Annotated in this window: 198 protein-coding genes, 5 tRNA genes, 4 pseudogenes and 2 riboswitches (1 of these 209 only partly in view); of the genes and pseudogenes, 77 read left to right on the forward strand and 130 right to left on the reverse strand. The window is 70.0% G+C overall.

What is annotated here, in order from left to right; translation table 11 throughout:
* Positions 1-22 precede the first annotated feature (22 nt).
* Positions 23-964, forward strand: coding sequence for a CAP domain-containing protein (locus ABCR94_RS08460; RefSeq protein WP_347118570.1), 942 nt, complete (start codon positions 23-25; stop codon positions 962-964).
* A 159-nt stretch (positions 965-1123) separates the two neighbouring features.
* Here the strand turns inward: ABCR94_RS08460 and mutM are convergent, their stop codons facing one another.
* The 9 genes from mutM to fakA all read right to left on the reverse strand — a co-directional run bounded on the left by mutM (position 1124) and on the right by fakA (position 10632).
* A complete protein-coding gene (gene mutM, locus ABCR94_RS08465) occupies positions 1124-1993 on the reverse strand; it encodes a bifunctional DNA-formamidopyrimidine glycosylase/DNA-(apurinic or apyrimidinic site) lyase (RefSeq protein ID WP_347118571.1) in 870 nt (289 codons plus the stop codon).
* Between the two features lie 109 nt (positions 1994-2102).
* The gene (gene rnc, locus ABCR94_RS08470; protein ID WP_347118573.1) at positions 2103-2963 is read right to left on the reverse strand and encodes a ribonuclease III; all 861 of its coding nucleotides are present in this window, start codon (positions 2961-2963) and stop codon (positions 2103-2105) included.
* Positions 2964-2970: 7 nt separating this feature from the next.
* Complete coding sequence (gene rpmF, locus ABCR94_RS08475; protein WP_003965982.1) at positions 2971-3144, reverse strand: 50S ribosomal protein L32; 174 nt, start codon at positions 3142-3144, stop codon at positions 2971-2973.
* Positions 3145-3146: 2 nt separating this feature from the next.
* The gene (locus tag ABCR94_RS08480; protein ID WP_347119116.1) at positions 3147-3791 is read right to left on the reverse strand and encodes a YceD family protein; all 645 of its coding nucleotides are present in this window, start codon (positions 3789-3791) and stop codon (positions 3147-3149) included.
* A gap of 143 nt (positions 3792-3934) precedes the next feature.
* Entirely contained in the window at positions 3935-5044 is a 1110-nt protein-coding gene (locus tag ABCR94_RS08485; RefSeq protein ID WP_347118574.1) for a F0F1 ATP synthase subunit B, read from the reverse strand.
* A gap of 140 nt (positions 5045-5184) precedes the next feature.
* Complete coding sequence (gene coaD, locus ABCR94_RS08490; RefSeq protein WP_347119117.1) at positions 5185-5664, reverse strand: pantetheine-phosphate adenylyltransferase; 480 nt, start codon at positions 5662-5664, stop codon at positions 5185-5187.
* 26 nt (positions 5665-5690) lie between these two features.
* Positions 5691-6275, reverse strand: a complete 585-nt coding sequence (gene rsmD / locus ABCR94_RS08495) for a 16S rRNA (guanine(966)-N(2))-methyltransferase RsmD (protein WP_347118575.1) — start codon at positions 6273-6275, stop codon at positions 5691-5693.
* A gap of 184 nt (positions 6276-6459) precedes the next feature.
* Entirely contained in the window at positions 6460-8631 is a 2172-nt protein-coding gene (gene recG, locus ABCR94_RS08500; protein WP_521976726.1) for an ATP-dependent DNA helicase RecG, read from the reverse strand.
* Positions 8632-8976: 345 nt separating this feature from the next.
* Positions 8977-10632: a fatty acid kinase ATP-binding subunit FakA gene (gene fakA, locus ABCR94_RS08505; RefSeq protein ID WP_347118576.1), complete on the reverse strand. Its 1656-nt coding sequence runs from the start codon at positions 10630-10632 to the stop codon at positions 8977-8979.
* Positions 10633-10885: 253 nt separating this feature from the next.
* On the opposite strand from fakA, the gene rpmB reads away from it, so the two are divergent.
* From rpmB to ABCR94_RS08525, 4 genes are all read left to right on the forward strand, one after another.
* Entirely contained in the window at positions 10886-11071 is a 186-nt protein-coding gene (gene rpmB, locus ABCR94_RS08510; protein WP_078877327.1) for a 50S ribosomal protein L28, read from the forward strand.
* A 117-nt stretch (positions 11072-11188) separates the two neighbouring features.
* Positions 11189-11986: an AfsR/SARP family transcriptional regulator gene (locus tag ABCR94_RS08515; RefSeq protein ID WP_347118577.1), complete on the forward strand. Its 798-nt coding sequence runs from the start codon at positions 11189-11191 to the stop codon at positions 11984-11986.
* Positions 11868-14258, forward strand: a complete 2391-nt coding sequence (locus ABCR94_RS08520; protein WP_347118578.1) for an ATP-binding protein — start codon at positions 11868-11870, stop codon at positions 14256-14258. Before ABCR94_RS08515 ends, ABCR94_RS08520 begins: the two co-directional genes overlap by 119 nt.
* Before the next feature lie 34 nt (positions 14259-14292).
* Positions 14293-15534: an FAD-dependent monooxygenase gene (locus ABCR94_RS08525; RefSeq protein ID WP_347118579.1), complete on the forward strand. Its 1242-nt coding sequence runs from the start codon at positions 14293-14295 to the stop codon at positions 15532-15534.
* On the opposite strand, the gene thiD is transcribed toward ABCR94_RS08525, so the two are convergent.
* Together thiD and ABCR94_RS08535 are read right to left on the reverse strand one after the other, a co-directional pair.
* Complete coding sequence (thiD, locus tag ABCR94_RS08530) at positions 15512-16315, reverse strand: bifunctional hydroxymethylpyrimidine kinase/phosphomethylpyrimidine kinase (RefSeq protein WP_347118580.1); 804 nt, start codon at positions 16313-16315, stop codon at positions 15512-15514. The genes ABCR94_RS08525 and thiD overlap by 23 nt on opposite strands.
* A gap of 40 nt (positions 16316-16355) precedes the next feature.
* Positions 16356-17327, reverse strand: a complete 972-nt coding sequence (locus tag ABCR94_RS08535) for a thiamine-phosphate kinase (protein WP_283515766.1) — start codon at positions 17325-17327, stop codon at positions 16356-16358.
* A 226-nt stretch (positions 17328-17553) separates the two neighbouring features.
* Between ABCR94_RS08535 and ABCR94_RS08540 the strand changes: the two genes are divergently transcribed.
* Both ABCR94_RS08540 and ABCR94_RS08545 read left to right on the forward strand, forming a co-directional pair.
* Positions 17554-17787 (forward strand): Lrp/AsnC ligand binding domain-containing protein, encoded by a 234-nt coding sequence (locus tag ABCR94_RS08540; RefSeq protein ID WP_347118582.1) that lies wholly within the window; start codon positions 17554-17556, stop codon positions 17785-17787.
* Between the two features lie 19 nt (positions 17788-17806).
* Entirely contained in the window at positions 17807-18274 is a 468-nt protein-coding gene (locus tag ABCR94_RS08545; protein ID WP_347118583.1) for a DUF3515 domain-containing protein, read from the forward strand.
* Positions 18275-18280: 6 nt separating this feature from the next.
* On the opposite strand, the gene ABCR94_RS08550 is transcribed toward ABCR94_RS08545, so the two are convergent.
* From ABCR94_RS08550 to ABCR94_RS08560, 3 genes are read right to left on the reverse strand one after another with little or no spacing between them, the layout of a single operon-like run.
* Complete coding sequence (locus tag ABCR94_RS08550; RefSeq protein ID WP_347118584.1) at positions 18281-19435, reverse strand: D-alanine--D-alanine ligase family protein; 1155 nt, start codon at positions 19433-19435, stop codon at positions 18281-18283.
* A 31-nt stretch (positions 19436-19466) separates the two neighbouring features.
* Positions 19467-20480, reverse strand: a complete 1014-nt coding sequence (locus tag ABCR94_RS08555; RefSeq protein ID WP_347118585.1) for an NAD(P)H-dependent glycerol-3-phosphate dehydrogenase — start codon at positions 20478-20480, stop codon at positions 19467-19469.
* Positions 20477-21229 (reverse strand): lysophospholipid acyltransferase family protein, encoded by a 753-nt coding sequence (locus ABCR94_RS08560; RefSeq protein ID WP_347118586.1) that lies wholly within the window; start codon positions 21227-21229, stop codon positions 20477-20479. The genes ABCR94_RS08555 and ABCR94_RS08560 overlap by 4 nt, the downstream gene beginning before the upstream one ends.
* A gap of 197 nt (positions 21230-21426) precedes the next feature.
* On the opposite strand from ABCR94_RS08560, the gene cofC reads away from it, so the two are divergent.
* Together cofC and ABCR94_RS08570 are read left to right on the forward strand one after the other, a co-directional pair.
* Positions 21427-22089: a 2-phospho-L-lactate guanylyltransferase gene (cofC, locus tag ABCR94_RS08565; protein WP_347119119.1), complete on the forward strand. Its 663-nt coding sequence runs from the start codon at positions 21427-21429 to the stop codon at positions 22087-22089.
* Between the two features lie 139 nt (positions 22090-22228).
* Complete coding sequence (locus ABCR94_RS08570) at positions 22229-22432, forward strand: hypothetical protein (protein ID WP_347118587.1); 204 nt, start codon at positions 22229-22231, stop codon at positions 22430-22432.
* Between the two features lie 97 nt (positions 22433-22529).
* On the opposite strand, the gene ABCR94_RS08575 is transcribed toward ABCR94_RS08570, so the two are convergent.
* From ABCR94_RS08575 to leuC, 4 genes are all read right to left on the reverse strand, one after another.
* Positions 22530-23216 (reverse strand): HU family DNA-binding protein, encoded by a 687-nt coding sequence (locus ABCR94_RS08575; RefSeq protein WP_347118588.1) that lies wholly within the window; start codon positions 23214-23216, stop codon positions 22530-22532.
* A gap of 144 nt (positions 23217-23360) precedes the next feature.
* The gene (locus ABCR94_RS08580; RefSeq protein ID WP_347118589.1) at positions 23361-23588 is read right to left on the reverse strand and encodes an SCO5555 family protein; all 228 of its coding nucleotides are present in this window, start codon (positions 23586-23588) and stop codon (positions 23361-23363) included.
* Between the two features lie 191 nt (positions 23589-23779).
* Complete coding sequence (gene leuD / locus ABCR94_RS08585; RefSeq protein WP_347118590.1) at positions 23780-24373, reverse strand: 3-isopropylmalate dehydratase small subunit; 594 nt, start codon at positions 24371-24373, stop codon at positions 23780-23782.
* Positions 24374-24378: 5 nt separating this feature from the next.
* On the reverse strand, positions 24379-25803 hold the full coding sequence (gene leuC / locus ABCR94_RS08590) for a 3-isopropylmalate dehydratase large subunit (protein ID WP_347118591.1): 1425 nt from the start codon (positions 25801-25803) through the stop codon (positions 24379-24381).
* Positions 25804-25977: 174 nt separating this feature from the next.
* On the opposite strand from leuC, the gene ndgR reads away from it, so the two are divergent.
* Positions 25978-26697 carry an IclR family transcriptional regulator NdgR gene (gene ndgR, locus ABCR94_RS08595; RefSeq protein WP_283515755.1) on the forward strand — a complete coding sequence of 240 codons (720 nt, stop codon included), beginning with the start codon at positions 25978-25980 and terminating at the stop codon, positions 26695-26697.
* A 360-nt stretch (positions 26698-27057) separates the two neighbouring features.
* Here the strand turns inward: ndgR and ABCR94_RS08600 are convergent.
* The 9 genes from ABCR94_RS08600 to ABCR94_RS08640 all read right to left on the reverse strand — a co-directional run bounded on the left by ABCR94_RS08600 (position 27058) and on the right by ABCR94_RS08640 (position 31082).
* Positions 27058-27130, reverse strand: a tRNA-Glu gene (locus ABCR94_RS08600).
* Between the two features lie 23 nt (positions 27131-27153).
* A tRNA-Gln gene (locus tag ABCR94_RS08605) sits at positions 27154-27225 on the reverse strand.
* A gap of 51 nt (positions 27226-27276) precedes the next feature.
* Positions 27277-27349 (reverse strand) — tRNA-Glu (locus tag ABCR94_RS08610).
* Between the two features lie 63 nt (positions 27350-27412).
* Positions 27413-27485, reverse strand: a tRNA-Glu gene (locus ABCR94_RS08615).
* Between the two features lie 21 nt (positions 27486-27506).
* A tRNA-Gln gene (locus ABCR94_RS08620) sits at positions 27507-27578 on the reverse strand.
* Between the two features lie 87 nt (positions 27579-27665).
* The gene (locus ABCR94_RS08625) at positions 27666-28403 is read right to left on the reverse strand and encodes an HAD family hydrolase (protein WP_347119120.1); all 738 of its coding nucleotides are present in this window, start codon (positions 28401-28403) and stop codon (positions 27666-27668) included.
* A gap of 131 nt (positions 28404-28534) precedes the next feature.
* The gene (gene gltX / locus ABCR94_RS08630; protein WP_347118592.1) at positions 28535-30019 is read right to left on the reverse strand and encodes a glutamate--tRNA ligase; all 1485 of its coding nucleotides are present in this window, start codon (positions 30017-30019) and stop codon (positions 28535-28537) included.
* Positions 30012-30800 carry a fumarylacetoacetate hydrolase family protein gene (locus ABCR94_RS08635; RefSeq protein ID WP_347118593.1) on the reverse strand — a complete coding sequence of 263 codons (789 nt, stop codon included), beginning with the start codon at positions 30798-30800 and terminating at the stop codon, positions 30012-30014. Before ABCR94_RS08635 ends, gltX begins: the two co-directional genes overlap by 8 nt.
* Before the next feature lie 108 nt (positions 30801-30908).
* Positions 30909-31082, reverse strand: coding sequence for a hypothetical protein (locus ABCR94_RS08640; protein ID WP_347118594.1), 174 nt, complete (start codon positions 31080-31082; stop codon positions 30909-30911).
* Between the two features lie 572 nt (positions 31083-31654).
* Between ABCR94_RS08640 and ABCR94_RS08645 the strand changes: the two genes are divergently transcribed.
* The 8 genes from ABCR94_RS08645 to ABCR94_RS08680 all read left to right on the forward strand — a co-directional run bounded on the left by ABCR94_RS08645 (position 31655) and on the right by ABCR94_RS08680 (position 42135).
* Complete coding sequence (locus tag ABCR94_RS08645; RefSeq protein WP_347118595.1) at positions 31655-35398, forward strand: sensor histidine kinase; 3744 nt, start codon at positions 31655-31657, stop codon at positions 35396-35398.
* A gap of 9 nt (positions 35399-35407) precedes the next feature.
* Positions 35408-35821, forward strand: a complete 414-nt coding sequence (locus ABCR94_RS08650; protein ID WP_037649408.1) for a roadblock/LC7 domain-containing protein — start codon at positions 35408-35410, stop codon at positions 35819-35821.
* 119 nt (positions 35822-35940) lie between these two features.
* On the forward strand, positions 35941-36348 hold the full coding sequence (locus ABCR94_RS08655) for a DUF742 domain-containing protein (RefSeq protein WP_347118596.1): 408 nt from the start codon (positions 35941-35943) through the stop codon (positions 36346-36348).
* Positions 36329-36910: a GTP-binding protein gene (locus ABCR94_RS08660; protein WP_283515748.1), complete on the forward strand. Its 582-nt coding sequence runs from the start codon at positions 36329-36331 to the stop codon at positions 36908-36910. Before ABCR94_RS08655 ends, ABCR94_RS08660 begins: the two co-directional genes overlap by 20 nt.
* A gap of 338 nt (positions 36911-37248) precedes the next feature.
* Positions 37249-40434 carry a sensor histidine kinase gene (locus ABCR94_RS08665; RefSeq protein ID WP_347118597.1) on the forward strand — a complete coding sequence of 1062 codons (3186 nt, stop codon included), beginning with the start codon at positions 37249-37251 and terminating at the stop codon, positions 40432-40434.
* Positions 40435-40444: 10 nt separating this feature from the next.
* On the forward strand, positions 40445-40858 hold the full coding sequence (locus tag ABCR94_RS08670) for a roadblock/LC7 domain-containing protein (protein WP_347118598.1): 414 nt from the start codon (positions 40445-40447) through the stop codon (positions 40856-40858).
* A gap of 91 nt (positions 40859-40949) precedes the next feature.
* Positions 40950-41573: a DUF742 domain-containing protein gene (locus tag ABCR94_RS08675; protein WP_347118599.1), complete on the forward strand. Its 624-nt coding sequence runs from the start codon at positions 40950-40952 to the stop codon at positions 41571-41573.
* A complete protein-coding gene (locus ABCR94_RS08680; RefSeq protein WP_347118600.1) occupies positions 41554-42135 on the forward strand; it encodes a GTP-binding protein in 582 nt (193 codons plus the stop codon). The genes ABCR94_RS08675 and ABCR94_RS08680 overlap by 20 nt, the downstream gene beginning before the upstream one ends.
* Before the next feature lie 79 nt (positions 42136-42214).
* Here ABCR94_RS08680 and ABCR94_RS08685 read toward each other — a convergent pair whose 3' ends face one another.
* The 3 genes from ABCR94_RS08685 to ABCR94_RS08695 all read right to left on the reverse strand — a co-directional run bounded on the left by ABCR94_RS08685 (position 42215) and on the right by ABCR94_RS08695 (position 46638).
* Positions 42215-42421, reverse strand: a complete 207-nt coding sequence (locus ABCR94_RS08685) for an acyl-CoA carboxylase subunit epsilon (RefSeq protein WP_347118601.1) — start codon at positions 42419-42421, stop codon at positions 42215-42217.
* A gap of 78 nt (positions 42422-42499) precedes the next feature.
* Entirely contained in the window at positions 42500-44083 is a 1584-nt protein-coding gene (locus ABCR94_RS08690; RefSeq protein ID WP_347118602.1) for an acyl-CoA carboxylase subunit beta, read from the reverse strand.
* Positions 44084-44247: 164 nt separating this feature from the next.
* On the reverse strand, positions 44248-46638 hold the full coding sequence (locus tag ABCR94_RS08695; protein ID WP_521976729.1) for a polysaccharide lyase 8 family protein: 2391 nt from the start codon (positions 46636-46638) through the stop codon (positions 44248-44250).
* Between the two features lie 189 nt (positions 46639-46827).
* Between ABCR94_RS08695 and ABCR94_RS08700 the strand changes: the two are divergent.
* A pseudogene (locus ABCR94_RS08700) lies at positions 46828-46947 on the forward strand (beta-1,3-glucanase family protein); the annotation flags it as partial.
* 132 nt (positions 46948-47079) lie between these two features.
* A complete protein-coding gene (locus ABCR94_RS08705; protein ID WP_347118605.1) occupies positions 47080-48153 on the forward strand; it encodes an AAA family ATPase in 1074 nt (357 codons plus the stop codon).
* A gap of 23 nt (positions 48154-48176) precedes the next feature.
* Here the strand turns inward: ABCR94_RS08705 and ABCR94_RS08710 are convergent, their stop codons facing one another.
* Positions 48177-49715, reverse strand: a complete 1539-nt coding sequence (locus ABCR94_RS08710; RefSeq protein WP_521976531.1) for an ISL3 family transposase — start codon at positions 49713-49715, stop codon at positions 48177-48179.
* Between the two features lie 184 nt (positions 49716-49899).
* On the opposite strand from ABCR94_RS08710, the pseudogene ABCR94_RS08715 reads away from it, so the two are divergent.
* Together ABCR94_RS08715 and ABCR94_RS08720 are read left to right on the forward strand one after the other, a co-directional pair.
* Positions 49900-51152: pseudogene (locus tag ABCR94_RS08715) on the forward strand (IS256 family transposase).
* A 202-nt stretch (positions 51153-51354) separates the two neighbouring features.
* Positions 51355-52446, forward strand: a complete 1092-nt coding sequence (locus tag ABCR94_RS08720; RefSeq protein ID WP_347118606.1) for a tetratricopeptide repeat protein — start codon at positions 51355-51357, stop codon at positions 52444-52446.
* A 91-nt stretch (positions 52447-52537) separates the two neighbouring features.
* On the opposite strand, the gene ABCR94_RS08725 is transcribed toward ABCR94_RS08720, so the two are convergent.
* Genes ABCR94_RS08725 through ABCR94_RS08735 form a run of 3 tightly spaced genes read right to left on the reverse strand, consistent with a single transcriptional unit; the run spans position 52538 to position 54200 of the window.
* Positions 52538-53458, reverse strand: coding sequence for an IS3 family transposase (locus ABCR94_RS08725; protein ID WP_347119122.1), 921 nt, complete (start codon positions 53456-53458; stop codon positions 52538-52540).
* Positions 53455-53784, reverse strand: coding sequence for a transposase (locus ABCR94_RS08730; protein ID WP_347116874.1), 330 nt, complete (start codon positions 53782-53784; stop codon positions 53455-53457). Before ABCR94_RS08730 ends, ABCR94_RS08725 begins: the two co-directional genes overlap by 4 nt.
* A 20-nt stretch (positions 53785-53804) precedes the next feature.
* Positions 53805-54200, reverse strand: a complete 396-nt coding sequence (locus tag ABCR94_RS08735; RefSeq protein WP_347118607.1) for an ATP-binding protein — start codon at positions 54198-54200, stop codon at positions 53805-53807.
* 112 nt (positions 54201-54312) lie between these two features.
* On the opposite strand from ABCR94_RS08735, the gene ABCR94_RS08740 reads away from it, so the two are divergent.
* A complete protein-coding gene (locus ABCR94_RS08740; RefSeq protein ID WP_347118608.1) occupies positions 54313-55137 on the forward strand; it encodes a helix-turn-helix domain-containing protein in 825 nt (274 codons plus the stop codon).
* Positions 55134-55454 carry a DUF397 domain-containing protein gene (locus ABCR94_RS08745; RefSeq protein ID WP_347118609.1) on the forward strand — a complete coding sequence of 107 codons (321 nt, stop codon included), beginning with the start codon at positions 55134-55136 and terminating at the stop codon, positions 55452-55454. The genes ABCR94_RS08740 and ABCR94_RS08745 overlap by 4 nt, the downstream gene beginning before the upstream one ends.
* Here ABCR94_RS08745 and ABCR94_RS08750 read toward each other — a convergent pair.
* Positions 55451-56776, reverse strand: a complete 1326-nt coding sequence (locus ABCR94_RS08750; protein WP_347118610.1) for a hypothetical protein — start codon at positions 56774-56776, stop codon at positions 55451-55453. The two genes, ABCR94_RS08745 and ABCR94_RS08750, sit on opposite strands and share 4 nt — an antisense overlap.
* Before the next feature lie 89 nt (positions 56777-56865).
* The gene (locus ABCR94_RS08755; protein WP_347118611.1) at positions 56866-57237 is read right to left on the reverse strand and encodes a VOC family protein; all 372 of its coding nucleotides are present in this window, start codon (positions 57235-57237) and stop codon (positions 56866-56868) included.
* A gap of 92 nt (positions 57238-57329) precedes the next feature.
* Here ABCR94_RS08755 and ABCR94_RS08760 point away from each other — a divergent pair, with 92 nt between their 5' ends.
* Positions 57330-57812 carry a MarR family winged helix-turn-helix transcriptional regulator gene (locus ABCR94_RS08760; protein ID WP_347118612.1) on the forward strand — a complete coding sequence of 161 codons (483 nt, stop codon included), beginning with the start codon at positions 57330-57332 and terminating at the stop codon, positions 57810-57812.
* Between the two features lie 84 nt (positions 57813-57896).
* On the opposite strand, the gene cimA is transcribed toward ABCR94_RS08760, so the two are convergent.
* From cimA to ureA, 5 genes are all read right to left on the reverse strand, one after another.
* Positions 57897-59498, reverse strand: coding sequence for a citramalate synthase (gene cimA, locus ABCR94_RS08765; RefSeq protein WP_347118613.1), 1602 nt, complete (start codon positions 59496-59498; stop codon positions 57897-57899).
* Between the two features lie 416 nt (positions 59499-59914).
* Positions 59915-60538, reverse strand: coding sequence for a TetR/AcrR family transcriptional regulator (locus ABCR94_RS08770; RefSeq protein ID WP_347118614.1), 624 nt, complete (start codon positions 60536-60538; stop codon positions 59915-59917).
* Positions 60539-60580: 42 nt separating this feature from the next.
* The gene (locus ABCR94_RS08775) at positions 60581-61651 is read right to left on the reverse strand and encodes an agmatine deiminase family protein (protein ID WP_347118615.1); all 1071 of its coding nucleotides are present in this window, start codon (positions 61649-61651) and stop codon (positions 60581-60583) included.
* A 9-nt stretch (positions 61652-61660) separates the two neighbouring features.
* Complete coding sequence (locus ABCR94_RS08780; protein WP_347118616.1) at positions 61661-63349, reverse strand: urease subunit alpha; 1689 nt, start codon at positions 63347-63349, stop codon at positions 61661-61663.
* Complete coding sequence (gene ureA / locus ABCR94_RS08785) at positions 63346-64044, reverse strand: urease subunit gamma (protein ID WP_347118617.1); 699 nt, start codon at positions 64042-64044, stop codon at positions 63346-63348. The genes ABCR94_RS08780 and ureA overlap by 4 nt, the downstream gene beginning before the upstream one ends.
* Positions 64045-64191: 147 nt before the next feature.
* Here ureA and ABCR94_RS08790 point away from each other — a divergent pair, with 147 nt between their 5' ends.
* Entirely contained in the window at positions 64192-65628 is a 1437-nt protein-coding gene (locus ABCR94_RS08790) for a cytosine permease (RefSeq protein ID WP_347118618.1), read from the forward strand.
* Between the two features lie 235 nt (positions 65629-65863).
* Positions 65864-67141 (forward strand): amidase, encoded by a 1278-nt coding sequence (locus ABCR94_RS08795; RefSeq protein WP_347118619.1) that lies wholly within the window; start codon positions 65864-65866, stop codon positions 67139-67141.
* 75 nt (positions 67142-67216) lie between these two features.
* Here ABCR94_RS08795 and ABCR94_RS08800 read toward each other — a convergent pair whose 3' ends face one another.
* Complete coding sequence (locus ABCR94_RS08800) at positions 67217-68305, reverse strand: branched-chain amino acid aminotransferase (RefSeq protein WP_347118620.1); 1089 nt, start codon at positions 68303-68305, stop codon at positions 67217-67219.
* 223 nt (positions 68306-68528) lie between these two features.
* Positions 68529-69572 carry a 3-isopropylmalate dehydrogenase gene (locus ABCR94_RS08805; RefSeq protein ID WP_347118621.1) on the reverse strand — a complete coding sequence of 348 codons (1044 nt, stop codon included), beginning with the start codon at positions 69570-69572 and terminating at the stop codon, positions 68529-68531.
* A 163-nt stretch (positions 69573-69735) separates the two neighbouring features.
* Here ABCR94_RS08805 and ABCR94_RS08810 point away from each other — a divergent pair.
* Positions 69736-71281: pseudogene (locus ABCR94_RS08810) on the forward strand (purple acid phosphatase family protein).
* A 15-nt stretch (positions 71282-71296) separates the two neighbouring features.
* Here the strand turns inward: ABCR94_RS08810 and ABCR94_RS08815 are convergent.
* Positions 71297-71422, reverse strand: coding sequence for a hypothetical protein (locus ABCR94_RS08815; RefSeq protein WP_347118622.1), 126 nt, complete (start codon positions 71420-71422; stop codon positions 71297-71299).
* A gap of 292 nt (positions 71423-71714) precedes the next feature.
* Between ABCR94_RS08815 and ABCR94_RS08820 the strand changes: the two genes are divergently transcribed.
* Positions 71715-72062 (forward strand): PadR family transcriptional regulator, encoded by a 348-nt coding sequence (locus ABCR94_RS08820; RefSeq protein ID WP_347118623.1) that lies wholly within the window; start codon positions 71715-71717, stop codon positions 72060-72062.
* Positions 72059-72823, forward strand: coding sequence for a hypothetical protein (locus tag ABCR94_RS08825; protein ID WP_347118624.1), 765 nt, complete (start codon positions 72059-72061; stop codon positions 72821-72823). Before ABCR94_RS08820 ends, ABCR94_RS08825 begins: the two co-directional genes overlap by 4 nt.
* A gap of 271 nt (positions 72824-73094) precedes the next feature.
* Here ABCR94_RS08825 and ABCR94_RS08830 read toward each other — a convergent pair whose 3' ends face one another.
* Both ABCR94_RS08830 and ABCR94_RS08835 read right to left on the reverse strand, forming a co-directional pair.
* Positions 73095-73634: a GNAT family N-acetyltransferase gene (locus tag ABCR94_RS08830; RefSeq protein ID WP_347118625.1), complete on the reverse strand. Its 540-nt coding sequence runs from the start codon at positions 73632-73634 to the stop codon at positions 73095-73097.
* 139 nt (positions 73635-73773) lie between these two features.
* Positions 73774-74817 (reverse strand): S1 family peptidase, encoded by a 1044-nt coding sequence (locus ABCR94_RS08835; protein ID WP_347118626.1) that lies wholly within the window; start codon positions 74815-74817, stop codon positions 73774-73776.
* 211 nt (positions 74818-75028) lie between these two features.
* Here ABCR94_RS08835 and ABCR94_RS08840 point away from each other — a divergent pair, with 211 nt between their 5' ends.
* Positions 75029-75871 (forward strand): DUF1206 domain-containing protein, encoded by an 843-nt coding sequence (locus ABCR94_RS08840; protein ID WP_347118627.1) that lies wholly within the window; start codon positions 75029-75031, stop codon positions 75869-75871.
* 101 nt (positions 75872-75972) lie between these two features.
* On the opposite strand, the gene pruA is transcribed toward ABCR94_RS08840, so the two are convergent.
* Together pruA and ABCR94_RS08850 are read right to left on the reverse strand one after the other, a co-directional pair.
* Positions 75973-77604 (reverse strand): L-glutamate gamma-semialdehyde dehydrogenase, encoded by a 1632-nt coding sequence (gene pruA, locus ABCR94_RS08845; protein WP_347118628.1) that lies wholly within the window; start codon positions 77602-77604, stop codon positions 75973-75975.
* A gap of 32 nt (positions 77605-77636) precedes the next feature.
* A complete protein-coding gene (locus ABCR94_RS08850; protein WP_347118629.1) occupies positions 77637-78563 on the reverse strand; it encodes a proline dehydrogenase family protein in 927 nt (308 codons plus the stop codon).
* Between the two features lie 173 nt (positions 78564-78736).
* Between ABCR94_RS08850 and ABCR94_RS08855 the strand changes: the two genes are divergently transcribed.
* A complete protein-coding gene (locus ABCR94_RS08855) occupies positions 78737-79882 on the forward strand; it encodes a PucR family transcriptional regulator (protein ID WP_347118631.1) in 1146 nt (381 codons plus the stop codon).
* 85 nt (positions 79883-79967) lie between these two features.
* Here the strand turns inward: ABCR94_RS08855 and serA are convergent, their stop codons facing one another.
* The 6 genes from serA to ABCR94_RS08885 all read right to left on the reverse strand — a co-directional run bounded on the left by serA (position 79968) and on the right by ABCR94_RS08885 (position 89734).
* Positions 79968-81560 (reverse strand): phosphoglycerate dehydrogenase, encoded by a 1593-nt coding sequence (gene serA, locus ABCR94_RS08860; RefSeq protein ID WP_347118632.1) that lies wholly within the window; start codon positions 81558-81560, stop codon positions 79968-79970.
* Positions 81561-81814: 254 nt separating this feature from the next.
* Entirely contained in the window at positions 81815-82816 is a 1002-nt protein-coding gene (gene ilvC, locus ABCR94_RS08865) for a ketol-acid reductoisomerase (RefSeq protein ID WP_347118633.1), read from the reverse strand.
* Between the two features lie 148 nt (positions 82817-82964).
* Entirely contained in the window at positions 82965-83492 is a 528-nt protein-coding gene (gene ilvN / locus ABCR94_RS08870; RefSeq protein WP_347118634.1) for an acetolactate synthase small subunit, read from the reverse strand.
* 26 nt (positions 83493-83518) lie between these two features.
* On the reverse strand, positions 83519-85378 hold the full coding sequence (locus ABCR94_RS08875) for an acetolactate synthase large subunit (protein WP_347118636.1): 1860 nt from the start codon (positions 85376-85378) through the stop codon (positions 83519-83521).
* A gap of 204 nt (positions 85379-85582) precedes the next feature.
* Positions 85583-88447, reverse strand: coding sequence for a putative bifunctional diguanylate cyclase/phosphodiesterase (locus ABCR94_RS08880; RefSeq protein ID WP_347118638.1), 2865 nt, complete (start codon positions 88445-88447; stop codon positions 85583-85585).
* Between the two features lie 348 nt (positions 88448-88795).
* A complete protein-coding gene (locus tag ABCR94_RS08885) occupies positions 88796-89734 on the reverse strand; it encodes a 2-hydroxyacid dehydrogenase (protein ID WP_347118640.1) in 939 nt (312 codons plus the stop codon).
* Between the two features lie 89 nt (positions 89735-89823).
* Between ABCR94_RS08885 and ABCR94_RS08890 the strand changes: the two genes are divergently transcribed.
* The 3 genes from ABCR94_RS08890 to ABCR94_RS08900 all read left to right on the forward strand — a co-directional run bounded on the left by ABCR94_RS08890 (position 89824) and on the right by ABCR94_RS08900 (position 92690).
* Positions 89824-90816, forward strand: a complete 993-nt coding sequence (locus ABCR94_RS08890) for an aldo/keto reductase (RefSeq protein WP_347118641.1) — start codon at positions 89824-89826, stop codon at positions 90814-90816.
* Positions 90817-91191: 375 nt separating this feature from the next.
* Positions 91192-92373 carry a PQQ-dependent sugar dehydrogenase gene (locus tag ABCR94_RS08895; RefSeq protein ID WP_521976543.1) on the forward strand — a complete coding sequence of 394 codons (1182 nt, stop codon included), beginning with the start codon at positions 91192-91194 and terminating at the stop codon, positions 92371-92373.
* A gap of 116 nt (positions 92374-92489) precedes the next feature.
* Complete coding sequence (locus ABCR94_RS08900; RefSeq protein ID WP_347118643.1) at positions 92490-92690, forward strand: DUF6191 domain-containing protein; 201 nt, start codon at positions 92490-92492, stop codon at positions 92688-92690.
* On the opposite strand, the gene ABCR94_RS08905 is transcribed toward ABCR94_RS08900, so the two are convergent.
* The 21 genes from ABCR94_RS08905 to ABCR94_RS09005 all read right to left on the reverse strand — a co-directional run bounded on the left by ABCR94_RS08905 (position 92623) and on the right by ABCR94_RS09005 (position 117233).
* Entirely contained in the window at positions 92623-95724 is a 3102-nt protein-coding gene (locus tag ABCR94_RS08905; protein ID WP_347119123.1) for a helix-turn-helix transcriptional regulator, read from the reverse strand. The genes ABCR94_RS08900 and ABCR94_RS08905 overlap by 68 nt on opposite strands.
* A gap of 82 nt (positions 95725-95806) precedes the next feature.
* On the reverse strand, positions 95807-95992 hold the full coding sequence (locus ABCR94_RS08910) for a hypothetical protein (RefSeq protein ID WP_347118645.1): 186 nt from the start codon (positions 95990-95992) through the stop codon (positions 95807-95809).
* Between the two features lie 166 nt (positions 95993-96158).
* Positions 96159-96833 carry a hypothetical protein gene (locus ABCR94_RS08915; RefSeq protein ID WP_347118646.1) on the reverse strand — a complete coding sequence of 225 codons (675 nt, stop codon included), beginning with the start codon at positions 96831-96833 and terminating at the stop codon, positions 96159-96161.
* Between the two features lie 35 nt (positions 96834-96868).
* Entirely contained in the window at positions 96869-97435 is a 567-nt protein-coding gene (locus ABCR94_RS08920; RefSeq protein WP_347118647.1) for a GNAT family N-acetyltransferase, read from the reverse strand.
* A 56-nt stretch (positions 97436-97491) separates the two neighbouring features.
* Positions 97492-99705: an MMPL family transporter gene (locus ABCR94_RS08925; RefSeq protein ID WP_347118648.1), complete on the reverse strand. Its 2214-nt coding sequence runs from the start codon at positions 99703-99705 to the stop codon at positions 97492-97494.
* A 280-nt stretch (positions 99706-99985) separates the two neighbouring features.
* On the reverse strand, positions 99986-102079 hold the full coding sequence (locus ABCR94_RS08930; protein ID WP_347118649.1) for a phosphocholine-specific phospholipase C: 2094 nt from the start codon (positions 102077-102079) through the stop codon (positions 99986-99988).
* Positions 102080-102262: 183 nt separating this feature from the next.
* Positions 102263-102985 (reverse strand): AfsR/SARP family transcriptional regulator, encoded by a 723-nt coding sequence (locus ABCR94_RS08935; protein ID WP_347118650.1) that lies wholly within the window; start codon positions 102983-102985, stop codon positions 102263-102265.
* 101 nt (positions 102986-103086) lie between these two features.
* Positions 103087-103383: a hypothetical protein gene (locus tag ABCR94_RS08940; RefSeq protein ID WP_347118651.1), complete on the reverse strand. Its 297-nt coding sequence runs from the start codon at positions 103381-103383 to the stop codon at positions 103087-103089.
* 115 nt (positions 103384-103498) lie between these two features.
* Positions 103499-103957: a hypothetical protein gene (locus tag ABCR94_RS08945; protein WP_347118653.1), complete on the reverse strand. Its 459-nt coding sequence runs from the start codon at positions 103955-103957 to the stop codon at positions 103499-103501.
* A gap of 19 nt (positions 103958-103976) precedes the next feature.
* Positions 103977-104231: a hypothetical protein gene (locus tag ABCR94_RS08950; RefSeq protein WP_347118654.1), complete on the reverse strand. Its 255-nt coding sequence runs from the start codon at positions 104229-104231 to the stop codon at positions 103977-103979.
* A gap of 18 nt (positions 104232-104249) precedes the next feature.
* Positions 104250-105986: a S8 family peptidase gene (locus tag ABCR94_RS08955; RefSeq protein ID WP_347118655.1), complete on the reverse strand. Its 1737-nt coding sequence runs from the start codon at positions 105984-105986 to the stop codon at positions 104250-104252.
* 66 nt (positions 105987-106052) lie between these two features.
* Positions 106053-106337: a hypothetical protein gene (locus ABCR94_RS08960; protein WP_347118656.1), complete on the reverse strand. Its 285-nt coding sequence runs from the start codon at positions 106335-106337 to the stop codon at positions 106053-106055.
* A 276-nt stretch (positions 106338-106613) separates the two neighbouring features.
* Positions 106614-108122 (reverse strand): Asp-tRNA(Asn)/Glu-tRNA(Gln) amidotransferase subunit GatB, encoded by a 1509-nt coding sequence (gatB, locus tag ABCR94_RS08965; protein ID WP_347118657.1) that lies wholly within the window; start codon positions 108120-108122, stop codon positions 106614-106616.
* A 16-nt stretch (positions 108123-108138) separates the two neighbouring features.
* A complete protein-coding gene (locus tag ABCR94_RS08970) occupies positions 108139-108372 on the reverse strand; it encodes a hypothetical protein (protein WP_347119124.1) in 234 nt (77 codons plus the stop codon).
* 5 nt (positions 108373-108377) lie between these two features.
* The gene (gatA, locus tag ABCR94_RS08975; protein ID WP_347118658.1) at positions 108378-109889 is read right to left on the reverse strand and encodes an Asp-tRNA(Asn)/Glu-tRNA(Gln) amidotransferase subunit GatA; all 1512 of its coding nucleotides are present in this window, start codon (positions 109887-109889) and stop codon (positions 108378-108380) included.
* A gap of 5 nt (positions 109890-109894) precedes the next feature.
* Positions 109895-110191, reverse strand: a complete 297-nt coding sequence (gene gatC / locus ABCR94_RS08980; RefSeq protein ID WP_347118660.1) for an Asp-tRNA(Asn)/Glu-tRNA(Gln) amidotransferase subunit GatC — start codon at positions 110189-110191, stop codon at positions 109895-109897.
* Between the two features lie 92 nt (positions 110192-110283).
* Positions 110284-112419 (reverse strand): putative bifunctional diguanylate cyclase/phosphodiesterase, encoded by a 2136-nt coding sequence (locus ABCR94_RS08985; protein WP_347118661.1) that lies wholly within the window; start codon positions 112417-112419, stop codon positions 110284-110286.
* Positions 112420-112713: 294 nt separating this feature from the next.
* A complete protein-coding gene (gene ligA / locus ABCR94_RS08990) occupies positions 112714-114897 on the reverse strand; it encodes an NAD-dependent DNA ligase LigA (RefSeq protein WP_347118662.1) in 2184 nt (727 codons plus the stop codon).
* Positions 114898-114929: 32 nt separating this feature from the next.
* Positions 114930-115991 carry a methionine synthase gene (locus ABCR94_RS08995; RefSeq protein ID WP_347118663.1) on the reverse strand — a complete coding sequence of 354 codons (1062 nt, stop codon included), beginning with the start codon at positions 115989-115991 and terminating at the stop codon, positions 114930-114932.
* On the reverse strand, positions 115988-116677 hold the full coding sequence (locus tag ABCR94_RS09000) for an SDR family oxidoreductase (RefSeq protein ID WP_347118664.1): 690 nt from the start codon (positions 116675-116677) through the stop codon (positions 115988-115990). Before ABCR94_RS09000 ends, ABCR94_RS08995 begins: the two co-directional genes overlap by 4 nt.
* Positions 116678-116693: 16 nt before the next feature.
* Positions 116694-117233: an LOG family protein gene (locus tag ABCR94_RS09005; protein ID WP_347118665.1), complete on the reverse strand. Its 540-nt coding sequence runs from the start codon at positions 117231-117233 to the stop codon at positions 116694-116696.
* Between the two features lie 81 nt (positions 117234-117314).
* On the opposite strand from ABCR94_RS09005, the gene ABCR94_RS09010 reads away from it, so the two are divergent.
* A complete protein-coding gene (locus ABCR94_RS09010; protein WP_347118666.1) occupies positions 117315-118094 on the forward strand; it encodes an alpha/beta fold hydrolase in 780 nt (259 codons plus the stop codon).
* On the opposite strand, the gene ABCR94_RS09015 is transcribed toward ABCR94_RS09010, so the two are convergent.
* From ABCR94_RS09015 to mnmA, 5 genes and pseudogenes are all read right to left on the reverse strand, one after another.
* On the reverse strand, positions 118084-118689 hold the full coding sequence (locus ABCR94_RS09015) for an ATP-binding protein (RefSeq protein ID WP_347118667.1): 606 nt from the start codon (positions 118687-118689) through the stop codon (positions 118084-118086). The two genes, ABCR94_RS09010 and ABCR94_RS09015, sit on opposite strands and share 11 nt — an antisense overlap.
* 11 nt (positions 118690-118700) lie before the next feature.
* The gene (locus ABCR94_RS09020; protein ID WP_347118669.1) at positions 118701-120377 is read right to left on the reverse strand and encodes an Eco57I restriction-modification methylase domain-containing protein; all 1677 of its coding nucleotides are present in this window, start codon (positions 120375-120377) and stop codon (positions 118701-118703) included.
* Between the two features lie 155 nt (positions 120378-120532).
* Positions 120533-121249: an AAA family ATPase gene (locus ABCR94_RS09025; RefSeq protein WP_347118671.1), complete on the reverse strand. Its 717-nt coding sequence runs from the start codon at positions 121247-121249 to the stop codon at positions 120533-120535.
* A gap of 157 nt (positions 121250-121406) precedes the next feature.
* Positions 121407-121733, reverse strand: a pseudogene (locus tag ABCR94_RS09030) (AAA family ATPase); the annotation flags it as partial.
* A gap of 308 nt (positions 121734-122041) precedes the next feature.
* Positions 122042-123172 (reverse strand): tRNA 2-thiouridine(34) synthase MnmA, encoded by a 1131-nt coding sequence (mnmA, locus tag ABCR94_RS09035; protein WP_347118672.1) that lies wholly within the window; start codon positions 123170-123172, stop codon positions 122042-122044.
* A gap of 53 nt (positions 123173-123225) precedes the next feature.
* On the opposite strand from mnmA, the gene ABCR94_RS09040 reads away from it, so the two are divergent.
* Positions 123226-123900 carry an N-acetylmuramoyl-L-alanine amidase gene (locus ABCR94_RS09040; RefSeq protein ID WP_347118673.1) on the forward strand — a complete coding sequence of 225 codons (675 nt, stop codon included), beginning with the start codon at positions 123226-123228 and terminating at the stop codon, positions 123898-123900.
* A gap of 24 nt (positions 123901-123924) precedes the next feature.
* Here the strand turns inward: ABCR94_RS09040 and ABCR94_RS09045 are convergent, their stop codons facing one another.
* From ABCR94_RS09045 to ABCR94_RS09055, 3 genes are all read right to left on the reverse strand, one after another.
* The gene (locus ABCR94_RS09045; RefSeq protein ID WP_347118675.1) at positions 123925-125094 is read right to left on the reverse strand and encodes a cysteine desulfurase family protein; all 1170 of its coding nucleotides are present in this window, start codon (positions 125092-125094) and stop codon (positions 123925-123927) included.
* A gap of 64 nt (positions 125095-125158) precedes the next feature.
* Positions 125159-125431, reverse strand: a complete 273-nt coding sequence (locus tag ABCR94_RS09050) for a DUF4190 domain-containing protein (protein ID WP_347119125.1) — start codon at positions 125429-125431, stop codon at positions 125159-125161.
* A 16-nt stretch (positions 125432-125447) separates the two neighbouring features.
* Complete coding sequence (locus ABCR94_RS09055) at positions 125448-125612, reverse strand: hypothetical protein (protein ID WP_347118676.1); 165 nt, start codon at positions 125610-125612, stop codon at positions 125448-125450.
* Between the two features lie 108 nt (positions 125613-125720).
* Here ABCR94_RS09055 and ABCR94_RS09060 point away from each other — a divergent pair, with 108 nt between their 5' ends.
* Positions 125721-126347 carry a TetR family transcriptional regulator gene (locus ABCR94_RS09060; RefSeq protein ID WP_347118677.1) on the forward strand — a complete coding sequence of 209 codons (627 nt, stop codon included), beginning with the start codon at positions 125721-125723 and terminating at the stop codon, positions 126345-126347.
* 45 nt (positions 126348-126392) lie between these two features.
* On the opposite strand, the gene ABCR94_RS09065 is transcribed toward ABCR94_RS09060, so the two are convergent.
* From ABCR94_RS09065 to ABCR94_RS09110, 10 genes are all read right to left on the reverse strand, one after another.
* Positions 126393-127526: a helix-turn-helix transcriptional regulator gene (locus tag ABCR94_RS09065; RefSeq protein WP_347118678.1), complete on the reverse strand. Its 1134-nt coding sequence runs from the start codon at positions 127524-127526 to the stop codon at positions 126393-126395.
* A 122-nt stretch (positions 127527-127648) separates the two neighbouring features.
* Positions 127649-128485: a thioesterase family protein gene (locus ABCR94_RS09070; protein WP_347118679.1), complete on the reverse strand. Its 837-nt coding sequence runs from the start codon at positions 128483-128485 to the stop codon at positions 127649-127651.
* Between the two features lie 23 nt (positions 128486-128508).
* Complete coding sequence (locus tag ABCR94_RS09075; RefSeq protein ID WP_347118680.1) at positions 128509-129186, reverse strand: trimeric intracellular cation channel family protein; 678 nt, start codon at positions 129184-129186, stop codon at positions 128509-128511.
* Positions 129187-129204: 18 nt separating this feature from the next.
* The gene (locus ABCR94_RS09080) at positions 129205-130395 is read right to left on the reverse strand and encodes an ABC transporter ATP-binding protein (protein ID WP_347118682.1); all 1191 of its coding nucleotides are present in this window, start codon (positions 130393-130395) and stop codon (positions 129205-129207) included.
* Between the two features lie 20 nt (positions 130396-130415).
* Complete coding sequence (locus ABCR94_RS09085) at positions 130416-131552, reverse strand: ABC transporter ATP-binding protein (RefSeq protein ID WP_347118684.1); 1137 nt, start codon at positions 131550-131552, stop codon at positions 130416-130418.
* Positions 131549-132547, reverse strand: coding sequence for an ABC transporter permease (locus tag ABCR94_RS09090; protein ID WP_347118685.1), 999 nt, complete (start codon positions 132545-132547; stop codon positions 131549-131551). Before ABCR94_RS09090 ends, ABCR94_RS09085 begins: the two co-directional genes overlap by 4 nt.
* Positions 132548-132677: 130 nt before the next feature.
* Positions 132678-134447, reverse strand: coding sequence for an ABC transporter substrate-binding protein (locus ABCR94_RS09095; protein WP_347118686.1), 1770 nt, complete (start codon positions 134445-134447; stop codon positions 132678-132680).
* A gap of 151 nt (positions 134448-134598) precedes the next feature.
* Positions 134599-135603, reverse strand: a complete 1005-nt coding sequence (locus ABCR94_RS09100) for an ABC transporter permease (protein ID WP_347118687.1) — start codon at positions 135601-135603, stop codon at positions 134599-134601.
* Positions 135604-135962: 359 nt separating this feature from the next.
* Positions 135963-136751: an enhanced serine sensitivity protein SseB C-terminal domain-containing protein gene (locus tag ABCR94_RS09105; protein WP_347118688.1), complete on the reverse strand. Its 789-nt coding sequence runs from the start codon at positions 136749-136751 to the stop codon at positions 135963-135965.
* A gap of 129 nt (positions 136752-136880) precedes the next feature.
* Positions 136881-137666: an enhanced serine sensitivity protein SseB gene (locus ABCR94_RS09110; RefSeq protein WP_347118689.1), complete on the reverse strand. Its 786-nt coding sequence runs from the start codon at positions 137664-137666 to the stop codon at positions 136881-136883.
* 269 nt (positions 137667-137935) lie between these two features.
* On the opposite strand from ABCR94_RS09110, the gene ABCR94_RS09115 reads away from it, so the two are divergent.
* Complete coding sequence (locus tag ABCR94_RS09115) at positions 137936-138595, forward strand: hypothetical protein (protein WP_347118690.1); 660 nt, start codon at positions 137936-137938, stop codon at positions 138593-138595.
* A gap of 106 nt (positions 138596-138701) precedes the next feature.
* On the opposite strand, the gene ABCR94_RS09120 is transcribed toward ABCR94_RS09115, so the two are convergent.
* Positions 138702-139382, reverse strand: coding sequence for an AAA family ATPase (locus tag ABCR94_RS09120; RefSeq protein ID WP_347118691.1), 681 nt, complete (start codon positions 139380-139382; stop codon positions 138702-138704).
* Positions 139383-139550: 168 nt separating this feature from the next.
* A riboswitch (glycine riboswitch) is annotated at positions 139551-139659 on the forward strand.
* A riboswitch (glycine riboswitch) is annotated at positions 139660-139773 on the forward strand.
* Positions 139774-139809: 36 nt separating this feature from the next.
* Between ABCR94_RS09120 and gcvT the strand changes: the two genes are divergently transcribed.
* From gcvT to ABCR94_RS09160, 8 genes are all read left to right on the forward strand, one after another.
* Positions 139810-140934, forward strand: coding sequence for a glycine cleavage system aminomethyltransferase GcvT (gene gcvT, locus ABCR94_RS09125; RefSeq protein WP_347118692.1), 1125 nt, complete (start codon positions 139810-139812; stop codon positions 140932-140934).
* 80 nt (positions 140935-141014) lie between these two features.
* Positions 141015-141392 (forward strand): glycine cleavage system protein GcvH, encoded by a 378-nt coding sequence (gcvH, locus tag ABCR94_RS09130; protein ID WP_283515674.1) that lies wholly within the window; start codon positions 141015-141017, stop codon positions 141390-141392.
* Between the two features lie 78 nt (positions 141393-141470).
* A complete protein-coding gene (gene glyA, locus ABCR94_RS09135; RefSeq protein ID WP_347118693.1) occupies positions 141471-142733 on the forward strand; it encodes a serine hydroxymethyltransferase in 1263 nt (420 codons plus the stop codon).
* A gap of 146 nt (positions 142734-142879) precedes the next feature.
* The gene (locus ABCR94_RS09140; protein WP_347118694.1) at positions 142880-144262 is read left to right on the forward strand and encodes an L-serine ammonia-lyase; all 1383 of its coding nucleotides are present in this window, start codon (positions 142880-142882) and stop codon (positions 144260-144262) included.
* Positions 144256-144756, forward strand: a complete 501-nt coding sequence (locus ABCR94_RS09145) for a GNAT family N-acetyltransferase (protein ID WP_347118695.1) — start codon at positions 144256-144258, stop codon at positions 144754-144756. The genes ABCR94_RS09140 and ABCR94_RS09145 overlap by 7 nt, the downstream gene beginning before the upstream one ends.
* 124 nt (positions 144757-144880) lie before the next feature.
* Positions 144881-145456 carry a TerD family protein gene (locus ABCR94_RS09150; protein WP_347118696.1) on the forward strand — a complete coding sequence of 192 codons (576 nt, stop codon included), beginning with the start codon at positions 144881-144883 and terminating at the stop codon, positions 145454-145456.
* A gap of 308 nt (positions 145457-145764) precedes the next feature.
* Positions 145765-147807: an oxidoreductase gene (locus ABCR94_RS09155; RefSeq protein ID WP_347118697.1), complete on the forward strand. Its 2043-nt coding sequence runs from the start codon at positions 145765-145767 to the stop codon at positions 147805-147807.
* A 53-nt stretch (positions 147808-147860) separates the two neighbouring features.
* The gene (locus ABCR94_RS09160; protein WP_347118698.1) at positions 147861-148445 is read left to right on the forward strand and encodes a PadR family transcriptional regulator; all 585 of its coding nucleotides are present in this window, start codon (positions 147861-147863) and stop codon (positions 148443-148445) included.
* A 59-nt stretch (positions 148446-148504) separates the two neighbouring features.
* Here ABCR94_RS09160 and ABCR94_RS09165 read toward each other — a convergent pair whose 3' ends face one another.
* From ABCR94_RS09165 to ABCR94_RS09195, 7 genes are all read right to left on the reverse strand, one after another.
* Positions 148505-148720, reverse strand: coding sequence for an EF-hand domain-containing protein (locus ABCR94_RS09165; protein WP_347118699.1), 216 nt, complete (start codon positions 148718-148720; stop codon positions 148505-148507).
* A 170-nt stretch (positions 148721-148890) separates the two neighbouring features.
* Positions 148891-150120 carry a YVTN family beta-propeller repeat protein gene (locus ABCR94_RS09170; protein ID WP_347118700.1) on the reverse strand — a complete coding sequence of 410 codons (1230 nt, stop codon included), beginning with the start codon at positions 150118-150120 and terminating at the stop codon, positions 148891-148893.
* Positions 150117-150920, reverse strand: a complete 804-nt coding sequence (locus ABCR94_RS09175; RefSeq protein WP_347118701.1) for a polysaccharide deacetylase family protein — start codon at positions 150918-150920, stop codon at positions 150117-150119. Before ABCR94_RS09175 ends, ABCR94_RS09170 begins: the two co-directional genes overlap by 4 nt.
* A 408-nt stretch (positions 150921-151328) precedes the next feature.
* Positions 151329-151844 carry an ATP-binding protein gene (locus ABCR94_RS09180; RefSeq protein ID WP_347118702.1) on the reverse strand — a complete coding sequence of 172 codons (516 nt, stop codon included), beginning with the start codon at positions 151842-151844 and terminating at the stop codon, positions 151329-151331.
* Between the two features lie 206 nt (positions 151845-152050).
* Positions 152051-152818 carry an enoyl-CoA hydratase/isomerase family protein gene (locus ABCR94_RS09185; RefSeq protein WP_347118703.1) on the reverse strand — a complete coding sequence of 256 codons (768 nt, stop codon included), beginning with the start codon at positions 152816-152818 and terminating at the stop codon, positions 152051-152053.
* 90 nt (positions 152819-152908) lie between these two features.
* Complete coding sequence (locus tag ABCR94_RS09190) at positions 152909-154138, reverse strand: L,D-transpeptidase (RefSeq protein ID WP_347118704.1); 1230 nt, start codon at positions 154136-154138, stop codon at positions 152909-152911.
* Positions 154139-154314: 176 nt separating this feature from the next.
* Positions 154315-155529, reverse strand: coding sequence for a L,D-transpeptidase (locus tag ABCR94_RS09195; protein ID WP_521976564.1), 1215 nt, complete (start codon positions 155527-155529; stop codon positions 154315-154317).
* Between the two features lie 156 nt (positions 155530-155685).
* Between ABCR94_RS09195 and glgX the strand changes: the two genes are divergently transcribed.
* The 6 genes from glgX (at position 155686) to ABCR94_RS09225 (ending at position 165458) form a co-directional block, all read left to right on the forward strand.
* The gene (gene glgX / locus ABCR94_RS09200) at positions 155686-157950 is read left to right on the forward strand and encodes a glycogen debranching protein GlgX (RefSeq protein ID WP_347118706.1); all 2265 of its coding nucleotides are present in this window, start codon (positions 155686-155688) and stop codon (positions 157948-157950) included.
* Between the two features lie 105 nt (positions 157951-158055).
* Complete coding sequence (locus ABCR94_RS09205) at positions 158056-159870, forward strand: ABC transporter ATP-binding protein (RefSeq protein ID WP_347118707.1); 1815 nt, start codon at positions 158056-158058, stop codon at positions 159868-159870.
* Complete coding sequence (locus ABCR94_RS09210; protein WP_347118708.1) at positions 159867-161756, forward strand: ABC transporter ATP-binding protein; 1890 nt, start codon at positions 159867-159869, stop codon at positions 161754-161756. The genes ABCR94_RS09205 and ABCR94_RS09210 overlap by 4 nt, the downstream gene beginning before the upstream one ends.
* Positions 161757-161842: 86 nt before the next feature.
* Positions 161843-162943, forward strand: a complete 1101-nt coding sequence (locus ABCR94_RS09215) for a M20/M25/M40 family metallo-hydrolase (protein WP_347118709.1) — start codon at positions 161843-161845, stop codon at positions 162941-162943.
* A 56-nt stretch (positions 162944-162999) separates the two neighbouring features.
* On the forward strand, positions 163000-163188 hold the full coding sequence (locus ABCR94_RS09220) for a TetR/AcrR family transcriptional regulator C-terminal domain-containing protein (RefSeq protein WP_347118710.1): 189 nt from the start codon (positions 163000-163002) through the stop codon (positions 163186-163188).
* Positions 163189-163430: 242 nt separating this feature from the next.
* Positions 163431-165458, forward strand: coding sequence for a M4 family metallopeptidase (locus ABCR94_RS09225; RefSeq protein WP_347118711.1), 2028 nt, complete (start codon positions 163431-163433; stop codon positions 165456-165458).
* A gap of 101 nt (positions 165459-165559) precedes the next feature.
* Here the strand turns inward: ABCR94_RS09225 and glgP are convergent, their stop codons facing one another.
* Positions 165560-168196, reverse strand: coding sequence for an alpha-glucan family phosphorylase (gene glgP, locus ABCR94_RS09230; RefSeq protein ID WP_347118712.1), 2637 nt, complete (start codon positions 168194-168196; stop codon positions 165560-165562).
* Positions 168197-168711: 515 nt separating this feature from the next.
* Between glgP and ABCR94_RS09235 the strand changes: the two genes are divergently transcribed.
* From ABCR94_RS09235 to glgB, 4 genes are all read left to right on the forward strand, one after another.
* Positions 168712-170700, forward strand: a complete 1989-nt coding sequence (locus tag ABCR94_RS09235) for an alpha-1,4-glucan--maltose-1-phosphate maltosyltransferase (RefSeq protein ID WP_347118713.1) — start codon at positions 168712-168714, stop codon at positions 170698-170700.
* Positions 170697-172418 carry a maltose alpha-D-glucosyltransferase gene (treS, locus tag ABCR94_RS09240; RefSeq protein WP_347118714.1) on the forward strand — a complete coding sequence of 574 codons (1722 nt, stop codon included), beginning with the start codon at positions 170697-170699 and terminating at the stop codon, positions 172416-172418. The genes ABCR94_RS09235 and treS overlap by 4 nt, the downstream gene beginning before the upstream one ends.
* Positions 172419-172618: 200 nt before the next feature.
* Positions 172619-174238 (forward strand): maltokinase N-terminal cap-like domain-containing protein, encoded by a 1620-nt coding sequence (locus ABCR94_RS09245; RefSeq protein ID WP_347118715.1) that lies wholly within the window; start codon positions 172619-172621, stop codon positions 174236-174238.
* 55 nt (positions 174239-174293) lie between these two features.
* Complete coding sequence (gene glgB, locus ABCR94_RS09250; RefSeq protein ID WP_347118716.1) at positions 174294-176888, forward strand: 1,4-alpha-glucan branching enzyme; 2595 nt, start codon at positions 174294-174296, stop codon at positions 176886-176888.
* Between the two features lie 12 nt (positions 176889-176900).
* Here the strand turns inward: glgB and ABCR94_RS09255 are convergent, their stop codons facing one another.
* The 5 genes from ABCR94_RS09255 to ABCR94_RS09275 form a co-directional block, all read right to left on the reverse strand.
* The gene (locus ABCR94_RS09255; protein ID WP_347118717.1) at positions 176901-179159 is read right to left on the reverse strand and encodes a HelD family protein; all 2259 of its coding nucleotides are present in this window, start codon (positions 179157-179159) and stop codon (positions 176901-176903) included.
* A gap of 174 nt (positions 179160-179333) precedes the next feature.
* Positions 179334-179684, reverse strand: a complete 351-nt coding sequence (gene trxA, locus ABCR94_RS09260) for a thioredoxin (RefSeq protein WP_347118718.1) — start codon at positions 179682-179684, stop codon at positions 179334-179336.
* A gap of 69 nt (positions 179685-179753) precedes the next feature.
* A complete protein-coding gene (locus tag ABCR94_RS09265; RefSeq protein WP_347118719.1) occupies positions 179754-180158 on the reverse strand; it encodes a MerR family transcriptional regulator in 405 nt (134 codons plus the stop codon).
* Positions 180159-180186: 28 nt separating this feature from the next.
* Entirely contained in the window at positions 180187-180543 is a 357-nt protein-coding gene (locus ABCR94_RS09270; RefSeq protein WP_347118720.1) for an STAS domain-containing protein, read from the reverse strand.
* 180 nt (positions 180544-180723) lie between these two features.
* Positions 180724-181434, reverse strand: coding sequence for an ANTAR domain-containing protein (locus ABCR94_RS09275; protein ID WP_347118721.1), 711 nt, complete (start codon positions 181432-181434; stop codon positions 180724-180726).
* A gap of 507 nt (positions 181435-181941) precedes the next feature.
* Here ABCR94_RS09275 and ABCR94_RS09280 point away from each other — a divergent pair.
* Genes ABCR94_RS09280 through ABCR94_RS09305 form a run of 6 tightly spaced genes read left to right on the forward strand, consistent with a single transcriptional unit; the run spans position 181942 to position 188015 of the window.
* On the forward strand, positions 181942-184248 hold the full coding sequence (locus tag ABCR94_RS09280) for a hypothetical protein (protein ID WP_347118722.1): 2307 nt from the start codon (positions 181942-181944) through the stop codon (positions 184246-184248).
* Positions 184245-185390 (forward strand): hypothetical protein, encoded by a 1146-nt coding sequence (locus ABCR94_RS09285; RefSeq protein WP_347118723.1) that lies wholly within the window; start codon positions 184245-184247, stop codon positions 185388-185390. Before ABCR94_RS09280 ends, ABCR94_RS09285 begins: the two co-directional genes overlap by 4 nt.
* Positions 185391-185434: 44 nt before the next feature.
* A complete protein-coding gene (locus tag ABCR94_RS09290; protein WP_347118724.1) occupies positions 185435-186310 on the forward strand; it encodes a hypothetical protein in 876 nt (291 codons plus the stop codon).
* A gap of 23 nt (positions 186311-186333) precedes the next feature.
* The gene (locus ABCR94_RS09295; RefSeq protein WP_347118725.1) at positions 186334-186720 is read left to right on the forward strand and encodes a hypothetical protein; all 387 of its coding nucleotides are present in this window, start codon (positions 186334-186336) and stop codon (positions 186718-186720) included.
* A gap of 48 nt (positions 186721-186768) precedes the next feature.
* Positions 186769-187098, forward strand: a complete 330-nt coding sequence (locus tag ABCR94_RS09300) for a transposase (protein ID WP_347116874.1) — start codon at positions 186769-186771, stop codon at positions 187096-187098.
* 50 nt (positions 187099-187148) lie between these two features.
* Positions 187149-188015, forward strand: coding sequence for an IS3 family transposase (locus tag ABCR94_RS09305; RefSeq protein ID WP_347118397.1), 867 nt, complete (start codon positions 187149-187151; stop codon positions 188013-188015).
* 253 nt (positions 188016-188268) lie between these two features.
* On the opposite strand, the gene ABCR94_RS09310 is transcribed toward ABCR94_RS09305, so the two are convergent.
* The 3 genes from ABCR94_RS09310 to ABCR94_RS09320 all read right to left on the reverse strand — a co-directional run bounded on the left by ABCR94_RS09310 (position 188269) and on the right by ABCR94_RS09320 (position 192183).
* Positions 188269-190113, reverse strand: a complete 1845-nt coding sequence (locus ABCR94_RS09310; protein WP_347118726.1) for a trypsin-like peptidase domain-containing protein — start codon at positions 190111-190113, stop codon at positions 188269-188271.
* Positions 190106-190387 carry a CU044_2847 family protein gene (locus ABCR94_RS09315; protein WP_347118727.1) on the reverse strand — a complete coding sequence of 94 codons (282 nt, stop codon included), beginning with the start codon at positions 190385-190387 and terminating at the stop codon, positions 190106-190108. Before ABCR94_RS09315 ends, ABCR94_RS09310 begins: the two co-directional genes overlap by 8 nt.
* 389 nt (positions 190388-190776) lie before the next feature.
* On the reverse strand, positions 190777-192183 hold the full coding sequence (locus ABCR94_RS09320) for a cation:dicarboxylate symporter family transporter (RefSeq protein WP_347118728.1): 1407 nt from the start codon (positions 192181-192183) through the stop codon (positions 190777-190779).
* A 391-nt stretch (positions 192184-192574) separates the two neighbouring features.
* Between ABCR94_RS09320 and ABCR94_RS09325 the strand changes: the two genes are divergently transcribed.
* From ABCR94_RS09325 to ABCR94_RS09335, 3 genes are all read left to right on the forward strand, one after another.
* A complete protein-coding gene (locus ABCR94_RS09325) occupies positions 192575-194164 on the forward strand; it encodes a sensor histidine kinase (RefSeq protein WP_347118729.1) in 1590 nt (529 codons plus the stop codon).
* 46 nt (positions 194165-194210) lie between these two features.
* On the forward strand, positions 194211-194885 hold the full coding sequence (locus ABCR94_RS09330) for a response regulator (protein ID WP_347118730.1): 675 nt from the start codon (positions 194211-194213) through the stop codon (positions 194883-194885).
* Positions 194886-195159: 274 nt separating this feature from the next.
* A complete protein-coding gene (locus ABCR94_RS09335) occupies positions 195160-195834 on the forward strand; it encodes a helix-turn-helix transcriptional regulator (RefSeq protein ID WP_347118731.1) in 675 nt (224 codons plus the stop codon).
* Between the two features lie 99 nt (positions 195835-195933).
* Here ABCR94_RS09335 and ABCR94_RS09340 read toward each other — a convergent pair whose 3' ends face one another.
* Positions 195934-196962 carry an ATP-dependent 6-phosphofructokinase gene (locus ABCR94_RS09340; RefSeq protein ID WP_347118732.1) on the reverse strand — a complete coding sequence of 343 codons (1029 nt, stop codon included), beginning with the start codon at positions 196960-196962 and terminating at the stop codon, positions 195934-195936.
* 319 nt (positions 196963-197281) lie between these two features.
* On the opposite strand from ABCR94_RS09340, the gene pta reads away from it, so the two are divergent.
* The 3 genes from pta (at position 197282) to pyk (ending at position 202198) form a co-directional block, all read left to right on the forward strand.
* Positions 197282-199357, forward strand: coding sequence for a phosphate acetyltransferase (pta, locus tag ABCR94_RS09345; RefSeq protein ID WP_347118733.1), 2076 nt, complete (start codon positions 197282-197284; stop codon positions 199355-199357).
* Between the two features lie 92 nt (positions 199358-199449).
* On the forward strand, positions 199450-200670 hold the full coding sequence (locus tag ABCR94_RS09350) for an acetate kinase (RefSeq protein ID WP_347119126.1): 1221 nt from the start codon (positions 199450-199452) through the stop codon (positions 200668-200670).
* A gap of 97 nt (positions 200671-200767) precedes the next feature.
* Positions 200768-202198: a pyruvate kinase gene (pyk, locus tag ABCR94_RS09355; protein ID WP_347118734.1), complete on the forward strand. Its 1431-nt coding sequence runs from the start codon at positions 200768-200770 to the stop codon at positions 202196-202198.
* A gap of 212 nt (positions 202199-202410) precedes the next feature.
* Here pyk and ABCR94_RS09360 read toward each other — a convergent pair whose 3' ends face one another.
* From ABCR94_RS09360 to ABCR94_RS09375, 4 genes are all read right to left on the reverse strand, one after another.
* Positions 202411-203739, reverse strand: coding sequence for a hypothetical protein (locus ABCR94_RS09360; protein WP_347119127.1), 1329 nt, complete (start codon positions 203737-203739; stop codon positions 202411-202413).
* On the reverse strand, positions 203729-204379 hold the full coding sequence (locus ABCR94_RS09365; protein ID WP_347118735.1) for a DUF6114 domain-containing protein: 651 nt from the start codon (positions 204377-204379) through the stop codon (positions 203729-203731). The genes ABCR94_RS09360 and ABCR94_RS09365 overlap by 11 nt, the downstream gene beginning before the upstream one ends.
* A 97-nt stretch (positions 204380-204476) precedes the next feature.
* Positions 204477-205109 carry a DUF6230 family protein gene (locus ABCR94_RS09370; RefSeq protein WP_347118736.1) on the reverse strand — a complete coding sequence of 211 codons (633 nt, stop codon included), beginning with the start codon at positions 205107-205109 and terminating at the stop codon, positions 204477-204479.
* A gap of 591 nt (positions 205110-205700) precedes the next feature.
* Entirely contained in the window at positions 205701-206696 is a 996-nt protein-coding gene (locus tag ABCR94_RS09375; RefSeq protein ID WP_347118737.1) for a tetratricopeptide repeat protein, read from the reverse strand.
* Positions 206697-207005: 309 nt separating this feature from the next.
* On the opposite strand from ABCR94_RS09375, the gene ABCR94_RS09380 reads away from it, so the two are divergent.
* Positions 207006-207638 (forward strand): TetR/AcrR family transcriptional regulator, encoded by a 633-nt coding sequence (locus ABCR94_RS09380; protein ID WP_347118738.1) that lies wholly within the window; start codon positions 207006-207008, stop codon positions 207636-207638.
* Between the two features lie 49 nt (positions 207639-207687).
* On the opposite strand, the gene ABCR94_RS09385 is transcribed toward ABCR94_RS09380, so the two are convergent.
* Positions 207688-208722, reverse strand: a complete 1035-nt coding sequence (locus ABCR94_RS09385) for a GDP-mannose 4,6-dehydratase (protein WP_347118739.1) — start codon at positions 208720-208722, stop codon at positions 207688-207690.
* Complete coding sequence (locus ABCR94_RS09390) at positions 208719-209807, reverse strand: UDP-N-acetylglucosamine--N-acetylmuramyl-(pentapeptide) pyrophosphoryl-undecaprenol N-acetylglucosamine transferase (protein WP_347119128.1); 1089 nt, start codon at positions 209805-209807, stop codon at positions 208719-208721. Before ABCR94_RS09390 ends, ABCR94_RS09385 begins: the two co-directional genes overlap by 4 nt.
* Between ABCR94_RS09390 and ABCR94_RS09395 the strand changes: the two genes are divergently transcribed.
* The gene (locus ABCR94_RS09395) at positions 209807-210460 is read left to right on the forward strand and encodes a response regulator transcription factor (RefSeq protein ID WP_347118740.1); all 654 of its coding nucleotides are present in this window, start codon (positions 209807-209809) and stop codon (positions 210458-210460) included. The genes ABCR94_RS09390 and ABCR94_RS09395 overlap by 1 nt on opposite strands.
* Entirely contained in the window at positions 210457-211878 is a 1422-nt protein-coding gene (locus ABCR94_RS09400) for a HAMP domain-containing sensor histidine kinase (RefSeq protein ID WP_347118741.1), read from the forward strand. The genes ABCR94_RS09395 and ABCR94_RS09400 overlap by 4 nt, the downstream gene beginning before the upstream one ends.
* Positions 211879-211907: 29 nt before the next feature.
* On the opposite strand, the gene ABCR94_RS09405 is transcribed toward ABCR94_RS09400, so the two are convergent.
* The 11 genes from ABCR94_RS09405 to ABCR94_RS09455 all read right to left on the reverse strand — a co-directional run bounded on the left by ABCR94_RS09405 (position 211908) and on the right by ABCR94_RS09455 (position 223396).
* Positions 211908-213071, reverse strand: a complete 1164-nt coding sequence (locus tag ABCR94_RS09405; protein ID WP_347118742.1) for an acyl-CoA dehydrogenase family protein — start codon at positions 213069-213071, stop codon at positions 211908-211910.
* 40 nt (positions 213072-213111) lie between these two features.
* Positions 213112-214401 carry a DUF6365 family protein gene (locus ABCR94_RS09410; protein ID WP_347118743.1) on the reverse strand — a complete coding sequence of 430 codons (1290 nt, stop codon included), beginning with the start codon at positions 214399-214401 and terminating at the stop codon, positions 213112-213114.
* A gap of 20 nt (positions 214402-214421) precedes the next feature.
* Positions 214422-215576, reverse strand: coding sequence for a DegT/DnrJ/EryC1/StrS family aminotransferase (locus tag ABCR94_RS09415; RefSeq protein WP_347118744.1), 1155 nt, complete (start codon positions 215574-215576; stop codon positions 214422-214424).
* A gap of 101 nt (positions 215577-215677) precedes the next feature.
* Entirely contained in the window at positions 215678-216130 is a 453-nt protein-coding gene (locus tag ABCR94_RS09420; RefSeq protein WP_347118745.1) for a nuclear transport factor 2 family protein, read from the reverse strand.
* 67 nt (positions 216131-216197) lie between these two features.
* Entirely contained in the window at positions 216198-217421 is a 1224-nt protein-coding gene (locus ABCR94_RS09425) for a ketosynthase chain-length factor (RefSeq protein ID WP_347118746.1), read from the reverse strand.
* The gene (locus ABCR94_RS09430; protein ID WP_347118747.1) at positions 217418-218686 is read right to left on the reverse strand and encodes a beta-ketoacyl-[acyl-carrier-protein] synthase family protein; all 1269 of its coding nucleotides are present in this window, start codon (positions 218684-218686) and stop codon (positions 217418-217420) included. The genes ABCR94_RS09425 and ABCR94_RS09430 overlap by 4 nt, the downstream gene beginning before the upstream one ends.
* 69 nt (positions 218687-218755) lie before the next feature.
* On the reverse strand, positions 218756-219541 hold the full coding sequence (gene fabG, locus ABCR94_RS09435; RefSeq protein WP_347118748.1) for a 3-oxoacyl-ACP reductase FabG: 786 nt from the start codon (positions 219539-219541) through the stop codon (positions 218756-218758).
* 123 nt (positions 219542-219664) lie between these two features.
* Positions 219665-220570: an AfsR/SARP family transcriptional regulator gene (locus tag ABCR94_RS09440; RefSeq protein WP_347118749.1), complete on the reverse strand. Its 906-nt coding sequence runs from the start codon at positions 220568-220570 to the stop codon at positions 219665-219667.
* A 51-nt stretch (positions 220571-220621) separates the two neighbouring features.
* Complete coding sequence (locus ABCR94_RS09445; protein WP_347118750.1) at positions 220622-221542, reverse strand: MBL fold metallo-hydrolase; 921 nt, start codon at positions 221540-221542, stop codon at positions 220622-220624.
* Entirely contained in the window at positions 221536-222558 is a 1023-nt protein-coding gene (locus ABCR94_RS09450) for an LLM class flavin-dependent oxidoreductase (RefSeq protein ID WP_347118751.1), read from the reverse strand. The genes ABCR94_RS09445 and ABCR94_RS09450 overlap by 7 nt, the downstream gene beginning before the upstream one ends.
* Positions 222559-222658: 100 nt before the next feature.
* Positions 222659-223396, reverse strand: coding sequence for an SDR family NAD(P)-dependent oxidoreductase (locus ABCR94_RS09455; RefSeq protein ID WP_347118752.1), 738 nt, complete (start codon positions 223394-223396; stop codon positions 222659-222661).
* A gap of 284 nt (positions 223397-223680) precedes the next feature.
* Here ABCR94_RS09455 and ABCR94_RS09460 point away from each other — a divergent pair, with 284 nt between their 5' ends.
* The 3 genes from ABCR94_RS09460 (at position 223681) to ABCR94_RS09470 (ending at position 227171) form a co-directional block, all read left to right on the forward strand.
* Complete coding sequence (locus tag ABCR94_RS09460; RefSeq protein WP_347118753.1) at positions 223681-224931, forward strand: MFS transporter; 1251 nt, start codon at positions 223681-223683, stop codon at positions 224929-224931.
* Between the two features lie 73 nt (positions 224932-225004).
* Positions 225005-226183, forward strand: coding sequence for a glycosyltransferase (locus ABCR94_RS09465; RefSeq protein WP_347118754.1), 1179 nt, complete (start codon positions 225005-225007; stop codon positions 226181-226183).
* Positions 226184-226244: 61 nt separating this feature from the next.
* Positions 226245-227171, forward strand: a complete 927-nt coding sequence (locus ABCR94_RS09470; RefSeq protein ID WP_347118755.1) for an NADP-dependent oxidoreductase — start codon at positions 226245-226247, stop codon at positions 227169-227171.
* 93 nt (positions 227172-227264) lie between these two features.
* Here the strand turns inward: ABCR94_RS09470 and ABCR94_RS09475 are convergent, their stop codons facing one another.
* Positions 227265-227921 carry a DsbA family oxidoreductase gene (locus tag ABCR94_RS09475; protein WP_347118756.1) on the reverse strand — a complete coding sequence of 219 codons (657 nt, stop codon included), beginning with the start codon at positions 227919-227921 and terminating at the stop codon, positions 227265-227267.
* 260 nt (positions 227922-228181) lie between these two features.
* Between ABCR94_RS09475 and ABCR94_RS09480 the strand changes: the two genes are divergently transcribed.
* Positions 228182-228805, forward strand: a complete 624-nt coding sequence (locus tag ABCR94_RS09480; protein ID WP_347118757.1) for a hypothetical protein — start codon at positions 228182-228184, stop codon at positions 228803-228805.
* 49 nt (positions 228806-228854) lie between these two features.
* Entirely contained in the window at positions 228855-229424 is a 570-nt protein-coding gene (locus ABCR94_RS09485; RefSeq protein WP_347118758.1) for an NADPH-dependent FMN reductase, read from the forward strand.
* A 131-nt stretch (positions 229425-229555) separates the two neighbouring features.
* Here ABCR94_RS09485 and icmA read toward each other — a convergent pair whose 3' ends face one another.
* Positions 229556-230686, reverse strand: partial view of a coenzyme B12-dependent isobutyryl-CoA mutase large subunit gene (icmA, locus tag ABCR94_RS09490; RefSeq protein ID WP_347118759.1) — the 3' portion only. Its footprint extends 570 nt past the window's final position; only the last 1131 of its 1701 coding nucleotides appear in the window; the start codon falls outside the window, past its right edge; its stop codon occupies positions 229556-229558.

A 230686-nucleotide genomic window follows, 5' to 3' on the forward strand; every position in this document is an offset into this window, starting at 1 on the left:
GAGCACGAGGAAGGCACGCCAGATGGGACGCCATCGACGCTCCGCCGCCGGCCCCGCCGCGGCGGACCACGCGGACGACCGGACAGGCAGCCACCGGGGCGGCGCACGCCGCAAGAGGCAGGCGGCGCCCGTACGGACCGGGCTGCTCGGCGTCTCCGCGGCCGTGGCCATGGGCGCCGTCGCGGTGGCCTCTGGGCTGCTGCCCGGCGGTGACAACTTCTCGCTGGACGGCGGCAACGGCTCGGGCGAGCGGGTCCGCGCCAACGGCCCGGCCGACCTCGACGCGCAGGGCGGCAGCAGCGCGGAGCCCACGGGCCGGGCCTCGGTGCCCGCCGACCGCTCCGAGCGGGCGCACGCGCCGTCGAAGTCCCCGTCGCCCAAGCCCCCCAAGCCCTCCGCCACCCCTTCCGAGCGGGAGACGGTGGCCGACAGCAAGACGAAGAAGCCCGCCGACCAGAAGGGCAGGGCGGACAAGAGCGACAAGAGCCGTAAGCCGGCCCGCAGCGAGTCCACCCCGCCCCGTACGCCCCCGGCGACAGACAGCGGCAGCGACTCCGGGGCCGGGAAGCCCGCCGGCTCCGGCTCGACGGCGACCGCCGAGGCCGCCGTGCTGACCCTGGTGAACAAGGAGCGGGTGAAGGCCGGCTGCACCCCGGTACGGTCCAACCAGCTGCTGGCCAAGCTGGCCGGGGACTTCAGCCAGGACATGGCCGCCCGTGGCTTCTTCGACCACACCGACCCGGACGGGGCGACCCCCTGGGACCGCGCCGACAAGGCGGGTATCGACGATCTGGGCGGCGAGAACATCGCCCGCGGCCAGGCCGACGCCCGGTCGGTGATGGATGCCTGGATGAAGAGCAAAGGCCACCGCGCGAACATTTTGAACTGCGACTACAAGACCCTGGGCGTCGGTGTGCATATCGCCGAAGGCGGCCCCTGGTGGACTCAGGACTTCGGTTTCTGATCCCCTGGTGATCCCCTGGTGATCGCCTTGCGATCCGCTTGTGATCCGCTTGTGATCGCCCCGCGCGACAGCGCAAATGCCCCCGCCGAACCCGACGGGGGCATTTGCTTTTGTGTACGGGCCACTCACATACCGGTGGCGTGCACCGGCCGGCGGCGCTCAGATCCTGACGGCGCCCGCGCGCGGCGGGCGCTGACAGCGCGGGCAGAAGTAGCTGGAGCGGTTCATCCAGGGGCGCCGGCGCATCGCCGTACCGCAGCGGCGGCAGGGCTCGTCCTCGCGCCCGTACGCGTCCAGCGACCGGTCGAAGTAACCGGACTCGCCGTTCACATTGACGTAGAGACTGTCGAAGCTGGTGCCGCCGACAGCGAGGGCCGCGTTCATCACGTCCCGCGCATGACCGAGGAGCTCGGCCGACAGGGGGCGGGTGAGGGTCGCGGTGGGGCGCTCGTAGTGCAGCCGCGCGCGCCACAGTGCCTCGTCCGCGTAGATGTTGCCGACGCCGCTGATCAGCGACTGGTCAAGGAGTGCGCGCTTGATGGTCGTACGGCGCAGGCGCATCGCCGTATGGAACGCCGCGTCGTCGAAGGCCGGGTCCAGTGGGTCGCGTGCGATGTGCGCGATGGCGTCGGGCAGGCCGTCGGGTGTGTTGTCGTGCAGCGAGAGTCCGCCGAAGGTGCGCTGGTCGACAAAGCGCAGCTCGGTGCCCAGCGCGTCGTCGAAGCGGACGCGGATCCGCAGGTGCTTCTCGTCCGTCGCGCCCTGCGGCTGTACGAGCAGCTGACCGCTCATCCCGAGGTGGCCGAGGATCGAGGCGTCGGTGTCCTCCAGCGGCAACCAGAGGTACTTGCCGCGGCGGCGTGCGGCCCCGATGCGGTGCCCCGCGAGGCGGGAGGCGAAGTCCTCGCCGCCCGCGAGATGACGGCGTACGGCACGCGGGTGCAGGACCTGCACCTCGGCGATGGTACGGCCGGTGACCCAGCGTTCCAGCCCGCGGCGTACGACTTCGACCTCGGGAAGCTCGGGCACGGGTCTCCTCCGGGAGGGCGGCCGACGGCGTTGAACGGCCTGAGGGTGGGTGCCCAGGTGCCCCCGACCGGAATCCGGTCGGGGGCACCTGGGTCAAAGGCCTCGGAACTCAGGCAGTGGCCGGGGCCGACGGCTCTGTGTCGTCGGTCGTCGTCGGCGCGGGAGCGACCTTGGCCGCCTCCGCGCGCTCGTCCGCGGCCGCGCTGATCGCGCGCCACGCGGACTCCGCCGCCTGCTGTTCCGCTTCCTTCTTGCTGCGGCCGGTGCCGGTGCCGTACGAGACACCACCGACGCGGGCAGCAGCGGTGAAGGTTTTTTCGTGGTCCGGTCCAGTCTCCGTGACCAGGTACTCGGGAACTCCGAGCCCTTCGGTCGCAGTCAATTCCTGGAGACTCGTCTTCCAGTCCAGGCCGGCGCCCAGGCTCGAAGACTTCTCGATCAGCGGATCGAAGAGCCGGTGCACCAGATCCGATGCAGTGCCCAGACCTTGATCGAGATAGACCGCGCCGATCACCGCTTCAAGGGTGTCGGCCAGGATGGATGCCTTGTCCCTGCCACCCGTGCCCTCTTCGCCCCGGCCGAGCCGGATGAAGGAGCCGAGTTCCAGGCCGCGGCCCACCTCAGCAAGCGCACGAGAATTGACCACAGCGGCCCGCAGTTTGGCCAATTGGCCTTCCGGCAGGTCGGGATGGGTCCGGTACAGCGTGTCCGTGACCACCAGACCGAGCACGGAGTCCCCGAGGAACTCCAGTCGCTCGTTGGTGGGCAGACCGCCATTCTCGTACGCGTACGAACGGTGGGTCAGCGCACGCACCAGAAGGGCGGACTCGAGCTGATAGCCGAGCCGCCCTTCCAGAAGCGTGTGGGACGAGGCTGTGTTCTCCGCCGGCTTCTTGGCGTTTTCCGCCTTGGTGGCGGTTTCCGCCTTGGCGTCATCCGCCGTTTTGTGGCTAGACACAGTGCCTCTCACCAGCCGCTCAGACCTCGAGGACCTGGCGCTTGTTATAAGTGCCGCAGCTCGGGCACGCAATGTGCTGAAGCTTCGGCTCCTGGCAACGCTCACACGAAACCAGGGTGGGGACCGCAGCCTTCCACTGCGACCGGCGGTGGCGCGTGTTGCTGCGCGACATCTTCCGCTTCGGAACAGCCACGGCTACTTCTCCTGCTTCTCGTCGACGCCCGACTCGGCGGCGCCGCCAATGTTGTCCTTCTCGCCGTCCTGGATGGTCCCGGCGAGTCCCTGCAGTGCCGCCCAACGGATGTCGACGGCGTCATGGTTGTGATCGGGATTCTCGTCCAGCCTGATTCCACACTGGGAACACAGGCCAGCACATTCCTCCCGGCACACCGGCTGCATCGGCAGTGCGAGCACTACCGCATCACGCAGCACGGACTCGAGGTCGAACAAGCCGTCCTCAAGGTGAAGTGTGTCCTCGTCGTCCTCGGCGTCGTCGGCCGGTTCCGCCTTTTTCGAGCGGCCACGGTCGTCGGCGTCAGGGTACGAGAACATCTCCTGGTAATCCGCTGCAACCCTGAGCTCCAGCGGCTCCAGACACCTTACGCACTCCCCCACGGCCGTTGAACGGGAGGTGCCTGTGACAAGCACCCCGTCCATGACGGATTCGAGGCGGAGCTTGAGATTGATCTGTGCGCCCTCGGGCACACCGATCACCCCTTCGATACCGAAGTCCTTGGGGGCTGCTACCGCGCGGGTCAGCCGCTGCAGCGCACCGGGACGCCGGCCCAGCTCGTGTGTGTCGAACACGAGAGGGTTGCGGTGGTCTAGGCGGGCGTTCAGAGCTGTCCTGCTTTCGGATCGCGGTGGTGGGCTGCCATGCCGCGGAACACGATTCGGGCAGCCAGGATCGCGGACGTACTCGCGACCGAACAACCAGGATACTGGACGCTTCCGCCAGGACCCAATCCGGTCCCGGACGCCCTCTAGCGCCCCTGCTCGTACTCGCGCAGCTGGTCGAGATTGATCATGCTCGTGTCGAACAGGCTGGTCTCGTCGAGCGCGCTCTGGGGCTGCTGTTGCTGGGGCTGCTGCTCGGCGGCCTGCGGCTGCCCGTAGCCCTGCTGGTCGTAGCCCTGCTGCTCGTACCCGTGGTCGTAGCCCTGCTGCTGGTACGCGTAGGGATCTTGTTGCTGCTGGGGCTGCTGGTACGCGTACGGGTCCTGCGGCTGCTGCTGGTACGCGTAGGGATCCTGCGGCTGCTGGGGCTGCTGCTGGTACGTGTACGGGTCGTACGGCTGCTGCGCGGGGACCTGGGGCTGCTCCGGCGGCGGCGCGGGGGCGTGGGCCTGCTGCGGGATCGCCTGCGCGGCCTGCGGCTCGGCGAGGTCGGCCAGGAAGTCCGAGTCGCTGCTGTGCTGCGGCCCCGCACCGTCCTGGGCCGCCATGTGCAGGCCGAGCTCGTCCGAGGCGACCTGCCCGTGCAGCTTCTGCCGACCGCGGCCGACCGCCTCAAGGGTCTTGGACAGGACGGCCTGGAACGCGCCGATCTTGGTGTCGACGTATTCGTCCGCGCGCTGCCGCAGAGTCTCCGGGTCGTGGCTGCGCTCCGGCGCCTCCTCGTCGGCGTACCCCTGCTCGTCGAGTCCTGGGCCCCGGCCGAGCAGCTTCTCTCGGCCGCGGTCGACGGATCCGAGGGTCTTGGTGAGGACGACCTCGAAGTTCGCGAGCTTGGAGTCGACGTACTCGTCGGCCTCCACGCGGATTTCATCGGCCTCGCGGCGGGCGTCCGCGAGAATCCGGTCCGCCTCGTCCTGGGAGCGCCGGGCGACTTCGGTGTCGGAGATCAGGGAGCCGCGCTGGGCGTGCGCGGACTCGATGATCCGCTCGGCCTCCTGGCGAGCCTGCTCGGCGAGCTGCTCCCGGCCACCGATCAGCTCCTGGGCCTGGGCGAGCGAACCCGGCAGGGCCTCACGCACCTCTTCGAGCATCGAGAGCAGGTCGGCGCGGTTGACCACGCACGAGGCCGACATGGGCATGGACCGGGCGTTCCCGATCGCCTCGACAATCTCATCGAGCTTCTTCTGCACGTCCACCGCGAGCTCGCCACCTGTTCTTTCGGCCGGGGGTCCGGGGGTCTTCTCGCAGCGGCGCCCAGCGCCTGCCTGGAGACGGACGGGACGACTGTACGGCCAGTCGGTGTCCGACCGACACCGGGTGACGGACCGTCAGCCGGTCACTTCCCGCCGAGGCGTTCGGTGAGCGCCTCGTGGACCACCTCGGGAAGCAGGTGGGAGACGTCGCCGCCCCAGGCCGCGACCTCCTTGACCAGTGAGGAGGAGAGGAAGCTGTAGGTGGGGTTGGTCGGCACGAACAGGGTCTCTACTCCCGAGAGGCCGTTGTTCATCTGCGCCATCTGCAGCTCGTAGTCGAAGTCGCTGACCGCGCGCAGGCCCTTGACGATGGCCGGAATGTCACGCTGCTTGCAGAAGTCGACGAGCAGCCCGTGGTGGGACTCCACCTCGACGTTGCCGTAGTCGACGGTGACCTGCCGGATCAGATCGATCCGCTCCTCGACGCTGAACAGGCTCTTCTTGCCCTGGTTGATCATCACCGCGACGTGTACGACGTCGTACAGCTTGGAGGCGCGGCCAATGATGTCGAGGTGTCCGTTGGTGATCGGGTCGAATGACCCGGGACAGACGGCGCGGCGCATCTGTACTCCCTCGCTCTCCGGTCCGGTCATCGTGCGTCTTCGCACGCGGCGGCGGCGCGACCGTACCAAAACGTCGCCTCGCCGTAGCGACGGGCCCGCAGTGGCTCAAATCCCTTGGGCCACTTGAACTCGCCGCCTCTGGTGCTGCGCTCCACGGTGACGAGGGCATCGTCCGTGAGCCACCCCTGGGTGCGGAGTGTGAGCAGGATCTCGCGAAGATCGCCATCGGTGACGGCGAACGGCGGGTCCAGGAACACCACGTCGTACGGGATCTCCGGCGCCGCACCTGTGACGATCTGCTCCGCTTTGCCCGCCCTGACCTCGGCGCCGGGCAGACCCAGCGCCCGGACGTTCTCCCGGACTGTGCGAACGGACGTGCTGTCCGCCTCGACCAGCAGGGCGTGCGCGGCGCCGCGGGAGAGTGCCTCCAGGCCGATGGCGCCCGAGCCCGCGTACAGGTCGGCGATCCTGATGCCGGCCAGGGAGCCGAGGAGCGACTCCCAGGTGGAGAACATGCCCTCGCGCGCACGGTCGGATGTGGGGCGGGTGCCGTTGCCCGGCGGAACGGCCAGGCGGCGTCCGCCGGCCGTGCCGGCGATCACGCGGGTCATGGGTGTCGGGCCTCGGATCGGGTGTCGGGGACGGAGGGGCTGCTGCTCCCACCCACGATATGGCGTCGCTCGGGATCGGTCCCGGCCGGGACCGGTGACCCTGGCTCCTGCTGCGCCGCAAGCCGCCCGTGGACCGTACGTGAGCCGTACGTCGTCCCTTGCTCGTCCCCGGCTCATCCCCTGCTCAGCCCTTGTCGAGGTACCGCTCCCGTTCCTCGTCGAGGAGCGCGTCCAGGGCCGTGCGCAGCTCGGGGAGCCGTTCGAGGTCGGGGTCGTCGGCGACCACCAGGACGGCCTCCTCGCGGGCCGCCACGATGACCTCCTCGTCGTCGATGACGGTGAGCATCCGGAGCGAGGACCTGACACCGGACTGGGCCTGGCCGAGCACATCGCCCTCGCGCCGCTGTTCGAGGTCGATACGGGAGAGCTCGAAGCCGTCGAGGGTGGCGGCCACGGCAGCGAGGCGGGCGCGGGCCGGGCTCGCCTCGTGCATCTCGCTGACCAGCAGGCACAGCCCGGCGGCCGAGCCACGGCCGACCCGGCCGCGCAGCTGGTGCAGCTGCGATACGCCGAAGCGGTCGGCGTCCATGATCACCATGGCGGTGGCGTTGGGAACATTGACGCCGACCTCGATGACGGTGGTGGCGACCAGGACGTCCACCTCGCCGGCCGAGAAGCGGCGCATCACGTCGTCCTTGTCGTCGGGCGCCATCCGCCCGTGCAGGACTTCGATGCGCAGGCCCTTGAGCGGACCGGCCGCGATCTGCTCGGCGATCTCCACGACCGCGAGCGGCGGTCGCTTCTCGGGGTCCTCGTCGTGGGACTTCGCCTCTCCGAGCTGCTTCCCCGCGGGCTTCTTCTTGGCGGCCTTGGGGTCGTCGTCACCGTCGCCGATGCGGGGGCAGACGACGTACGCCTGGTGGCCGTTCTCCACTTCCTCGCGCACCCGCTCCCACGCGCGGGCGAGGAAGTGCGGCTTGTCCTTGGCCGGCACGACATGGGTGGCGATCGGCAGCCGGCCGGCCGGGAGCTGGTCGAGGACCGAGGTCTCCAGATCGCCGAAGACCGTCATCGCGACCGTCCGCGGGATGGGGGTCGCCGTCATCACCAGCAGGTGCGGGGGCTGCTTGCCCTTGGAGCGCAGGGCGTCGCGCTGCTCGACCCCGAACCGGTGCTGCTCGTCGACCACGACCAGGCCCAGGTCCTGGAACTGCACCTTGTCCTCGATCAGCGCATGCGTGCCGATCACGATGCCTGCCTCACCGGTGACCAGGTCGAGGAGGGCCCGGCGGCGGGCGGGCACGCCCATGGAGCCGGTGAGCAGCACCACTTTCGTGCCGAGCTCCGCGCCACCGAGCATGCCGCCCTCGGCGAGCTCGCCCATCATCTCGGTGATGGAACGGTGATGCTGCTGGGCGAGCACCTCGGTGGGCGCGAGCATCGCGGCCTGGCCGCCCGCGTCGACCACGGTGAGCATCGCGCGCAGAGCCACCATTGTCTTCCCGGAGCCGACCTCGCCCTGGAGCAGCCGGTGCATGGGGTGCTCGGTGGCGAGGTCGTCGAAGATCTCCTTCGTGACGGTGAGCTGGCCCTCGGTGAGGGTGAAGGGCAACTTGGCGTCGAAGGCGTCGAGGAGGCCGCCGGGGGTGGGTGTGCGGGCGACCGCGGGCAGTTGGTTCTCGGCGAGGCGGCGGCGGGCGAGGGCGACCTGGAGGACGAACGCCTCATCCCATTTGAGGCGGTCCCGTGCCTCGGCGATGTCCGTCTTGGTGCGCGGCCGGTGGACCTTGCGGAAGGCGTCGGGCAGTCCGGTCAGTCCGCGTCCCTCGCGGAGCGCGGGCGGCAGCGGGTCGCCGACCTGCTGCCAGCCAGTGGCCTCCATCGAGTCCAGGACCAGGTCGACCGTCTTGGCGATCTTCCAGGATTCCATCTGGGCGCAGGCCGGGTAGAGCGGGATCAGCTGGTTCGCCCAGACCTCGGCGGCGTCGTCACCGCTGTCCTTGCCGAGCATTTCGTACGCCGGGTGGGAGAGCTGACGGATGTTGCGGAACATGCCGACCTTGCCGGAGAACATGCCTCGGCTGCCGGGCAGCAGCTCCTTCTGGTGGTGGTAGATCGACTTGCCGAAGAAGACCAGCTGGAGCCGTCCGCTGCCGTCGGTGAGGGTCACCTCCAGCCGCTGGCCCTTGCCGTTGTTGAACCGCAGGACGCGGGCGTCGGCGACCTGGGCGAGCACGGTGGCGTGCTCGTCGAGCGGCAGGTCGGCGAGCTGGGTCAGCTCGCCGCGCTCGGCGTACCGCCGCGGGTAGTGATGCAGCAGGTCACCGACCGTGTGCAGGTCGAGGTGCTCGGCCATCACCTTCGCGGTGGTGCCGCCGAGCGTCTTCTTGAGTGGTTCGTCGAGCGCGGGCACGAAATCAATTGGACACTATGGCTCTGACAATCGGCGGCCACCCCGCTCCCGGAATCCGGGAGCACAGACGTCAGCAAAGCGCTCTATGTGCGGCATGCTGTGCGGCATCGGGCAGGGCTCGCCCGCCATGAGCCCGCATCGGCGGGCGAGTGAGAAGCCACCGCGTTCACGCACAGGCGAAGTCACTGCACACCACTGCACTGGGGCGTGGGGTCTGGGGTCGACAGGTGTGCCCGAAGCGGCCGGGAACAGGGCCCGCAGTACCGGGGGCCCTGTTCCCGGCCGCTCTCATTCGACGCCGATCAGGAGTGGCGACGAGTGTCTGCCGCCCTCGTACGTCACGGTGTCGACGGCCAGGTGGGATTCACGTACATGGGCTTCCAACTGCTCGGCGAGGTCGGGCCGGGTCGCTTCGCCGAGGATCAGGGTGACCATCTCGCCGCCCGCCGCCAGCATCCGGTCCAGCACCGTGCGGGCCGTCGTGGTCAGGTCGGCGCCGATCATGACCACGTCGCCGTCGATCAGGCCCAGCACGTCGCCTGCCTGGCAGATGCCCGCCATCGTCCAGGACTGCCGCTCGGCGACGGCCACTTCGCCGTAGCGGGTGGCGCCGGCCGCCGATGTCATCGCCACGACGTCCTCGTCAAAGCGGCGGTCGGGCTCATGGACGGCGAGGGCCGCGATGCCCTGGACCGCGGCCCGGGTGGGGATGAGCGCGACCCGTACCCCTTCGGCACGGACCTGCTCCGCGGCGGCGGCCGCGGTGTGGCGCAGCTCCGCGTCGTTCGGCAGCAGGACCACCTCGCGCGCGTGGGCACGGCGGATCGCCTCAACCAGCTCGCCGCTCGCGGGCGGCTCCCCGGGGCGCGCGAGCACCGTGGTCGCGCCGGCCTGGGCGCACAGGTTCGCGAGCCCCTCCCCCGGGACGACCGCGACAACCGCGCGCTGGGCGCGCTCGCGGGGCGGAGCCGCCCGGTCGGCAGCGAAGTGGGTGATGCGGATGCGGTACGGGCGGCCCGCCTCGACGCCCGCCTCCACGGCGGCGCCCGCGTCGTCCACGTGCACATGGACGTTCCACAGGCCGTCGCCGCCGACGACGACGAGGGAGTCGCCGAGGGGGTCGAGCCGGGTCCGTAGCCGGGCGACCGCCGCGTCGTCCGCCTCCAGGAGGTAGATCACTTCGAAGGCGGGGCCGCCGTCCGCCGGGAAGTCCGCGGGGTCGGCCGGGTCCGTGGGACAGCCGTCGGCCACGAACGCGTGCGCGGGCTGTTTGCGCGCGGTGACCGCCTCGCCCGAGACCACCTCGACCAGTACGCCGAGCAGGATCACCAGTCCCTGGCCGCCCGCGTCGACGACTCCGGCGCGGCTCAGCACGGCCAGTTGCCCGGGGGTCGCGTCCAGTGCCTTGCGCGCCCCCTCGTACGCCGCACGCGCCACCACCGCTGTGCCGCCCACCGAGTTCTCCCCGGCGGTGGCCGCGGCCGCGGCCACGGTCAGGACGGTGCCCTCCACGGGGTGCGCGACCGCCTGGTACGCCGCTTCGGAGGCCCTGCGCAGCGCGCGGCGCAGCACATCGGCCCGCATGACCGGCACCCCTTCGGCGGGAACCTCTTCGGACAGCACCTGCTCCATGCCGCGCAGCAGCTGCGCCAGGATCGTCCCCGAGTTGCCCCGCGCCCCGATCAGCGCGCCATGGGCCATCGCCCGCATCGCGTCGGCGAGGGCCGGGACCGAGGTGGCGCCGGTGACCGTCTCGTGGGCGGTGAAGACCGCTTCCACCGCCTGGGCCGCGGATTCCACGGTCAGATAGAGATTGGTGCCGGTGTCTCCGTCCGCGACCGGATAGACATTGATCGCGTCGATCTCCTCGCGGGCCCTGCCCAGGGCTTCCAGCGCCAGTGAGCACCAGGTGCGCACCGCGACGGCGTCGAGGTTCTGCGGCACCTGGCGTCCTCCTTGAGAGCGGTTGCACCGCAGGGTAGACCCGTAACGAGCCCGGTCAGGGCCGGGGGCCGGGACGGGGGCCGGGACGGGGGCCGGGAGAGCCATGGTAGTTTCGTTGCACGGGAGCAGCCGATGTATGCTGCTCCGGTTGCCCGATGAGAATCGGGACTTTTCCCCGGCTACGCCACTCGAATCTTCGATCCCGGCATGCCGGGATCCATTGTAAGAGCACCTGAAGTCTTTGGAGTGACCCGTGGCTGCCAACTGCGACGTCTGCGGCAAGGGGCCGGGCTTCGGCAATAGTATTTCGCACTCGCACCGCCGTACGTCTCGTCGCTGGAATCCCAACATCCAGCGTGTGCGTGCAGTGGTCGGTCGGACGCCGAAGCGGCTCAACGTCTGCACTTCGTGCATCAAGGCCGGCAAGGTCTCGCGCTGACGTAACGCCAAGCGCGGCCACCTAGCTGGTTGCTTAAGAACCGGTCCATCCTTGTGATGGGCCGGTTTTTTACGCCCACTCCCCCGGGCGCCCCCGGTGAACTGCCAGAATCGGCGCGTGCGCTTCGGAATCCTGGGTCCTCTCGACATACGTTCCGACCTCGACATACGTTCCGCCGACGCGGACAGCGAAGGCTCGGACAGCAGGGGCGCCGCGCTCGACCCCGGCGGCCCGCGCCCGCGTGCCCTTCTCGCCCTGCTGCTTCTCGACGTGGGCCGGGTGGTGGGCACCGACCGGCTGACCGACGGTCTGTACGGCGGAGAGCCGCCGGCCGGCGCCGCCAACGCGCTCCAGTCCCAGGTGTCCCGGCTGCGCAGGCGCCTCGGCGTGCGCATCGAGTCGCTGCCCGCCGGTTACCGCCTGGTCGCGGACCCCGAGGACGTCGATGTCCACCGCTTCGAGCGGCTCTCCCGCGAAGGACGCCGGGCCCTGACGGCGGGCGATCACCGGCGGGCGGCCGAGCTGCTGCGTGAAGCGCTCGGGCTTTGGCGGGGTCCCGCGCTGGCGGATCTGGGCTCCGTGCCGTTCGCGCAGGCGCAGGCCGTCCGGCTCGACGAGCTGCGGCTGGCCGCCCTCCAGGACCGCACCGAGGCTGACCTCGCGCTGGGCGGCGGCCCCGAGCTGGTGCCCGAGCTGCGCGAGCTCATCGCCGTACACCCCTTGCGGGAGCGGCTGTACGGGCAGCTGATGCGGGCCCTGCACGCGGCGGGACGCCCGGCCGAGGCACTCATCGTCTATGAGGACGCCCGCTGCACGCTCTCCGACGAGCTGGGGCGCCGACCCCTCCCCCGAGCTGTCCGCGCTCCATCTGGAGCTGCTGCGCGGCCAGTCCGCGCCACCGGCGGCCGCCCGTGATGTCCCCGCGCAGCTCACCAGTTTTGTGGGGCGTACGCAGGAGCTGGAGCGGCTCGGCCCGCTGCTGTCGGCCGGGCGGCTGGTGACCCTGACCGGGCCCGGCGGGGCCGGTAAGACGCGGCTCGCGGTCGAGGCGGCCGGGCGGTGGGCGGGGGCGGTCTGTTACGTCGAGCTGGCGCCGCTGGCCGATGCCGCGCAGCTGCCGTACGCCGTGCTGGGTGCGCTGGGGGTGCGGGAGAGCGGCTTCCAGGATCGGGCAGGTGCTGCCACGGAGCGGATGTTGTCCGCGCTCGAAGGACGTGAGCTGCTGCTTCTGCTCGACAACTGTGAGCATGTCGTCGAGGGCACGGCCCGGCTCGTGGGGCTGCTGCTCGGGGCCTGTCCCGGCGTACGGGTGCTGGCGACGAGCCGTGAGGCGCTGGGCATCACCGGCGAGGCCCTGTGCCCGCTGCCGCCGCTCGCACCCGACGGTGCCGTCGCCCTGTTCTTCGACCGGGCGGCGGCCGTACGCCCCGGGTTCGGCGGGGGCGGCGGCCGCGAGGAGCACGCGCGCGTGGAGCGCATCTGTGCGGCGCTGGACGGGCTGCCGCTCGCCATCGAACTGGCGGCGGCCCGACTGCGTACGCTCACGCTCGACGAGATCGCGGCCCGTCTCGACGACCGCTTCCGGCTGCTGTCGCGCGGGGACCGCACCAAGGCGCCGCGCCACCGGACCCTGCGCGCGGTCGTGGAGTGGAGCTGGGAGCTGCTCGACGAGGAGGAGCGGCTGCTGGCGCGGCGGCTGACGGTGTTCCGCGGGGGCGCGACGCTGGACGCGGTCGAGCGGGTCTGCGGTGTCGCGGGCGCCGAGGACGTGCTGGCCTCGCTCGTCGAGAAGTCCTTCGTGGAGGTGACGGACGGGCGCTACCGGATGCTGGACACCATCCGGGCCTTCTGCGCCGAGTGGCCGACCGGGGAGGAGACCGCGCCGGACGCGGCGCACGCCGCGTATTTCCTGGAACTGGCGGAGACCGCCGAGCCCTTCCTGCGCGGTGGGGCGCAACTGGCCTGGCTGGCGCGGCTCGACGCCGAGCACACCAATCTCCTCGCGGCCCTGCGGCACGGCGACCGGTCCACCGCCCTGCGCCTGCTGGCCCTGATGTCCTGGTACGTACGCCTGCGCGGCCGGCAGGGGGAGCTGGCGCCGCTCGCCGTCGAACTGCTGGCCGCGGTGGGCCCGCAGGCTCCCGAAGGGCTCATCGAGGAGTACGTCCTGTGCCTGATCCACACCATCACCGGGCAGGGGGATCCGGGTGAACCGGCTCTGATCGAGCACGTGGACGCTCTCATGGCCGCTCCCGGGCTGAAGCTGAGGCTGCCGTTCACGCTCGTTCTGTGGTCGCTGGCGAGCGGCCCGCAGCGCGGCAACGAGGAACAGTTGCGCAGGCTGCGGCCCGATGATCCGTGGACGCTGGCGATGTACCGCATGGGAGGCGGCTTCCAGGAATTGTTCGCCGGCCGGCCTGCCGCGTCGGAGAGCGCCTTCACCGAGGCTGTGGAGGGCTTTCGCGCGACCGGTGACCGCTGGGGCACGGCCAACTGCCTTGATCCGTTGGCGATGTTCGCGCACTGGCGGGGCGACACCGGGCGCGCGCTGGCGCTGGTCGACGAGGCACTCGTACTCGTGCGGGAACTGGCGGCGCCCGAGGAGACCGCCGATCTGCTGCTGCGCAGGGCGGCGATCCAGCTGCACGCGGGCCGGTCGGCCGAGGCCGTCGAACTGTTCACGCGCTCCGCCGACCTCGCCCGGGGCGCCGGTGTCCCCGACAAGGTCGCGGGCGCCCGGCGCGGGCTTGGCGACGCGGCCCGTCTCGCCGGTGACACGCCGCGCGCGCGTGAGCACTACGAGGCGGCGCTCGAAATGTGCGCGGCGACCTGGTTCAGCATCGGCGAGACCTTGCGGATCTTCATCGGGCTCGGCCGCACCGCAGCGGCCGACGGCCACCCGGACGAGGCCCGCGAGTGGTTCGGGCAGGCCAGGGATCTCGCGGTGGAGCAGCCCGAGGACCTCGCCCTCGCCGATGTGGCGGAGGCCTGGGCCGAGGTGGCCGACCCCGAGGGCGCCGCCGAACTGCTCGGCGCCGCCGAGGCGTTGCGCGGCGTGGCGCTCGCCGGTGACCCCGATGTCGTGCGGGTCCGGGAAGCGGCCAGGTCGCAGCTCTCCCCGGCGGCGTACAAGGCGGCGTACGAGCGTGGTCGCGCCCTGCGGTCAGCGGCGGTCAGCGAACGGTAGGAGGACGGTAAGGGGGCCCCGCGAATCTCATGGCATGACGAAGCAGAGCGACACCACACACAGCGACACCACGCAGAGCGACACCACACAGCGGCTCGCCCACCTCAGCGTCCTCATCTCCGGTGCCAGCGTCGCCGGCCCCGCACTCGCCCTCCAGCTCTCGAAGTACGGCGCGAACGTCACCGTCGTCGAGAAGGCCCCCGCCCTGCGCAAGGGCGGCTTCGCCGTCGACTTCCGCGGCCGGGCGCACCGTACGGCGCTCCAGCGCCTGGGCATCCGGGACGAGGTCCACGCCCGCCAGACCCACATGGGCCGCCAGAGCGTCGTCGACGCGGACGGGAGCGCGCGGGTGGACCTGCCCGCCGCGTTCATGAGCGGCGACGTCGAGATCTTCCGCGGTGATCTCTCCGAGATCCTTTACGAGCGCACCAAGGACCGCGTCGAGTACGTCTTCGGGGACTCCATCGCCACGCTGACCGAGGACGCCGACGGGGTCGACGTCACGTTCGGCCGGGGCGCCCCGCGCCGCTTCGACCTCGTCGTCGGAGCCGACGGTCTGCACTCCCACACCCGGCGTCTGACCTTCGGCGACAAGGGACACCACCTGCGCCATCTCGGTTACTACGTCGCGGGCTTCGACCTGCCCAACCACCTGGGCCTGGACCGGACCGCCCGGCTCTACAGCGAGCCGGGCAGAATGGCGGCCCTCTCCAACTACGACGGCGACCCGGAGCGGGCCGGTGCGATGCTGGTCTTCGCGTCGGAGCGGCTGGACTACGACCGGCACGACATCGCCGCGCAGAAGAAGCTCCTCGCGGAGCGGTTCGCGGACATGGGCTGGGAGACGCCGACGATCCTCGCGGCGCTCGAAGCGACGGACGGTCTGTACTTCGACGCGATCGCGCAGGTCCACGTCGAGCGGCTGTCCAAGGGCCGGGTGGTGCTGCTCGGTGACGCGGGTTACGGCGCGACGATGGGCGGCATGGGCACCGGCTCCGCCATCGTCTGCGCGTATGTCCTGGCCGGTGAACTGGCCCTTGTCGGAGGCGACCACAGGGTGGCGTTCGCCGCGTACGAGGCGGAGGTCGGTGACTTCGCCAAGGGCTGCCAGAAGACGGCGGAGAACGCGGGTCCGTTCCTGGCGCCGCCCACCGAGAAGCACGTCCGCCGGCGCGACCGTGCCTACCGGATGCTGAGCTCGCGGCTGCTCGCCGGGGTCTTCAAGAGGCTCACGGAGAAGGCCGCGTCGGCGATCACGCTGAAGGACTATTCCTGAGCCGCCAGCCGTGGTCGACCGGGCCGATGCCGCCGCCGAGCGCGAAGCCGGCGGCGATCGCCTCGGTCACGTACTCCTTGGCGGCCCGCACCGCCTGCGGCACATCGAGGCCCTTCGCGAGACCCGAAGCGATGGCCGACGCGAGGGTGCACCCCGTGCCGTGCGTGTGCCGGTTGTCGTGCCGGGGCGCGCGCAGCCAGTGTTCGACGGCGCCGTCCGTCAGCAGATCCACCGCGTCGCCCGTCAGGTGGCCGCCCTTGATGAGCGCCCAGCGCGGTCCGAACGCGAGCAGCGCGTCGGCCGCCCGCCGCAGGTCGGTCTCCGACTCCACCCGGACGCCGGTGAGCTGGGCCACCTCGTCGAGGTTGGGCGTCGCGACGGTCGCGGTGGGCAGGAGCTTGGTGCGTACGGCGTCGAGCGCGGAGTCGGCGAGCAGCGCGTCCCCGTGCTTGGAGACGCCCACCGGGTCGACGACCACCGGGGCGTCCGTGCCGGCCAGCAGCTCCGCGACGGTTTCGACGAGTGCGGCCGATGACAGCATCCCGGTCTTCACGGCCTGCACGCCGATGTCGTCGACGACGCTGCGGTACTGGGCGCGTACGGCGTCCACCGGCAGGTCCCAGACGCCCTGCACGCCCAGCGAGTTCTGCGCGGTCACCGCGGTGAGCACGCTCATGCCGTGCACACCGAGGGCGAGCATCGTCTTGAGGTCGGCCTGGATGCCGGCACCGCCGCCGGAGTCGGACCCGGCGACGGTGAGCACACAAGGAAGTATTCGCATACCCGCGAATCTAGTACGTCGCAGCTCGGGGGGTGTGGCGCTACTGCCCCGTCTCGATGTCGCCGAAGTGGTCCCAGCCGCCCTTGCTCGTCCACGGTGCGCCGTCGACGGTCACCTGGGGCAGCGCCGACGGGTTGAGGACCTCGCCGATCACCTTCCAGCGGGCGGGCAGTTTCACGTCGGGCGGGAAGGTCGCCACGATCGCGTGGTCCTCACCGCCGGTCAGCACCCACTGGAGCGGGTCGACGCCGACGGCCTGCCCGATGTCGTACATCTGCGAGGGGATGTCGATCAGCCCGGACCGCAGGTCGATCCGGACCTTGCTGGCCTCCGCGATGTGCCCGAGGTCGGCGACGAGCCCGTCACTGACGTCGGTCATGGCGGTGGCGCCGAGCCCGGCGGCCGCGGGGCCCGCGTGGTACGGCGGTTCGGGGCGCCGGTGGGCCTCGACGAAGGCCCGCGGTGAACGGAAGCCGCGCGAGAGCACCGCGTGCCCGGCGGCCGACCAGCCCAGCCATCCGGTGACGGCGACGATGTCGCCGGAGTGGGCGCCGGAGCGGGTGACCGGCTCGTGGTTGCGCAGATCACCGAGTGCGGTGATCGCCACCGTGATGGTGTCGCCGCGTACGACGTCTCCGCCGACCACCGCCGCGCCCGCCACCTGGCACTCGTCCCTGATGCCGTCCATCAGCTCGGTCGGCCAGGCGACCGGGAGTTCGGCGGGGACGACGAGGCCGAGCAGCAGCGCGGTCGGGACGGCGCCCATGGCGGCGATGTCGGCGAGGTTCTGCGCGGCTGCCTTGCGGCCCACGTCGTACGCCGTGGACCAGTCGCGCCGGAAGTGGCGCCCCTCAAGGAGAATGTCCGTACTCGCCACGACCCGTCGGTCGGGAGCGGCCACGACGGCTGCGTCGTCACCGGGTCCCAGCTTTACCGCCGGGGTGGAGGTGAGCCGGGAAGTGAGCTCTCTGATGAGCCCGAACTCCCCCAACTCGCCCACAGTGCCCTTCATCGAGTCTCGCCTCTCGTATTCATCCCGGATACCCCCTTGGACCCGCTGAGCTTGCGGTCGCGAGCCATCGCTGCTGTCGGTACCGTCAACACATACGTCAACTTCTGTTTCCGTGCGCCGCACCGCTTGCGTCACCGGCCGCGCAAGTCTCCCCGCTGCCCACGACGACGCGATACGGTGGCGTCCCTTCTCCCCACATGATCCTCGTGGCCGCCCTGGAGGTTCCGTGGTACAGGCGTACATCCTCATTCAGACCGAGGTCGGCAAGGCGTCGATCGTCGCCGATCTCATTGGCAAGATTCAGGGAGTGATTCAGGCCGAGGACGTGACCGGACCCTATGACGTGATCGTGCGTGCACAGGCCGAGACGGTCGACGACCTCGGCCGCATGGTGGTGGCCAAGGTCCAGCAAGTGGACGGCATCACCCGCACCCTGACCTGCCCGGTCGTCCATTTGTAGCCCCGTCTACGCTTGGCCGGTGACTTCCTCCCGTCGGCTTCTGTGTCTGTCCGCCGTCCTGCTGCTCGCCATCGCGGGCTGCTCCCTGACGGACGACGCCGTGGCGATCCCGGTTCCCACCCTGTCCGCGGAAGCGGCCGAGGTGTGCCGGGCGCTGCACCAGGAGCTGCCCGGGTCGGTCGACGGCCAGGACTCTCGTCCCGCCGATCCCGGGTCCGACTTCACCGCTGCGTGGGGAGACCCGGCGATCGTACTGCGCTGCGGGGTCCCCCGGCCGGAAAAGATGGGGGATCCGCAGGCACAGGGAGTGGACGCCGACGGCGTCAACTGGCTGCACGAGCCGCAGGAGAACGGCAGCCAGCGCTTCACCAGCACCTACCGTGAGGCTTACGTCGAGATCACCTTCCCCGCGAAGTACGCCCACGACATCACGCCGTTGGCGGCCTTCGCGGGGCCGGTGAAGAAGACCGTGCCATCCAGCCTCTGAGGCCCGCTAGCGCAGTCCCGTCGGTCGGCGCAGCGCCGCCTGGATCAGCAGGTCGACGAGCTCGGCGTACTCGACGCCGCTCTCCTGCCACATCCGCGGGTACATCGAGATCGGCGTGAAGCCCGGCATCGTATTGATCTCGTTGATCACGAACTCGCCGTTGTCCTGCAGGAAGAAGTCGGCGCGCACCAGACCCTCGCAGGACACCGCGTCGAACGCGTCGACCGCGAGTCGCCGCACCTCCGCGGTCTGCTCGTCGGTGAGCGGCGCAGGCACCAGGCCGGTCGCCGAGTCGATGTACTTGGCCTCGAAGTCGTAGAAGTCGTGCGACGTGACGGGCGGGATCTCGGCGGGCACGCTCGCGCGCGGCCCGTCCTCGAACTCCAGCACACCGCACTCGATCTCACGGCCGCGCAGCAGCGACTCGATGAGGATCTTCGGGTCGTGGCGCTGCGCCTCCTCGATGGCCTCGTCGAGACCCGACAGGTCATCGACCTTGGTGATGCCCATCGAGGAGCCGGCGCGGGCCGGCTTGACGAAGAGCGGCCAGCCGTGGTCGGCGGCGAAGCCCACGATCTTCTTGCGGGCGGCGGCCTGGTCCAGTTCCCACTCGCGCGGGCGGATGACCACGTACGGGCCGACGGGCAGCCCGAAGGAGATGAACACCCGTTTCATGTACTCCTTGTCCTGGCCGACCGCCGAGGCGAGGACGCCGCAGCCGACGTACGGGACGCCGGAGAGCTCAAGCAGCCCCTGGAGGGTGCCGTCCTCGCCGTACGGGCCGTGCAGGACGGGGAAGACGACATCGACCTCGCCCAGCGCCTTGGGCACCGAGCCCGGTTCGCTGTAGACGACCTCGCGGCTGCCGGGGTCGACGGAGAGGACCACGCCGCCCGCCGTGGATTCGGCGAGGTCATCGACGCTCGGCAGGGTGCGGTCGGCGATGGCCATCCGGTCGGGATCGTCGTCGGTCAGGGCCCAGCGGCCGTCCGTGGTGATACCGATCGGCAGTACGTCGTACTTCTCGCGGTCGATGGACCGCAGTACGGCGCCGGCCGTGACGACCGAGATGGCGTGTTCGGAGCTGCGACCGCCGAACACGACGGCGACGCGCGGCTTGCGCTGCGGCTCAGGGCTCTGGGAGGGGTTCTCGCTGCTCATATCGCACTGAGCGTACCTGTAGGTACGAGCGTCAGCGCCGCTCGGGCTTGGCGCTGCGCGACATCAGTTCCTTGACGGCGACGAGCGGCGGCTTGCCCTCGTGGACGATGCTCACCACCGTCTCGGTGATCGGCATGTCGACGTCGTGGCGGCGCGCGAGATCCAGCACGGACTCGCAGGACTTGACGCCCTCGGCGGTCTGCTTGGTCGCCGCGATGGTCTCCTGGAGCGTCATGCCGCGTCCGAGGTTCTTGCCGAAGGTGTGGTTGCGCGAGAGTGGCGACGAGCAGGTGGCGACGAGGTCGCCCATGCCCGCGAGGCCCGCGAAGGTGTGGGCGTCGGCGCCCATGGCGAGGCCGAGCCGGGTGGTCTCGGCGAGCCCGCGGGTGATCAGCGAGGCCTTGGTGTTGTCGCCCAGGCCCATGCCGTCCGCGATGCCGACGGCCAGCGCGATGACGTTCTTGACGGCGCCGCCCAGCTCGCAGCCGACGACGTCGGTGTTGGTGTACGGGCGGAAGTACGGGGTGTGGCAGGCGGCCTGGAAGCGGGTGGCCGCCTCCTCGTCCCGGCAGGCGACGACCGCGGCGGCGGGCTGGCGGGCGGCGATCTCCTTGGCCAGGTTGGGGCCGGTCAGGATCGCGACGCGCTCGCGGGGAACCTTGGCGACCTCCTCGATCACCTCGCTCATCAGCTTCGCGGTGCCGAGTTCGACGCCCTTCATCAGGGAGACGAGCACGGTGTCGGCGGGCAGCAGCGGCGCCCACGCGGCGAGATTGACCCGCAGTGTCTGCGAGGGGACGGCGAGCACGGTGAAGTCGGCGCCGTCCGCGGCCTCGGCGGGGTCGGTGGTGGCCCGCAGCGTCGCGGGAAGTTCGATGCCCGGCAGATAGTCCGGGTTGGTCCGGGTGGTGTTGACGGCCTCGACGAGCTCGGGGCGGCGGCCCCAGAGGGTCACCTCGCAGCCCGCGTCGGCGAGGACCATGCCGAAGGCCGTACCCCAGGAGCCCGTTCCGAATACGGCGACCCTGACCGGGTGGCGTGTCACTTTGTGCCCTCTCCCGCGGCCTTGCGCCGCTGCTCTGCACGGACCGTGCGGTGGTCGTACGGCTCGGTCGGCACGGGCTCGCCGCGCAGGTCCGCGAGCTGCTCGGTGATGGCCGCCATGATGAGTTCGGTGGCCTCGCGCAGTACGTCGGGGGTGGGTTCCAGACCGTAGAACCGGTCGAGGTCGACCGGTGGACCCGCCTGCACCTGAAGCGTCTTGCGCGGGAAGAACTGGAATTTGTTCTCCTTGGCGTACGGCGGCATCGCCAAGTTGGCGCCCCACTGGGCCACCGGGATGACCGGGGCCTTCGTCAGGAGGGCGACGCGCGCCGCACCGGACTTGCCTGCCATCGGCCACATCTCGGGGTCGCGGGTGAGGGTGCCTTCGGGATAGAAGGCGACGCACTCGCCGCGCTCGATGGCGGCGACGGCGGCCCGGAAGGCGTCCAGGGCGTTGCCGGTGTCGCGGTAGACGGGGATCTGGCCCGTGCCGCGCAGCATCATGCCGATGAAGGGCGTCCGGAAGAGACCGGCCTTGGCGAGGAGGCGGGGAACGCGCCCCGTGTTGTACTGAAAGTGCCCGTAGGACAGTGGGTCCAGATACGAGTTGTGATTGACCGCGGTGATGAATCCGCCCTCGGCGGGAATGTGCTCCATTCCGTGCCAGTCCCGTTTGAACAGCACCATCAGCGGCGGTTTGGCGATGACCGCCGCAAGGCGGTACCAGAAGCCGATTCTGCGGCGGGACACTCGGACACCTTCCTTTAGGACCTGGTTGCTCTGTGCACCGATACGCCTGGTCAGGCGCACAAGTGTGGCCCCAGGCCCCTTGTCTGTCGAGAACACCGTACGCCCCGGTTTCGGGGCCGGGCCTCCCCGTTACTGTGCCTGCGACGGGGTGGGCAGGCCACAATGGGGACGATGCGCACCGGACGGAGGGCTCACCACTGAACACGTTCCGGACCGCCTCCTGGTCCCTGATCGTCCCCCTGAAGCCCCTGTTGCTGGCCAAGAGCAGGCTCACGCCCTCCGCGGGCGACGCGTTGCGTCCGGGGCTCGCGCTGGCCTTCGCGCTGGACACGGTGGGTGCCGCGCTGGCCTGTCCCGCCGTACGCGATGTGGTGGTCGTCACGGACGACGGCCCGGCCGGCGCCGCGCTGGCCGCGCTGGGAGCGCGGATCACCGCGGACATTCCGGCCGCCGGGCTCAACGCCGCACTGGCGTACGGGGCGGACACGGTGCGGGCCGCGCGGCCGGCCGCGGCGGTCGCCGCGCTGAATGCCGATCTGCCCGCGCTGCGCCCCACGGAATTGCGGCAGGTGCTCGATTACGCGGCCGCATTTCCGCGCGCTTTTCTGGCCGACGCGGCCGGAATGGGGACGACACTGCTGTGTGCGGCCCCCGGTGTGGAATTGGCCCCGGCCTTCGGCGGCGCTTCGCGGGCCCGCCATTCGGCGTCCGGCGCCCGGGAAATCCTGCTGTCCGGCGTCGATTCCGTGCGCCAGGACGTGGACACCGGGGACGACCTGCGGGCGGCGGTGGAGCTGGGGGTGGGACTGCGCACGGCCCGGCTCAGCGGGGCCGTCGTCGGCGGATCACCGCCCGTGTAACGCGTGCGGCGCGTGCGGCCCGTACCGGCTCGTGCGGCCCGTACCAGCTCGTGCGGCTCCCGCGGCCTGCTCGTACCGCCGCCGTTCCTGCCGCGCCCGTCCGGAGCGGTGCGCGGCCCGGGGCCGATACGCTGCCGCCATGCAGGCGACCGCGTACACGTACGACTCCCAGACCCGCAGCGGCAGTGTGCTGCTCGACGACGGCACCCCGGTGGACTTCGACGCCCCGGCCTTCGACGCGGGCGGCCTGCGGCTGCTGCGGGCGGGGCAGCGGGTGCGGATCGAGGTCGATGGCGACGGCGAATCCCGGCGCATCACCCTGGTGACGCTCCAGACGTTCTGAGCCCCCGGGCGCCGACCGCCCTGAGCGCTCCCTGGACACACCGCGGGCCGGGCTCCCCGAAGGGAGCCCGGCCCGGCGCGTGAGTGCCTCGTTGCCCCTACTTCTTCTTGGCAGTGGCCTTCTTGGCGGTGGTCTTGCGCGCCGAGCTCTTCTTGGCGGGCGCGGTCTTCTTGGCGGCGGCAGCCTTCTTGGCCGCTGGTGCCGTCTTCTTGGCGGTGGCCTTCTTCGCCGCCGGCGAGGCCTTCTTCGCCGGGGTCGCCTTCTTGGCCGTGGTGGTGGCCTTCTTGGCCGCCGGCGTCGCCTTCTTGGCCGTCACCGCGGTCTTCTTGACCGCCGGAGTGGCCTTCTTCGCCACAACGGTGGTCTTCTTGGCGATGGCCTTCTTCGCCGTCGCCTTCTTGGCGGTGGCCTTCTTCGCCGCGGCCTTGGTGGTCGTCCGGGTGGAAGCACCGCCCGAGAGGCTGCCCTTGGGTGCCTTCTTGACGGCCACGTCGTTCTTCGGGAGCTTCTTCGAGCCGCTGACCAGGTCCTTGAAGCCCTGACCGGCACGGAAGCGCGGAACCGAGGTCTTCTTGACCCGGACCCGCTCACCCGTCTGCGGGTTACGGGCGTACCGGGCCGGACGGTCGACCTTCTCGAACGAACCGAAGCCGGTGACCGACACGCGGTCTCCGGCCACAACTGCACGGACTACCGCGTCGAGTACCGCGTCGACCGCGTCTGCGGCCTGCTGACGGCCGCCGACCTTGTCCGCAATGGCTTCTACGAGCTGCGCCTTGTTCACTGTCTTCCCCTTCGGAGACATTGCCAGAACGAATGTGTTCAAGCTTTTTCGCACGTTAGGCAGATATATACCGCAAATCAAACACGAAACGGGCTAATCACCCTAGTGCCGCAACGAAGTAGACCTTCAGTGAGTTCCAAAGGCCTAGTCGCCTTCAGGGAATCGGCCCTCGTCGAGGTCCTTCATCAACCTGTCCAGGCGCCTTGCGGCATCGGCGAGATCGTGTTTCGCCGCGGCCGTTATGACCAGCAGCTTCCGGGACAGCGCCATGCGTACGCCCTCCGGGACTTGCAGCGTGCGCACCGTCGTGTGCGCTTCTTTCAATCGGTCCGCGACTGCCACGTAGAGCTTGAGTTGGCTGTCGCGTTCCATGCACCGATTGTGCCATCTGGGGCGAGTTGTCGCCTCCGGCGGGGGCAACTAGCGGAATCCAGGCCTCCAAAAGGGGCTTTCGCGGCCCCTCAGGACCCCGCCATCTCCCCTGTGTGTCAAAGGAGTTGGGGCCCAGAAACCCGAATGCCCCCAACCGTGGCGGTCGGGGGCACTTGGGTGATGCGAGGGGGTCAGACCTGCACCGTACTTGGCTTGAAAGTGGGCCTGCGGGCCTCGTATACGGCGATGTCCGGCTCGTTCTGGAGGGTGATGCTGATGTCGTCCAGACCGTTGAGCAGTCGCCAGCGGGCATTTTCGTCGAGTTCGAAGTCGGCGGTGATGCCTTCGGCGCGTACCTGACGGTCCCGGAGGTCCACGGTGATCTCGGCCGTGGGGTCCTCGTCGACCAGATCCCAGAGCGCGTCCACGACCTTCTGCTCCAGTACGACCGTGAGCAGGCCGTTCTTGAGCGAGTTGCCCCGGAAGATATCGGCGAACCGCGAGGAGATCACGGTCTTGAAGCCGTAATTCTGCAGGGCCCACACGGCGTGTTCGCGCGAGGAACCGGTGCCGAAGTCGGGGCCTGCCACCAGAACGGTGGCGCCCGCGCGCTCCGGGCGGTTGAAGATGAACTGCGGGTCCTTGCGCCAGGCCTCGAAGAGCCCGTCCTCAAAACCGTCGCGGGTGACCTTCTTCAGCCAGTGGGCCGGGATGATCTGGTCGGTGTCGACGTTGCTGCGGCGCAGCGGGACGGCCCGGCCGGTGTGTGCGGTGAAAGCTTCCATGGTTCTCAGACTCCGGCGGGCGTGGGGGCTTGGGACAGATCGGACGGCGCGGCCAGATGGCCCAGCACCGCGGTGGCGGCGGCGACCTGCGGCGAGACCAGGTGGGTTCGGCCGCCCTTGCCCTGCCTGCCCTCGAAGTTGCGGTTGGAGGTCGACGCGCAGCGCTCACCGGGGGCCAGCTGGTCCGGGTTCATGCCCAGACACATCGAGCAGCCCGCGTGCCGCCATTCGGCGCCGGAGGCCGTGAACACCTTGTCCAGGCCCTCCTCGATGGCCTGCAGGGCGACCCGGACCGAGCCGGGGACGACCAGCATGCGTACACCTCTCGCGACCTTGCGGCCGTCCATGATGGCGGCGACGACGCGCAGGTCCTCGATACGGCCATTGGTGCAGGAACCTACGAAGACGGTGTCGACGGTGATGTCGCGCAGCGGCTGCCCGGCGGTCAACCCCATGTACTCCAGGGCCTTTTCGGCGGCGAAGCGCTCCGAAGCGTCCTCGTACGAAGCGGGATCGGGGACGTTCTCGGTCAGCGGCGCGCCCTGGCCCGGGTTGGTGCCCCAGGTGACGAACGGGGCCAGTTCGGCGGCGTCGATGAAGACCTCGGCGTCGAAAACGGCGTCGTCGTCGGTGCGCAGGGTCTGCCAGTACGCGACGGCGGCGTCCCAGTCCGCGCCCTGCGGGGCGTGCACCCGGCCCTGGAGGTAGTCGAACGTCGTACGGTCCGGGGCGATCATCCCGGCGCGTGCGCCCGCTTCGATCGACATGTTGCAGATGGTCATCCGGGCTTCCATCGAGAGTTTCTCAATGGCGGAGCCGCGGTATTCCAGGACGTATCCCTGGCCGCCGCCGGTGCCGATCCTGGCGATGACGGCGAGGATCAGGTCCTTGGCGGTGACGGCGTCGGGCAGTTCGCCCTCGATCGTGATGGCCATGTTCTTCGGCGGGGCCATCGGCAGCGTCTGGGTGGCCAGTACGTGCTCCACCTGCGAGGTGCCGATGCCGAACGCCAGCGCGCCGAACGCGCCGTGGGTGGAGGTGTGCGAGTCGCCGCAGACCACGGTGGTGCCGGGCTGGGTCAGCCCCAGCTGCGGTCCCACCACGTGGACGACGCCCTGCTCGACGTCGCCGAGGGAGTGCAGGCGCACACCGAAGTCCGCGCAGTTCTTGCGCAGCGTCTCCAGCTGGATCCGGGAGACCGGGTCCGCGATCGGCTTGTCGATGTCGATCGTCGGAGTGTTGTGGTCCTCGGTCGCGATGGTGAGGTCGAGCCGCCTGACCTGGCGACCGGTCTTGCGCAGGCCGTCGAAGGCCTGCGGGCTGGTCACCTCGTGCAGCAGGTGCAGATCGATGAAGAGGAGGTCGGGCTCGCCCTCCGCGTGCCTGACGACGTGGTCGTCCCAGACCTTCTCCGCGAGTGTCCTACCCATCGCTTTCCCTTCGGCCGGCGCCTTCGCCGGCCCAACTAGAGATCGGTGCGTCCCCGTCCGGAACCCCCGCACAGGACGATGACGACAGGCCGTTGTGCGGCCTCCTGTACAGATTCGCAAGTTCACCGGAAAATTGAACTTGCGTTTCACAGAGTGAGACGCGAGTATCGACGCATGGACAACTCTAGCGGCGTCGGCGTTCTCGACAAGGCAGCTCTGGTACTGAGCGCCCTGGAGTCCGGTCCGGCCACCCTCGCCGGGCTGGTCGCGGCGACCGGGCTCGCACGACCCACGGCGCACCGACTGGCCGTGGCACTGGAACACCACCGCCTGGTGGCGAGGGACATGCAGGGCCGCTTCATTCTCGGCCCCCGGCTGTCCGAGCTCTCGGCGGCGGCGGGCGAGGACCGGCTGCTGGCCACGGCGGGGCCGGTGCTCACGCATCTGCGCGATGTGACCGGCGAGAGCGCGCAGCTCTACCGCCGGCAGGGAGACATGCGGATCTGCGTAGCGGCGGCCGAGCGGCTGTCCGGGCTGCGGGACACCGTGCCCGTCGGCTCCACGCTGACCATGAAGGCCGGTTCGTCGGCCCAGATCCTGATGGCCTGGGAGGAGCCCGAGCGCCTCCACCGCGGCCTGCAGGGCGCCCGCTTCACCGCGACCGCACTCTCGGGCGTACGCCGCCGGGGCTGGGCCCAGTCGATCGGCGAGCGCGAGCCCGGTGTGGCCTCGGTGTCGGCGCCGGTGCGCGGCCCGTCCAACCGGGTCGTCGCCGCGGTCTCCGTCTCGGGCCCGATCGAGCGGCTGACCCGTCACCCGGGCCGGATGCACGCCCAGGCGATCATCGACTCGGCCGCACGCCTCTCGGAGGCCCTGCGCCGCACCGGCGGCTGAGCGGAGGCCTCGCAGCCGCTCGGCATCACCCGCCCCCCGCGTACCGCAGCCGCCCCAACTCCGCGGTACGTACGAGGAGTTCCACTTCGACGCGCCTCGGGTGGGCGGTCGTGAAGGCCTTCAGCTCAGGTCACCGATGACGCGTAGCCCGCCGTAGCCGTCCGTGACCGCACGGTCGGCCGCTGTCCGTAAACGGCCCATCATGCGCCGGGGTTCGATGTTCCGGCGAGGCCGGCGGCGGTCAACGCGCCGAGCACCGCGAGCCGTTCGGCCTCCGGGCCACAGAAGAAGCAGGCGTGGTCCCCGCCGCGCACATGCGAGAAGGCCCCCCGCGTGGAGCGGAGAGCCTTCTTCCGTACGTACCCCCGACCGGATTCGAACCGGCGCTACCGCCTTGAGAGGGCGGCGTGCTAGGCCGCTACACAACGGGGGCCTTGCAGAACCTGATCTGCTGAGCTGGGCTACCAGGACTCGAACCTAGACTAAGGGAACCAGAAACCCTCGTGCTGCCAATTACACCATAGCCCATGGTGGTATAGACCATTACGGTCCGTTTTGGTTTGGTTGGAACCAGACCAGTACCCCCGACCGGATTCGAACCGGCGCTACCGCCTTGAGAGGGCGGCGTGCTAGGCCGCTACACAACGGGGGCCTTGGCGATCCCTACGTCACCGCATCCAGGTGCGACCCGGAGGTGGTGGAAAGAAAGGATCTGTACCCCCGACCGGATTCGAACCGGCGCTACCGCCTTGAGAGGGCGGCGTGCTAGGCCGCTACACAACGGGGGCCTTGCAGATGAGCTCTGCGAGCTGGGCTACCAGGACTCGAACCTAGACTAAGGGAACCAGAAACCCTCGTGCTGCCAATTACACCATAGCCCACCAAAACTCAACCCCCTGATGGGGGTTTGTTTGGTGTGCGCTGCTCTCTCGGGCCTTTCGGACCTCTTGAGCGGCGCAGGAAGAACATTACCCGAAGGTGGACGGCGCTCCAAAACGTGTATTGCCGCGCAGTAGACCGGGAAGCTGGTCGAGGCCGGTGATGCGCACAAGATCGGGTCGGCCGCCGTGTCCGCCGCGGTCGAGCCAGATGCCGGCAAGGCCCGCCTCGTCGGCGCCGCGGGCGTCGATGTCCGGCTGGTCACCGACGTACGCGACTTCGCCCGGCGGCAGCGCCAGCGCGTCACAGGCGGCGTGGAAGGCCTCCGCCGCGGGCTTGGACACCCCGAGCTCGGCGGCGCACAGCAGGGCCTCGAAGCGGTCGCGTACGCCCAGGACGCGGAGCTTGCGGTCCTGGTTGTGGACGCTGGAGTTCGACAGGACGGCATGGCGGTAGTCCGTCGCCAGCAGGTCCAGCACCGGGAGAGTGTCGGGGAACAGCTTCCAGGCGGCCTCGTAGTGGGCGACGTACCGCTTGAACCAGGCGTCCGCCTCGGCGTCGGTCAGTCCCCGCCCCAGGAAGACGCGTACGCGCTCGCGGCGCTGGTCCTCGAACGTCGCCTCGCCCGCGGCGAAGCGGAGCCACTGGGCCTCGGTGATCTCGCGCCAGCGGACCAGGGCCTGCTCGGCGGACTCGGCGGACCCGGCGGACCCGGTCTCGCCGAGCAGCGCCTCGGCCCTGAGGTGGTCGCGCATACCGGCGCGGTCGGCGCTCGCGTAGTCGAAGATCGTGTCGTCGATGTCCCAGACGACGGCGCGGATCGGCATGAGTACGAACCTTCCGGTCATGCGGCGTCCCGCCGCGAGGGGGTGCCTACCCAGGGCCTGGGCGCCAAAGCGCCGTGGGGCCCGTGAGCCGGGTGGCTCGCGGGCCCCACGGGGCGTCGTACAGGTACCGGTTACGCGGCGAGCTTCGCCAGGGCCGCGTCGATCCGGGTCAGAGCCTTGTCCTTGCCCAGGATCTCCAGGGACTCGAAGAGCGGCAGGCCGACCGTGCGTCCGGTGACCGCGACGCGGACCGGGGCCTGGGCCTTGCCGAGCTTGAGGCCGTGCTCCTCGCCGGCGGCCAGGACGGCCTCCTTGAGTGCCTCGGCGCTGGACCAGTCCGCCGCTTCCAGCTTGGCGCGGGCCGTGGTGAGGAGCGCCGCCGGCTCGCCCTTCATGGCCTTCGCCCAGGACGCCTCGTCGTGGACCGGCTCGTCGAGGAAGAGGAAGTCGACGTTGGCCGTGATGTCCGAGAGGACCTGCAGCCGGGTCTGGGCGTGCGGGGCGATCGCTTCCCAGGCCGCCTGGTCGAAGGCCTCGGGGGCCCAGTTCGCGAACGGGGCGCGCAGCCAGGGGGTGCACGCCTCGGCGAACGCCTTCACATCCAGCATGCGGATGTGGTCGGCGTTGATCGCCTCGGCCTTCTTCAGGTCGAAGCGGGCCGGGTTGGCGTTGACGTCCGCGATGTCGAACTTCTCGATGAGCTGGGCCACCGTGAAGACGTCCTGGTCCGCCGAGAACGACCAGCCCAGGAGGGACAGGTAGTTCAGGAGGCCCTCGGGGAGGAAACCGCGCTCCCGGTAGAGGTTCAGGGACGCCTCGGGGTCGCGCTTGGAGAGCTTCTTGTTGCCCTCGCCCATGACGTACGGCAGGTGGCCGAAGGCCGGCACGTACTTGGCGAGGCCCAGCTCGATGAGGGCCTTGTAGAGCGCGACCTGGCGGGGGGTGGAGGACAGCAGGTCCTCGCCGCGCAGGACGTGGGTGATCTCCATCAGGGCGTCGTCGACCGGGTTGACGAGCGTGTACAGCGGGGCGCCGTTGGCACGCACGATGCCGAAGTCCGGGACGTTCTCCGGGGTGAAGGTCAGCTCACCGCGCACCAGGTCGGTGAAGGTGATCGGCTCGTCCGGCATCCGGAAGCGGACGATCGAGGGACGGCCCTCGGCCTGGTACGCCTCGACCTGCTCGGCGGTGAGGTCACGGCAGTGACCGTCGTAGCCGGACGGCCGGCCGGCCGCGCGGGCCGCGGTGCGGCGCTCGTCGAGCTCGGGCGTACTGCAGTAGCAGTCGTACGCGTGCCCGGCGTCCTGGAGCTTCTTCGCGACGTCCGCGTAGATGTCCATGCGCTCGGACTGGCGGTACGGGGCGTGCGGGCCGCCGATCTCGGGGCCCTCGTCCCAGTCGAGACCGAGCCAGCGCATCGAGTCGAGCAGCTGGTTGTACGACTCCTCGGAGTCGCGCGCGGCGTCGGTGTCCTCGATGCGGAAGACCATGGTGCCGCCGGTGTGCCGGGCGAACGCCCAGTTGAACAGGGCAGTGCGGACCAGACCCACGTGCGGGTTGCCGGTCGGCGAGGGACAGAAACGGACACGGACCGGGGGGGAGGTTGCGCTAGCCACGCTTGATCACCTTATTGGTGAGAGTGCCGATGCCTTCGATGGTGACGGCGACCTCGTCGCCGACGTTCAGGGGGCCGACACCCGCGGGGGTGCCGGTGAGGATGACGTCGCCCGGGAGCAGCGTCATGGCCTCGGTGATGTGGACGATCAGGTCCTCCACTGAGCGGACCATCTCGCTGGTGCGTCCCAGCTGGCGCTGTTCGCCGTTGACCGTGCACTGGATCGTGAGGTCGCCGGGGTCGAGGTCGGTCTCCACCCAGGGGCCGAGCGGGCAGGAGCTGTCGAAGCCCTTGGCGCGGGCCCACTGCTTCTCGCGTGCCTGCGCGTCTCGTGCGGTGACGTCGTTGGCACAGGTGTAGCCGAAGATGACGTCCTTGACGCGCTCGCGCGGGACCTCGCGGCACATCCGGCCGATGACCACGGCCAGCTCGGCCTCGTGGTGCAGGTCGTTGGAGAACGACGGGTACGCGATCTCCCCGCCGGGGCCGATCACCGAGGTGGACGGCTTGAGGAAGGTGATGGGTACGTCGGGCACCTCGTTGCCGAGCTCCGCCGCGTGCTCCGCGTAGTTGCGGCCAATGGCCACGACCTTGCTGGGGAGCACGGGCGGCAGGAGGCGGACCTTGCTCAGCGGGACCTTGACCCCGGAGAGCTCGAAGTCTCCGTACGGGACGCCCTTGATGATGTCGAGGACGAGGTCGGCCTCGGCGCCTGGGGCGCTGTCGCCCTCGACCGCGCCGAAGGCGACATTGCCGTCGATGGAGAACCTGGCGATGCGCACGGGATGGTGCCGCCCCTCACTGCTTACTTGACTGGCCGACTGGCCGGAGACTGACGCTCCAGGCTAACGCGGCCAGGGCCTCCCACCTCCCGTATCGCCGGGCGTCGCCTACGCGGCGGGGGCGTCCATCAGGATGGTGCGCCGGGGGTTGGCCGTCACGGCGGGGAGGTCGACGGTGTGCTCCGGCTGCTCGGCGCGCTGCAGGTCCGTGGAGTCGGCGAGGTGCATCAGCGTGGTGCGCCGGGGGTTGGCAATATTGCGGAACATCGTCGTCGTCTTCATCTGGTGCTGTGACCTGTCCGTACGGGCGCCCTGGGCGCGCTGATTGTCGGTTTCGCCATCCCTGTAAAGCGTCAGGCTAAACATCCAATTCCCCGCCAAAGGCGGGAAGTCTCAGAGATCTACGTGTGAGTTTGCTCACGAGATGACCGGCATATCGACCATTTCGGTCAGCATTAGCAGGGTCAGGAAGTGGACATTACCTGCCTGAAGCTTCCATTCCGCTGCTGATCATCTCGACTCAGACACCCCCTCCCCCTAAGGGACTCGTACCGTTACACCCCATTTTCTCCATGAACTCCTTCTACGTCCGGTTACTCGGCACTCACACCCTGTCACTCAGGTCACAGCACGACACGCGGGCCTTGTTGGAGGTCCTGCTCTGTGCTGGAATTCCACGGACCGCCGCGAGACTTCAGTCGGCGCGCAGGGCGCAACGCAGCGCCGAGTGGCGGCGGGAAGAGGGAGAAGCGCCGGTCACTCACGACCACCCATGGGGTTCTTCAGTGCCCCACGACTCGACACCGTTCCGCCGTTCACGCGGAGGAACGCCTGGTCCAGAGGTTGCGACGCTAGTGCAGGGACGTTTCAAGAGGGATGGCAGCGCTGCGGCGGAGCAGGAGCCGCGCGGCGGGAACGACCGCGGATCCTCACCCCAGCACGCCCAGAATCAGGGACCGACCACGGCCGGCGACGGTGGCGCGCGCCCCGGGACTCAGGTCGGCGGTGAGCAGGCGAGAGGCAAAAAGGCCAAGGACCCCACTTCCACGGGCCCACGAATAGCCCTGCGCAACTGGCGCATCAGCACCCGTCTGGTGTCTCTGCTCGCTCTGCCCGTGGTCGCGGCGACCACGCTCGGCGGGATCCGTATCAACGAGTCCATGAATGACATGGAGCAGCTGGAGCACATGCAGCTGCTGACCGAGATGACCAAGCAGGCGACCGAGCTCGCCGCCGCGCTCCAGGAGGAGCGCGACCGGTCGGCAGGTCCGCTCTCCAACGGCACCAGCCCCGCCGACTTCAAGGTCAAGGGTCCGCGCGAGAAGACCGACCGGGCCAAGGACGCCTTCCTCGTCGGCACCCAGAACATCGACGCGGGCAACGACGAGAGCCTCCAGAGCATCCGGGGCAGCCTCCTAGAGATCGCCGGGCGGCTCAGCTCGATCCGGCAGATCCGCGAAAGCGCCTACCAGGACGACGCCACCACCTCGCAGACGGTCAACAACTACAGCCAGCTGATCAACTCGCTGCTGAGCCTCTCCCAGGACATGGCGGAGGCCACCTCCAACCCCGAGATGATCAAGCGCACGCGCGCTCTGGCGGCCTTCTCGTCGGCCAAGGAGTTCGCCTCCATCCAGCGCGCGGTCATCGCCGCCGCCCTGCCGCCCAATAAGAAGGACAAGGGCAAGCTGGAGGAGAGCGACCGCCTCTTCGCCAAGTCGGCGATGGAGAGCGAGAACGCCGCGCGCAAGTCCTTCAACCAGGTCTACGCGGGCAACGCCGAAGAGCTCACCGCCCCGCTGGACACCGGTAACCCGGAGATCACGGCCGCCGACAAGTACGCGCAGCGCGTGCTGGCGACGCCGACCGGTCTGGAGAGCCAGCCCGAGCGCCGCTCGTACATGGACTGGACCGACCAGGACTCCAACAAGATCCAGTCGATGAAGACCATCGAGGCCACGCTGCTCAACGAGATGGAGCAGAAGGCCCGCCAGCTGCGCGAGGACTCGCAGCAGGACGCGATCATCAACGGTGCGCTGATCCTGCTCGTCCTCGGCGTCTCGCTCGTCGGCGCCTTCGTGGTGGCCCGCTCCATGATCCGCTCGCTGCGCCGGCTCCAGGACACGGCCACCACCGTCGCCCAGGAACGCCTGCCCGAGCTCGTCAGGCAGCTCTCGGAGTCCGACCCGCAGGACGTCGACACGTCCGTGGAGTCGGTCGGTGTGCACTCCAGGGACGAGATCGGCCAGGTGGCCGCGGCCTTCGACGACGTGCACCGCGAGGCGGTCCGACTGGCAGCCGAGCAGGCGCTGCTGCGAGGCAACGTCAACGCGATGTTCACCAACCTCTCGCGCCGCAGCCAGGGCCTCATCCAGCGTCAGCTCTCGCTCATCTCCGAGCTGGAGGCGCGCGAGGCCGACCCGGACCAGCTGTCCTCACTCTTCAAGCTCGACCACCTCGCGACCCGCATGCGCCGTAACGGCGAAAACCTCCTGGTCCTCGCGGGCGAGGAGCCGGGCCGCCGGTGGACGCGCCCTGTCCCGCTCGTCGACGTGCTGCGTGCCGCCGCCTCCGAGGTGGAGCAGTACGAGCGCATCGAGCTCACGGGGGTGCCGACCACCGAGGTCGCGGGCCGCGTGGTCAACGACCTCGTGCACCTGCTCGCCGAGCTCCTGGAGAACGCCACGTCGTTCTCGTCGCCGCAGACCAAGGTGAAGGTCACCGGACACGCCCTGCCCGACGGGCGGGTGCTGGTCGAGATCCACGACACCGGTATCGGCCTCTCGCCCGAGGACCTCGCGGCGATCAACGAGCGGCTCGCATCCCCGCCCACCGTGGATGTCTCGGTGTCGCGGCGCATGGGCCTGTTCGTGGTCGGCCGGCTGTCCCTGCGACACGGCATCCGGATCCAGCTGCGCCCGTCCGACTCCGGCGGCACGACCGCGCTGGTCATGCTCCCCGTCGATGTCGCCCAGGGCGGCAGGCAGGTCCCGGGCAAGCCCGGTGCGCCCGCGCAGGCCCAGATGCCCAATGGTCCCGGCGGCCGTCAGGCGGCGGCCCAGGCCGCGGTCGGCGGCCCGCCCAGGCCCGGTATCGCCGGCGGTTCCGCCCCCGCGGGCCAGCTCGCCGCCGGTCCCGGTGCGGGGCGCGGCCAGGTCGCGGGCTCCGGTCCGCGGGCCGCGCTGCCCGGCCGCGACAGTGGTCAGGGTCAGCAGGGCGGCTCCGGTCAGCCCGGTGGCCGGCACAGCCAGGGCGGCCAGAACGGCGGCTTGGCGAGCGCCTTCGGCGGCGGCAGGCAGAGCGGGGGCAACCGCGAGCGTCCCGACGCATGGCAGAACGGCCTTCCGCAGGGTGGCCAGGCCGCGCCCGACCAGGGCCGTCCGCAGCAGCAGCTGCCGCCCCGCAACGGCCCCCGCGCCGAACTTCCCGGCCCGGTCGGCGGCTCCACCGTCCCGCCGCAGCCGCGCCAGGCGCGTCCGCAGGCCACCAGCTGGGGCAACGACCAGCCGCGTGGCCACGAGGAGGCCGAGCACACCGGTCAGCACACCCGACCCAGCACGGACGACCGCCAGGGACCCGGCGCCACCGCCGAGTTCCAGCGCCCGGACTTCAACGGCCCGCCGCCCGGCTCGTCCTCCCCCGCCGGGTCCCCGTCGGGTGGCCTCTTCGAGCGGTCCGACGTACGCGGTCCCGTGGACCCGTCGGCCACCGGTCAGTTCGCCAGGCCCGAGGCCAACGGCCCGCAGGGCAACGGCGGCACCGGCCAGTTCGAGCGCCCCCAGCAGTACGGCGCCCAGGACGCGGCCGCGACCGCGCAGTTCTCCCGGCCGGACTTCGACGCACCGCAGCCGGCCGACCCGGCGAGTGCGTACGGCAGGCCGGGTCAGCAGGGTCAGGACCAGGGCCGCCCGCAGGGCCTCGGCCCGGTCGCCCCGCTGCGGCCCGGACGCGAGAACACCGATCACACGGTGCCGCGTCCGCCCGCCGCGAGCCTGCCTCCGCAGCACGAGCTGCCGCCCGCCGCCGGTCCCGGTGACGGACGTACACCGCTCTTCGACACCCTTGAGTCGAACTGGTTCCGGGGTCCGCAGGGCGAGCAGCAGGACGCCCCGCAGGCACCTGCCGTACCGCAGCAGCCTCAGCAGCAGGCCCCGCGGCCCGCGCAGCAGGCGCCCGCTCCGATCGCTCCGCAGATGCCGCAGCGCGCCCAGTCGCGCGAAACGGGCGTCACGAACAGCACCACCAACGGCACCAATCACAGCGCCACCAACGGTACGAACGCCACCAACGGCGCCTCCTGGCGCACCTCGCCGAACGACGAACTCGTACGGCAGGCCGAGCGGGTCAAGAAGCCCGCAGCCGGCGGTGTCACCACCTCGGGTCTGCCGCGTCGCGTCCCGCGCGCCAATCTGGTGCCCGGGACCGCGCAGCAGCAGAACCACCAGACCGGTCCGCAGGTATCGCGTGCGCCAGATGACGTACGCGGTCGGCTGACCAATCTCCGTCGGGGTATCCAGCAGGGTCGCCAGGCCGGCAACGGCAACGGCTCATCGACTGGCAGCTTCAACATTGACCCCTCTCACCAGCAGGAGCGTTAGTTGAGTCCGATGAGCCAGGCGGCGCAAAATCTGAACTGGTTGATCACCAACTTCGTGGACAACACCCCCGGGGTGTCCCACACGGTGGTGGTCTCCGCCGATGGACTCCTTCTGGCGATGTCCGAAGGTTTTCCGCGTGACCGTGCCGACCAGCTGGCGGCCGTGGCCTCCGGCCTGACCTCGCTGACCGCGGGGGCCTCCCGGATCTTCGAGGGCGGCGCTGTGACCCAGACCGTCGTCGAGATGGAGCGCGGTTTCCTCTTCCTCATGTCCGTCTCCGACGGCTCCTCGCTGGCCGTACTCGCCCACCCGGACTGTGACATCGGTCTGGTGGGCTACGAGATGGCACTCCTTGTCGACCGGGCCGGGAGCGTCCTCACCCCGGACCTCCGCGCCGAACTTCAGGGCAGCCTTCTTCACTAGGCCGCGCACCTCAGGTATTGCCCTTTGCCCAGACACATCACCGTCAGGCCGCGCAGCTTCCCCTCACCGGCCCCGTCAGATGGCACGAACCCCAACTTGCTGTCATGCCCGGAGGATCCATGACCCCGCCACCCGCCTCACACGATCCGTACGGCGTACATCTCGATGCGTCGTACGGCGGTGAAGGCGACCAGCCGCTGGTACGTCCGTATGCGATGACCGGCGGCCGGACCCGGCCGCGCTACCAGCTCGCCATCGAGGCCCTGGTCAGCACCACGGCCGACCCGGCGCACCTCTCCACACTTCTGCCCGAGCACCAGCGCATCTGCCACCTGTGCCGTGAGGTCAAGTCGGTGGCCGAGGTGTCGGCGCTGCTTTCGATGCCGCTCGGTGTCGCGCGAATCCTCGTAGCCGACCTGGCGGAGGCCGGCATGGTGGCCATCCACCAGCCGGGCAATGGAGAGGCCGGCGGCACGCCGGACGTGACACTGCTCGAAAGGGTGCTCAGTGGACTTCGGAAGCTCTAGCAGCGGGGAGGCCCGTTCCACCACCTCCGCGAAGATCGTGGTGGCGGGTGGCTTCGGCGTGGGCAAGACCACGTTCGTCGGGGCGGTCTCGGAGATCAACCCGCTGCGCACCGAGGCCGTCATGACGTCCGCTTCGGCGGGCATCGACGACCTCACCCACACCGGAGGCAAGACGACGACCACCGTCGCCATGGACTTCGGCCGCATCACGCTGGACCAAGATCTGATCCTGTACCTCTTCGGCACACCGGGTCAGGACCGCTTCTGGTTCATGTGGGACGACCTCGTGCGCGGCGCCATCGGCGCCGTGGTGATGGTGGACACCCGCCGTCTCGCCGACTGTTTTCCGGCCGTCGACTACTTCGAGAACAGCGGACTGCCGTTCGTCATCGCCCTCAACGGCTTCGACGGACACCAGCCCTACAAGCCGGACGAGGTGCGCGAGGCCCTGCAGATCGGCCCCGACACCCCGATCGTCATCACCGACGCCCGCCACCGCGCGGACGCCAAGAGCGCGCTGATCACGCTGGTCGAGCACGCATTGATGGCACGTCTGAAGTAGAAAGCGCCATACGGCAGTTGTCGTAGTCGAACGGGGGGCGGGCTGTGTCCTTCGACACTCTCCGCCCCCGTGTTCATAACGTTTCGACAGAGAATTAGCCCGCCGCGGCCACCCTGTGCGGTCGCGCGGTACCCCTGTGTTCACATCAGCCCCACTATTTGGCGGCGCTCGCTCTTTATGACCGTTTTATCTGAGGCTTACACCACTCGGAACGGCTGATTCCTGCTGTTTGGAACGCAGCGCATCCACGTGCTGGAATTCGTCGAACTCCCGAGTAAGTAAGCCCTGAACGATAAACGGCACAACGTTGGTGCCGACGCCGAGAGGTTGTTGGTCGAGTGAGGCGTAGCAAGCAGAGCTCCGCGGAGCAGCAGGCGCGCGGGAACTTCACCCCGCCGCAGCGCACAGCGGCGTCGCCTGCGCCCCCGCCGGCTGCAGCTCCGCCCGCGAGCAGCGGCAGCTCCAGCCGGTTCGCGCCGCGCAACTGGCGCGTACCCACCAAGCTGAACGCGATCCTCCTCGTACCCGTGCTGGTCGGCCTGATCATGGGCGGATTCCAGGTCAAGGGCTCGATCGACACCTGGGGCGAGGCCCAGGACGCCGAGAAGACCGCGCTCGTCGTGCGTGCCGCATCCGATTACGGCCAGGCGCTGCTCAACGAGCGTGACCTGACCGCCACACCGCTGCTCAACGGCAAGCGCACCAGCTCCGAGGTCACCGGCGCGTACCAGCTGACCGACGAAGCGGCAGAGAACTTCAAGGAAGTCACCCGGGACCTGCCCCCGAAGCAGGGCCTGGAGCGCCGCCTCAGCCTCTTCCAGAAGGAAGAGCCCAAGCTTCCCGGCCTGCGCAAGGCCGCGTACAGCGAGGCCCTCGACCCGGTGAAGACCGAAGAGGGTTACGTCGCCGTCCAGCACACCCTGATGGAGTTCGCCAACGAGCTCGGTCTGGGCACCGGCAACATCACCAGCTACGGCCGTACGGTTTACGCCATCCAGCTCGCGAAGGCCGCCGAGTCGCTCCAGCGCTCCATCGGCACCCACCTGCTGGTGCGCCCGAGCGGCGACCCGGACAAGCTCGCGCAGCAGCGGATCGCGTTCAACTCGTACAACTACATGGAACAGATCGCCCTCGGCGAGTACCGCTCGGGTGGCACCGAGGCGGACACCGCCAAGCTGGTCGGGATCATGACGGGCAAGGCGGAGGACGGCGCGAAGAAGATCGCCGCCGCCAAGCAGCAGGCCGACCAGGCAGGCGTCCGGTTCGTGTCGCCGCCCAGCAAGAACGGCTCCGTCTTCGACGGCATGGCCGAGCAGATCGGCCAGGGCCAGAGCCCCTCGGCGCTGAAGGCCAAGGGCGTCACGCCCGAGGCGTGGATGGCCGGGGCGACCGCCAAGTTCGACGGGTACACCGAGGTCGAGAACGACCTCGTCGCCAGGGCGGTGACCGAGGCCGCCGACATCTCGTCCGATGCCAAGACCGACGCCATCGTCAACGGTCTGATCGTCGTCATCGCGCTGCTCGCCGCGTTCATCCTGGCCGGTCTCATGGCACGCCAGATGAGCCGCTCCATGCGCCAGCTGCGCACCGCCGCCTTCGGCATCGCCGAGCAGCGGCTGCCGATGCTGGTCGACCAGCTCTCGCGCACCGAGCCCGGCCGCGTCGACACCCGCGTACAGCCGATCCCGATCACGTCCCGCGACGAGATCGGCGAGGTCGCCCGCGCCTTCGACCAGGTGCACCGCGAGGCCGTCCGGCTCGCCGCCGAGCAGGCCATGCTGCGGGGCAACGTCAACGCGATCTTCACCAACCTGTCGCGGCGCAACCAGGCCCTCATCGAGGGCCAGCTGACCCTGATCACGAGCCTGGAGAACAACGAGGCCGACCCGGACCAGCTGGAGAACCTCTTCAAGCTGGACCACCTGGCGACCCGTATGCGCCGCAACGGCGAGAACCTGCTGGTCCTCGCCGGCGAGGAGCCCGGCCGCCGCTGGAACCAGCCGGTCCCGCTCGTCGACGTGCTGCGTGCGGCATCCTCCGAGGTGGAGTCGTACGAGCGCATCGAGCTCAGCGGCGTACCGGAGTCGGAGATCCACGGCCAAGCCGTGACCGACCTCGTGCACCTGCTGGCCGAGCTCCTGGAGAACGCCACCACGTTCTCGTCGCCGCAGACCAAGGTCCGCGTCACCGCGACGCGGCTGCCCGACGGCCGGGTGATGGTCGAGATCCACGACAAGGGGATCGGCCTCACCGCCGAGGACTTCGCCGACATCAACCACAAGCTGGCGAACCCGCCGACCGTGGACGCCGCCGTCTCGCAGCGCATGGGCCTGTTCGTGGTCGGCCGGCTGGCCGACCGACACGGTGTCCGGGTCCAGCTGCGCCCCTCGGGCGAGCAGGCCGGCACCACCTCGCTGGTCATGCTTCCCGACGCCATCACCCACGGTGGCGGTGGCGAGGCGCCGCAGAGCGACTTCACGGTCTCCCAGATCATTCCCGAGCAGCAGCAGTTCGAGCCCGCGCCGCTGCTCACCGCGGCCGAGCTGGGCTTCGACGACTCGCGCTACGCGACCGACACCCCGGACGACCCGCGCAAGCTGGACCCGGTGAACCGCTCGCTGGTCCGCGACGAGCGGCGCGCGCAGCTGGAGGCGCAGACCTCGGGCGAGCGCCCGCTGTTCCGCAACGAGACCCAGCAGGGTTACGAGGGCGGGCTCGATCAGCAGTACGAGCAGCCGCAGCAGCCCGCCCATGACCAGGGCGGATTCGACGGCTACGCGCCGTACCAGGCCTATCCGGAAGCCGAGTACCAGGCCCCCGAGACGCCGCAGCCGACGTACGAGGAGTCCTACGGCTCCCCCTCCCACCAGGAGAACTGGACGGATCAGGGCGCATACCAGGCTCCGTACGAACCGAAGTTCGGTGGCCAATCGGAATCTGCTCCCAGCGCTCCCGGTAACGCCCCGGAGCGCGTAGGCTTCGAACGTCCCGGTCCCACCCCGGCCGCAGGCCCCAAGCTGACGCAGGCGGGCCTGCCGCGACGCGGTGGCCAGCAGCACTGGCAGCCCACGGGCCAGTCCACCGGGCAGAGCGCCGAAGAGCCCCCCGCCGCCGCGCAGCCGCCCCAGCAGCAGCAGATCGCAGCTGTCCAGCAGCCCGCACAGCTGGGCAGTGGCAGCAGCGACAACGGCAGCCACACCAACAACGGCAAGAGCGAGGACTGGCGCTCGTCGAACGACGAGCGCTGGCAGCGGGCGGAGAAGCTTCGCGAGCCCAAGGCGGGCGGAGTGACGACGTCCGGTCTTCCCCGGCGTGTACCCAAGGCCAATCTGGTCGAGGGCACGGCGGAGCAGACTTCGCAGGGCGGCCCCCAGGTCTCCCGCGCCCCCGAGGACGTGCGCGGCAGGTTGAGCAACCTGCGGCGCGGTGTCCAGCAGGGACGCAACGCGGGTACGGACACGAACGGATCGGCCACTTACGATCAGCACGGTGGCCACGGCAATACCTACAACCAGGAGCGTTAGTGTGAGTCCGATGAGCCAGGCGGCGCAAAATCTGAACTGGTTGATCACCAACTTCGTGGACAACACCCCTGGGGTGTCCCACACGGTGGTGGTCTCCGCCGACGGACTCCTGCTGGCGATGTCCGAAGGATTCCCGCGCGACCGCGCCGACCAGCTGGCGGCCGTGGCCTCCGGCCTGACGTCGCTGACCGCGGGGGCCTCGCGGATCTTCGAGGGTGGGGCGGTCAATCAGACCGTCGTGGAGATGGAGCGCGGCTTCCTCTTCCTCATGTCGGTCTCCGACGGCTCCTCGCTGGCGGTGCTCGCCCATCCCGAGGCCGACATCGGCCTGGTCGGTTACGAGATGGCTCTCCTGGTCGACCGGGCGGGCAGTGTCCTCACCCCGGACCTCCGCGCCGAACTGCAAGGAACTCTTCTCAACTAGTAGACATACAGTGCGCTTTGGCATCCTCGGGCTTTAGGGTTCGGGGATGCGGCGCCCCAGTAATCGGCGTCCGGCAGTCGGAGGAGGAAACGTGGCTACACCCCCGGACGGTTCTTCGGCCAACTGGCCTTATGGCCAGGGCCAGAATCAGGGTGACCCCTCGCAGAACAGGTTCAACTTCCCCTCCGCGCCGAGCCGACAGCAGCAGCAGCCCCAGCAGTCGTACGAGCGCTCCCAGCAGCAGCCCCAGCAGTCGTACGAGCGCTCCCAGCAGTACCCCCAGCAGCCGTACGACCGCTCTCAGCAGCCGCCGCCCCGCATCCAGCCGGTGCAGCAGCGCCGGGCCCCCGAGCCCGCACCCCCGATGGCCGACCACAACCCGTTGGTCCGTCCCTATGCCATGACCGGCGGCCGCACCCGGCCGCGCTACCAGCTCGCCATCGAGGCACTGGTGCACACCACGGCGGAGCCCGCACGGCTGCAAGGGCAGTTGCCCGAGCACCAGCGGATCTGCCACCTGTGCCGTGAGATCAAGTCGGTCGCTGAGATCTCGGCACTCCTCTCCATCCCCCTCGGCGTTGCCCGGATCCTCGTCGCCGACCTGGCGGAGGCCGGACTTGTCGCCATCCATCAGCCCGGCGGCGACGAATCCGCCGGCGGCACGCCAGACGTGACACTCCTTGAAAGGGTGCTCAGTGGACTTCGGAAGCTCTAGCAGCGGAGCAGCCCGCTCCACTACCTCCGCGAAGATCGTGGTGGCGGGCGGCTTCGGCGTGGGCAAGACCACGTTCGTCGGAGCCGTCTCGGAGATCAACCCGCTGCGCACCGAGGCCGTCATGACGTCCGCTTCGGCGGGCATCGACGACCTCACCCACACCGGGGACAAGACCACCACCACGGTGGCGATGGACTTCGGCCGCATCACGCTGGACCAGGACCTGATCCTGTACCTCTTCGGTACGCCCGGTCAGGACCGCTTCTGGTTCATGTGGGACGACCTCGTGCGCGGCGCCATCGGCGCCATCGTGCTGGTCGACACGAGGCGCCTCGCCGACTGTTTCCCGGCCGTCGACTACTTCGAGAACAGCGGACTGCCGTTCGTCATCGCCCTCAACGGCTTCGAGGGACACCAGCCCTACAACCCGGACGAGGTGCGCGAAGCACTGCAGATCGGCCCCGACACCCCGATCCTCACCACCGATGCCCGCCACCGCGCGGACGCCAAGAGCGCGCTGATCACGCTGGTCGAGCACGCGCTGATGGCACGCCTGCGGTAGGACGCGCCGTACGTATACGCATGGGAAAGGTCCCCGTACTCCTAGGAGTACGGGGACCTTTCCCATGAGCTCCGGGCGATCAGCCCTGCCAGCTGTGCGGGGCGCGGAAGCCGGGGGTGCGCTCCAGGCGACGCCAGCCGGCGGTGGAACGGCCGCCGTGGGCGGGCTCGGTCTCGGGGTGGGACGCGGCGCGGGCCAGCAGGATCGCGGTGATGGCGGCCAGCTCCTCGGGAGCGGCCTGGCCCTTCTCGACGCGCAGCAGGGAGGACTGGACAGGAGTACTCATGACTCGGTGATCTCCGTTCTTCGCAGGATTACTGCGGGGGCAGGGTTGCTGCAGGGGCAGGACTACTGCGGGGCAGGATTACTGCGGGGGGTTGCCGTGCTTGCGCGACGGCAGGTCTGCGTGCTTGTTGCGGAGCATCGCGAGGGAGCCGATGAGTACCTCGCGGGTCTCCGCCGGGTCGATCACGTCGTCGACCAGACCGCGTTCGGCGGCGTAGTACGGGTGCATCAGCTCGGCCTTGTACTCCTTGACCATGCGGGCACGCATGGCCTCGGGGTCGTCGGCCTCGGCGATCTGCTTGCGGAAGATGACGTTGGCGGCGCCCTCGGCGCCCATCACCGCGATCTCGTTGGTGGGCCAGGCGTAGGTGAGGTCGGCGCCGATGGACTGCGAGTCCATGACGATGTACGCGCCGCCGTAGGCCTTGCGCAGGATCAGCGAGATCCGGGGCACGGTGGCGTTGCAGTACGCATAGAGCAACTTCGCGCCGTGCCGGATGATTCCGCCGTGCTCCTGGTCGACGCCGGGCAGGAAGCCGGGAACGTCCAGGAGCGTGATGATCGGGATGTTGAACGCGTCGCACATCTGCACGAAGCGGGCGGCCTTCTCGGAGGCCTCGATGTCGAGCACACCGGCGAGGGACTGCGGCTGGTTGGCGACGATGCCGACCACCCCTCCGTCCAGGCGGGCCAGCGCGCAGATGATGTTGGTCGCCCAGCGCTCGTGGATCTCCAGGTAGTCGCCGTCGTCGACGAGCTCCTCGATCACCTTGTGCATGTCGTACGGACGGTTGCCGTCGGCCGGCACCAGGTCGAGCAGTGCGTCGCCGCGGCGGTCTGCCGGGTCCTCGGCCGGAGTCGTCGGCGGGTTCTCCCGGTTGTTCGACGGGAGCATCGAGATCAGGTAGCGGACCTCGGCGAGGCAGGTCTCCTCGTCGTCGTACGCGAAGTGCGCGACGCCCGAGGTCCCGGCGTGCACATCCGCGCCGCCGAGCCCGTTCTGGGTGATCTCCTCGCCGGTCACCGCGCGGACCACGTCCGGGCCCGTGATGAACATCTGCGAGGTCTCGCGGACCATGAAGACGAAGTCGGTGAGGGCCGGGCTGTAGGCCGCGCCGCCCGCGCACGGGCCGAGCATCACGCTGATCTGCGGGATGACGCCGGAGGCGCGGACGTTGCGCTGGAAGATGCCGCCGTAGCCGGCGAGCGCCGAGACGCCCTCCTGGATACGGGCGCCGGCGCCGTCGTTCAGGGAGACCAGCGGGGCACCGGCCGAGATGGCCATGTCCATGATCTTGTGGATCTTCGTGGCGTGGGCCTCGCCCAGCGCGCCGCCGAAGATCCGGAAGTCGTGCGCGTATGTGAAGACGGTGCGGCCCTCGACCGTGCCCCAGCCGGTGATGACACCGTCGGTGTACGGCCTCTTGGCCTCCAGGCCGAACCCGGTCGCCCGGTGCCGGCGCAGCTGCTCGACCTCCTTGAACGATCCCGGGTCGAGCAGCAGCTCGATGCGCTCGCGGGCGGTCAGCTTGCCCTTGGCGTGCTGTGCCTCGGTCGCACGTTCACTGGGTCCGCGCCGGGCCTGCTCACGCAGGGCGTGCAGCTCGGCCACCCGGCCACGGGTATCTGCGGGCTCACCCTGCGTCTCGTCCAAAACGGTCATGTACTGACCCTACGAAAGAGACCAAGAAAAACAGCCCGTCGACTCTGTACAGTCTCCGGGCCGTTTTCCTGGTAGGCCTAAACAGAACCTTCTTCGCGGACGCCCTTACTGCCAGCTCAGACCAGTCGCCCTTTGTCGGGGTCCAACAACACCGTCGGGCCGCGTCAGCTGAGAGTCACCTCACAACGATGGCTCGCCCCTGCCGTCCCCGGCGTCACGCGCAGCCGCAGGGTGCCTCCGGTGGCGAGGATCTCCACCGACGGATCCTTGGTCACGACCCCCCGGACCGGTTGCCGCCAGGTGATCTCCACGGGCTGCCCGGTGCGGGTCGGCTCGCTGACGCACAGCGTCGCCGTCCTGCGTCCCTGGGTGCGCCCCTCGCGTACGAGCACACTGGCCGGCGCCGTCGTGGTGAGCGGCCCCACCGTACCGGCCTGCCAGAAGTTGGCCGCGGTCAGACCCAGCGAGCGGACGGTGACGGCCTGCCGGGCGGCGCTGTTGGCGAGGATCCGGAGCCAGCCCTGGTCCTGGGCGCGGGCGGCGAGGGTGCGGCGCGAGGCGCCGGGCATCAGGAGGTAGGCGTACGACGCGTCGGTGGGGTCGGTGCCGTGGTCGAGCCACAGGGTCCGGTAGCGGCGGGTCCGCTTCTCAGTGGTGCTGGTGGTGTTGATGTCGTTCCACGACCCGGTGCGGTCCTCGCCCAGCGTCTTCAGGGCAGCGCCACCGGGGAAGACCCAGCCGCCGTGACCGTCCAGGTGGGCCCAGCGGGGACGGGAGCGGTCCTCGACGGTGAAGGCGTTTGTACCGCCGGCGTTCGTGCCGCTGGCGTTTGTGCCGCTGGCGTTTGTGCCGCTGGCGTTTGTGCCGCTGGCGTTTGTGCCGCTCTCGCCGAGCATCCGGTTGTCGACGATCGTCTCGGTGGGTACGCCGTCGGTGCTGGTGATGCCCGCGCCGAGGCAGACGACCGTATCGGCGACGCAGAACCACGACTTACGGGCTTCGAGGGTGGACCCGAGCCCCTTGAGGTGCTGGCCGACCGCGGCGAACTCGCCGTCGCTCGCCCCGCCGACCCACTTCACCGCGGGCTTGGGAGCCCCCCACTCGCCGCCCGCCCGGTCGGCCAGCCGCTTGGTGGAGACGGTGGTGCCGGGCAGCCGGTAGGGGTCGACGGTGGGCCAGAACCAGTCGGTGTACTGGTCGCCGCCGCGATCCGCGTTCCACCAATAGAGCATTCCGGCGCCGGTGTGCCAGCCGCGCGGATTCTCGCCGTTGCCGCACTCGTAGTACGCGATCCGCTCCGAGGCCATGGAGATATTGGCGGCCCAGCCGGGGCGGCGGTGCACTGCCCGGTCCATCGAAGCGAACAGCTTGTGGTTCACCGGCTCGGGAGCGGCCGGCTCCGGCCCTTCGGCGATCGTCTGCAGCCGCGAGAGGTCCGCGACGCCGAGCTGGCGGGCGGCCAGGATCGGCGCGGTGGTGTCCCGCTCGATCCAGCCCTTGACCCTGGCGTTCCAGCGGGCCCGCTCGGCTGGCGACGCACCGCCGGCGAGCAGCGGGACGGCCGCGATCAGCCCCTGGCCGTGGAAGTGGTCGCTGCGCATGACCAAGAGGTCGTCGCCCGCCAGATAACCGCGGCTGATGGCCCGGCCGTTGACGCTGTCCATCATCAGGCCGTTGTGGATCAGCGGCGCGTACGCGTTCTCGACGCTGTCCAGGATGATCTGCCGCTTCGGGTCGGTGACGGCCCAGGTCGAGCCCGCGAGCAGAGTGAAGAGCCGGCCGAGGCCGTCGAGCATGACCTGTCCGTACGTACCGGAGTAGGCGACCCAGGTGTGCTGGACGAACGATCCGTCGGCGTACAGGCCGTCGCCCTTGGTGACGTACGGGAAAACGGGTGACAGGGCGTCGCGGGCGAGCCCGATCTTCGCCGGGTTTCGTCCGACGACCCCGCGCATCGCGACGGAGCGGCAGAGGTCCACGCGGTTGGCGCCGGTGGAGGTGCCGGTGTAGGAACCGAGCATCGTGTCGGGGATGAAGTGGTCGACGGCGGCGCAGGCGGCGGTGCGCCGGTCGGGAGTGAGCTGGTCGTGGAGGGTCGCGACGATGTCGAGGAGGAGGCGGGGGCTGCCGATCTGCCACTCCCACCAGTTGCCGTAGCGGGTCGTCGAGGGGTTGTAGACCTTCGCCGAGAGGTGGTCGAGACCCCTGATGATGTCGGCGAGGAGACCCGCGTCGCCGGTGAGGCCGGTGCCCGGCTGGGCGTACGCCTGGGTCATGGTCCACAGCCGGCCGTAGCTGCGGGTGATGCCGGCCGGCGGGTCGAAGGTCTGGCCCGGCCACAGCGAGGTGTCGGCCGGGGCCATGGACACACGGAAGCCGCGGGCGAGTTCGCCGGTCTCCTTGAGGCGGCCGGCGTACGGCTCGGTGGCGGGGTCGTAGCCTTCGCCGAGCGCGAGAGCGACCCAGCGCAGCCGCAGGGTGTCGAACTCCTCCTCGACAGCAACCGCTTGCGCTCCGGACGCCGGGTGGGCGGGTGCGGCGAGCCCGAGGCCCAGCCCGACGGTCGTGACGGATGTCGTGGCGAGGAAAACGCGGCGGGACCAGGCTGCGGGCAGGTGCGGCACGGGGAATCCTCCCAGAGGGCGTGTGGTGTAGACCTGTGCCCGCTGGTGTAGCACGGGGTTCGGGGGGCTTTCAATGGGTGGGACGGGGTGGATGGTAAGCGCTTGTGGTGGGGTGCGCGGGTGGACTGTGCCATCCCGCTCGGCGCCGCCGGATCCGCGCCCGTCGTACTGACGCTCCCTCAGATGTACGGCGCCCGCGTGTACTTCGTCCGCGACGACAAGCTGGACTTCTTCCTCAACCGTTCCTAGCCAGTGTGCATGAGTGAGTCCTGGACCCACTGATGTGTTCTGGGCGCATCCCGAACGGTGTTGGATGCGCTGGGTTCCCGCTTTCGCGTTCCGCTCGGCGGCACGTCTCTGGGGGCGTGGTCCGTGGCGGGTGGGCGGGTTCACGTCGACTTCGGCCAAGCGCTCGTCATGGGCGACGCGGTCGCCAAGAAGGAAGAGCACCACTACTACAGTCCGCACGTACCGATACCCACTGCGCTCCACGGCGTGCCTGCCCCACCCGCAGGATTTACCGGCCGCACCGACGAACTCGACGTGCTGCTCAAGGCGCTGGATCCGGCCGCCCACTCCCCCGTGACTGCCGTCGCCGGCCTGGGCGGTGTCGGGAAGACCGCGCTCGCGCTGCACACCGCCCATGCCGCGCGTGAGCGCGGCTGGTTCCCCGGCGGCACGCTCTTCATCGACCTGCATGGGTACGACCCGGTGGCCACGACGGCATCCCAAGCACTACAGGCGCTGCTACGAGCCCTGGGCACTGCACCCAAGCGCATCCCCGCAGCGGCCGAGCTGGACAACGCGTCCTCCCCTCAGCAAGTACGACCACTCCTGGCGGGGCACCCGGCCCACCGCACGCTGATCACGTCACGTGACGTACTCCCACAAATCGGCGCCCAACAGATCCGCTTGCGGCAACTCACCCCCGGGGCATCCAAGGACCTGCTCGACCACGCCCTGCGCACGGCGGACCCGTACGACCGGCGCATCACCGAGGACAGCACGGCCTCCGAGCAGCTCGCGTGCACCTGCGGCGGCCTGCCTCTGGCGCTGCAAATCTGTGCGGCCCTGCTGATCGCCGACCCCGAAAAGCCCGTCGCCGAGCTAGCGGAAGAACTCGCCGACTCCAGCCGCCGCATCGACCACCTGGACGACGGCGAACGCTCAGTACGCGCCGTCTTCGACCTGTCCTACCGCCGCCTGCCGCAGGACCAGGCCCGACTCTTCCGCCTCCTGGCCATCAGCCCCGGTACCGAAGTAACTCTCAACGCCCTCAGTGCACTTGCGGGCGCACCGGATACCCCACAGCGCCTCCTCGACGCCCTCGCCCGCACCCACCTCGTCGAACGCGGCACGACTCGCAGCCACTGGCGTATGCATGATCTGGTGCGGGACTACGCGCAGACGGTGGGGGAGTGTCATGAATCAGGCTCTGTCCCGTAATCGGTGGTAACGCTGTGTGGTGATCATTGGAGGAGGATGCGGTGGCGGAGCAGGGGGAACCCGGCTCGGCCGTGCATCTGTCTCATGATCCGCTTGGTTCGCGTGTTGACGCCCTCGGTGCGGCCGTTGTGGTACGGGCGGGTGAGGCCGGCATCGACGGCGGCACGGTCGAGTTCGAGGCCGTTCGCGAAGGAGTGCAGGTGGGGCAGGCCGGCGGCGCGAAGCGTGGCGATCCAGTTGGTGAGCTTGGTGTCGTTGCCTTCCGCAGGTGCCAGTAGCTGAGCGAACTCGCCGGTGAGGCGGGCGAGTTCGCTCATCTCGGGGCAGGCCTTGGTCAGTTCCCGCAGTAGTGCGGTGTCCTTGTCGCGCAGGTTCTCGGGGCGGGTGAGCAGGAGGCGGGCGAAACGCTGCGGGGTGGTGACTGGCTTGTCGCCCTCGGCGCGGCCTTGAGTGATGTAACGGACCAGGAGGTTGGCGCTGCCGGTGTAGCCCCGCTCCTTGATCTCGCGCAGGAGGTGAGTGACGGGCACAGCCGGGTCGTCGCTTCGGCGTCGGCGCAGGTGGTCGCGGTAGGGGTCGACGAGTGTGGGCTTGTAGCGGGGTGCGCGGCGGTCGCCGGTGGGCTCCTTCATGCGGGCGTACCGCTTGACGGTGTTCAGGGCGACATCGAGGCGGCGGGCGCATTCGAGGAGGCCGACGCCCTGGTCGAGCAAATGGTGGACCCGCTGCCAGCGCTCGCGGGTGGTCTGCTCGCGCACGCCCCCGGGGCGGGTGGGGTTCACAGCGGTGGCCCAGCAGGCGGCGTGGGAGCGGACTTCGGCCAGGACCTTGCCGCACAGGTTGGACCAGAGGTGCCATCTGTCGCTGACCTGTACCGCTTCGGGGAGGGCTTGACGGATCGCTTCGGCGTAGGTGGCGGAGCCGTCGCGGCAGACGTACTCGGCCCCGGGATGCGCGCGCAGCCACGCGGTCAGGGTCTGGGCGGTACGGTCGGGCAGGACGTCGATCCGCTCGCCGGTCTCGGCGTCGATGATCACGGTGGCGTAGCGGTGCCGGCGTTTGAGTGCGAAGTCGTCGACGCCGAGCACGCGCGGGACACGCAGCGGCGTCACCACCTGGCACATGAGCATGCGCAGGGCGGTCGAGCGGGAGATCGCGCAGGCCAGAACGCGGCACAGGCGGGCGCCCGCCCGGCCCGCTAACTCCTTGACCACCGAGTTCAGTTGGTTGGTCAGGCGGTTGGTGCGGCGCTGGTAGCGCTCCACGACGCCGGGAACCTGCTCGCGGAACGTCTGCCGCGGGCAGCCGAGAACCGGGCACACCAGGCGGCGGACCCGCACCGAAACGACGATCCGCCGTCCGTCCACCGGAACGTCCGCGAGCACCCGCCCATGAAACCCGTGCACCCGTGCTGTTCGCGTCCCGCACGCGGGGCACGGCACCGGATCGTCCCGGGTCCGCGCCGACACCCGGATGGACTCAGCCTCGCCCGTCACCCCCTCGATGACCAGGGCCGACAACCCTGAAAACACCACCGCCACAAGCTCATTGACATCGCGCACACCATGCCAACGACAACCGTCACTCTTCGTTACCACCGATTACGGGACAGAGCCATGAATCAGGTGTGGACCTCCACGAAGGAGTCACCTGATGAGTACGACGACTGGTCACCTGATCGAGTCCGGTGGCGGCGTGTCGCTTGCCGAGGGCGGTGAGAGCGTCCAGGGTGCCGACGTGAAGTCGATGCCGGTGTCCGCGAACGGACTGTCCGCTGAGTTGCTGGAGGAGCTGGCCGCGCTCGCGGCGGAGCGGACCGCCGAGGGCGGGCTGCGGCTGATGGGCGAGGACGGAATCCTGCCCGAGCTGGCCCAGCACCTGATGCAGGCCGCGCTGGAGGCTGAGATGGACCAGCATCTGGCCGCCGAGGCCGGGCAGCGCGGCGGGCGTGGGTCACGCTCGGGCGGCAACACCCGTAACGGCTACCGGGCCAAGAAGGTCATAACGGAAGTCGGCCCGGTCACGGTGCAGGTCCCCCGGGACCGGCTGGGCACCTTCAGCCCCAGACTGCTGCCGAAGTACGCGCGGCGGACCGGCGCGCTGGACGAGATGGTGCTCTCGCTGACCTCGAAGGGCCTCACGTCCGGGGAGATCGTCGCGCACCTTGCCGAGGTCTACGGCATGACGACGACGAAGGAGACCGTCTCCACCATCACCGACAGTGATAGTGGTATCCGGGTCCCCTCGATCCGGTCTACCCGGTCGTCTTCATCGACGCCATCCACGTCAAAATCCGGGACGGGCACGTCGCCAACCGCCCGATCTACGTGGCGATCGCGGTCACCGCCGACGGCTACCGCGAGATCCTCGGACTCTGGGCCGGCGACGGCGGCGAGGGCTCCAAGTACTGGGCCACCGTGCTGACCGAGATCAAGAACAGAGGCGTCCGTGACGTGCTGATGCTGGTCTGCGACGGGCTGTCCGCCCTGCCCGACGCGGTCAACACCGTCTGGCCGCAGACAGTGGTGCAGACCTGCGTGGTCCACCTCATCCGCAACAGTCTGCGCTATGCCTCGCGCCGCGACTGGGCCGACGTCGCCCGCGATCTCAAGCCCATCTACACCGCCGTCAACGAAGAACAAGCCCGCGCCCGGCTGGAGGAGTTCGCCGAGAAATGGGGCAAGAAGTACCCCTCGATTCCCGGAACCTGGGAACGAACCTGGAGCGAGTTCGTGCCCTTCCTCGGCCTGCCCGACGCGATCCGCCAAGTCGTCTACACCACGAACGCCATCGAGTCCCTGAACGCCCGCTACCGGCGCGCGGCCCAAGCCTGCGGGCACTTCCCCAACGAGACCGCCGCCCTCAAGCGCCTCTACCTGACCACCCTCGCCCTGGACCCCACCGGCCGCGGCCGCCAGCGCTGGAACAACCGCTGGAAGACCGCCCTCAACGAGTTCGACGTCCTCTTTGACGGCCGCCTTACCGCCATCCGAGCGTAGGCCGATCAGCCCACCAAAGAACCTGTAGGCCAAACAGACGAGCTACACCTGATTCCTGATAGACCCGACGGTGGTGAAGGGGGATACCGGGCTGCGGCGGGAGGCGGAGGAGGCACAGGGTCGGTTGTTGGCCTTCTACTTCGAGTGGGCGGATGCTGCTTGCGATCATCTTCGGGCGTTGCCGGGTGATGAGGTGCCGGAGTTGTTCGGTAGCCGGAAGCAGGCGTTGGTGTGGCTGGATGCGGAGCGGGCCGGTCTGCTAGGTGCCGCGCTGTGGGTCGAGGACCCGGTGCATGCCGAGACGGCGCTGCGGGTGGGGTTGCACCTGGGGGTGTATCTGCATTTCCGACGGTACTTCGACGATTTCGCGGTGGTGATGGAGGCCGCGCGCGACGCCGCTCAACGCGTCGGTGATCGGCACAACGAGGCCGTGACGTGGAACAACCTCGGCATCGCCCTGCAACAGCTGCGACGCTTCGAGGAGGCCGCCGAGGCGCACACCCGCGCCCGGGACATCTTCGTCGAGCGGGTTGACCACCACAACGAGGCCACGGCGTGGAACAACCTCGGCGTCGCCCTGCGCGAGCTGCGACGCTTCGAAGAAGCCGCCGAGGCGCACACCCGCGCCCGGGACATCTACGTCGAGCGGGGTAACCGGCACAACGAGGCCACGGCGTGGAACAACCTCGGCGTCGCCCTGCGCGAGCTGCGACGCTTCGAAGAAGCCGCCGAGGCGCACACCCGCGCCCGGGACATCTGCGTCGAGCGGGGTGACCGGCACGGCGAGGCCACGGCGTGGAACAGCCTCGGCAGCGCCCTGCAAGAACTGCGACGCTTCGAAGAAGCCGCCGAGGCACAGACCCACGCCCGGGACATCTGCGTCCAGCTGGGCGACCGACACAGCGAGGCGATGGCGTGGAACAACCTCGGCAACGCCCTGCAAGAACTGCGACGGTTCGAGGAAGCGGTCGAGGCGCACACCCGCGCCCGGCACATTTACGTCGCGCTGGGCGATCGGCATCGCGAGGCCACGGCGTGGAACAACCTCGGCATCGCCCTGCGAAAGTTGCGGCGCTTCAGGGAAGCCTTGGATGTCTACCGCGACGGCGAGATCCTCTTCGTCGAGGTCGGGGACTGGTACAGCGTTGGCGTTACCCGTTGGAATATCGCCCTGCTCTTCGAGGATCAGCAGCGAACCAGCGAGGCCAACGCCGCCTGGGCCTCCGCAGCCGACGCCTACACCGAGGCCGGAGCCACCGAAGAAGCCGCCAAAGCACGGCAAGAAGCCGAGTAGCCCCCTCCCAAGCATCACGTCTGCCGCGCGAACTCGCACCAGACGACCTTCCCCGGGTCCTGAGGTTCCCCCGGTGTGCGGGAGGTGCTGATCAGCTGGTCAGGATGGGTTGACGTGGTTTCAGGTTCGCTTGTTCGGTCGTCGCCTGGTTGGCGTAGTGCTTCTCCTCGAACTCGATGGGACTGAGGTAGCCGAGGCGTTTCTGGATGCGTCGGCTGTTGTAGAAGCCGTCGATGTACTCGAACAGCGCGAGGTTGGCCTCGGCCCGGGTGACGAAGACGCGTCCGCGCACGCACTCGGTCTTGATCAGCATCCACAGATTCTCCGCGAGGGCGTTGTCGTAGCTGTCGCCCACGGACCCCATCGACCCCTCAATACCCGCACGTACCAGCCGTGTTGTGAGCTTGATGGACGTGTATTGACAGCCGTGGTCGGCGTGATGGATCAAGGTGCCGGGCACGGGCTCGCGGCTGGCCAGGGCGTACTCGAGGCAGGACAGGACCAGGTCGGCGTCCGCGCGGGCGGAGGTCTCCCAGGCCACCACCCGGCGGGAGAAGGCGTCGCGGATCGCGGAGAGCCACAGCGGTCCCTCACCCGTGGGGATCATGGTGAGGTCGGTGACCCACAGCCGGTTCGGCACGGGAGCGGTGAAGTCCCGCTGCACCAGGTCCGGGGCGAGCGTGGCCGTCGGGTCGCGGCGGGTGAAGCCCTTGCCCGTGCGGCGTGGGCTGAGGCCCGCCAGATCGGCCTCGCGCATCAATCGCTCGACCCGCTTGCGGCCGATGGCCACGCCCTCGCGCTTGAGCACGGCATGCACGCGGGGCGAGCCGTAGATCCCGCCGGAGTCGGCATGGATCTCCTCGATCTTGGTCGTCAACTCCGCGTCACGGCGGCGGCGTTCACACGGCTCCTTCTCCTGCCGGCGCCAGCGGTAGTAGGTGGACGAGGGGACGTGCAGTTCCCGGAGTACGGGCTCGACACCGAGGTCACTGCGTTCGCTGAGGAACGTCAGTACCTGCGCCGGGTCGTGTCGAGTTCCTGGGCGAAAAAAGCCGAGGCCGTGCGCAGGATCTCGTTCGCCCGGCGCAGTTCCTTCACCTCCCGCCGCAGCTGGCCCAGCTCGTCCTTCTCCTCGGTGGTCAGCCGGTCGTCGCGCTCGCCGCGGTCGGCCTCGGCCTGGCGGATCCAGCCGCGCAGTGCCTCCGGGTGGACCCCCAGCTCAATGGCCAGGCGCTTGATCTGGGGCTTCGGCTCGGCGGTGCGATACATCCGCACCGCACGCTCACGCAACTCCAGCGGATATTTCCTCGGAGCGGCCATGGTCAGAGTTCCTCTCATGAGAACCATCTGACCCGCTGTCATCGCCCTCCGCATCTCGGGGGAACCTCATCCCGCTCCCACACCCCCCACTTGTCCGCCAACGCCCCGACCAGGAGCAGGCCCCGGCCTCCCTCACCTTCCGGGCAGGGTGCCGGAAGCCGCACCTTGCCCGGGCCGCTGTCGTGGACCTCGATGCGCAGGGCCGCGTCGTGCTCCAGGTAGAGGTGCACGCGGAAGCCCCGGCCCGGCGGGACGCCGTGGAGCAGGGCGTTGGTGGTCAGTTCGCTCACGCAGAGCAGTACGTCGTCCACGCGGTCCGCGACGCCCCAGTCGGCCAGGACCTGGGCGGCGAACACCCTGGCAGCCGGGACGGATCGCCGCTCGCGCCGGTAGAACGCTTCGCGGAAGTAGGGAAGTGGAGTTTCTCCGTTCATGCGACCACTGTCACAGCGCGTGACTAGAGTGGACCACGGAGTCAACTCGTAGTGCTGTTTTATACGAGCCGACTACGAGGGCATGCGCAACGTACGGGGGAAGGGACCAGCCATGCACCCAGGGAAGAAGCCCAAGAAGGTCAGCTCGTGGCAAGCGATCGGCGCCCTGGTTGCGCATTTCCGCAAGAGAGTTCGCCTGACGCAGGAGCAGCTCGCCGAGCGGGCGAGCGTGCACCTCGACACCATCGCCTCCATCGAGCAGGGAAGGTTGGCGCTCCAGCGCGACCGCGCCTCACAGCTCGACGAACTTCTTGATACAGGTGGGGTGTTGGCGGTCGCGGTGGCGAAGATGCCGATGCGGGAGCGGTTCCCCGTCTTCGCGCAGGACTTCATCGACTACGAGGCCGTGGCGCTCACTCTGCTCTGGTACGAGAACCAGGTAGTGCCTGGGCTGCTCCAGACTGAGGCGTACGCCCGAGCTGTTTTCTCCAGCCTCTATCCTCCACTCCACGAGGAACAGCTGACCGAGAACGTCACGTCGCGGCTCGATCGACAGAAGGTGTTCGAGCGCGCACCCTGGCCGCCGATGATGAGCTTCCTGCTGGAGGAGGCCATTCTGCACCGTCCAATCGGAGGCCCAGCAGTGCTGCGCGAGCAGATCAAGTACCTGCGGCGGTGCGCCGAACTTCCCTTCCTGGGGCTCCAGATCATGCCGACCAACCGGGAGACGCATGCCGCCCTCGACGGACCAATGATCCTGCTGGAGACGCCCGATCACGATCAACTGGCCTATATCGAGGGGCAGCGGGTCAGCTTCCTCGTCGATGATCCTGACGAGGTCAGTGTGCTCCAGCAGAAATATGGGATGCTGCGATCGCAGGCCCTTTCGGTTCAGGACAGCATGAGCCTGCTGGACGATCTGCTTGGAGAGTCATGACCCGCGCAGCGCACCCGCAGCACCCGGCCGATCTCGACTGGTTCAAGTCCAGCTACAGCGGCAGCGAGGGTGGCGCCTGCCTCGAAGTCGCCTACGACTGGCGGAAGTCGACGTACAGCAGTGACGAGGGCGGCGCCTGCGTAGAGATCGCCGCCGACTGGCAGAAGTCCACCTACAGCGGCGATGAGGGCGGCGCCTGCGTAGAGGTCGCCACCCACCCCGCCGCCGTCCACATCCGCGACTCCAAGCTCACCGACGGCCCCGTCCTCACCGTGCCGCCCGCCGCCTGGGCCGCCTTCGTCGGCGCCACGGTCTAGAAGCCGCCGCCTCCGCCGAAGTCGCCGCCGCCTCCGAAGCCGCCTCCGCCGCCGAAGTCACCGGAGTTGAAGTCGCCGCCGGAGTAGTCACCGCCGTCGTATCCACCGCCGTCGGCTCCCGTGTCGGCGTAGGCCGGGGTGGAGAGCATCGAGCCGAGCATGGTGCCCATCAGCAGGCCGGGCAGCAGGCCGCCGCCGTAGTAGCCGCCCGCCCACGGGCCGTACGCCGGGCCTGCCTCCCAGTACGGGCGGCGGCCGTCGGCCGTTTCGACCGTGCGGGTCATCGGGTCCTGGCCGTCGGCCAGGCGGGCCGCGTCCGCCGCGCAGACCGGGACCTCACGGACGGCGGCGCCGGGCGGGGCCCAGGTGGCGTCGGCCGTGGACGGGCCGTGGCGCGGGTCGAAGAAGCACGGCGGGCGGCGGGCCGGGATCTCGTCGCCCGTGCGGCGCGCGGCCAGGACCACTAGCGAGTAGCGGCCGTCCTGGAGGGCTTCGGTGACTCCCCGGACGTCGTCGGGCTTTGTGGCCGCAGCCATGGTCGACTTGGCCTTCTCGTACGCGTCCAGGGACTGCTCGTAGTCGCTGCGCATCGCGTCGTCGGCGCCCTGTTCGCCCGGGTGGAAGTCCAGCCGGTCCAGCTCTTCGCCGAACGCCGTGATGTCCTCGTCGACGACCACCCGCAGCTTCGCCAGGGCCGCCCGCTCTAGCTCGGCCCGCTTCTGCTTCTTGCGCCTGACCAGGACAAACGCGCCAGCGCCGCCCGCTGCGACGAACGCGCCGAGGGTGATAAGACCACCGGCGGACGAGCCGTCGGAGGCCCCGGGGTCCCAGGAAGCGGGGGCGCTGCCCCTGCTCTGCGCCAGGGCGTCATCGACGAAGGAGTTCAGCTGGGTGGCGGCGTCCTCGCTGCCGCCCGCCGGTTTCACCGAGGCGGTGAGGTTGGCGACGGCCTGCCTCGACATGACGCTCGGGTCGGCGCCCGCGTTGAAGCCGTCACCGAGCCGGACCGCGTACAGGCCGGTGACCCCGGTCTTGGCCCGCAACGTACTCAGCAGCCCGTCCGCCGGGAAGTCCGCGTTCTTCGGCAGCACGGCGACGAACACCGGCTTGCCCGCGTCCTCGATCTTCTTCGTCAGGGCCTTCGCGTCCGCGGCCGAGAGCTGCGCGGCGGCGCCCGGTGCGACGTACACCGGGCCTTCACGCAGCGCATCGGCGGCGGTGTCCAGCGGCGTGGCCGCCTGGGCGCCCGGCGCGACAGCGAGAGTGGTGGCTGCCAGCGCGAGCAGCAGCCCGGACAGAGTGGAAAGCAGCCGGCTCCTCATACCTCGACGCTACCCGAAAGGGTGAGCAAACGGGCAGGCGTGGCCTGGGACGACTGAGGTCAGGGCCACTGAGGTCAGGACGATCGCGGTCAGGGTGACTGCGGTCTGGGGTGGCTGAGGACGTTGACGACCTTGCCGTTCGGGTCGACGGCGAAGAAGCGGCGTACGCCCCACTCCTCGTCCTGCAACGGATGCACGATCCGCGCGCCCGCCGCGACCATGGCCGCGTACGCCGCGTCCACGTCGTCCACCTCGATGCTCAGATCGGCCTCGACCGGCGCGGACGGGTCGTGGGTGGCGAAGGTGAGCTGGGCGGTGGGGTTGGCGGGTGAGGCGAGCGTCATGACCCAGCCGTGGTTCATGACCTCCTCAAAGCCCAGCAGGCCGTAGAAGTCACGGCTCTCCTCCATCGACAGGGCCGACTCGGACCGGACATCGGGCACCACTCGGCGTACGGACATCACGTCTCCTCGTAGCTCTCTTGACCTCAACCTCGGTTGGGGTCCTAGCGTCGTCCTGGCCACGCACCGACTACCGCAAGGGTTGACGACACATGGCTCAGATCACCATTCCCGCGACCGCCGACCCGGACGCGACCGACGACGCGCTTGCCACACAGCCCATCGGCTACTGGAGCAGCGTGGCCGGCAAGGCTGTCACCCAGCACCTACGCGACGCGATGGCGCGCATGGACGTCACCCAGCCGCAGTGGTGGACGATCAACCGGGTGGACGTCAGTGGCGACGGCCCGACCCGCGAGGACGTGGTCGCGCAGCTCGCGAGCGTCGCGGACGGCCCGTACGACATCTCTCGCGTTGTCGACCAGCTGCTTCACCGTGGCTGGCTCAGCATCGACACCGGAGCCCACCTGCACCTCACGGACTCCGGGCGGGCCGCCAAGGCTCGTATCAAGCAGCTCGTGACCGATCTGCGGGAGGAGATCCACAGCGGCATCACCGACGAGGAGTACGTCGCCGCGCTCAAGGTCCTGCGCAGGATGATCCACAACATCGACGGGGCTCCCGGCGTCGGCTGAGGGCTCATGGGCGCAGGACGAGCGGGTGACCTCTCGGATTGGGGTAGCCACCCGCTCCTTCCCTTGCGGAAAACCCGGAGAACCCTATTCCGCGGGCTCGACCCCCGCCTTGAGCAGCCCGTACGTGTACGCGTCCTCCAGCGCCTGCCAGGACGCCGCGATCACGTTCTCCGCGACACCCACCGTGGACCAGTCGCCGTCACCGTCGCCCGTGGTGATCAGCACGCGGGTGGTGGACTCCGTGCCGTGCTTGCCCTCCAGGATGCGGACCTTGTAGTCGACCAGTTCCAGCTTGGCGAGCTGCGGGTAGATCCGCTCCAGGCCGACGCGCAGCGCCTTGTCGAGGGCGTTGACCGGGCCGTTGCCCTCCGCCGTCGCGACGATGCGCTCGCCCTTGGCCCACAGCTTCACCGTGGCCTCGTTCGCGTGGGTGCCGTCGGGGCGGTCCTCGGTGATCGCGCGCCAGGACTCCGTACGGAAGTAGACACGGGCGCGGCCCTCGACCTCCTCACGCAGCAGGAGCTCGAAGGAGGCGTCGGCCGCCTCGTACGTGTAGCCCTTGAGCTCTCTTTCCTTGACGCGCGCGACGACGCGGCCGACCAGCTCGCGCTCGCCGTCCAGGTCGATGCCGAGCTCCTTGCCCTTGAGCTCGATGGAGGCGCGGCCCGCCATGTCGGAGACGAGCATCCGCATGGTGTTGCCGACCTGCTCGGGGGCGATGTGCTGGTAGAGGTCGGGGTCCACCTTGATCGCCGAGGCGTGCAGGCCCGCCTTGTGTGCGAAGGCGGACACGCCGACGTACGGCTGGTGGGTCGAAGGGGTGAGGTTGACGACCTCGGCGATGGCGTGCGAGATACGGGTCATCTCGGCCAGCGCGCCCTCGGGCAGCACCTGCTTGCCGTACTTGAGCTCAAGCGCGGCGACGACCGGGAAGAGGTTGGCGTTGCCGACGCGCTCGCCGTAGCCGTTGGCCGTGCACTGGACGTGGGTGGCGCCCGCGTCGACCGCGGCGAGGGTGTTGGCGACCGCGCAGCCGGTGTCGTCCTGGGTGTGGATGCCCAGGCGGGCGCCGGTGTCGGCGAGGACGGTGGTGACGACGGCCTGGATCTGGGCGGGGAGCATGCCGCCGTTGGTGTCGCAGAGGATGACGACGTCGGCGCCTGCCCCGGCAGCCGCTCGTACGACGGACTTGGCGTACTCGGGGTTGGCGCGGTAGCCGTCGAAGAAGTGCTCGCAGTCGACGAAGACGCGGCGGCCCTGGGCGCGGAGGTAGGAGACGGTGTCGCGGACCATCTCGATGTTCTCGTCGAGTGTGGTGCGCAGGGCGAGCTCGACATGGCGGTCGTGCGACTTCGCGACCAGGGTGATCACCGGGGCGCCGGACTCCAGCAGGGCGTTGACCTGCGGGTCCTTCGAGGCCTCGGCGTTCGGGCGGCGGGTGGCGCCGAAGGCCACCAGCTGCGCGTGCTTGAAGTCGATCTCCTTCTTGGCGCGGGAGAAGAACTCGGTGTCGCGCGGGTTGGCGCCGGGCCAGCCGCCTTCGATGAAGCCCACGCCGAAGTCGTCCAGGTGCCGGGCAATGGTCAGCTTGTCCGCGACCGTCAGATTGATGCCTTCGCGCTGCGCACCGTCACGCAGCGTGGTGTCGAAGACGTGAAAACTGTCGTCGGGGCCTGAAGTGGTCATGGCTGGTTGGACTCCTGTCGGGTGAGTGGCTCCGGATGAAATGGCTCCACTTGCCCCCATCATCCCGTGCGCCTCGTCCCGGCCGTGGTGGGGCCGGAAAACGAAAAAACCTCTCGCGGGTGCGAGAGGTCTGCGCGCGGGTCTGGGGCACGATGGCCGCTCAGTACGTGGTGGTACGAGCGGTCAGTGCGGACCGGCGCGCCTGCTGCCCATAATCACGGCGAACGAGAACACGGACGAAGTGTTGCATGTCTGCCGCTCCGCGGAACACCCGTCTCACAATGCGGGCGGGGCCGGACATCTCCGGCCCCGCGGTTGCGCCTGTGACGCGCCCGCGCCGGGGGGCTCGACCGATCAGGTTCAGCTGGGCGCCGACCCGGTTCAGCTGGGCGACAACCGGGTCCAACCGACCCGGTTCAGCCGAGCGACTCGTCGAGGAACTCGCCGATCTGGGTGAGGACTTGGGACCGCTCCGAGCCGGGCAGGGCCATCGCCACATGGGTGCTGAAGCCGTCGAGCAGCGCGCGCAAGCGGGTCGCGAAGCGGTCGGCGTCGACCGTGCGCAGTTCGCCGCGCGACGCGCCCTCGACGAGGAGCGCCACCAGGTCGCGGTGCCAGGACAGTTCGATGTCCAGGAGCCGGGCGCGGGCGGGCTCGTCGACGGCGTGCGAACGGTTCCACAGTTCGAGCCACAGCGCCCAGTGGGGGTCGCGGGAGCCCGCGGGGACGTACAGGTCGACGTACGCGTCGATGCGTGCCCGGACAGGGACCTGGCGGGCGAGGGCGGCCCTGCGGTCCATGCCGAGCTGCTCCTCGCTCCATTCGAGTGTCTGCAGGAGCAGCTCGTCCTTGCTGTGGAAGTAGTAGAGGAGATGCCCGCTGCTCATGCCGACCTCACGGCCGAGCCCGGCCATGGTGAGCCGCTCAAGACCGCACTCGGCGATGCTCGCCATGGCGGCGGCGAGCACCGTCTCGCGGGGCGGGGCCGTGTTGCGGCGGCGCGGCGGCTTGGCGCCCGTGGCGCCCTTGGCACCGGTCATGACACGTTCATTTCCACCCGTCAGTTCTACCTGGCCACTCGGTCAGCCGCGCACGGCGGGCTGCTGCTGGGGGACGGCGGGCTGCTGCTGGGTGATGCAGTGGATGCCGCCGCCGCCCGCGAAGATCGTGCGCGCGTCGACGAGGGTCACCGTGCGGTCGGGGAACAGGCCGCGGAAGATCTCGGCGGCCTCCTCGTCACGCGGGTCGCCGAAGGCGCAGAGCACGACGCCGCCGTTGCAGAGGTAGTGGTTGATGTAGGAGTAGTCGACCCAGCCACCGCTCTCGTCGCCGCCCTCGCCGCCCTCCGTGAGGACGGTCGGGGCGGGGATCTCCACCACCTTGAGCAGGCGGCCCTTCGCGTCGGTCTGGGTGCGCAGCAGGGCCACGTTCGCCTTGCACCGCTCGTGGTCGGGGTGCGCCGGGTCGGGCTGGGTGTGGGCGACGACCACGCCGGGTGCGGCGAACGCGGCGACGATGTCGACGTGCCCGAGGGTGCCGTAGCCGTGCGGCGGGTAGTCCGCGGTGAGGCCGCGCGGCAGCCAGATCGCCTTGGTCGTGCCGAGCCTGGCGTGGATCTCGGCCTCGACCTCTTCGCGGGTCATGCCGGGGTTGCGCTGCGGGCCGAGCTGGACGGTGTCGGTGAGCAGGACCGTACCCTCGCCGTCGACGTGGATGCCGCCGCCCTCGTTGACCAGCGGTGAGCTGTGGACGGGGACGCCCGCGAGGTCCGCGACATGGCGGGCGATCTTCGCGTCGTGCTCCCAGCTGGCCCACTCCTGTGCGCCCCAGCCGTTGAACACCCAGTCCACGGCGGCCAGTCGGCCCTCCTCGTCGGTGACGAAGGTCGGGCCGATGTCACGCATCCAGGCGTCGTCGAGCTCGCGCTCGACCAGGTCGATGTCCGGGCCGAGCAGCGCGCGGGCGCCGTCCGACTGGCCGGGCCCCACCACCATGGTGACCGGCTCGAAGCCGCGTACGGCGTGGGCCACGGCGGCCCAGGCTGCGCGGGACCCGGCGAGCTCCTCGTCGTTGGGGAAGGTCACGTTGGGGCCCGGCCAGGCCATCCAGGTGCGCTCGTGCGGGGCCCACTCGGCGGGCATGCGGTAGGTCATGGCGGGTCCCTAGAGGAAGTAGAGGCGGTTGAGGGAGACGGAGTCGGCGGGCTCCGAGCGGAGCGGGTCGCCGTCGAGGCTGACAAGACCGCTGCGGGCGTCGACCCCGACGTCTCCGATACGGGAGTTGAGGCGCAGGTCGGCGGGGCCGATGCCGCGCGTGTGGCGCACCGCGACGCGGCGGCGGCGGGTGGGCATCAGGTCGTTGCCCTGGTCGATGGCGGCCTGCGCGACGAACGCCACCGAGATCTCGGCGGGGGTCGCGCCGTACGAGCCGAACTGCGGGCCCAGAACGAGCGGCTCACAGTCGTCGGTGGCGGCGTTCGGGTCGCCCGTCACGCCGTACGCGGGGAAGCCCGACTTCAGGACGAGCTGCGGTTTCGCGCCGAAGAACTGGGGCTTCCACAGCACGATGTCGGCCATCTTGCCGACCTCGATCGACCCGATCTCGTGGGCCAGGCCGTGGGCGATGGCGGGGTTGATGGTCAGCTTGGCCATGTAACGCAGCACGCGCGCGTTGTCGTCGGCCGGGCCGTCGCCGTCCATCGGGCCGAGCTCGGCCTTCATCTTCGCGGCCATCTGGAACGTACGGCGCACGGTTTCGCCCGCGCGCCCCATGCCCTGTGCGTCGGAGGAGGTGATTCCGATGGCGCCCAGGTCGTGCAGGATGTCCTCGGCGCCCATGGTTCCGGCGCGGATGCGGTCGCGGGCCATGGCGGCGTCGCCGGGCAGGTCGGTCTTGAGCCCGTGTACGGACACGATCATCCCGTAGTGCTCGGCGACCGCGTCCCGCCCGAAAGGGAGGGTCGGGTTGGTGGACGAGCCGATGACGTTGGCGACGCCCGCCATCTTCAGGACGTTGGGCACATGACCGCCGCCGCAACCCTCGATGTGGAAGGCGTGGATCGTACGGCCGTCGAGTACGGAGAGGGTGTCCTCGACGGAGAGGCACTCGTTCAGCCCGTCGCTGTGCAGCGCGACCTGTACATCGTGTTCCTCGGCGACGCGCAGGGCGGTGTCGAGGGCGCGGGTGTGCGCGCCCATGTCCTCGTGCACCTTGAAGCCGGAGGCCCCGCCCTCTGCGAGTGCCTCGACGAGCGGCGCCGCGTCGGAGGACGAACCACGCGCCAGGAAGCCGATGTTGACCGGCCAGGCGTCGAACGCGCCGAAGGCGTGCCGCAGCGCCCAGGGCGAGTTGACGCCGACGCCCCAGACCGGGCCGAACTCCTGGCCGATGATCGTGGTCACGCCGGCCGCGAGCGAGGCCTCCATGATGCGGGGCGACAGCAGATGGACGTGGGTGTCCACGGAGCCCGCGGTCGCGATCATTCCCTCCCCCGACACGATCGTGGTGCCTGTGCCGACGACCACGTCCACACCGTCGAGGGTGTCCGGGTTCCCGGCCCGCCCGATGGCGTGGATCCGGCCCTCCCTGATGCCGATGGACACCTTGCGGATGCCCTGCGCCACGTCGATGACCAGCACATTGCTGATGACGACGTCACAGGTGTCCCGGACGGCCGCGGCCTTCAGATGCAGCCCGTCGCGGGCGGTCTTGCCGAAGCCGGCCAGGAACTCGTCGCCGGACTTCTGCGCGTCGGACTCGACGCGCACGGTCAGCCCGGAGTCCCCGAGCCTGACCCGGTCCCCGGCGCGGGGCCCGTGCACGGCGGCGTACTCGTGCGGATCGATGCTCATGCCTCTACTCCCCGTTCGGATCCCAGATAACCGCAGGCCACGGCCCTGCGCAGGGCCTCTTCCTGCGCGCCCGGCGCGTCCAGCGGGCCGTCGACCAGGCCCGCGAAACCGATCGCGATCCGGTCGCCGCCGATCGGGACCAGGCCGACCTCGCGCTCGCCGCCTTCCGCGTCGAAGCGCACGGACGACCCGGCCGGGACGCACAGACGCATGCCGTACGCCGCCGAGCGGTCGAAGTCCAGGCGGGGGTTGGCCTCGAAGAAGTGGAAGTGCGAGGTCACGCTGATGGGGACGGTCGCGGTGTTGCGTACGGTCAGCCGCAGCGCGGGCTGCGGCTCGGCGTCCGCGGGGCCGGGCAGCACCGCGCCCGGGGCGTCGTCGCCGAGCAGGCCGCCGCCGATCGGGGACGCGACGACCGCGAGCCGCGAGCCGTCGTCGAAAACGGCCTCCACATGCACCTCGGTCACCACATCGGCGACGCCGGGCAGGACGTCGTCGGGGCCGAGCACGGCCCGCGCCGCGGCGATGGCCTCCGCGAGCCGCAGCCCGTCGCGGGCCGCCTCGCACACGGTGTCGGCGATCAGCGCGGTCGCCTCCGGCACATTGAGCCGCAGGCCGCGGGCCCGGCGCGCCCGGGCCAGCTCGGCCGCGCCGAACAGCAGTAGCCGGTCGCGTTCGGTCGGGGTCAGTCGCACGCCGTCCCACTTCCTGATGACTGGGAGCACAATTTGAGCACCACTCTAACAATCACCTTTCTGGAGTGGAACCATTGACGTGCCACCTCGCACTAAGCCACATTGAACGCCACTCAAACAGTCGTCCGGCGGAGCAGGAGCCAAGGCATGCCAATCGAGCAGCGCGGAGTCGACACCATCCCCGACGGGGAGCGCACCAGCGGTCCCCGTGATCTCGTTTCGATCCTCATCGGATCGAATCTCTGCCTCGGCGTGATCATCTTCGGCTGGCTGCCGGTGTCCTTCGGGCTCGGCCTGTGGCCGGCCGTCACCTCCGTCGTGGCGGGCACGGTCGTCGGCACCCTGCTGACGGCGCCGCTCGCCCTGGTCTCGCTGCGCACCGCGACCAACCTCTCCACCTCCAGCGGCGCCCAGTTCGGCGTACGCGGGCGGCTCGTCGGCTCCGTCGTCGGCCTGCTGCTCTCGCTCGGCTACACCGCGCTGACCCTGTGGATCGGCGGCGACGTCATGGTCGGCGTGCTGGCCCGGCTGGTGGGGCTGCCTGCCGGGGGCGCGATTCACGCCCTGGTGTACGCGCTGCTCGCAGGGCTGACGGTGGTCTGCGCGATCTACGGCTACCGGCTGCTGCTGCGGCTCAGCAAGGTCCTGGCCGTCGGCATGACCATGCTGCTGCTCCTCGGCCTGGTCGCGTACGCCGGTGACTTCACGACTGCGGCGCCCACCGGATCGACGTACCTCCTGGACGGCTTCTGGCCGACCTGGCTGCTGTCGGCGGTCGCCGCCGGGCTCAGCGGCCCGATCGCCTTCATCACCCTGCTCGGCGACTACACCCGGTACATCTCCCCGCGCCGCCACAGCTCCCGCACCGTCTTCGTCGCCTCCTGCCTCGGGCTGCTCGCCGGGCTGCTGATCCCGCAGCTCTTCGGCACCTTCACCGCGCTGGCGGCGGACGCGGCGCTCGACTACGCGGGGCCGCTCGTCGCCGCGGCGCCCTCCTGGTACCTGGTGCCGCTGCTGCTCGCCGCCTCCGCGGGATCGGTCGGCAACGCGGGCCTGATGCTCTACTCGATGGGGCTCGACCTCGACGCGATCCTGCCGCGCGCGACGCGGGCCCGGTCGACGCTCGTCGTCGCCGCGGTCGCCACCGCGTTCGTCTTCCTGGGCCACTTCGCGTCGGACACGCAGTCCGCGATGACCTCCTTCGTGCTGCTGCTCACCGCGATCGGCACGCCCTGGGCGGTCATCACGACGATCGGCTACTTCCGCTGCGGCGGCAGGTACGACGCGGAGGCGCTCCAGGTCTACAACCGCCGCGCGAAGGGCGGCGTCTACTGGTTCCGGGCCGGCTGGAACGTACCGGCGACGGTGTCGTGGGCGCTGGGCGCGGCGGTCGGCCTCGCGGCGGTCTCGACGCCGATGTACGAAGGTCCGCTGCTCGCTCTCACGGGCGGGGTGGACTGCAGCTTTGTGCTTTCGGGGATCGTGGGGGGCGTGGCGTACGGGGTGCTGGGGCGCGGGGCGAAGAGTGGCTTGTCCGAAGCCGACTCGGTACGTCCGCCGGAGCCGGCGCCGGCGCTGCGGTAGGCGGGCGGGGCGGGGCCGCTGCGCGGGGCTTGTCCCCTACCCGCCCCTTCCCGAAACTGGGGGCAAGCCCCCAGACCCCCGGGACGCCCTTCGGGCGTGTCCTCAAACGCCGGACGGGCTGAAATTCAGCCTGCCCGGCGTTTGAGCACCGGGGTCCGGGGCGGAGCCCCACCGCCCCGCACGCGCACCCGGCACCCGGCCCACACCCGCCACCGGCCCCCACTACTCTGACCCCGTGGACCACGCCCCGCGTAACGCCGCCGCCCTGGCCGACCGAATCGCTCAACTCGACGCAGACGTACGCGCCTTCGTCCCCGAGCCGGATCGCCCAGGACGGCTCGCCGCCGACGCGCAGGGCATCGCCGAGCGGTGGCCCGATGCCGCCGACCGGCCCCCGCTGTACGGCGTCCCCGTCGGCATCAAGGACATCGTCCGCGTCGACGGACTGCCCACCCGGGCCGGCTCCGCGCTGCCGCCCGACGTACTCGCGGGCCGCCAGGCCACGGTCGTGGACCGGCTGCGGCGGGCCGGCGCGCTGGTCGCGGGCAAGACGGTGACCGCCGAGTTCGCCGTCCTCGCACCGGGCCCCACCCGCAACCCGCGCAACCTGGCGCACACCCCCGGCGGATCGAGCAGCGGATCGGCGGCCGCGGTGGCCGCGGGCATGGTGCCGCTCGCCGTCGGCACCCAGACGGTCGGCTCGATGATCCGCCCCGCCGCGTACTGCGGGGTGACCGGCTTCAAGCCGACGTACGGCCGCATCCCGGTGGACGGGGTCATCGCCAACGCCCCGTCCTTCGACACCCTGGGCCTGTACGCCCCGGATATCGCCGGCCTGGTCAGGGCCGCAGCCGTGGTCTGCGACGACTGGCAGCAGGACACGCCCGTCAGCCGACCCGCGCCGCCGGTCCTCGGCATCCCGGTCGGCCCCTATCTGGACCGCGCCGGCGCCGAGGCCCTGGATGCCTTCGACGCCCAGGTGAAGCAGGTGCGGGCGGCCGGTTACGACGTACGCCCGGTGCCGGTGATGGACGACTTCGAGCAAATCGTCGCGCAGCTGTTCGTGATGAACCGCTACGAGGTGGCCCGGACCCACGCCGAGTGGTTCCCGGTGTACGGCGAGCTCTACCGGCCCGAGACCGTCAAGGCGATCCGCGAGGGACAGGACATCGGGGACGACGTCTACGCGCGGGCTCGGCGGGAGCGCGAGGAGTTCCGCGAGCGGATCGCCGCCGCGAAGGACGCCCACGGCATCGACCTGTGGATCACCCCGGCCGCCACCGGACCGGCGCCCCGCGGGCTCGACAGCACCGGCAGTTCCATCATGTGCCTGCCCTGGAGCAACGTGGGCCTGCCTTCCCTGAGCCTGCCGGCGGGCGCGACCCCGCAGGGCCTGCCACTCGGGCTCCAGTGTGTCGCGGCGTGGGGTGCGGACGAGCAACTGTTGTCCTGGGCGCCGGGTATCGCGACGGCACTCGCCGGATCGGGGCCGGCGAAGGCTGTCGGCCCCTGATGGAGACACGGGGCACGCGAAAGGCCGCGCCCGGCAGCGTGGTGCCGGGCGCGGCCTTCTCGCTCGCGGGCGCTTCTAGCCGAGCTGGTGCATCCAGCCGTGGCTGTCGGCCGCCTTGCCCGTCTGGATGTCGAGGAGCGCCTTGCGCAGCTTGAGCGTGACCTCGCCGGGCTCCCCGGCGGCCTGGGTCCAGTCCGCGCCGAGGGACTTGACCGAGCCGACCGGGGTGATGACGGCGGCGGTGCCGCAGGCGAAGACCTCGGTCAGGGTGCCGTTCTCGGAGTCGCGCTTCCAGTCCTCGATCGAGATACGGCCCTCTTCCGAGGTGTAGCCGAGGTCGGTGGCGAGCTTGAGGAGCGAGTCACGGGTGATCCCGGCCAGCAGCGAGCCGTTGAGCTCGGGGGTGACGATCCTGTCCCCGTACACGAAGTACAGGTTCATCCCGCCCATTTCCTCGACCCACCTGTGCTCCAGGGCGTCGAGCCAGACGACCTGGTCGCAGCCCTTCTCGGCCGCTTCGGCCTGGGCGAGCAGGGAGGCCGCGTAGTTTCCGCCGGTCTTGGCGAAGCCCATGCCGCCGGGAACCGCGCGGACGTAGTTCTCGGAGAGCCAGACGGAGACCGGCCGCACGCCGCCCTTGAAGTACGCACCGGCCGGTGAGGCGATGACCAGGAAGAGGTACTCGTTGGCCGGCTTCACGCCGAGGCCGACCTCGGTGGCGATCATGAACGGGCGCAGGTAGAGCGAGGATTCGCCGCCGTGCTCCGGGACCCACGACTCGTCCTGCTTGATCAGCGCGTCGCACGCCTCGATGAAGGTGTCGACCGGCAGCTCCGGCATGGCGAGGCGGCGGGCGGACCGCTGGAAGCGCTCGGCGTTCGCGTCGGGGCGGAAGGTGGCGACCGTGCCGTCGGGGTGGCGGTAGGCCTTGAGACCCTCGAAGATCTCGATGCCGTAGTGCAGGGTCATGTTGGCCGGGTCGAGTGACAGCGGCGCGTAGGGCACAAGCTGCGCGTCGTGCCAGCCGCGGCCTTCGGTCCACCTGATCGTCACCATGTGGTCGGTGAAGTGGCGGCCGAATCCGGGCTCGGCCAGGATCGCCTCGCGCTCTGCGTCGGACAGGATGCGCGAGGAGGGCTTGAGCTCGATCGTGGGCGTCGTCATGAGTGCTGTCCTTCACCGGTTGTGTGTGGTGGACCGCGCTCACGCCTCTGTCAGGACGTCCGAGCTTCCCCTCATACCGCGGCCCCACGTTCGATTATCGCGCGTGTGGGGCAGCGTACGAAACGGCGTGAAATGCGGCCCAGGATTGATGGTCGCACCCGGCCGCGCCAAAGCACAGCCGCCGGGTGTCTGTGACCCGGCGGCTGTGGGAGAAGTCGTCGGATCAGCCCGCTACTCGTACGGAGATCGCGTCGCCGATTTCGTCGGTGCTGCGGGCTGCCGCGCCATCGCGCCCCGCGAGGTCGGCGGTGACCGCTTCCTCGATACGGACGGCCTGCGCCTCGAATCCGAGGTGCCGCAGGAGGAGTGCGACGGAGAGAATCGTGGCCGTCGGGTCGGCCTTGCCCTGGCCCGCGATGTCGGGCGCGGAGCCGTGGACGGGCTCGAACATGGACGGGAAGGCGCCCGTCGGGTTGATGTTGCCGGAGGCGGCCAGGCCGATGCCACCGCTCACGGCGGCGGCGAGGTCGGTCAGGATGTCGCCGAAGAGGTTGTCGGTGACGATGACGTCGAAGCGCTCCGGCTGCGTGACGAAGAAGATCGTCGCGGCGTCGACATGCAGATAGTCGGTGGTGACCTGCGGGTACTCCTCGCCGACCTGGTCGAAGACGCGCTTCCACAGGTGACCGGCGTACACGAGGACGTTGTTCTTGTGGACCAGCGTCAGCTTCTTGCGGGGCCGGGCGGCGGCCCGCTCGTACGCGTCACGGACGACGCGCTCCACGCCGTACGCCGTGTTGAGGCTGACCTCGGTGGCCACCTCGGCGGGTGTACCGGTGCGCAGGGAGCCGCCGTTGCCGGTGTACGGGCCTTCGGTGCCTTCGCGGACCACGACGAAGTCGATGTCGGGGCGGCCGGCCAGCGGCGTCGCGGTGTTCGGGAACAGCTTCGACGGGCGGAGATTGATGAAGTGGTCGAAGGCGAAGCGGAGCTTGAGCAGCAGCCCGCGCTCCAGGACACCGGACGGCACGGAAGGGTCGCCGATCGCGCCGAGCAGGATGGCGTCGTGCTGCTTGAGGGAATCGAGCTCCGCGTCCGGGAGGGTCTCTCCGGTGCGGTGCCAGCGCTGGGCGCCGAGATCGTATTCCTTGGTCTCCAGCTTCACATCCTGCGGCAGAACCGCATTGAGGACCTTGAGGCCCTGGGCCACGACTTCCTGGCCGATGCCGTCACCGGGGATCACTGCGAGATTGAGGCTGCGAGACATAGCGGCACCCTACTCCGCGTCCCATCCCCTGACACCTGATGTCCGCGATGCGGACACCCCGTCCTGGGCGCTCGGCCGAGTGGCTCAACGGCACAGAACCTCGACAGGTTCTGTTCACCCTGCGTACTGGGCACAGTTGGTTGTTACTGGGAAGTTCTCCTGCATGACCAACACCCCCCGCACCGGCATCCCGGACCGGCTCGCGAGCCGCATGAGCATGCCGGAGCAGCACGAGTACCTGCGGGCGAAGCTCTCCCGCAGACGGGTCATCTCCTCGACTGCGGCCACCGTGGGCGGTGCGGCGCTGCTCGGTGGCGCGAGTCGGGCGTACGCGGGCTCCCCGGCCCTCCTGACGGACGCCGTCACCGCCCGCGTGGACGGGTCGCTCGTCGCGCCCTTCGGCCGGCATCTGGCCTTCGGCGCGGACCCCAAAACGCAGATGCGGGTGTCCTGGCAGGTGCCGTTCGCGGTCAAGAAGCCGTATCTGCGGGTCGGGCTCAAGCCCTGGGAGCTGAGCCGGAAGATCGAGGCCGAGGTGCGCGCCCTGCACACGCCGTCGCTGACGCGGAAGCTGCCCGCGGTCGACCAGTAGGGCTGCGCCCCGGGACGACGTACTACTACGGGGTGGGGCACGACGGCTTCGATCCGGCGGAAGCCTCGCGGCTGTCGACGATCGGATCGTTCCGTACGGCGCCCGCGCTCCCCGAGACCTTCGTCTTCACGGCCTTCGGCGACCAGGGCGTGAGCTACGACGCCCTGGCAACGACCAGTTGATCCTCGGCCAGAACCCGTCCTTCCATCTGCACGCGGGCGACATCTGCTACGCGGACAGCAAGGGCCTGGGCAAGGAGTCGGACGCGTACGACGCCCGGGTGTGGGACCAGTTCCTGGCGCAGACGGAGAGCGTCGCCTCACGGGTGCCGTGGATGGTGACCACCGGCAACCACGACATGGAGGCCTGGTACTCCCCCAACGGTTACGGCGGCCAGTCGGCGCGCTGGTCGCTCCCGGGCAACGGGCCGGACGCGGCGGGAGCCCCGGGCGTCTACTCCTTCACGTACGGCAACGTCGGTGTGGTCGCACTGGACGCGAACGACGTCTCGTACGAGATCCCCGCCAACAAGGGATACACCGACGGGGCGCAGAGCGCCTGGCTCGACAAGCGGCTGGGCGAACTGCGGCGGCAGCCGGAGATCGACTTCGTCGTGGTGTTCTTCCACCACTGCGTCTATTCGACATCCACCCACGCCTCGGACGGCGGAGTGCGCGACGCGTGGCTGGCGCTCTTCACCAAGCACCAGGTCGATCTGGTGATCAACGGGCACAACCATGTGTACGAGCGCACGGACGCGATCCTCGGCGGCGAGGTGGGCAAACCGGTGCCGGTGGGGGCGTCGACCGACCCGACGCGGGACGGCATCGTGTACGTCACCGCAGGTGGCGCGGGCAAGGACCTGTACAGCTTCGGGCCCGGGGTGAAGGACAGCTACGAGGGCAACGTCCATGACCACGAGCACATCGTGACGTTCCACTGGACGAAGCTGCGGCTGCCCGACCCGGACACCGTGGAGTGGTCACGGGTCAGGTACACCGGCTTCTCATTCCTCGCGGTGGAGGCGGAGGCCGGTGCCTCACCGAAGCTCAAGGTCTCCGCGCTCGCCGAATCGGGCGAGCGCGTCGACTACTTCGAGATTCAGCGCGGCCGTTAGCCGAAGCGGGGGCCCTCAGTGGCCGGTGGAGCCGCCGTTGTCGCGGCGGTCCAGGGCGCGCTGCAGGGCGGCTGCCGCCTGCTTACGGTCGGACTCGCTGGTACGGGCGGTGTGGCGGACGCGGCGTGCGGTCTCAGCCATGATGATCGACTCCTTGAGATCAGAACGATTTCGAGGTGCCGGAAGAGGCGGGGAGTGGGCGCCGCAGGGGTTGCCTGCTTGGGGGCGCCGGCTCACGACCGCCGTTCGCTGATGGAGCGAGACGTTCGGCTTCTATCAAGCTAAGTGAGGCCGGACTGTCTGTCTCCACAATTACTCGGACTTCCTACTATCTGAGACGCGATCTTGGTCCACCGGCCGATTCAGGCGGCGAACGATGGTTCGCATTGCCATCTAGATTGCATTCCTATCTAGGTGGTGGTGGAATACAGCCATGGCCGCAGACCGCAGATCCAGCTGGCTCAAGGGTGTCCTTGACCTCCTCGTCCTCTCCTGCCTGACCGAGGGCGAGAGCTACGGGTACGAGATGTCCCAGACCCTCGCCGCAGCAGAGCTCGGGCAGATCAAGGGCGGGACGCTCTATCCCGTACTGAACCGGCTCGAAGACGCCGGCCTCGTCGTAGGGGAGTTCAGGGCTTCCGAGCGGGGGCCCGGGCGCCGCTACTACCGGCTCACCGACGAGGGCCGCAGGGCACTCGCCGCCGAGAGCGAGTCCTGGCTGGAGTTCCACTCGGCCGTGAAGTCCAAGCTCCACATCGCGCATCCAGGGGGAACGGCATGACCGAGCAGAGTTACTTCGACGAGCTGGCCAAGGCCCTGCGCCGGAGCGGTATGCCGGAGCCGGAGGTCGCTGCGACGGTCGCCGACCTCAGCGGCCACCTCGCGGACAGCGGCGGCACGGCGCACGAGGAGTTCGGCCCCGCGCGAGAGTTCGCGGCCCGGCTCACCGGGGGCGCGGGCGGCACGGGGCCCGGGGACCCTGCGGCCGAGGCGGAGAGCTGGAGGTGGACCTCCGACATATACGCCGACCTGGAGATGCTGAACCAGTACGGCGGCCAGGGCTGGGAGGTCGAACGGATCGACCGGGTCGGGATGTTCGTGAGCCACCGGGTGCCTGGGGCGGCGATGCGGTGGGAGTACCGGCGCGAGGTCGCGAACAACGCGACGGGGCGGGCGGACGTCACGGAGCGGCTCGCTCCCGACGGCTGGGAGCCGTGCGGGCACTGGCTTTTCCTGGCGTACTTCAAGCGGCCCGCCGCGGCGAGTGCCGGGCCGGCCGCGGATCTGGTGGCGCCGCCGGCGCCTCCGCCGAAGCGGTTCTTCCTGAGCGGGAAGTACCGCAGGATGCTGGCCGCGTGCGTGGCGCTGATCGCCTTTGTCGCGGTGGCCGTCCCGGTGCATCTGCTGGTCACCGATGCCGACGCGGGGGATCTCCTCAGCTCCGAGACGGTGATCGGAGCCGGGGTGGGGAGCGTGGCGGGGCTCGCGTTCGCGGTGTGGGGGATACGGCGGGACATCGCGAAGGGGGTACGGAGTAGCTAGGCGGGGCGGGGCGCCTGCGGCGGGCTTGTCCCCTAACCGCCCCTTCCCGAAACTGGGGGCAAGCCCCCAGCCCCCCGGACGCCCTACGGGCGCGTCCTCAAGCGCCGGACGGGCTGAATGGTTGCCCCACAGCTGACGACCTGCGGCACTCTGCAAGCGCAGCCGCAGAAAACCCAGCCCGTCCGGCGTTTGAGGACCCGGGCCTGGGGCGGAGCCCCCACGCGGCGGCAGCCGCAAAATGTCACAGCGGGAAGGGGCGGGGAGGGGAAAATCACAGCACATCCCCCTCCCGCCAGTCGAAGACCAGCGCATCCGACACCGCAGGCAGACCGCTCGTCCCCGGCCACAGATACGTCGTCCCCTCCTCCTCCGGCAGCGCCACCACCCCGTCCGGCCCCAGCGCGGCAATCGCCCCGGGCCACACCTGCCACCCCCGCGCCGCGTACAGCGCCGCGCCCTCGTCCGACGCGGACAGCGCGCCCACCCGGTACGCCGTGCCGATCACGCGCTCCAGCGCGTCCATCACCCGGCCGCCCAGGCCCTGCCTGCGCCGGTCGGACCGTACGGCCACCGCTTCGACGTAACCCACGCGCAGAGAGCGCCCGCGGTGCAGGACCCGGCGCTGGATGACGCTGCCGTGCGCGGCGATTCCCCGGGTGTCCCGCACCCATGCGTGGACGCCGCCGAGTGTGTGGTCCCAGTCGTCGTCACTGAAGTCGTTGTCGAAGGCCGCGTCGAGGAAGGCGCGGATCTCCTGGCGTACGGCCGGGTCCAGCTCCGAGGTGTGGGCGGTGTGCAGCAGTTCAGTCATGCCCCGCACTCTTTCAGGGGCTGCACGTGACGGGTACTCAGTTCGCTGGGCATGCCACAGCCCCCGCCGGATTTACGGCAGGGGCTGCGGCCGTGCTCAGAAAACGTGGCTCAGTTACCCGCGGCTCAGAACACCTGGCTCAGAACACGTTCACGCCGTACGCGGCGAGGGCCTCCTTCACCGGCTGGTGAATCGCCGAGCCGCTGGTGCCCGTGCAACCGGAGCTGCCCGAGTGGATGCCGAGCGCGACGGAGCCGGCGAAGTGCGCACCGCCGCTGTCACCGCCGGCCGAACAGGCAGTGGTGCGGACCATGTTGTGGACCGGGCCGTCCCCGTAGTTGACGGTGACGTTGACCGCACTGACGGTGCCGCTGGTGACCTTCGTCGTCGAGCCGCTCTTCTTGATGGCTTGGCCGACGACCGCGTCGGCGGCGGACGCGATGTCCTGGAAGCTGCCGTTGTAGAGGTTGACGTCACCGGCCGCCGAGGAGGCGGCGTTGTAGCGCACTATGCCGTAGTCGTTGGTCGGGAAGCTGGTGCCCTCACGGACGCCGATCACCGGACCGCCCGAAGTGGCCGACCAGTTGGCGGAGATATTGGTGCAGTGGCCCGCCGTCACGAAGTACCGGGTGGCGCCCTTGGCCACGTTGAACGCCGACGAACAGCGCGAACCGCCGCCGTAGATCGCGTCACCGCCGGACATCTCCCGCTTGAAGACCCCCGGCACCCGCTCGACGCGCACCGCGTCGCCGAGCTTGGCCGCCGTCTTCTTCAGCCGGGCCATGTCCCGCGCGGACACGGATCGGTCGGCCTCGACCGTGATCCGGTTGATCCTGGGGTCCAGGCCCCAGGACGTGCCGGTGATCTTCGCCTCGGACTCCAGCGTGTCCATGGCGGCATCGAGCTGCGCGGCACTGCGCTGCACGCGCTGGGCGGTCGCGCCGGCCGCGCGGACCTGCTCGGCGGCGCTGTCGCTGGTGACGGTGACCACGAGGTCGCCGGTGCGCCGGTCGAGGTAGGTGCCCGCGGTGTCGTCGCCGAGCCGCTGGGTGAGGGCGGAGTCGAGGGCGTACGGCGAGGGGGTGGCCGAGGAATCGGCGCCGGCCGGGGCCGCGCCGACGCCCAGGGCGCCGATGACGATCAGGGCGGAGAGGGCGGCATGCGTACGCAGGGTACGTCTCATGGGGGGAAGCTCCTTGGTCCGTTTTCCGTGGGGGAATCCGTGGGGAACGCTGCGGAGAATTTGACATGCGCATTGCCATTCCACAAGACCGCCCACGCTGCCCGAGCCGCCCGTCCGCCCGTCCGCCCGTCCGCCCGCGAGCTGCCGGGCCGGTGCCGGATTCGTTCCGCCCGCGCGGGGCACCAGGAATTGCGACGAAGGAGGCGAGCACATGAGTACACGAGCCATGGCAGGGCGGGGCAAGCGCACCGCGAGGCAGGCGTCGGACAGTTCTGCCCTGGAAGCAGCCGCACGCTGGGGCTTCGGGGCGCGCGGAGTGCTCTACATATTGATCGGCCTGCTGGCCCTGCGAATCGCCTTCGGCGACAGCGGCGGCAAGACGGCCGACCGGGGCGGCGCGCTCGCCCAGGTCGCCGAACAGCCGCTGGGCTCCGTGATGTTGTGGGCGCTGGGCATCGGTCTTGCCGGCATGGCGCTGTGGCGGCTCTCCGAGGCCATCTTCGGCGCGGCGGGTCCCGACGGCCACAAGACCCACAAGCGCCTGCTGTCCCTGGCCCGTTCCCTCTTCTACGGCTTCGTGGCGTACTCGGTGCTCGCCTTCGCCCTGGGCGACAAGGGCAGCGGCAGCGGTGAGAGCGACGGCCAGTCCCAGGACGTGACGGCCAAGGCCTTCGAGCTTCCCGGCGGACAGTGGATCGTCGGCATCGGCGGGCTGGCCATCGTGGGCGCGGGCCTGTGGATCGCGAGCCGCGCGGCCCTGCGCAAGTACCACAAGCACCTGAAAATGGGCGAGTTGACGGGCCGCACCCGTACCGCTGTCGACGTCACAGGTGTGGCCGGCGGCATCGCGCGCGGCGCGGTCTTCGCCGGGGTCGGCGGCTTCGCGGTCAAGGCCGCGGTCGACTACGAGCCGGACAAGGCCAAGGGCATCGACGACACCCTCCGCTCCTTCACCCAGACCCCGGCGGGACCGTGGCTGCTGGCCGTCATCGCGGTGGGCCTGGTGCTGTTCGGCGTCTTCTCCTTCGCGATGGCCCGGTGGCGCAAGATCTGAGCGGAGCACCGGCCCTGCTCCCCCCACGCAAACCGCCCCCGTCCGGTATGGGGGCCAGGACGGGGGCGGGGGTTCGCGTGGGCGACAGGCGCCCGGGGCGGTCAGCCCTGGTGGGGGTAGGTGTAGTCGGTCGGTGCGACCAGGGTCTCCTTGATGGCCCGCGTCAGGGTCCAGCGCTGGAGGTTCTGCGGGGCGCCGGCCTTGTCGTTGGTGCCCGAAGCGCGGCCACCGCCGAAGGGCTGCTGGCCGACGACGGCGCCGGTCGACTTGTCGTTGATGTAGAAGTTGCCGGCGGCGTAGCGCAGCTTGTTCATCGTGTACGCGGCCGCGGCGCGGTCGCCAGAGATGACGGCCCCGGTCAGGGCGTAGTCGGACGCCGACTCCATCTGCTCCAGCATGGCGTCGTAGCTGTCGTCCTCGTAGACGTGGATCGCGAGGATCGGGCCGAAGTACTCGGTCGAGAAGACCTCGTTCGCCGGGTCCGTGCACGCGATGACCGTCGGGCGGACGAAGTAGCCGACCGAGTCGTCGTACGTACCGCCCGCGACGATCGTGCAGGTCGGGTCGGCGGCGGCGCGGTCGATCGCGGCCTTGTTCTTGGCGAACGAACGCGCGTCGATGACGGCGCCCATGAAGTTCGACAGGTCGGTGACGTCACCCATGGTGATGCCGTCGACCTCGGCCGCGAACTCCTCCTTGAAGCCGGAGTTCCAGATCGAGGCCGGGACGTACGCACGCGAGGAGGCCGAGCACTTCTGGCCCTGGAACTCGAACGAACCGCGGGTCAGTGCCGTCTTGAGGACCGCGCGGTCGGCACTCGGGTGGGCGACGACGAAGTCCTTGCCGCCCGTCTCACCGACCAGACGCGGGTACGTACGGTAGTTCTCGATGTTCTCGCCGACCGTCTTCCACAGGTGCTGGAAGGTCTTGGTCGAGCCGGTGAAGTGGATGCCGGCCAGGTCGCGGTGGGTCAGGGCGACCTCGGAGACGGCGATGCCGTCACCGGTGACCAGGTTGATGACGCCCTTGGGCAGGCCCGCCTCTTCGAGGAGCCGCATCAGCAGCACCGCGGCGTGCGTCTGCGTCGGGGACGGCTTCCACACGACCACATTGCCCATCAGGGCCGGGGCGGTCGGCAGGTTGCCCGCGATGGCCGTGAAGTTGAAGGGCGTGATCGCGTAGACGAAGCCCTCAAGCGGACGGTGGTCCAGACGGTTCCACACACCCGGGGAGTTCGCCGGCGGCTGCTCGGCGAGCAGGTCGCGGGCGTACTTGACGTTGAAGCGCCAGAAGTCGATGAGCTCACAAGGGGTGTCGATCTCCGCCTGCTGGGCGGTCTTCGACTGGCCGAGCATCGTGGAGGCCGCGACGGTCTCGCGCCAGGGGCCGGAGAGCAGCTCGGCGGCGCGCAGGATGATCGCGGCGCGGTCGTCGAAGGCCATGGCGCGCCACGCCGGAGCGGCGGCGAGCGCGGCATCGACCGCGTCCTGCGCGTCCTGCTTCGTGGCGTTGGCGGCGGTCCCGAGGACGGCCTTGTGGTTGTGCGGCTGTACGACGTCGAACCGCTCGCCACCGCCCAGTCGCTTCTCACCGTTGATCGTCATCGGGAGTTCGATGGGGTTCTCGGCCAGCTCCTTGAGCTTGGCGTCGAGGCGGGCACGCTCCGGAGTACCGGGGGCGTACGAGTGAACCGGCTCGTTGACCGGCGCGGGGACCTGGGTTACAGCATCCATGGTTGCTGAATCTCCTTGGGTAATAGAGGTGATCAGCCGCGGCTGACGAGCGAGCGGAGGAAGAAGGCGAGGTTGGCCGGGCGCTCCGCGAGGCGGCGCATGAAGTATCCGTACCAGTCCGAGCCGTACGCGACGTAGACACGCATCCGGTGCCCCTCCGCGACGAGGCGTTCCTGCTCGCCCTCGCGGATGCCGAAGAGCATCTGGAATTCGTACTCGTCGAGCTTGCGGCCCGCGCGGCGGGCGAGCTCCTGCGCGATGGCGACCATGCGCGGGTCGTGCGAGCCGACCATCGGGTAGCCGTCGCCGGCCATCAGGATCTTCAAGCAGCGGACGTACGCCTTGTCGACCTCGGCCTTGTCCTGGTACGCGACGGCCGCGGGCTCCTTGTAGGCGCCCTTGACCAGGCGCACCCGGGAGCCTTCCCCGGCGAGCGCGCGGCAGTCGTCCTCGGTGCGGAAGAGGTACGACTGGAGGACCGCGCCGGTCTTCGGGAAGCGTCCGCGCAGCTCGGCGAGGATCGCGAGCGTGGAGTCGACCGTGGTGTGGTCCTCCATGTCGAGGGTGACCGTGGTGCCGATCTCGGCGGCGGCCTCGACGACCGAAAGGACATTCTTCAGCGCCAGGTCGTGACCGCCGGGCAGCGCCTGCCCGAAGGACGAGAGCTTCACCGACATCTCGGCGCGCACGCCCAGGTCGAGCGGCTTGAGCGCGTCGACCAGCGCGAGATACGCGTCACGGGCGCGCATCGCCTCGCTCGCGTCGGTGATGTCCTCACCGAGCACGTCGAGGGTGATTTCGAGGCCGCGGTCGGCCATCGTGCGAACGGCCGTCATCGACTGTTCGAGCGACTCCCCGACGATGAAGCGGTCCACCACGGGCCGGGTGACCGGCGCGGCGGAAACGATGCGGCGCATCTTGTCGCTGCGCGCGGCAGCCAGGATCACAGGAGCCAGCACGGGGCACCTCCACGGACGAGGATCGGACAAAGCCGCAGACCCAACGGGGTCGGAACGGCACGGAGAACCACCGTGAAATCTAAGGATCGCGCCGATCCTGAGCCATCGACACCTGTAAGGCATCCGTGGCCCGCATCTCATACAGATGTCTGAAGGGATGCGAGTATGGAGGAGTGAAAGACGATTACCAGGAGCTGGTCGATGAGATCTCCGCGCTGCTCGGCGCCCCCGCGACGCTGGAGGACCGGGATTTCCGGCTGATCGCGTTCGGCGCGCACGACAGCGACAGCGGCTTCGACGAAACGGCCATGGACCCGGTGCGTACGCGCTCGATCCTCACCCGGCGCTCGACCGCCGAGGTGCGGTCCTGGTTCGAGAAGTTCGGCATCGCGACGGCGGAGGGCCCGGTGCACATCCCCGCCGACCCCACGGCCGGGGTGCTGCGCGGCCGGCTCTGCCTTCCGGTGCGCCACCGGGGCACCGTCCACGGCTATGTGTGGCTGCTCGCCGGCGACGAGGGACCCCCTGGGCCGGTGCCAGAAGCGGCGATGCGGGTCTGCGCCCGGATCGGGGCGCGTCTCGCGGACGAGGCCCGCGCCCGCGCCGACCTCGGCCCGTACCTGCGCACGCTGCTCACCTCGGAGTCCGCCGAGCGCCGGGCCGCCGCGCTGGCCTCGCTCGGCACGGCGCTGGGCGGCGGTGGCCCGTACGCCCTGCTGTGCGCGGCGCCCTGGACCGAAATCGCCCCGGGGGTGCGTACGGTCCCGGGTGCGGCGGCCCTGAGCGTGGTCCCGGTGCCGGGACCGGCCGGTCCGCGGCTCGCCGCCCTGATCAGGATCCGTACGCGGACGGACCTCTCCCCCGCCCTCGCGGCGGCCAAGAACCTGCTCACCTCCACCGGTGTCGTCGTCGGTGTCGGCAACGCCGTAAGCACGCTCGACGACCTGCCCGGAGCCTGGCGCGAGGCATCGGCGGCGGCCCGTGCGGCCCTGGCGCGGCCCCACCTCGGCCCGGTCGCGGAGTGGGCGTCGATCGGCCCGTACCGGCTGTTGGCGGCGCTCCCCGACAGCGGGCCCGGCCATCCCGTCGATCCCGCGGTACGTCCGCTCCTCGACCCCGCGCACGCCGAACTCGCCCGCACCACGGAGGCGTACCTGGACTGCGCGGGCCAGGCGGGCCGCACGGCGAGCGTCCTGAACATCCACCGTCAGACGCTCTACTACCGCCTGTCCCGGGTGGAGCAGCTCACCGGCCTCGACCTGCACGACGGCGAGGACCGGCTGCTGCTGCACATGTCGCTCAAGGCGGCGCGGCTGTAGGCCCGGCTCCGCAGCAGTGCGCCCGGTATGCAGGGTCTGCATACCGGGCGCGTACTGCTGCGTAGTGCCTACTGCGGACCGTGCGTCAGTCGGCGAGGTTGATCGAGCGGGCCGAGGCCGCGCCGATCTCGTCGCTGATGTCCGCGAGCACGGCCGGCGGGATCGTGTCGTCGATGGTGAGGACGACCAGCGCCTCGCCGCCGATGTCCGCGCGCGAGACCTGCATGCCCGCGATGTTCAGCCCGGCCTCGCCGAGGATGCGGCCGACCGTGCCGACGACACCCGGGCGGTCCTGGTAGCGCAGGACGACCATGTGGTCGGCCAGCGTCAGGTCGATGTCGTGCTCACCGATCGCGACGATCTTCTGCAGGTGCTTGGGGCCGGCCAGCGTGCCGGAGACCGAGACCTCCTCGCCGCCCGACAGTGTGCCGCGCACCGTGACGACGTTGCGGTGGTCCGGGGACTCCGAGCTCGTCGTGAGGCGGACCTCGACGCCGCGCTCCTGGGCGAAGAGCGGAGCGTTGACGTAGCTCACGGTCTCGTCGACGACATCCTCGAACACGCCCTTGAGCGCGGACAGTTCGAGCACCTTGACGTCGTGCTGGGTGATCTCGCCGTACACCTCGACGTCGAGCCGGGCCGCGACCTCGCCCGCGAGCGCGGTGAAGATACGGCCGAGCTTCTCGGCGAGCGGCAGGCCGGGGCGTACGTCCTCGGCGATGACGCCGCCCTGGACGTTGACCGCGTCCGGCACGAGCTCACCGGCGAGGGCGAGGCGCACGGACCTGGCGACGGAGACGCCCGCCTTCTCCTGGGCCTCGTCGGTGGATGCGCCGAGGTGCGGTGTGCAGACGACCTGGTCGAACTGGAACAGCGGGGAGTCCGTGCAGGGCTCCTTCGTGTACACGTCCAGACCGGCGCCGGCGACGCGGCCCTCCTTGAGCGCGGAGGCCAGCGCCTCCTCGTCGACGATCCCGCCGCGAGCGGCGTTGACGATGCGGACCGACGGCTTGACCTTGTGGAGCGCTTCGTCGCCGATGAGGCCGAGCGTCTCGGGGGTCTTGGGGAGGTGGACCGTGATGAAGTCCGCGACCTCAAGCAGCTCGTCGAGCGTGAGGAGCTTGACGCCCATCTGCGCGGCGCGCGCGGGCTGCACATAGGGGTCGTACGCGACGATCCTCATGCCGAAGGCCGACATGCGCTGTGCGACGAGGACACCGATCCGGCCGAGGCCGACCACACCCAGCGTCTTCTCGCTCAGCTCGACGCCCGTGTACTTCGAGCGCTTCCACTCGCCGTTCTTGAGGGCGCTGTTGGCCTGCGGGATGTGGCGCGCAGTGGCGACGAGCAGGCCGCAGGCGAGCTCGGCGGCGGTGACGATGTTCGACGTAGGAGCGTTGACGACCATGACGCCGGCCTTGGTGGCGGCGGAGACGTCGACGTTGTCGAGACCGACGCCCGCGCGGGCGATGACCCTGAGCTTCTTCGCGGCCGCGATGGCCTCGGCGTCGAGCTTCGTCGCGGAACGGACGAGGATCGCGTCCGCGTCGGCAATGGCGGGCAGCAGCTCGGCGCGGTCGGCGCCGTTGCAGTGCCGGATCTCAAAATCCGGACCCAGGGCATCGACAGTGGCCGGCGACAGCTCTTCCGCGATGAGTACGACTGGTTTCGAGCTCACGTGAGTCCTCACTGGTCCTTTGCGGACGGCCGTCCCGACGGCCGAAGGCGGTGGAGGGGCTAGCCGCGTGTGAGACGCACGACGCTGTGGGCCTTACGCGTGTATGTGTGGATGAGTGTAGTGGGACCGAAAGACGCGTCCTGTGCCGCGACGGAAGGATCACCCATCCGTGGCTGGACGTTGTGTCCACTTGCGTACGGGCCGGGTGTGCCGGTGGGGCCGCGACAGCTGCCGCGGCCCCACCGGCACAAGGCTTACGCCTCGTCGTTGTCGACCCAGCTCATGAGCTTGCGGAGCTCCTTGCCCGTGGTCTCAAGCAGGCTCTCACTGTCGGCCTTCTTGTACTCGTTGTACTTCTTCAGACCGCCGTGGTACTCGGCCATCCAGTTCTTGGCGAAGGTGCCGTCCTGGATCTCGGTGAGGATCTTCTTCATCTCGACCTTGGTCTGGTCGGTGATGATGCGGGGGCCGGTGATGTAGTCGCCCCACTCGGCGGTCTCGGAGACCGACCAGCGCATCTTGTCCAGGCCGCCCTCGTACATCAGGTCCACGATCAGCTTGAGCTCGTGGAGGCACTCGAAGTACGCGATCTCCGGCTGGTAGCCGGCCTCGGTCAGGGTCTCGAAACCGGCCTTGACCAGGGCGGCCGTACCACCGCAGAGAACGGCCTGCTCACCGAACAGGTCGGTCTCGGTCTCCTCGGTGAAGGTCGTCTTGATGACGCCCGCACGCGTGCCGCCGATGGCCTTGGCGTAGGAGAGGGTGAGTGCGAAGGCCTTGCCGGTCGCGTCCTGCTCGACGGCCGCGATACACGGCACGCCGCGGCCCTCTTCGTACTGGCGGCGGACCAGGTGGCCGGGGCCCTTCGGGGCGACCATGCAGACGTCGATGCCCTCGGGGGCCTGGATGAAGTCGAAGCGGATGTTCAGGCCGTGGCCGAAGAACAGCGCGTCGCCGGCCTTGAGGTTGTCCTTGATGGACGCCTCGTAGATCTCCGCCTGCAGCGGGTCCGGGGCGAGGATCATGATGACGTCGGCCTCGGTGGCGGCCTCGGCGACGGAGACGACGCGCAGGCCCTGCTCCTCGGCCTTGGCCTTGGACTTCGAACCCTCGTGCAGACCGACTCGGACGTCGACACCCGAGTCGCGCAGCGACAGCGCGTGGGCATGACCCTGGCTGCCGTATCCGATGACCGCGACCTTGCGGCCCTGGATGATGGACAGGTCGGCATCGTCGTCGTAGAACAGCTCGGCCACTGGGATTCTCCTTGGTGTGCACGTCTTGGGAATGACGCTGTTTGCGTCCCACCGTACGGCGGGATGGGGGCGGGGGTTTTGGGGTCTCGCTATGCGAACAGCAGGACCAGGCGGCGCGCGAGAACGCGGCACCGCACGGACACCGCGGTCACGCCGACCGGTCCAGCGATCGCAGGCTGCGGTCGGTGATGGACCGGGAGCCTCGCCCTATGGCGATCGTGCCGGACTGGACGAGTTCCTTGATGCCGTACTGCTCCAGCATCTTCAGCATCGCTTCGAGCTTGTCGGCGCCACCGGTCGCCTCGATGGTGACGGCCTCCGGCGAGACATCCACGGTCTTGGCACGGAACAGCTGGACGATCTCGACGATCTGCGAGCGGGTCTCGCTGTCGGCCCTGACCTTCACCAGGACGAGCTCGCGCTGGACCGCGTTGCCGGACTCCAGCTCAACGATCTTCAGTACGTTGACGAGCTTGTTGAGCTGCTTCGTGACCTGCTCCAGCGGCAGCGCCTCGATCACGTTCACCACAATCGTGATGCGCGAGATGTCGGGGTGCTCGGTGGTGCCCACCGCGAGGGAGTCGATATTGAACCCGCGGCGGGAGAACAGGGCCGTGATCCGCGCGAGGACACCCGGCTTGTTCTCGACCAGGACGGAGAGTGTGTGCTTGGACATGGGCTTGAAGTCTCTCTCTCGTCTTCTCAGTCGTCTTCGTTGTCGCCGAAGTCGGGGCGGACCCCGCGGGCGGCCATGACCTCGTCGTTGGAGGTGCCTGCGGCGACCATCGGATACACCATGGCGTCCTCGTGGACGATGAAGTCGATCACGACAGGGCGGTCGTTGATGGAGTTGGCCTCGATGATGACCTTGTCCAGATCGGCCGGGTCCTCACAGCGGATCGCGTAACAGCCCATGGCCTCGGACAGCTTCACGAAGTCCGGGACCCGGGTGCCCGCGCTCGGCTGCTTGCCGTCGGCGTCCGGACCGCTGTGCAGCACGGTGTTGGAGTACCGCTGGTTGTAGAACAGCGTCTGCCACTGGCGGACCATCCCGAGTGCGCCATTGTTGATGATGGCGACCTTGATCGGGATGTTGTTGAGCGCGCAGGTGGTCAGTTCCTGATTGGTCATTTGGAAGCAGCCGTCGCCGTCGATCGCCCAGACCGTACGGTCGGGCATGCCGGCCTTGGCGCCCATCGCGGCGGGCACCGCGTACCCCATCGTTCCTGCGCCGCCCGAGTTGAGCCAGGTCGAGGGCTGCTCGAACTGGACGAAGTGCGAGGCCCACATCTGGTGCTGGCCGACGCCCGCCGCGAAGATCGTTCCCTCGGGGGCGAGTTGGCCGACGCGCTCGATGACCTGCTGCGGTGACAGCTGGCCGTTCTCGGGCAGGTCGTAGCCGAGCGGGTAGGTGTCGCGCCAGCGGTTGAGGTCCTTCCACCAGGCGGTGTAGTCGCCGGTGTTGCCCTCGGTGTGCTCGGCCTGGACGGCCTGCACCAGGTCGGCGATGACCTCGCGGGCGTCGCCGACGATCGGCACGTCCACGGCGCGGTTCTTGCCGATCTCGGCGGGGTCGATGTCCGCGTGGATGATCTTGGCGTACGGCGCGAAGCTGTCCAGCTTGCCCGTGACCCGGTCGTCGAACCGGGTGCCGAGCGCGATGAGCAGGTCGGACTTCTGCAGTGCGGTGACGGCGGTGACCGCACCGTGCATACCGGGCATTCCCACGTGCAGGGGGTGGCTGTCGGGGAAGGATCCCAGCGCCATGAGGGTGGTGGCGACGGGTGCTCCGGTGAGCTCTGCGAGGACCTTCAGTTCGGCGGTGGCGCCGGCCTTCATGACGCCGCCACCGACATACAGCACGGGCCGCTTGGCCTGGGTGATCAGCCTGGCGGCCTCGCGGATCTGCTTGGCGTGCGGCTTGGTCACCGGGCGGTAGCCGGGCAGGTCGTTGGTGGGCGGCCAGCTGAAGGTGGTACGGGCCTGGAGGGCGTCCTTGGCGATGTCGACCAGGACGGGCCCGGGGCGTCCCGTCGCGGCGATGTGGAACGCCTCGGCGATGGTCCGCGGGATGTCCTCGGCCTTGGTGACCAGGAAGTTGTGCTTGGTGATCGGCATCGTGATGCCGCAGATGTCCGCCTCCTGGAAGGCGTCGGTGCCGATGGCCTTGGAGGCCACCTGGCCGGTGATCGCGACCAGCGGGACGGAGTCCATGTGGGCGTCGGCGATCGGGGTGACCAGGTTGGTGGCGCCGGGGCCCGAGGTCGCCATGCACACCCCGACCTTGCCGGTCGCCTGGGCGTAGCCGGTTGCCGCGTGACCCGCGCCCTGCTCGTGCCGGACGAGGATGTGGCGGACCTTCGAGGAGTCCATCAGCGGGTCGTACGCGGGGAGGATCGCACCGCCGGGAATACCGAATACCGTGTCGGCCCCGACTTCCTCAAGAGAGCGGATGAGCGATTGCGCGCCCGTCACGTGCTCGACAGTGGCGACGTGCTGTCCGCCGGTGCGGGGCCGCGGTTGCGGATGGTGGGCCCCGGTGGCCTGCTCGGTCATCGGCATTCTCTTCTCGAAGCTGAGGGTTTTACGAGGGTTTGGGAGGTGCCAGTGCAACAAAAAACCCCTCGTGCCGTGAGGCAAGCGAGGGGAGCGCGTCGGGTGCGATCAGCAGGGCTTTCGTCATGCCCTGCGTCAGCCGACGCGCTTTCCAAGTACGAGAATTCGGGTGCGCATGGCACTGACCTTCCCTCCGGCGCCCGGTGCCTGTCAAGTAGGTGGGACGGGCGTCTCAGTATTTGAACGCATCGGAGTATGGGTGAGCGCGTCGCTTCCGGTCGCGCCCGCATGCCGTACGGGAAGCGATCCGCCCACCAGTACCGGCTCCGGCGCCCCTCCGGGCACCGGGAAGTCGCCGCGCACCAGGGCGCGGCGCAGCCGGTACTCGTCGAGCGGCCCGGAGAAGGCCATGCCCTGGCCGTGGGTGCACCCCATGGCACGCAGGGCGATCGCCTGCTCGGGGACGTCCACGCCGTCCGCCACGGACTGCATGCCGAGGTCGCCGGCGATCCGGAGCAGCCCACTGGTGATCTTGTGCAGCCGGGCGGACTCGACGACGCCCTCGACCAGACCGCGGTCCAGTTTCAGTACGTCGATGGGGAGCCTGCGCAGTGCGTTAATGGCGGCGTATCCACTGCCGATGCCGTCCAGCGCGATACGGACGCCGAGCCTGCGCAGGACCACCAGGCGTCGCTCCAGCTCCTCGAAGGAGAACCGCGGGTCGCTGTCGGCCAGCTCGATCATCAGGGCGCCCGACGGCAGCCCGTGCCGGGTCAGGAGGGCCTCGATCGAGCCGAGCGGCATGGACCGGTCGACCAGCCTGCGCGCCGAGATCCGGACCGCGACGGGCACCGGGTGGCCCGCGCGGTTGCGCTCGGCGGCGTGCTCGACGGCCTCCTCAAGGAGCCAGCGGCCCAGCTCGGCGGTGCGGTCGTTGTCGTCGGCGACCCGCAGGAACTCGGCGGGCGTGAAGAGGATGCCCTGGGCGGAACGCCAGCGGGCCTGGGCGGCGACGGCGGCGATCCGGCCGGTGGTGAGGCTCACCACCGGCTGGTGGAGCAGCGCGAACTCGCCCTCGTGCAGCGCGGTGCGCAATCGGGCGGCCAGCTCGGTCTTGCGGACGGCCTCGGCCTGCATCTGCGGTGCGTACAGCTCGACCCGGTCCTTGCCGCCCGCCTTCGCCCGGTACATGGCGAGGTCGGCGTTGCGCATCAGGTCGGCGGGGGTGACGCTGTGCTCGGCGAAGGCGACCCCGATGGACGCGGCGACGCGTACCTCATGGCCGTCGATCTTGTACGGCTGGGAGAGCATCAGCCGCAGTCGGTCGGCGATCTCGAGCACCTGGCACTCGCGGGACGCCTGGTCGTGGGAGCCCTCGCCCAGGATCAGGGCGGCGAACTCGTCGCCGCCCAGCCGCGCCGCGGTGTCCCCGGACCGTACGGAGTCCTGGAGGCGGCGGGCGGCCTGGATCAGCAGCTCGTCGCCGGCCTGATGGCCGATGGTGTCGTTCACCGCCTTGAAGCCGTCGAGGTCGATATAGAGCACGGCGGTGCCCGGATCGCAGACCCGGCGCCCGCCGAGCGCCTGGCGGACGCGTGCGGTGAACAGGGCGCGGTTGGGCAGGTCGGTGAGCGGGTCGTGCTCGGCGTTGTGCTGCAACTGGGCCTGCAGGCGCACCCGTTCGGTGACGTCGCGGCTGTTGAAGATCAGGCCGCCCTGGTGGCGGTTGACCGTGGACTCGACGTTGAGCCACTCCCCCGTACCGGATTTGAAGCGGCACTCCATACGGGTCGTCGGCTCCTCCGCCGGTGGAGTGGCCAGAAAGCGTCGCACTTCATGGACCACACGGCCCAGATCCTCGGGATGGATGAGCGAGGCGAGCTCGGAGCCGATCAGCTCTTCGGCGTCCCGCCCGTAGACCCCGGAGGCGGCCGGGCTGACGTACCGCAGGATCCCGGTGGGGGCGGCGATCATGATGACGTCGCTCGATCCCTGCACCAGGGAGCGGAAGTGGTTCTCCTTCTGGGCCAGCTCCTGGGTGAGGGAGATGTTGTCGACGAGCATGATGCCCTGGCGCACGACCAGCGCGAGCACGACCGTGCATCCGGTGAAGACCACCACGCGGTCGACGCGGCGGCCCTCGGTCACGTTGTAGAGGATGCCGAGCGTGCAGACCGCGGCGGCGAGGTACGGCGTGAGGGCGGCCAGCGAGCCGGCGATGGGCCGGCTGCCGGGACTGCGGGTGCCCCGGTGGTACGGAGCGCCCTCCCCCCACTGCCCCGCGCGGCGCGCGCCCCAGGGCGCGTAGGCGAGGAGCAGCGAGCCGGCGAACCAGCCCGCGTCGAGAAGCTGGCCCGAGCGGTAGTTCTCACGCAGCAGGGGCGAGGTGAAGATCGCGTCGCACAGGACGGTCATGGCGAGGGCGGCGATGGCGGTGTTGATCGCGGTGCGGTTGACGTTGGACCGCCGGAAGTGCAGCGCGAGGACCATGCTGACCAGCGCGATGTCGAGCAGCGGATAGGCGAGGGAGAGGGCGGCGTGGGCCACCGTCTCGCCCTGGAAGTGCGCCGTGTGCGCGAGGGCGAGGCTCCAGGACAGGGTGAGCAGCGAGCCGCCGATGAGCCAGGAGTCCAGCGCGAGGCACACCCAGCCGGCCCGGGTGATGGGCCGCTTGGCGAGGACGAGCAGTCCGACGATGGCGGGCGGACCGAAGCACAGGAAGAAGAAGTCGGCGTAGGAGGGCGAGGGGACCTCGCTGCCCAGCACCACCTCGTACCAGCCCCATACCGCGTTGCCGCAGGCGGCCATCGCGGAGGAGAAGGAGAACAGCAGCCAGGCAGGCCGGAAGCGGCTCTCGCGCGCGCGTGCATAGAGGAAACAGGACACCGCGGCGATCAGGGCGGCGAGGGCGAGGCCGAAGTCGCCCATGAAGAGGGCGACGTCGGGGGATCCCCAGCCGAGGGCCGCGCCCGTGGCATAGCCTCCGCAGATCAGTGCAAGCAGGAGCTGTGAGTGCAGCCCCGCTCCGCCGCCGGAGAACGGCCGCCGCGCGAGGAGCGCTCCCGGGGCGGTCACCGGGCCACCAGGGAGTCCGGACCCCGGGGTGCCCGGGTCGCCCGGATCCGGTGCGGGCCCGGTCTGGCCCTCGGATCGCACGAGGGTTGTCGTAGGTGGCCCCGCTGCGTCGGATAGTTCGTCCATTGGCAGTGCATCGCCCGTCGCCCCCCTCACAGTCCGATCGCTCCCCAGCGCCGTGATGGTGCGCGGCGCAGCCCCTTGGTCGGGACGATACACCAGTCTCGTCACTCAGGGACATAGCTTCTCTACTCTGCGTAACGGGTGGGGGTTTGGCCGAAACTCGGTGCGCCCGGACCGCTTCGGAGCGTGTACGCGGGCGCCTCGGAGGTGTCGAGCGTGCGTCGTTCAGTCCGTGGTGAGGACGACGTTGTGCAGCGGCTCCCCGGCGGCGAACCGGGTGAGCTGGGCGACCAGCAGGCGCTTGGCCCGGGGCAGGAACGCCGAGGTGCTGCCGCCGACATGGGGGGTGATGAGCAGGCCGGGGGCGTGCCACAGAGGGTGGCCTGCGGGAAGCGGTTCGGGGTCGGTCACATCGAGGGCGGCGCGCAGCCGGCCCGACTCCAGCTCGGCGAGGAGTGCCGGGGTGTCGACGACGGGTCCGCGTGCGACGTTCACCAGCAGCGCTCCGTCCTTCATGCGGGACAGGAAGGCGGCGTCCGCCAGGCCGCGGGTGTCATCGGTGAGGGGGGTGGAAAGGATCACCACATCGGCTGCGGGGAGCAGTTCGGGCAGGTCCGCCAGTGGATGCACGGGCCCGCGCGCTGTTGTACGGGCGGAGCGCGCGACGCGCGCCACCCGCGCACACTCGAAGGGCGTGAGCCGGTCCTCGATGGCCGCGCCGATCGATCCGTAGCCCACGATCAGGACGGACTTGTCGGCGAGAGCCGGGTAGAAGCCCTCCCGCCATTCCTGCTTGTCCTGGCCGTGTACGAAGCGGGGGATGCCGCGCAGCGAGGCGAGGGTCAGGGCGAGGGCGAGCTCGGCGGTACTGGCCTCGTGCACGCCCTTCGCGTTGCAGAGCCGCACGCCCGCGTGCAGGTCGCCAAGTCCCGGCAGGACGTGGTCGATTCCCGCGGAGAGTGTCTGGACGACGCGCACCTTCGTCATCGCGGCGAGAGGACGTACCGCGACCTCGGGGCCCTTCAGGTAGGGGACGACGTGGAAGTCGCAGTCCGCCGGGTCGGCGGGGTAGCTCTCGGCGCCTTCCCAGAAGTGGTAGTTGAAGCCCTCGGGGAGCCCGTCGATCTCATCGGCCGCAAAGGGGAGCCAAACGTCAGAAGTCATGGTCAGGAGGCTATGCGAAGAGGGCTGTGCGAAGAGCGGGGTGGCGCGGGGGTTAGCTTTGGGGAGCGGCAGAGGGAGGGTACGAGCAGTTGGAGCGCAGGACAATCGGTGCGACAGCCCTCGAAGTGGGCGCGATCGGACTCGGATGCATGCCGATGAGCTGGGCGTACACCGGCTCGCAGCAGCGCGGGGACAGGTCGTCGCGTACCGTGCACGCCGCGCTCGACCAGGGGTCGAGCCTGCTCGACACGGCCGACATGTATGGGCCCTTCACCAATGAACTGCTGGTGGGACGGGTCCTCAAGGAGCGGCGCGCGGATGCCTTCGTGTCGACCAAGTGCGGGCTGCTCGTCGGGGACCAGCACCTCGTGGCCAATGGGCGGCCCGGGTACATCCGGCGGGCCTGTGACGCCTCGCTGCGGCGGCTGCAGACCGATGTGATCGACCTCTACCAGCTGCACCGGCCCGACCCGGAGGTGCCGGTCGAGGAGACCTGGGGTGCGATGGCGGACCTGGTGCGGGCGGGGAAGGTACGGGCGCTCGGGGTGTGCGCGGTGGGCGCGCGGGCCTCGCGGCGCTCCGGGGCGCCGCTGCACGACGGAACGATCCGGCAGTTGCAGCGGGTGCAGCAGGTCTTCCCGGTCAGCGCGGTGGAGGCCGAGCTCTCGGTGTGGTCGCCGGAGGCGCTGGCGTCGCTGCTGCCGTGGTGCGAGGCGCACGGGGTCGGTTTTCTGGCCGCGATGCCGCTGGGCAACGGCTTCCTGACCGGAACGCTGAAGCCTGGCCAGGGCTTCGAGCCCGACGACGTACGCGCCCGGCATCCACGGTTCACCGCCGACATGATGGCGGCGAACCAGCCGGTGGTGGCGGGTCTGCGGCGGATCGCGGAGCGGCACGCGGCGACACCGGCGCAGGTCGCGCTGGCGTGGGTGCTGGCCTGCGGGCGGCAGGTGGTGCCGGTGCCGGGCGCCAAGCGGGAGCAGTGGGTGACGCAGAACGCGGGGGCTGCCGGGCTGCGGCTGACGGCGGAGGACCTCGCGGAGATCGCGGGACTGCCGGCCGCGCGCGGGTCGTGGGACTGAGGGATTGCTGAGGGGTTGGGGGGCCGGACACTCCCTCGGACCGGTTGATCGGGATCCTCAGAGGCGGCAGCGGTGTATGAACGTTGAAGCTCTCTCCCGGCTGAGACCGGGAGATTCCCTCCTACCTTGCGATGGCGGGTTCGACAGGTCGCGCCTGTCCGACGACGACCCTTCCGGCCGCCGGAGCAAGTACGAGACTCGCCCACGTCATGCTGTACCTCAGCGACTCCAGTTCGGCTGTCGCTGAGGTCACCCGAAACTCTAGCCAACTCCGTGCGCCACGCCCTCAATTCGAGGATGGCCTTCACCTCCGCCGACGGCGGAGCACTGGCCAAGACCATAGGTAGAGCTGCTGCCGTCGAAGGGATCTGTACCGTGCAACGACCTGCTGTGACAGCTGTATTGGCTGCCTCCGTCCTCCTGCTCGCGGCGGGGTGCTCGGACCCGCAGGAGGGGACGCCCGACGGAGGTGGAAGCTCCGCGTCGGCCCCGTCCGGCGACGGGAGCGCCGCCCCCTCCTCCTCGCCGCCGAAGAGCGGCGCCGAGACCGAACCGCCGCCCGCGAAGGGCTCGGCGAAGGTGGCGGGCACGCTCACCGAGGGCCTCAAGTCGCCCTGGGGGCTTGCTCCGTTGCCGGACGGCGACCTGCTGGTCTCCTCGCGCGACGAGGGCACGATCACCCGGGTCGACGGCGAGACCGGCAAGAAGACCGCGGCCGGTTCGGTCGGCGGGGCCTCACCGGCCGGTGAGGGCGGTCTGATGGGCCTGGCCGTCTCCCCCGATTTCGCCACCGACCGCATGGTCTACGCGTACTTCACCACCGAGTCCGACAACCGCATCGCCCGCATGCAGTACGACGAGAAGAAGCCGGCCGGCAGCCAGTTGGGCGCGCCCGACACGATCTTCAAGGGCATCCCGAAGGGGATCATCCACAACGGTGGGCGGATCGCCTTCGGCCCGGACAAGATGCTGTACGCGGGGACGGGTGAGACAGGCGAGGACGGGCTGGCGCAGGACAAGAAGTCGCTGGCCGGGAAGATCCTGCGGATGACTCCGGACGGCGACCCCGTGCACGGCAATCCGGAGGCGGACTCGGTCGTCTACTCGTACGGCCACCGCAATGTGCAGGGGCTGGCCTGGGACTCCGAGAAGCGGCTGTGGGCGGCGGAGTTCGGCCAGGACACCTGGGACGAGCTCAATTGGATCCAGCCGGGCAAGAACTACGGCTGGCCCGAGGTGGAGGGCGAGGGGAACCGGGACGGCTTCGTGGACCCGGTCGCGCAGTGGAAGACGTCCGAGGCCTCGCCGAGCGGTATCGCGTACGCCGAGGGTTCGATCTGGATGGCGGGCCTGCGGGGCGAGCGGCTGTGGCGGATTCCGCTGGCGGGCACCGAGCCGGTGGCCGACCCCGAGCCGTTCCTGACGGGGGTGCACGGGCGGCTGCGCACGGTGGTGGCGGCGGGCGGCGACAAGCTGTGGCTGGTCACGAGCGAGACGGACAGCCGGGGGACGCCGGAGGCGGAGGACGACAAGATCCTGCGGCTGGAGGTGAAGTAGGCGCGCCGCGGACCTCGGGCTCCTCTACCCCCCTGCCCCCTGCCGCTTCGCCGCTTTGCCCGTTTCCGGGGCGGGTTGTCTACGCTGGAGCGGAGGACCCGAGACAGGGGGGACACATGCTTGAGGAATTCTTTGCGCCGGGGCGCAAGCACACCGAGGACGAGCGCAAGCGGCTCGCCGAGACTCGGGGCGACCTGGGTGACAGCGATCCGGGTCGGGGTCGGATAGACCTCACCTCCGGGAAGGTCGTCATACGGCTGCCTGATCCACCCGACCCGTCCGATGATCCTGACGCTCCTGGGCCGGCACGTCCGTGAAGAGCCGCAGCCGGTGTGCCACGGCTGCCGCCTCACCGCGGCCCGCGACGCCCAGCTTGCCGAGGATGTTGGAGACGTGGACGCTCGCCGTCTTGGGTGAGATGTAGAGCTCCTCGGCGATCTGCCGGTTGCTGCGGCCCGCCGCGACCAGGCGCAGGACGTCCTGCTCGCGCGGGGTCAGCCCCAGCGAGCCCGCCGCGCCCTCGACAGGCGCAGGGAGGGGGGTGGCCGGGGTCAGGGGCAGCCGGGCGCGCTGGGCGAGCAGCGCGATGCTCTCGCCCAGCGGGCGGGTGCCAAGACGCTGCGCGACGGCGTGGGCACGCCTCAGCAGCTCCACCGCCCGGTCGCGCGCCTCGGCGTCGGCGCCCGCCGGGCCCGAGGCAGTGAGCAGGGCTTCCGCCCGGCGCAGCCGGACCCGGGCAAGGTCGTACGGCCGGTCCAGCGGCTCGAAGTCGGTGACGACCCCGGCCCAGTCGTCCGGGGCGTCACGGCCCTCGGCCCGGCGCAGCTCGGCGTGGACCCAGCGTGCGTACGCGCACCACAGTGGCACCGGTGTGGCGAGGCGCTTGGCTCCGGCGCGGATCACCTCAAGCGCTTCGGCCCGGCCCGCCTCCGCCGCCGGAAGCCCGCGGGCCTCCGCCTCGGCGACGGCGGCCTCCATCAGCAGCGGCCAGGCGTAGCGGTGTGTGCCGAGCGGGAAGCCCGCCGTGGCGCTGCGCGCGAGGACGGTGCGGACGTCCAGGACGCGGCCGTTGGCCGCGGCGAGGCCCAGCTCGACCCGGCTCAGCGGGATGGAGTGCTGGGGCATGGGGTCGTGGCTGCCGTAGTGGCCGTTGGCGATCGCCAGCTGCTGGGCCGCCGCAGCCACGTCGCCGCGGGCCAGGGTCAGCTCGGCCAGCCGCGAGGCGGCGGCTACCAGCGGCTTGCCGCTGGGCCGGGCGCGCTCGATGCGGTCGGCCTGCTCGGCCGACTCGTCCCAGCGTCCGAGCGAGAAGAGCGACTCGGCCAGGTTCCCCCGGACCCAGGCCTCGCTGTCCACCAGCCCGTATTTCCGGGTGTAGGTGACGCCGGCGGTGGCGGTTTCGACCGCTTCGCCGGACCTGCCCAGGGCCTCCAGATGCGAGGGGATGTTGACGTGGCAGCGGCTCACCAGCTTGGTCAGGCCCAGCTCGGCGGCCCGCTCACTGACGGCGTACAGCTCGGCGAGGCCGCCCTCGATGTCGCCGGCGTCGACCGTCAGTCCCGCGAGGGTGAGCCGGGCGGAGAGCTCGGTCTCCTCGACGCCGACCATTCGCGCGTACTCCACGGCCTGTTCGGCTGCAGCGATGGTGTCCGGTCCCGGCTCGTGCAGCATGCCCCAGGACGCGACGTGCACCAGGACCTCCGCGTGGACGGCGGACGGCGGCAGGCCGCGTACCAGGTCCTGCGCGGTGCTGAGCTCCGCCCAGCCGTCGCCGCGCGCCAGGCTCGACATCAGCTTCGAGCGCTGGAGCCAGAACCAGGCCGCGCGCAGGGAGTCGCCGCTGCTCGCGTCCTGCAGCAGCCGCACCGCCTTCTTGGCGATCTTCAGCGCGCGCTCGCGCTCCCCGCCGAACCGTCCTGCGATCGTCGCCTCGGCCATCAGGTCGAGATAGCTCAGCGGGGTGCTCTCGGGGTCGCAGCCGGGCCCGCAGGCCGGGTAGACCTCGGCGTAGTCGATGGGGCGCAGTACGGCACGGACCTCGTCGGGGGCGTCGTCCCACAGCTCCATCGCCCGCTCAAGGAGCCGCAGTTGCTCGGAGTAGGCGTGCCGGCGGCGGGCCTCGACGGAGGCGCGGAGCACGGCGGGCAGCGCTTTGGCGGCGTCGTGGGCGGCGTACCAGTAGCTGGCGAGGCGGGTGGAGCGTTCGTCGGAGCGTACGAGTGAGGGGTCGGCCTCCAGCGCCTCGGCGTAGCGCCGGTTGAGGCGGGAGCGCTCGCCGGGCAGCAGGTCGTCGCTGACGGCCTCGCGCACCAGTGAGTGCCGGAAGCGGTAGCCGTCGCCGTCCGGGGTCGCGAGCAGCAGCTTGGCGCCGACGGCGGCCCGCAGCGCCTCGATGAGGTCGTCCTCCGCGAGGCGGGCGACGGCGAGCAGCAGCGGGTACTCGACGGTGGAGCCGCCCTCGGCGACGATCCTGGCGGCCTTCTGGGCGTCTTCGGGCAGCGCTTCGACCCGTACGAGCAGCAGGTCGCGCAGGGATTCGGTCAGCCCTGTGCGGCAGCCCCGGCCTGCCGCGGTGGCCAGTTCCTCGACGAAGAACGCGTTGCCGTCGGAGCGGGCGAAGACCTCGTCGACCAGGTCTGGTGCCGGTTCGGTGGCGAGGATGCCGGTCAGCTGGCGGTGCACCTCGGCGCGGTTGAAGCGGGCGAGCTCCAGACGGCGCACGGTGCGCAGCCGGTCCAGTTCGGCGAGGAGCGGGCGCAGGGGGTGACGGCGGTGGATGTCGTCCGCGCGGTAGGTCCCGATCAGGACAAGGCGGCCGCGGCGCAGCGTGCGGAAGATGTATTCGAGGAGGTGGCGGGTCGAGGCGTCGGCCCAGTGCAGGTCTTCGAGGACCAGGACGACGGGGCGGTCGGTGGCTATCCGCTCCAACAGGCGGACGGTCAGCTCGAAGAGGCGGGTCATGCCGTCCTCGGTGTGCTGACCGCGGGTGGTCTCCCCCAGCTCGGGCAGCAGCCTGGCCAGCTCGCCCTCCTGGCCCGCGGCGGCGGCGGCTACTTCGTCGGGGAGGCGGCGGCGCAGGGCGCGCAGCGCGCTGGAGAACGGGGCGAACGGCAGCCCCTCCGCGCCGATTTCGACGCAGCCGCCCTCCGCGACGACCACGCCGTTGCGGCAGGCCGCCGAGAGGAACTCCTCGATGAGGCGGGTCTTGCCGACCCCCGCCTCACCGCCCACGAGCAGGGTCTGCGGCTCGCCCGCGGTGGCGCGGGCGAGCGCGTCGGTGAGTTGGGCCAGTTCGTCGGCGCGGCCGACGAACACCGGGCTGACGGACTTGGTATCCACATCGCTGAGCATCGCACAGGCGTCCGACAGTGCGGCCGGTACGGCGCCCAGGACCGGCACGACGGTCAGCGGGACCGCTGTCATCGCGTGGCCGTCACGCGGCGCGGTCGAAGAGGCTCCGCAGCGAATACACCGGCCCCTCGGGGGCGTTCTTCGCCGATCTGCGGCCGGCCCGGCGAGCGGCGCGCCGGGCGTCGACGGCCTGCCGTGCGAGGCGGGCCCGGTCGGCCTGCCGGATGAGCTCGGCCTGGTTGATCTTCTGGATCTCGTACTCGAACATCGTGTGCTCCCCGGTGAGGTGTCGGTATCGCTCTCTGCGATGCCCCAACTCTCGTTTCCCAGGGGGGTACGGCACATCGGGAGAGTGCCGCATCTTGGCAGCACGAAGGGCCTTAGGCGGCGTACGTGGGGTGCGTACGTCGCCTAAGGCCCCGGAGCTTGCAGCCTTACGAACCTGCTCCGGCACCTGCTCCGGCACCCGGGGCGGCCGGGGGCGGCGTAGGCATGGAGGCGAACAGGTCGAAGTACATGCCCAGCGACATGATGATCCCCACGACGCCGAGGGCGACGCCGGCCCAGGCGACGGAGCGGACCCAGCCGGCCTGCTTGCTGGTGCCGGGGGTGCCGAAGGCCGGGCGGATCAGGACCACGATGCCGACGACGAGCGCGAGCAGCGCGAAGCCGCCGTTGACGAGGGCGGTGGTGTGCCAGGCGTTGCCGTAGACCGAGGCGATCTGGTCGGCGGGGCTGCTGGTCTGGGTGGTGGTGAGCTGGCCCATGAGGGTCTCGCGCTCGGCGGCGATGCGGCTGGTCCAGGTCCCGGTGAGGGCGGAGAGGCCGAGCACGGCCGAGACGACGGCGGCGGCGCCGGCCGCGACACCGGAGGAGACGCGCGGAGCCACTTCCTCGTCGTCGTCCGCGATGACGTCGTCATCGTCGGAGTCATCGGCGGAGTCATCGGCGGTGACGACGCTGCCGTCCTTCTCCCCGGCCTTCTCGGCCTTCGCGTTTTCCTCGGCCTCTTCGGCAGCTGCTTCGTCGGCGGCGACTACGTCGGCCGGGTCGAGCTCGTCTGTGGGGGAGGCTGCTTCATCGGTCTTGGACTTGGCGGTGGCTGTCATACACCGCACGCTAGGCGCCGATTCTGAGAGCTGTCTTAACGCTGCTCGCGTCGCTCCGCTCGCTCCCGCCACTGCGGGGCGAGGACCGACCAGACCTCCGTGTCGTGGCGTACGCCACGGTACGCGTAGCTCTCGCGCAGTACGCCGTCACGCGTCATCCCCAGCCGCTTCGCCACGTTGACGCTGGCGGTGTTCGCGGAGGACACCAGCCACTCGACGCGGTGCATTCCGCGCTCCTGCACCGCCCAGTCGATCAGCACCTGTGCGGCGCGCGTGACCAGGCCGCGCCCCGCGGCATCCGGCTCCAGCCAGCAGCCCGCCTCGCAGTTCCCGCCCGCCGCGTCGAAGGTCCGGAAGAGGACGCCCCCGACGAGCTTTCCGTCGAGCCGGATGCCGTGCAGGCGGCCGGCGTCGGCGGCCTGCTTGTCGGCGTACGACTGGAGGTACGCCCGCGCCGATCCGAGGTCCGTGGCGGCGTCGGGGAGCCCGATGTACCGGCCGATGAACTCACGGCCCCGGTCCATGTGGGCGAGGAACTCCTCGGCCTGCCAGGGCTCCAGGGGTCCCAGCTCCGCGCCCTCGCCCAGGGATGTCGCGAACATGATCGTCTCCTCCACTACTCGGTGCCCACCGCACGCACACCGCTAGGGGGTGTCCCCTAGTGCACGAGCTGGTCCTTCCGGTCCGCCTCGCTCGCGCGGGGCGCGGGAATCGTCGCACGGCGGCAGTCGGGCGGCTCAATGCTTATCCGCGGCAGGATCCGGTCGAGCCACTTGGGCAGCCACCAGTTCGCCCCGCCCAGCATGTGCATCAGAGCGGGTACCAGGAGCGTGCGCAGCACGAAGGCGTCAAGGGCGACGGCCGCCGCGAGTGCGATGCCGAACATCGCGATGACCCGGTCGCCGCTCAGCACGAAGGCGAGGAAAACCGCGATCATGATGAAGGCGGCGGAGTTGATCACGCGGCCGGTCTCGGCCAGGCCGACGCGCACGGACCGCCGGTTGTCGCCGGTCTCCAGCCACTCCTCGTACATCCGGCTGACCAGGAAGACCTGGTAGTCCATCGAAAGACCGAAGAGCACCGAGACCATGATCACAGGCAGGAAGGGCTCGATCGGGCCCGCGCTGCCGAGCCCCAGCAGCTCGCTCCCCCACCCCCACTGGAAGACCGCCACGACGATCCCAAAGGAGGAGGCCACGGCGAGCACATTCATCAGGGCGGCCTTGAGCGGGATGCCGATGCTGCGGAAGGCGACCAGGAGCAGGGCGCAGCCGAGCGCGATGACGACGCCGACGAAGAGCGGGAGCTTGCCGATGATGATCTCGGCGAAGTCGTCGTAGCTCGCCGTCACCCCGCCGACGTGCACCTGGAGCGAAGTGCCCTGCTCGGCCTGTGGCAGAACGTCGTCGCGGAGCCGGTCGACGAGTTCGCTGGTGTGCTGGGACTGCGGCGACGAGTCGGGTACGACGGTCAGCAGGGCCGTGTCGCCAGTGCTGTTGTACGTGACGGGGCTCGCGGAGGCGACACCTTCGGTACTGCGCAGGGTGGCCCGGAGGGTGTCCATGGCGGCCCTGTCGGTGGCGCCGTCCACCTCGGCGACGAGGGTCAGTGGGCCGTTGCCGCCGGGGCCGAAGCCGTCGGCGAGCAGGTCGTACGCGTTGCGGGTGGTCGAGGACGCCGGGTTGTTGCCCTGGTCGGAGGTGCCGAGGTGCAGCGAGAGGGTGGGCAGTGCGAGGACCAGCATCACGACGGTGGCGACCGCGCCGAGCAGCTTGGGGTGGCGCTCGACGAACCCGGACCAGCGGGCGGCGAACCCGGTGGGCGGTTCGGGCTGCGGGCCGTGCTCGGCGAGCTGCCTGCGTTCGCGGCGGCTGAGGGCCTTCATCCCGATCAGGGAGAGCAGGGCGGGCAGCAGGGTGACGGCCGCGGCGACGGTGAGGACCACGGTGAGTGAGGCGGCTATCGCGACGCCGTTGAGGAAGCTCAGGCGCAGGATCAGCATGCCGAGCAGAGCGATGCAGACGGTGGCGCCGGCGAAGACGACGGCGCGTCCGGTGGTGGCGACGGCGTTCTCGGCGGCCTCGGCGACGGTCAGGCCGCGGCGCAGTCCTCTGCGGTGCCTGGTGACGATGAACAGGGCGTAGTCGATGCCGACGCCGAGGCCGACGAGCATGCCGAGCATCGGCGCGAAGTCGGCGACCGTCATGACGTGGCCGAGCAGCACGATGCCCGCGTACGCCGTTCCGACGCTGACCAGGGCGGTGGCGATGGGCAGCAGGCTGGCGGCGAACGAGCCGAAGGCGAGGAAGAGCACGACGGCCGCTATGACGATGCCGACGACCTCGCTGAGGTGCGCGCTGCCTGCCTCGGTGAGGGCGACGGCGCTGCCACCGAGCTCGACCTGGAGCTTGTCGTCCGCCGCGTCCTTCGCGGTGTCCACGAGTGCCTGGGCCTGGGCCTTCGGTATCTCGTCGGCCTGCGCGTCGAAGGTGACGGTGGCGTAGGCGGTGTGCCCGTCGGCGCTGACCTGCCCCGCACCCCCGGGCTCGTACGGGCTGGAGACGCTCGCGATGCCGGGGAGGCCCGCGATGCTGTCCAGGGCGTCCGTCATGCGCTGCTCGACGCCTGCGGCGCGGACGGTGATGTTGCTGTCGGTGTGCCATACGACGGTGTTGCTGTCTCCGCCGCTGCCGGGGAAGCCGGCGTCGAGGAGGGCGCTGGCCCGGCCCGATTCGGTGCCGGGGACTTCGTAGTCGTTGGAGTACGCGGAGCCCGCGAGGGCCGCGGCCGTGGAGACTCCGCCGAGGGCGAGCAACCAGAGCAGAACTGCGACGAGACGGTGCCTGATGCACCACCGGGCGATAGCTGCCAACGGACTTGCTCCCTGGGTGGTTCGTGGATCTTTACCGGGAACAGCCCGCAAAGAACGCTTGACCTACACCCCGCCACTCTGGCAGCCAAACGTGATCGTTTGCCCCTTTCGTGCGCTTACTCACAGAGGCACTCGCTGAGGCACTCGCAGGGGCGTGCGCAGGGCGTGCGCCTACTCGCCGGGGCGCACGGGAGCCAGGTCACGCTCCCTGGCTCCCCTCGCACCACCTCGCACCGCCTCGCGCCGTGCTCCCCCGCAGGACATCGGCGGACGGGCGGCTTCAGCCGGATACGCTCGCGCGCCCGTTCTCGATGTGCCCCATCAGGCGCCTGCGGAAGCCGCCGTCACCTGCGGCGGTGAGCTCCAGGTCGTACCAGCCGTGCGCGTCGTCGGCGTCGTGCACGACGGTGCGGCTGCGGCCCGGCTTCACCACGATCCGGCGCGGCCGGTCGTGACGGCCGTCCTCGTCGTCGTACGCGAGGGTGCGCAGCTCGAAGGTGAGCGCGGTCCGGCCCCGGTTGACGAGGGTGAGGTGCAGCTCACGGTCGCGTACCCCGATGTACGAGGAGACCTCGGCGCGGCCCGCCTTCGAACCGGCGAACTCTCGGCGGAAGCCGTTCGGCCCGGTGATCGTGAAGCGGTAGGCGTCCCGGGTAAGGGGCACCCGCCATTGCGCCTCGCTCCTTACATCCCGGTGCTGAGGAACGGCGAACTCTCCGGCGTACGGGTAGAGCGCAAAGTGCGCGCTCTCGCGCCCCCGGTTACTGAGGGCGACCTTGAATACGCCGTCGTGCACCCTGCCGTCCGCGTCCGGCTGGTACGGCAGCGGGCGCGCGGGCCGCGTCCCCTCCTCCTGCACGGGCATGTGCTGCTCCAGCGGCGGCGCAGGACGCCAGCGCCCGGTGAACGGCGGGATCGCGCCCGGCTGCTCCACATCGGGCAGCGAACGCCCGCGCCTGAAGTCGAAGGCCGAGGTCAGGTCGCCTGTGACCGCGCGCCGCCAGGGCGTGATGTTGGGCTCGCGCACCCCCGTCCACTGCTCCAGGAAGCGGATCACCGAGGTGTGGTCGAAGACCTCCGAGCAGACATAGCCGCCGACCGTCCATGGCGAGACGACCAGCATCGGGACCCGGATGCCGAGCCCGGTCGGCTTCCCCTGCCACCGCTCGTCGGTGTTGTCGGCGGGCGGGACGGGCGGCGGTACGTGATCGAAGAACCCGTCGTTCTCGTCGTAGTTGATGAGCACGACGGTGTGCCGCCACACATCGGGGTGCGAACCGAGAGCGTCGAGCACCTGGTAGACCAGCGAGGCGCTGGCGACCGGCGACGAGGCGCCGGGGTGCTCGGAGTCGATCGCCGACGGCACCAGGTAGGACACCTCGGGCAGCCGGTCCGCCGCCACGTCGGCCCGAAAGGCGTCCGCGAGACCGCCGGTCTCGACGCGCCGCAGCCCGCGCTCGAACAGGGAACGCTCCTTCTTCGTCAGGGTGGCGACGCCCTCCTCCAGCGCCGCGAGCAGCCGTTCGCGCTCCGCGGCGTCGGCGGTCTCGCGGACCTTGGCGTAGAAGGCCTCCAGGTACGTGAAGTCGCCGGCCTTCACGAGCGCCTTGCGGGCGATCTTCTTGAAGGTCGTGAAGAACTCGATGTTGTTGTCGGTGAAGTTCTCCCACTCCGCGTACGTCTGCCAGCTGTGGCCGGCCTTCTCCAGCCGCTCCGCGTACGTCGGCCACGCGTAGCCGGGGTGGGTGCCCTCGGAGTACGCGGCGTTGGTGACGGCCCGGCTGCCGTCGGCCTCGAAGCCGGTCCAGCCGCTCCACAGGTGGTTGCGGTTCGGGCTCGTCGACGTATGGATCGAGGAGTGGTAGGCGTCGCAGATGGTGAAGGTGTCCGCGAGCTCGTAGTGCAGCGGCAGGTCCCGGCGGTCGTAGTGGGCCATGGTGGCGGCGGTCTTGGCGGACACCCAGCCGTCCATCCAGCCCTCGTTCCAGGCCTTGGCTCCACCGCCCCACGAGTGGTCCAGGTCGCCGATGTACTGGAGGTCCTTCTGCTGCGCCTCGGCCGCGTCCCGCACCGGGAAGGGCAGCACCGTGCGCAGGGGCCCCGGCTGTTCGAAGACCGGCTTCCCCGAGGGCAGTTCGACGGCGTTGCGGTCGCCGAATCCGCGCACGCCGCGCAGGGTCCCGAAGTAGTGGTCGAAGGACCGGTTCTCCTGCATCAGGACGACTACGTGCTTGACGGTCCGCAGCCCGCCGGACGACGGCTGCGCCGCGATCGCGGCCTGCAGCGACGGCGGAAGCAGCGACCCGGCGGCCGCAGCCCCGAGTGCGCCCCCGCCGATCGCGAACAGTCGCCGCCGTGAAAGGTCAGTGTCCAAGTGGTCCTCCCGAGTCCCGTGTTACCCATTTCTCATTACCTGTTACGGCCGGGACGGTAGTCACCTTCGGTGACGGAGGGAAGACGCGTGCACGGCGCACCGATGAACGTCCAAGAGTTGGCGCGAAGAGTCCAGGCGCCCGCTCGCCGGACACTCCCCGGGCGCCCGCTCACCGGACAGCCCCTAGCGGAGCACCGTGAGGGCCGAGTCCCTGAGCGGTACGAGACTGCGCAGCGCCGGCGAGGGCTCGATCCCCAGCTCGCGCTGGAGGGTGCGGCGGCACCGTACGTACTGGCGGGCCGCCTCCCAGCAGTTGTCCGCCGCCAGGTGGGCCAGGATGACCGCGCGGTGGGAGCTCTCCCGCAGCGGCTCCGCCCGCACGGCGGCCAGACCGGCGTCCACCGCGGCGCCGTGCCTTCCCGCCGCGGCCAGCCGCTCCGACATGGCCTCCAGGGCGTGCAGCCGCAGCTGGTGGAACTGCTCGCGCTCGACCAGCACCCACTCGTCGTACCAGTGCGGCAGCAGATCCGCCGACAGCTCGTCGAGGGTCTCGGCCGTCAGGCAGTCCTCGCAGTCCGCCCGGTCCAGGAGCCGGTGCGCCCGCCGGGTCGCTTCCCGCACGTCCACCGCCACCCCCTGGGCGAGCGCCAGCTGCTCGGCGGAGGCGACGACCAGCTCCCCGCACGACCGGTGCACGCGCCACAGACAGGACCGCAGGTTCGCGCCGGCCCGGTCGGGGCGGGCGCCGGGCCACAGTGCGTCGGCGACGTACGCCCGGGACAGCGGGCCGTTCTGGAGGGCCAGCAGGGCGATCAGCCGCTGCGCGCCCCTGACGACGGAGGCGCTGCCCCCGCCGACCGTCAGCCGGAAGCCACTCAGCAGGCCGAGGGCGAACTCGGCCGGCATCCCCGTCTCCATCGCCCTCCCCCGTCCCTCGGGCGTTCTGAGGTGGCCGGTCGGCGTGCGCTGCCGACCTCCATCCTACGAGCGGGACCGTCACCCGGCCGTCACGAATCCGGCCTCTCGGACGTCCCCGGGGCCCGTCCCCCTCCCCCGTCACACCGGTCCCCCCGGTGGTCGGGCGGAGCCTGCGCTTCCGGGGGTCCGGCCGCCGTCAGCAGTTCCAGCAGCCAGTCCCGTACGGCGGCGCAGACCGCGTCCACGGACGTCTCGGCGGCAACCGGAGAGCGCCGGCCGTCCACGACCCGAATGACACGGACCCGCAGTCCCGCCGCGGGTCCGTCCCATTCGATCCAGGCGCTCAGGACGACCGTGCCCCCATGCCGTTCGCGCGGGCGTTCCATGGCCCGAGTCTCCCCCCTGAGCATCTACGCAACGTCACCGCGCCGGGGCGCGACAGCCCTGCCCCTCGCCCTCACCCGTAGGCACCCTCGCCCGTGGGCACGGGGTCCGGTGGTCTCAGCCCGCGGGCCGAGCCGGGCTTCCGGCGTCGGTGGCGCCGGACGTGCTCCTGGAGCCCGCGGCGGCCCGGCCCGTGCTCGCACTCGCGCTCGCACTGCCGTTCCCGCCCTGCCGCTCCTCCTGGCCCGGCCTCGGCACCTGCCCCGCCTCGGCGAGCTGCACCAGATCGGACAGCCAGCCCGGCGGGGCACCCGCGTCGACGGCCGGCAGGGACGGCCCGGGCGGGAAGGTGGCCTGTGCTCCCAGTGGCGCGGCGGACTGTCCGGCCGGGAAGACCTGGCCGTCGGCCGCCGCCGCGCCGCCGCCCGCCCCGGCGGCGGCCGACGCGGGCGAGCCCGCGTCGTGCACGCCCGTACCGCCCGCGTCGCCGGTGCCGCGGGTGGCGGAGGCGGAGTACTCCGCGTCGTGGACCGGGGCCTGGCCCGCATCGTCCGCGACCGTGATGGTGACCTTCATGGGCCGACTCCCTCGCTGGCTAGTTGAGGACCGCGTACCGGCCTTCGAAGTTCATCTGCGTGCTGCCGACGTTGCGCACCGTCAGCCAGTACGTCACCGACGACGCCGAGGCCCTCTCCACCTCGGTCTCCCACTCGATCTGCGGGCTGCCCACCTGGGGTGTCGTCGGCATGAAGTACCAGACGACGTGCCAGTCCTGCGGCCAGCCGAAGGTGAACCAGCGCCCGGCCTGCCCGGGGTTGAGTGTTCCGGTGAACTGTGTGCCCACTCGCATGGTCGTCTCCTTTTCCTCTCACCATCCGAGGACCGCGAACCGGGCCTCGAAGGCGACCGAGTCGCCCACGAGGTTGGTCACGTCGATCCAGTACGTCGCGTACGTGTCGTTGGCCCGCTCCACCCGGACCCGCCAGCGGATCTGCGGGGCGCCCGTGCGCGGGCTCGTCGGCACGACGGTCCACAACACGTGCCAGTGAGCGGGCCAGTTGAAGGTGAACCAGCGGCCGGTCCGGTTGCCCGCCAGGGTCCCGCGGAACTGCACGCCGACCCAGTTCGACGTCTGGAGCGCGACCGGGATCAGCTGGCGCAGATTGGGCCGGTTCCCGATGCGCTGGGTGGCCGGGCGACCCGGCGCGTCCTGCTGCACCGAGCCGGTCGCGCGCAGCAACTGCCTGCTGCGCGAGGGGGACAGCGGGATGCGGCCGTGGGCGCGCAGCACGCCCTGCACGCACGCCACCGCGCCGACGACGATCGGCGACGCGCTCGACGTACCGCTGAACTGGTCCGTGTACCAGAGGTCCGCGTTGGTGCCGGCCTGGAGGTCTCCGTAGCCGGTGGTGGTGACTTCACGGCCCCACCCCTGGGCGTCCACGCAGGCCCCGTAGTTGGAGAAGTCCAGCCGCGAACGGTCCGGGCCGTGGTTGCGCCCGTGGGTCCCGGGCGGCGGCGCGCCGGCGCCCACGATCACGGCCCCGGCGTCGAGTTGGTTGCGCCGGAACGGATTGCGCCACCAGGTGGGGAACCCGGCGCGCGGGGTGTCGTAGACGCTCTGGTCCAGGTCCTCGGCTCCGTTGCCCGCGGCCTCCACGACGGTTACACCCTTGTTCACGGCGTACCGGATCGCCAGGTAGTCGTCCGGCCACCACTCGACCGCGATGAAGCCCTGCTGGCCGATGCCGGTCGAGTTCGGTCCTGCCCGGTGGATCTCCAGGAGGAGGATGTCGCCGGGGCCGAGCCGGTCGGCCGCGTTGCGGATGGCCGTGGCAGTGGCGATCGAGAAGGCGGACGCGCTGGTCACGGTGTCCGGCGCGATGCCGGTGATGCCGTAGGTGTTGACGTCGCCGCCGATCTCCCCGAGGACGGCCGTGCCGTGGTTGGTGTCCGTGCTGCCGGTGCCGGAGATGATGCCGCCCTGGTTGAGCCGCAGGTCCTCGTGGGTGAAGCGCCAGCCCCATTCGCAGTCGACCACCCGGACGTTGGCGCCCCGCCCGCCCGGCTGCGTCCACGCGTACCGGGCGTCGATACCGCCCGGCGCGGCGTCGAGGTAACCCTGGCGGGCGGTGAAGTCAGGGGTGGCGGGCGGCGCGTCGGCGCCCGACGGCAGCATGGTGTTGAGCAGCCGCGCCTCGGGCTCGTCGGCCTTCTTGGTCGCGGCCGGCGGAGTCGCCAGGGCGACGGGCGGCTTGACGTAGGCGCCTTCCACCGCGTCCGAGGCACGGAGCCGTTCGGCCAGTTCCTCCAGCCGCTCGGCGGGGGCCTCGACCTGGTAGAAGAGCCCCATACGGTCGAGGATCTCCTGAGCCTCGTCGTCGGCGGGCGCGCCCTCGGCGGTGTACGGGGCCTGCGCGCGCAGCCGCTCGGCGTCCCCGCCGAACAAGGGGCTGATGACGACGTCCTGTTCGGCCGCCACGGCGTCGAGGGCGCCCGCCTCGATCCCGGCCGCCGCGGTCGCTCCGGTCCGGGTGATGTGCACCTGCGCGTCGGCGCGGGCCACGAGCACCAACTCGGCGCGTCCGAAGAGTGGTTCGAGCATCCGGTCGGGCTCCCCCCGACGTTTCCCGTACCTGATCGTTGAGGCACAGCTGACTCCTTCACCGTGTTACGGAAGGTCCGCCGGTGGTTTTACGTAGGCGGCCTCGACTTCCGGCAGGGCGCGCAGGGCCGCGGCGACGGCCTCGGCGTCCACGTCCGCGGGTACGGCGACCCGGTGCCATCCCCTGAGGGCGGGGTCCCCCACGCCCGGGTGCAGCGGCTCCACGCCCGCGCCGAAGCGCCCCTTGAGCAGGGCGCGGACGGTGCGCACGTCCCCGGCCGCAGGGCCGCCGCCCGCGGTTGCCCGCTGCGGCACCGTACGGAGCTGAACGACCACCTCGGCCTCGGTCACGTGGCTGCCCCCGAACACCCCGGTGCGGACGCCCGATCGGCACCCTCGCCAGTCACCGGGCTGCCGACCCTAGGGCAGCGCCGTCACCGGGCCGTCGCCCCGGCGTCACCGGAAGCGGAACGCGGGGATCGGGCTACGGGACCGGGCTGCGGGGCCTTCCGTACGCGGCGGGAAACGAGTGAGGGCGGCACCCCGGCCGCAGCCGCAGTACCGCCCTCACGCGCGGGGAGCCGTCGGCTCAGCCCGCACCGCCCGGCTTCGCCGAGCCGTGCTCGATCATTCTTTCGGGGCAAGCCGCTCAAGAATCAGCTCACGCACGCGTGCCGCGTCCGCCTGGCCCCGAGTGGTCTTCATGACCGCGCCGACGAGCGCGCCCGCCGCCGCGACCTTGCCACTGCGGATCTTGTCCGCGATTCCGGCGTTGGCCGCGATGGCCTCGTCGACGGCCGCGGTGAGCGCACCCTCGTCCGAGACGACCTTCAGGCCGCGCTTCTCGACGACCTCGTCCGGGCCGCCCTCGCCCGCGAGGACACCCTCGAAGACCTGGCGGGCCAGCTTGTCGTTGAGCGAGCCGTCCTTGACCAGGGCGCTGACGCGCGCGACCTGGGCCGGCGTGACGGGCAGCGACGCGAGGTCGCGGCCCGACTCGTTGGCGTTACGCGCCAGCTCGCCCATCCACCACTTGCGGGCCGAAGCCGCGTCCGCACCCTCGGCGATCGTCGCGACGATCGGGTCGATGGCACCGGCGTTGAGCATCGACTGCATGTCGTGCTCGGACACGGACCAGTCCTCGCGCAGCCGCTTGCGGCGAAGGCGCGGCAGCTCGGGAAGGCCCTGACGGAGCTCCTCGACCCAGTCACGGGCCGGGGCTACGGGGACCAGGTCGGGCTCCGGGAAGTACCGGTAGTCCTCGGCGTTGTCCTTGATGCGGCCGGCCGTGGTGGAGCCGTCCTCCTCGTGGAAGTGCCGGGTCTCCTGGACGATCGTGCCGCCCGCGTTGAGAACGGCGGCGTGCCGCATGACCTCGTAACGCGCCGCCCGCTCCACACTGCGCAGCGAGTTGACGTTCTTCGTCTCCGAGCGCGTGCCGAACACCTCGCGGCCGTACGGACGCAGCGACAGGTTCACGTCGCAGCGCATCTGGCCCTGCTCCATGCGGGCCTCGGAGACGTCGAGCGCCTTGATGAGCTCGCGCAGTTCGGCGACGTACGCCTTGGCGACCTCGGGAGCTCGCGCCCCCGCGCCCTCGATCGGCTTGGTGACGATCTCGATGAGCGGGATACCGGCCCGGTTGTAGTCGAGCAGGGAGTGGGACGCGCCGTGGATACGGCCGGTGGCGCCGCCGACGTGCAGCGACTTGCCGGTGTCCTCCTCCATGTGGGCGCGCTCGATCTGCACCCGGAAGATCTCGCCGTCCTCCAGCTGGACGTCCAGATAGCCGTTGAAGGCGATCGGCTCGTCGTACTGGGAGGTCTGGAAGTTCTTCGGCATGTCCGGATAGAAGTAGTTCTTCCGGGCGAAGCGGCACCATTCGGCGATCTCGCAGTTCAGCGCGAGGCCGATCTTGATGGCCGACTCGATGCCGATCTCGTTGACGACCGGCAGCGCGCCGGGCAGACCGAGACAGGTGGGGCAGGTCTGCGAGTTGGCGGGGGCGCCCAGCTCCGTGGAGCAGCCGCAGAACATCTTCGTCTTTGTGCCGAGCTCGACATGGACCTCCAGGCCCATGACGGGGTCGTAGGTCGCGAGGGCGTCCTCGTACGACACCAGTTCAGTGACGGTCACGGTGAAACTTTCCCTCTCAGCCCAGCAGGACGTCGTCGTCGCCGAGCTTCTTCAGCTCGCGATAGAGCAGAGCGATGCCGGTGGCGATGGCGGCGGCGGAGACGACGGCGTCGACGAGCCTGAGCAAGTCGTCGTCCTTGCGGGCCATCCTGGCCTGCTTGACGACACTGATGGCACCGAAAGCGGTGGTGCCGATCGACAGATACGAACCGGCCTTGGACTTCCTGAATCCCTTGGCCTTGGCGGTCATTGCGCTCACAGCGACGGTGCCTCCTCAAGCAGCGGGTGCCCCCACTTTTCCACGAAGGCAGCCTCGACGGCGGCTCCGACCTTGTAAAGCCGGTCGTCCTTCATGGCGGGGGCGATGATCTGCAGTCCGACAGGCAGCCCGTCCTCGGGCGCCAGGCCGCAGGGCAGCGACATGGCGGCGTTGCCTGCCAGGTTGGTCGGGATGGTGCACAGGTCGGCGAGGTACATCGCCATCGGGTCGTCGGCGCGCTCACCGATCGGGAAGGCGGTGGTGGGCGTGGTCGGCGAAACGATCACGTCGACCCGCTCGAAGGCCTTCTCGAAGTCCTGCGTGATGAGCGTACGGACCTTCTGGGCGCTGCCGTAGTACGCGTCGTAGTAGCCGGAGCTCAGCGCGTACGTGCCCAGGATGATCCGGCGCTTGACCTCGTCGCCGAAGCCGGCCTCGCGGGTGAGCGCGGTGACGTCCTCGGCGGACCTCGTGCCGTCGTCGCCGACCCGCAGGCCGTAACGCATGGCGTCGAAGCGGGCCAGGTTCGACGAGGCCTCGGACGGCGCGATCAGGTAGTACGCCGACAGCGCCAGGTCGAAGGAAGGGCAGTCCAGCTCGACGATCTCCGCGCCCAGCTTCGCCAGCAGCTCCACCGACTCGTCGAAGCGCTGCAGCACACCGGCCTGGTAGCCGTCGCCGCGGAACTGCTTGACGACGCCGACGCGCATGCCCTGGACCGACCCGTTGCGGGCGGCCTCGACGACCGGCGGGACCGGGGCGTCGATGGAGGTCGAGTCGAGCGGGTCGTGCCCGGCGATGACCTCGTGCAGGAGCGCCGTGTCCAGGACCGTACGGGCGCAGGGCCCGCCCTGGTCCAGGGAGGACGAGAAGGCGACCATGCCGTAGCGGGAGACGCCGCCGTAGGTGGGCTTGACGCCGACGGTGCCGGTGACGGCCGCGGGCTGGCGGATGGAGCCGCCGGTGTCCGTGCCGATGGCCAGCGGCGCCTGGTACGACGCGAGGGCTGCGGACGAGCCGCCGCCGGAGCCGCCGGGGATCCTGGTGAGGTCCCAGGGGTTGCCGGTCGGGCCGTACGCGCTGTTCTCGGTGGAGGACCCCATGGCGAACTCGTCCATGTTGGTCTTGCCGAGGATGACGATGTCGGCGGCCTTGAGGCGCTTGGTGAGCGTCGCGTCGTAGGGCGGGATCCAGCCTTCGAGGATCTTCGATCCGACGGTGGTCGGGATGCCCTCGGTGGTGAAGATGTCCTTGAGCGCGAGCGGTACGCCGGCCAGCGGGCCGAGCTTCTCGCCCCTGGCGCGCTTCGCGTCGACGGCGCGGGCCTGCGCCCGCGCGCCGTCACGGTCGACGTACAGGAAGGCGTGCACCTTCTCGTCGACCGCTTCGATACGGGCCAGGTGTGCCTCGGTGACCTCGACTGCGGTGAGCTCGCCGGAAGCGATCTTCGCGGCGGTGTCGGCCGCGGTGAGCTTGATGATGTGCTGGTTTTCGTCGATGGCCGTCATGGTGATTAGTCCTCCCCCAGGATCTGCGGCACCTTGAAACGCTGCTGCTCCTGGGCCGGGGCGCCGGAGAGGGCCTGCTCCGGGGTGAGCGACGGACGGACCTCGTCCGCGCGCATGACATTCGTCAGCGGCAGCGGGTGGGAGGTCGGTGGAACGTCTTGGTCGGCGACCTCGGAGACGCGGGCGACCGCGCCGATGATGTCGTCGAGTTGAAGGGCGAAGTGATCGAGCTCTTCGCCCTTCAGTTCCAGACGCGCCAGCCGGGCGAGGTGGGCGACCTCCTCGCGCGTGATGCCAGGCATGCAGCGATCCTCAGGGGTGAGTGTGTGGGTTTTCGCCCAATCCTATGGGGCGCTGTCCAATGTCCACACACGGATGGGCCGCAGCACCCCGATCATGCCCGGCTCCGGCTCGAATCCGGAGACGACGACTGGCTGGCGGCCTGCTCCAGCGCCAGGGCCGCGACGCGGTCCAGGTCGTCCTGGCGGTGCCAGCCCCGGTCGCCGCGGGCGAGCAGCCAGGCTGTGGCCTCATCGGGCGGCATCGCGGCGGCCACCAGCCAGCCCTGCACTGCGTCGCAGCCCAGGTCGCGCAGGCGCTCCCAGGTCTCGTCGTCCTCGACGCCCTCGGCCACCACGAGCAGGCCGAGGGAGTGGGCGAGGTCGACCGTGCACCGGACGATCTCGGCGTCCTCGTTGTCGATGGCCAGCCGGGCCACGAAGGACCGGTCGATCTTCAGTTCGCTGACCGGCAGCCGCCGCAGGTGCACCAGTGACGAATAGCCGGTGCCGAAGTCGTCCAGCGACATCTTCACGCCGTGCCCCGTCAGCCCGGCGAGCGTGTCCGCCGCCCGCTGCGGGTCTTCGAGGAGCACATGCTCTGTGATCTCCAACTGGAGGGATCCGGGCGGGACTCCGTGCCGGGCGAGGCGCGCGGCCACCGAGCCGGCGAAGCCGGGGGTGTGCACGTCGCGCGGTGAGACATTGACCGCCACCGGGACCATCAGCCCCTGGGCCCGCCACCGGGCGACCTGCGCCAGAGCGGTGTCCAGGACGTACTCCGTGAGGTGCGGCATCAGGCCCGAGGACTCCGCGATGGCGATGAACTCGTCCGGGGAGACCCGCCCCCGCTCCGGGTGCACCCACCGGACCAGGGCTTCGAGGCCCACGACCTGCCCGTCGAACTGGACCTTGGGCTGGTAGTGCAGCTCGACCTCGTGCGCGTCCAGCGCGCGCCGCAGGTCGCCCAACAGGCCCAGCCTGTCCGGGGTGTTGCTGTCCCGCTTGGACTCGTAGACCTCGACGCCCGTACGGTCCCGCTTGGCCTGGTACATCGCCACGTCCGCGCGCCGCAGCAGCCCTTCCGCGTCGAGCGCGTGGTCGGGGAAGACGGCGACGCCCGCGCTGGCCTCCAGGACGAGGGTCAGGCCGTCGAGGTCGAGCGGCGAGGAGAACTCGGCTACCAGGTGCCGGGCTATGCGCTGGGCGCTGGTCGTGGAGTCGGCCGTCGGGAGCAGCACCGCGAACTCGTCGCCGCCGAGCCGCGCGGCCTCCGCACCGCGCGGCAGGGCCAGCCGGAGCCGGTCGGCTATCTGCAACAGCAGCCGGTCGCCCGCCAGATGGCCGAGCGTGTCATTGACCGACCTGAAACGGTCCAGGTCGATGAGGATGAGAGCGGATCTGGCGCCGATCCTCTCGGCCTCCTCCAGCGCCGGCCAGGCCCGCTCCAACAGCCATTGCCTGTTGGGCAGTCCGGTCAGCGGGTCCCGCAACTGCTCCTCCGCCCTCGCCCTGGCGATCCACAGGGTGGAGTCCAGCGCGATCAGCGGTACGGAGAAGAGCGGCAGCAGGACCGGGAGGGCCACCGCGACCACGCAGATCAGCGGGGCTATGCCGAGCAGTGCGACCGCGACGAGCACTTGGCGGACCAGGGCCGTTCGGGCGACGCTGGGCAGCCGGCCGCCGCGCGGAGCCAGGGTGTACCAGAGCAGCAGCCGGGTGGTCAGTAAGTAGGCGGTGGCGGCCAGCACGACTTCGGGGACGTCGTCGATGCCCCATTCCAGCGGGTTCCAGGGCTTCTCGATGGCCGGTACGTCGCCGAACGCGGCCAGGACGAGCGCCGCGGCGCCGATCCCCAGGACGTCCACCGCGCCATGCAGCAGCCCAAGACGCCAGCGGTTCCTGCGGGCCATTCCGACCAGCACCACAACAGCCAGGCTGACCAGCCCGGCCGGCACCCAGCCGTACAGCAGCAGGACGGCGAGCGTGAGGGCGGCGCCCGAGCCGGTGCCGCCCCACCAGCGGTCGCGGCCGAGGGCCACCAGGTGGCCGACGATGATTCCGGTGAGCAGGGCGAGCGACCAGCCGACCACGCCGTCGGGGAACACCGGGTCGCCGATCACCACCGCGCGGCAGACCCCGGCCACCAGGAGGAGGGCGGACAGCCCGACGACGACGGCGGGCAACGCCTTGGCGGCCCCCGCCCACCCGCGCAGCCGCGCGGCCGCCTCGACGCTCTCGGTCGGTTTCATTCCGTCCCTCTCACAGCTGGCGGTGCCCGTGCCACGCGATGGCCCCGTTGTCATGCCATCACGACTGGAATCACTTCCCCGAGCTCTTCACGAGCAGGAGACACCGCATTGCAGCCGTGCACGACAGGCGCACACCTCAACAGTAGGCCGCAGACGGCTCCGACGGGCAGCGGTCCACCGCTCTTGCCCGAATGCGACCCAGCCATCCGAATCCGTCTGCTATGCGCTGAACGGGTGGCCGGCGGCTGCGGCATCTTCCCGCCTCACCTGCCCTTTCCCCGCCCCGCACCGCCCCTACTCCTCGGTGGGCACAGCCGCTTCGCGAGCCGCCTCGGGGCCCTCCTCCAAAAGGACGGCGAAACCCTCTTCGTTCAGAACCGGGACCTTCAACTGCATGGCCTTGTCGTATTTCGATCCGGGGCTGTCACCCACCACCACAAAGGCGGTCTTCTTTGAAACAGATCCGGTCACCTTCGCGCCGAGGCTCTGCAGGGCCTCCTTGGCGCCGTCCCGTGTGTGGTGCTGCAGGGTCCCGGTCACCACGACGGTGAGGCCGTCCAGCGGACGCGGCCCCTGACCCTCGCCAGAGCCCTCCTCCTCCATCCGCACCCCGGCCGCCCGCCACTTGCGCAGGATCTCCCGGTGCCAGTCCTCGTCGAACCACTGCTTGAGCGAGGCGGCGATGGTCGGCCCGACCCCCTCCACCGCGGCCAGCTCCTCCTCGGTGGCCTGCTCGATCCGCTCCAGCGAACGGAACTCGCGGGCCAGCGCCTCGGCCGCCACAGGCCCCACGTGCCGGATGGAAAGACCGGTGATGATCCGGGCCAGCGGGCGCTCCTTGGCCGCCGCGATGTTCTCCAGCATCGCGAGGGCGTTCTTCTTGGCCACCCCCTCCTGGTTGGCGAAGAAGGTGACGATCTTCTCCTCGCCGGTCTTCGGATCCCGCTTGGGCAGACCCGAATCCTGGTCCAGGACATAGGACTTGATGGGCAGCAACTGCTCGATGCGCAGGTCGAAGAGGTCGCCCTCGTCACGCAGCGGCGGCTCGGCGGGCTCCAGCGGCCGGGTGAGTGCGGCTGCGGCGACATAGCCGAAATTCTCGATGTCCAGCGACTTGCGACCGGCCAGGTAGAAGAGCCGCTCGCGCAACTGCGCAGGGCAGGAACGGGCGTTGGGGCAGCGCAGATCGATGTCGGCCTCCTTCATGGGCCGCAGCGCCGTGCCGCACTCGGGGCACTCGGACGGCATCACGAACTCCCGCTCGCTGCCGTCCCGCAGGTCCGCGACGGGCCCGAGGATCTCCGGGATGACGTCGCCCGCCTTGCGCAGCACCACCGTGTCGCCGATGAGGACACCCTTGGCCTTCACGACGTCCTGGTTGTGCAGCGTCGCGAACTCCACCTCGGAGCCCGCCACCGTCACCGGCTCGACCTGCGCGTACGGCGTGACGCGCCCGGTGCGGCCGACCCCCACCCGGATATTGACCAGCTTGGTGTTGACCTCCTCCGGCGCGTACTTCCAGGCGATCGCCCAGCGCGGCGCCCGCGAGGTCGAGCCGAGCCGCCCCTGGAGCCGGATCTCGTCGAGCTTGACGACCACTCCGTCGATCTCGTGCTCGATCGAGTGCCGGTTCTCGCCGAAGTAGGTGATGAACTCCCTTACGCCGTCGAGTCCTTCGACGGCCTTGTTGTGCTTGGCGGTGGGCAGACCCCACGCGCGCAGCAGCTCGTACGCCTGCGAGAGCCGATCGATGTCGAAGCCCTCGCGGGCGCCGATGCCGTGCACCACCATGCGCAGCGGGCGGCTCGCGGTGACCTTGGGGTCCTTCTGCCGCAGGGAACCCGCCGCCGCGTTGCGCGGATTGGCGAAGGGCTTCTCCTCGGCCGCCACCAGCCGGGCGTTGAGCTCCTGGAACTTCTCCATCGGGAAGTAGACCTCGCCGCGGATCTCAACGAGGTCCGGGATCAGCTCGCCCTTCAGCCGCTCCGGGATGCCCGTGATCGTACGGACGTTGGGCGTGATGTCCTCGCCCGTGCGGCCGTCGCCGCGGGTCGCCGCGCGGGTCAGCCGCCCCTTCTCGTACGTCAGGTTGACCGCGAGGCCGTCCACCTTGGGCTCGCACAGGAAGTGGTGCGGCACGTCGCCCAGCTCATTGGCGACGCGCTCGCCCCAGGCGGCCAGCTCCTCGTCGTCGAACGCATTGTCCAGGGAGAGCATCCGCTCGCGGTGCTGGACGGCCGTGAACTCCGTCTCGTACGCCCCGGCGACCTTCTGGGTCGGCGAGTCGGGCGTGCGCAGCTCGGCGTACTGGTCCTCCAGGGCCCCCAGGGAACGCAGCTGCTTGTCGAACTCCGCGTCGCTGACGACCGGCTGGTCCTTCACGTAATACCGGAAGCGGTGCTCCTCGATCTGCTCAGCGAGCCGCGCGTGCCGCTCCCGTGCCTCTGCGGGTACCGCTGCGTGCTGTTCGCCAGCCACCGTCTGTCCTCCCGTTGTGGAAACTCAACCCGTCACTCAGGGTTGTCTGCGAGCGATCTCGCCGCCCGGACGCACTGCGCGAGCGCCGCGCGCGCGTACGCGGGAGAAGCCCCCGCGAGCCCGCACGACGGGGTGATCACCACGGACTCGGCGAGAGTCCCCGGAGTCAGCCCCAGCCTGCGCCACAGCGTCCTGACACCCATGACGATATCTGCGGGGTCTGACAATCCCGCCGACGCGGCCTCGGTGGACGCCACGACTCCCGCGAAGAGCTGAGTGCCGCCCTCCACTGCTTCGCCGATTGTTTCCTCGTCACGCTCGGTGAGCAGCGAGAAATCGAACGAGATGCCTGCCGCCCCGGCCCGCCGCAGCAGGGCGAACGGCACGTCCGGCGCACAGGAATGGACGATCACCGGGCCGCCCGCGTCGTGGTTGACGGCCATCACGTCCCGCAGCGTGCCCTCGACGACCTGGCGGTCGACCGAGCGGTGCGTCCGGTACCCGCTGGCGGTCCTGACCTCGCCGCGCAGTACGTACGTCAGTGACGGCTCGTCGAGCTGGAGCACCACGTCGGCGCCCGGCACCCGTCGACGTACATCCGCGAGGTGGGCGCGCAGACCCTCCGCGAGCGAGCCCGCGAGGTCCCGCACCGCGCCGGGGTCACCCAGGACGGCCTGACCGTTCCTGAGTTCCAGCGAGGCGGCCAGCGTCCAGGGCCCGACGGCCTGCACCTTGAGCGGTCCCGTGTAGCCCTGGGTGAACTCCTCCAGCGCGTCGAGGTCCTCCCCCAGCCAGGACCGGGCCCGCCGGGTGTCGCGCCCCGGCCGGTCGCTGATCCGCCAGCCGCTCGGCTCCACGTGCCCGTACATCTCGACGAGCATGCCGATGGACCGGCCGATCATGTCGGCGCCGGGCCCGCGCGCGGGCAGCTCGGGCAGGAACGGGAAGTCCTCGAAGGACCCGGCGGCGCTCTTCGCGCTCTCCCGCGCGTCCTCGCCGGGCATGGACCCGACGGCGGTGGCGGGGCCCCAGTTCACCTTGGCGCGCGGCTTGTCCGGGGTGTCTCTCAGCTGCTCGTACGTCGGCTCGTTCATCGGCCCGGCCGTACGGTCAGGTCGTTGATCTCGGCGTCACGCGGCAGGTCGAGGGCCATCAGGATGGTCGTGGCGACCGACTCGGGGTCGATCCAGCGCGACGCGTCGTACTCCTTGCCCTCCTGGTGGTGCACCTTCTCCTGCATGGCGCTCGCGGTGCGGCCCGGGTAGACGGACGTGACGCGGACGCCGTTGCCGTGCTCCTCGTGGCGCAGCGAGTCGGCGAGGGCCTTCAGGCCGTGCTTGCTCGCCGCGTACGCACCCCACTCGGGCCCGGCGCTGAGGCCGGCGCCGGAGTTGACGAAGAGCACATGGCCCTTGTCCATGCGCAGTTGGGGCAGGAAGAGGCGGGTCAGCTCGGCGGGCGAGATCAGGTTCACGTTGAGCTGGCTGTGCCAGGCCTTGGTGCCGAGGTCGCCGACGCGGCCGAGGTCCACGACGCCCGCGATGTGCAGCAGCGTGTCCACGCGCTCGGGCATCGGCTGGTGCGAGAAGGCCCAGGAGAGCCGGTCCGGATTCCCGAGGTCCCCGACGAGGGTGCGGGCGCCGGGCAGGGCGGCGGCGAGCTGCTTGGCGCGGCCGGCGTCGCGGGCCATCAGGACGACGTCGTCGCCGCGCTCGTGCAGGCGGCGGGCGACGGCAGCGCCGATGCCCGAGCCCGCCCCGGTGATCACATGTGTAGCCATACGGGCCATGCTCGCATCACTGCACGCCCGCAGACTCCTCCAGGTAGGCCAGCGCCGAGACGCCGTCCTCCGCGAAGAACACCAGGTCGGTGAGGGGCACCGGCAGGAAGCCCTCCGCCTCCATCCGCTGGAGCTGCTGCTTGAGGCCGTCGTAGAAGCCCGCGGCGTTGAGCAGCACCACGGGCTTGTTGTGCAGACCGTGCTTCTTGAGCTCCAGGATTTCGGTGGCCTCGTCCAGCGTGCCGGTGCCGCCGACCATGATGACGATCGCGTCGGACCGGGAGAGCAGCAGTGCCTTGCGCTCGGCGAGGTCCTTGGCGACGACCATTTCGTCCGCGTTCTTACGGGCCTTGCCGGACAGGAAGTCCACCGATACGCCGACCAGTCGTCCGCCCGACTCCTGTACGCCGTCCGCGACGACCTTCATCAGACCGCTCTCGGATCCGCCCCACACCAGGGTGTGGCCGCCCTTGCCGAGGAGTTCGGCGAATTCGCGGGCGGGCCGGGTGTAGCGCTCGTCGAGGTCGGCGGCGGAGAGGAAGACGCAGATGTTCATGCCTCCACGCTACGACTGAAGTTCCGGGAATTTTTTCCCGCGCACCGATGAGTTCCCGCGCGCCGCCCGGTCTCCATCGTCATGAGCAGAGTGATTTCGCGTGACGGCACCCCCATCGCCTTCGAGCGCAGGGGCGAAGGGGCGCCGTTGGTCCTGGTGGGCGGTACCTTCAGCACCGGTTCCTCGGATACACCATTGGCGGCGTTGCTCGCGCCGCACTTCTCTGTGATCACCTACGACCGGCGGGGCCGCGGGGCGAGTGGCGACACAGCCCCCTACGCGGTCGCGCGTGAATTGGAGGATCTCGCGGCCCTCGTCGACGAGGAGCGCACACCCGTCTCGGTGTACGGCATGTCGTCGGGCGCAGCCCTGGCCCTGGAGGCGGCGGCGAGCGGGGTGCCGATGGGCAAACTCGCCCTGTACGAGCCGCCCTTCACCGTCGTCGACGACCAGGACCGGGCCGCCAAGGCTCGGTACTCGCAGCGGCTGGCCGCACTGCTCTCGGCGGGCGACCGCGAGGGCGCGGTCGAGCTGTTCATGACGCTGGTGGGTATGGACCGCGAGGTGCTGGCGCAGGTGCGCAAGGCGCCGATGTGGCCGGAGTTGGTGGCGGTGGCGCACACCCTCGCCCACGACGACGCGGTCATGGGCGACGGCGCGGTGCCGGTGGAGCGGCTGGGGTCCGTAGGGCCGCCGGTCCTGGTCGTCGACGGCGGGGCGAGCCCGCAGGCGATGCGGGAGGCGGCGCGGACGGTGGCAAAGTCGGTGCGCCGCGGCCGGCACCGCACGCTCACGGGCCAGGTCCACGACGTGGCGCCGCAGGTGCTGGCGCCGGTGCTGCGGGAGTTCTTCACGGAGTGAGCGGGGGCGGCGCGGCGGCGAGGGCGAGCTCGAACCAGATGGTCTTGCCGCCCGGCCCGTACGGCCCGTCACCTATGGCGCACCCGCCCCACCGGTCGGCGACGAGGTCGAGGATGGCGAGCCCCCTCCCGGCTTCGTCGTAGATCGACGCGGCGGGGCGGACGGGCCTGGGCAGGTCGGGGCTCATGTCCCAGACGCTGCCCCGGAGGACGGGGTGCAGCCAGTGGAGGCGTACGGCTGCGGGACCCTTGGTGTGCTGTACGGAGTTGGTGACGAGCTCGGAGACCAACAGCTCGGCCCGGTAGCCGAGTTCATTGAGGTGGTGGGCGTCAAGGACGGTACGGACAGTGGTTCGGGCGATGCGTGGGGAGCGCGGGTCACAGGGGAAGCCGAGCTCGTACTGCCAGGGGTACCCGGCGTCCTCAAAGGACTTCGCGAGCAGATCGGCGATGACATCAAAGTGCTTGCCGCCTCGTACCGCTCCCGCGGTTCCAGCGCCTACCGCGCCCATGATCTTCGACTGGGTCGTCTGCGTCTGCTTGACGCCCCAGTACGCAGCCATGGCGTCCTCGAAGTCTTGGCGGCTGACCGTCAAGTTACGTTCTCCTAGTCAGGAAGCCCGGCCAGCCCATAGACACGCAGTGCCGCATCGGTGGCCGCCTTGACGTCCCGTCGGTCGAAGGCATCTGCCAGAGCGGCTCGATCCTCTTCGCCGATGGCTTCCGGATCAGGCACACGGATCTTGCGGAGGTACTGCGCTTGGAAGCGAAGCGTCCCCCCGCGCATCTTTACCGCGTACGCCTCTACGAATGCCTGCGCGACCTTGGACAGCAGCAGACCACCGAGTACACGCATGTCCCAGACGTCCGAGACGATGAAGTACAGGTTGTGGTGAGGGTACAACGCCCCCTCGTCAAGCACCGGATGGATCGTCAGCTTCATGTCCGGGAACAGGAGTTTCGTCCTGCTCGTGAGTCGATGGTCGACCTTGTCGATGGTTTTGTACCAGCGCTCCGGCTGTTTGACGGCTACATACCTCTTGCACAGGACGTCGCCGTTCTGGTGAAGGTAGGCCGAGAGCCGTGGGTAATTACCAAGGTCGACCAATCCACCCCGATCGTTCCACGGGTTGACCAAGTAGGCGCCGTTCCAGTGGAGGCTGCCGCTGGTGGTGTCCCGGACCATTGCCATGGCCAGAAGCCGGTCCTTCTCGACAAGGTCCTGGTCATGAGTGATGAAGACCTTGTCGGCTCCGGTGGCGATGCCGATGCCGACTCGAGTGCCGGTCGTCGCATCCTCCAACAGGCGAAAACGCTCGCTAAGATCTTCGAGTATCGCGAGCCTGGCCGGCGAGGCGGCCGGCCAGGAATCCTCCCCGGGAAACCAATGAGGCAATCTGGCCGCCTGGAATGCTCCAGTGACGATCGGCTTACTATCACCGCTCATGCACCAGGAGAAGAATGCGCGAGCCTGGGACTCCCCGAAGACCCTGGTGGTGTCGGCAGCGACTGCGGGCCCTTGCTTCTTGCTTGAAATGATCGTGATTGCGGGGTAGGCCGCCACCTGATCCTGGAAGGCGTCCACATCGTGCATGACCAGTGTCAGGTCCATGCTGAAGTGCCGCGTCACCAGTTGCCGCAGCTTTCTGCCGTATTGATTCCGCATCCAGCGGTCGGCGCAGATGAAGCCGAGCTGCCCACCGGGCCGGAGGCTCCTCAGTGCCACCTCGTAGAAGCCGATGTAGATGTCAGCCCGGCCGCCCATCGTGGAGCAGGTGTCGCGGTAGGCGACCATTCGCTCATCAGGCACATCCTCAAGCCTGATGTACGGAGGATTGCCTACAACAAAGTCAGCGCGGAGCTCCGAGTCTCCCTGGAGCAGGTAGTCCCCCTGCTCCACCCAGCCGGCCGCCACTTTCCTGGCATCCCCCGGTGTCCACCCGTCGGAGAGGAGTCGCTGCTCGACCAAGTCGCGGCTCAGCTCGACGCTACGTCCCAGCAGGTCGAAGGCTCGTACCGCGCCAATGGCGTCAGTGACCGGCCGGCCGTGAGCGCGACAGGAGTCGCTGATTCGCGAGGCGATCACACCGAGAAATGCGCCCGCGCCGCACGCCGGTTCCACGATCTTCAGCGCGGAGAGATCCTTGTCGGACGTGTAACCGAGCAGATCAAGAATGAGATCGACCACCCAGCGCCGGGTGAAGACCTCACCGTGCTCGACGGCCTCGGCCGACAGATCGGGGAGAGTCTGCGGGTCGGCGCCGAACAGCGCGAGATTTGCCACGGTTCGACCTTACAGGGGAGATCCGCAGCCACTCTGAGCTCATCACTGACGAGGTACGGCGCCCTCTTCAGCATCCCGAGGCCGGCGGCACCCGCGCCTGGTAGGCAGCCTCGATGTACGAACAATGCGGCTGATCCGTGAGGGCATTCCAGCCCTCACAAATCAGCCGATGGCGGCCGCCGTCGCCGCCCGGCTCGTCGTGGCGATGGTCGCCGAGCCGGATCACACGCGTGCCCTCGTATCCTGCCAGGACAGTGCGCGGGCGACCTCGCCCGCAGTAACGCGCGGCACCCCGCCGTACCGGCCGCGCAGATAGCCGCGCTCCAGGTCCTCGTCCTCGGCCGGGTGCGCCGCCAGAAGAGGGTAGATCTCGGTCTCGCCGGACTTGCCTTCGCCGCGATCCACACCTGGTCGCGGCCGAGCGGCCGGTCCAGAACCGCGCTGCCCAGCAGTGTCGCGTCATGCGTGGTGAAGATCAGCTGGGCGTTGCGTGGGTTGGACCGAGGGTCCTGGAAGAGCCGTACGACCTCGGCAGCGAGGGCCGGGTGGAGGCTGGAGTCCAGTTCGTCCACGAGCAGCGTCGCGCCCTTGTCGAGCACGGTGAGCATCGGCCCGAGGAAGGCGAACCAGGCGTGCGTGCCGAATGATTCCTCGGTCAGGAAGTCCAGTGCCGTGTCCTCGCCCTTGGGGGTGCGGTGCTGGAGGCGTAGGGCGCCGGAGGCCGGATCGAAGTCGATGCCGGTCACGCCCAGGTCGGCGAGGGCCAGCAGTTCGATGATCCGCTTCTGGTAGGCGCGCTTGGTCTTCGGGTCCGTGAGGAGTTCCTGGGTCCAGGTGGTCCGGGCGGCGATGTCGGCGCCCGGCGTCACCATCCACAGGTTGTCGAGGAACCACCGGTGGACTGCGGACAGTTGAGGGTCGTTGAGCGTCTCCCGTGGAGAGAAACAGCGCGTTGGGGCGGGTGGCTCCCACCAGTAGGGCGCGCTGCCCGCCGAAGCCGTCTCCCTCGAAGACGAACTCCCCGCCCTCGTCGTCCGGGCGGTCCGCCTCACGGTCGAACCAGATCTCGCGCTCGCCGTCCGGGTAGGCATGCAGCCACTCGGCCTCGACGCGCTCTCGAGAGAGCTCGAAGCCGTACCGGTAGCGGACGGGTGTGCGGCCGAGGGTCAGTTCCACCTCGAAGAGGCTGGTCTCCTCGGCGGCTGCCGGGTCGAGCTTGAACGGCTGGCGCGGTACCTCCGGGTTCTTCGCCCAGTCGGCGAAGGAGGTACGTACCGCCGCGCGCATGTCACGCAGCGCGCTCAGCAGGTTGGTCTTGCCCGAGGCATTCGCTCCGAATACGCCGAGGACGGGCATCGCGACGACCGGCCGGTCCTTGTGACGCAGGCCCGTATCGCGGGCCGGGCTGTCCTCGGTCTCGGCCGGGGCCGCCGTGATGAGCGAAAGCTCGCACTCGTCACGGATCGAGCGGTGATTGGCCACCCGGAAACGCAGCAGCACCCTCGGCCTCCCGACAGGACGGGCAGGCAAACCCCGTCGTACACGCACAGCACTCGCGGACGCTCCGCAGGGCAGCCTATGACGACCGCTCAGGCAGGGCCACCCCAGGTGGATCAGACGGCCGCCTCCGGAGGTTCAGGCGGAGGCGGCCGCCCCCTGGGGGCTCAGACGGAGGCGGACGCCGTCGCCGTCCGGCTCGTCGTGGCGATCGTTGCCGAGCCGACCACGCGTGTGCCGTCGTACAGCACGATCGCCTGGCCGGGTGCGACGCCGCGGACCGGCTCGTCGAAGCTGACGCGGAGCTCGCCGTCCACCAGCTCCGCGGTGACCGGGGTCTCGCCGCCGTGTGCCCGGAGCTGCGCCGTGTAGCGGCCGGTGTGGGCCGGGGCGACCCCGCACCAGCGGGGCTTGATGGCGGTCAGGGCGCTGACGTCGAGGGCCTCCACTGGGCCCACCGTCACCGTGTTGTTCACCGGGGAGATGTCCAGGACATAGCGCGGCTTGCCGTCGGCTGCGGGGTGGCCGATGCGCAGGCCCTTGCGCTGGCCGATGGTGAAGCCGAAGGCGCCCTCGTGGGAGCCGATCTTCGTGCCGGACTCGTCGACGATGTCGCCCTCGGCCGTGCCGCCCAGGCGGCCGGCGAGGAAGCCCTGGGTGTCGCCGTCGGCGATGAAGCAGATGTCGTGGCTGTCGGGCTTCTTCGCGACGGCCAGGCCCCGGCGCTCCGCCTCCGCGCGGATCTCGCCCTTGGTGGTGAGGGTGTCGCCGAGCGGGAACATCGCGTGCGCGAGCTGCCTCTCGTCGAGGACCCCGAGGACGTAACTCTGGTCCTTGGCCATGTCGCTCGCACGGTGCATCTCGCGGGTGCCGTCCTCGTTGAGGACGACCGTCGCGTAGTGACCGGTGGCCACCGCGTCGAAACCGAGCGCGAGCGCCTTGTCGAGCAGCGCGGCGAACTTGATCTTCTCGTTGCAGCGCAGGCAGGGATTCGGCGTGCGGCCCGCCTCGTACTCGGCTACGAAGTCGTCGACGACGTCCTCTCGGAAGCGCTCGGCGAGGTCCCAGACGTAGAAGGGGATGCCGATGACATCGGCGGCCCGGCGGGCATCGCGCGAGTCCTCGATGGTGCAGCAGCCGCGCGCGCCGGTACGGAACGACTGCGGGTTGGCGGACAGGGCGAGGTGGACGCCGGTCACGTCGTGCCCGGCGTCGGCGGCTCGGGCGGCGGCGACGGCGGAGTCGACTCCACCGGACATGGCGGCGAGGACACGGAGGGGGCGCGGGGTCTCAGTCATAGCTCCTCAAGGGTAGACGGAACCAAGGACAGCTCCGTAGGCGTTATCCGCTTATGGAACAGATCAGCAGGCGCGCCTTGCTCATCGGGGGTGGCGCGGTCGTCGTGGGTGGGACGGCCGCGGTGTTCGGGGACGAGCTGTCCCGGCTGTGGTGGAGCGCTCCGGGCATCCGCAAGCCGCGTACAGCGGGAGCGGTCGACCACACGGGAGCCCAGTGGGTGGCCGCGTCCTCGGGGAATCTGCGCACGGCCGACCGGCCGGACGACTTCACCATCGACCGGATCGTGATCCATACCACTGAGGGAAGTTACGGCACGGCCCTGCGGATCTTCCGCGATCCGGGCCACCAGGCCGCCGCGCACTACGTCGTGCGGGCCAAGGACGGGCACATCGCGCAGATGGCCCGGGAGCTGGATGTGGCGTACCACGCGGGAAACCGGTCGTACAACGAGCGCAGTGTGGGCATCGAGCACGAGGCGTATGTCGCGCGGCCCGAGACCCTCACGGGCGTGATGTACCGGTCGTCGGCGAAGCTGGCCGCCGGGATATGCGTCCGTTACGGCATACCGGCCGACCGCGAGCACATCATCGGGCACGTCGAGGTGCCGGGCACCGACCACACCGACCCGGGGCCGCACTGGAACTGGGACCGTTATATGAAGCTCGTACGCGGTGAACTGGCCAAGCGGGAGAGCGCCGAGGCCGCGAAAGGGAGTGGGAAGGCCTGATCCGCCGCCCTCGGGCGGGCTCCCTCAGACGAGCCCGGCCGTGCGGGCCCGCTGCACCGCCGGGCCGATCGCCTTCGCGACCGCCGCCACGTCCGCCTCGGTCGAGGTGTGCCCCAGCGAGAAGCGCAGGGTGCCGCGGGCCAGGTCGGGGTCGGTCCCGGTGGCAAGCAGCACATGGCTGGGCTGGGCGACCCCGGCCGTGCAGGCCGAGCCCGTCGAGCACTCGATGCCCTGGGCGTCAAGGAGCAGGAGCAGCGAGTCGCCCTCGCAGCCGGGGAAAGTGAAGTGGGCGTTGGCGGGCAGGCGGCCGCCGGGGGCCGGGTCGCCGCCGAGGATCGCCTCGGGGACGGCCTCGCGCACGGCGTCGACCAGGGCGTCGCGCAGGCCGCCGATCTCGTCGGCGAACCGCTCACGCCGCTCGGTGGCCAGCCGGCCGGCCACCGCGAAGGAGGCGATGGCGGGGACGTCGAGGGTGCCGGAGCGCACATGCCGCTCCTGGCCGCCGCCGTGCAGGACGGGGACGGGGGTGTACTCGCGGCCCAGGAGGAGCGCGCCGATGCCGTACGGGCCGCCGATCTTGTGGCCGGAGACGGTCATCGCGGCGAGTCCGGAGGCGGCGAAGTCGACCGGGAGCTGACCGAGGGCCTGCACCGCGTCCGCGTGCAGCGGTACGTCGAACTCGCGCGCCACGTCGGCCAGTTCACGCACCGGCATGATGGTGCCGATCTCGTTGTTGGCCCACATGACGGTGGCCAGGGCGACGTCGGAGGGGTCGCGCTCGATGGCCTCGCGCAGCGCTTCGGGGTGCACCCGCCCGTGGGAGTCGACCGGGAGGTACTCGACGGTGGCGCCCTCGTGCTCGCCGAGCCAGTCCACCGCGTCCAGGACGGCATGGTGCTCGACGGGGCTGGCCAGTACCCGCACTCTGCGCGGGTCGGCGTCCCGCCGGGCCCAATACAGGCCCTTGACGGCGAGGTTGTCGGCCTCCGTGCCGCCCGCGGTGAAGACCACCTCGCTGGGGCGCGCGCCGAGGGCCTCCGCGAGCATCTCGCGGGCCTCTTCGGCGGTGCGCCGCGCCCGGCGGCCGGCTGCGTGCAGGGACGACGCGTTGCCGGTGACGGTGAGCTGGGCAGTCAACGCCAGAGCCGCCTCAGGAAGCATCGGGGTGGTCGCGGCGTGGTCGAGGTAAGCCATGGTGGGCTCGATTCTACGAGCCCGTGGCGCGGGACTTCGCCCCGCCCGTCGCCGCCGGGTCCGTTCAGCCGCCGAAGCTCCACGACACGGTGCCGTCGGCGGACATCACGGCGGCGAGCACGACCAGGTCGGCGACGCCCAGACCGAGGCCGAGCAGGGCGCGTCCGCGCCGCTCGGTGCCGCGCCACAGGGCCAGGCCGGCCAGGGCAATGGCGGCGGGGCCCAGGAAGATGTTCATTACGAGAAGCCCGACGAGGCCGAGTACGAACGAGGCGACGGCCATTCCGTCGGAGTCCCGGGCGGCGGTGGGGCGGCCGGTGGACGCGGTGAGTTCCATGGTCCGCATGGCGCGGTCAGCTCCTTCGGGTGGATTGGCGCCCGTAACGCTCACGGGCGGCGAACACGAGCAGCCAGCCGCAGATGGCAGCGGCGGCGACGAGGGTCACCGGGAGCGGGACATGGGCCACCGGTCCCAGCGCGACCCCCAGCAGAAGCAGCGCGACCACAAGGATGACCATGGGGAGCCTCTCAGAATCGGAGAATCGGGAGTACGACTGTTCACTGACTCCCCAGTCTATTGATTCGGCAAGTTCCCACAACCAGAGAACGGTTGTTTACTGAATGTCATGAGTCACATCGTCGGCGCCCGCCAGGCCCAGAAGCAGAAGACCCGTCAGTCCCTGCTGGACGCGGCGCTGGCCCTGCTGGAACACCAGAGCCTCAGCAGCCTCGGCCTGCGCGAGGTGACCCGGGCCGTCGGAGTGGCCCCCACCGCGTTCTACCGGCACTTCCGGGACACCGCCGACCTCGGCGTCGCGCTGGTCGACGAGGCCCTGGGCAGCCTGCACGGGATGATCCGCGCGACCCTGGCCGCGACCGGCGACAGCGCGGAGCGCATCGACAGCACCGTCGCCCTCATCGCCCGCCATGTGCACGCGCACCCCGCCCATGTCCGTTTCGTCGCCCGCGAACGGCACGGCGGGGTCGAGCCGGTGCGCGCGGCGATCGGGGAGCAACTGCGGCTCTTCGTGGGGGAGGTGACGGCCTCCCTGGCCGCGGCGCCCGGCTTCGCGGCCTGGAGCGAGGACGATCTGCAGATGCTGGCGCATGTGTACGTCGACCACATGGTGATGACGGCCTCCGCCTTCCTGAAGGCGGAGGAGGGCGGCGAGGAACAGATCGAGGCCGCCGCCTCCCTGGCCCGCCGCCAGCTGCGCCTGGTCAGCCTCGGCCGCCGCCACTGGCTGGACTGACGCCACCACCGGCGCACTCGGCGCGACGGGCTCGGCGCGACGGGCTCAGCCCCGGCCACCACCGACCGGACCACTCCAGCCCCAGCCCCAGTCCGGGCCGCCGTCATTGGCGGGACCGCCCCAGCCACCTTCACCACCGTCACCGAAGCCACGGGAGCCGCCGGTGACGCCGTCACCATCACCCCCCTCGCCCTCACCCCCGCCCCCGCCCCCGTACAACCCCACGACCGCCTCCGCCGCACGCACCAGCTCGTCCCGCAGCTCGCGCGGGGACAGCACCTCCACGTTCGCCCCGAAGCCCAGCAGCAGCGCCCGCGCCTCCGGCACCGACCCGAAGGCCAGCTCGACGCCCGCCCACTCCCCCGCCCGCTCCCCCGCCGCCTCCACCACGGGCTCCGCCACCAGGTGCGCCGCCTGGACCCGTACGAAGAGCTCCAGGCGGGACAGCCGCACCCGGCCCCGCACCCGTACCCCGGCAGCGCGCTCCTCCACCCGGCGCCGCAGCGCCTCCCACACGTCGGCCAGTTCCAACCCGGCCCGCCGCTCGGCCGCCGCGTCGGTGAGCGTGGCCTCGCGCACGCGGTCGGCGCGGAAGAGCCGGGGGAGCGATTCGTGGTCCGCGACCAGGTACCAGACGCCCGCCTTGACCACGAGCCCGTACGGATCGACGGTGTACGTCCGCACCTCGTCCGCGCCGCTGTGCCGGTAGCGCAGCAGCAGCCGGCGGTCCGTGAAGACCGCCGCGTGCAGCTGGGCCAGGTCGACCGCGGGCTGTGGTCCGCTCAGCCAGCGCACCGGGTCGATCAGGATGCGCCGGCTCGTCAACTCGGCGGCGGGCCGATGCGGTTCGGGCAGCGCGACCAGCACCTTGCGCATCGCGGAGCCGAGCGCGGCGTCGAGCCCGAGCGCGGCGTGCACCCCCTGCGCGGCCAGCACGAACAGGGCCCGCGACTCATTGCTGGTCAGCCCCGTCACATCGGTGCGGAATCCGGGCAGCAGCGCGATCCCGCCGTGCCGCCCGCGCTCCGCGTACACCGGGACGCCCGACGCGGACAGCGACTCGACATCGCGGTAGATGGTGCGTACGGACACTTCGAGCCGCTCGGCAAGGTCCGCGGCGGGGACCAGACCGCGGGTCTGGAGCAGCAGCAGGATCGAGAGCATCCGGTCTGATTTCACGGCGCCATCCTCCGCGAAAATCCGGCTCAGGCGGCCAGGCGCCGCCGCCCGGACGGAAGTCTGTCCGGGCGGCGCCACTCAAGTTGAGCGGCCGCGCACTCCTGACCCGCGACCGGCCCCGCTCAGCCGCGCGGCGCCCGCGCCAACTGCCGTGACTGGGCTACGAGACGGTCCGCGCTGTCCCAGACCTCCGCGTCCTCCTCCAGGAAGCCGCCCGCGAGGTTGCGGGTGGTGATGGAGACGCGCAGCGGGCCCGGCGCGGGCCGGCCGCGGACGTGGGTGGTGAGCTCGACGGTCGGCGTCCAGCCCGGGAGGCCCAGCTCGAAGGAGGTCGGCGGCAGGGCGTCGACGGTGAGCAGCAGCGAGAGCGGATCGGCGTCGCGGCCGTCGGCGAGGCCGAACCAGCCGCGCATCTCGCCCCGGCCCGAGGGTGCGCCGACCGCCCAGCCGATGGTGGCCGGGTCGAGCCTGATGTCGAGCCGCTCGGTGATCGCCGAGCTGCCGGGGATGACGGCGGGGCCGTCTCCGGTGCCCAGGCACTGCTCGTACGGCGGCAGGAGGGGCGGCTCGGCCGTCGTCCGTACGTCGTCGGGCAGGGCGTCCAGGTCGCCGTAGGAGGCCAGCACCCGGATCCTCTCGACCTCGGTGCCGTCGTCGCCGTACTGGAAGAGGGAGGCCTGCCCGGTGGAGAGGGTGCGCCCCGAGCGGACGACCTCGGTACGGATGACCGCCTTGCCCGGCACGGACGGTGTGAGGTAGTGCGCCGAGACCGTGAACGGGTCGGGGTGCGGCAGGGCATCGCGGAGCGCGCGGCCGAGCAGCGCGAGGAGGTAGCCGCCGTTGACCGCCCGGATGATCGTCCAGCCCGCGGAGAGCTCCGCGTCGTAGACGCCCGGTGCTCGTGGGGAAACGGCGGTGTCGCGGTCGAACTCGCTGTCCCCGATGGATGCCTGTGCCATGAAACGCAGGCTACACCGTGACCCTACTGAGCGGTAGCTTTGTCTTGTTCCTCGGCCTTCGCCGATGAGCGGTTCCAGGCGCGCGGGGCCCGCCACCGGTAGTGCAGCGCGAGCAGCCGCAGAACGAAGGCGGTGATCACGGCGAGACCGCTGGTCACCGCGTTGAGCATGTCGAAGCGGATGCACACCACGACCATCGCGGCCCCGACGATCGCGGGGACGGCATAGAGGTCACGGTCCCAGCGCAGCAGCGAGGGCACCTCATTGGCGAGTACGTCGCGCAGCACGCCGCCACCGACGGCGGTCGCCAGGCCCAGCGCGGCCGACGCGGTGAGGCCGAGCCCGTAGTCGTACGCCTTGGTGGTGCCCGTGACGCAGAACAGCCCGAGCCCCGCCGCGTCGAAGGCGTTGACGGAGCCCTGGATGCGTTCCACCTCGGGGTGCAGGAAGAAGACCAGGGCGGCCGCGATGAGCGGGGTGATGAAGTACCCGAGATCGGTGAAGGCCGCCGGCGGGACGGCTCCGATGATCAGGTCGCGGAACAGCCCTCCGCCCAGCGCCGTGACCTCTGCGAGCACCGCGATGCCGAAGACGTCAAAGTTCTTGCGTACGGCGAGCAGCGCGCCGGAGATCGCGAAGACGAAGATCCCGACGATGTCGAGGGCGTGCTGGACGGAGGGCGTGAAGAATTCGTGGAACACCGGCTCAGTGTGCCGCCTTTACTCCTTGCCTATGTCCTTCGTGGTCCCGGGCGGCGTCGCGTCGCCCTCGGTGACCGGTGCGGCGGGAGCCTCGGCGTCCCCCTCCGGGGCCTCCGTGTGCACGGTCGCCGCCGGCGTCGCGTCGACCAGCACGACCGCCTCGCGCGCGGTCTCCAGAATCGTGGACTCCGGCATCTGGTCCGGCGCGTTCTCCGGGTGGTGGCAGGCCACCTGGTGACCGGCCTTCAGGGCCACCAGCGGCGGCTCCGTGGTCTTGCACACCTCGGTCGCCTTCCAGCACCGGGTGTGGAACCGGCAGCCCGAAGGCGGCGAGATCGGCGAGGGCACATCGCCGGTGAGCAGAATGCGCTCACGCTTGCCCTTGCTGCGCGGGTCGGGCACCGGGACGGCGGACAGCAGCGCCTTGGAGTACGGGTGCATCGGCGACTCGTACAGCGCCTTGCGGTCCGCGATCTCCACGATCTTGCCGAGGTACATCACCGCGATGCGGTCCGAGACGTGCCGGATGACCGACAGATCGTGCGCGATGATCACGTACGTCAGGCCCATCTCCTGCTGGAGGTCGTCCAGCAGGTTCACGACCTGCGCCTGGATCGACACGTCCAGCGCCGAGACCGGCTCGTCCGCCACCACGAGCTTGGGCTTGAGCGCGAGCGCGCGGGCGATGCCGATGCGCTGGCGCTGGCCGCCGGAGAACTCGTGCGGATAGCGGTTGTAGTGCTCGGGGTTGAGCCCGACGCGGTCCAGGAGGGCCTGCACCTCCTTCCTCACACCGCCCGTGGGCTCGATGCCCTGGAGCTTGAACGGCGCGCTGATGATCGTGCCCACCGTGTGGCGCGGGTTCAGCGAGGAGTACGGGTCCTGGAAGATCATCTGTACGTCGCGGCGCAGCGGCCGCATCTTCGCGGTGCCCAGGTGCGTGATGTCCTGGCCCTCGAACTCGATCTTCCCGCTGGTCGGTTCGAGCAGCCGGGTGATGAGCCGGCCCATCGTCGACTTGCCGCAGCCCGACTCGCCGACGATGCCCAGGGTCTCCCCGGGGCGTACGTCGAAGTCGAGTCCGTCGACGGCCTGGACGGCGCCGACCTGGCGCTGGAGAAGCCCCTTCTTGATGGGGAAGTGCTTCACCAGCCCGCTCACCTTGAGCAGGGGCTCAGGCGATGAGGTGGCCTTCTCCGGATTCGGCATCGCTGGATCCTTCATCTCACTCACAGCTTGGGCGCAATCTCTTCGGTCCAGATCCGCGTCCGGTCCTCCGCTGACATGTGGCACGCGGAGTGGTGCCGCTTGCCCTCCTGCCCGGGCAGCACGGTGAGCTCGGGCCGCTCGGTACGGGTGACCCCGCCCTTGGGCACATCCGCATACGGGCAGCGCGGGTGAAACGCGCAGCCGGACGGGATGTTGATCAAAGAGGGCGGCGAGCCCTTGACCGGGATCAGCCGCTCGGTCTGGTCGCGGTCAATACGCGGCATTGAGCCCAACAGCCCCCAGGTATACGGGTGCTGGGGCTCGTAGAAGACCTTGTCCGCCGGGCCGCGCTCCACGCACCGGCCGCCGTACATCACCAGGATGTCGTCGGACAGCTCGGCGACGACACCCAGGTCGTGCGTGATGATGATGACCGCCGAGCCGAACTCCTTCTGCAGATCCCGGATCAGGTCCAGGATCTGCGCCTGGACGGTGACGTCCAGGGCGGTCGTCGGCTCGTCGGCGATCAGCAGCTCGGGGTTGTTGACCAGCGCCATCGCGATCATCGCGCGCTGGCGCATACCGCCGGAGAACTCGTGCGGATAGCCGTCGAAGCGCTTGTCGGGCTGCGGAATGCCGACCCGGTCGAGCATTTCGATGGCGCGCCGCTTGGCGGCCTTCTTGTCGACCTTGTTGTGGATGCGGTACGCCTCCACGATCTGGTAACCGATCGTGTAGTACGGGTGCAGGGCCGACAGCGGGTCCTGGAAGATCATCGAGAGCTCCCGGCCGCGCAGCTTGCGTACGTCGTCCGGGTCGGCGGTGAGCAGTTCCTTGCCGTCCAGCCAGATCTCGCCGGAGATCTGCGCCTTGCGCCGGCCGTACTGGCCGACCGTGTGCAGGCCCATGATGCCGAGCGAGGTCACCGACTTGCCGGAGCCGGACTCGCCCACGATGCCGAGGGTCTTGCCCTTCTCCAGCTGGAACGAGAGGCCGTCCACCGACTTGACGAGACCGTCGTCGGTGGGGAAGTGCACCTTCAGGTCCCGCACTTCGAGGAACGAGGTGGGGGCGGGAGAGCCGACCGCGGCGGGCTCGCCGAGCGCGGTGCCCGTCACAGCGAGATCTGTGGGGGCAGGCTTGTTGAGATCGGTCATCCGAGCCTCACTCGCGGGTCGATGACGGCGTACAGAAGGTCCACGACGAGGCTGGCCAGGACGATGAACAGCGCGGCGATCAGCGTGACTCCGAGGATCACCGGCAGGTCCTTCTGGCTGATCGCGTCGACCGCGAGCCGCCCGAGTCCCGGCAGGTTGTACGTGGTCTCGGTGAGGATCGCGCCACCGAGCAACGCACCCAGGTCCAGGCCCAGGAGGGTCAGGATCGGGGTCCAGGTGGAGCGCATCGCGTGCCGTCTGATGACGACCGGTTCTCGTAGGCCCTTGGCGCGGGCAGTACGGATGTAGTCCTCGCCCATGATCTCCAGCATGGTGGCCCGCGTGAGGCGGGCGTACATCGCCGCGTACAGGAAGGCGAGGGTGATCCAAGGCAGGATCAGGCTCTGGAACCACTGGGCCGGATCATCGCTCAGCGACTTGAACTCACCGCTGACCCAGTCCAGTTGGTAGCTGAAGATGGCCAGCGAGAGCAGACCGGTGAAGTAGATGGGAAGCGAGACGCCGGCCAGGGCGATGGTCATGGCCGCGCGGTCCCACAGGCTGCCGCGGCGCAGTGCGGACACCACGCCGGTGGAGACACCGCCGACCAGCCACAGGAGGCACGCGCCCGCGGCGAGCGAGAGCGTGACCGGGATGGCTTCGGTCAGCTGGGGCCACACGGCCTGCTCGGTACGGAAGGAGTAGCCGAAGCACGGTGCGGGGCACTGCGTGACATCCGGGCCGTTGGCATACTCCCGCCCGGCGAACAGTCCCTGGACGAAGTGCCAGAACTGCACCATGACCGGATCGGCGAGCCCCAGCTTCTGCCGGATGCCCTCGATGGCGGCGGGGTCCGACTGCTTGCCGACGAACAGGAGCGCGGGGTCGGACCCGGCCCATTTCGGGAGTACGAAGAAGATGGCAAAGGTCGTCAGCGTGACGACCAGCAGCATCATGGCGACGGCGAACAAGCGCCGGATGACGTAAGAAAGCACTGTGCGCGGCCCGGCGACGGCCCGGAAGCCCCCGGATTACGGGGGTCCCGGGCCGCCGCCCGCGGCCATCACCTGCCCTTCGGGACTGGCGGGTTGGGCGATGGTGGGGGTGACTCGTCTGTGCTGGGTGCTACTTGACGACGCCGAGCGAGACGTAGTCGTAGCGGCCGTTGTACGCCGCGGTGGAGTAGGCGTTCGTCAGCCGCGAGCTGCGCCAGGTGAAGTTCTTCTCGTAGATGAAGGGCATCTGGGCCGCGATGTCCGAGGTGGCGTGGTTGATCTTCTTGTAGATCTCACCGGCCGCGTCGGGGTCGGTCTCCTTGAGCGCGTCGTCGAAGAGCTTGTTGATCTTCGGGTCGTTCGTCTCGGAGACGTTGTAGTTGCCGTTCGGCTCGATGAAGCGACCATCGATCAGCGGCTGCGAGAAGCCCTGACCGGTCGGGAAGTCGGGGCCCCAGCCGGTCATGACCAGGCCGTAGCCGCGCTTCTTCACGACGGCGGGGGAACCGGTGATGCTGGCGGACTCGGCGCCGTCGATCGGGTCGACCTCGGCCTTGATGCCGACGGCCTTCAGCGACTCCTGGAGCGCCTCGGCGACCTGGACCTCGCCCGGGTTGTTGCTACGGGCGCTGATCACGGTCGAGAAGCCGGTGGGCTTGCCGCACTTCTTCAGCGCGTCCTTGGCCTTGGCCACGTCCGGCTTGCCCTTGCGGGCGAGGATGCCGTACGGGTCGTAGTCGTCCGTGCCCTTGATGGACTTGGGGAGCATGTTCGTGGCGATCTCGCCACCGGCCTGCGGGCCGCCGCGGACGTCCTGCATCGACTTGTAGTCGGCCGCGTACAGGACCGCCTTGCGGCAGTCGATGTTGTTGAACGGCGCGACCTTGGTGGCGATGTCGACGTACCGGATGAAGCTGGTCTCGATGTTGTCGAGGTTGCCCTTGTGCTGCTTGAGCGCCTCGGTACGGCCCGACTGGGACATGCCCGTGGCGTTCATGTCGACGTCGTACTCGCCCTTGATGAGGAGCTTGTCGATCGCCTCGATGTTGGTGTTGATGGTGACCGTGATCTTGTCCGGCAGCGCGGCGCGGATCGGGTCGGAGGTCTTCGACCACTTGGGGTTGCGGACGAGGACGGCGCCCTTCTTGGGCGTGTACGACTCGAACTTGTACGGGCCCGAGGAGAACGGCTTCAGCGGGTACTTGGCGCCGGTGTCCTTCTCCCGCTTCACCGGGGAGCCGGTCGGCATCGCGAGCATCTGCTCGAAGTCACCGTTGGCCTCGGCGAGTTTGAAGATGATCGTCTTGTCGTCGGGCGTCTCGATCGCCTTCAGGCCGAGCTTGTCCGCGGACTTGTCCTTGTACGGACCCGGGTAGGTGTCCTTGGGGTCCAGCGCCTGTCGCAGGTAACCGGGGCCGCCGGAGATGACGTCCTTGGCCCAGATGCGCTCGATGCCGTACTTGACGTCCTTGGAGGTGATCGGCGAGCCGTCCTCCCAGGTGACGCCGTCACGCAGCGTGTACTCGTACCGCTTGCCGTCCTCGGAGACCTTGCCGTTGGCGGTCGCGAGGTCGGGAACCAGCTCGGCGCCGGCGGCGCCCGGCTTGGGCGCGTAGCTGACCAGCTGACGGGCGTAGTACCGGGAGAAGTCCCAGGCGAAGCCGTAGTACTGGCGCTGCGGGTCGGTCGAGTCGAAGTCCTGCTTACCGATGAACTTCAGCGTGCCGCCCTTCTTGGCGGACTTGTTCGCAACACTCTTGGTCGCGGCGTTGAAGCCCGCGCCCTCGCTGCTGTCGCTGTCGGACCCGCCGCCACCGCACGCCGCGGTGGACATCAGGGCTGCAACGACAACCGCCGCGCCGGCGACACGCCTGCTCTTCGACGAACGTAGGGGTTTCATGCTTCTGCAACCTCCGGATTGGCGAGGTCCTTGGCCTGGGGCCGGGGAACCATCGGGGAGCCACCTGTCAGTTGTGACAGGGGCACGTTCAGTTGGGTACGGCCCGTCGAGTGCGGCCGGACCGGCGCCGCGGACGGCGCCGACGACGTTGTCAGCGGGTCCCCTTGGGGTCGAGCGCATCGCGGACGCCATCACCGAAGAGGTTGAAGGCGAGCACGGTGACGAAGATCGCGACACCGGGGATGATCATGAACATCGGATCGGTCTCGTACGTATCCACGGCCTTGTCGAGCATCTGACCCCAGGACGAGGTCGGCGGCTTGACTCCGGCCCCGAGGAAGCTGAGCGCCGCCTCGGTGAGGATGTTCGTGGGGATCATCAGCGTCGTGTAGACGGTGATGGGCGCCACCAGGTTCGGGAGCAGCTCCTTGAAGAGCACGTAACGCCGTCCGGCGCCCAGGCTGCGCGCCGCCTCGATGTACTCCTTCTCGCGCAAGGACAGTGTCTGGCCTCGCACGATGCGTCCCACATAGGGCCAGCCGAAGAAGCCGATCACCGAGATCAGGATGGCGATGCGCACCCCGCTGCCGGTCAGCCCGAGCAGATCGTTCGGGAGCACCGAGACCAGCGAAATGATGAAGAGCAGCTGCGGGAACGCCAGCAGCATGTCCATCACGCGGCTAATGACCATGTCGACCCAGCCGCCGAAGTAGCCGGCGATGATGCCGAACACGGTGCCGAGCAGCACGGCCACCAGGGCCGCGAGGAACGCCACGAGCAGCGAGATGCGGGCTCCGTAGACCACCCGGCTGAACACGTCGCGGCCGTTGCCGGGCTCGACGCCGAGGAGGAACTCGGAACTCATGCCGCCGAAGGCCTCCTTGGGGGTGCCGAACAGCGGGTCGATCTCATCCTGGTGGAACTGCTCCGGCGGGTGCCCGAAGACGTCGACGATCAGCGGAGCGAAGATCGCGACCAGGACCAGGAAGACAACGACGACTCCGCCGGCCAGCGCCAGCTTGTCGCGCTTGAGCCGATTCCAGGCGATCTGGCGCAGTGAACGCCCTTCGACCGATTTGGTCGTGACATCGGTCGCGGCATCGACGGTAGCGACCGCATCCGTCTTCGCAGTCGTGTCGGGCAATGGTGCCGTCATCGTGTCGGGGACCCCTCTCGGCCGGCGGTGACCAGCCCTAACCGGCCGCTGTAGCGGCTTGGTTCACATCACAGGTGCAGATTGCGCAGGTGGTGCGGGCGTTTCAGGTGATCCTGCGGGGGGCACGTTGCCAATTGGGCACGCATCCCACACAAGGACCGACTGCTTTCATTGCCGGGAGTCTTTAACGCCTTCGCGATCACCCGCCAGACCTGACGGACAATGGATGCGCAACCGTGATGCTGCCTGTGACTTTCCGTTATGCGGACGCGCCGATCGGCTGAGCGGATCAGAACCGGCCTTTACCACCAGATCGGACATCGCAGCCAACAGCCGTCATGTGCTGCTGCATTGCGCTGTCAGTAGGCGCGCGGAGCGGGGTAGCCGTAGCCCGAAGCGGGGGCCTGCGGCGAGAGCGGGGCGTGTGCCTCACGGTCGTAGAACGGGCGGGTGTTGGCGCGCAGCCACATGGCGACCGGGTCGTAGTCGTCGGACATCGCGACGGTGGAGACGGGCAGCCCCTCGGGGACCACACCGATCGACTGCTGCATCATCGTGCGCACCGCGTCGACCGACTGCTGGCTCGTGTCGTAGAGATCGAGCCCGATGGCCAGATACGGCGCACCGAGCGCGGGCTGCACCCAGCCGCGACGCAGTGAGCGGACCGCGGGCGTGCGGTGGGCGTTCTGCGTGAGCTGCGCGTAGAACTGCGGGATCTCGATGGCCGGCTCGGACAGCCGCAGCGGCCCGGCCGGCATTCGCTCAAGGCCGCTCGCGATGCGCCGCAGATCGAGCCACGGGATGCCGACACCGCCGCCCGGGGCATGCGGATTCAGCCAGATCCCCCAGCGGTCGGGGAAGAGCACCCGGGCGATGTCATGCCCCGTGACGACGTCGTACGCCCGGCTCCAGCCGCTGGCGGCGAGCTCCTGGGCGGAGGTCACGCACGGCGCGTAGCCGAGGCCTTCGACCTCCATGTTTCCGTACTGCGCGTCGGGTGAGCCGGCCTGTCCGTGCCAGAGCAGCATCCAGACCTGGCCGTCCGCGAGGACGCGCAGCAGCGCCTCGTACGCGTCGTACCTCCCGGGCGTCACCTGGCGCAGCATGTGCTCGACCTGCCCGGCCGCCGCAGTGCCTGACGCGCTCACCCTGGGTCCCGCCCCTCTTCGATCCACCGTTCGGCCAACCGCCCCCGTGTGGCGGGGCCATCAAACCAGCTTAAACGGCCGCCCTGACACCGACTTGACGCGGGAGGCGGACGCGCGGGCCGGGCGCGCTCAATGCTCCTGCCGGTGCTCGCGCACGTAGAAGGGCCGCACCTTCTCCAGCATCCAGTCGCCGACCGGATCCTGTGCGACGTCCAGCAGGACGAGGTTGACCGCCCAGGGCAGATGGACCCGGCCGAGCGCCCGCCCCAGCGCGTCCATCGGGGCGTTGCGTTCGGCGCCCTCCCACGACGAGAGCTGTACGCCGATGAAGAGCGTCGGTTGGTCGCCCTCGATGCTGGCGAGCGCGCGGCGGGCGGTGACCACCACGCCGCTCTCCTCGAACTCACCCGCCGCCGCGGCCAGGAAGTCGACCGGCTCCTGCTGCCAGTCCGGCTCGAAGAGCCGCACCCGGCCGCCGCTCGCCGGTCCGTCCAGCGGGGAGCCGCCGGCCCGGCAGAGCTCGGCGACGGCGGGCGGCGGCAGCGGCATGCCGACCGCGCCGTCCGGGTTCACCACGATGCCGAGCTGCGGCGGGAGGCCGCGCGCGAACTCCCGCGCGGGCGCGACGGTGAAGGGCATGTGGGGCCCCGCGGACTGGCGGAGCTGCTGCTCGGAGCTGAAGACAGGGACGTACGGGGCGCCGCCAATCTCCGTCGTGGGCAGGTCGAGGTCACGGCTCTGGGGCCCACCGCCGGCCGGCAGCGGCACCCAGATCTGGCTGCGGCCCAGCACCTCGACGAGCCGGGCGCCCGCCGCCGGGTTGCCGACCGAGGCGGCCAGCACCTCTTCGAGTTCGTTGCCTGGCCATCCGCCGCCTCCGTGCGGATGCGGATGCGCCTGCGCCGGAAATTCCATGTCCACCCCTGCCGACAGCTGTGCTCGCCACGGCCGCGCTCATTGAGGCCGCGCCCATGGAAGCCGTGCTCGTTGAAGCCGTGCTCATTGAAGCCGTGCTCGTTTCTGCGCGAGAACCCTAGCCCGCCGGGCCGACACACCGTCCCCTACCACTTCCTGACACGTTTGGTAGCCATCCGGTTGCGGAGTGTGGTGGTGGCTCGGAGGGTGGCACCAACGCGTCCTCGGGCGTGCACACCGCTCCCCCCACAGCGAAAAGGATTCCCCGCATGGCACTCAAACGGCCTGCCACCTTCCTCATCACCTCTGCCCTCTGCGGTGCCGTCACCATAGGCTTCGCCGGCCCGTCCGCAGCCGCGGCCGTGCAGGAGCGTCCCGTCGCGTCCACCGTGGCCAACGCCGCACCGGACCCGGCGGCGCTGCTTGGCCAGGCGGACGTACTGTCCAAGCTGGGCCTCGTGGGCCCGCTGGGTGACCTCCTCAAGGAGGCGCTCGCGGCGAAGCCCGACCCGGCCAAGGTCAAGGAGCTCGCGGAGAAGGTGACCAAGGCGATCACCGCGGCCGGCCTGCCGGCGACCCCGGCAACTCCCGCGACTCCGGCGACCCCGGCCCTCCCGGCCCTGCCCGCCACGCCCGCCCTCCCGGCGCTTCCTGGGCTCGGCGGCTCACCGGCCGACCGCGCCGCGGTGGCCGACCCGGTGGCCGACGCGCTCGCCGCGCTCCAGGCCAAGGTGACCGAGCTGGTGGCGGCCGTCACGGCTGCCGACCCGGCGAAGATCCTGGCCGCGGTCACCGGGACGGTCACCACGGTGATCCCGCTGATCCTGGGTCTGCTGACCAAGCTGCCCCTGCCGGTGCCGCTGCCGCCGCTGCCAGCCCTGCCGGTGCCGGTGCCGCCCCTCCCGCTGCCGGTGCCGCTGCCGCTCTAGCGGCCACGGACGCCTGCGCGTCGACGGGACCCGGTCCGCGTGCCCGATGCGGACCGGGTCCCGCCGCGCTGTCGGGCACCCGAAGCCCGGCCGTAGCTCGAAGCCGCTACTCGAAGTCGATGGCCCGCAGCGCGGTCGCCGCCGCCCGGTCCAGCAGTACGGCCGAGGCGCACCCGGCGGGCAGCGTGCCGCTCTCCGCGTCCCGCACGAGCCGCCCCACCGCCCGCCGGTGGCGGGCGAAGGCGTACCCGGAAACACCCCGGCCGCGCTCCTGCTGCCCGGCCCGCGCCACCTCGGGCGTGACGTCGAGCAGCAGCAGATGCAGGGCCACGCCCCTGCGCCGGGCGTCGCGCGACAGCCAGCCCCGCACCCAGGCGAGCGTGCCGCAGTCGTGCACGACGACGCTCTCGCCGGAGCGCAGGGCGCGCCGCAGCCCGGCGTAGTGCGCGGCGCGGACGAGGGGGCGGTAGAGCGCGTACGGCAGGAAGCGCGGCATCCGGCGCTGCCACCGCTCGCGCACGTCCTGCGAGTCGATGCGGCGGGAAGCCGCCGCGCGCCGGATCAGCGTGCTCTTGCCGCTGCCGGGCAGTCCGGAGACGACCACCACGTCCCCCGCCGCGAAGACCAGGCTCCCCGGGCTGCGGCCGGCGCGGTCGCGCAGATCAGAGACGGTGGCCACGGGCCGACAGGCCGTCTCCGTGGCCGGTGCGCCCTGCTGTGCGGGCACCACGTCGCGCGCGACCCCCGCGCTCGTCGCGTAATACGCACCGGGCTGCTGCACCGTCATCGCACTCCCCCATGTCGGGTCCCCCACCCTTGCCCAAGAAGTGTAAAGAATAGGTAATGGGCCACAAGCCATTTGCGGATGCGGCCGGTTGACGTCCGCTTCGGCCCGCCCGACCCGCCGCCCCGCGATGCGTGCAATGATGTGCCCGCCAACTCCATAACGGCCGCTTGAATCCGCGCGGGAGAGTCCGGAGCACCCAGTTCGTCTGGTGCTGCTCGGACGCCGAAGGAGCAAGTTCCTCCCTTGAATCTCTCAGGCCCCGAACCGCGCGGGCGAGGCAGATCTGAAAAGCGAGCCGCCTTTGTGGCGGCTCCACCCAAGGTGCAAGTCACGACCACACTTACGTGCGGTCGTGGTGAACCTCTCAGGTTCCGATGACAGATGGGGAGGATGTGTCCTCGCCTGTCATGCCCTGGGAGCCCCACACATGAGCAATGTCCCCCGTCTCACCGCCCTCGATGCACTGCATCGCTCGCTGGGCGCGACCATGACCGACTTCGCGGGCTGGGACATGCCGCTGCGGTACGGCAGTGAGCGCGACGAGCATCTCGCCGTACGCACGCACGCCGGCCTCTTCGACCTGTCCCACATGGGCGAGATCGCCGTCACCGGGCCGCAGGCCGCCGCCCTGCTGAACCACGCGCTCGTCGGCAACATCGGGACGGTCGGCCCCGGCCGCGCCCGCTACACCATGATCTGCCAGGAGGACGGCGGGATCCTGGACGATCTGATCGTCTACCGCCTTGCCGACACCGAGGCCCCCGAATATCTGGTGGTCGCCAACGCCGGCAACGCCCAGGTGGTCCTGGACGCCCTGACCGCTCGCGCCACCGGCTTCGAGGCCGACGTACGCGACGATCGTGACGCGTACGCGCTGATCGCCGTCCAGGGCCCCGAGTCCCCCGGCATCCTGAAGTCCCTGACCGACGCCGATCTGGACGGGCTAAAGTACTACGCGGGCCTGCCCGGCACCGTCGCGGGCGTCCCGGCGCTCATCGCACGTACCGGCTACACCGGCGAGGACGGCTTCGAGCTGTTCGTCGATCCGCAGCACGCCGAGAAGCTGTGGCGGGCGCTGACCGAGGCCGGCGCCCCCGTCGGTCTGGTCCCCTGCGGCCTGTCCTGCCGCGACACGCTGCGCCTGGAGGCGGGCATGCCGCTGTACGGGCACGAGCTGACCACCGCGCTGACGCCGTTCGACGCGGGCCTGGGCCGGGTCGTGAAGTTCGAGAAGGAGGGCGACTTCGTCGGCCGCGCCGCCCTTGAGGCCGCCGCCGAGCGCGCCGAGACCGCGCCGCCGCGCAAGCTGGTCGGCCTGATCGCCGAGGGCCGCCGGGTGCCGCGCGCCGGGTACCAGGTGGTCGCGGACGGCAAGGTCATCGGCGAGGTCACATCGGGTGCCCCGTCCCCGACGCTGGGCAAGCCGATCGCCATCGCGTACGTCGACCCGGCGCATGCGGCGCCCGGCACGCCCGGGGTGGGTGTGGACATCCGCGGGGCACACGAGCCCTACGAGGTCGTCGCGCTGCCGTTCTACAAGCGCCAGAAGTAGCCCGCCGGTCCGAGACGCGAGTCTCACTCCGCAAGACCACCGTTCCTCAGCACTCCCCCGCGTACAGGAGAATTCAGGTCATGAGCAACCCCCAGCAGCTGCGGTACAGCAAGGAGCACGAGTGGCTCGCGACCGCCGAGGACGGCGTCGCGACGATCGGCATCACCGAGTTCGCGGCCAACGCGCTCGGCGACGTCGTTTATGCCCAGCTCCCCGAGGTAGGCGACACGGTGACCGCGGGCGAGACCTGCGGTGAGCTGGAGTCGACCAAGTCGGTCAGCGACCTGTACGCGCCGGTGACCGGTGAGGTCACCGAGTTCAACCAGGACGTCGTCGACGACCCCTCGCTGGTGAACTCCGCCCCGTTCGAGGGCGGCTGGCTGTTCAAGGTGCGCGTCACCCAGGAGCCGGACGACCTGCTCTCCGCCGACGAGTACACCGCTCTCTCCGGCAACTAACCGGGTGGCCGGTCGGCCGCCCCAAGCCCCAAGCCTCAAGCCCGAAGCCCGAAGCCCGACGACTCGAACGGGACCGTGATGACTGTTCTCGACACTCCCCTGCATGAGCTCGACCCGGACGTCGCCGCCGCCGTCGACGCCGAGCTGCTCCGCCAGCAGACCACCCTCGAAATGATCGCCTCGGAGAACTTCGCTCCGGTGGCCGTCATGGAGGCCCAGGGCTCCGTCCTCACCAACAAGTACGCCGAGGGTTACCCCGGCCGCCGCTACTACGGCGGCTGCGAGCACGTCGACGTGATCGAGCAGATCGCGATCGACCGCGTCAAGGCGCTCTTCGGCGCCGAGCACGCGAACGTGCAGCCGCACTCGGGCGCCCAGGCCAACGCCGCCGCGATGGTCGCGCTGATCAAGCCGGGCGACACGATCATGGGTCTGAACCTCGCCCACGGCGGGCACCTGACCCACGGCATGAAGATCAACTTCTCCGGCAAGCTCTACAACGTGGTCGCTTACCACGTCGACGACGCCACCGGCGAGGTCGACATGGACGAGGTCGAGCGCCTCGCCAAGGAGTCGCAGCCCAAGCTCATCGTGGCCGGCTGGTCGGCGTACCCGCGCCAGCTGGACTTCGCCGCCTTCCGCCGCATCGCGGACGAGGTCGGCGCGTACCTGATGGTCGACATGGCGCACTTCGCCGGTCTGGTCGCCGCGGGGCTGCACCCCAACCCGGTGCCGCACGCCCACGTCACGACCACCACCACGCACAAGACCCTCGGCGGTCCGCGCGGTGGTGTGATCCTGTCCACACAGGAGCTCGCCAAGAAGATCAACTCGGCGGTCTTCCCCGGACAGCAGGGCGGCCCCCTGGAGCACGTCATCGCGGCCAAGGCCGTCTCGTTCAAGATCGCGGCGACCGAGGACTTCAAGGAGCGCCAGCAGCGCACCCTGGACGGCGCCCGCATCCTGGCCGAGCGCCTGGTGCAGTCCGACGTCACCGAGCACGGCGTCTCCGTGCTGTCCGGCGGCACGGACGTCCACCTGGTCCTCGTCGACCTGCGCAACTCCGCGCTGAACGGCCAGGAGGCCGAGGACCGCCTCCACGAGGTCGGCATCACGGTCAACCGCAACGCCGTCCCGAACGACCCGCGGCCCCCGATGGTCACCTCAGGTCTGCGGATCGGCACCCCGGCGCTGGCCACCCGCGGCTTCACCATCGAGGACTTCACCGAGGTGGCGGAAATCATCGCCGCCGCGCTGAAGCCGACATACGACCGCGACGGTCTTGCCGCCCGGGTCACCGCGCTGGCCGACAAGCACCCGCTCTACCCTGGTCTGAAGTAGTTACGTACTAAACAGCCCAGTAGCACCACAACTGAACATCGGGGCACCGCGCACACTGGACAGTGGGAGCGGTGCCCCGTCTCTTGTCCACCACCCGCACCACCCCGGCAGACAACGGCGTCTACCAACCAGCTAGGAGTTCTACCGTGGCCCTCTCGGTCTTCGACCTGTTCTCGATCGGCATAGGCCCGTCCAGCTCCCACACCGTCGGCCCCATGCGCGCCGCCCGGATGTTCGTGGGCCGGCTGAAGAAGGACGGCCTGCTCGCCCAGACCACGTCCGTACGGTGCGAGCTCTTCGGCTCGCTCGGCGCGACCGGACACGGGCACGGCACGCCCAAGGCGGTGCTGCTCGGCCTTGAGGGCCACTCGCCCAAGTCCGTCGATGTGGAGAGCGCCGACGCCGATGTCGAGCGGATCAGGAAGACCGGCCGGCTGCGGCTGCTGTTCACGGAGATCGGCACGGACCACGAGATCGACTTCAACGAGCCGACCCAGCTGATCCTGCACCGGCGTCGCTCCCTGCCGTACCACGCGAACGGCATGACCCTCTTCGCCTACGACGCCGCGGGCAGCCCCCTCCTGGAGAAGACCTACTACTCGGTGGGCGGCGGCTTCGTCGTCGACGAGGACGCCGTGGGCCAGGACCGCGTCGTCCCCGACGACACGGCGCTCAAGTACCCCTTCCGTACGGGCGACGAGCTGCTGCGCCTCTCGCGCGAGACCGGCCTTTCGATCTCCGCTCTGATGCTGGAGAACGAGCTGTCCTGGCGCACCGAGGCCGAGATCCGCGGGGGCCTGCTTGAGATCTGGGGCGTCATGCAGACCTGCGTCTCGCGCGGCATGTCCCGCGAGGGCATCCTCCCCGGCGGCCTCAAGGTCCGCCGCCGCGCCGCCAACTCGGCCCGTCAGCTACGCGCCGAGGGCGACCCGCTGGCCCACGCCATGGAGTGGATCACGCTCTACGCGATGGCGGTCAACGAGGAGAACGCGGCGGGCGGGCGCGTGGTCACCGCCCCCACCAACGGCGCCGCCGGCATCATCCCGGCCGTCCTGCACTACTACATGAACTTCGTGCCCGGCGCCGACGAGGAGGGCATCGTCCGCTTCATGCTCTCCGCCGGCGCGATCGGCATGCTCTTCAAGGAGAACGCCTCCATCTCCGGCGCCGAGGTCGGCTGCCAGGGCGAGGTCGGCTCCGCCTGCTCGATGGCGGCCGGCGCCCTGGCCGAGGTGCTCGGCGGCACCCCCGAGCAGGTCGAGAACGCGGCCGAGATCGGTATGGAGCACAACCTGGGTCTGACCTGCGACCCGGTCGGCGGTCTCGTACAGATCCCGTGCATCGAGCGCAACGGCATGGCTGCCGTCAAGGCGGTCACGGCGGCGAAGATGGCGATGCGCGGCGACGGCCAGCACAAGGTGTCCCTGGACAAGGTCATCAAGACCATGAAGGAAACCGGCGCCGACATGAAGGTCAAGTACAAGGAGACCGCGCGGGGCGGTCTCGCGGTCAACGTCATCGAGTGCTGAGCGGGCGCCCCGGGGCTGTCCCCGCGGCTGTACGGGTCCGGCGGGCCGTCGCGCGGGACGCGAAGCGGCTCACCCGGATCGTGCGGGCCTCCCGCGCCTACGAGGGCCCGTACGCGCCGCTGATCGCCGGGTACCGGGTGGGGCCCGACTACATCGAGGCCCACCGGGTCTTCGTCGCCGTCGGGGCCGGGTCGCCGGAGGAGTCCGGGGAGCCGGTGCTCGGGTTCTACGCTCTCCTCCTCGACCCGCCGGAGCTCGACCTGATGTTTGTCTCCGACGCCGCCCAGGGGCGCGGCATCGGCCGCCTGCTGGTCGCGCATCTGCGGGACGAGGCGCGGGACGCCGGGATCGGGGAGGTGCGTGTCGTCGCGCATCCGCCCGCCGAGGGTTTTTATCTCGGCGTGGGCGCCGAGCGGACCGGGACCGTGCTCGCACGGCCGCCCGCGGTGATGTGGGACCGGCCGGACATGGTCATCAGAATCGCCGGGGAATGACTTCGCCGCCATTCGGTGGACTTCGCGGGAGTTTCGGGAACTGACCGGGCTCCGCATCCGTTGGCGGGTTGGGCAAAGAGATCGTCAAGGGGCGTGGCCCGCGCCGGATTGAGCAGGGATCTTCATGGGTGTCAGTCTCTCCAAGGGCGGCAACGTCTCGCTCTCGAAGGAGGCCCCCGGCCTGACCGCCGTCACGGTAGGCCTGGGCTGGGACGTACGCAGCACGACCGGGACCGACTTCGACCTCGATGCCAGCGCCCTGCTGGTGGACGCCAGCGGCAAGGTCGTCTCGGACCAGCACTTCGTCTTCTTCAACAACCTCAAGAGCCCCGACGGCTCTGTGGAGCACACCGGTGACAACACCACCGGTGAGGGCGAGGGCGACGACGAGCAGATCAAGGTGGGCCTCTCGACGGTTCCCGCCGAGGTCGACAAGGTCGTCTTCCCCGTCTCCATCCACGAGGGTGAGAGCCGCGGTCAGAGCTTCGGCCAGGTTCGCAACGCGTTCATTCGCGTGATCAACCAGGCGGACAACAAGGAGCTCGCCCGCTACGACCTCTCCGAGGACGCGTCGACGGAGACCGCCATGGTCTTCGGCGAGCTCTACCGCAACGGTGCGGAGTGGAAGTTCCGCGCCGTCGGCCAGGGCTACGCCTCGGGCCTGCGCGGCATCGCGACGGACTTCGGCGTCAACATCTGACCTGAAGCAGCCTGAAGTGAAGCTGTGAGCAGTGAGCAGTGAGTGAATGCCCGCGCCGGTTCAATCGGTGCGGGCATTCTCAGTTCCGCCTCCATCTCTCCTCCATCTCCTCCCCTCTCCACGGCTCTCTTCCCGTCAGGCCGACCAGTCGGTACGGTCCTGGCCAATCGAGCGCACGTACATGCAGATCGGCCGGCCGCCACCTAGGGCGACGATGTGAACGCACGGCGCGAGTGTCGCCGATCTAACACCGTTCGCCTTATGCAACTTGTTGCACAAGGCGCGTCGGGTGGACTACACATGGCCTCATGAGTCCGACGAATGAGTACCCGAACCTGCTGAGCCCCCTCGACCTCGGCTTCACCACGCTGCCCAACCGCGTGCTGATGGGCTCGATGCACGTCGGGCTCGAAGAGGCCGAGCGCGGCTTCGAGCGGATGGCCGAGTTCTACGCGGCCCGCGCCCGCGGCGGCGTGGGCCTCATGGTCACCGGCGGCATCGCGCCCAACGACCGGGGCCGCCCCTACCCCGGCGGGGCCAAGCTGACCACCGAGGCCGAGGCGGCGCAGCACCGGCAGGTGACCGACGCCGTACACCGCGAGGGCAGCCGGATCGCGATGCAGATCCTGCACTTCGGCCGGTACGCGCACCACCCCGAGCTGGTCGCCCCGAGCGCGCTCCAGGCGCCGATCAGCCCCTTCGTGCCGCATGCGCTGACCGATGCGGAGATCGAAGAGACGATCGAGGACTTCGTACGGGCGGCGGCGCTCGCCAAGTCGGCCGGGTACGACGGCGTCGAGATCATGGGCTCCGAGGGGTACCTGATCAATGAGTTCATCGCCGCCCACACCAACCACCGCGACGACCGGTGGGGCGGCTCGTACGAGAACCGCATCCGCCTCCCTGTCGAGATCGTCCAGCGGGTGCGCGAGCGGGTGGGCCCGAACTTCATTCTGATCTACCGCCTCTCCATGCTGGACCTGGTCCCCGGCGGCTCCACGCTGGCGGAGGTGATCACGCTCGCCCAGAAGATCGAGGCGGCCGGCGCGACCATCATCAACACCGGCATCGGCTGGCACGAGGCCCGCATCCCCACCATCGCGACCTCGGTGCCGCGCGGCGCCTACGCCTGGGTGACCAAGCGGGTCATGGGCTCGGTCGGCATCCCGCTGGTGACGACCAACCGCATCAACACCCCTGAGAAGGCAGAGCAGTTGCTCGCCGAGGGCCATGCGGACCTGGTCTCGCTCGCCCGGCCCTTCCTCGCCGACCCCGACTTCGTCGCCAAGGCGAGCGCCGGGCGCGCCGACGCCATCAACACCTGCATCGGCTGCAACCAGGCCTGCCTGGACCACACCTTCAGCGGGAAGATCACGTCCTGCCTGGTCAACCCGCGCGCCTGCCACGAGACCGAGCTGATCCTCTCCCCCACCCGCCGCGCCAAGCGCGTCGGCATCGTCGGGGCCGGACCCGCGGGCCTGGCCTGCGCGGTCTCGGCGGCCGAGCGCGGGCACGAGGTGACGCTCTTCGACGCGGCGGACGTGATCGGCGGCCAGCTCAACGTGGCGCGCAAGGTCCCCGGCAAGGAGGAGTTCAACGAGACGCTGCGCTACTTCCGCCACCAGCTCGACGCGCACGGCGTCCAACTGCGGCTGGGCACCCGCGCCACCGCCGAGTCGATCGCCGCGGCCGGCTTCGACGAGATCGTCCTCGCCACCGGCGTCACCCCCAGGACTCCGGCCATCCCCGGCATCGACCATCCCAGCGTGGTCAGCTACCTCGACCTGCTGCGCGAGGACGCGAAGGCCGGGGAGCGCGTCGCGGTCATCGGGGCCGGCGGCATCGGCTTCGATGTCGCGGAGTTCCTCACCGACACCAGCACGGACACCGACGCCGCCCCGAGCCTGAGCCCGGAGGAATTCTTCCGCCAGTGGGGCGTTGACACCGACTACCGCTCCCCCGGCGGCCTCCAGGCCCCCGCCCGCCCGGCGCAGACCCGTACCGTGCACCTGCTGCAGCGCAAGGCCACCAAGGTGGGGGCGGGCCTCGGCAAGACGACGGGCTGGATCCACCGCACCGAGCTCAAGCACCGCGGCGTCACGATGGTCGCGGGCGCGACGTACGACCGCATCGACGACGCGGGCCTGCATGTCACGGTCGACGGCGAGCAGCGGCTGATCCCCGTCGACACGGTCGTCGTGTGCACGGGCCAGGAGCCGCGCCGTGAGCTGTACGACGCTCTGCTGGCCGCGGGGCACCCGGTGCACCTCATCGGGGGCGCGGATGTCGCCGCCGAGCTGGACGCCAAGCGCGCCATCAGGCAGGGGACAGAACTCGCGGCCACACTGTGACCGGCCCCAGATGTGCGTCCCCGGCCGTGCCCGGCCCTACCTAGGATGCGGGCATGTCCCTCCCGCACGCGATCCTCACCGCCCTGCTCGAAAAGCCGTCTTCGGGGATTGAGCTGACCCGCAGGTTCGACAGGTCCATCGGCTATTTCTGGTCCGCGACGCATCAGCAGATCTACCGCGAGCTGGGCAAGCTGGAGCAGTCCGGCGCGATCAGGGAACTGCGTCGGCAGCAGCCGGCCCAGGGCCAGAAGAAGGAGTACGAGGTCCTGCCCGCCGGCCGCGCCGAACTGGCCGCCTGGGTGGGCAGGATCGAGGACCCCAAGCCCATACGGGACGCCCTCCTGCTGCGGCTGCGCGCGGCGGGAGTGGTGGGCACGCAGGACCTCTATGCCGAGGTGGGGCGTCATCTCGTGCTGCACCGGGCCCAGTTGGCGGAGTACCGCGCCATCGAGGCGCGCGACTTCGGCCCGGACCGGGCCAGCCCGGGCGACCGCGTCCGGCATCTGGTGCTGCGCGGCGGAATCGACCTGGAGCGCTTCTGGGTGGGCTGGCTCGAAGACGCGCACCGGGAGCTGCGGGAGATGGCCGAGGAGGCGCGTCCGGATACGGGTACGGGCCCGGAACCCACCGCGAAGTGAGGTCCGGGCCCGTACGCGGCGGGCCGTCGGGCGCGGGTGTCAGCCCTTGCCAGTCCCTGTCAGCTCTTGTTCCGGGAAGCCCAGAACTCGTCGAAGTTGAGCTTGCCGTCGCCGTCGCTGTCGTGGGCGTTGATCACGGCCTGGGCGACGGTCTCGGTGACGTAGGGGTCACCGAGCTGCGCCATCACGCTCTTGTACTCCACCGCCGAGATCAGCCCGTCCCCGTTGACGTCGTACCGCGCGAACGTCTTACGCGCCAACTCGATGTCCACCACTGGGTCCGCCCCTTCATGTGCCGTCATTACCCGCACAGATTATCGGTCCGGGTGCGGCGGCCGGTACCGGTGCGGGCAGTGGGGCTCGGGTTGCCTGCGGCGCTGTTCCCCTACCCGCCCCTTCCCGAAGTCCTCAAACGCCGGACGGGCTGGAACAGTTGCCGCACCCGTCAGCGGAAGATGCCCGTGTGCCCCAAGGAGTAGCGACCCGGCTGCGGATACACCGCGAGGCCGTGCGGGCCGCCGCCTACCGGGATGCGGGCGAGCTGACGGCCCGTCGTGGTGTCGATCGCGTACACCTCCGAGTCGTACCGGCCGGAGAGCCAGAGGACCTTGCCGTCCGCCGACACACCGCCCATGTCGGGGCTGCCACCGTCCGGCAGGTGCCACTTCTTCGTCAGCTTGTTCTTCGCGAAGTCGAAGACCGAGACGGAGCCCTCGCCACGGTTGGGGACGTACATCTCCTTCGAATCACGGCTGATGTAGAGGCCGTGGGCGCCCTTACCCGTGGGCAGCAGCTTCGGCGTGGGGAACTTCTCGCCGTTGAGCACCCACATGCCGTGCGCCATCATGTCCGCGACATAGAAGGTCTTGCCGTCGGGCGAGATCTTCACGTCCTGCGGCATGGCCCCCTGGAAGGGCAGCTTCTGCTGGCCGATGACCTCCATCTTCTCGGTGTCGACCTTGAGGAGTTCCCCGGAGAACTCGCAGGAGACGATGAAGTACCGGCCGTCCGCGGAGAAGTCGGCGTGGTTGACGCCCGCGCAGGAGACCGGGACGGTCTTGACGCGGTTCATGGTGTGCGGGTCGCGGAAGACCAGTTCGCGGTCCATCGACGCCATGACGATCGCGTGCTTGCCGTTGGGCGTGAAGTAGAGGTTGTACGGGTCGTGCACCTCGACCGGCTTGCCCGCGACGCCAGTGGCCGGGTCGATGGGGGTGAGCGTATGGCCGCGATTGTTGTTGACCCACAGCGTCTTGAGGTCCCAGGACGGCACGACGTGCTGCGGCTGGACGCCGACCGGGATGGTCTCGGTGACCTTGTACGTCTTGGGGTCGATCACCGACACCGTGTTGGAGTTGGTGTTGGGGACGTACACGCGCGACGGGAAGCCCTTGACGACGGGGGACATTTGGTTGGGGCGGTCCGCCGCGTACACGTCGTTCGGGTCGAGCACCGGCGGCATGCCGGGCAGTCCGGCCGGGACGGCGGGCACGGCCTTCTTCAGCTTGGCCGGCGGTACGACGCCCTTGGTGCCGAGCGCTTCGGCCTGGCCCTTGGCGTCGGGGTCGGCGCAGCCCGCGAGGGTGGCGATGAGGACGCCGGCGAGCAGCGCGGCCGTACGTCGGGTGTGTCGGGTGCGTGGAATACGTCGAGTACGTCGGGTGATCTTGGTCATCGGGTCAGCAGCTCCGTGGTCGTCACCGCGCGCAGTCCGCGGCGGTCGAGTTCGTCGAGGAGGGCGGGCAGCGCGGCGACCGTGTCCGCATAGCCGAAGTGCAGGCTCACCACGGATCCGTTACGGATCTCCGCGGTGACCTTGCGGGTGACGGCCGGGGCGCCGGGCGAGGTGAAGTCGAGGGAGTCGACGTCGTAGGACAGGACGTGCGGATAACCGGCACGGGCCGCCAATTTCGAGACGAGAGAGGTGGCGAACTGGGTGCGGGAGGGCCGGAACCAGGTGCCGATGGACCCGGTGAGCCGGCGCAGCCGGTCCGCGCAGCCGGTGATCTCGGCGTACGCCTCCCGCTCCCCCATGCCGGAGATGGTGAGATGGCGCTGCGTGTGGTTGCCGAGGTCGTGGCCGCCGTCGAGGATCCGGCGGGCGAGGGCCGGGTACTCGTCGAGCCAGCCGCCGACCGCCAGGACGGTCACCCGGGCACCGGCCCGCTCCGCCTCGGCGAGGACGGCCTTCGCGGTGGCGGGGTCGCCCTGGCCATGGAAGGTGAGGGCGACCCGGGGGCGGTCGCGCGGACCGTGCGTGATCTGTACGGGCAGGCCGGGGAAGCGGCGGGGAGCCGGGGCGGGGCGCGGGGCGGCGCGCTGTTTCGTCGGAGCGGCGGCGGAGGCATCGGCGGACGTTGGGGGCCCGGACGCGCCGTCGTGCGTACCGCAGCCCGCGGCGAGTGTCCCGGCGAAGGCCGCCCCCAGTGCGCCCGCTCCCGCACGCAGTGCGTCGCGGCGGCAGATCAATGTCACGCGCCCATTTAAGGGGGCATCGGGGCTAAAGGTAATGATTGAACCAATTTACGAGCTTTGCGGGTCGCGATCGCTGGACACCTCAGCTGCCTCGCGATCAATGAAACAGCCGCCATACGCCACACTTAGGCGCTCTTTAGTAGGCGAGTGTCCCAACTCACCTGCGATTCACAATCGGAACATCACGCTGTGCGGAGATTTGTCCGAGTAAATACTTTTGGCGCCCGGCTTGCCGTCTGCCATAGTCGGAGCCACGACCCCCATTGACCCGGGCCAGGTCGTCGTAAGCGCCGTGGATCACACCCCCCCCGTTCCACGGCTGCTCCACAGAAGCCCCCGAAGCGGTGCACGCCGACCGCTGGGGGCTTCTGTGTTTCCCGTACCCGCACAACGCACCCGGCACCGGCATCACCGGTCGGCGGTGCGCTCCGTCACCCGCATCTCGAACCAGGTGTTCTTGCCGCGCGGCAGCAGATCCACGCCCCATCGGTCGGACAGCTTGTCGACGAGGAACAGGCCCCGCCCACTGGTGTCCAGCTCATGCACCGGCATCAGGCAGGGCAGGCCGCGCGACGGGTCGCGCACCTCGATCCTTATCCAGCCCCTGCGGCGCAGCATCCGCAGCCCGAAGACGCGGGCGCCGGTATGCCGCACGGCGTTGCCAACGAGCTCCGAGACGAGCAGTACCGCGTATTCGGAGGTCTGCGGGGAGAGCGCCCACTGGCGCAGCACCACACACTGCGTCAGCCGCCGGGCAGTGGCTGCGGATTCGGGGCGCGAGGGCAGCCGAACCTCTTCGTCCGTCGGATTTCCGAACAACTCCAGTGCTTTTAGCCCCTGTTCATCCTCAACCGCAGGCATCCACCGCGCGGCGGTCGCGCTGCCGCGCGGCCGCGGCTGTTCCACACCTTCCAGCCCCGCCATGCCACCATCATGGCCGCACAGCGGACCTTCCGGGGGTGTCGTAAGGCATATGCCAAGGACGGCGTGCCCCCTTTCACAACCCCTCCGACCTGCGATTACCTCCCGCTCATAAGTGATCACCGAGGGTTGCTCACAAGGCCGTCTTGAGGCTGCTTTAAGGCCGACTTAATCCGCTCAAGAGGAGTACACCCCCAACCGACTTCCGGTCAGAGGAACTTCGCCCTACCCGGCCCCTCGTCGACAAAACTGCGCATTCCACGCTCCCGGTCCTCGGTCGCGAACAGCCCGGCGAACCAGTTCCGTTCGATCGTGAGCCCCGTCTCCAGGTCCGTCTCCAGACCCGCGTCGACGCACTCCTTCGCGGCGCGCAGCGCCGTCGCGGGCCCCTGCGCGAGCTTCGCGGCCCAGGCGTGCGCCTGCTCGTACACCTCGGCGGCCGGCACCACCCGGTCGACCAGACCGATCGCCAGCGCCTCCTCCGCCCGCACATGGCGCCCGGTGAAAATCATGTCCTTGGCCCTGGACGGGCCGACCAGGCGCGCGAGGCGCTGGGTGCCGCCCGCGCCGGGGATCAGACCGAGCAGGATCTCGGGCTGGCCGAGCTTGGCGTTGTCACCGGCGATACGGAAGTCGGCGCACAGTGCCAGCTCGCAGCCGCCGCCCAGCGCGTACCCGGTGACCGCGGCGACGACGGGCTTGGGGATGCGGGCCACGGCGGTGAACGAGTCCTGCAGGGCCCGGGACCGTACGATCATCGCCGCGTGGTCCATCGCCTGCATCTCCTTGATGTCGGCGCCGGCCGCGAACACCTTCTCGCCGCCGTACAGCACGACGGCCCGCACATCGTCGCGCCGGGTCGCCTCATCGGCGAGCTCGCGCAGCCGGTCCTGCGTGGCGACGTCCAGTGCGTTCATCGGGGGGCGGTCCAGGCGGATGGTGCCGACGCCCTCGGAGACTTCGAGATTCACAGTCATGCGAACGAGGTTAGCGCCCGTTAACGACAAGACAACGGGCCCGGCGCACCTGGTCCAGGTGCGGCGGGCCCGTGCGTACTGCGCGTACTGCTACTTCTTCCACTCCGACCAGGACATGTTCCAGCCGTTGAGGCCGTTGTCCGGCTGGATCTGCTTGTCGTTGGAGTTCTTCACGACCACCACATCACCGATGATCGACCGGTCGAAGAGCCAGGCGCCCGGCAGCTTCTTGTCGTAGCCGCCCCGCACGTCCTGGAGGCCGACGCAGCCGTGGCTCGCGTTGGACGAGCCGAACACTCCGGCGCCCGCCCAGTAGTTGCCGTGGATGAAGGTGCCCGAGGTGGACAGGCGCATCGCGTGCGGCACGTCCTTGATGTCGTACTCGCCGCCGAAGCCGACGGTGGCGCCGTTCATGCGCGTCACCTGGTACTTCTCGCTGATCACCATCTGGCCGTTGTACGTCGTCGTGGACGGCGCGCCCGCGGTGATCGGAATGGTCTTGAGTACCTTGCCGTCACGCTTGACGGTCATCGTGTGGGCCTTGGCGTCCACGACGCTGACCTGGCTGCGGCCGACGGTGAACTTCACGGTCTTGCTCTGCTTGCCGTACACCCCGGGCCGGCCCTCGACCCCGTCGAGGTTCAGCTTCAGCGTCACCTTGGTGCCCTTGGCCCAGTACTTCTCGGGACGCAGGTCGAGGCGGTCGTTGCCGAACCAGTGGCCCTCGATCGGCACTGCGGGCTCGGAGGTCACCTTGACCGCCTTGCTGACGTCCTCCGGCTCGGTGATGCCGCGGCTGAAGCGGACCGAGACGGGCATTCCGACGCCGACGGTCGAACCGTCCTCGGGCGTGAAGTACGCGACGAAGGTGTTCTTCGGGACGAGCGTGGTGAAGGTGATGTCCTTCGCCGACTCGCGGCCCTCGGCGTCCTTGGCTATCGCGTGCACCTTGTACTTGGTCGCGGCGCCGAGGTGGCGCTCCGGCTCCCAGGCGGTGCCGCCGCCGGTGATCCGGCCGTCTACCTTGTTGCCCTTGGTGTCCTCGACCGTGACAGACGTCAGCTTGCCGTTGTCCGCACCGATCTTGAGGGCGCCGCTCGTGGCGACGTCCTTCGCACCGTCCTTGGGTGCGACCGTCACCACCGCCTGGGAAGCCTTCGTGTCGGTCTTCCCCGCGCTGCCCTTATCCTTGCCGTCGCCGGAGTCCGAACCCCCACCGCACGCCGTAACCAGCAGCAGCATCGCCCCCAGCAACAGGGCGAGCAGACCTTGCCCCCGCCTCGCCCCGGCCGATGCCCCCGATATCCGCTGCCTGTTCACTTTTCCGATCTCCCCTCGCACGGCCTGGCCCCAGCCATGGCCCGCACCCCGCACGCAGCTCCCACGCGCCTTGGAAAAGATAAGCACACCGGGCGTATCGGGACCTCCCCGCGTATGTCACCGTTCCGTCCCAAGTGCGCAGCGGGGCGCGTGCGAGCCATGCAGGTCAGCGGGGGTTACCTGAGGGCGGAACCGGCCTTCCAACGGTTCCACGCCATGTTCCAGCCGCCGAGGCCGTTGTCGGGAGCGACCTTTCGGTCATGCGAGTTGATCACCTCGATCACGTCCCCGACGAGCGTGCGGTCGAAGAACCAGCCGGCCGGGGTCGCCGAGCTGCCGCCCTTCACATCGCGCAGCCCGACGCAGCCGTGGCTGGTGTTGGCCGACCCGAAGGTCCCCGACGCGGCCCAGTAGTTGCCGTGCAGGAAGGTGCCCGAGGTGGTCAGCCGCATCGCGTGCGGCACGTCCGGGATGTCGTACTCACCGCCGAATCCGACCGTCTGACCGTTCATCCGCGTCACGTCGTACAGCTCGGTGACGACCATCTTCCCGTTGTACGTCGTGTTCTTCGGCGCCCCCGCGCTGACCGGCACGCTCACCGGCGCCTCCTGGCCGCGCCGCACCACCATCGTGTGCGTCTCGGCGTCCACCGTGGAGACTTGGGAGCGGCCGACGGTGAAGCCGACGGACTTCTGCTGGATGCCGTACACGCCGGGCGACGCCTGTACGTCGCGCAGTTTCAGGGCGACGCTCACCCGGGTCCCCGGCTTCCAGTAGTCGCGCGGCCGGAAGTCCAGCCGCTGCTTGCCGAACCAATGGCCGGTGACCTCCACCGGCGGCTCCGAGCTGACCTCGATGGCGCGCTCGACCGCGGCGCGGTCGGTCACCTCGCGGTTGAAGTCAAAGGAAACGATCATGCCGGTGCCCACGGTGGAGCGGTTCTCCGGCTTGAAGTAACCGATGAAGCGGTGCTCGGGGACGTACGTCGTGAACGAGGTGTGCCGGGCCGATCGGCGGCCGTCGCCGTCCAGCGCCACCGCGTCGACCGTGTACTTGGCGGCCAGCAGCAGCCGCCCGTCCACCGGCTTCCAGCTCAGGCCGTCCGGCGAGATCCGCCCCTCGACCTCCTGCGGCTCCGCGTCCTCGACCCGCAGCACCTTGACTCTCTCCAGCCGCCCGTCCGGGACCTTCACCTCGATACGGCCGTCCGCCTTGATGCCCTTCGCCCCGTCGTCGGGGAGAATCCTGATCGCATCCCTGGGCGAACGCGGCTTGTCGCCGAAGCCCAGACCGCCCCCTCCGCCGGTACAGCCGGACAGTCCGGCGATCAGTCCTGCCCCTGCCAGTACGGCGGCCAGCGCCGTCCGTGCGCGTCTCACTGCGTCTCTCACGTCCGGCCCAACGATCGCCCCCCTCCGGGGGAAACGTGAGTACGACCGCTGTTCCGGGCAGAACAGGTGCAGGGAGCCACACCAGGAAGCCGCGGCCGGGATGCCGCACGGCCTGGGAGGATCCGCCGGTCCAGCCGAGCCGCGGGAGGCCTACAGGTGTCGAGCGCACCCGAGCGACAGGCAGTTGCAGTATCGGGGGCGGTGCGGGCCGGGCGGCCCGCACCGGCCGGGGTCAACGGGCACCGCCCGGAGCCCGCCGAGGCCCGGCCACCCGTGTGGCCCGGTGCGCCCACTCCGCTCGGGGCGCGCTTCCGCGTTGGTCCCGACAAAGTGGCGGGCACCAACTTCGCGCTGTGGGCGGGCGGGGCGGAGGCCGTCGAGGTGTGCCTGTTCGACGAGGACGGCGCCGAGACGCGCTGCCCGCTGACCGAGCTGACGCACGAGATCTGGCACGGCTTCGTGCCGGGCATCCGGGCGGGACAGCGCTACGGCTTCAGGGTGCACGGCCGCTGGGACCCGTGGACGGGCGCCCGCTGGAACCACGCGAAGCTGCTCCTCGACCCGTACGCGCGGGCCGTGGACGGAGACTTCACGCTCCCCAGTGAGGTGTACGGGCATGTGCGGGACTGGCCGCAGCAGCACGTGGCCGACACGGTCCGCGACGACCGGGACTCCGCGCCGTACGTCCCCAAGGGTGTGGTCGTCCACGCGGACGCCCCCGACGACGAGTGGGTGGACGACCGGCGGCCCAAGACGCCGTGGGCCGACACGGTCATCTACGAGCTGCATGTGCGCGGCTTCACCAAGCTGCACCCGGGCATCCCGGAGCCGCTGCGCGGCACATACGCGGGGCTCGCCCACCCTGCCGCGATCGAGCATCTCGTACGGCTGGGGGTGACGGCCGTCGAGCTGCTGCCGGTGCACCAGTTCGCGCACGAGGACCATCTGCTGCGGCGCGGCCTGCACAACTACTGGGGCTACAACTCCATCGGCTACTTCGCGCCGCACGCCGGATACGCGGCGACGGGGACGGCCGGCCAGCAGGTCGAGGAGTTCAAGGGGATGGTGCGGGCGCTGCACGCCGCCGGCATCGAGGTCATCCTCGACGTGGTTTACAACCACACGGCGGAGGCCGGCGAGCTGGGCCCGACGCTGTCGCTGCGCGGCATCGACAACCGCGGCTACTACCGGCTCCAGTCCGACGCCCGGCGGTACGCCGACTACACGGGCTGCGGCAACACCCTGCACGTGGTCCAGCCGCACGTCCTGCGGCTCATCACCGACTCCCTCAGATACTGGGTCACCGAGATGGGCGTCGACGGCTTCCGCTTCGACCTGGCCGCGGCACTGGCCCGCTCGATGCACGACGTCGACATGCTGTCCCCGTTCCTCGCGGTCATCGCCCAGGACCCGGTGCTGCGCCGGGTGAAACTGATCGCCGAGCCGTGGGACGTCGGCAGCGGCGGCTACCAGGTGGGCGCGTTCCCGCCGCTGTGGACGGAGTGGAACGACCAGTACCGCGACGCCGTACGGGACTTCTGGCGCGGCGCCCTGCCCGACGTCCGGGACCTGGGCTACCGCCTGTCGGGCTCCAGCGACCTCTACGCGTGGGGCGGCCGGCGCCCGTACGCCTCCGTCAACTTCGTCACCGCGCACGACGGTTTCACCCTGCGCGACCTCGTGTCGTACGAGCAGAAGCACAACGCCGCGAACGGGGAGGCCAACCGGGACGGCACCGGCGACAACCGGGCGTGGAACTGCGGCGCGGAGGGCGAGAGTGACGACGTACGGGTCAACGAGCTGCGCCGCCGCCAGCTGCGCAACATGCTCACCACGCTCCTGCTGTCCACGGGGGTGCCGATGCTGGTGGCGGGCGACGAGATGGGCCGCACCCAGGGTGGCAACAACAACGCGTACTGCCAGGACAACGCGACCAGCTGGATCGACTGGTCCCTGCTCGAAGAGCCGGGCTGGCGCGGCCTGTTCGCGCTGACGTCCCGGCTCCTTGCCCTGCGCCACGCGCATCCGGTGCTGCGCCGCCGCGCCTTCTTCTCGGGCCGCCCGCAGGCCGCGGACGGGCTGCGGGACCTGGCCTGGTTCACGCCGCGCGGTGCGGAGATGACCGAGCAGGACTGGTACGCGCCCGCCTCGACGCTGGGTCTTTTCCTGTCGGGACGAGACATCCCGGGGCGCGACGCGCGGGGGGCGCAGGTGAGCGACGACAGTTTCCTGGCGATCCTGCACGCGGCGGACCGCCCGGTGAGCTTCCTGCTGCCGGGCCCGCCGTGGGCCCAGTCGTACGAGCTCGTCGTCGACACCTCGATGGAGGTCCAGAGCGACGAGCCGGGCACCCTGTTCCAGGGGGGCGGTTCGGTGACCGTGCCCGCCAGGTCGGTGCTGCTGCTCCGGGTCCAGTCGTGAGGATGCGCCAGTCGGCGGGGTCGGGGTGGCGTACGACCGGGCGGGGGCGGCCTCCGCCGAAAACCAGATGAACGATGTCAGTGGTGAACCATAGGCTCGCTACTGATGCCAGAAACACGTTCAGTACCTCAGCGCCGATCGGCCGTACGCTCGCTCCTGCGGTTGTGGCCCTACGTGCGCCCGGTGCGAACCCGCCTCTTCGGCGCGGCATTTGTCGCTGTTTTCGCTTCCTGCCTCAGCCTGGTCTTCCCGTTCGCCCTGAAGTGGATCGTGGACGGGCCGGTCGCGGACAGCAATCCGGGCGGGGTGTGGCTGGGCGCCGCGGTCCTGCTGGTGCTCGGCGTGGTGGAGGCGGTGCTCTTCGGCATACGGCGGTGGATGGTGGCGCGGCCGCTGGCCGGTGTCGAGGCGGCGATGCGGGCCGACCTCTACCGGCATCTCCAGCGGCTGCCGATGGCCTTCCACGACCGGTGGGCGTCGGGGCAGTTGCTCTCGCGCGGCACGACGGACTTGATGATCGTGCGGATGTTCCTGGCGTTCCCGCTGACCTTCCTGCTGGTCAACGGGGTCACGATCCTGGTCGGTTTCGTCATTCTGCTGTTCCAGGAATGGTCGCTCGGACTGGTGCTGCTTGGGCCCGTGATCCCGATGGTGGTGCTGTGCTCGCTCTTCGAGTCGAAGTACTCCGGGGTCTCACGGCTCTCCCAGGACCAGGTCGGTGATCTGACGACGGTGGTCGAGGAGAGCGTCCTGGGCATTCGCATCATCAAGGGCTTCGGCCGCCACCGCAGCCAGGCCGTCGCATTCCGTGAGCTGTCGCTGAAGGTGCGCGGCACGGAGCTGGTGAAGGCCCGGCTGCTGGCGGCCATCTGGGCGCTGATCACGGTCCTGCCGGAGCTGGCCATCGGCGCGGCGCTGGTCCTCGGCACGGTCCAGGTCGCGGACGGCGTGCTGTCGGCGGGGACGCTGGTGGCGTTCCTGTCGACGGCGCTGGCGCTGCGCTGGCCGGTGGAGTCGATCGGCTTCCTGCTGGCGATCAGCCAGGACGCGGCGACCGCGACCGACCGGTACTTCGAGGTGATGGACGCGCCGGAGGAAGCAGACGCGGGTACGGAGACGGGCGCGGTTCCGGCCTCCTCCGGGACGGTCGGCGGGATCCGCTTCGAGGGCGTCATGTTCCGCTATCCCGACGCGGCTTCGGACTCCCCTCCCGTGCTCGCGGACATCACCCTGCACATCAGACCCGGCGAGACGATGGCGATCGTCGGGGCCACCGGCAGCGGCAAGACCACGCTCACCACGCTCGTACCGCGGCTGCACGAGGTCACCGGCGGGCGCATCACGCTCGACGGCGCCGACATCACCGCGCTGCCGCGCGAGCGGCTGCGGGAGCTGGTGTCGGTCGCCTTCGAGGAACCCACGCTCTTCTCGGCGACGGTCGGCGAGAACGTACTGATGGGCGCGGTGGGCGCGGGTCAGGCGGAGCTGGAGCGGGCGCTCGACACCGCGCAGGCCCAGTTCGTACGAGATCTGCCGCACGGCGCCGGTACGCAGGTCGGCGAGCAGGGGCTGAGCCTGTCCGGCGGGCAGCGGCAACGCCTCGCGCTGGCGCGGGCGGTGGTGGGCGAACCCCGGTTCCTCGTACTGGACGATCCGCTTTCGGCGCTCGATGTGCACACCGAGACGCTGGTGGAGGCGGCGCTGCGGCGGGTGCTTGCGAGGACCACCGCGCTCGTCGTCGCGCACCGGCCGTCCACGGTGCTGCTCGCCGACCGGGTCGCGCTGCTCTCCGACGGCCGGATCACCGCCGTCGGCACCCACCACGAACTGCTGCGCAGCAGCGACGAGTACGCCTGGCTGATGTCGGGTGCGGGCGACGGCGAGCCCGTCACCACCGCAGGCAAGGGGGACCACGCATGACCACCACCGTGGACGGCAGGCCGGTACCCGAATCCGACTCGGGTACCGGCGAGGGAACTCCGCCCGACCCGGGGACCGTTCCCGTGGCGCGGACCGGTGACCTCTTCGACCGCGACGCGCTGCCCACCGTCAAGGGGGCGACGGGCACACTGCTGCGCTCGCTGCTACGGGCCAGGCGGGGCAAGGTGATCGTCGCCGCGCTCCTCCTGCTCCTCCAGCAGGCCGTGGTGCAGGCGGGGCCGCTGCTGGTGGCGTACGCGATCGACCGCGGCGTACCGGCGCTCAGGCGCGACGACTTCGGGCCGCTGATCGTGGTCGGGGCCGGGTATCTGGTGTGCGCGCTGGGCGCGGGGGCGCTCCAGTACGCCTTCATCCAGGCGTCCGCCCGCGTCAACCAGGACGTGCTGCTCGATCTGCGCGGCCGGATCTTCCGCCACGCGCAGGCCCTGAGCGTGGACTTCCACGAGCGGTACACCTCGGGGCGGCTCATCTCTCGCTCCACGACGGACGTGGAGTCCCTGCGGGAGCTGCTTGGCGAGGGCCTCCAGGAGCTGCTCGGGGTCATTCTGTCCGTCGTCTACATCTGCGCACTGCTGCTCTATCTGGACATCGGACTCGGCGGGCTCGCGGTGCTCTCCTTCGTACCGCTGTATCTGCTCGTGCGGCTCTATCAGCGCCGCGCCGGGCGCATCTTCAGCAGACGTTCCACGGCGATCGCCGCCGTCATCGTGAAGTTCGCGGAGACGATCAACGGCATCCGGCCGGTCCGGGCGTTCCGCCGCGAGGATGCGAACGACGCCGACTTCCGGGTGCTCAACCACCGCCACGAGCTGACGAACGGCGACACCCTCCTGGAGATGGCGCGCTATGTGACCGGCTCCAGGCTGGTGGCGAACAGCGCGATCTCGGGGCTCGTGCTGTGGGGCGCGTACCGGGTCGCGGACGGCACGCTGGCGCTCGGGGTGCTGGCCGCCTCTGTGCTCTATCTGCGGCGGCTGTACGACCCGATCGACCGGCTCGGCATGTTCCTCAACTCCTACCAGTCGGCGGCCGCCTCACTGGAGAAGATCGCGGGCCTGCTCGCTCAGACACCGACCGTGCCGGAGCCCACGCAGCCGCGCGAGCTGCCGTCGACGGTCCGCGAACACCGGGGCCGCGAGGTCGTCTTCGCCGGGGTCAGCTTCGCCTACCGCACGGGCGGCGAGGTGCTGCCGCGCTTCGACCTGACGCTCCCGGCCGGCCAGACGGTCGCCGTCGTCGGCTCGACGGGCGCGGGCAAGTCGACGCTCGCCAAGCTGCTCGCCCGCTTCTACGACCCGAACGAGGGCCAAGTCCTGCTCGACGGAACGGACTTGCGCGACCTCGCGGTGCCGGAGCTGCGCCGCGGGGTGGTCATGGTGACGCAGGAGGCCTTCCTGTTCTCCGGAACGGTCGCGGAGAACATCGCCATCGGCCGCCCGGACGCCACCCGCGCGGACATCGAGCAGGCGGCGAAGGCCATCGGCGCGCACGAGTTCATCAGCACGCTGCCCGAGGGGTACGACACAGATGTACGCAAGCGGGGCGGCCGGATCTCGGCGGGCCAGCGCCAGCTGGTGGCCTTCGCCCGCGCACTGCTCGCCGACCCGGCGGTGCTGATCCTCGACGAGGCCACGTCGTCCCTGGACATCCCGGGCGAGCGGGCCGTCCAGCGCGCGATGCACACCGTGCTGCACGGCCGTACCGCCGTGGTGATCGCCCACCGCCTGTCGACGGTGGAGATCGCCGACCGGGTACTGGTGATGGAACACGGCCGCGTCGTCGAGGACGGCGCCCCGGCCGAACTCATCGCGGGGACCGGCCGGTTCGCCGGTCTGCACCGGGCGTGGCGGGAGAGCCTGGCATGACGGCGGCGGGGCGGCGACCGGGGTCGGTGGGCGTTCGCGACCAGGTCACCCCCGCGCCCCCGTGGAGTGCTGGCTACGCTTGCGGCATGACGACGCACAGGGCCGCCCACGTGAGCGTTGACGCGATGATCGACGACCTCAGGACACTCGTCGAGGTCGAGTCGCCTTCGCGCGATCTCGACGCCCTGACGGCGTCGGCCAAGGCGGTCGCCGCCGTCATCGAGAGCCGTCTCGGCGGACAGGCCGTCCTCGTGGAGAGCGAAGCGGGGCCGCATGTCCACTGGTCGGCCGGTGGCGATCCCACCGTGCTGGTCCTCGGTCACCATGACACCGTATTTCCGCTCGGCACCCTTGAACGCCGCCCGTTCAAGGTCGAAGGCGGGCACGCGACCGGCCCCGGGGTCTTCGACATGCTGGGCGGTCTGGTGCAGGCCGTGCATGGCCTGGCGACGCTCGACGACCGGTCGGGCGTCGAGATCCTGGTGACCGCCGACGAGGAGGTCGGCTCCGGCTCGTCCCGCGCTCTCCTCGAAGAACGGGCCCTGGCCTGCGGCGCTGTGCTGGTCCTTGAGGGCGCCGCCGACGGTGGAGGCCTGAAGACCGGCCGCAAGGGCTGCGGCACCTTCCAGGTCTCCGTCACGGGCCGGGCGTCGCACGCGGGCCTTGAGCCCGCGGCCGGGATCAACGCCCTGATCGAAGCGGCACACCAGGTACTGGACATCGCGGCGCTCGGCCGACCCGGGATCGGCACGACCGTCACCCCGACCGTCGCGTCCGCGGGAACCCTGGACAACGTCGTTCCCGCGGAGGCGACCGTCGTCGTGGATGTCCGGGTCGAGTCGGTCGGCGAGAAGGAACGGATCGAGTCCGCGTTCGCGGCGCTGGCCCCGCATCTCGACGGGGCGGAGATCACGGTTCGGGGAGCTGTCGGCCGCCCCCCGATGCCCGAGTCGGCGTCGGCCGAGCTCTTCGCGCTGGCGAAGCAGCTGCTTCCCGACCTCGAAGGCAGGGCGGTCGGCGGCGGAAGCGACGGCAACTTCACCGCCGCGCTGGGAGTGCCCACGCTGGACGGCCTCGGAGCGGTCGGGGGTGGCGCCCACGCCGATCACGAGTACCTGGTGGTCGAGGCCATGGCCGAGCGGGCGAACCTGGTCGCCGGGCTGGTGAAGGCGATTCGGAACACCTAGTCCAGGGGCCGGCCGTCGCGGTCGAGTCGGAGGACCGGGCCCTTCAGGACACCGGGATGTCCGGCGAAAAGTGGATGGCACGGAACGAGCCACAGTTCGAAGCCATCACCGCGGCCGGTACGTACCCCTTGCTCAACAGCATGTTCGAACAGGACGAGTTCGAGCTCGACATCGACACCCTCTTCGAATTCGGTCTGCGCAGGACCCTGGACGGTGTCGGGGCGATGCTCGGAAACAGTCGGTAGGTATTGCCGAAACGTCCGGTTAACGAACGTGACCATTCGGGCAACGGACGATTTTTGGCCAACTTCTTGATGCGCTCCTGACAGGTACTCGTCCTGACTGGCACTCTTCCCCCGATCCACGCATCACTCGCACCTCAGCACGTAGCTCGTACTGACGCTCTGCCTGTTTGTTCTTCCGTTCTGCTGTCTTGCCCGGCCGGCCCACCCAGTCGCCCGGTACCTCCTTCGCAGATGGAGTTCGCGTGAGACCCACAACCCCCCGCAGGCGTAACCGCGCCACCGCTACCGGCGCGCTGATCGCCGCCACCGCTCTGCTCGCCGTCGGCGTGCAGGCCGGCGCCGCAAGTGCCAGCCCCGACTCGGGGGCTGCCACCAAGGCGGCCGCACAGCCCAACCCGGGCGCCCTGCCCGCCAAGCTCTCCCCCGCACAGCGCGCCGAGTTGATACGCGAGGCCAACGCCACCAAGGCGGCCACCGCGAAGGAACTCGGCCTCGGCGCCAAGGAGAAGCTGGCCGTACGCGATGTCGTCCAGGACCGTGACGGCACCACCCACACGCGCTACGAGCGCACCTACGACGGACTCCCGGTCCTGGGTGGCGACCTCGTCGTCGCCGAGACCAAGGCAGGGAAGACGGAGGCTGTCACCAAGGCGTCGAAGGCCGAGCTGAAGGCCGTCGACACCACCGCGGAGGTCGCTCCGGCGGCAGCCGAGAAGCAGGCGCTGAGCGCCGCCAAGGCGGAGGGCTCCACCAAGGCCGACGCCAGCCGGGCGCCCCGCAAGGTCGTCTGGCTGACCGACGGCAAGCCGGCGCTGGCGTACGAGACGGTCGTCGGGGGTCTCCAGCACGACCAGACCCCCAATGAGCTGCACGTCGTCACCGACGCCTCGACCGGCAAGAAGCTGTTCGAGTGGCAGGCCATCGAGAACGGCACCGGCAACACCCAGTACAGCGGCCAGGTGCCGGTGGGCGCCACCCAGTCGGGCTCCACCTTCAACCTGACCGACGGTGGCCGCGGCAACCACAAGACGTACAACCTCAACCGCGGCACCTCGGGCACCGGCACCCTCTTCTCGGGCCCCGACGACATCTGGGGTGACGCCACCCCGCAGAACGCCGAGACCGCGGGCGCCGACGCGGCCTACGGCGCGGGTCTCACCTGGGACTACTTCAAGAACGTGCACGGCCGCACCGGCATCAAGGGTGACGGCGTCGGCGCGTACTCGCGGGTCCACTACGGCAACGCGTACGTCAACGCGTTCTGGTCGGACTCCTGCTTCTGCATGACGTACGGCGACGGCGCGGGCAACACCAAGCCGCTGACCTCGATCGACGTCGCGGCGCACGAGATGACGCACGGCGTCACCTCCAACACCGCCGGCCTCGTCTACAGCGGCGAGTCGGGCGGCCTGAACGAGGCGACCTCCGACATCTTCGCGGCGGCCGTCGAGTTCAACGCCAACAACGCCCAGGACGTCGGTGACTACCTGGTCGGCGAGAAGATCGACATCCGGGGCAACGGCACTCCGCTGCGCTACATGGACAAGCCGAGCAAGGACGGCTCGTCCAAGGACGCCTGGTACTCGGGCCTCGGCGGCATCGACGTCCACTACTCCTCGGGCCCGGCGAACCACTGGTTCTACCTGCTCTCCGAGGGCAGCGGCACCAAGACCATCAACGGCGTCAACTACGACTCGCCGACCTCCGACGGCCTGCCGGTGACCGGCATCGGCCGTGCGAAGGCCCAGCAGATCTGGTTCAAGGCGCTCACCACCAAGTTCAACACGCGCACCGACTACGCGGGCGCCCGTACCGGCACCCTCGCGGTCGCTGGTGAGCTGTACGGCGCCACCAGCGCCGAGTACAAGGCCGTCGCCGACGCGTGGGCCGGCATCAACGTCGGCAGCCGCCCCGGTGGCGAGACCGGCACTTCCTTCGAGAACCTCGTGGACGTCGCCATCCCGGACAACGGCGCCGCGGTGACCTCCTCGGTCACCTCCACCAAGACGGGTGCCGCTCCGGCCACCCTCAAGGTCGCAGTGGACATCGTCCACACCTGGCGCGGTGACCTGGTCGTCGATCTGCTCGCCCCGGACGGAACCGCCTACCGGCTGAAGCCCTCCTCGTCGAACGACTCGGCCGACAACGTCAAGGAGACGTACACGGTCAACGCGTCCTCCGAGACCGCGAACGGCATCTGGAAGCTCAAGGTCCAGGACGTCGCCGCGCAGGACACCGGCTACATCAACAGCTGGAAGATCACCTTCTGACGAGTAGTCAGATCTGCTCTGCCGACTGAAACAGTGCCCGGGGCCACCGGCCCCGGGCACTGCCCGTGTGCGGGGCCGGTAAATCCGGGCCCCGCCCCTGATCACCGCAGCAGGACCCCCGCCGCCTCCCCCGTCGTCTCCGAAGGCACCGCGACCAGGCCCAGGTCCGCGTGGGTCGCCAGCAGGCGGTGGGCGGGGAGGATGCGGACCGTGTAGCCGAAGGGGCCGGTACGGTCCAGGGCGAGCGGGCCCTCGTACACCCAGCGGCCCTCCAGATCGGGGCCGCCCGTCGGCTTCAGCGGGAAGGTCCTGGCCTCGCCGATCGCGTCGTCCGGGTCGACCCGGCCCGCGACCGCCTGCACCTCCACGTCGTCCGGCGCCAGCGCGCCGAGCGCCACGCGCACCCGCAGGGCCAGGGTGGCGCCGAGCTCCGCGGTGCCGTTCACTGCGGTCGGCGTCAGCGCCTCCACATGGTCGACGGCGACCTGCGGCCACGCCGTACGCACCCGGGCCTTCCACAGGGCCAACTCCCTTGCGGCGTCCGGGTCCAGGGACCGGTGGGCGTGGGCGGCCGGAGCGTACAGCCGCTCCACGTACTCCCGCACCATGCGTCCCGCCAGCAGCTTCGGGCCGAGCGTGACCAGGGTCTGGCGGACCATCTCGATCCAGCGGTCGGGCAGCCCGCCAGGTCCCCGGTCGTAGAAGCGCGGGGCGACGTGCTGCTCGATCAGGTCGTAGAGCGCGTTCGCCTCCAGCTCGTCGCGGCGGTCGTCGTCGGTGGCCGCGCCGTCGGCGGTCGGGATGGCCCAGCCGAAGTCCGGCTCGAACCACTCGTCCCACCACCCGTCGAGCACCGACAGGTTGAGGCAGCCGTTGAGCGCCGCCTTCATCCCGCTCGTCCCGCACGCCTCCAGCGGACGCAGCGGATTGTTCAGCCACACGTCACAGCCCGGGTAGAGCTTCTGGGCCATCCGCATGCCGTAGTCGGGCAGGAAGACGATCCGGTGGCGCACCCGCGGGTCGTCCGTGAACCGCACCAGCTCCTGCACGAGCCGCTTGCCGCCGTCGTCCGCCGGATGGGCCTTGCCCGCCACCACGATCTGGATGGGCCGCGTCGGGTGGAGCAGCAGCTCCATCAGCCGGTCGCGGTCCCGCAGCATCAGGGTGAGCCGCTTGTACGAGGGGACACGCCGGGCGAAGCCGATGGTCAGGACGCCCGGGTCGAGGACGTCGTCGACCCACCCGAGCTCCGCCTCGCCCGCGCCGCGCTGGCGCCAGGACGCGCGCAGCCGCTCCCGTACCTCCTGGACCAACTGCTGCCGCAGGGTGCGCCGCAGGTCCCAGATGTCGGTGTCCGCGATGTCGGCGACGGTGTCCCAGCGCTGCGAGTCGCCCACCGACAGCGCCTCCTCGGTGCGGCTCAGGCCGATCTGCCGCGCGCCGAGCCTGATGACCTCGGGCGCTACCCAGGTCGGTGCGTGCACACCGTTGGTGATCGAGGTGATCGGCACCTCTTCCGGGTCGAAGCCCGGCCACAGACCGGCGAACATCGAGCGGCTGACGGCGCCGTGCAGGGTGGAGACGCCATTGGCGCGCTGCGCGAGCCGCAGTCCCATCACCGCCATGTTGAAGAGGTTCGGCTCGCCGCCCGGGTAGGTCTCCATGCCGAGCTGGAGGATCCGTCCCACGTCGAGGCCGGGCAGCTCGCCCTGGTCCCCGAAATGGTGCGCGACGAGCTCGCGGTCGAAGCGGTCGATGCCGGCCGGTACGGGGGTGTGCGTCGTGAAGACGGTCCCGGCCCGCACCGACTCAAGCGCCGCGTCGAACTCAAGCCCCTGGGAGCCGAGTTCACGGATGCGCTCCAGGCCGAGGAATCCGGCGTGCCCCTCGTTCGTATGGAAGACCTCCGGCTCGGCGTGCCCGGTGAGCCGGCAGTAGGCCCGGACCGCCCGGACCCCGCCGATGCCGAGGAGCATCTCCTGGAGCAGCCGGTGCTCGCTGCCTCCGCCGTACAGCCGGTCGGTCACATCGCGCTCGGAGGCCGCGTTCTCCTCGACGTCCGAGTCGAGCATCAGCAGTGGTACGCGCCCCACTTGGGCCTGCCAGATGTGTGCGCGCAGCGAGCGTCCGCCGGGCAGGGCGAGCACGACCTGGGTGGGGGTGCCGTCGGGCTCCCTGAGGAGTGAGACGGGCAGTTCGTTGGGGTCGAGCACCGGGTAGTGCTCCTGCTGCCAGCCGTCGCGGGACAGGCTCTGCCTGAAGTAGCCGTGCCGGTAGAGCAGTCCGACGCCGATGAGCGGCAGCCCCAGGTCGCTGGCGGCCTTCAGGTGGTCGCCGGCGAGGATGCCGAGGCCGCCCGAGTACTGCGGCAGGGCGGCGGTGACTCCGAACTCGGGCGAGAAGTAGGCGACGGCGCGCGGGAGTTCGGCTCCCTCGTCGTTCTGTTTCTGATACCACCTGCTGCCGTTCAGGTAGTCGTCGAGGTCGTCGGAGGCTTCGGTCAGTCTGCGCAGAAAGCGCCGGTCGTCGGCCAGCTCGGCCAGGCGCCGGGACGGCACGGTCCCGAGCAGTCGTACGGGATCGCCCCCCGCGGCCACCCAGCCGTCGGGGTCGACGGCCTGGAACAGCTCACGGGTCTCGGTGTGCCAGGACCAGCGCAGATTGCGGGCGAGGTCGCTGAGTGGTCGCAGGGGTTCGGGCAGGACGGGGCGGACGGTGAATCGACGAATGGCCTTCACGGGTTCCACCTTCGCAGGGAGGTACACATCCGAGGGGACCCACCGCGGTGTGCGCCCCTCCGTCATCCCCGACGTTAGTGGCAGTGCGCCGTTCGTCACCACGGCGCACACGGGGGCGGCCTGCGGGTCCCTCACCGCCCCCGCGCGCGGTCGCGGCGGCGCACGCGGACACGCTCGTGCACCACCTCCACAGCCCCACCGGACCCACGGGAAACACCGGGTCGGCCCCGCCTCCGGGCGCGGGCGACCCGGTTTCAGATTTCACCCGGTATTACGCGGCAGTAGTTAACACAGCACCGGATTGCCCACCCGATGTGGGAGGGAAGGCTCCTCCGGTACGCACACAATCGAACCCTCAGCCGATCTGAGTCGGTCCACCCGAGTGAACGTGGACAGGAGCGGTCATGCCCGCAGCCCGTCAACCGTCAGCGGAGCAGCTAAATAGGACAGACCTCCATAAGTCCCGAAAACGCGAGCCGCGGTCAGCCACGGCCGCACTGCCCCCAGGTGAGCCAATGATCGGTCGTATTCCCGTCCTGGACGTACGCCCCGCAGTCGACTGCGGGAGAAGGCCCGCCAAGGCGGTGGCAGGTGAGACGTTCCAGGTCACCGCCACCGTTTTCCGCGAGGGCCACGACGCGGTCGCCGCCCAGGTGGTCCTGCGCGACCCGGCGGGCCGCGACGGGCCGCGCATCCCGATGAGGGAGCTCGCTCCCGGCACCGACCGGTGGGGCGCCGAGGTCGCACCGGACGCCGAGGGCCGCTGGACGTACACCGTGGAGGCCTGGAGCGACCCCGTGTCAACCTGGCGCCACCACGCCCAGATCAAGATCCCGGCCGGTATCGACACCGATCTGGTCCTCATCGAGGGCGCCGAGTTGTACGAACGGGCCGCCTCCGGTGTCCCCAAGGATGACGGGCGCGAGGAGGTGCTGGCCGCCGTCGACGCGCTGCGCGACACCGCGCGGCCCGCCGCCGCCCGGCTGGCCGCGGCCCTCGCCCCGGAGACCGACGCCGCGCTGAGCCGCCATCCGTTGCGCGAACTGGTGACGTCGTCGCGGCCGATGCCCCTGCTGGTCGAGCGCGAGCGGGCGCTCTTCGGCTCCTGGTACGAGTTCTTCCCGCGCTCGGAGGGGGCCCGTACCGAGAAGGACGGCACCCTGGTCGGCGGCACGTTCCGGACGGCCGCCGAGCGGCTGACCGCCGTCGCCGCGATGGGCTTCGACGTGATCTATCTGCCGCCGGTGCACCCCATCGGCCGCACCTTCCGCAAGGGACCGAACAACACCCTCTCGGCGTCCGCGTCGGACGTCGGTGTCCCCTGGGCCATCGGCTCCGCCGACGGCGGACATGACGCACTCCACCCCGACCTCGGCACCTTCGAGGACTTCGACCACTTCGTGGCGCGCGCCCGTGACCTGCGCATGGAGGTCGCGCTGGACTTCGCGCTGCAGTGCTCGCCCGACCACCCGTGGGTCACCGAGCACCCCGAGTGGTTCCACCACCGGGCGGACGGCACCATCGCCTACGCGGAGAACCCGCCGAAGAAGTACCAGGACATCTACCCGATCGCGTTCGACGCGGACATGCCGGGCCTGATCGCCGAGACCACGCGGCTGCTGCGCTTCTGGATGGGCCACGGGGTGCGGATCTTCCGCGTCGACAACCCGCACACCAAGCCGGTGGTCTTCTGGGAGCGGGTGATCGCGGACATCAACGGCACCGACCCGGACGTGATCTTCCTCGCCGAGGCCTTCACCCGTCCGGCGATGATGCAGACCCTGGGCGCCATCGGCTTCCAGCAGTCGTACACCTACTTCACCTGGCGCAATACCAAGGAGGAACTGACCGAGTACCTCACGGAGCTCTCCGGCGACGCCGCCTCGTACATGCGGCCTAATTTCTTCGTGAACACCCCGGACATCCTGCATGGCTACCTCCAGGACGGCGGCCGTCCCGCGTTCGAGGCGCGGGCCGTGCTGGCTGCCACGCTGTCGCCGGCCTGGGGCATGTACGCGGGATACGAACTCTGTGAGCACACCCCTGCGCGGCCGGGCAGCGAGGAGTACCTTGACTCGGAGAAGTACCAACTGAGGCCCCGGGACTGGGAGTCGGCGGAGCGCGAGGGACGCACCATCGCCCCGCTGATCACCACGCTGAACCGGCTGCGACGCCGCCACCCCGCCCTGCGGCAGCTGCGCTCCCTGCATTTCCACCACACGGACAACGATGCGCTCATCGCGTACTCGAAACGCTCGGGATCGAACATCGTTGTGGTCGTCGTCAACCTCGACCCTCACCACACCCAGGAGGCCACGGTCTCGTTGGACATGCCGGAACTCGGCCTCGACTGGCTTGATTCCGTCCCGGTGCGCGACGAGCTCACCGGCGAGACCTATCTCTGGGGCAGGGCCAACTATGTGCGCCTCGATCCGGGCCGTACGCCCGCGCACATCGTCGCCCTGCGACCGTCCCCGCCGATCGGAGGGTCACCCACATCATGATCGTCAATGAGCCCGTCCACGACACATTCGAGGACACGCCCGCCAAGGACCGCGATCCCCAGTGGTTCAAGCGCGCCGTCTTCTACGAGGTGCTCGTACGCTCATTCCAGGACAGCAACGGAGACGGCGTAGGCGACCTCAAAGGCATTACCGCCAAGCTGGACTATCTCCAGTGGCTGGGCGTCGACTGCCTCTGGTTGCCGCCGTTCTTCAAGTCACCGCTGCGCGACGGCGGTTACGACGTGTCGGACTACACGTCCGTCCTCCCCGAGTTCGGCGATCTCGCCGACTTCGTGGAATTCGTCGACGCCACACACCAACGCGGCATGCGCGTGATCATCGATTTTGTCATGAACCATACGAGCGACCAGCACCCGTGGTTCCAGGAGTCGCGGTCCGATCCCGACGGCCCCTACGGCGACTACTACGTCTGGGCCGACGACGACAAGCAGTTCCAGGACGCCCGGATCATCTTCGTCGACACGGAGACCTCCAACTGGACGTTCGACCCGGTCCGCAAGCAGTACTTCTGGCACCGGTTCTTCTCCCACCAGCCGGATCTCAACTACGAGAACCCGGCCGTGCAGGAGGAGATGATCTCGGCCCTGCGCTTCTGGCTGGATCTGGGCATCGACGGTTTCCGCCTCGACGCCGTGCCCTACCTCTACCAGGAGGAGGGTACGAACTGCGAGAACCTGCCGCGCGCCCACGCCTTCCTCAAGCGGGTGCGGGCCGAGATCGACGCGTCGTACCCGGACACCGTGGTGCTCGCCGAGGCCAACCAGTGGCCGGAGGACGTCGTCGACTACTTCGGCGACTTCGAGTCCGGTGGCGACGAGTGCCACATGGCCTTCCACTTCCCCGTGATGCCGCGCATCTTCATGGCCGTGCGCCGCGAGTCCCGCTACCCGGTCTCAGAGGTCCTCGCCAAGACCCCGGCGATCCCGTCCAACTGCCAGTGGGGCATCTTCCTGCGCAACCACGACGAGCTGACGCTCGAAATGGTCACGGACGAAGAGCGCGACTACATGTACGCGGAGTACGCCAAGGACCCGAGAATGCGCGCCAACATCGGCATCCGGCGCAGGCTCGCCCCGCTGCTCGACAACGACCGCAACCAGATCGAGCTGTTCACGGCCCTTCTGCTGTCGCTGCCGGGCTCGCCGATCCTCTACTACGGCGACGAGATCGGGATGGGCGACAACATCTGGCTCGGCGACCGCGACGCCGTCCGCACGCCCATGCAGTGGACACCGGACCGCAACGCGGGGTTCTCCTCCTGCGATCCGGCCAGGCTCTCGCTGCCGGCGATCATGGACCCGGTCTACGGCTACCAGGTCACCAATGTGGAGGCGGCGATGACTTCGCCGGCCTCGCTGCTGCACTGGACGCGGCGGATGATCGAGATCCGTAAGCAGAATCCGGCCTTCGGCCTCGGTTCCTACACCGAACTGCCGTCGTCCAACCCGGCGGTGATCGCCTTCCTCCGCGAGCACAAGGACGACCTGGTGCTGTGCGTGCACAACTTCTCGCGGTTCGCCCAGCCCACCGAGCTGGATCTGCAGTCCTTCAACGGACGGCATCCGGTGGAGCTGATCGGCGGGGTGCGTTTCCCGGCCATCGGCGAGTGGCCGTATCTGCTGACCCTCGCAGGTCACGGCTTCTACTGGTTCCGGCTGCGCAAGGACACGTCACTGCTGTTGAAGAAGCACACCTGAGGTCCCACCCGGGCGGGGCGGTTTCCACCGCCCCGCCCGGGGCACTCTCCCCCTCGTAATCGGGTCCGTACGGAGCATCCTGACCCGACACTCCCCACGCTCGCCGCGGGGAGAACCCCACGCACCGCCCGGACAGCTACGGTCGCAATCCGGGACACTCTGCGCATCCTGTGGTGTGCCCGGGGAAAGGACGCGATGCCATGTCGGAGGCTGCATCCACCCGGAGTACGGCATCAATCCGGAGTACGGAGTCACCCTGGAGTACGGAGTCCTCCACCACCCCCGTGGCTCCTCCACCGACCCTGCTCCCCTCCCTCGTCCCCCTGCTCCGGGAATGGCTGCCCAGGCAGCGCTGGTTCGCGGGCAAGGGCCGGCCGATCACCGGCTTCACCCTGATCTCGGCAACCGAGCTGCTGCCCATGGGCTCCGCCTCGGGCCCCGGCCTGCTGCATCTCCTGGTACGGGTCCAGCAGCCCGTGCCGTCCGCGCAGCCGCCGCCCGTCGCCGACTGCTACCAGCTGCTCATCGGGGTGCGGGCCACCCTGCCGGTCCCGCTGGCCCCGGCCCTCATCGGGCACGTCCAGGACGGGCCGCTGGCCGGCCGCACCGTGTACGAGGCACTCCAGGACCCGCGCCTCGCCGAGCTGCTCCTTCAGCGGCTGCGCACACCGGGCACACCGGGCACCCTGCGCTTCCAACGCGACCCGGCCGTCACCGTCCCGGCCGGGCTCAGCCCCCGGATGCTCACCACCGAGCAGTCCAACTCCTCGCTGGTGTACGGCGATGCGTACATCCTCAAGGTCTTCCGCCGGATCCACCCCGGCCTCAACCCCGATCTGGAACTGCCGCTCGCCCTGGCCCGCAAGGGCTGCGGCCGGGTGCCCGCCCCCGTCGCCTGGTTCGAGGCCGCCAACACCGAGGACCGGCAGGAGCCGTACACCCTGGGCGTCCTCCAGCCCTTCCTGTACGGCTCCGAGGACGGCTGGCAGCGCGCGCTGCGGGCGCTGAGGGCCGGTGACGACTTCACGAGCGAGGCCTGGGCCCTGGGCCGGGCCACCGCCGAGGTGCACACCGCGCTCGCCGACGCCCTGCCGACAATGACGCTGAGCAAGCAGCAGACGGAGCTGCTGGCCGGCGCGATGACCGAGCGCCTGGAAGCGGCGGCGCAGGCGGTGCCCCAACTCGTCCCGTACGTACCGGCGCTGCGCACCGCTTTCGACGCGGTCGCCGCGCTCGGCCGGGCCGGCAGGGCCTGGTCCGTCCAGCGGGTGCACGGCGATCTGCACCTGGGGCAGACCCTGCGGGCGCCGGACGGCGAGTGGTCGGTCATCGACTTCGAGGGTGAGCCCGCGCGCCCGCTCACCGAACGGCGACGACCGCAGCCGGTGGTCCGTGATGTCGCGGGCATGTTCAGGTCCTTCGACTACGCCGCCCGTTCCTGCGAGCCGTGGGACCCGGGCTGGGCGGAGCGGTGCCGCGCCGCGTTCTGCGAGGGGTACGCGCACTCCTCGGGCTCCGATCCGCGCGAGGAACCTGAGCTGCTGCGGGCGTACGAGACCGACAAAGCGATCTACGAGGTGCTGTACGAAGCCCGGCACCGGCCCGACTGGCTGCCCGTACCGCTGGCGGCGGTCCACCGGCTGGCCGCCGACGCGCGGCCGGCCCCTGCCCCGGCCCCTGCCCCGGCCGCGCCCCCCGCCGGGGAGCCGGACGTGAAACCGGACGTGAAGCCGGACGTGGCTCCGGACGCGAAACCCGATGTGGCTCCGCCCCCCGCTGCGGGCCCCGAGGCCGACAGCACGGCCGGTTCCGGCACATGACTCACCCCTGCCCGACCACCGCACCCGACCGGACCCTCCCGAGGAGGCCGCACCAGTGACCCCCCGTCCGCCGTCCCGCAAGCCCGGCAAGCCCGCCGAATCCCCGAGCCCGCCGCCCGCGCCGCCCGCCTTCCTGCCCGCGCCCTCGCACGAGATGGAGCCCGCCGGGCCCGGCCGGGCCGCGCATCCCGCGCCCGACTCCGATGTGAAGGCGGTGCAGGACAGGCAGGCGGCACCGGTCACCACGGGTGTGCACGCGCCGCCGGACGAGGTGGACGCGTCACCGGTGCGGCCGAAGCCGAAATCGGCCAAGCCGCCCAAGGCGCCCAAGCCGGAGAAGGCGGAGAAGGCGGAGAAGGCCGCCAAGCCGGAGAAGTCGTCAAAGCCCGAGAAGCTCCCCAAGGCGGCCGGGGCAGCCAGGACGTCCGGCCCCGCCCGGAGCGGCAGCCCCGGCGTACAGCCCGCCGAGCCCCTCGACGACGGGGAGCGGGAGCGGCTGCTGACCGGCTCGCACCACGACCCGCACGGTCTGCTCGGCGGCCACCCGGTGCCCGGCGGCGTCCGCTTCCGGGCGCTGCGGCCGTACGCGACGGCTGTCACCGTGCTCGCCGACGGCCTGCGGGCCGAGCTGATCGAGGACGGTGACGGGCTGTTCTCCGGTGTGCTGCCGCTGAGTTCCGTCACCGAGTACACGCTGCTCGTCTCGTACGCGGACAACGAGCTTGAGATGCAGGACCCGTTCCGCTTCCTGCCCGCCCTCGGTGATCTCGACCTGCATCTGGTCGGCGAGGGCCGTCACGAGGAGCTGTGGCGGGCGCTCGGCGCGATGCCCATGGTGCACCAGGAGGTGACCGGCACCCGCTTCACCGTCTGGGCGCCGAACGCGCGTGGTGTGCGTATCGCCGGGGACTTCAACTACTGGGACGGCACCGCGTATCCGATGCGCTCGCTGGGCGCCACCGGCGTCTGGGAACTGTTCGTGCCGGCGGTCGCCGAGGGCGCGCTGTACAAGTTCGACATCGTGCGCCCCGACGGCAGCCACACCCTGCGCGCCGACCCGATGGCCCGGCGCACCGAGGTGCCGCCCGCCACCGCGTCGATCGTCACGGCCTCGCACCATGTGTGGCACGACGAGCACTGGATGGCGACGCGCGCCCGGCGGCCGGTGCACGAGGCGCCGTTCTCCGCGTACGAGGTCCATCTGGCTTCCTGGCGACCTGGCTTGACGTACCGTCAGCTTGCCACCCAGCTGCCGGCGTACGTGAAGGACCTGGGCTTCACCCATGTCGAGCTGATGCCGGTCGCCGAGCACCCGTACGGCGGCTCCTGGGGCTACCAGGTCACCGGCTTCTACGCGCCGACGTCCCGGATGGGCACGCCCGACGACTTCCGGTATCTCGTCGACGCGCTGCACCGGGCGGGCATCGGTGTTCTGGTCGACTGGGTGCCCGCGCACTTCCCGCGCGACGCCTGGGCGCTCGCCGAGTTCGACGGCCGCCCGCTGTACGAGCACGAGGACCCGCAGCGCTCCGCCCACCCGGACTGGGGCACCCTCGAATTCGACTACGGGCGCCCGGAGGTCCGTAACTTCCTGGTCGCCAACGCGACGTACTGGTGCGAGGAGTTCCACATCGACGGGCTGCGCGTCGACGCGGTCGCCTCGATGCTCTACCTCGACTACTCGCGCGAGCACGGCGAGTGGTCACCGAACGAGCACGGCGGCCGGGAGAACCTCGACGCGGTGGCCTTCCTCCAGGAGATGAACGCCACCGTCTACCGCCGCACCCCCGGCGTCGTCACCATCGCCGAGGAGTCGACGGCCTGGGACGGCGTCACCCGGGCGACGCACCACATCGGCCCCGGCGGTTTCGGCGGGCTCGGCTTCGGCCTGAAGTGGAACATGGGCTGGATGCACGACTCGCTGGACTACGTGGCCAAGGAGCCCATCCACCGCAGGTACCACCACCACGAAATGACCTTCTCGATGGTCTACGCGTACAGCGAGAACTACGTCCTGCCCATCTCGCACGACGAAGTGGTGCACGGCAAGCTCTCGTTGGTGAGCAAGATGCCCGGCGACTGGTGGCAGCAGCGGGCCACCCATCGCGCGTATCTCGGCTTCATGTGGGCGCACCCCGGCAAGCAACTCCTTTTCATGGGGCAGGAGTTCGCGCAGGGAGCGGAGTGGTCGGAGGCGCACGGGCCCGACTGGTGGCTGCTCGATCCCTCCTACGCGGCGGAGCCCGACCACCGGGGTGTGCGGGACCTGGTCCGTGACCTCAACGCGGTGTACGTGGCCACGCCCGCCCTGTGGGAGCGCGACACCGTCCCGGACGGCTTCGCCTGGGTGGACGGCGACGCCGCCGAGGACAATGTCTTCGCGTTCCTGCGCTTCGACGCCGAGGGCACGCCGCTGCTGGCCGTCTCCAACTTCTCACCGGTCGTACGGCACGAGTACCGGGTCGGCGTCCCCGACGACGTGGAGGCCTGGACCGAGGCGCTGAACACGGACGCGGCCAGGTACGGCGGCAGCGACGTGCACCGTACGGAGCCGATCAAGCCGGAGTCGGTCGCCGCGCACGGGCGCCCGGCGAGCGTGCAGCTGACGCTGCCGCCGCTGGCGACGGTGTGGCTCAGGCCGGTCACCTGAGCCACGCGCCGCTCACCGCGCCCACGCGTCCGGCAGAGTCCCCGGGTGGATGATGCCGAGGCGCTGGGTGGCGCGGGTGAGGGCGACGTAGAGGTCGTTCAGGCCGCGCGGTGACCCGGTGCGGACTGCCTCAGGATCGACCACGATCACCGTGTCGAACTCCAGGCCCTTCGCCTGCCGGGGGTCAAGCAGCACGACGGGGCTTGTGAGGTCGGGGGCCTCGCCGTGGGCGGCGTCCGGGAGGGCGGCGGCGAGGGCGGGGAGCAGGGTGGCCGGGGCGATGACGGCGAGGCGCCCGACCGGGCCGTGCTCCGCCGCGGCCGCGAGTTCGCTCGCGCACTTGACGGCGCTCTCGGCGGCCGTCCGCACCAGCGTGTCCGGTTCGGCGGCCAGCGTCCAGGGGCGCACTCCGGTGGCGCGGACCGAGCTCGGCGGCTCGAAGGACGGGTCGGCGCCGCGCATCACGGCTGCCGCCGTGTCCATGATCTCGGCGGGCGTGCGGTAGTTGACGCCGAGGCGGGTGTGCTCCCAGCGGTCGTCGACGAAGGGTCCGAGGATCTCCTGCCAGGAGGCGCAGCCCGCCGCGTCGCCGGTCTGGGCGGGGTCGCCGACCAGGGTCATCGAGCGGGTCGGGCTGCGGCGCATCAGCAGCCGCCAGGTCATCGCGGACAGCTCCTGCGCCTCGTCGACGATGATGTGGCCGAAGGCCCAGGTGCGGTCGGCGGCGGCGCGCTCGGCGGCGCTGCGGTGGTCCTCCTCGTCGTGCCGGTCGGCGAACCGTTCGGCGTCGATGATGTCGTGCGCGGCCAGCACCTCGGACTCCTCCCCCTCGAACTCGAAGGTGCGCGAGCCGTACGACATGTCCAGGACGCCGCGGGCGTACGCGACCCGCTCGTGGTACTCCCTGGCCGCGGCGCGGCGGGCCGCGATGTCGTCATCGCCGAGCAGCTCGGCGGCCTCGTCGAGCAGCGGCACATCGGCGGTGGTCCACGGCGAGTCGCCGGTGCGCCGGATCAACTCGGCGTCGGAATGCGGCAGATGGGTGGGCTCGGCCAGATAGTCGGTGATGAACTCCTGCGGGGCGAGATACGGCCACAGCGTGTCGATCGCGGCGTGCACCTCGATGTCCCCGGCGATCTCCTTGCCGAGCTGCTCGATGTCGGCGGCGTCCAGGAGGTTGGGGCCGCCGTAGGGGTCGGCGCCGATCCGGTCGGCCAACTGCGCGGTGAGGGCGTCGAGCACGAAGCGGGTGAAGTGCGGCCTGGCCAGGTTGTGCGGCAGGCGGGTGGCGCGGGCATGGGCGCGGGCGTCCTCCGCCATGGCCCGCTCCAGGGACAGCGGCAGTGTCCCGTCCTCGTACGCGATATCGATGGCCTCGTCGGGCGCCTGCTGACGGTCGCGCACGGCATGGGCCAGCGCTTCCGCCATGGCGGCGCGGCCCTTGACCACGGAGGCCGCCGGGGTGTCGGCGGCGGTGGCCCGTACGCCGGGGAAGAGCTCACCGGGGGTGGCGAGGAGCACGCCGGTCTCCCCCAGTGCGGGCAGCACCTCGCCGATGTAGCCGAGGAAGGCCGGGTTGGGCCCGACGATCAGGACGGCGCGGCGGGCGAGCTGCTCGCGGTACGCGTACAGGAGGTAGGCGGCGCGGTGCAGTGCGACGGCGGTCTTGCCGGTGCCGGGGCCGCCCTCGACGACGAGGACGCCCTGGTGCGGGGCGCGGATGATGCGGTCCTGCTCGGCCTGGATGGTCTGCACGATGTCGACCATGCGGCCGGTGCGGGCGGCGCCGAGTGCGGCGAGCAGCACGGCGTCGCCGGCCGGGTCCTCGTGGCCGGTGCGCGAGGTGTCGCCGAGGTCGAGGATCTCGTCGTGGAGCACGGTGACCCCGCGGCCCCGGGTGGTGAGGTGACGGCGGCGGCGCAGCCCCATCGGCCGGTGTCCCGTGGCGAGGTAGAAGGGGCGCGCGACGGGGGCCCGCCAGTCGATGAGCAGAGATGTGCGCCCCGGGTCGTCCTGGCGGATTCCGATGCGGCCGATGTGATGGTGGCTGCCGTCCTTGAAATCGAGCCTGCCGAAACACAGGCCGGATTCCACGGAATTCATCGCGGCCAGCGTGGCACTCCGTTCGGTGACGCTCACCTCGCGCTCCACCCGCGCCTGCTGACCGTTGCCGGTCTGGCCGAAGGCCCCCCGCACGGCGGTCTCGGCGTGCGCACGGAGCGCGTCGAGGCGCTCGTACAGCCGTTGAATGAATTGCTGTTCATTCCGCAATTCCTCGGTTGACAATTCAGCTCCCGCCGGGTTAGTATGTGGCCATAAAGCTTCTCCATGACCTTTCTGTTTCCAGTCATGGAAGCGTTAAATATACGCAGAGAAATACCCCGGATGTCAATTCACCCGGGGTATTTCTTTCTGTGTCGGGGCGCTCCCGCCCGACGAAATCCGCTAGTTGGTCGCCGCGAGTGCGACCACATCCGCCAGCTCCGCCAGGAGCTTGCGCTTCGGACGGGCCCCGACCATCTGCCGCACCGGCTCACCGTCCCGGAAGACCATGAGCGTCGGCATCGAAAGCACCCCGTACCGCAGCGTCGTCCCGGGGTTGACGTCCACATCCAGCTGGACGACCTTCAGCCGGCCGGCCTGTTCCTTCGCCACGGCGCTCAGGACCGGCGCGAGCTGCCGGCAGGGCCCGCACCAGTCCGCCGTGAACTCCACCAGTACGGGCTCGCCCGACTTCAGTACGTCGTCCTCGAAGGTCGCGTCCGTCACCGCGTCCACACCCCTTGCCTGCGCCATCGCTGAACTCCCCTGCAGTTGTCGGACTTGCACGCCGTCCGCGTTGTCGGTGTTGTCGGTCGCTACTCGTCAGTGCGCGAGTTCGCACCGGGGCTCGGGGCCGCCGGGCTCCTGCGCCTCGGCCTCCAGCTCGGCGCGGGCGAGCTGGTCGCCGACCTGGACGCGTACGGCCTGCAACTGGCCGATCAGTGTGTCCAGGTCGGTGAGCTTGCGCCGATAGACCGCCAGTGAGGCCGGGCAGGAGTCGCCCGCCGGGTGCCCGGCCCGCAGGCAGTCCACGAACGGGCGGGTCTCCTCCAGCTCGAACCCGAAGTCCTGCAGGGTCCTGATCTGCTGGAGAAGTCGCAGGTCGTTCTCGTCGTACGTGCGGTAGCCGTTGACCGCACGCCGCGCGGGCAGCAGCCCGCGCGACTCGTAGTACCTCAGCGCCCGGGTGGTCGTCCCGGCCCGGTCCGCCAGCTCGCCGATTCGCATGCCCCGACGGTAATCCTTGACGTCGGGGTCAAGGCCAGTCGGTGGGCTCGTCGCTCAGCTCCCGGACGACCTCGAAGGGATCTTCCAGGTCCAGGTAGCGCAGGATGCGCAGCAGCCTGGGGTCCGGCGACAGGACCCGCACGGTGCCGCCCCGGGCGCGGACCAGGCGGCGGATCTGGACCAGCAGCTCAAGGCCGCTGCAGTCGACGAAGGTCACCTCGCGCAGATCGATGACCACCGGCCCGTCGGCGGGCCGGACGGCGTCGCCCACGCGTGGGGTGACCATGAGAGACATATGGAGATCCAGGTCGCCGGCGAGTGCCAGTACCAAGGTGTCCCCGACCACATACGTACGAACCAGTTCGTGCAAGACAGGCTCTGACACGACCCTCACCCCCAGGTTCTCCGTCACTCTGCAATTGCCGAAGTGACACACCGGGGTCTGGGATGGTCAGCACGAAACTAGTACTCGCACGGCGAGAAGAATCGATTGAGCACTCAAGGGCAACCCGTACGGGTGAACGAACAGGCTCGCCCTTGACTCCAACGGGGTACATCCAGTAGATCAGCGGGGGAAATCCAGCTGCCGCTCGACGACTTCGTGGGCCACCTCGTGAAGCTTCCGCTGCCGGGAGCGCGCGTACGCGCGCAGGGACTGGAACGCGACATCCGGGTGCACGTCCCAGCGGGCGGCCAGTATCCCCTTGGCCTGTTCGATCCTGACCCGGCTGGTCAGCGCCGCCCGCAGGCCCTCGGCCGATTCCGTCGCCTCACGCAGCGCCAGCGAGTGGGACAGGGCCAGCACCGCGATGTCCGCCAGCTGCTGGGCCAGATCCAGCGCCGCCCGGTCCGGGAGCCGCTCCCGCCCGAAGACCTGCCAGGCTCCCAGCAGTTCCTCCCCGCGGCGCAGCGGCAGCGCAGCCGTCTTGTCGATGCCGAAGGCCAGGGCCCGCGCGCTGAAGTCCGGCCAGCGCTCCCCGCACTCCAGGAGGTCGATCGCGTACAGCGGCTTCCCGGACCGCAAGCAGTCGAAGACCGGGCCCTCCTGCCGGTCCGCGGCGACCAGCGAGAGCAGTCGGGCATTCTCGTCCGAGGCAATGGCGAATCGGATGCCGCAACTGTCGGCATCGACGAGGATCGTCGCGACAGCCGGCACATCCAGCAGCTCGACGGACCGTTCACAGAACCCCTGGAGGAATCCCGGCACTTCCCTCTCAGCCGTGATCATCCCGGCGAGCTCGGCGGACGCCTCCACCCAACGATGTGCCCACTCCATGGTCGTCACCTTCGCTTGTCGTGAGCGAAGCCTACCCAGGGGTGGAAGCGGCAGCGAGGTCCGCCACTGCTCGCAACCCTCTAGCCACAGCCCCAACTTCCGCGAACATAGGACTACTTCAGAGAAGTGAGGAGACGTCAGTTGCCATGGGACGCCGAGGTCGGTGATCGTGGCGAAGATGTGCTTCCAGACTTCCCGGGACGGCGCGTCGACGGCGAGCGCCTACGGATCCAGGTGGGCGCGCAGCTCACTCGCCGAACTCAGTAGCACTGGGCTGCCCTTCGCCGACGTGGGGGCGACTGGCAACGGCCTACGGGCATCCGCCCGCCATTTCCAGAGCGCTCGACGCGAGGTCTGGACCGGGAGTAGTTGTTCCGCTTCGTGCGGTAATTACTGAACACCGGGCAGGGGCACGTCCACACCGGTACGGTGCCTGCCAGATGGGGAGTGACGCACCTAACTCGGATTCAGCGAGATGAATGGTGCGACTGTACGACTGGGGGACAAATGTCGAATATTTCGACGGCAATCGACGCCCTGCTGCGAGCCCGGCTGCGGCAGTTACCCGAGGTGCAACGCGAAAGTGAGCGCTGGCACACGCTCGGCGAGCACCTCGCCGAGTTGGAGGACGCGCTCGCCGATCTGCGGGCGCACACCACCATGGACGCCGAATTGGTGGCGGCCCTGACACTCCCTCAGCTGAGGGAGACCCAGCTGGCCATAGCGCAAGCAGCGGACTCATTCAGAGTGATCGCCTCCCGCTTCACCCGGACAACGGTCAACATCGGTGTGAGCGGCGCGGCGCGCATGGGCAAGAGCACCCTGCTGCAGTCGATCTCGGGCCTCGACGACAACCAGATTCCGACCGGTCACGGCATCCCGGTCACCGCGGTCCGCAGCCGGATCTTCCACTCACCTGCGGTGCGGCGGGCCGAGTTGGAGATGCACAGCCCAGAGAGCTTCCTCGCGGCGGTGATCTCCCCGCTGCACGCGGCGCTCGATCTCTCCCCCGTGCCGCGTACGGTCGCCGAGTTCCGCCGCTGGGTCTACCCGGAAGTCCTGCCGGACACCCGGGACAGGGTGCTGCTGACCCGGCTGCGTGAACTACACAGTGCCCTGACGTCGTACGAGCCGCTACTGACCGGCGGTGTCAAGACAGTGCCGCTGGAGGAGGTGCGGCCGTTCGTGGCGTATCCGACCCATGAGGAGATCACCAAGGCGGGCGAGCGGGTGGGGCGTGCCTATGCGGCGGTCCGCGAGGCCCGCATCGAGTGCGCCTTCCCGCATGAGCATGTGGCCAGGATCGGCATCGTGGACCTGCCGGGCCTCGGGGAGGTGGCCGCAGACGCCGACCGGCGGCATGTGGCGGGTCTGCGCAACGAGGTCGACGCGGTGCTGGTGGTCAAGCGCTCCTCCGACACCTCCTCGTTCTTCGACGAGACGGACACCGCCGGACTCGGCCTTCTCGACGAAGTACGGGGATTCGTGCGCAGCACCGGGGAATTCACCTACTTGGTGCACAACACTGATCCGGACAAGCCCCACCTCGCGGAGAACCTCCGCGGCGATCTGCTGCGCAATCTCAACGGAGGCGAACCGGACCGCTTCTTCACCGTCTTCGAGACCGACGTACGCGACGCGGAGCGGGTCGGCCTGGAGGTGCTCGGCCCCCTGTTGAAGCGGATGGCGGAGGGGCTTCCCGTCATGGACGCCGAGGTACTCGCCGGCACCCGCACCCAGGCCTCATCCGTACGGGACCGTACCCGCCTGCAGCTCACCGATCTGCGTCTGACACTCGACCAGGTGGCACGGCGGGCCGGAGTTCCGGAGGAAGTCAACGACGCCAAGGCCGCGCAGTTGCGTAGCGCTATCGCCAGGCGGTTGCGCGGGCTGGTTGCCGAACTGGCTGCGGAGGCGCACGGCTCAATAGTGGATCGGGGCTTTGGCGAGGCCCTTGAGAAGGCGTACGAGGGCGTACTCAAGTGGATCCAGGACGGCTTCGGCAAGGGTGCGGATGCCTGGCGGGAGGAGGCGCTGACCTGCATGATCACCGAAGGCCACGCGGCAGCGTTCGCAGGGCCGGAGTTCAGCAGGATCCGGGTCGAGATCAGCCGCCGGTTCGCGGCGCTGGACGACTTCTTCACGGCACGCCTCACCGCCGCCTGGGACCGTACGGCCGCGGTACTCGCGGCCGAGTGCGGGGTGCTCTTCCAGCACAGTGACAGCAGGCAGGCGGACAGTGTCTCCAGCTCCCATGACGCCGGCGCCACACCCGCCGCCCGACCCGGACGTGATGTCCTCGCCGAGCTGGCCGAACTGTTCGCCCGTTCCTCCCAGCCGTGCCCGGGCCTTGCCTCCGCGGTCAACAGTCTGCTGGACGTACGGCTGGAGTACCGCACCCTGCTCTACCCCCGGGTACGCCCTGACCTCGCTCCACTGAACCTCCAGGTCACTCACCCGGACACAGGCGAGCAGATGCAGCAGGTGGCGGTTCCCCTGACCGCAGAGGGTGCCGAGAACCTCCACGAGCTGTTCAACAGCCTTGCCGAGCAGGCGGCGTTCCGGATCCAGAAGTCACTGTCCCAGGAAGCCGCGGTGCCTGCAGCTGTCATCCACGCGCTGGTGGAGCAGTTCGAGGACACCCTGATCCGGTCCGGCACCTCCGTCATGGAATTCCGGCGGTTCGTCCGTTCGTACCGCAACGACCTGTGGCCGGCGGAGTTCAAGGGGATCGACGAGGCCAACAGCCGCTTCGCACGCGTGCTCCGCATTGCGCAGGACATCTCCAACGTGCTCAAGGAGGAGCAGCGGTGACGGACGAACACTCGGTCTTCGAGTACAAGATCGGCCTGCTGGCCCCCAGCCGCGTGGGCAAGAGCACGCTGATCGCCAGCCTGCTCACCGAGGGCCAGCAGCAGTTGGCTCAGGACTCCTCGGTGCACCTGCTCACTGCGGACCGGCCCACCAAGAACCGGCTGGCCGCCACCTACAACCTGGTCTCCGGGGCGCTCAAGGCCCGGATGTTCGAGCCAGGTCTCGTGCCCAGTACCAGCGATCCTTCCTGGTTCCGGCTGCTGCTGGAAGCACGGGGGCAGGACCTGCAGATCCGGTTCGACATCCTCGACTACCCGGGCGCATGGCTGGAAGGAGCCGGCGAAGGCACCGAGGACGAGCAGAAGTGGAACGAATGCGAGACGTTCCTCGCTGACAGCTCCGTGCTCATCCTCCCGATCGACTCGGTGCTACTCATGGACTCCGGTGACGACCACGCGCATCTGCTCGCCTCTCACCTCTCCGTGTTCCAGATCAACCAGGCCGTACTCAGATGGGCGAAGAACCGGCGGGAGCTGTCCGGTGAGCCCGCGATGATCGTGTTCTGCCCGGTCAAGTGTGAGACGTACCTGTCGGACAGCGGCAGTTTCCAGGATCACGCGGGTGCGCTGCGGGACAAGGTGGTCGACCAGTTCAGCGATGTTCTCAAGACGGTCCGGGACGCGGCCCCGCACGCGGCGGTCCGTTACCTCCCGATCGATACCTTCGGCTGTGTGGAGCTCGTCTCGGCCCACTGGATGCATGCCCAGGGATCTCCTGGCGGCGAGATGCTCGTGCCCAAGTACCGGGTCCGCCCACCTGGCCAGATCGTCCGGAAGGGACTGGATGACCTCCTCACCCTGTTGTGCCGCCAACTGGTAGACACCGCGCGGGCGCAGAGCGAGCGGGCGACAGACACGAGGCAGACAGCCGCTCTGCATTCGCGAAGCCACGCGGAGTTGAGGGAGGGCTTCTTCCGCGACCTGTGGCTGAGCTTCAACGGCGAACGTGACCGTCGCAGGCACGCCGCCGCCACCGACGAGAGGCTGTTCGCCATGTCGCAGCGGACCACTCAGTCGCTCTTCGACGTGCTCACCGCCCTGGCCGGGCGGGAGAGCGGGCCCCGTCTGCACCACCTGAGCTGACCGCCGAAGGGACTACCGTGCATGTCTGTCTTCGAACTCGCGGTGTGCCGCGCAAACTGGACTACGGCTTCCTCGGCGCCGCACCGGGAAGCCGCTGGTGGGACACATACTCGGAGCTCACCGCCACCGAGCGTCCCTGCTTGCTCGCCGTGACGTCGAAGGGCCGCTGGCGAGTATTGATCAGCGGGGTGCCCTCCACCCGAACCGACTCCGTGGGCACCCTTGTCTACTACACCCTGGTCCTCGACGGCTCTCCCTGTCCGTCCGGAACGGTGGGGGCCGGGCAGGACCGGCCCACGGTGCTGGCGCTCGCGTCACGTTGGCTGGACGACATCGCCCGCCACCCGGAGGGCCGCGGGGTGCTGTCTGAGCTCCTGGACGGCCTGTGTTCCAGCTCCGAGGTGGATCGGCTGCTGGCCGCCCGCCACTCGGAGCTCACCACCGAGCGCGCGGAGCTCACCGACCGGCTCGCCACCGCGCTGGCATCCCTGGAGCCCGTCCCGTCCGCCCCGTCCGTCCCGTCCATCCCGTCTGCGCAGGACACCGACGCCCCGTCTCCCGTCCTGCTCACGGAGCGCTGGATCGCCGGACGGACGGCACCGGGCGCCGACACGGCCTTCCTGGCCCGGCTGTCCTCGCTGCTGTCCGGGGAGGACGGGCAGGCACATCTGCTCAACCTGGTCTCGTCCGCCGAAGACATCACCACACTGCCCCAGAAGCCAGGGCTACTGGCCGTACTCATTGAGGGCGGCATGGTCGGCGACCCCGCGATGCCGGCCGAGGCACTTCCGAAGCTGCCTTCGGAGGTCGTCGCCAGTGCCCCAAAAGCACGGTGGCGGGCAGCAATGGTTCCCACAGCGCTGACTGCCTTGATCCTGCTGTTGGTGGGCCTGGCGCTGGTCGCCGGCAACTGGACCTGACCGAGCCGTTTCTGATTCAGGGCATGGAACGCTTCCACAGCCCGGAAAAGCACCAGATGCAAGTCTCGGTCGAACGCCGGGCACCGATGCGGCGTCTGACGTTCCTCTCCGCGGCCACCTATCAGAAAGAGTGGCTGAAGCCCGATTTCCTGCTGGCCTTCCGCTGTGAATTCGTCGCGAACGAAGCGCGGACCGGGCGCCCCGTCCGGGCCCTCCTTCTCGCCCGGCTGACCGTCCGCCGGGCCCGAATACTCAGTTACGAAACGGCCCGCTACGAATTGGACCGGGTGCAGGACCTCGACTTCGCCGTGTCTTTGGATGGTGAGACGGTGTACGAGGCATACGGTGCCCGGCCAATGGAGGAGGACAAGGGACTGGCTTTCAAGGACGAGGCCGGTTACTGGACCTGAGGTTCCCCCGAGATGCGGAGGGCGATGACAGCGGGTCAGATGGTTCTCATGAGAGGAACTCTGACCATGGCCGCTCCGAGGAAATATCCGCTGGAGTTGCGTGAGCGTGCGGTGCGGATGTATCGCACCGCCGAGCCGAAGCCCCAGATCAAGCGCCTGGCCATTGAGCTGGGGGTCCACCCGGAGGCACTGCGCGGCTGGATCCGCCAGGCCGAGGCCGACCGCGGCGAGCGCGACGACCGGCTGACCACCGAGGAGAAGGACGAGCTGGGCCAGCTGCGGCGGGAGGTGAAGGAACTGCGCCGGGCGAACGAGATCCTGCGCACGGCCTCGGCTTTTTTCGCCCAGGAACTCGACACGACCCGGCGCAGGTACTGACGTTCCTCAGCGAACGCAGTGACCTCGGTGTCGAGCCCGTACTCCGGGAACTGCACGTCCCCTCGTCCACCTACTACCGCTGGCGCCGGCAGGAGAAGGAGCCGTGTGAACGCCGCCGCCGTGACGCGGAGTTGACGACCAAGATCGAGGAGATCCATGCCGACTCCGGCGGGATCTACGGCTCGCCCCGCGTGCATGCCGTGCTCAAGCGCGAGGGCGTGGCCATCGGCCGCAAGCGGGTCGAGCGATTGATGCGCGAGGCCGATCTGGCGGGCCTCAGCCCACGCCGCACGGGCAAGGGCTTCACCCGCCGCGACCCGACGGCCACGCTCGCCCCGGACCTGGTGCAGCGGGACTTCACCGCTCCCGTGCCGAACCGGCTGTGGGTCACCGACCTCACCATGATCCCCACGGGTGAGGGACCGCTGTGGCTCTCCGCGATCCGCGACGCCTTCTCCCGCCGGGTGGTGGCCTGGGAGACCTCCGCCCGCGCGGACGCCGACCTGGTCCTGTCCTGCCTCGAGTACGCCCTGGCCAGCCGCGAGCCCGTGCCCGGCACCTTGATCCATCACGCCGACCACGGCTGTCAATACACGTCCATCAAGCTCACAACACGGCTGGTACGTGCGGGTATTGAGGGGTCGATGGGGTCCGTGGGCGACAGCTACGACAACGCCCTCGCGGAGAATCTGTGGATGCTGATCAAGACCGAGTGCGTGCGCGGACGCGTCTTCGTCACCCGGGCCGAGGCCAACCTCGCGCTGTTCGAGTACATCGACGGCTTCTACAACAGCCGACGCATCCAGAAACGCCTCGGCTACCTCAGTCCCATCGAGTTCGAGGAGAAGCACTACGCCAACCAGGCGACGACCGAACAAGCGAACCTGAAACCACGTCAACCCATCCTGACCAGCTGATCAGCACCTCCCGCACACCGGGGGAACCTCAACCACGATCCGCCCGATGATGTCCGCCCTGAAGCAGGCAGTGCGCCATGAGAATCCGTGACAGCGTGTCAGCCTGCCGAATGGTAGGGCTCATCGTCCAGAGCCGCTCGGGCGGAGCCAATGAAGTCTTTCAACCGCGCCCTGGCTTCGAGCACGTGCGCAGTGGCCGAGGGGAACTGGGGCAGGAGCCGACTCTTCGCTTCCACAGGGCTGTTCGGGCAGATCAGAGTCCGGATGGGGCACCCTGGGGAAAATAGAACCCGTTCACTTCCTGGTTGAACTTCCAGACTGCCTCCTTCACAGTCCCGAAGTCCTGCCCGGAGCGAAGGGAGGAGACGACCTCCCGATGGAGGTCGTCCGGGAAGCCGAGCGACAGGCACCTCTTCTCGGTGTCCGCCGCGATAGACACACGCAATCCGTCATCGGGAAAGATCAGCCAGCCCACCAGTCGGGTGCAGATCCACAGCAGACTGCGGGCATCCTCGCCGTAGCGCTCCTTCGCCACGGTGATCATCGGATCCGGCAGTTCGTGGAGGAGATAGTGCATGGCATGGGCGCCGTCCTCAGGGCGGAACCCGGTGATCTCGGGGAGGTTTGCCGCCGGGAGGCCGAGCCAGGTTCCGTACCCGCGTGCCCGACCGATCAGCCCGCCGGCCAGTCCGGGCGCCATGTGCTCCGACCGCGCGAGTGCGGCAAGACAGGCGCGCCACGCCAACCGCCAGAAGGTACACAGGGACAGCCGCATCCAAAGGCCGGTACGGGCCTGCTCCTCGAACCAGCGCGAGACCTCGTCGTCCAGGACGAAGACCTCACTTTGTATGACTTCCTGGTCGGTCCCGGCCGTTACGGCTTCGACGCGGTCGATCAGCATCTGCGGGAGCCTCAGCCCGGTGGCGAGTGCCAGCAGGCGCCGGGTACTCTCGGCCCGCTGTTCCGGTCGCAGGTGGGGGAGCATCGCCGGCGCAATCCCGGCCATGAGACCCAGCCGGAGGGCTGCTGCAGCGCTGGCGCCGAAGTCCGCCGACTCGCGCTCGCCCTGCTCCCGCTGCAGCTGCCCGGCGATCCGGTCCGCGTGACCGATCCGTACGACGGTGGCGTTGCCCCGCTCCTCGTTGGTGAGTTCACCCGGCGGGGCGACGACCGTCAGGAAGCGGCAGGCGTCCACGCAGATGCCGTAGTACTTCGCGATGTACCGGCCCCGCTCGGCGGAGTCCGGGTCGGCATCCGGGTACTGCTGCGCCAGCGACTCCATACGTCCCAGCCGGGCGAGCGTTGCCCCGAGCCGGTACGAACGGCGCAGCACCACGGCCGGCGGAATGGGGGCACTGTCCGGCGCGGGCAGCGGGGGATCCTGGTCCCACTGGGAGTTCTCCCACAAGACATCCCGCAGAGGCTTCGGTAGGGGCTTCGACTCCGGGTCCGACGTCCACTGCGGTTTTGGCAAACCGGGATTCTCCAGCGCGGAGACGGGAACGGCCCAGCCTCCCAGGTCAGCATGGGGATCGCGGGAAGCGGCGATTATGCCGAGCACCTCGTCCGGCCGGGCAGCGTCGACCAGCGGTGAACCCGATAAGCCCGCTGCGGCCTGCCCCGCCGCCAGCCGTAAGTAGCCGTCGCCGTCATGGCCCTCCAAGCGGAAGGAAACCGACGCCCCCTCGGGGGTCTCGCCGTCCACCCGGGGCGCATAGCCCCATGCCTGATACCGCCTGTCGACACTGAGCCGTCGCTGCGGGCTGAGCCGCAGCACCTCGTGGTGCAGGTCAGCTTCCAGCTCCAGCAGCGCCAGGTCGGGCATTGGCCACAACACACTCTTCGTCGGCGGGTCCGTATGGGCCACCACCCGAGCGAGCACCGGTTTGGAGCACAGGGACCGGTCGGGCACCACGAGGACCTTGTCCAGCGGGCCGCGCGCCATGGCGTCGTACACCACGTGCGCGCAGGTCAACACCTTGCCGTACGCGACAAAGAACCCAGTGCCCAGCGTGTTCCGCTGGTCGGAGGATTGCCCGTCGGGGGTGTCAAGTCGCACGATGAAACGCCGCGAGGAGCGCCAGTCGAGCTCACTCATGGTCAGGCTCCGGGGCCTTCCATGTCAGCCTGATATTCAGACTGGCCGCCCCTCCCCCTTCCACGATCAGCCCGGTGAGCTTGCCACCCTTGGCCGTCACCGAGAGCCCGAACTCGACGGTCGCCTCGGACGGCTTCACTTGGTCCCATGCCTGAGCGAGTTGCGCAGCCACTGCTTCGATGCACTCTCGGACCCCGTCGAAGGCCAAGGCGTGGCCCAGACTGGCGTGGCCCAGACTGACCGTCTGAGGTCGGCTGCCCCCTGCCACGCCCATGTACAGCTCCGTTGTGCCTGCGCGTACGAGCAACGGTTGTCCCGCCATGTTCTACGCCCCCCGAGTCGATTCCCCGGCCCCGATTCTGAGAGGTTACCGATGCGTATGTGTGCTCTTCGCATGAAGTCCGCCATATGAGTGACTGGGGTTCGCCCTGTTATGCGGACATCTGCGAACTATGCAACCAAGCCGGCGCTGCGATCAACCTTGCCCGCATCGACGCCCACCTCACCGATACGCCACGGGCCCACACCCGCACCAGCCACTTCGCAGCACTCTGCCCCGCCGAGCCGATGCTCGACGGGGCAAAGCAGGGGCCGAATTGACCGACAGTGTCCGGGTTCGGCCGGGCCCCTTCCGTACAACGGACCCGCGAGCGGCCGGCGCGCCTACACGCCGGCCGGGGCCTTGTCGCCGGTGACACCGTCGCGCGGCTCCGGGACGTCCTGCGCGTCCGCCTCATCGTCCTGCGCGTCCGCCTCGTCCCGCGGCGCGGGGTTGTGGTCGTCGACCAGGGTGCGCTCGTCGAACGGCACCTTCCCGGCCAGCACCAGGGCGACCCGCTCCTTGTCGATCTCCTTCGTCCAGGTGCCGACCAGCACCGTGGCCACCGCGTTGCCCGCGAAGTTCGTCATGGCGCGGGCCTCGCTCATGAAGCGGTCGATGCCGACGATCAGGCCGACGCCGTCGACCAGGTCGGGGCGGTGCGAGCTGAGGCCGCCCGCCAGGGTGGCCAGGCCCGCGCCGGTGACACCGGCGGCGCCCTTCGATGCGATGACCATGAACACGAGGAGCGAGATCTGCTCGCCGATCGCCAGCGGATTGCCCATCGCCTCGGCGATGAAGAGCGAGGCCATCGTCAGATAGATCGCCGTGCCGTCGAGGTTGAAGGAGTAGCCCGTCGGGACGGTGATGCCGACGACGGGCTTGCTGACACCCAGGTGCTCCATCTTCGCGATGAGCCGCGGCAGCGCGGACTCCGAAGAGGAGGTGGACAGGATCAGCAGGAACTCCCGGCCCAGGTACTTCAGCAGGGTGAAGATGTTGATGCCGGTGACGAGCTTGAGGATCGTACCGAGCACCAGGAAGACGAACAGCGCACAGGTGATGTAGAAGCCGATCATGATGACCGCGAGCGACTTGAGCGCGTCCAGGCCCGTCTCACCGACCACTGCGGCCATCGCGCCGAACGCGCCCACCGGTGCCAGCCACATGATCATCGCGAGGATGCGGAAGACCAGCCGCTGAATGTGTCCGATGCCGCGGAGGACCGGCTCGCCCGTGGAGCCCATCGCCTGCAGCGCGAAGCCCACGAGCAGGGCGATCAGCAGGGTCTGGAGCACCTCACCCTCGGTGAAGGCGGAGATCATGGTCTTCGGGATGATGCCGAGGAGGAAGTCCACGGTCGACTCGCTCGCGCCTGCCGCCTGCGCCTCGCCGGCGCTGCGGGCAGCGTCGGTCAGGTGCAGGCTGGAGCCGGGCTCCAGGATGTTGCCGACGACCAGGCCGATGGCGAGCGCCACGGTCGACATCACCAGGAAGTAGCCGAGTGCGAGCCCGCCCACGGCGCCGACCTTGGCGGCCTTGCGGACCGAGCCGACGCCCAGCACGATCGTGCAGAAGATGATGGGCGAGATCATCATCTTGATGAGGTTGACGAAACCGGCGCCGATCGGCTTCAGCTCGACGGCGACACCGGGGGCGGCGAAGCCGACGATGATGCCGAGGATGACTGCGCCGATGACGGCGAGATACAGGTAATGCGTGCGGTCCCGCCTTGCGGCTGTACCTGCCACGGGGTTCTCCTAGGGGGTGTCGTTCGGGTCAGGCCGGATCAGGGAGCGGGGCTGGGTGCCGTGGATCGCAAGGCGAAGGAGGGAGTCGACGCGGAGCGTCGGCGACCGACGACAACGCGGCGAGGCGCGGCCCGCCGCGGAGCGGCTGCTGTCACAGCAGCCCCGCGAGCCCGGCCTGACCCGAACGACACCCCCTGGTCCTGACGCGCCGGCCGCTCTGGCTTGCTCGGGCGCCGGCCCTGTGACGTGCTCGATCCGTGGCCCACCTCCTGGTGGGTCTCGGTCGTGACCCACGTCCCGGTGGGTCTCGGTGGACTATGCAGCACCCTGTGACCCCGGTCACCCTTACGTGCATTTCGTTCATACGAATCAGGCCAGGCAGACTGAAGACATGCGCATCCCCCGCCCTCGCAGCCTGGCCGGCCAGCTCTTCGCGATGCAGGTCGTACTGGTCGCGGTGATCGTCGCCGGGTGTGCGGCCTTCACGTACGTCTCCGACCGCTCCCAGGCCGACGACAGCGCCCGCCGCCAGGCCACCGCCACCGCGACCGCCGTCGCGACGTCCCCCGCGGTGATCGAGGCGGCCCGGTCCGACGACCCGACACCGCTCCTTCAGCCGTACGCCGATGGGCTGCGCAAGGAGGCCGGTGTCGACTTCGTCGTGATCATGGCCCCGAACGGCATCCGCTGGACCCATCCGGAGCCGGGCCAGATCGGCAAGACCTACAGGGGGCGCACCGCCCCGGCGCTCAAGGGCGAGACGTTCGGCGAGACGCATGTGGGGGTGCTGGGGCGCTCGGTGCGGGTGATCACGCCGGTGCGGGACGGCGGGCGGATCATCGGGCTCGTCAGCGCGGGCATCACCGTGGAGAAGATCAGCGCGCAGCTGCGGCAGCAGGTGATCGCGCTGCTCGGGGTCGCCTCCGGCGCGCTGGCCCTGGGCGGCCTCGGTAGCTACGTCATCAACGCCCGGCTCAGGCGGCACACCCACGGTATGAACGCCGCCGAGCTGAGCCGCATGCACGACTATCACCAGGCCGCGCTGCACGCCGTGCGCGAGGGGCTGCTGATGGTCGACGGACAGCGGCGGGTCGCGCTGATCAACGACGGCGGGCGCGAGCTGCTCGGGCTCGGGCCCGACGCGGTCGGCCGCCCGGTGGCCGACATGGATCTGCCCGCTCCGCTCACCAGCGCGCTGCTCGACCCCGGCGCGCGCGTCGACGAGGTGCATCTGACGGCGGACCGGGTGATCGTCGTCAACAGCAGGCCGGTCTCCGGCGGCGAGCAGAGCGGGACCGTCGTGACGCTCCGCGACCACACCGAACTCCAGGCGCTGTCCGGTGAGTTGGACTCCGAGCGCGGCTTCACGCAGGCGCTGCGCTCGCAGGCCCACGAGGCGGCGAACCGGCTGCACACCGTGGTCTCCCTGATCGAGCTCGGCCGCGCGGACGAGGCGGTCGACTTCGCCACCGCGGAGCTGGAGCTGGCCCAGGTGCTCACCGACCAGGTCGTCGGCGCGGTCGGCGAGCCGGTCCTGGCCGCGCTGCTGCTCGGCAAGGCGGCGCAGGCGAACGAACGCGGCCTGACCCTCGTCCTGGACGAGCACAGCCGGATGGACGACGGGCTGCTGCCGCGCACGCTGCCCGCCCGCGACCTGGTGACGATCCTGGGCAACCTGATCGACAACGCGATGGACGCGGCCCAGGGCAGCGAAGGCGCCCGGGTGACCGTGACGGCCCGCACCGACGACGACGAGCTGCTGCTGCGGGTCTCGGACACGGGCCCCGGCGTCGACCCGGCCGCCACCGACGCGGTGTTCGCCCGGGGCTGGTCGACGAAGAGCCCCGGGCGGGGTCTGGGCCTCGCCCTGGTGCGGCAGGCCGCGCACCGGGGCGGCGGCACGGTGGTACTGGCCGAAGGGCCGTACGGTGGCGCGGAGTTCACCGTACGACTGCCGTTGCGCGCGGAGGTGCCCGCATGATCCGGTCCGTGGCGACACGCAGTCCGAGCACCGCACGGGGGCCCGCATGATCAGGGTCCTGGTCGTCGAGGACGACCCGGTGGCGGCCGACGCCCATGCGCTGTACGTCGGGCGGGTCGCCGGGTTCTCCGTGGCGGGCGTGGCCCACTCCCGGGCCGAGGCCGTGCGCGCGCTGGAGCGCATCCCCGTCGATCTGCTGCTGCTCGACCTGTATCTGCCCGACGGCCACGGCCTGGCGCTCGTACGGTCGCTGCGCGGGGCCGGTCACACCGCCGACGTCATCGCCGTCACCTCGGCGCGCGATCTGACCGTTGTACGCGAAGGGGTCTCGCTCGGCGTTGTCCAGTACGTACTCAAGCCCTTCACCTTCGCGACCCTGCGCGACCGGCTCACCCGCTACGCGGAGTTCCGCGCGACGGCGGGCGAGGCCAGTGGCCAGGACGAGGTGGACCGGACGCTCGCGGCCCTGCGCACCCCGCAGCCCGCCGGGCTCCCCAAGGGGCTGAGCGCCCCGACGCTGGAGGCGGTGACCCGTACGCTGCGGGCCGCCACCGACGACGGAGTCACCGCGGCGGCGGCCGGTACAGCGGTGGGGATCTCACGGATCACCGCGCGCCGGTATCTGGAGCACCTGGTGACGGCGGGCCGCGCCGAACGCACCCCGCACTACGGGCAGATCGGCCGCCCGGAGCTGCACTACCGGTGGATCTCCTTGCGCTGAGCGGCAGTTGACGACTGCTTGACACCGATGCGCGGCCGGGCACGGGCATTGACCTTGCTCACGGGGCAGACCTACGGTCACCACGCGGCGTGATCTCCCGGCGGCTGCGCGGCGGCTTCGCACTGGGCGGGGCGGTCAAGGGGTGAGCGCCGGTCGATGTCCGATCGACGCATGCCGGCACCCGGTTCGATCACGGGCTGCGGTAGGACGTTCCTACGATTTGTGATCTTGTCCGAACGCACCGTAGTCACCGCACCTCACCCCTCACTACCGTGTGCCCGTGCACCCCACCCCGCCGTTCAATGCCCCCGCCGCGCGCCGTCTGCGTGAGGCCCTGGGGATGGCACCCGGTCATGTCGCGTACGGCTTGCGCGCGCAGTACGGCCTCAATGTCGGTCCCGATCTGGTCGTCGCCTGGGAGCGCGGTGCGCGGGCCCCCGATTCGGGGGAAATCACCGCGCTGGCCGGGGTCCTGTGGTGCTCGCCCGGCGAGCTGTTCGCCGCCCCGACCACACTGCGCGAGCACCGGACGTCCCGCGGGCTCGCGGCGCAGGATCTGGCGCGGCGGGTGGGCATGGAGCCGGCCGCGTATCAGCGCATGGAGGACGAGGGGCGGTGGCGCGGCAACGAGCGGCAGTCCGCGGCGCTCGCCGAGCTGCTCGAACTGGGACCGCGCGCGTTCATGACAGTGACGGGCCGCGACGAGGAGCTGGCCGAGCTGCTGCGCAGCGCGGTGATGACCCGCTGGCAGGCGTACGTACGCCCGACCGTCAAGCTCCTGCCGCTGCCCCGGCAGCGGATCGAGGACGTACTTCAGCAGCTGCACGCCTCCTACCAGTCGCGGATGGTGGCGACGCTGAGCTGGGGCGGCGGCGATTCGGGGGGCGGCGCGGCGGGCCGGGAGTTCCTCGACGGGATTCTCGGGCACTTCTGGCAGCTGGCGCGCTGAGCCGAAGCTCCACGCCGAGCGGCCCCGCCCCTCCCCCTGAGGGAGGTGATCAGGGCTGCTCGGCGTGCGGCGCGGGGGCACAAGGCCCCGTGGCCCGGGTCAGAAGACCGACTCGGCCTCGTACATCCGGTCCTCGGGCACCCTCTTGAGCTCGGACACACCCTCCGCGAGCGGCACCATCGCGATCTCGGTGCCGCGCAGTCCGGTCATCATGCCGAACGCGCCGCGATGCGCCCCTTCCACCGCGTGCCACCCGAAGCGGGTCGCCAGCACCCGGTCGTACGCCGTCGGGGTACCGCCGCGCTGCACATGGCCGAGGATGACCGGGCGGGCCTCCTTGCCGAGCCGGTTCTCCAGCTCGATCGCGAGACGGGTGCCGATGCCGGTGAAGCGCTCGTGGCCGAACTTGTCGATGAGCCCCTTCTCGTACGGCATCGAGGAGCCCTCGGCCGGGCGTGCGCCCTCCGCGACGCACACGACGGCGAATTTCTTGCCGCGTGCGAAGCGCTCCTCGACCATCTTGACCAGGTCGTCGACCTCGAAGGGCCGCTCGGGCAGGCAGATGCCGTGCGCGCCGCCCGCCATGCCCGACTCCAGTGCGATCCAGCCGGCGTGGCGGCCCATGACCTCGACGACCATGACGCGCTGATGCGATTCCGCCGTGGTCTTGAGCCGGTCTATCGCCTCGGTGGCGACGCCCACGGCGGTGTCGAACCCGAAGGTGCGGTCGGTGCCGTTGATGTCGTTGTCGATGGTCTTGGGTACGCCGACGACGGGCATCCCGGCGTCGGAGAGCATCCGCGACGCGGTCAGGGTGCCCTCGCCGCCGATCGGGATGAGCACGTCGATGCCGGAAAGACCGGCCAACTCGTGCCAGTTCTCGGCCGCTTCACGCAGCCGGTCGCGCTCCAGTCGGGCCGAGCCCAGGATGGTGCCGCCGCGGGCCAGGATGCCGCTTACAGCGTTGAGGTCGAGGGGGCGGTAGTGACCGTCGAGCAGGCCCTTGAACCCGTCCTCGAAGCCGATCACTTCATCGCCGTGACCCGCCACGGCACGGTGCACGACCGACCGGATCACTGCGTTCAGCCCCGGGCAGTCGCCGCCTGCGGTGAGAACTCCGATACGCATCGCGCTGTTTCTCCTGCTCGCTAGTGGTACATGTGAGCCAGAACCCGATTGTTCCACGGGTTGCCGGGGCTCCGCTCTCCCGGCCGCTCCGCCGGGAAGGTCCTTCGGACCCTTGCGCGCCCCTTGCGCACAGGCCCTTCGCCCGGTGGGCGCCCTACCCATCCACAAAGGTATTGTCAAGAGGGCGGGGCCACTCCAACGGGCGTTTCCTCCGGTTCTGCCGGGGGCAGGCGGACATGACACCACCCATACAGGCTATACCGCTTATATCGGTTATATGGCGCACACGGGCAGCATGAGCGAGGGACGGAGAGCACGCGTGACGCGCAGCGTGTACGTGACCGGCATCGACCGGGGGGACGGCCGCCAGGTCGTCGAGCTGGGAGTCATGGAGCTCCTGACCCGCCAGGTGGACCGGGTGGGTGTTTTCCGGCCCCTGGTGCACGACGGCCCCGACCGCCTCTTCGACCTGCTGCGTTCCCGCTACCGGCTGTCGCAGGATCCGGCGTCCGTGTACGGCATCGAGTATCACGAGGCGTCCGCGCTCCAGGCCGAGAAGGGCACCGACGAGCTGGTCTCCCGCATCGTCGACCGCTTCCACCGGGTGGCCCGCGAGTACGAGGTCGTTCTCGTCCTCGGTACGGACTTCGCCGCCACCCAGCTCCCCGACGAACTCGCCCTGAACGCCAGGCTCGCCAATGAGTTCGGCGCCTCGGTGATCCCGGTCGTCGGCGGCCGCAAGCAGACCGCCGAGTCGGTGCGCGCCGAGACCCGCAACGCCTACCGCGCGTACGAGGTCCTGGGCTGCGACGTACTCGCCATGGTCGTCAACCGCTGCGCCCCCGAGGACCGCGCGGCCATCGCCGAGCGCCTGGAGGCCCGCCTCCCGGTGCCCTGCTATGTGCTGCCCGACGATCCGGCGCTCTCCGCCCCCACCGTCGCCCAGATCACCCAGGCCCTCGGCGGCACGGTACTGCTCGGCGACGACGCGGGGCTGGCCCGCGACGCGCTGGACTTCGTCTTCGGCGGCGCCATGCTGCCGAACTTCCTGAACGCCCTGACCCCCGGCTGCCTGGTGGTCACCCCCGGCGACCGCGCCGACCTGGTGGTGGGCTCGCTCGCCGCGCACAGCGCGGGCACCCCGCCCATCGCGGGCGTCCTGCTCACCCTGGGCGAGCGCCCCGGCGACGAGGTCCTCACCCTGGCCGCGCGTCTCGCACCCGGCACCCCGGTTGTCTCGGTGGCCGGCGGCTCCTTCCCCACCGCGGGCGAGCTCTTCGCCATGGAGGGCAAGCTGAACGCCGCCACACCCCGCAAGGCGGAGACCGCGCTCGGCCTCTTCGAGCGACATGTCGACACCGCGGACCTGCTGGCCCGGATGTCGGTGGCCCGCAGCAGTCGCGTCACGCCGATGATGTTCGAGCACGAGCTGCTCGAACAGGCCCGCGCCGGCCGGCGTCGCGTCGTACTCCCCGAGGGCTCCGAGGACCGGGTGCTGCGCGCGGCCGACGTCCTGCTGCGCCGCGACGTGTGCGACCTGACGCTGCTCGGCGATGTCGACGTGATCCGCAAGCGCGCCGCCGACCTGAGCATCGACCTCGCCGAGACTCAGCTCATCGACCCGACGACCTCCGAGCTGCGCGGCGCGTTCGCCGAGAAGTACGCCAAGCTGCGCGCCCACAAGGGCATCAGTGTGGAGCTGGCGTACGACGTGGTCGCGGACGTCAACTACTTCGGCACGATGATGGTCCACGAGGGCCTGGCCGACGGCATGGTCTCGGGTTCGGTGCACTCCACCGCCGCGACCATCCGCCCGGCCTTCGAGATCATCAAGACCAAGCCGAACGCCTCGATCGTCTCCTCGGTCTTCTTCATGTGCCTCGCCGACCAGGTCCTGGTCTACGGCGACTGCGCGGTGGTCCCCGACCCGGACGCCAAGGAACTGGCGGACATCGCGATCCAGGCGGCCGGCACCGCCGCCCAGTTCGGCGTGGACCCCCGGCTGGCGATGCTGTCGTACTCGACGGGCACCTCAGGGTCGGGCGCGGACGTCGACAAGGTGCGCGAGGCAACCGCGCTCGTCCGGGAGCACCGCCCCGACCTGCGGATCGAGGGCCCGATCCAGTACGACGCGGCGGTCGAGCCGTCCGTCGCCGCCACCAAGATGCCGGAGTCCGAGGTCGCGGGCCGGGCGACGGTGCTGATCTTCCCGGACCTGAACACCGGCAACAACACCTACAAGGCCGTGCAGCGCTCGGCCGGCGCGGTGGCCGTGGGCCCGGTACTGCAAGGTCTGCGCAAGCCGGTCAATGACCTCTCGCGCGGCGCGCTGGTGCAGGACATCGTCAACACGGTCGCCATCACCGCGATCCAGGCCCAGGGCAGGAGCGAATGACCGCCGCTCTCCCCACCCTGTCTGCCGCTCCGCCCACCTCGTCCGCTCCCCCCGCCCCGTTCGCCGACTCCGCGACAGAAAGCGCCGCACCCGTGACCGCTACCGCCACGCGCATCCTCGTCCTCAACTCCGGCTCCTCGTCCGTGAAGTACCAGCTGCTCGACATGCGCGACAGCTCACGGCTGGCCGCCGGCCTGGTCGAACGGATCGGTGAGACCACCTCCCGGCTGGTGCACACGCCACTGACCGGGCAGGGCGGCGACGCGGCCAAGCGCGAGCGCACCGGCCCCATCGCCGACCACGAAGCCGCGCTGAAGGCGGTCGCCGAGGAGCTGGCGCAGGACGGGCTCGGCCTGGACTCCCCCGAGCTGGCCGCGATCGGCCACCGGGTGGTGCACGGCGGGCTGAAGTTCACCGAGCCGACCGTGATCACCGGCGAGGTGCTCGCCGAGATCGAGCGGCTCGTGCCGGTCGCCCCGCTGCACAACCCGGCGAACATCACCGGCATCCGCACGGCCCAGGCCCTGCGCCCCGACCTCCCCCAGGTCGCCGTCTTCGACACCGCGTTCCACACGACGATGCCGGAGTCCGCGGCTCGCTACGCGATCGACATCGAGACGGCCGACGCGTACCGCATCCGCCGCTACGGCTTCCACGGCACCTCGCACGCGTACGTCTCGCGCGAGACCGCGAAGCTGCTCGGCAAGGACCCCTCCGAGGTCAACGTCATCGTCCTGCACCTGGGCAACGGGGCCTCGGCCTCCGCGGTCCGGGCCGGGCAGTGCGTCGACACCTCGATGGGCCTGACGCCGCTGGAGGGGCTCGTGATGGGTACGCGCTCCGGTGACATCGACCCCGCGGTCGTCTTCCACCTGGAGCGGGTCGCCGGGATGTCGACGGACGAGATCGACGTACTGCTCAACAAGAAGAGCGGCCTGCTCGGCCTGTGCGGCGACAACGACATGCGGGAGATCCGCCGCCGCATCGACGAGGGCGACCAGCAGGCGCTGCTGGCCTTCGAGATCTACATCCACCGGCTGAAGAAGTACATCGGCGCGTATTACGCCGTTCTCGGCCGGGTCGACGCGGTGGTCTTCACTGCAGGCGTCGGCGAGAACGCGGCGCCGGTGCGCGCGGCGGCGATCGCGGGCCTGGAGGTACTGGGCCTGATGGTGGACGCGGACCTGAACGCCGTACGGGCTGACTCGGCGCGGCTGATCTCGCCGGAATACGCGAGGGTCGCGGTCGCGGTCGTTCCGACCGATGAAGAACTTGAGATCGCTCGCCAGACGTACGCATTGGTCACCGCTTGAGGGGGCCAGCGGCCAACGCCTGAGCGGCCTCCCGCCCATTTGTACATTCCACCAGACGGAATATTCCACAGGGAAACAAACCGATAGGATCCGCCTCATGCGCCGTTCCAAAATCGTCTGCACACTGGGCCCCGCCGTCGACTCTCACGAGCAGCTCGTGGCTCTGATCGAAGCCGGCATGAGCGTGGCCCGCTTCAACTTCAGCCATGGCACTCACGCCGAGCACCAGGGCCGTTACGACCGCGTCCGCAAGGCCGCCGAGGAGACCGGCCAGGCGGTGGGCGTCCTCGCCGACCTCCAGGGACCGAAAATCCGGCTGGCCAAGTTCGCCGAGGGGCCGGTGGAGCTGGTCCGCGGGGACGAGTTCACCATCACCTCCGAGGACGTTTCGGGCGACAAGTCGATCTGCGGTACGACCTACAAGGGCCTGCCGGGCGACGTCGCCAAGGGCGACCCGATCCTGATCAACGACGGCAACGTCGAGCTCAAGGTCATCTCGGTCGAGGGTCCACGGGTCAAGACCATCGTCATCGAGGGCGGTGTCGTCTCCGACCACAAGGGCATCAACCTGCCCGGTGCGGCGGTCAACGTCCCGGCCCTGTCCGAGAAGGACATCGACGACCTCCGCTTCGCCCTCGGAATGGGCTGCGACCTGGTCGCGCTCTCCTTCGTACGCGACGCGGACGACGTCAAGGACGTCCACAAGGTGATGGACGAGGAGGGCCGTAGGGTCCCTGTCATCGCCAAGGTGGAGAAGCCGCAGGCCGTCGAGCACATGGTCGGCATCGTGGACGCCTTCGACGGCGTCATGGTGGCCCGCGGCGACCTGGCTGTCGAGTACCCGCTCGAAAAGGTCCCGATGGTGCAGAAGCGCCTCATCGAGCTGTGCCGCCGCAACGCGAAGCCGGTGATCGTGGCGACCCAGATGATGGAGTCGATGATCACCAACTCGCGCCCCACGCGCGCCGAGGCGTCCGATGTCGCCAACGCGATCCTGGACGGCGCGGACGCGGTCATGCTCTCCGCGGAGTCCTCGGTCGGCGCGTACCCGATCGAGACGGTCAAGACGATGTCGAAGATCGTCGTGGCGGCCGAGGAGGAGCTGCTCTCCAAGGGCCTCCAGCCGCTGGTCCCCGGCAAGAAGCCGCGCACCCAGGGCGGCGCGGTCGCCCGCGCGGCCTGCGAGATCGCGGACTTCCTGGACGGCAAGGCGCTGGTCGCCTTCACCCAGTCCGGCGACACGGCCCGCCGCCTCTCGCGCTACCGCACGGCCCAGCCGATCCTGGCCTTCACCACGGACGAGTCGACCCGCAACCAGCTGTCGCTGAGCTGGGGCATCGAGTCCTTCGTCGTCCCGCACGTGAACAACACGGACGCGATGGTCGACCTGGTCGACGGCGAACTGCTGAAGCTCCAGCGCTACAACCAGGGCGACACAATGATCATCACCGCCGGCTCGCCCCCCGGCGTCCCCGGCACGACGAACATGGTCCGGGTGCACCACCTGGGCGGCGGAGAGCGCAACTGACGGCCTCCTCATAGCTGTACGGCGAGGGCGACACCCCGGACTTCCTGTCCCGGGGTGCCGCCCTCGCCGCGTTCACCGCCCGCCCAACTCCTGCTCCCCCGAATCCACCTCCATCTCCGCCTCCGCTGCGCCGGGTGGGCGCGGCCGTAGAACAGCTGTGGCCCGCACCGGGTCGACCGGTGCGGGCCACAGCTGCTCGTTCGTACGGCCTGTCAGCCGGTGACGAAGTTATGCAGTCCCGGGACCTTGAGCGTGCCGCCGAACTGGCCGGCCTGGGTCACCTTGACCTTGGTGAACATCGCGATCGGGACATTCAGCGGCGGCGGGGTCTCCGGGCTGAACGTGACCGGGATGAGGCCGAAGAGGTTGCCCTTCAGCTCTTCCGTGTACATGACGACCGTGCCCTCGCGGATGGTCGACGTGGAGCCCTGGGACGCCTGTACGTGCATGGTCTTGCCGTTGGGGCCGACGACCGTCTGGTGCAGGTTGTCGATGTCGGTCTCCTTGGCGGTGAACTTCAGGACCTTCTTGATCTTGCCACTGCCGGTCCTGACCTCGACGATTCCCACATAGTCGAGCCCACGCAGGGTGAGCATGGAGCTCTCCAGGATCCACGGGTCGTCCGGCAGGTCCGGGATGCCCTGCTCCAGGTCGGCCGCGGCCAGCGCCTCCGGGTCTGCCGTCGGGCAGGGGAAGCGCTCCTTGCCGTTGGCGTCCTTGGCGGGGTCGTCGTCCTTGGCCGCCGCATCGTCAGCCGCGTCCTTGGCCGCGTCGTCGAGTTCCTCGACCTTCGCGCCCGCTTTGTCCGCCGCGTCCTTGATGGCGTCCTTGGTGCGGTCGGCCGCCTTGTCCGCCGCATCGCCCACCGGGTCCTCGGCGCTGTCCGCCGGGTCATCGGTCTCGGCGTCGGCCGGGCCTGCGGTCTCCTTGTCGGACGGCTTCGACCCGTCGGGCGCCGGGGTTTCCGTCGCCTTCTTGTCGTCGTCCGGACCGTCGAGGAGGTCCTTGATCGCGTCGCCCACACCCAGCGGGTCGAGCGGGTTCTTGCTCTGGCTCGGCGTCGGGGTGGCAGACGGAGTCGGCTTCGTGACCGGCGCCTTGGTGACCGGCGCCTTCGCAGCCTGCCCCGCATCCGCGGCCTCGGAGCTGCTCGCGCTCGCGTCCGGCGTCGGAGTCTCCTCCGGCGCGCTCGGGGTCGAACTCGGGCTCGGCGTCGAACTCGGGCTCGGTGTCGCCGTCGCTGAGGGCTCCGCCGAGGGGGACTTCGACTCGGAGGCATCCGGGTCCGGAGTGTCCGAGCGGGTCACGCAGGGGCCCGGCGCGAAGGGGTTGGCCGGCTGATCGTCGGCCAGCGCCAGCTGGGGGGTGAGCCCCATGCCGACGAAAACGGCCGTGGGCATCGCGGCCAGAGCCATCGCCTTGCCCGCAGGTATCTGCAACTTCGTCAGCAGCGACTTCCTGGGGGCCGCGTGACGCGGCCCGCTTCTTTCCCGGGTCCGGTCGTCTCCGGCCGCGGTCGGCTCCGCCTCGTCACCCCGCACTGTTCCTCCCGCCATTGGCGTCAATAGATTTGTCGCTCACAAATGCGTCGCTCGCATATGTGTCGTCGCCCGAGCGGCTGCCCGGCTCGCCGTCCGGGCGGCGGCCCGGGAACGGCTCATTGCCCGCGTACGGCGCATCGCCCGGGTGAGGGTCGCTGCCCGGGTACGGGTCATTGCCCGGATACGGATCGCTGCCCGGCTTCTCGTCCGACTTCGCGGGATCGGCCGTGGCGCCCGGCTTGGCCGGTACCCATGAAATGGACAGGGCACCGCCGACCAGCGCCAACGAAAACCCGACGAAGAAACCGCCGAGGTTGGACACGGGGATGGAGACCAGCGCCAGCAGAATCGATGCGACGCCTGCGAACACCCTGACGATGTGGTGGAACCACATCGTCAGACCCAGCGTGACAAGCAGCACGCCGATGATGAGCGAACCCGCACCCGCGGTGGTCGCCATGGCCATCGTGAGATGGCCGATCTTGATTTCGGCGTAAGGGAGCCACGCGATCGGCACCCCGCCCAAAATGGTGAGCAGGCCCGCCCAGAACGGCCGACCGCCCCGCCAGACGCGGAACCGCAGCCGCATGTGCTTGATGTAATCGTCGTCGCGGCTCGGACCCGAGGACTCGGCGCTCATGGAAAACAGCTCCCTGGAACCGGTGTTGCTGTGCAGAGGAAAGGGAGGGGGAGCGGGCGGGACGACGTATTACGCGCCCCGCCCGCAGAGGGCGTGCTTAGTAGCACTCCTTGACGCCCTTGTGCAGCTTCATGCTGAGACCGCTGAGCTTGAAGGTGCCGGCCGAGGTGGCCCACGCCTTCTGCTTCACGTCGGTCAGCACAGCCCTGTCGGCCTCCTGCGAGAAGCCGAAGGGGTTGGCACGCGTGCCCGGCTGAATGCCCGGGCCCTTTGTGGCCTTGCCCGCGGCCACACCGATGTTGATGTTGGTGAACGTGGCGTCTGCGCCAAGCTCCTCGACATCCAGGTAGAGGTTCTTGGCCTCGACCGGCGTGCCCTTCCCGCCTGCGTTCAGCTGGAGGGTGATGTTGCCGAAGATCGGGACGTTGGGCGTCACGACCGACTGACACATCTTGGTGATCTCAGCGGACTTGAACGCCGAGACCGCGACCGGGTGGGCAGCCTTGTTGCCCTCCAGGTCGGTGCCTTCGGCCATTCCGCCGTACTGGAAGAAGCCCGTACCGTCGAGCTTTTCCGCACTGACCTTGAAGCTCTGGCCCGAAACGCTGAACGACGCCGCGAGCGCACCCTGTGCAAGGGCAACGCCTATAGCGGCCGTCGCGGCCACACTCGGCACCATGACGACGGCGAACCGCTTCCATCTGGTCCCGCCACGAACTGCTGACTCCATGACTTTCCTCCTTCTCGGACGTACATCTCCATTACGGGCTGGAACCCGCAGGGGGATGGGAGAAGTGCTACGTCCTCGGGAAGGAGAGCGCCCGTATCGGAGGCGCGAACAGCGCCCAAAATCACCGGCGATCACCCCCGAGCGACAACCACTGGCCACGCATTCGCGCAACCGCACTGGACAGGCCCCGCCGGGTAGCAAGGACCCCCCTGTCCACGGCCGACGCGCCACTGCCGCCGGCCCACTCGGTGGGGATCCAGGGGACCGCGGCACCCGAATGGCTGTCGGGCTGGTGCGGTGTTGGACCGAGCGTGGCCGATCGTGGTGCATTACAAGCCGGTGCACAAGGGGGTTCGTTACTCGCTAGTAACGGCCTGATAACCAAGGCGTGGCCGCCCGGCATCGGGCGGCCACGGATGGTGTCGTCGAGTGACGTGAGAAAAGCGGTGATTGACGATCAGAACCGGGCAGAACGGCGTTCGCGGCTTACTGCAAGTAACAGCGGCCGCGATTACCAAGTTTTGGTAAAGCGCGGCCGCTTCTTGTCACCGTGTCGCTAAAACTCCAGAAGTACCCCAGGGGTACCACCCGTCAGAACAGCACCCTCGCCAGTGCCATTCGCGCCGGGGCCACCCGCGGGTCGTCCGCGCCGATGACCTCGAAGAGTTCCAACAGCCGCACCCGCGCGGCGTTCCGGTCGTCGCCCGCCGTGCGGCGCACCGCCTCGACCAGTCGCCCGAAGGCGTCTTCGACATGGCCGCCGACCAGGTCGAGGTCGGCCGCGGCGATCTGTGCCGGTACGTCGGCGGGCCTGTCGGCCGCGTCCTTGCGGACCTGCTGGGGGTCGAGCCCCTGCACCCGGCCGAGCAACTCGGCCTGGGCGAGACCCAGCTTGGCCTCGCTGTTCGCGGGGTCGTCGACCAGCACGTTCTTGTACGCCTGGACCGCGCCGCCGAAGTCGCCCGCGTCCAGCGCCTGCACGGCGGCCTCAAGGAGGGCGTCGTACGGGCCGACCGGCTCCTCGATCTCGCCGGCCTCCGCGAGCGGCCCCTGCTCGGCGGCGTCGGAATCGGCATCGGCATCGACGGCGATACCGGTCAGACCGAAGCGCTCCTCCGCGACCTGGACCAGCTGGTCCAGCGTCTCGCGGATCTGCGCCTCGGGCGCCAGTCCCTGGAAGAGCGGCAGCGCCTGTCCGGCGACCACCGCGAAGACAGCCGGGATCCCCTGGATCCCGAACTGCTGCATCAACATCTGGTTGGCTTCGACATCGATCTTGGCGAGGATGAAACGGCCCTTGTACTCCAGGGTCAGGCGCTCCAGCAAGGGGCTGAGCTGCTTGCACGGCTCACACCACTCGGCCCAGAAGTCGATGACGACCGGGACTTCGGAGGAGCGCTGAAGGACATCGCGCTCAAATCCGGCCTCGTCGACATCGATCACCAGACTCGACGGAGCGACACCCGCGGGGCCGCCCTCCGTGGCGGCCTCGGCACGGGCCTGCTCCGCCTTCTGCCGGGCTTCGCCGGCCGCCTTCACCGCGGCGAGGTCAACGACGCCGCTCATGGACATGTTCCTAGGCTGCATGCGTACATCCTCCCCCTTTCGCGCGCGGTTCTGGAATGCTTGATGAACCGGGGCCCGCTCGCAGCCCCCCGCCGGATTGCGGGGCATACGGGCGGACAACGGTCCGGGGTCCCGAGGAGGACCGGTGGTCGGCGCCGGATCCCCATCCGGCGCAGTGGTCGTCGCGTAGTGGCTGCGTGGTTGTCGCTGCTTTCGCTACAGGTCGTAGCGTAACTCGAAAGCCCGCCGCGCCGCTGCCCCTTCCCGGTGATCTCCCTCACTGACTTTCAGCTCACCGACTTTCACCTACTGGCCGGTATGGTCACGGGCATGTCCAGCCAGATCCACCCCACTCCCCCCTCCCGAACAGGCCGTCCGCGCAGCCCGCAGGCCCATGCCGCGATCCTTGAGGCGACCAGGGAGGCGCTGGTGGAGCTGGGCTGGTCCAAGCTCACGATGGGCGATGTGGCGAGCCGGGCCGGGGTCGCCAAGACGACCCTCTACCGCCGGTGGGCGCACAAGAACGAGCTGGTCGTCGATGCCGTGGCCGTCCTCTTCGACGAGCTCGAACTCCCCGACCGGGGCAGCCTGGCGGCCGACATCGAGGGCGTGGTGCTCCAGTTCGCGGCGCTCCTGGAGCGGCCCGAGACCAAGACGGCGCTGATGGCGGTGGTCGCGGAGTCGACGCGCGACGAGGCGCTGCGGCAGCGGATCCGCTCGGCAATCGTCGACCGGCAGAAGCGCCTGGTGGTGCTGGGCCGCGAACGGGCGCAGGCCCGCGGCGAGCTGCCGTACGAGGAGGACCCCGCGCAGGCGGCCGGCAACGCGGACCTGATCTTCGACGTGATCGCCGGAGCCGTCGTCCACCGGGCGCTGGTGAGCGCGGAACCGGTGGACGCGGCCTGGGCGCACAGCTTCACGCTGCTGCTGGTGAGCGGGCTGGGAGCCACCCCTCAGCGGTGAGGGGCGGCTCAGCTGTGTGGGGCGGCTCAGCTGTGACGGGGTGGACGTGTCAGACCTGGTAGCGGTCCGGCGCGAACAGCCGGAGGTTCTCCGCGACCCACTCCGAGGTGTGCTTGAGCCCGTCCTCCAGCGACATTTCCGGCCGCCACCCCGACCACTCCAGCGCCCGCGTGTTGTCGGAGAGCAGCCGCTCCACCTCGCTGCCGGCCGGCCGCAGCCGCGCCGGGTCGACCACCACCTCGGCGTCCCGCCCCGACGCGGCGATCAGCGCGTGGGCGAGGTCCCCGATGGCGATCTCGCGGCCGGTGCCCAGGTTGACGGCCTCGCCGAGTGCCCGGTCGCAGCCGGCCATCGCGAGGAAGCCGCGGGCCGTGTCGGTGACGTACGTGAAGTCGCGGGTCGGGGTGAGCGAGCCGAGCTTGATCTGCCGCGCCCCGGAGTGCAGCTGGGCGAGGATCGCGGGGATGACGGCGCGCGCGGACTGGCGCGGGCCGTAGGTGTTGAAGGGCCGCACGACCGTCACGGGCAGTTCGAAGGCGTGGTGGAAGGAGAGCGCCGTCATGTCGGCGCCGATCTTCGACGCGGAGTACGGGGACTGCGGCTGGAGCGGGTGCGCCTCGCTGATCGGCGCGGTCAGGGCCGTTCCGTACACCTCGCTCGTGGAGGTGTGCACGAGCCGGCGGACGGAGTGCCTGCGGCAGGCCTCCGCGACGTTCTCGGTGCCGACGACATTGGTCTGCACGTACGCGCCGGGCGACTCGTAGCTGTACGGGATGCCGATCAGCGCGGCGAGATGGAAGACGGTGTCGCAGCCCTGGACGGCGTCCGAGACCCGGCCCGCGTCGCGTACGTCGCCCGCAAGCATCTCGACGCGGCTGCTGCCCAGGTGGTGGGCGAGGAAGCCCTTCTCGCCGTACGGCTTGTAGTGGACGAAGGCCCGGACGTGCGCGCCGCGCTCCACCAGGAGGTCGACGAGGGTGGAGCCGATGAAGCCCTCGGCGCCGGTGACGACGACCCTGCGGCCGTTCCAGTCCAGGGCGCTGCTCGGGTTCAGGTTCAGGTTCAGGTTCAGGTCGTTGCTCATGCGGTGTGCTCCAGGTCCGGGTGGGCGGGGAGGGACGGGAAAGTGAGGCCCGACAGCCGCATTACCTGCGCGGCCAGCAGGTCCGCGGCCTGTGCGTGGGTGCCGGGGTCGGCCGCGCGGCTCATGACCGCGAGCCGCGTCGGGTCGGCGAGCAGCGGCTCGACGAGGTCGGCGAGGAGCTCGGCCGTGACGTCGCCGTCGGGCACGAGGTGGGCGGCGCCGACGTCGGACAGCACGCGGGCGTTGTGGGTCTGGTGGTCGCCCGGGGCGTGCGGGTAGGGCACCAGGACGGCCGGGACGCCGACGGTGGCCAGCTCGGCGACGGTCGCGGAGCCGGCGCGGCAGACGACCAGGTCGGCGGCGGCGTACGCCAGGTCCATCCGGTCGAGGTAGGGCACGACCGTCGCGACTCCCCCGGCGCCCGCGTCCGCGATCCGCCGCCGGGTGTCGTCGAGGGCCGCCGGGCCCGTCTTGATCAGCAGGTGTACGTCGGTCCGCGGCCGCCAGCACTCCGCGAGCCCGACCGCCGCCTCGGTGAGGCGGCGCGCGCCCAGGCTGCCGCCGTTGAAGAGCACGAGCCGGGCGCCGCCCGGTATGCCGAACGCCCGGCGGGCCTCGTCGCGCGTCCCCGCCCGGTCGAGGCGGGCCAGCGAGGCGGCGATCGGCATGCCGACCGTGCGGGCGTCCTGGCCGCCGGAGAGGTGGGCGCGGCTGCGGTCGAAGGCGACGGCGATGTGCGGGGTGAGGCGGGCGGCGAACTGGTTGGCCCGCCCCGGCACCGCGTTGGACTCGTGGATCACGCTCGGCAGCCCGGCCATCCTCGCGCCGAGGATGACGGGCGCGCTCGGGTAGCCGCCCATGCCGACGGCGACCTGCGCGCCCTGCTCGCGCAGGATGGTCCGGCACTGGGCGCCGGACTTGAGCAGGGCCGCGGGGAGCAGGAAACGCTTGGCCCCGATGGACGGGTCGAAGGGGATCATGTCGACGGTGTGCAGCAGGTAGCCGGCGCCCGGGATCAGCTCGGTCTCCAGGCCCCGTTGGGTGCCGACGAAGGTGATGGTGGCGTCGGGTACGGCCCGGCGCAGTGCTTCGGCGAGTGCGGGCCGCCGTCGAGGACGGACTCGCCATCGAGGGGTACGAGGTCCGGGGCGCCGCCGACGGACTGGCCGCGCTGAGCGAGGTGGCCGGCTGGCAACCGGACGCGATTGTCCTGGACGTGATGATGCCGGTGCTCGACGGACTTGGCGTCTGCCGCCGGCTGCGGGCCATGGAGGACCGTACGCCGATCCTGGTCCTCACCGCGCTGGACACGGTGAGCGAGCGCGTCGACGGCCTGGACGCGGGTGCGGACGACTACCTGGTGAAGCCGTTCGCCCTGGACGAGCTGGTGGCGCGGGTACGGGCGCTGCTGCGCCGGGCCGCGCCGCCGCTGGAGTCCGCCGAGTTGGCCTATGCCGACCTGGTGCTTGATCCGGAGTCGCGCACGGGCCGGCGCGGCGGGCGGGCGCTGGTCTTCAGCCGCACCGAGTTCACGCTCCTTGAGCTGCTGCTGCGCCACCCCGGCCAGGTGCTCCCCCGCGAGCTGATCCTGGAGCTTGTCTGGGGCCGGGACTTCGGTCCCGACTCCAACTCCCTTGCTGTGTACGTCGGTTATCTGCGCCGGAAGCTGGAGGCGGGCGGCGAGCCACGCCTGGTCCACACCGTGCACGGCGTCGGCTACCGCCTGGACCTGGCATGAGCGGCGAGCGCAGGCTGGGGGCGCGCTGGCGGCGGCACAGGTCCCTGCGTACCCGCCTCACGCAGGTCGCTTCGGCGGCGGTGGCTGTTGTGGCGGTCGGGGTGTGCGCGGCGGCGTTCTTCGTGCTGCGGCACGAGCTGTACCAGCAGCTCAATCTCAACCTGACCCAGTCGGCGACCCGTATCGCCCAGCAGAACCGGGAGGCGGGGCCCGAGGTGCTGACGGGCGAGTGCCGCTATCCGGCGGCGCCCGCCTGCGCCCAAATCGTGCCCGCCGATCCGGCCGATGATCCGGCCGCCGATCCGGGCCGCGATTCCGGTGAGCCGTATCTCCTCCCGGTCACCGGTCCGGTCCGCGAGGTGGCGGCGGGCGACCGGGCGCCGTACTTCAAGGACATCACCTTCGAGGGCTACCCGACGCGGATGCTGACCACCACCTTCGGCGACGGCAAGGCGATCCAGGTGGCCCTGCGCGCCGACGTGGTGGACGCCCGGGTGGCGCGCGCGGCCTGGCTGCTCGCGGGGGTGGGCGCGGCGGGTGTCCTGCTGGCCGCCGGCCTCGGCTACTGGGTGTCCAGGACGGGCCTGGCGCCGGTCGCCCGCCTGACCGCGACGGCCGAGCGGATCGCGGCCACCCGTGACCCCCGCCACCGCATCGACCTGCCGCCGGGGCCGCCGGGCCGCCAGGACGAGATCGTCCGCCTGGCGACCAGCTTCAATACGATGCTGGGCGAACTGGAGCAGTCGGTGACGGCCCAGCGCCGCCTGGTCGCCGACGCCTCCCACGAACTGCGCACCCCGCTCACGGCGCTGCGTACGAACGCGGAACTGCTGGCCCGCGCGGACCGGCTCACCACCGCCCAGCGCGACCGGGCGTCCGGTGCGCTGGGCCGTCAGCTCCGCGAAGTCACCGGCCTGGTCAACGACTTGATCGAGCTGGCCAGGGACGAGGAGCCGCAGCCGCTGCTTGAGGAGGTACGTATCGCCGCGCTCGTCGAGCACGGGGTGGGCGCGGCCCGTGCGCACTGGCCGGACATCCCGTTCACGCTGCGCACGGCCCCGGAGGCCGCGGCGACGACGCTGCCCGGGGTCCCGGCGCGGCTGACGCGGCTGCTGACGAACCTGCTGGACAACGCGGCGAAGTTCAGCCCGCCGGACACCCCGGTGGAGGTCGAACTGACCGCGTTCTCAGCCGACTTGGAGCTGACGGTCCGTGACCACGGCCCGGGGATCGCCCCGGCGGACCTCCCGTACGTCTTCGACCGCTTCTACCGCGCGGAAGCGGCCCGCGCGCTGCCGGGCTCGGGCCTGGGCCTGGCGATGGCCCGCCAGATCGCGCGGGCGCACGGCGCGGACCTGACGGCGGAGCGCGCGGCGGGCGGCGGGGCGCTGTTCCGGGTGCGGTTCCCCGTGCCGTAGGGCGTGGCCGGGTCCGGGTCCGGACAGCTCTACGCCGTTGCCACCGGCAGATCCTGCGGGCCGGCCAGGAGGGCGCGGGCGTGCAGTTGTGCGGCAGGGGAGAACTGGAGGGCGTTGTGGCCCGCGCCGCAGGTGACATCGCGCCAACGGCGCTGCAGTTCCTCGCTCTCCGCGTGGCCCTGGGTGCCCGCGCTGCGCAACAGGCGGTCCACCGCCGTGGTGACGAGTTCCGCGGCCAGGGCGCAGTCGCGGACGTTGCGCGCCGTGTCCCGTTCGGACACGGCGCCGCTGTCGGCCATCTGGGCCACCCGGGCCAGCAGCAGGCCGGCGGCGTCGATCTCGCCGTCGGACCGGGCCAGGACCTGCTCGTACGTGCCCCGGTCGGTGGCGCCCGAGACCGAGGCCGACCCCGCGTCGAGTTTCGCCCCGACCAGCTCCGACCAGCGGCGCACCGCCCCCCGGGCGACACCCAGGAGCGGGGCGGTGAGGGTCAGACCGTTGACCGCCTTCAGCGGCACCCCGTGACAGGGCGCCGCCGGGGCGGGCGCCGCTCCGGCGACCACCGTGCCGAGCGGGACGGAACGCTCCGCGGGGACCATGACGTCATCCAGCCGTACCGTATTGCTGCCGGTGCCACGCATCCCCAGGGTGAACCAGGTGTCCTCGACGGCGACATCGGTGCGGGGCACGGCGAACACCCGTACCTCCGGCTTCGCCGCGGTCGCGGTACGGGCCGCCACCAGGACCCAGTGCGAGAATTCGATGCCGCTGACATAGGGCCAGCCACCCGTCACCCGCCAGCCGCCGAGTACCGGCGTGGCGGTCCCTGCGGGCATCAGGCCGGCGGCCACCACGGTTTCGCGGCCCTTCTGCCACACCTCCTCCTGCCCGGATCTCGGCAGGAACGCGGTCAGGCGCCCGGCACTCGCGGTCACCGAGGCGACCCACGCCGCGGCGGCGCAGCCCCGGCCCAGTTCGTCGGCGGCGGCCAGCAGTTCGGTGAACGTGCCGGGAGTTCCCGCCAGGCCGGCCGGAGCGAAATGGTGGGCGAAGCCGGCATCGACGATCGCCTCGGCCACCAAGGGGTGGAGCCGGCGGCCGGTGTCCGCGCCGGCGGCGTGTTCCGCTGCCAGGGGGGCGATTGTCCGGGCGGCCTCGGCCAGGGGGCGCGGTGCGGCTGTTTCGTTGCTCATGGCGTTCTCCTACGGTTCGGTCCGGGACGAACGTGCGCTGTCAGCCCTGCAGTCCGACCCGTCGGGCGGCCGTCATGAAGACGTCCGCCGTTTCGGGAAGCCGGTCCATGGCGTCCCGGTAGCGAGCCCTGCCTTCGGCCAGCCCCTGGCGGACCGTGGGGTCGTACAACATGGCTTCCAGCCCCGCCGCCACGGACTCCTCGTCCAGCAGCTCGGCCCGTACGGCCGTGTCCACGAAGGGGTTGTCCTCCAGCAGCGGCCCGACGATGCTGTTCCAGCGCAGCGGCCACATGTGGAACGGGCTTATCGCACCGGGGAAGTCGGACAGCCAGGTCCGTACCGTCGGCGACAGGCCGCCGAACGCCGCCTCCAACCGTTCGATTCCGGCCCGGCCGCCGGCCGCGCCGGCGCGGCCGTCCACCTCGAAGCTGTTGGTGGTGAACAGCCCGGGTACGTCGGCGAGAATCGCCCGCTCCAGTGCGAAGGACGGCAAGAACATGGAGAACACGCCGTCCGAGGCCGCGATGAGCTCGGTGTAGCGCCGCGCGGAGGGCGCCGGCTGCCGCCTGACCCGGTCGGCGGGCAGTCCGCCGAACCCTTCGAAGGCGGGTCCGATGAAGAGGAAATGGGTACGTGCGGGCAGCATCTCCAGGTAATGGGCGACGAGTTGGGGAACGCGCGCGGCCAGCTCACGGGTGGCAGGACCAGCGCGTGTCTGCATCAGGTGCTGCCACGGCAGCGTGGGGATCGCCAGCAACCGGTCCGCGTCTGCGATGCCCAGCGAACCGCGCACTTCCCGACGGGCCGCTGCCGAGAGCGGCCGGACGGTGGGGTCGGCCCGGTAGGCCAGGGCCGGGCCGTCCGGATCGGCGTGCGGGCGAACCCCGGGCACCGGCCACAGATGGGCGGGCATGTCCAGGATGCGGTCGCTGACCTCCATGGTCTTCCCCATGATCTCCACCTCACGGCTGGTGGACGTCAGGTCGTACAGATCGATGGGGATGACCGGCAGGCCGAAGTCCTGCACATACCAGGGGTCGGTGTCGTAGCTGATGACGTGGGTCATCCAGTGGGCCGTGTAGTCGCACAGCACGATCGCGTCGGGCCTGAAGTCCCGCACCGCTCCGGCCACCACCTCGCGGACACCGGCTCCCAGCGCGGAAGTGACGGTGGTGTACGAGTGGCCGGTGGCGCGCAGTTGCTCCTCGTTGTAGGCGTCGATCACGAAGTGGCTCTTCACCCCGGCGGCCGCCAGCTGACCGGCGAGGTCGAGCCCCATCGTCGTCTCGTGCAGGGTCAGCGCCAGCGAAGACATGAAGAGCAGTCGCATGGTGTGTCTCCGGTCGGTCGTCAGATGGGCAGCAGAAGCCGGGTGCGCGCCTCCACGGATTCGCGCAGGGCACGCGCGACCGTGCGTACGTCGTCGTCGCTCAGGCCCGGGTGGATGGGCAGGCACAGCGTCCGGCCCGACGCCAGCTCGGTACCGGGCAGCACACGGCCGGTCGACTTGTAGGTGGGCACTTTGTGCAGCGGTGCGTAGCGGAAGGTGGTGTAGATGCCGGCTTCGAGCAGGTCCGACGCCGCCTCGTCGCGGATCGCGGGGTCCGTCTGCACCCAGTAGAAGTAGTGCGAGGCCTCGTGTCCGGGGCTCAGCGGCGGCGGCAGGCGCAGCCCCTGGGCGCTGCCCAGTTCGCGCTGGTAGAGCTCCACGATCTCCCGGCGCCGGGAGATGAACCCGGGCAGTCGGCGCAGTTGGACACTGCCGATCGCGGCGGTGAGGTCATTGCCGATCAGCCTGCGGCCGACCTCGGGGACCTCCAGTTCCCACCAGCGATGGGAGACCCGCGCGTAGCCGGCCCCCGACGGGTGGACCAGCCCGTGGTAGGCCAGTCGCCGGGCGCGTACGACGAGTTCGGCGTCGCGTACGTAGAGGAGTCCGCCGTCTCCGGTGGTGAGGATCTTCGCGGCGTCCAGGCTCCACATCGCCAGATCGCCGAGGCTGCCGAGCGGGCGGCCGTCCACGGCCGACCCCAGGGCGCAGGCCGCGTCCTCGATCAGGATGAGGCCGCGTTCCCGGCAGCGTTCCGCGATCTCCAGGATGTCGCCGGGGTAGCCGGCGTAGTGGAGCAGCAGCACGGCCTTGGTGCTTGGAGTCAGCGCCGCCTCGATGTCGTGCCAACTCGGGTTCATCGTATGGTCGTCGACGTCGCAGAACACCGGGCGTGCGCCCGATGCCATGACCGCGTTGGCGGCGGCGAGGAAGCTCATGGACGGCAGGACGACGTCGTCACCGGGGCCGAGGCCGAGCGCCTCGACGGCCAGGAAGAGCCCCGAGGTACCGGAGTTGAGGAACACGACGTGGTCGGCGGGCACACCGAGGTGCGCGGCGAACTCCGACTCGAAGGCCTTGGTCCGCGGCCCGTGCCCCAGCCACTTGCTGTCGAACACCTCGGCCACGGCGGCGAGTTCCTCTTCACCTACCTGGGGCTGGAAAAGGCTGATCATTTGGTTCCTTTCGGCTGGGCGGGGCCGGGCCGGTCGCCGCGACACCGTCGGGCTTCGGAAAGGCAGGGGCGAACCGGGGGTGGAAAAGGGCTCCCGACTGCTCAGAACTGCTGGTCGTGGGTGATGCGACGGGACTTCAGCCGAATGCCCTCCGGGCCGTCGACCAGGGTGTCGTGCACCAGGCAGCTGGGGGCGACGTCCGGCTTGCCGCCCGGACGCACCGTCACCACGAGTGCGTAGACGGTCGATCGGACCGTCCCGTCCTCCTGGTGCTCCAGGGCCATGTGGTTGAACCAGTGCCGGCGCTGAACGGGGTCGCCGTCGAACCGCCGGTGGAAGTCGACGAGTTCGCGGACGATGCCGGGCCGGGTGCGCGCCGGGTCGACGCCCGGGGAGTGCTGGAACTCGCCGTCCTCGGTGAAGGTCGCCGCGTACTCCTCGAAGCGGCCCGCGTCTAGGTGCTGCATCTGGTGGGCGTAGAAGTGCTGGGCCCGGACGAGCAGGTCCGTGGATGCGGGAGGGGCGGTGGTGGCTGTGGTGGCTGTGGTGGTCATCGGCGGGTCTCCGGAGTCCGTGGTACGGGAAAGGTGCGGGACAGGTACGGGACAGGTGCGGCAGGTCTCAGCGGTTGGGGGCCTTGACGACAACGGCCGAGTTGAAGCCCTTGCGTCCGCGTGCGAGAACCAGCGCGTGCCGTACGGGGCAGTCGCGTGCTTCACCGCGGACCACGTCGATGCCGTACGAGTCCGGCACCTCCGACACCGCGTGGGTCGGCGGGATCACCCCGTCGCGGATCGACAGCACGGCGGTGGCCACGTCCAGTGGACCGCCACCCGCGTACAGCCGTCCCGTGAGCGCCTTGGGCACGGTGACCGGAACGGCCCCGGCGCCGAACAGCTCGCTGATGGCCCGCGCCTCTTCCACGTCCAGGTGCGGCACGCCCGCCCCGTCGGCGAAGACCACGTCGATGTCCCGGGGGGTGAGACCCGCGTCGGTGATCGCGGTCTCGGCGGCTCTGCGCAGCGCGGGTGGGCGCCCGGAGCCGGGCGCCGGGTCGAAGGTGGCGGCGTATCCGGCCAGCTCACCGTAGATCTGCTCGGCTCCCCGGCGGCGTGCGCTCTCCTCGTCCTCCAGGACGAGCAGCGCACCGCCCTCGCCGGGGACGTAGCCCGAGGCGTGGGTGTCGAACGGCAGATATCCACGCTCCGGGTCGGTGGCGGTGGTGACCAGGCCTCCGGAGAGCTGGGAGGCGTAACCCCACGGGTCCAGGGCGGAGTCCAGGCCGCCGGCGACGACGAGCCGGGTGCCGCCGCGGATGGTGCGCCGGGCGTGGCCCAGGGCGTCGAGACCGCCGGCCTGTTCGCCGACCAGGGCGGCGCTCGGTCCGCGCAGCTTGTGGCGGATGGAGATCTGGCCGGTGTTGACGGCGTAGAACCAGGCGAAGGACTCGTAGACGCTGACGTACTCGGGTCCCTGGGTCCACAGTTTCCGGAACTCGCGGTGGGTGAAGTCGAAGCCGCCCAGTGCGTTGGAGGTGACCACGCCCATGTCGTAGTCGGCCAGGTCGCCCACGGCCACGGCCGCGTCGTCCAGTGCCCAGTCGGCCGCCGCGAAGGACAGCTGCGTGGACCGGTCGGTCTGCGGCAGCAGCCTGCTCGGAAGGTGATCGGCGGCCTCGAAGTCGTCGATCTGCCCGACGAGCCGGGAGGCGTAGCGGGAGGCGTCGAAGCGGGTGACCGGGCCGATGCCGTTCAATCCGGCGAGGACGGACTTCCAGTAGACGTCGCTTCCCAGGCCGTTGGGGGCGGCGACACCCAGGCCGGTGATCACTGTGGTGCGGGTCATCGGTTCCCTCCCTGCGGGGCGCGCAGCACCATCGCGCTCTGGAATCCGCCGAAGCCGCTGCCGACCGTCAGCACGGTGTCCACACGTTGCTCACGCGCGATCAACGGGACGTAGTCGAGGTCGCATTCGGGGTCGGCCTGGTGCAGGTTGGCCGTAGGGGGTACGACGTTGTACTTGATGGCGAGTGCGCTGGCGGCGATCTCGATGGAGCCGATGGCACCGAGCGAGTGCCCGACCATCGACTTGATGGAGCTCACGGGTACGGCGTACGCGTGCTCCTTGAGGCTGCGCTTGAACGCCGCTGTCTCGTGGCGGTCGTTCTGGACGGTCCCCGACCCGTGGGCATTGACGTAGTCCACGACGGTGGGGTCGATCCGGGACTCGTCGAGGGCCGACCTGATCGCCTCCGCCATCTCTCGTCCGTCCTTCTTCAGCCCGGTCATGTGGTGCGCGTTGCAACGGGTGGCATAGCCGGTGATCTCGGCGTAGATCTGCGCGTTGCGGCGGCGTGCCGACTCGTACTCCTCCATGACGAACATGGCGGCGCCCTCGGCGAGCACAAAGCCGTCGCGGCTGGCGTCGAACGGCCTGGAGGCGTGCTCGGGGTCGTCGTTACGTCTGGTCGTCGCCTTGATGGCGTCGAAGCAGGCGAGGACGATCGGGGAGATGGGGGTGTCGGCCGCGCCGGTGATCATGACGTCCGCGCTGCCCTCACGGATGAGCTGCGCGGCGTAGCCGACGGCGTCGAGGCCGGACGTACAACCGTCGGACACCATCGTCACCGGCCCCTCCGCCCCGGCCGCCCAGGCGACCTCGGCGGGCATGGCGCCCGGACTCAGGTAGTCGAACATGTGCGGCGACAGGTAGTCGGGGTCGACCAGCCACTCGCGGCCACGGTCCGACGCCACGAGGTATTCGTTCTCCAGGCTGGTCGCGGACGCGACGGCGCTGCCCAGGCTCACCCCGATCCGGTGCGGGTCCACACCGCCGAACGCCAGTCCGCTGTCCACCACCGCCTCGCGGGTGCAGGCGACCGCGAACTGGGTCGCCCGGTCCATCCGCCGGATCTCCCGCGGGGTGAGTCCCTCGTCGGCCGCGTTGAAGTCGGCCTCGGCGGCCACCCGCGACCTGAAGGTCGACGGGTGGAAGAAGGTAATGCCCCTGGTGGCGGTGCGCCCCGCGGTAAGCAGGTCCCAGAACTCCTTCTGACCCGACCCTCCCGGGGTGCGCACCCCGATGCCCGTAATCACCACTCGCCTGCTCATGGCCGGCTCCTCACATCGTCGTAGTCGTGCGATCCCGTTGCCGTCGGTGGACCGCCCTGCCGCGCCATGTCAGTAATTGCCCAGGCCTCCGCAGACGTTGAGCGCCTGCGCCGTGACGGATCCAGCCGCGTCGCCGGTCAGGTAGTCGACCATCGCGGCCACCTCGTCGACGTCGACGTAGCGGCCGATCGGCACCCGGGTCGTGACCCGGTCACCGGCCTCCTCCTCGGTGACGTCCCAGATCTCGGCGTAGTGCTTGCGCACACGTTCGGCCATGGGCGTTTCCACGAAGCCGGGGCAGACGGCGTTGACAGTGATCCCGGTCTTGGCCAGGTCGAGCCCGAGGGCCTTGGTGAAACCGACGACCCCGTGCTTGGAGGCGGAGTACGGGGCCGCGGTGACCGCGCCCTGCTTGCCGGCCGTGGAGGCGATGTTGATGATGCGGCCCCAGGTCTTGCCGCGCATGCCGCCCGCGGAAAGCACCTCGCGCGTCATCCGGAAGACGCTGTTGAGGTTGGTGTTGATCACGTCGAACCACAGCTCGTCGGACATCTCCGCGATGTCGCCGCCGCCGCTGCGTCCGGCGTTGTTAACCAGGATGTCGACCGTCCCGAACCGCTCCACCGCGGAGCTGACAAAACGCTCGATGTCCGCCCGCTCGGTGACGTCGCACGTGGTGCCGTCCGCCTCGAAGCCCTGGTCCTGAAGCTGCTTCACGGTCTCGGCGAGCCGGGACGCGTCGCGGCCGCACAGATAGACACGCGCTCCCCCCTGGGCCAGGTGGGTGGCGACGGCCAGCCCGATGCCGCTCGTCGCACCGGTGACCAGCGCGACCCGGCCCTCGTGTATGCCCATTGTTCTTCCTCCATGCGTACGGGTTCGGTGGGAGCCGGTCCGTGAACCGGTCTTCGACAAGCGTCGCGTCGACGGCTCAACCTCTGGTCAAGTCCTGCTGACGGTCAGCGCGGTGACGGCACGTCAGTACGCCGCGGCGGCGTTGGGCACTTTCACCGGCCTGCGCCGGGCGGGGGGAGCGACTCCGGCCGGGGACGGCGGGCGGCAGACGGCCTTGGTGCCGGGGGGAACTGCCGCGCGCGGTACCCGCATGTGGTCGGTGAGCACACGGGGCGGGTCCGTATTGAGCAGCCGCTGGTAGAGGTCCTGGACCTCCGACGACGGGTCGACGCCGAGCTCCTCCCGGAGGATCCGGCGCAGCCCCTGGTAGGCCTGGAGAGCTTCGGCGCGGCGTCCGGCCTGGTAGAGGGCGTCGATGAGATGGCCGTGGAACCACTCGTTCAACGGGTGCAGCGTGACCAGTTCGCCCAGCTCCGGGATCGCCTCGCGGTGCCGGCCGAGATGGATCAGCGCCTCGATGCGCAGCTCGTGCGCCCGGATACGCAGCTCTTCCAGGTGGGTGATGCGTCCCCTGAGGACCCGGCCCGCCCGGATGCTGGCCAGCGCGGGGCCGCGCCACAGGTCCAGTGCCGAGCACAGGAGGCCGATGGCCTCCTCGGCGTTGCCGCGGTCGAGCTCCGACCGCCCCTGGGCCACCAGGCGCTCGAAGACCTTGACATCGATACGGTCCTCGTCCACCTCGAACATGTAGCCCTGCGGGTGAGTCGTCAGGGGCGATCGGTCGGCCGTGGCGAGCCCCTTTTCCACCAGCATTTTCCGGGCGTAGTAGATATACGTCTGCAGGGCGGTGGCGGCGGTGCGCGGCGGTCTGTCCCCCCACAATTCCTGAATGAGGGTGTCGAAGCCGGCGATCTTTCCGGGACGGGTCAGCAGGACCGCCAGCGTCTGGCATACCTTCGGCGTGCCTGGCGAATGAATTGCCCCGTGGTCGTCGACAATCTCGAATGAGCCAATCAGATTGAACCGCATGACAACTTCCCCCTCATTCCGCGATTGCCCTTCAGACCCCGGACGGGTATCTCAGGCGTGGCACTCAGGAACCCTTCCGTGATACGCGACCATGTCGGAAAACATCTTTTCGATGTCCAACTGCTGACCAGGAAAGGCGCCCTGCGCCTCCGCGTACGCCCGGTGCAGATTGGGTACGAGCCTTTCCGAGTCGAGCAGTTCCGCCCATTCGCCCAAATCGGCTTCGCGCGCCGTCTGCAACGGGGTGAGTCCCGCCGCGGCGCCCTCCGCCGCGAGGCTCTGCAGCCACCGGAAGTAGCGCTCCGCGGTGTCCAGCAACTCCGGTCCGGCCAGCGGGCCGTGACCCGCCACGATGGTTTCCGGGTCGAGCGCCCGCAGCTGTCCGACCGCTTCCAGGGAGCCGCTGATGGACCCCATGAGGCAGAACGGAGTCGCCCCGGACATCAACAGGTCCCCGGCGAACAGCACCCGCTGCTCGGGAAGCCAGACGACGGTGTCGACGAAGGTGTGCGCCGGGCCCAGCGGGATCAGCTCGGCGGAGGTGTCACCGATGTGCAGCGAGGCGCGGTCGCGGTAGGTCAGCGTGGGCAGTTCGACGGACAGCTCGCCCCAGCAGACGTTGGGCCACAGTGTGGTCAGGTGGAGTCCGAGCGACTCCATCTCGCTGCGGGTCCGCTCGTGCGCGACGACCACCGCATGGTCGGCGAAGACGAAGTTCCCGAAGGTGTGGTCGCCGTGCGAGTGGGTGTTGACGACGAAGCGCGGCGGCTGCGCGGAAAGGGGCGCGATGGCCTGCTTCAGCGCCAGGGCCCGCGCTTCGGTGGCGGCGGTGTCGATCAGGACGGACTGCCCGTCCGAGACGAGATACCCGGCGTTGTTCAGGCACCAGCCACCGTCCGGCTGAAGATAGGCATGGACCCCGTCCGCGACTTCGCGCAGGTACGGCGGCGCCGTGGGCGATGGCTTCACCACGACTGCGCCGCCTTCGCGCAGGTCTCCAGGACCCGCAACCGCCCCTCGGTCGTGGTGGCGGTGGCCGAGACCATGATGCTCAGCGTCGTCACCCCGGCAGCCGCGTACTCCTTCATCCGCCCGGCGATGCGCTCCTGCGAGCCGATGAGCCCGGTCATGTCGATGAACTCGGCCGGAACGGCGGCCTCGGCCGCGGCGCGGTCGTCCTTGCCCAGGTGGGCGATCATCCGCTCGACGGCGTCGCCGTATCCGAAGCGGCGGGCCAACTCGCAGTAGAAGTTGGTGTCGGAGTCTCCGATACCCATCAAGTAGCAGTACTGGCGCCGCAGTTGGGCGGCAGCCTCGATCACGTCGTCGGACACGGCCGTCGGCAGGCTGGGAATCACCTCGAAGCCTTCGAGTCCCAGTCCTCGCTCGGCCCGCCCGCGTCCGATCTCCGCCACGGCGTCACGCACCCCGTCGGGGGAGGTGAACACGCCGAGCCAGCCGTCCGCGATCTCTCCGGCCAGCCGCAGATTGCGCGGTCCGACGGCCCCGAGGTAGATCGGCAGATCGCTCCGGTAGCCCTCGGCGTAGAGGTGGAGCGGCGCGGCCGACCGGTTGGCCGGCGGAAGGGCGAAGTGCTCACCCTGGTACGTCACCGGCCCGCCGCGCAGCGCCGCCCTGACGATCTCGACGTACTCACGGGTCCGGCCGAGCGGCCGGGCGAACGGCACGCCGTACCACCCCTCGGAGACATCCGGGTTGGACAGCCCGAGTCCGAGCCTGAAGCGCCCCTGCGACAGGGAGTCGAGGGTGGCCGCGGTCAGCGCCGCGGTGGCCGGCGGGCGGGCCGGGATCTGCATCACGGCGGAGCCCAGGCCGATGCGCCGGGTGCGTCCCGCCACCAGACCCAGCACGCTCACCGCGTCGTTGCGGTAGCCCTCGGGAGCAAGGACCAGGTCGTAATCCAGCGCCTCGGCGGCCTCGGCCAGCACAACGGCGTCACGCGCGAGAAGATTGACTGCGAGTTTCATGCTGCCTTTCCTTCTTGACGAGTCGGGTCGAACGAGTCGGGTCGAACGAGCCAGGTCGGGAGGAACCAGCCGGGTCGGGCGAGCCGGGGGGCGAGCCGGTTCAGACGAGCCGGGCGCCACCGTCGACGGGGAGAACCGCACCGGTCATGTGGTCCATGCGCAGGACGGCCAGCACGGCCTCGGCGACATCGGTGTCGGTTCCCACCCGGCGCAGCGGCGTGCCCTGCCGCACCTTGTCCGCGACGGCGCGGAAGAACGGGTCGTCCCGCGTCCACGGGGTCTCGGTCAGCGCGGGCGCGACGGAGTTGACCCTGATGTCCGGTCCCAGCGCGTTCGCCAGCAGCCGCGTCATGTGGTCGATGGCGGCCTTGCTGACCGCGTAGGGGATCGAACTGCCGACCGGACGACTGCCCGCCACGGACGAGATGTTGACGATGTTCCCCGCACCGGACTTCGCCAGGTGCGGTGCGGCCGCCGCGCTCATCTGCCAGGTCCCGATGACGTTGACCCCGAGGATCCTCTGCCACACTTCCGGGGTCACCGCCGCGATATCACTGTGCGGGATGACCTTGGTGGTGCCGGCGCAATTGACCAGGACGTCGAGCCTGCCGTACCGCTCGACCGCCGCTTCGACCAGACGGTTCGCCTGATCCACATCGGAAATGTCGGCCTGCACATAGTGGGCGTCCGCGAGGCTGTCGGCGAGTTCGCGTCCCTGCTCGGCGGAGCGTGCCGAGTTGAGGACCACGCGCATGCCCTCGGCGCTCAGACGGGACGCGATGGCTGCGCCGATCCCGGAGGAAGAACCCGTAACCAGTGCGACCCGTTGTTCCGTCATGAATGAAGACCCCTCGATATAGGCATGCGCGGCGACTTTCGATCTCGGCTCGGTGCTCATCGGAAGTCATTTACCGATGCACCACAACCAGAGTTGACGCGGATTTGTCGCACGGGTCCTGGGCCTCACAGAACTTCGCAGAGTCATGACCCTGAAGCGCTGTCGGCGGGGCGCGCGGGAGGGCAGCCTTGAGGGGACGTTGAGTCGTTCTTGAGTGACGGCCGCGACGATCAAGACAGGGGGCCCGCTCTCCTGCCGTACACCTCATCCCCCTGGAGGTCGCGTTGACCACGCCGACACCGTTCCCCAGTGGTGGCCGTCGTCGGATGACGATGGCCGCGCTGCTGCTCGCCTCTACCCTCACCGTGATGGCGGGGACCGTGCTCACGCCGGTCGTGGCCACGATCCGCGACGACCTGAATGTCAGTGGTACCGCCGCCGGGCTGATCCTCACGGCCCACGGCCTGTCCCTCGCGATCGTCAGCCCGCTGGTCGGCTGGACCATCGACAAGTGGGGGCTGCGTACGCCCATGGTGGCCGGGCTCATGCTGTACGGACTCGCGGGCGGTGCGGGGCTGTTCACCGATTCGTACGTGACGCTCATCGCCAGCCGCTTCCTCTTCGGCATCGGCGCCGCCGCGGTGTTCACCGGCACGACGGTGGCGCTGATGGCGCTCTTCCAGGGCGCGGAGCGCGACAAGGTGGCGGGATGGCGCTCCACCGCCATCGGCCTGGGCGGGGTGATCTGGCCGCTGATCGCCGGCGGGCTCGCGATCCTCTCCTGGCACGGCCCGTTCGCCATCTACCTGATCGGTATCCCCACCGCCGTCGCCATGCTGATCGCCATGCCGAACCTCCCCGCGGCCGGCCGGGTCAAGGGCGGAGGCATGATCACACTGCTGCGCTCGACGCCCCAACTGCTTGGCCTGTACGGCCTGTCCGTCATCGCGTCGTTCCTGCTGTACGTACTGATCGTCTTCCTGCCGCAGCGGTTCGACCAGCTGGGTGTCGACGCCCCCTTCACCATCGCCGCGATCATTTCGAGCATCTCGCTCGCCGGCAGTGTCTCCGGGTTCTTCTACGGCAGGATGCGGGCGCATCTCGGCTACCTGCCGCTCATCCGGACGGCGCTGGTGCTGTGGGGCCTGGCCTTCCTGGTGGGTGCTTTCGCGAACCAGACGGCGGTACTCGCCATCGCCGCCGTACTGTTCGGCGCGGGCAGCGGGATCTCCGTCCCGGCCCTCGCCATGCTCACCGGCGAGACCTCGCCCACCGAGATGCGCGGGCAGGCGCTGGCGCTGTCGGGCACGGCCAACTTCGGCGGTCAGTTCGCGGCGCCCGTGGTAATCGGCCCCCTGGTCGAGGCCACCTCGCTCACGACCGGGTTCCTGACCGCGGCGGCACTCAGCGGACTCGTCCTGCTGGTGCTGTTCTTCGTGAAGCTCGGCCCGACCGCGCCGCCGGATCCGGCCCCCCGGGAGACGGGCGAGGAGGAGCGCAAGGAACAGGAGCGCTCCCAGGGCCCCGCGACCTGACCGCCACCCGTCCCAACTGGCCCTCGATCCTGCCTTGAGTCAACGTTGAGACCGACTTTGGACGATCTTCACCATGAGAATCCTCTTTGTATCCGGCGGCACCTCAGGAGTGATCTTCTCGATCATTCCGCTGGCACAGGCTGCCCGTAACGCCGGTCACGAGGTCTTCGTGGCCGGTCCCGAAGACGTCATGGGAACCATCACCCATGCCGGACTGCCCGCGGTGCCCGTGACGCCGACATCGATGATGGACACCCTGCTGGACGACGACGGCGTACGCATCCCGATCCCGACCGATCTCCACGAGCGCTTTCTGTTCAACGGACGGTGCTTCGGCCGCTTCGCCGCCAACTGCCTGGAGGGGCTCATTCCCCTAGTCGACCGCTGGCGGCCGGACATCGTCGTGGGCGGCGCCCTCGCCTTCGCCGCCCCGCTGATCGCCGCGTACGCCGGTGTCCCGTATGTGAAGCACGCCGTGGACATGGGCGAACCCCGCACCATCGACCTGGCCGCCGCGGCCGAGCTGGGGTTCTCCCTGGAGCGCCTCGGCCTGTACGACATGCCGCGCTTCGACCTGTTCGTGGACACCTGCCCGCCGAGCCTGCGCGTGTGGGACGCGCCCGTCGCCCAGCCGATGCGGTACGTGCCCTACACGACGCCGAAGAAGCTCGCGCCGTGGATGTACACCAAAGGCAGTCGGCCCAGGGTCATGGTGACCGCGGGCAGCCGCATCACGCCGGACTACTACTACGACGTACTCGCCGCCCTGGTGGAGAAGGTGCAGCACCTGGATGTCGAGCTGCTCGTCGGAGCCCCCGACGACATGGCCGAAAAGCTGGGACCGCTCCCGGACAACGTCCGCGCCGGCTGGCTGCCGCTGGACGTGGTCGCCCCGACCTGTGACGTGGTGGTCAACCACGCCGGCGGCAACACCGTGCTGGGCAGCATGGCGCACGGTGTGCCGCAGGTGCTCATCCCGTACCTGCCCTATGTGGTGGACTACTCCACCCGCCTCACCGAGTACGGCGCCTCGAAGATGATCCGGCCCGGGGACGACACCGCGGAGAACATCAGCGACGCGGTACGGGAAGTCCTGGACACACCCTCCTACCGCGAGCGGGCCGGGAGCCTGCGCGACGAGATGGCCCTGATGCCGACCCCGGCGGACGTCGTCCACGTGCTGGAGACCCAGGCCGCGCAGGGCCGCGCCGAACCGGCGGCCCCGAAACGCCACGAGCTCACCCCGGGGTGAGCTCGTGACACTGGCGGCGCGCCCCCGGAGCCGGTGAGCGCCGCATTCCACGAACCGACGTATGAAAGGCATTTCCATGAAGGCAGCAGCGATCAATTCCTTCGGCGGGCCCGAGGTAGTGGAACTCCTGGAGGTCGAAACGCCGACGGCCGGCCCGGGGCAGGTCCGGGTGCGGGTCAAGGCCGCCGGCATCCAGACCGCCGACTGCTCGGTGCGCGGCGGGTGGACGCCGCCGGGCCAGACCCTCTCGTTCCCCCAGAAGATCGGTAACGAGTTCGCCGGTGTCGTCGACCAGACCGGCGAGGGCGTCGAGGACTTCGAGGTGGGCAGCGAGGTGCTGGGCTGGGCCCTGCTGTCCTGCCACGCCGAGTACCTGGTGGTGCCCACCGACCAGATCGTGACGAAGCCCGCCGGCATGCCCTGGGACGTGGCGGGAGTCTTCTCCGCCTCCGGGCAGACCGCACACACCGCGTTGGACAAACTGAAGGTCGGCTCGGGCGACACCCTGCTGATCCACGCCGCGGCCGGCGGCGTGGGCACCGTCGCCGTACAGCTCGCCCTGACCTACGGTGCGACCGTCATCGGCACCGCGAGCCCGCGCAACCACGACTACCTGCGCTCCCTGGGCGCCATCCCCGTCGCCTACGGCGACGGCCTCGTCGAGCGGGTTCGCGCGCTGGCCCCGGAAGGGGTCACCGCCATTCTCGACGGTGCCGGCGGCGAGGCGCTGGACGCCTCGGTCGAGCTGCTGGAGAACCGGGACCGGATCGGCACGCTGGTGGGGTTCGAGCGGCTCGAAGAGCTCGGCATCGTCGGGGTGTTCACCCAGCGCTCCCTCACCCGCCTCAGGGAGCTGTCCGAGCTCTACACCCAGGGCAAGCTGCACATCGAGATCGCCCGCACCTTCCCGCTCGCGGCTGCCGCCGATGCCCACCGTGAGGTCGAGACCCGGCACACCCGCGGAAAGCTCGTCATCGTCACCGACTGAACCGACGATGCCTGTGTGGTGACGGAGAAGACCTGAGTCTCCGTCACCACACAGGCATCGTTCTTGCAGGCCCGGTTCGTCAGGCCCGTGTCGTCAGGCCCGGCTCGCCGCGACGGTGTGCCGCTCCCATTCCTCGGTGAGCATGGCGAGCATCGCCTCGGACTCCACGGCCCCGTGGATCGTCTCGCGTCCGTCGATCACGAACGACGGCACCGAGGTGACCTTGATCGCGGCCGCCCGTGTCTCGTCCGCGCGCACCTCGGCGGCGCCGGCGTCGCCGGACAGGACCTCGGAAACGGCGGACGCGGGCAGACCCGAGTCCGCAGCCAGCGCCCGAAGCACCTCGGGGTCGGCGATGTTCGCCAGCTCGGAGTGGTAGGCCCGCAGCACGCGCTCCATCAGAGCGTCCATCAGGCCATGGCCCTCGGCCACGTGCAGAAGGCGGTGCGCGTCGAAGGAGTTGACGGGCCGGTACTCACCCGGCCGCAGGGCGATGCCCTCCTTTTCGCCGAGGTCGATGATCCCCTGGAAAATCCCGTCGAGTTCGTCCTGCGCATGGCCGTCGCGCAGCATCATCTCGTTGAGGGAGTCACCCGGGACGGTCGGCTGGTTCACCCGCAGCTCGAAGGACCGCCATACGGTCCTGACGTGTTCCGCGTGCGGGAAACGCGCGAGCGCCGCCGCCCACCGGCGCTTTCCGAGATAACACCACGGACACACCACATCGGACCAGATCTCCACAGTCAGCACTGGGCGACACCCTTTCTTCGCAACGGAATGACAGCTTCAATTCTGCATCCTCAACTGTGCTTCAGGTCAAGGGAGTAGGGGGGATTACTCTCCATCCGGTGGCAACAAGGACCGAAAATTGAGTGCGCTTAGAGCGTGGCGGCTGAAACTGGTGGCGCATTCCGGACGAGGGACGAATTCGGCTCCCCTCGTGCGGAGTGAACCGACTCTTAGACCCGCCCACCGGGATCGACCGTTCTTTTTTGCAAGGGAGAATTTCGTTGCGTATCCACAGCACCCTGACCCGCACTCTGGCGGTCACTGCCCTCGCCGCCACCAGCGCGATGGCATTTCCGGCCAGCGCGTCCGCGGCCCCGTCCACCGTGCCGTACCTGTGCCCGGTCGAGTTCGGCGGCGGGAGTTACGTGCTCGAATACAGCCGCAAGTTCGACGTGAGCGCTCCGGCGACCGTACGACCGCAGCAGACGTTCACCGTCGCGTTCGACCCGGAGCCCATCAACCCGCGTACCGAGTTCAACACCAAGGCCTGGGACGTGAAGTTCGTCTACAACCTCCCGGCCGGCGCCAAGGTTCTCAGCCACAAGCTGGTCGGCGGCTCCAACCTGGGCTCCTCCAAGCAGACCGTGTCCTTCTCCCCGGGCCGGGTCACGGTCTTCGCGACCGGGCCCTTCACCGCCGGGGTGGACGCCGATGTGCCCACGCTCAAGGTGAACCTGCGCGCCCCCGCCGGCGGTGAGCTGACCACCTCGGTGGCCGGCACCAGCGCCACGGACCCGGGTTTCCGCTGGATGGCCGAGGACCCGACGACGTTCGAGATAGGCGAGCTCCCGTGCTACCCGAACCCGGCCACCCCGGTCGTACTCTCGCGGACCACCGTCTCCTGACCCCTTCGTCCCCGTGTCGGGGCACGCCCGCGCCCAGGAGGTCGAGCACATGGCCAGGATTGCACTGATGTCCGGAAGTCTGCGGCGCGAGTCGGTGAACTCCTCGGCGGTCGCCACGGTTCAGCGGATCATCGAACGGCGCGGTGGACATACGACGTTTCGCGTTCCCCTGCGGAATTTCCCCCTGTTCGACGAGGACACCGAGCGGGTCGGCGGCATGAGCCGACTGTGGTCCACCCTGGAGCAGTTCTCCACCGCCGACGCTCTGTTCATCAGCAGTCCCTCCTACAACGGGTACCCGCCCGGGGTTCTGAAGAACGCGCTGGACTGGTTGTCACTGGGAGGTGGGAACAGCCCCCTCACCGGCATCCCCGCGGCGATCGCCAGCGCGTCCCCCGGCCGGGCCGGCGGGGCGAACGTACAACCGCACCTGCGCCTCATACTCGCCAACTGTGGTGCGCGGGTGATCGAGCACGAGGAGGTCGCGATCGGCAACGCGCCCCGATTGCGCGGCCCGGACGGGCTGTTCGTCGAACCCGGCGTCGTCGGACATCTGGAGCGCCTGGTCGACGCGACGCTCGCCGCTGCCGCGGCCACCCCGGTCGCACAGTCGCGCTAGCGGCCTCCGCGACGGGAACGGACGCCCGGGAGCCCCACACCGGGCGTCCGGGCGTCCGTTCCCGCGCAAAAAATCCGTGCAGAGAATCCGTGCGACAAGGTCCGCACGAAACTCTCCGCTGGAGATGCCGGTCAGAACCCCGGCGGCTCGGTGTACACACCCCACTCGTCGCGCAGTACGCCGCAGATCTCGCCCAGGGTTGCCTCCGCGCGCACCGCGGTGAGCATGGGCTCGATCATGTTCGAGCCGTCGCGCGCCGATGCCAGCATCGCGTCCAGCGACGTACGCACCTTCGCCTCGTCACGGGCCGCCTTGCGCTCGGTCAGCGTCTTGACCTGGTCGCGCTCCACCTCGTGGCTGACCCGCATGATCTCCAGGTCGCCCGTCACCGAGCCGTGCAGGCAGTTGACGCCGACGACCCGCTTGTCGCCCTTCTCCACCGAGCGCTGGTACTGAAACGCCGACTCGGCGATCTCCCCGGTGAACCAGCCGTCCTCGATGCCACGCAGAATGCCGGAGGTGATCGGGCCGATCGGGTGCTGCCCGTTCGGGTGCGCCCGGGTGCCGCGCTCCTTGATCTGGTCGAAGATCTTCTCGGCCTCCGCCTCGATGCGGTCGGTGAGCTGCTCGACGTACCAGGAACCGCCCAGCGGGTCGGCCACGTTGGCGACGCCGGTCTCCTCCATCAGCACCTGCTGGGTGCGCAGCGCGATCTCCGCCGCCTGCTCGGAGGGGAGGGCGAGGGTCTCGTCCAGGGCGTTGGTGTGCAGCGAGTTGGTGCCGCCCAGAACCGCGGCCAGGGCCTCGACCGCCGTGCGCACCACGTTGTTGTACGGCTGCTGCGCGGTCAGCGAGACGCCGGCCGTCTGGGTGTGGAAGCGCAGCCACTGCGCCTTGTCGCTCTGCGCGCCGTACACCTCCTTCATCCAGCGGGCCCAGATCCTGCGCGCCGCGCGGAACTTGGCGATCTCCTCGAAGAAGTCGACATGAGCGTCGAAGAAGAAGGACAGGCCGGGCGCGAAGTGGTCCACGTCCATGCCGCGGGACAGGCCGAGCTCGACGTAACCGAAACCGTCCGCGAGCGTGTACGCGAGCTCCTGCGCGGCCGTCGCGCCCGCCTCGCGGATGTGGTACCCGGAGACCGACAGCGGCTTGTACGCGGGGATGGAGCGCGCGCAGTGCTCCATCAGGTCGCCGATCAGGCGCAGGTGCGGCTCGGGCGTGAAGAGCCACTCCTTCTGCGCGATGTACTCCTTGAAGAT

The organism is Streptomyces changchenzhani, from assembly GCF_039766235.1.
Classification (GTDB): Bacteria; Actinomycetota; Actinomycetes; order Streptomycetales; family Streptomycetaceae; genus Streptomyces.

Coding starts and splice junctions, on each gene's coding strand:
- ABCR94_RS08805 (WP_347118621.1), bottom strand. CDS start 69,572: ATGTCTCGCAGCCTCAATCTCGCAGTGATCCCCGGTGACGGCATCGGC.
- ABCR94_RS09310 (WP_347118726.1), bottom strand. CDS start 190,113: ATGAGTGAGCTCGACTGGCGCTCCTCGCGGCGTTTCATCGTGCGACTT.
- ABCR94_RS09045 (WP_347118675.1), bottom strand. CDS start 125,094: ATGGCTTACCTCGACCACGCCGCGACCACCCCGATGCTTCCTGAGGCG.
- ABCR94_RS08670 (WP_347118598.1), top strand. CDS start 40,445: ATGAGCCAGGCGGCGCAAAATCTGAACTGGTTGATCACCAACTTCGTG.
- ABCR94_RS08745 (WP_347118609.1), top strand. CDS start 55,134: ATGACCCGCGCAGCGCACCCGCAGCACCCGGCCGATCTCGACTGGTTC.
- ABCR94_RS09340 (WP_347118732.1), bottom strand. CDS start 196,962: ATGCGTATCGGAGTTCTCACCGCAGGCGGCGACTGCCCGGGGCTGAAC.
- ABCR94_RS08940 (WP_347118651.1), bottom strand. CDS start 103,383: ATGGAACGCCCGCGCGAACGGCATGGGGGCACGGTCGTCCTGAGCGCC.
- ABCR94_RS08750 (WP_347118610.1), bottom strand. CDS start 56,776: ATGAGGAGCCGGCTGCTTTCCACTCTGTCCGGGCTGCTGCTCGCGCTG.
- ABCR94_RS09150 (WP_347118696.1), top strand. CDS start 144,881: ATGGGTGTCAGTCTCTCCAAGGGCGGCAACGTCTCGCTCTCGAAGGAG.
- ABCR94_RS09060 (WP_347118677.1), top strand. CDS start 125,721: ATGAGTCACATCGTCGGCGCCCGCCAGGCCCAGAAGCAGAAGACCCGT.
- ABCR94_RS08800 (WP_347118620.1), bottom strand. CDS start 68,305: ATGACGACGCCCACGATCGAGCTCAAGCCCTCCTCGCGCATCCTGTCC.
- ABCR94_RS09265 (WP_347118719.1), bottom strand. CDS start 180,158: ATGCGAATCGGCGAGCTGGCGGACCGGGCCGGGACGACCACCCGGGCG.
- mnmA (WP_347118672.1), bottom strand. CDS start 123,172: ATGACTGAGACCCCGCGCCCCCTCCGTGTCCTCGCCGCCATGTCCGGT.
- ABCR94_RS09245 (WP_347118715.1), top strand. CDS start 172,619: ATGTCGGAGGCTGCATCCACCCGGAGTACGGCATCAATCCGGAGTACG.
- ABCR94_RS09485 (WP_347118758.1), top strand. CDS start 228,855: ATGGCCAGGATTGCACTGATGTCCGGAAGTCTGCGGCGCGAGTCGGTG.
- leuD (WP_347118590.1), bottom strand. CDS start 24,373: ATGGAAGCTTTCACCGCACACACCGGCCGGGCCGTCCCGCTGCGCCGC.
- ABCR94_RS09085 (WP_347118684.1), bottom strand. CDS start 131,552: ATGACCGATCTCAACAAGCCTGCCCCCACAGATCTCGCTGTGACGGGC.
- ABCR94_RS08945 (WP_347118653.1), bottom strand. CDS start 103,957: ATGAAGGTCACCATCACGGTCGCGGACGATGCGGGCCAGGCCCCGGTC.
- ABCR94_RS09215 (WP_347118709.1), top strand. CDS start 161,843: ATGACGACGCACAGGGCCGCCCACGTGAGCGTTGACGCGATGATCGAC.
- ABCR94_RS08840 (WP_347118627.1), top strand. CDS start 75,029: ATGAGTACACGAGCCATGGCAGGGCGGGGCAAGCGCACCGCGAGGCAG.
- ABCR94_RS08970 (WP_347119124.1), bottom strand. CDS start 108,372: ATGACCGCCAAGGCCAAGGGATTCAGGAAGTCCAAGGCCGGTTCGTAT.
- ABCR94_RS09325 (WP_347118729.1), top strand. CDS start 192,575: ATGCGCATCCCCCGCCCTCGCAGCCTGGCCGGCCAGCTCTTCGCGATG.
- thiD (WP_347118580.1), bottom strand. CDS start 16,315: ATGCGAATACTTCCTTGTGTGCTCACCGTCGCCGGGTCCGACTCCGGC.
- ABCR94_RS08985 (WP_347118661.1), bottom strand. CDS start 112,419: ATGAAACCGACCGAGAGCGTCGAGGCGGCCGCGCGGCTGCGCGGGTGG.
- ABCR94_RS08820 (WP_347118623.1), top strand. CDS start 71,715: ATGGCCGCAGACCGCAGATCCAGCTGGCTCAAGGGTGTCCTTGACCTC.
- ABCR94_RS08955 (WP_347118655.1), bottom strand. CDS start 105,986: ATGCTCGAACCACTCTTCGGACGCGCCGAGTTGGTGCTCGTGGCCCGC.
- glyA (WP_347118693.1), top strand. CDS start 141,471: ATGACTGTTCTCGACACTCCCCTGCATGAGCTCGACCCGGACGTCGCC.
- ABCR94_RS09055 (WP_347118676.1), bottom strand. CDS start 125,612: ATGGTCATCCTTGTGGTCGCGCTGCTTCTGCTGGGGGTCGCGCTGGGA.
- coaD (WP_347119117.1), bottom strand. CDS start 5,664: ATGCGCCGCGCCGTCTGTCCCGGGTCATTCGACCCGATCACCAACGGA.
- ABCR94_RS08580 (WP_347118589.1), bottom strand. CDS start 23,588: ATGGAACGCGACAGCCAACTCAAGCTCTACGTGGCAGTCGCGGACCGA.
- ABCR94_RS09100 (WP_347118687.1), bottom strand. CDS start 135,603: ATGACGGCACCATTGCCCGACACGACTGCGAAGACGGATGCGGTCGCT.
- ABCR94_RS08740 (WP_347118608.1), top strand. CDS start 54,313: ATGCACCCAGGGAAGAAGCCCAAGAAGGTCAGCTCGTGGCAAGCGATC.
- ABCR94_RS09070 (WP_347118679.1), bottom strand. CDS start 128,485: ATGGCACAGGCATCCATCGGGGACAGCGAGTTCGACCGCGACACCGCC.
- ABCR94_RS08650 (WP_037649408.1), top strand. CDS start 35,408: ATGAGCCAGGCGGCGCAAAATCTGAACTGGTTGATCACCAACTTCGTG.
- ABCR94_RS09400 (WP_347118741.1), top strand. CDS start 210,457: ATGAGCGGCGAGCGCAGGCTGGGGGCGCGCTGGCGGCGGCACAGGTCC.
- ABCR94_RS08920 (WP_347118647.1), bottom strand. CDS start 97,435: ATGTTCGCGACATCCCTGGGCGAGGGCGCGGAGCTGGGACCCCTGGAG.
- gcvH (WP_283515674.1), top strand. CDS start 141,015: ATGAGCAACCCCCAGCAGCTGCGGTACAGCAAGGAGCACGAGTGGCTC.
- ABCR94_RS08640 (WP_347118594.1), bottom strand. CDS start 31,082: ATGAAGACGACGACGATGTTCCGCAATATTGCCAACCCCCGGCGCACC.
- ABCR94_RS09375 (WP_347118737.1), bottom strand. CDS start 206,696: ATGCAGCCTAGGAACATGTCCATGAGCGGCGTCGTTGACCTCGCCGCG.
- rsmD (WP_347118575.1), bottom strand. CDS start 6,275: ATGACCCGCGTGATCGCCGGCACGGCCGGCGGACGCCGCCTGGCCGTT.
- ABCR94_RS08570 (WP_347118587.1), top strand. CDS start 22,229: ATGCAGGCGACCGCGTACACGTACGACTCCCAGACCCGCAGCGGCAGT.
- ABCR94_RS09155 (WP_347118697.1), top strand. CDS start 145,765: ATGAGTCCGACGAATGAGTACCCGAACCTGCTGAGCCCCCTCGACCTC.
- ABCR94_RS09095 (WP_347118686.1), bottom strand. CDS start 134,447: ATGAAACCCCTACGTTCGTCGAAGAGCAGGCGTGTCGCCGGCGCGGCG.
- ABCR94_RS09180 (WP_347118702.1), bottom strand. CDS start 151,844: ATGGCGGGGCTGGAAGGTGTGGAACAGCCGCGGCCGCGCGGCAGCGCG.
- ABCR94_RS09450 (WP_347118751.1), bottom strand. CDS start 222,558: ATGAAACTCGCAGTCAATCTTCTCGCGCGTGACGCCGTTGTGCTGGCC.
- ABCR94_RS08885 (WP_347118640.1), bottom strand. CDS start 89,734: ATGACTTCTGACGTTTGGCTCCCCTTTGCGGCCGATGAGATCGACGGG.
- ABCR94_RS09455 (WP_347118752.1), bottom strand. CDS start 223,396: ATGACGGAACAACGGGTCGCACTGGTTACGGGTTCTTCCTCCGGGATC.
- trxA (WP_347118718.1), bottom strand. CDS start 179,684: ATGGCGCAGGCAAGGGGTGTGGACGCGGTGACGGACGCGACCTTCGAG.
- ABCR94_RS08625 (WP_347119120.1), bottom strand. CDS start 28,403: ATGCCGATCCGCGCCGTCGTCTGGGACATCGACGACACGATCTTCGAC.
- ABCR94_RS09280 (WP_347118722.1), top strand. CDS start 181,942: ATGTCGAATATTTCGACGGCAATCGACGCCCTGCTGCGAGCCCGGCTG.
- ABCR94_RS09010 (WP_347118666.1), top strand. CDS start 117,315: ATGAGCAGAGTGATTTCGCGTGACGGCACCCCCATCGCCTTCGAGCGC.
- ABCR94_RS08830 (WP_347118625.1), bottom strand. CDS start 73,634: ATGACTGAACTGCTGCACACCGCCCACACCTCGGAGCTGGACCCGGCC.
- ABCR94_RS09415 (WP_347118744.1), bottom strand. CDS start 215,576: ATGATCAGCCTTTTCCAGCCCCAGGTAGGTGAAGAGGAACTCGCCGCC.
- ABCR94_RS08685 (WP_347118601.1), bottom strand. CDS start 42,421: ATGAGTACTCCTGTCCAGTCCTCCCTGCTGCGCGTCGAGAAGGGCCAG.
- cimA (WP_347118613.1), bottom strand. CDS start 59,498: ATGACCACTTCAGGCCCCGACGACAGTTTTCACGTCTTCGACACCACG.
- ABCR94_RS08835 (WP_347118626.1), bottom strand. CDS start 74,817: ATGAGACGTACCCTGCGTACGCATGCCGCCCTCTCCGCCCTGATCGTC.
- ABCR94_RS09405 (WP_347118742.1), bottom strand. CDS start 213,071: ATGAGCAACGAAACAGCCGCACCGCGCCCCCTGGCCGAGGCCGCCCGG.
- gatA (WP_347118658.1), bottom strand. CDS start 109,889: ATGACGGCCATCGACGAAAACCAGCACATCATCAAGCTCACCGCGGCC.
- recG (WP_521976726.1), bottom strand. CDS start 8,631: ATGGCCGAGCACCTCGACCTGCACACGGTCGGTGACCTGCTGCATCAC.
- ABCR94_RS08790 (WP_347118618.1), top strand. CDS start 64,192: ATGCCAATCGAGCAGCGCGGAGTCGACACCATCCCCGACGGGGAGCGC.
- ABCR94_RS09430 (WP_347118747.1), bottom strand. CDS start 218,686: ATGAGCAGGCGAGTGGTGATTACGGGCATCGGGGTGCGCACCCCGGGA.
- ABCR94_RS08655 (WP_347118596.1), top strand. CDS start 35,941: ATGACCCCGCCACCCGCCTCACACGATCCGTACGGCGTACATCTCGAT.
- ABCR94_RS09300 (WP_347116874.1), top strand. CDS start 186,769: ATGAGAGGAACTCTGACCATGGCCGCTCCGAGGAAATATCCGCTGGAG.
- ABCR94_RS08520 (WP_347118578.1), top strand. CDS start 11,868: ATGAGGACGCCCGCTGCACGCTCTCCGACGAGCTGGGGCGCCGACCCC.
- ndgR (WP_283515755.1), top strand. CDS start 25,978: ATGGACAACTCTAGCGGCGTCGGCGTTCTCGACAAGGCAGCTCTGGTA.
- ABCR94_RS09000 (WP_347118664.1), bottom strand. CDS start 116,677: ATGGCTACACATGTGATCACCGGGGCGGGCTCGGGCATCGGCGCTGCC.
- leuC (WP_347118591.1), bottom strand. CDS start 25,803: ATGGGTAGGACACTCGCGGAGAAGGTCTGGGACGACCACGTCGTCAGG.
- ABCR94_RS08775 (WP_347118615.1), bottom strand. CDS start 61,651: ATGACCTACCGCATGCCCGCCGAGTGGGCCCCGCACGAGCGCACCTGG.
- ABCR94_RS09040 (WP_347118673.1), top strand. CDS start 123,226: ATGGAACAGATCAGCAGGCGCGCCTTGCTCATCGGGGGTGGCGCGGTC.
- ABCR94_RS09410 (WP_347118743.1), bottom strand. CDS start 214,401: ATGCGACTGCTCTTCATGTCTTCGCTGGCGCTGACCCTGCACGAGACG.
- ABCR94_RS09220 (WP_347118710.1), top strand. CDS start 163,000: ATGTCCGGCGAAAAGTGGATGGCACGGAACGAGCCACAGTTCGAAGCC.
- ABCR94_RS08905 (WP_347119123.1), bottom strand. CDS start 95,724: ATGCTCAGCGATGTGGATACCAAGTCCGTCAGCCCGGTGTTCGTCGGC.
- ABCR94_RS08875 (WP_347118636.1), bottom strand. CDS start 85,378: ATGCCGATGACCGAGCAGGCCACCGGGGCCCACCATCCGCAACCGCGG.
- ABCR94_RS09420 (WP_347118745.1), bottom strand. CDS start 216,130: ATGACCACCACAGCCACCACAGCCACCACCGCCCCTCCCGCATCCACG.
- pruA (WP_347118628.1), bottom strand. CDS start 77,604: ATGGATGCTGTAACCCAGGTCCCCGCGCCGGTCAACGAGCCGGTTCAC.
- ABCR94_RS08755 (WP_347118611.1), bottom strand. CDS start 57,237: ATGTCCGTACGCCGAGTGGTGCCCGATGTCCGGTCCGAGTCGGCCCTG.
- ABCR94_RS09110 (WP_347118689.1), bottom strand. CDS start 137,666: ATGGAATTTCCGGCGCAGGCGCATCCGCATCCGCACGGAGGCGGCGGA.
- ABCR94_RS08770 (WP_347118614.1), bottom strand. CDS start 60,538: ATGACCGGTGCCAAGGGCGCCACGGGCGCCAAGCCGCCGCGCCGCCGC.
- ABCR94_RS09235 (WP_347118713.1), top strand. CDS start 168,712: ATGATCGGTCGTATTCCCGTCCTGGACGTACGCCCCGCAGTCGACTGC.
- ABCR94_RS09205 (WP_347118707.1), top strand. CDS start 158,056: ATGCCAGAAACACGTTCAGTACCTCAGCGCCGATCGGCCGTACGCTCG.
- gcvT (WP_347118692.1), top strand. CDS start 139,810: ATGAGCAATGTCCCCCGTCTCACCGCCCTCGATGCACTGCATCGCTCG.
- ABCR94_RS08525 (WP_347118579.1), top strand. CDS start 14,293: ATGACGAAGCAGAGCGACACCACACACAGCGACACCACGCAGAGCGAC.
- ABCR94_RS08780 (WP_347118616.1), bottom strand. CDS start 63,349: ATGAGCATCGATCCGCACGAGTACGCCGCCGTGCACGGGCCCCGCGCC.
- ABCR94_RS08690 (WP_347118602.1), bottom strand. CDS start 44,083: ATGACCGTTTTGGACGAGACGCAGGGTGAGCCCGCAGATACCCGTGGC.
- ABCR94_RS09440 (WP_347118749.1), bottom strand. CDS start 220,570: ATGCGGTTCAATCTGATTGGCTCATTCGAGATTGTCGACGACCACGGG.
- ABCR94_RS08550 (WP_347118584.1), bottom strand. CDS start 19,435: ATGAGCAGCGAGAACCCCTCCCAGAGCCCTGAGCCGCAGCGCAAGCCG.
- ABCR94_RS08900 (WP_347118643.1), top strand. CDS start 92,490: ATGCTTGAGGAATTCTTTGCGCCGGGGCGCAAGCACACCGAGGACGAG.
- ABCR94_RS08460 (WP_347118570.1), top strand. CDS start 23: ATGGGACGCCATCGACGCTCCGCCGCCGGCCCCGCCGCGGCGGACCAC.
- ABCR94_RS08760 (WP_347118612.1), top strand. CDS start 57,330: ATGGCTCAGATCACCATTCCCGCGACCGCCGACCCGGACGCGACCGAC.
- ABCR94_RS09295 (WP_347118725.1), top strand. CDS start 186,334: ATGGAACGCTTCCACAGCCCGGAAAAGCACCAGATGCAAGTCTCGGTC.
- fabG (WP_347118748.1), bottom strand. CDS start 219,541: ATGGGCATACACGAGGGCCGGGTCGCGCTGGTCACCGGTGCGACGAGC.
- ABCR94_RS09385 (WP_347118739.1), bottom strand. CDS start 208,722: ATGAGCAACGACCTGAACCTGAACCTGAACCTGAACCCGAGCAGCGCC.
- ABCR94_RS08535 (WP_283515766.1), bottom strand. CDS start 17,327: ATGAAGGGCACTGTGGGCGAGTTGGGGGAGTTCGGGCTCATCAGAGAG.
- ABCR94_RS08935 (WP_347118650.1), bottom strand. CDS start 102,985: ATGCCGGCCGAGTTCGCCCTCGGCCTGCTGAGTGGCTTCCGGCTGACG.
- ABCR94_RS09120 (WP_347118691.1), bottom strand. CDS start 139,382: ATGACGGTGCAGCAGCCCGGTGCGTATTACGCGACGAGCGCGGGGGTC.
- ABCR94_RS08815 (WP_347118622.1), bottom strand. CDS start 71,422: ATGGCTGAGACCGCACGCCGCGTCCGCCACACCGCCCGTACCAGCGAG.
- ABCR94_RS09025 (WP_347118671.1), bottom strand. CDS start 121,249: ATGGTGACGCCGGGCGCCGACATCGCCGCCCGGACCACCTGGACCCAG.
- ABCR94_RS08825 (WP_347118624.1), top strand. CDS start 72,059: ATGACCGAGCAGAGTTACTTCGACGAGCTGGCCAAGGCCCTGCGCCGG.
- ABCR94_RS09380 (WP_347118738.1), top strand. CDS start 207,006: ATGTCCAGCCAGATCCACCCCACTCCCCCCTCCCGAACAGGCCGTCCG.
- ABCR94_RS09365 (WP_347118735.1), bottom strand. CDS start 204,379: ATGAGCGCCGAGTCCTCGGGTCCGAGCCGCGACGACGATTACATCAAG.
- ABCR94_RS09170 (WP_347118700.1), bottom strand. CDS start 150,120: ATGACCAAGATCACCCGACGTACTCGACGTATTCCACGCACCCGACAC.
- ABCR94_RS08950 (WP_347118654.1), bottom strand. CDS start 104,231: ATGCGAGTGGGCACACAGTTCACCGGAACACTCAACCCCGGGCAGGCC.
- ABCR94_RS09185 (WP_347118703.1), bottom strand. CDS start 152,818: ATGACTGTGAATCTCGAAGTCTCCGAGGGCGTCGGCACCATCCGCCTG.
- ABCR94_RS09080 (WP_347118682.1), bottom strand. CDS start 130,395: ATGCCGAATCCGGAGAAGGCCACCTCATCGCCTGAGCCCCTGCTCAAG.
- ABCR94_RS09275 (WP_347118721.1), bottom strand. CDS start 181,434: ATGGAGTGGGCACATCGTTGGGTGGAGGCGTCCGCCGAGCTCGCCGGG.
- ABCR94_RS09160 (WP_347118698.1), top strand. CDS start 147,861: ATGTCCCTCCCGCACGCGATCCTCACCGCCCTGCTCGAAAAGCCGTCT.
- ABCR94_RS08910 (WP_347118645.1), bottom strand. CDS start 95,992: ATGTTCGAGTACGAGATCCAGAAGATCAACCAGGCCGAGCTCATCCGG.
- ABCR94_RS08735 (WP_347118607.1), bottom strand. CDS start 54,200: ATGAACGGAGAAACTCCACTTCCCTACTTCCGCGAAGCGTTCTACCGG.
- ABCR94_RS09425 (WP_347118746.1), bottom strand. CDS start 217,421: ATGACCCGCACCACAGTGATCACCGGCCTGGGTGTCGCCGCCCCCAAC.
- ABCR94_RS09465 (WP_347118754.1), top strand. CDS start 225,005: ATGAGAATCCTCTTTGTATCCGGCGGCACCTCAGGAGTGATCTTCTCG.
- ABCR94_RS09330 (WP_347118730.1), top strand. CDS start 194,211: ATGATCAGGGTCCTGGTCGTCGAGGACGACCCGGTGGCGGCCGACGCC.
- ABCR94_RS09005 (WP_347118665.1), bottom strand. CDS start 117,233: ATGAACATCTGCGTCTTCCTCTCCGCCGCCGACCTCGACGAGCGCTAC.
- ABCR94_RS09370 (WP_347118736.1), bottom strand. CDS start 205,109: ATGGAGTCAGCAGTTCGTGGCGGGACCAGATGGAAGCGGTTCGCCGTC.
- treS (WP_347118714.1), top strand. CDS start 170,697: ATGATCGTCAATGAGCCCGTCCACGACACATTCGAGGACACGCCCGCC.
- ABCR94_RS09470 (WP_347118755.1), top strand. CDS start 226,245: ATGAAAGGCATTTCCATGAAGGCAGCAGCGATCAATTCCTTCGGCGGG.
- ABCR94_RS09115 (WP_347118690.1), top strand. CDS start 137,936: ATGGCACTCAAACGGCCTGCCACCTTCCTCATCACCTCTGCCCTCTGC.
- pyk (WP_347118734.1), top strand. CDS start 200,768: ATGCGCCGTTCCAAAATCGTCTGCACACTGGGCCCCGCCGTCGACTCT.
- ABCR94_RS08915 (WP_347118646.1), bottom strand. CDS start 96,833: ATGACAGCCACCGCCAAGTCCAAGACCGATGAAGCAGCCTCCCCCACA.
- ABCR94_RS09315 (WP_347118727.1), bottom strand. CDS start 190,387: ATGGGCGTGGCAGGGGGCAGCCGACCTCAGACGGTCAGTCTGGGCCAC.
- ABCR94_RS09050 (WP_347119125.1), bottom strand. CDS start 125,431: ATGGAACTCACCGCGTCCACCGGCCGCCCCACCGCCGCCCGGGACTCC.
- ABCR94_RS09210 (WP_347118708.1), top strand. CDS start 159,867: ATGACCACCACCGTGGACGGCAGGCCGGTACCCGAATCCGACTCGGGT.
- gatC (WP_347118660.1), bottom strand. CDS start 110,191: ATGCCTGGCATCACGCGCGAGGAGGTCGCCCACCTCGCCCGGCTGGCG.
- ilvN (WP_347118634.1), bottom strand. CDS start 83,492: ATGTCCAAGCACACACTCTCCGTCCTGGTCGAGAACAAGCCGGGTGTC.
- ABCR94_RS08730 (WP_347116874.1), bottom strand. CDS start 53,784: ATGAGAGGAACTCTGACCATGGCCGCTCCGAGGAAATATCCGCTGGAG.
- ABCR94_RS08995 (WP_347118663.1), bottom strand. CDS start 115,991: ATGAACGAGCCGACGTACGAGCAGCTGAGAGACACCCCGGACAAGCCG.